Raw genomic sequence first — 230,686 nt, forward strand, 5'->3', positions numbered from 1 at the left:
CACTGTACCATGCGGTACTATGACGTCATGCGGTATTAGCGTTCTTTTCAGAACGTTATCCCCCTCTGAAAGGCAGGTTACTCACGCGTTACTCACCCGTCCGCCACTAAGTTAGAAGAGCAAGCTCCTCTAACTCCGTTCGACTTGCATGTGTTAGGCACGCCGCCAGCGTTCGTCCTGAGCCAGGATCAAACTCTCTAAAATATTGTATTTAATCGCCCCCGAAGAAGCGTTTAAATCATACTTCAGAGTCTTTTGAAAAGCTCTAAATACGATACACTAACGTGTATTTTATGTCGGTTTATGGTTCCGACAAACCTTCGTCCGAAAGTACTTCCCACTTTTTCAAGCGGGCTTTTCTCTCAAAGTCATTACGGGTTCTTCTTTTCTTTACGTTGTTTAATTTTCAAGGTCCTTACACCGCTCAAACCGGCTTCCCGTCTGGGTTTCTGGCTTTCACCGTCTGCCCTTTCGTTTGGGCCGTTCCGTAGGGTGCCTGACTATAATACCAAACCACACCCCTTTTGTCAACACCTTTTTTTGAAAAAGTTTTGATTTTTTTCAAAAAGGTTGTACACCGCTCTTGTCCAACCGGTCGTAAACACCGGAAAAATCCAGTCCCAGAGCCATTTTTTGAGGGAACAGGTCCGCCAGAGGGACAAGCACAAAAGCCCGTTCCAATATACCGGGATGCGGCAGATTCAGCTCTTTCTCTGCAAAATATTCTCCTTCATATAACAACAAATCCAGATCTAATACGCGCGCAGCATGGTAGGTTTTACGTTCCCGTCCCATCGCCGCCTCAATTCCCAGGCACGCGCCCAGCAGGGCACGCGGGGACAGCTCCGTTTCCAAAAGGACGCATTGATTTAAATAATCGGCCTGCTTGTCCGGTACGTCGAACGGTTCCGTCTCGTACAAATTGGAAAGCTGCAATACCTTTGTTCCGGGCAGATGGTCCAGTGCCCGCACCGCGCGGTTCAGATTTTCCTGCCGGTCCCCCAGATTGCAGCCCAGGCCAAGCACCGCTTTACGCATGCAGGTCCCCCCTCGCACGGGTAATGGACACCGCCATATACCCAAAGTCCAATTTGACGGGGGCCTCGGGTTTTTTCAGCAGGACCTCCACCTCCTGAATCAAAGGATACTCCTCCAGGATCGCATCCGCCACTCTCTGCGCGGCGCGTTCCAGCAGATCGTCGCTCTGTTCCGTCATGACGCGTGCCACGGTCTTCGCCATTTTGGCATAGCTCACCGTGTCGTTCAAATTGTCTGTCCGGCCTGCTTTGCGCAGGTCGCAGCGCGCGGCAATGTCCAGCTCAAACGGCTGGCCGTCCCGCTTCTCCTCCGGATTGACGCCGTGGTACGCAAATACGCGCAATCCTTTGATAATGATTTTATCCATGTTTTGCCCTCCTGATCGCGGCGGCGACCTTCGCCGCTTGCACGGCCTCTGCCACATCATGCGCACGAACCAAATCCGCGCCGCTATATACAGATATACTGTGTGCCGCCAACGTCCCGGGCATACGCTGCTCAAAAGGCGGGTTGCCGCAGGGCTGGCCGATCACACGCTTGCGGGAAGCCGCCATCAACAGCGCGCAGCCGCCCGTGTCAATCTCCGCGGTATTGGCGAGAATCTCCAGATTCTGCTCGTATGTCTTTCCAAATCCGATCCCCGGATCAAAACAAATCCGGCTTTTTTCAATGCCCGCATCCTCTAATTCGCGCCGCTTTCCCGCAAAGAAGCGGTTGAGCTGCCCGATGATATCCCCTTCCTCTTCCCCGCGCGGATACATGACAATACAACCGCAGTCGGTACCCGCCGCGGTCTGCACCATGTCCGGATCGGCAAAGCCGGTGACGTCATTGATGATGGAGGCGCCATGTGCCAGCGCCTGCTTTGCCACCTGCGGATAGAAGGTATCCACGGAAACCGGCACGCCGACCCGGCACGCAAGAATATCCAGCACCGGCAGCAGCCGCTGCAGCTCCTCCTCCGGAGAAACCTGCACCCAGCCGGGACGCGTGGACTGCGCGCCGACGTCGATCATGTCCGCGCCCATCTCCTGCATCTCCAGCGCATGCTGCTCGGCATCTTTTAGAGAAAAATATTTTCCGCCGTCGGAAAAGGAATCCGGCGTGACATTTAAAATTCCCATTACATAGGCCGCATCGCCCAGTACCATGCGGCAGCGGCCCGCTGTAAACAAACGCATCGTATCCCTCCTTATCCTCTGCCTCTGGTCAGCAGGGACATGACCTCCGCACGCGTCTTTGCATCCGTGCGCATGGAGCCGCGCAGGGCGGACGTCTGTGTGCTGGACCCCGCCGCACGCGCACCGCGCATCGTCATACAGAGGTGCTCCGCCTCGATCAGCACCGCCACGCCGTAGGGCTTCATATTATCATATAGAAAATCCGCGATCTGTGCCGTCAGCCGCTCCTGCACCTGCGGGCGGCGGGCAAAGCAGTCCACAATGCGGGCGAACTTCGACAACCCGATGATCTGTCCGCCCTTGGGAATATAAGCGATGTGCGCCTTTCCAATAAAAGGGAGCAGATGATGCTCGCAGACAGAATAAAGCGGAATGTCCCGCACAACGACCATTTCCTCATGTTGGCCCTGCTCGTTGAAGATTTTCAGATAATTCTTGGGATCGTCCTGCAAGCCGGAGAAAATCTCCCCGTACATCCGGGCCACACGCTGCGGCGTTTCCAACAGGCCTTCCCGCTCGGGGTCCTCCCCCACCGCCAGCAGCAGCTCACGCACCGCATCTTCAATCCTTTTTGTATCCAATATCCATGCCCCGCTTTCCTTGGTCAAAAATCGCTACCAGTATACCATACCGGAAAGCGGTCTGTCCATTTTTTAGGAACATGCCCCTCTTTTTACTCATAGGATGAGAGAAAAAGGAGTTGCTGTTATGTTTTACGTGCGCGTAAAAGACAATACAAAGATTGCCGTTTATGACTTAAACCCCACGGGCAAGGAAACGGTTGTGATGATCCACGGCTGGCCCCTCTCCGCAAAAATGTACGAGTACCAGAAGCGCTTCCTGGTCGACCACGGCTACCGCGTGGTCACCATGGACCTGCGCGGCTTTGGAAATTCGGACGCCACCTGCTGCGGCTATGGCTACGACCAGCTGGCGGACGACATCTATCAGGTGGTCCGCTCCCTGAATCTCCGCCCGTTTATTCTGGTGGGCTTCTCCATGGGCGGCGCGATCGTGCTGCGCTATATGAACCGCTGCCGCGGTTACAACGTCAAAAAGCTGGTGCTGCTGGCCGCCGCCGCGCCGGTTTTCAACCGGACGCCGGACTTCCCCTATGGGAACAGCCGCGAATCCACCGACGCGCTGATCTGCCAAGCCAAAACCGACCGGCCGCAGCTCTGCCAGGATTTCAGCCGTCAGCTGTTATACAGCCCTCACAGCGAAGCGGTCAAGGATTGGTTCCGCGACCTCGGGCTTTCCGCCTCCGGCATCGGGACTGTCATGACCGCCTATTCCCTGCGCGACGAGGACGGACGTGCCGATTTAAAAGCGGTGCGCGTTCCCACCGGTATCTTCCACGGCATGCAGGACCAGATTGTCCCGTTCGAGCTGGGGGAAATCCAGCACCAGGCCATTGCCAATTCGCAGCTGTTTCCGTTTGAAAACAGCGGGCACGGCATTTTTTACGATGTGCTGGAGAAATTTAACTGGGAGTTCCTCGACTTCCTTCAGTGCTGATCCTGCGCGAAAAAGGCAGCTGCTAGTTTTGCAGCTGCCTTTGTTCTGATTGTAGCGTAGAGCAGAACGCGTTTTTCCGCTTTTCTGAAAAGCGGCGGGATCAAAGGGCAGAGCCCTTTGCCGCTCCTCGCAAGGAGCGGGACGTACAACGTCTTTCGCGGACCTCCGGTCGGGACGCGCCTACGGCGAGGACCGTTTTCACCTTGTGGCAATTCTTTACATTTGTCTTTCTACGTTTTTAAAGGCGGCGATGGTTGTTTGAAGCGTCGAGCGAGGCTTTAGCCTCAAGCGAGCGTCCTGACCGGAGGTCTTTTTCCTGAGAAGAGCGAGTGGGAACGAGTGATATGGTCCTTTACGAACCTTTTGTGCTGTCGGGCAAACTTTCGAGGCCGTTGCAGAATACAAACTGCAACGGCCCCTCTTCTCTTTTTTATTGCATTAAAAATAGCGAGATTTTCCACTTCTAAACGCAACAAAAAATGGACTGCTGTGGCTTTCCTGTTGTTTCGCGCGGAGGTTTCCTCGGAATCAGCTATTTTTTATTTGTCTTTCTATCCATGGGGGCCGCCCGCTTTCCCATACAATATATAGGGAGTTTCTGCGTCACGGAGTGACGGTGATTTCCACGCGGTTTCCGTCCGGGTCCAGGACGCAGGCCTCGTAATAGCCGTCTCCGGTCATGCGGGGTCTGCCGATAATGGGAACCCGGCCGCTCTCCAGCTCAGCAAAAATCCGATCCAGTTCCTCTTGCGTATCGACCGAAAATGCAATGTGCGTAAGCCCGGTCGACTCAAACCCTCTGATGTTGTCCCCCTGCGGGATGCAATCCAGCATCATCAGCTCCAGCCGCGCGCCGGAAGCAAAGGAGAGAAAATAGGAGGTAAACCGCCCGTCGAAATCCTCCTCGGTAACATACTTTTCATTGGGTTCCGCGCCGAAATACCGTACATAAAACTCTTTAAGCGACTCCAGTTGATGCGTCCAGATTGCCACATGCTCCAATTTCATCATTCATTTCCTCCCAATCATTTTCGTTTGCTGGTTTTCTGTTATCATAATACCGTCAAAAGCGCATGAAAACAAGCAGAATTGCGACTGATCCTATCACAAAAACGACAAGCGGAGGAAACATCATGTCTATTCAGGAATGCCCCCTGACCATCGACGCGCATCAGCGGGAAATTGACCGGCGCGGCACCCCTATGTTTCCCTGCGGCGGGTATGCCACAACACTTGGCGGAGGGACAAACCGGGAAATTGCCTGGCACTGGCACGACGAAGCAGAGGTCTTATTGGTACACAGCGGAACCCTGGTGCTGGAACTGGTTGGACGGCGCTATGAAATCCACGAAGGCGAGGGCGCCTTTATCAATTCCGGCGTTCCACAGTCCGCCGCCGCACAGGGCGGGATCTGTGAAATCCGTTCGCTGGTGTTTCATCCCAGCCTGATCGCCGGAACGCCGGAAAGCGCGCTGGAACAGCGGTATGTCCGCCCTTTGCTGGCATGCGGCAGCCTCCCGGCAATCTATTTTCAAACATCCCTTTCCTGGCATCGGGAGGCGGTTCAGTGTATCACGCAGGCTTTTGACGCGTGCCAAAAAGAACCGTTCGCTTTTGAACTGCTGGTACAGCAGGAGCTGTCCCGGTTGTGGTATCTGATCGTCAGCCATTACCCGGACGCCATCAACAACCGCACCGACGCCAATACAGACGCGTCGCGGGTAAAGGACATGCTTGCATGGATCCACGCGCATTACGCGGATTCTATTACCCTGGCGGAGATTGCAAGAGCCGCCTCCATCAGCGAACGGGAATGCCTGCGCTGTTTTAAGCGGACCATCGGCCTGAGCCCCATGCAGTATCTGCTCAAGCACCGCATTTCGGCCGCCGCCGGCCTGCTCAGGGACACAGATGCAACCGTTACGGAAGTCAGCCGGCAGTGCGGATTTGAATCCCCCAGCTACTTTTCCCTTAAATTCAAAAGTCTGATGGGAATGACCCCCAAGGAATACCGCGTTTCCCAATAAAAAAGCTCCGGTTTTCGTTTGAAAGCCGGCGTTTTTTTATTTCAATCACTCATCATTGACTATTTAATAAAAAATGGAAATTATTTGCATTTTAATTTCCGAATTGTATAACACACAAAAAGAATTAAGCTAAATATTTGTAAACAACGTGTAAAAAAACATAAATACAAAAAAATGCAAACCTGCTATTCTTAAATCATGAAACAGCCCACTTGCCAAAACACGCGGAAAGGAGATTGCAAACACAAGACAGACACCGCCCAGCACAAGGCCGGGCCATTTCATTGGAAAGGGAGGATTTGTTATGAAAACCACACGAAAAAACCTCACGCGCAGGCTGGCGGCACTCGCGCTCTCCGCCGTCCTGGCGGTGAGCGGTTCCACCGCAGGGTTTGCCGCGGCGGGAACCACGGCGCAGAACACCCCATCCGCCAACACCATCTATCACGGGGATCAGGGAGATTTAACCTCTGCGTTCCTGTCTCTGCCGCCGGGCGCGGTGCGCGCGCAGGGCTGGCTGGAAAACCAGCTTCTGCTGCAAAAAAACGGCCTGACCGGAAAGATGGCGGAATTCACCGATTACAACGAGGAAAGCAGCCAATGGCTGGGCGCCGCCTCCGGGGAAAACTGGGAGCGCGGTCCCTATTACATGCACGGCCTGGTCGCGCTCGCCTATGTGCTGGACGATGCGGACTTAAAAGAAAAAGCACAGAAATGGATTGACTCCGCTCTGGAAAGCCAGCAGGAAAACGGCTTTTTCGGCCCGCGCAACAACGACGACTGGTGGCCGCGCATGCCGGTGCTCATGGCAATCTGCGACTATTACGACGCACTGGACGCACAGGGTAGAACGGACGCCAGAGTTCTTCCGTTTTTGGAAAACTATTTTCGCTACCAGGAGAGCGAGCTGCAAACACGCCCGCTGCGCGACTGGGGCTCCATCCGCGGCGGCGACAATGTCGACAACGTCTACTGGCTTTACAGCCGCCTGTATCAGGAAGACAATCCGCAAGCCACCCAATGGCTGCTGGACCTGGCGGACACCCTGTTCGACCAGACAAAGAGCTGGGACGGCCTGAGCTGGACGGACGAATGCCACGACACAACCATCCGTCAGCATGTGGTTAACATCAGCCAGGGCTTAAAAACCCCGGCGCTGCGCTACCAGACCTCCGGCGACGAAGCGGACCGCACCGCCATGCGGGAGGGCCTGTTTAACCTGGGACTGGACCACGGGCGCATTGACGGCCTGCCCAACGCCGACGAATCCTCTCACGACAACCGCTCCACGCGCGGATCGGAGGATTGCGGCATTGTAGAAAACCTGCTGTCCACAGAGATCACCGCCCGCATCCTGGGCGAGGAAGCCTGGCTGGGCGACCACCTCGAGCGCGTCGCTTACAACGCGCTGCCCGCGGCAAACCTGGCCGACTACAACGGACAGGCCTATTTTATCATGCAGAATCAGGTGACCGCCACGCAGGGCAGCCACGGCTTTACCACCGAACACGGCGACGATGTGACCTACGGCGCGCCGACCGGCCTGTGCTGTTTCCCGAATTTCCAGATGGGCTGGCCCAAATTTGTACAGAGCATGTGGATGGCGACCCGGGACAATGGTCTGGCGGTTGTCGCCTACGGCCCGAATACGGTCACGGCCCGCGTGGCGGACGGAAAAACCGCCCGCTTCCAGCAGGAGACGGACTATCCCTTCCGCGATACGGTCGAACTGACCTACAGCGGCGAAGCGGCGTCCTTTGAACTCAAGCTGCGCATCCCCGCGTGGGCGGTCAATCCTGCCGTAACCGTCAACGGGGAACCGCAGGCAGGCGTCTCTGCGGATTCCTATTACACGGTGACGCGCGAATGGAAGCCCGGGGACCATGTGAAAATCACATTCCCCAGCGAGGTGGAGACCTCTACCTGGTACAACGATTCCGTCGCCGTGGAAAAAGGCCCGCTGATTTACAGCCTGCGGATCGACGAGGATTTCCGCGCCAAGGAGAAGGAAGACAATGAAATCCGCGACGTAAACTCCCAATTGAAGGATTGGGCGCCCCGCTATGAGGTGTTCCCCGCCAGCCGCTGGAACTACGGCCTTGTGACCAGCGCGGGCTTTGAGACGGAGGAACGTGACGTCGGCATGCAGCCCTTTACCGCCTCCAACCCGCCTGTGGTATTAAAAGCGACCGGGCAGGTCCTGCCGGATTGGACGCTGGACGGCAATGTGGCCAGCGCGCAGCCCTTCGGCCCCACCAAAGCGGATCCTGAAGCACAGGAGCCAATTGAGCTGGTCCCCTACGGCTGCACCAAACTGCGCGTCACGCAGTTCCCCAAAATTGGTGACCAGGGCGATACGCTCGTTCGCACCCGTGCTGAAGGCAAAGCCATCCAAATAGACGGCGAAGACTATCTGGAATTTGACAACCTCGTGGTGCCCCGCGCGGAGGACTACACCATCCGGATCACCGGTAGCGGCAGCGGTACGGCGATCGTTAACGGCAAATACCGGCAATCGCTCGACCTCTCCTCCGGACAGGCGGAGATCACTGGGCTGAAATCCAAGCCGACGCTGCAAGGCGGGTTCCGTTTTGACGCACAGCAGTTCAACAACCTCCGCTTTACCGGCGGCCTCTCCGTGGATCAGATTGAAGTGGTTTACAGCAACCGTGCGATTGAAGACGTGCAGACTTTCGCGGTAAACCGCAAGGGCGACCGCATCTCGATCGCGACCAACCTGGACCCGCAGGAGACGCCATTCAAAGTGGTCTACGGCACGGAACCGGGCAATTATCCCAACACCGTGCGCGGCTTTGACAAGAGCACGGCGGTGCTCACCGGGATGGATCCCGAAACCACCTATTATGTAAAAGTAATCGCTTCCATCAAGGGGCAGGAATCGTCCTCCGGGGAACTGGTCGTCGAAAAAACCGCCGAACCGGGCGAGCTGGTACCGAACCCCAACGTTCCCGACGTACCGCCGTACACCACCTTCCCCACGAGCAGTCTCGCCGAGTGGAAGACCTATGACCCGGAAAATAAAATCCAGCTGATTCCCGCGGAAGCGGAGACCCCCGCGCAAATCGTCTTTGGCACGGGAGAAAAAGTCAAGGCGGTTTACATGGGAGAAAACAATGAAAACTGGGTTGACTATAAGGTGGAGGCAACTCTCCGGTTTGAGTCCAACCAGGCCAACAACTGCGGAATCATCTTCCGTGCCGCCAGCTTCGGGGACGGGCCCGACGCATTCTACGGCTATTACGCCGGCATCGGCAGCCTGGCAAACGGCGGCACCGGCCTCATCACCGGCTTCGGCGGCGAGACCTGGAACAACCTGGCGCAGTATCCCATTCCCGGCGGGGTACAGGCGGGACAGGATTACACCCTTAAAATTGTGGTATTCGGCAGCCGGATTGCGTTCTATGTGGACGACAATCTGATTGCCACAACAGAGGACGAAACGTATTCCCGCGGCACTGTGGGACTCCGCTCCTACAACAAGGCATTTACCGCGTCAAACTTTGCCATTTATCCCCTTACCAGGCAGGACCTTACCGTGTTTGCGGAACCCGCCGCGCTTGAAGCGTCCGTCAGCAAGCAGCCCGGCGCGCCGGACTTCTCCGATGACTTTGAGGATGCGCAGCTGTCGGAGTCCCGCTGGACAAAGGTGGGGGAAAACGGTCTGATCCGCATCGAAAACGGCGTCCTGTCCGGTGCAAACCATCCCAATATCAAGGCGGTGGCGGGCGAGGACAGCTGGACCAATTATGTATACCAGGCGGATGTTTCCATCGGGGACGGCCCGGATAATGCAGGACTTCTGTTCCGCACCACGGCGGAGGACTCTGGCCCGGATGCCTACAACGGTTATTACTTTGGCCTTTACAACGACAAATACATCATCGGAAAAGCCAGCAACAATTGGAGCTTCCTCCACGATGGCGCGTATGAAACCAAGCCCAACAAAACATATCAGTTGAAAGTGATCGCATATGACGACCTGTTCGGCTTCTTCATCGACGGAAAATGCGTGTACCGCCTGAAAGACGCGGACCATCCCAACGGCAAAATCGGCTTTCGCTGCTATCAGAAGGCGTTTACTGCGGACAATGTGCTGGTGCGCGGCGTAACCTCGGAGGACGTGGCGGCAATCACGACCTATGAAACCTCCGTGGAGTCCGCCTGCAATCTGATCCAGGCGCGCTACCCGCAGATGTCGGGCGCGGACAACTATAAAATCCTTTTCGGCACCGAGCCGGGCCGCTATACGGACGCGGTCACCGACATTTACAACAACATCAACCTTTCCGCCGACAAAACGGCCTTTACCGTCCCGGAGGCAGGTACCTACTACGTCAAGGTCCAGGGCTTCCAGGGTTCCTCCCTGAAATTTAACAACAGGGAAATGGCCATCACCACCGGGGCGCACGCGCCGGTCGCAGCGCAACGGGAGAAGCTACGGAAAGCCCTCGCGGAAGCGAAGGCGCTGGATGCGTCCGGCTTCACCCAGCCCAGCCGGACGCGCCTGACGCGCGCCCTGGCAAACGCGGAAGCGGTACTCACGGACACAAACGCAAACCAGATGGACCTGAGCGCCGCCAGATGTCTGCTGGAGGTCTCCTGTGCAAAAGGCGACTCCGTCAATTGGGCAGGAGAAACCGCCTTGGACAAGACGCCTTTGCAGGAAAAAATTCGGGAGGCAAAGGCGATCGGCAACGAAGAGGGAACCTACACACAGGAGAGCTACGCCGCCCTGCAAGCGGCGATTGCCGCCGCGGAGGCCGCGCTTGACACGGCGTCCAGCAACGCGGAAATTGCCGCGGAAGTCAAAAAGCTGGACGATGCGATCCGGGCCCTGCGGGAAACCGCCGCGCCAAAGGCTCACGTTCTGGCCGTTCAGTCAAACGCAAACGCGGTGATGACCGTTACAGGAAACGCGGATGTCGTCATTGAGGGCAACGGCATTTATGGCGCAACCGTGCAGGCCGGTGAGAAACTGATTTTCACCTTCACCCCTGCCAGCGGGAAGTTCGCGGGCGCAAAACTAAATGGCGAAGCGCTGCCATTTGAGACGGACGGCTTCACCTATGCGTTCACCATGCCGAACGAAACAGCCAGCCTGCGATTCACATTCACTCTGATCAACAAAAATCTTCTGGAGGCCATTCTGCACGCGGCGGACGCCGTTACGGACGGGCAGCTGGACCAGCTGATCCCCTCCGTGCGCAGACATTTTACTGCCATGCGCAAGCAGGCGCGGGAAGTTCTGGAAAATGAAGAGGCCACACAGGCACAGATCAACAGCACCTGGAAAAACCTGCTGGAAGCAATGCAGTATTTGGAATTCAAGGCGGGCGATAAAACCGCTTTGAATGCCCTGCTGGAAACCGTGGAAAACCTGAACGAAGCGGATTACACCGGCGCGAGTTGGAACGTTTTGACTGCCGCCGCGGACGCGGCCGGAGCGGTCGTCTCGGACGACGACGCGCTGGCGTATGAAGTGACCGAGGCGTACGACGCACTGGACAAGGCGATCAAAGGACTGGAATCCGCGGTCCATCTCGATGTGCTGCGCGAGGCGGTCGCAAAGGCGGAAAGCCTGAACCTTGACGAATACCTCGACGCGGGCAAGGATGTCCTCGCGGACGCGCTGAAGGCCGCGAAGGACCTGCTGGAAACAGCGGAGCCGAACCAAACGGAAGTAAACGAAGCGGCGGACAATCTGAACAATGCCATGCTGGCCCTGCAACGCATCGCAAGCAAGGAATCTCTGGAAAAGATCGTCGCGGAGGCAAAGGCGGTCAACCTGGACGAATACCTTGATTCCGGCAGCAGCAAAGAAGACTTCACCGCGGCCCTCGACTACGCGGAAGCCGTGCTGGAGAATCCACAGGCAACCCAGCGGCAGGTGCAGGACGCATCCGACCGGCTGACCAACGCAATGCTGACCCTGCGCATGATCCCGGACAGAGACCTGCTGGAAGACCGGCTGAAACAATTTGAGACCGTTGACCCGGCAGATTACACGCCGGCGAGCTATGCGTCCTACCGGGCGTCCATCAATCTCGTGCGCCACGTCCTGGAGCAGGCGAACCCGTCCCAGAAAGAAATAAATGCCGTGTACTTCGGCGCGAAAGCATCCTACGACAACCTGGTGAAAGCCGTCCCCAATCCGAAGCCAGCCCCAAAGCCGGGCAAGTCCACGCAACCCGCAGGCAATCCCTACGGGACGTCGGGCTACGCGGCCGTCAAAGCGGCACAGGATGTTTCTGCACCGGGCGCGTCTGTGGTCAGCGACACCACCGTGAACTTCACTCTCAGAAAAGGCAGCGCGTACTGCTTTAAAATGACGATTCCGGACGGCGCAGCCCTGGCCCCGCGCTTCACGGCCGGCAACGGCGGCGTGCTCAAAACGCAGTTTGTGACGAGGATTGGAACCGCGTATTATTACAGGGTGTGGGCAATCGGCGCGCCGGGCCAGAGCACCGGCGTGTACACCCAGATATCCAACGAAGCGCCGCAAAGGCACTGTGCAGTGACCGTCGGATAACGGCCACAACCGGTTAGCCGGGGCCTGCAAAAGCAAGCCGCACGCCCAACAAAAAGCATGCAAAAACAGCAGCGCCGCCGGGGTGGAAAATTCCACCCCGGCGGCGCTGTCTGTCTAAATACCATGGCGCTCCGTCTTTATATTATGATAACTCCGTGATGGAAACTTCACCCTGCACCTTGACCCAGTCAGTGTGGAAATCATCCACGGCCTTCTTGATCGCCGCCATGCCGAACGCCTCATGCAGCAGCCCGGGCTGGACCGTCGCGGTGTGCGCGCCCGCCAGCAGTGCGTTGGTCACCTGCGCCACGTTTTTAAAGCTGGCCGCCAGGATCTTCGTCCGTGCGCCGCAGGAATCGATCATCTGCCGGAACGCGGCGATGGTCTCGCAGGAGTCAATGTCGAGGTTTTCCATGCGGTTGTAGTACGGGGCGATGAAATCCGCGCCCGCGGCAATCGCCATAAAGCCCTGAATCTTACTGTAAATGGCGGTAGCGGTCACGTTCACGCCCTCCGCTTTCAGCGCGCGCATCGCTTTGAGGCCTTCCTCCGTAGTGGGCACCTTGATATAGACCTGATTATCGATGTTCCGCAGAATCGCGTGTGCTTCGTCCAGAATCCCCGCGCAATCCTCCGCAATCACCTGCACATGCAGCGACTTTTCCATGCCAATCAGGGAACGGACCTTCCGCATGTGGGCAAACAGGTCGATCTTCCCTTCCGCTTTCAGGATGCTCGGGTTGCTGGTAATTCCCGTAATCGGGAAGCAGGCGCTGTATCGTTCAATGTCCGCAAGATTGGCGCTGTCAAACAAAAATTCCATGGTGATGGCTCCCTTTCCTATTTTAATGCAATCAGATGACCTGTTCCGTGCGCTCGATGATGTCGTCCTGCGTCTGGCGGGACAAAACATTGAAGAAGGCGCTGTACCCCGCCACGCGGACAATCAGGTCGCGGTGCTTTTCCGGATGCTTCTGCGCGTCCAGCAGCGTTTCCCGGCTGACCACGTTGAACTGGACATGGTAGCCGTGCAGGCGGTTGAAGAAGGTGCGCAGCAGCATGACCAGCTTCTTGCGGTTTTCCTCTTTTTCCAGCATCTGCGGGGTGACCTTCTGGTTCAGCAGCACGCCGCCGGTGATCTCCCCGGTGGGCAGCTTCGCAACGCTCTTGAACACGGCGGTCGGGCCGTTTTTGTCCGCCGCGTGGCTGGGGCTGCAGCCCTCCGCCAGCGGTTCCCCGGCTTTGCGTCCATCCGGCGTCGCCAGCGTGCCCGCGCCCTGCGTCCGCCGCGTGGCTGGGGCTGCAGCCCTCCGCCAGCGGTTCCCCGGCTTTGCGTCCATCCGGCGTCGCCAGCGTGCCCGCGCCCTGCGGGACATTGGCGGAGATGGAACTGGTGCCCGCATAGTACACGCCGCCGATGGGGCCGCGCCCGTAGCGGGTGTTGTGATATTTTTTCATCTCATCAATGTAGGTGTTGTAGGCGTCCACGACCAGTTGATCCACATAGTCGTCGTCGTTGCCGTATTTGGGCGCGTCCTGCAACATCTGGCGGATGCGCTCGTTCTCCGGGCCCGCAAAGTTCGCCTGCATGGCGTCCCACAACTGCGCCGGAGTGACGGCCTTGTCTTCAAAGACCACCTTCTTCATCGCCGCCAGGCTGTCCGCCAGGTTGGCGATGCCCACCTGCAAATCGCTGATGAAGTCGTAAACCGCGCCGCCCTCCTTCATATTCAGGCCGCGCTCAATGCAGTCGTCGGTCAGGGCGCTGCACAGAATGTCCGCTGTATCCTGCTCCAGCACCATGTCGCAGGTGGCGTCGATGATCGTACACTGGCGGCACATCTCGCGAATGACTTTATCCCAGCAGGCCAGCACGTCGTCAAAGGACTGCATCTCGCGGAAATGCCCCACCCCCTCGCAGAGCCTGGTGCCGGAGGCCGGGTCCACGCCGTCGTTCATGGCGATCAGCAGTGCCTTTGGGAAGTTGAGGAAGCTCATACCGGTGCAGCGGTAGCCCCATTTGCCGGGAACCGCCGTCTCCACGCAGCCGATGGCGCTGTAATTATACGCATCCTCCGGCTTGACGCCCTTTTCAATGAAGCTCGGAATGATCACCTCATCGTCGTTGAACGCCGGCATACCAAACCCGCAGCGCACCACTTCCACACATTCGCGCATGAACGCGTCGGACAGGCCGTGATGGTACCGCACGGTGAGGTTGGGCTGCGTCAGATGGCACTGCGCGACGGTTTTGAGGATCAGCCAGGAGAGCGGGTTGGTCGCATCTCTGCCGTCCGCATGTTGGCCCGCGATGGTCACGTTCTGGTAAAGCGGGCTGCCCGCGCTGAACTGCGTGTGGCTCCAGGAGCGGATTTTATTGATCGTATAGGTCTTGAGCCAGAGGTTGCACAGCAGTTCATCCGCCTCTTCCTCTGTAATCTTCCCTGCCTTCAAATCGGCTTCGTAATACGGGTTCAGGTATTGGTCCATCCGTCCATAGGAAAGGCTGTGGCCGTTGGACTCAATCTGCAAAACCAGATGAACCAGCCAGAGCGACTGCACCGCTTCGCGGAAGGAACCGGCGGGCTCATACGGCACCTTGTTTAAAATGCGGCTCATCTCTTCCAGCTCGGCCCGGCGCTTGCCGTCCGGCTCCTTTGCCGCCATATCCGCGGCAAGGTCCGCATAACGTTTGGCAAAATTCCGCACCGCGTCCACCACAATCAGGATCGCACGGTAGAAATAGCTTTTATGGATATTTTTATAGTCGGTCAAATCCAGCGCATCCAGCTTTTCCTGCGCACGGCGGGCATAGTCCTTCATGCCCACCTGCATCATCCGCCCGTAATCGACGGCGCAGTGCGCGTCGCCGGAGGTGATGTTGCCTTCCGACTTGATGATGCCCAGGTCGTAATACAGCTTGGAATGCGGCGGGAATGCCGCCAGCCCGCGGTCCAAAAGGGTGTTCTTTTCCCAAAACGGAGCGATGTCGCGCAGCTTCTGCTTGTTTTCCTCTGTAATATAGAACACATCGCCGTCGCGGTGCTCAAACTGGTCCAGCTCGTCGATCACCCATTTCATGGCGTATTCGGGGAAAATCGGGGCGCTGCGGTTGGAAGACGCTTGGTTGCCCGCGAGCATCGTCTGCGGCTCAATAAAAATCGTCATACCGTCCAGCACATTTTTCAGCATCAGCGCGCGCTTGATTGCAAGCGGCTGATCCTGGTTCTCTTTGTAGGTCTGCGTTGTGAGCACCGCGCGTTCCACACAGACCTGCGGCTTCGCGTTCAGCAATTCCTCACGGAAGTCGTGCATTCTCGGGGTCAGTTCTCCAAAATAGCTCATGGGTTATCCTCCTGTCACACATTCACACTTGTTCTGATCCAATCAATACAGCAGCTCCGCCGCGCCGACAATGCCGAAATCGTCGCCCAGCTCGGCAAATTTAAAATAGACCGGAAGGTCGTTGTCGTTATATTCGTCAAACAGCTCGCGTACCCTTGGGAACAGGCGGTCCCCAAAGTGGACCAGTCCGCCGCCGAACACAAAGCAGTTGATGTTCAAAATCTCATATTGGTTGTACAGCCAGATTGCCAGGTACTGCGCCATCTGCTCCACCGCCCAAACGGCCATGGGATCGCCCCGGTCGAACGCCTGCTGCAAATGCACGGCGGTGATCTTCTCCGCGCCGCCCGCCAGCTCCGTCATCACGGTCGGTTCCCCGTCTGCAATTTTCTTGCGGATGTGCTTGACGATCATGGAGCCGGAACAATACGACATCAGGCAGCCTTCGTTCCCGCAGCCGCAGCGAATCCCCTGATGCGGCGTAATGATCGCGTGCCCGCTCTCCCCGGCCCAGCCGTAACGGCCCCGGAACAGCTCGTTGTTGATGATGATGCCGCTCGCGATGCCCGTGCTGACCGCGCAGTAAATCATGTGCTTAAAGCCGCGCCCCGCGCCCTGGCTGTGTTCGGCCAGCGCGGCCACGTGGGTGTCGTTGTCCAGGATCACGCGCATGCCGTCCAATTTCTGCACCAGATACGCCTTGGCGGGAAAGTCCTTGATCTTTGTGAGATTCGTCGTTTTCAGGATGCGCCCTTCCTCAAACAGGATGTAGGAGGGCATGCCGATTCCCACGCCGCGCACCTGCTCCGGCACCAGATGGAAGTCCTTCAGGATTCCCTGAACCGTGTCCGCCACCTGGTCAAAGAACGGCTCCGCCTCCAGCTCCGGGTTGGAGGGCTCCTTCTTTTTATAGACCAGCTTTTTCTCCCCATCGAACAATCCGTAGGCGATTTTGGTTCCGCCGATATCCACGCCGATTGCATACTGTTCCACAAGACCGCTCCCTTCCGCTTTTTATCCGATCGAAATTTTATGTACCTCTATCCCATGCGATACCAGCGCCTGCTCCGCGCTTTCCGGAATGCCGTCGTCTGTAACCACCCGGCTTACCTGCTCCAGCCGCAGGAGGGAAACAACGCCCTGCTGGCTGAATTTTTCCGACTCCGTCAGGATTATCACCTGATTGGCCTGCTCCGCCATCGCTTTGACCGTCTCCGCGCGCATCAGGTTCCCCGCGGTAAAACCGCTCTGTTCATGAAAGCCGTCCGTTCCAATAAACAGCTTATCGACGAAGAACTCCTGCGCGCATTTCCGGGCGACCGGCCCGACCAGCACCTGCGATTCCGGCTGGTATTCGCCGCCCAGCAGGATCACGCGCGCATGCGGCGCGGTGCGGATATACCCGGCGATAAACGCGGAATTGGTGACAATCGTAATATCCCGTTTTTTGCTCGCCAGTTCCTCCGCCAGCAGCGCGCAGCAGGAACCGGACTCAATCATCACCGTCTCCCCGTCCCGCACATCCGCCGCCGCGGCCTGGGCGATCTTTTTCTTGCTGTCGTAATGATACGCCAGCCGGTTGTTCAGATCGTCGCTGGAACCGATGACCGCGCAGCCGTGCACCCGCCTGACCAGCCCCTTTGCCTCCAGCTGGTCCAGGTCCTTGCGCACCGTCACCTGTGAGACGCCCAGCAGCTCCGCGAGCTGCGTGACCTCCATCTTCTGCCGCTCCGTCAAAAGCTCCAGTATATTTGTATGCCTGCCTGTCATGGTTCCACCCCATTTCCTTTTCTTTCTAATACCAGTATAGCACGATCAATTCATTTGTCAACCTAAAACTTACGAATGAAAGCAAAGTTTATTATAAATACAATATTCAGCTTGCAAATCCGCAATTTTATGGTACGATAGAGATACCAAAACCATCAAACGGAAGGAGCAATCTTCATGTCAAACGGGTTCCTTTTCAATATACAAAAATTCAGCACCAACGACGGGCCGGGCATCCGCACCACGGTCTTTTTCAAGGGCTGCCCGCTGCACTGCTACTGGTGCTCCAACCCGGAGTCCCAAAGTGCGCGGCCGCAGCTGCTTTGGGACGCTGCAAAATGCGTCCATTGCGGACACTGTATGGAAACCTGCCCGGCAAAGGCGATTTCGCAGCAGGACGGCCTCCTATCCAGCACGCCTGCCTGCACCGGGTGCGGACGCTGTGTACAGGCATGCCCGCAAAAGGCGCTGACGCTGGAGGGCAAACCGTACACCGTGGAAGAAGTGCTGCGCGTCTGCCTGCAGGACCGGGATTTTTACGAGGAATCCGGCGGCGGGGTCACTCTTTCCGGCGGGGAACCGCTGGCCCAGCCGGATTTTGCGGTGGAACTGCTGCAAGCGCTCAAAGCGCATGGCCTGCACACCGCGATTGAGACCACCGGCTTCGCGCCGGAGGAAACCTTCGCCCGCCTGCTGCCGTTTCTTGATTTATACCTGTTCGACTGCAAGCAGTATGACAGCGCAGCACACAAAGGGGCCACCGGCGTACCAAACGATTTAATCGCCCGCAACCTGAAGGCCGCCATAGACGCGGGCAAACAGGTGATTGTCCGCATCCCGGTCATCCCCGGCTTTAACGACGCGTTGGAGGACGCCGCCGGTTTCTGCGCGCACCTCAAATCGCTTGGCGCTAAAGACGTCAATCTGCTGCCGTTCCATCAATTCGGAGAAAAGAAATACGAATTTCTCAGCAAGCCGTACCTGTTACACGACGCAAAAGCGCTGCGCGAGTCCGACTTACAGGATTATCAATCCATTTTTCTGGAAAACGGATTCCACTGCTATTTCTGAGCGCAAAAAGAAGGACGGTTCCGCCGTACAGCGGAACCGTCCTTCCTTTTATCGCTTTATTTGAGGCGCTTTTTGTATGCGCCGTAGCCTTCTTCCTCCAGCCGGTCATAGGGAATAAACCGCAAGGCCGCGCTGTTGATGCAGTACCGCAAGCCGCCGCTCTCCCGTGGGCCGTCCGAAAACACATGCCCCAGATGGGAATCCCCGATCCGGCTTTTCACCTCGGTGCGGCGCATCCCATGGCTGACGTCCAACCGTTCCCGCACCGCATCACCGTTCACCGGGCGAGTAAAACTGGGCCATCCGCAGCCCGCGTCATATTTGTCGGCGGAGGAAAACAGCGGCTCCCCCGTCGCCACATCCACATAGAGCCCCGGTTCCTGCAAATCCCAATACGCGCCGGTAAAGGGCCGCTCCGTCGCCGCGCACTGTGTCACCTCGTACTGTTCCGGCTTCAAACGTTTGCGCAGCTCCACATCGGAGGGCTTCCGGTACGCGCGCAGAGCAACCCGGCCATCCCGCACCTCCAGGTCGCGCAGGCTGCTGAAGTCAATATGGCAATAGCCGCCTGGATGCTTTTGCAGATACGCCTGGTGGTATTCTTCCGCCGGGTAAAAGCTATGCAAGGGCTGCAGTTCCGTCGCCAGAGGCCTGCTTTGCACAGCGCGCACGCGGTCCATCCCCTGTTTCAAAACAGGGCGGTCAAGTGGGTCCACATAATAAATTCCCGTCCGGTACTGCGTTCCCACGTCGTTTCCCTGCCGGTTGCGGCTGGTGGGATCAATGATCTGGAAGAACCGGTCGGTCAGGATTTCCAGCGAGACAACCTCCGGGTCGTACCGCACACGCACCGTCTCCGCATGGCCGGTATCGCCCCGGCACACGTCCTCATAGCCCGGATTCTCTGTTTCCCCGTTGGCATAGCCCGCTTCCGCCTCCATCACGCCGGGAATGCGGGAAAAATATTCCGCCACGCCCCAAAAGCAGCCGCCCGCATAATAGATTTCCTTTAAACGCATCGTGTACCATCCTTTCCACTGGCATTTATCGTTCCCGTTCCGGGCAGCATTATCACTTCATGAAAAAGAAGCGGTTCCCAACTGACCAAACAGAGCGGCTCCCCGTCAAACGCAAAGGGAGCCGCTCTAATATTGCCAGGTTTTTATTCAAACATATATGGCAATACAGCCAATGTCTCTTGATTACGCTTCTTCAATCATTTTGAGAATCTTCGCCTTCGGCTTGGTCCCCACGGAGGACGCCGCCTCGACGCCATCCTTCAGCACAAGCAGCGTCGGGATGCTCATCACCTGATACTGCTGCGCCAGCTCCGGCTGTTCATCGATGTTTACCTTGCAGACCTTCAGGCCTTCATGGCCTTCCTCCGCGATCTCATCCACCACCGGAGATAGCATGCGGCACGGGCCGCACCAGGTCGCCCAAAAGTCGATCAGAACTTTTCCCTTCGCCTGCAATGCCTCTTCGCTGAAATTTTCTTTGGTCAACTCTACAACTGCCATTTTACTTTCCTCCTGTATCTTCCGTCTGTTTTTAACTGTCCCGTTTGCCCTCCATTGTCTGGCGGACAATACTCTTCATCATATCTTCGGTCAAGGTGCCGGTCACATAGCCGAACACATTGCCGTCCTTATCGATCATAAAGGTGGTCGGGAACGCGGTCACTCCATATTCTGCGAAGAATTCGCCGGTTGTATCCATCACCACCGGGTATGTGTAGCCGTTTTCATCCAAAAACTGCTTGACTTCTTCTTCAGACACGTCCGCGTTGCTGGAGTTTGTGTCCGTTTTGGGGTTTGCAACGCCCAGCACCACCAGATCGTCTTCATTCTTGTTGTGTTCTTCGTACATTTTCTGAATGTCCGGCATCTCCTGCTGACAGGGGCCGCACCAGGTCGCCCAGAAATTGAGGAAGACCGTTTTGCCTTTGTAGTCCGAAAGCGTGTGCGTATTTCCAAACTGGTCGGTCAGGGTAAAATCGGGCGCCGGGATTTTCTCCGGGTCCGCGCTGCCCGCCGCTTCGCTGGAAGACGGCGCATCCGGCTCGCTGGAAGACGCCGAACTGGACGGAACTTCATATGGCTCGCTCACAGCTGCGCCAGACGAGGGAGATTGGCCCGCGCCAAAGCTGGAGAGGTAGCCGGTAATGCCATTCATCCAGCCGGTCAGCATCATCACGCCCATCAGGACCATCAGCACACCGCCAACCTTGACCGTATACTTGACCACCTGCTGATGCTTTTTGAAAAAGTCCAGCAGCGTGCTGGTAAACAGCCCCACCGCCAGGAACGGCAATACAAATCCGAGGGTATACACGCCGATCAGAACAAAGCCGGTTGCGGAAGAGGCCGCGGAAGTCGCCATCAGCAGCACGCTCGCCAGCGCGGGGCCGACACAGGGCGTCCACGCAAAGCTGAACGTAAAGCCCAGCAGCAGCGCGACCAACGGGTTCATTGCCAGCTTGTTCAGCCGGAACGGCAGCCGGTGCTCCTGCCCCAGAGAATGAGAGCCGAACAGCCCCAGCTGGAACAAGCCGAACAGAATAACAATTACGCCGCCGATGCGGGCCAACAGCATTTTTTGTCCGCTGAAGAACCGGCCCACCGCGGTAAAGCCGAATCCAAGAAGGAAAAAGGCAAAGCTGACACCGATGACGAAGAACAGCGTGTTCAGCATCACCTTTTTGCGCTGGTATTGAATCGCACCATTTTCATCGACCGTTTTGGTGCCGCCCGCCAGATAACCGATGTACAGAGGCACCAGAGGCAGCACGCACGGGGAGAAAAAGCTCACGATGCCCTGTAAGAAGACGGTAAGCGCGGAAATACTCGTTTCAACTGAAAAGCCCATAAGGACCTCCTTTATTTTGGATTCAGATTTTTATTGAACGGACGCAAACAAATCGTTCAGCGACTCGCTCATGGTCGGATGAGTGTAAATACTGTCGCGCAGGACGGGATAGGGCAGTTTTGCATCGATTGCCAGCTTGATCAAATTGATCATCTCATGAGATTCCTCGCAGAAGAGGTGCGCCCCCAAAATCTGGTTGGTCTTTGCATCGATCACGGCTTTCAGCAACCCCGTGGTTTTGCGGAGCACCTGCGCCTTCGGAATCGCCGCCACCGGCAGTTTGGCAATTTTCACATCGTACCCCTGTTCCCTCGCCTCTTTCTCGCTCAGGCCCACACGGGAGAACGGCGGGTCCAGAAAGACGCTGTAGGGAACTGCGCCGCGGTTTTCCGTGCTGCGGCTTCCGTCTCCCAGAAGCTGAGATTTTACAATTCGAAAATCATCCAGTGAAATATAGGTGAATTGCAGGCCGCCCGCCACGTCGCCCATCGCCCAGATATGCGGGACCGTCGTGCGCAGGAACGGATCTGTTTGGATGGCGCCGCGCGGGGTCAGCTCCACACCCGCGGCCTCCGGATGCAAGTCCTCCAGGTTGGGGCGGCGTCCCGTCGCCACCAGGATGGCATCCGCCTCCAGTTCTTCGGCTCCCGCTTCCATCTGCACAGAAAGAACTGCACGATCCGCCCGGTCCTGTACGGAAGCGACCTGCGCGGACAACAGGACCTGTATCCCACGGTCCGCCAGGCTTTTGAGAACCTCCCGGGCAATTTCCTCATCTTCACGCGGCAGGAACACCGGCCCGTCCTGAATCACCGTGACGGTGGAGCCAAAATTGGCGTAAATAGAAGCGAATTCCATACCAATGTATCCGCCGCCGATGATGACGAGCTTTTCCGGCAGCGTATCCAACTCCATCAGCGATTCGCTCAGAACCATGTGCGCGCTTTCCTTCAACCCGGAAATAGGCGGAATAAACGGCCTTGCGCCTGTGTTGATAAAAATTTGTTCCGCTTCTATTTTTTCCTCGCCGTTCGCCGTCTGTACGGACAGCGTGTGCGGATCAATAAAAGAGGCGGTCCCATGAATCACATCCACATTGGGCAGATCGTTCAATTTGTCAAAATTCTTTTTGCGGAGCATGCCGGTCAAGCGCCGCTTCTCCGCAATTGCTGCCGCATAGCGCGCGGATTTCTCCTCAAATGTGCCGCCCTGCGCTTCAGAAACCGCAGCGCTATGTACCAGCGACTTGGTTGGAATGCACCCCACATTGATGCAGGTGCCGCCATACATTTGGTCGGAGCGTTCCATAATCGCTACCTGCTTCCCCGCCGCTGCCAACGCGCCGGCCAGCGTTTTGCCGCCTTTGCCAAAACCAATGATTGCCGCATCTACCTTTTTCATCATAAGACACCTCTTTCATTTCTTGCTGAAAATCCTGTCGTCAATTTGTTGAATCGTAACCTGTTCCAAATGCTCCTTGCATAGCCGGTCCAGGTCGCTGTAAATGCCGTCCATGACATCCGCCATGCCGGAAGCGATCAGGCATTTCATATCGGTATCCCCGCTGCGCCAGGCGGAGGCAACGAACTGAACCTCCAATGCTTCGCTGATCTCACGGAGGCTGACCTCCGCCGGATCCAGGGAAAACAGATATCCACCGTCGACGCCTTCCTTGGTGGAAAGCAGCCCCGCCCGTTTGAGCTTCGCCATAATCTTGCGGACACGCGCAGGATTGGTACAAATATTTTGCGAAAGCTCCTCGCTGGAAACCGTCCGGCCCTTGTGATTCAGAAAAACCAGCGCGTGGACCGCCACGCCGAACTCACTTGTCAAGCCTCACGCCTCCTCTGATACCGTTTCATACGGCCAATCCACAATTCCGCCAAAATCATTGATATTCTGATATCCCAGCGCGACCAACTGCTCAGAGGCTGCTTTGCTTCGCTTGCCGGTACGGCAATAAACCAGAATCGCCGCATCAGGGTCGGGTAGTTCCTCCGGCTGTTCCTCTCCGATGGTCTCCACCGGGAGCAAAATCGCGCCCTCAATATGCGCCCCTGCATATTCTTCCGCTGTCCGGACATCCACCACCGTGACGCCGCCCGCTTCCATCATCTTTTTGGCTTCTTCCGCATCGATCTTATGATAGGCTTCCGTATCTGCCGACGAGCTCCGGCTGCTTTCCACAGCGGAACTCCCGGAAGACGGGACTGTATCGTTCGCCTGTCCGCAGGCGGTTAAAAAGAGTGCGGAACACAACAGGAACCCCGCTGCGATTTTTCGCTTCAAGTTCGTCAACTCCTAACTGTAATTTATATCATTTCAGTTTCTATCTGTTATTATACAGATTACAGTTTGTTTTGTCAAGAGGTTTTTTATACAACGAAAGCTTTTTAATAATGGGAGTTTATCCTCAAATGGTATCATCCGATCTAAAATCGTAAATCTTTATAATATTCCTGGATGCGGACAAAAAGAGTCCGAACATGAGCGTATCCGGACTCTTTTTTATTTTTAGATTCATTTGGAAAAATTACTTTGTGTAAAGATATACTCAAAGCTTGTTGTAACTGGTCGATCAATCAATTGTAGATTTCTATTTCTATAAGGTCATTGAATTCTGCCCGAAATTCCTTTAACTCCTGTAAAATCTTGTTAATCTTTTTCACACTCGGTTCAAGTTCTTTTGGCACGGTATGTTCTCCCAATACAATAATTTGATTCGCGTCACACTCCGTCCAAAGCAGATCTGAAAACGCACTCCAATTTTCCCCGTAAAAATCGGGGAAATCAAATGCTTTTTTAATTCTCTGATGGATTTCCCCCAAGTATTTGCAGCCGGTCAGATCCAGGGTAATGGTTTTTTTCTCTCCCATCGTTTATCGTCTCCTTTAAATGATTTCTAAAAATGTTTGATAATGGTCATAGGTTACAAACAACAAGCCATCGTTGGACCATAACAGACGGTGCTTATTCCGCCTTCCGCTATAGTAATTGATATCTGCTTCAAACCAGATTCGTCCTAAAACTTGTGGTAGGTGTTCATCCTCGTTTTTATAAATTCCTTTGGTGAACATTCTTCCCGGTGCGAATTTAGCGAGTGCTTTTCCCCATTTTCACCCCAGTTTAACGGGTATTCTTGCGTTTTGATGAGTTCTTAGTACAATTTTGGAGAGTTGCAAAACAACGACAAAAAACCCGCAAAGCTAGACGCAATGCGGGTTTTCTCATGGTGGAGGAGGATGGATTCGGACCATCGAAGCTGAAAAGCAACAGATTTACAGTCTGCCATATAATCCAATAAAACCGCATGAAATAGCCGTTTTTTGCAGATACCTGACGCGAAGTGCGCCAATTGTGCGCCAATAAGTAAAATTTCAACTACTAGCATTCTGCTACGAAAGCCAAATTGCCCGGATCGTTGTACGTTGAACATATCCTTGCGTTGCTGTCAAAAGATACTGAACACCTCCTGCGCACTCCTCTGCTGTTACTCCAGATAAATTAAGAATTACCACATTATCAAACACCCCTCCATCTATACTCACTCCATAGCCGGAGGATGGAATACCAATTCTATCAGTTAGCGATAATGATGCATACGATCCATCTTCCGATTCACTATGCAAATCTATCCCCAACTTTGTGTATCTCATAAAAGTTGCTGAAGTTTGTGCAGTAGTGGATTCTTTTAATATGAGTTTAGCAAATATAGCAAAAGTTGTACCTGTCGTATTATCATTTACAATGTTGATAGTCCCTCCGGACTCTGTGTAATCTCCTTCATGAGTGTGAACCGTTAAGAGCGTATCGCTCCAAATGCCCGATTTGAAAATATAATCGCGGGTACTGGGTTGCGACCCGCCCCCATATACACGACGTATTACACCGCTCTTATCTGACGCCCATGCACTTGTTGCTTGTCGAACTACACCGTCCGATCCCGGCCTCGCGATAGAGGAAGATGTTTTGATAATTCCCTGTGCATCTGTTTTTATAATCGGCACTACTGTCACTCCTCAAATACAAATGCAACCGTATTAGCAGGCAGTGTTGTTGGCTCTGCAGCTGACACCTGAAATTTAAGACCATTGACGCTGGTTGCATCTCCATTAATATCTAGTTTATTATCCAATAGAAGAATTAACGTATCAACGTCTACAACTTGGAGCGCAGTCCGTACCTTATCTGGAGTCATCCAATAGGGCGCACCGGTTTTATCCTGAGCATATAGGGACTTATCCGCTGTTGGAGCGGCAGACTGTGCCAAAACCGAACTTGATGATGCGTATATCGGCCGGTTCGCCGTCCAACTGGTTTTTCCCGTACCGCCATTGGATACGCTCACCGTACCGTACATATCCGGGCCATATGGTTTACTGGTTCCAACGGCAATCCAATAGGCTCCATCGTATTGCAATAACTGCGCTTTATTTGCGGTCAGCCAGCTGCTTGACTGACCCGATGCTGTACTGCTGTTCGTATAGCTATACCTTCGCTTAATTGTTTTAGCACCCAATCCGTTGATATTAAGCGTAGGTGAGATGCTCGTACTTACAACATGCGGAATGATTGTAATTGTCAATCCGTTCGTGAGGGATGTTATTCCTTCGACTGTAGCCGTATAAGCACTGCCGGACCCTGCTGTTGTTACAATTGGCATAGAATTACCGCCTCCAGCTTCCAGTGTTCCCGTTACCAATCCCATTTTGGTAATCGCCTTTTTACCCTGTGCAATGTCAGCAGGAGTCGCATTTGCCTGATCTTGAGCAGTATGCCAACCCGTTATGGCTGAGTCAATCTCTGCGCCACTATAGGCTAAAGTATATACATAGCTATCATTGCTATCCATCCCACCTGGACCTGCAGCGCGCATTTTGCTATCTTCCATATCAGTTTCCTCCCAAATCCAGAAGCCAGCCTATTGCCTCATTGATTTCAACATCTGTGTAATCCAGCATGTGGTCTTTACCGTCGGCTGTATGTAATTCAGCATTGTTACAGTCCGCAAGTATATACCCCAAATACTCCATTAAAACGCCATATGCTTCAACACCAATTATGAGCCGATAACCCGCTTCAGTCAATACGCTTTGTGGATCAAGTTGGGCCGAAATGATTTTAACGGACATCCAGTATCACCCGCACTTTTCTTGTCTCTGGCGGTACTTCATAGGTAATTTCCAGCGTATAGGTTCCCGTTTGCTGAGGCTCTACCAAGGTACTGACAAACGCACCGTCCACTGCACAAGCTCCCATTTGTTCCGCTTCTGTAACCCCATTGCGCCGAAGAATCCATTCTGCTTTCGGGATAACCACAGCACCAGGTTGTGCGCTCCGTACTTCCAAATCAACGTATTTATCTTCTCCCAGTATCCAACTTCGTTTATATACAGGCAGCACTTACACACCTCCTTTGCATTATTACAACATGATATCTGCTTTCCATCATATTGATATTCAAACGTTCCGGCAGAAGAATCACCTGATATGATTCTTCTGTGAGCCGAATACATACCATCCGGCTGTCCATCATGTATAGAACGCCTGTCCAATATGCCTGTTCACCAATAGCATTTTCTGCCCACAACTCTACTGCATATTGTCCATCTTTAAGATCAGCGGGGACCGACGCCTGCCAGTCCCCGCTTGTTGTCTGTTCAAACGTGAGATCGTACTGGTCAGCACGTCCCCACACCCTCACCGCCGCACTCATGTTACCGAAACGCTGATGACATAGGTTTTTCCTGCATCCACCGGATTAGGCGTAATTGTGGGTGTGCCAATGACCGGTGCGCTGGTATTTAACGTTACTGTGCGTGTAACAGTTGATACCTTTCCTGCCTGGTCGGTCGCCGTAATAACAATTGTGTTGACGCCTTCTCTCAATGTAACCGATTTACTCCAAGCACCAGAAGCGTTTACTGTTACAGCCTCCTGATCCGTATTGTTTAACTTAATTGCGACTACTACCGGACTGCTTGTTACATCATTAGTCGTACCAGATACACTTAAAGCAGTCCTATTGGTCACAAAGTTATCTTGCGGGCTTGTCACATCTAACGTTGGTGGCGTTGTATCAATGGTAATACTTCTCGTCGCCGCACTGGATGCATTTCCATCATTGTCAGACACATTCAAGGTAATAGTATGTAGGCCATCTGACAACGCAGTCTGTGGAATGTAAGAAATATCATAACCACCCGGTGTGGGGGTTACCGTCATCCCAGTTGCAGTGCTGCCAACGGAAGCACCATTATCAATTTTCAGGGCAAACGTGCTGAGATAAATACCACTATCATCATCTCTCAATTGAGCAGTAATCGTGGGCGTATTATCCGTCAATAGTGCGCCGGCTCCAGGGGCTGTAATCGATATGGTCGGCTTAACTCGTTCCTTAACTACTAAACGCAAAGCTTCCCCAACTGCACCACTGCTTAATGAATTAGCCGTTCCCATATTACCTGCATCATCTGTGGCTGTAACTGTTACATCATAATAGTGGCCCTCCTTATTATAGGAGGATTTGCCTGGTGCGGTGAGTGTAGCTTCCCATTTCCCACTACTGTTGTTATATGTTAAATCATGTTCAATACCGTTTATCGTTGCTTTTACAGTCTCGACAGACATATTAAACCTCCAAGTCGTTTACCGGGAGCATTCCGGTGAGTTCTATATACTGATCGTTTGTAATTGCCCCAACCATTAAAAACAGAGAAAGCATGTCCAGCATGGTATCCATCGTTCTGCCTGCCTCAATGAGTGTTTTGCAGTTTTCATAAGTGTTTTTGATTCTCATATCGTTATTCCTCCAATTTGCAATTGTGCCAGTTTAGCTTCCAATTTGGTGAGATACTCTATATTATCCAATGTGTTCTGTTCGATAAATGCCTGCAAGTTCTGCTTATACTCCGTTCGGATTGATCGTGGAGGCAATGCATCCTCACTGTAAATGGTTGTAATTTGGTGCAACGTTTTAATGCTTTGAATCGCTTTCTGCGCCTCATGACACAGGTAGATCTTTGTTCCATCCGCACGTATCAGAGTTGTTACTCCACCAACAGTCTGGAGAGAATCGCCAGATAGAAATTGTAGTTCGTCTCCATTCTGTGCGCGAAGTGGAATCATGTAATGTGTGCCATTGTACGGTTCAAACGATGTTGCTGACTTCCCAAATTCCAATTGTGGATACAACATGGTTTCCGTTGTATCGCCACGCTGGAATCGCAGAAACGCCCGAACCGAAGAGGGTTCTTCCAACGTAAAAGTTCCGGTAAAATACTGGCTGTCTTTTCGCACAAATATCCGGTTGCCAGCCGTATAGGTTCCCGCTGGCAAGATAAAATATTCTGAATACAAATCTGCATATCCGTCAGATGAAACGACGCCGTTAAATGTGACGGCCCCGTTCTCGTGGATATAAAATGTCGTGTTTCCTCGCACAAGCCTGCCGGGATCATTGAGAAACAAGAGATTTTTCCCAATGGAAACCAGATTTAAGGAGCCAGAAATCCCTTGTTCGATTCCGTCGACAGACGTGCTGTTTCCTTCCACACAGAAATTGCGGACTAAACCCGCCGCGCAGTCTATGAGAAACAGTGGGTATCCGGTGCTGGACGTCCACACCTGATCTGTTTTCAATTCCATACGGCTATTGATACACGCAAGTGTATCTTTGCAATAGACGGCCTTTAAATACGGTGGGACACTGTCGCTGCTGCTCATGATCCCATCGACGGGCTGGATTTCGTTTAACGTTTCCAGCGTGGTCGGCGGTAATACAGTTATAATCGGATTTTTAAGTTGGTAATAAACCGTAACAGGGTGTTCCGCCAGCCAAGTGCGCCATTCGTCCAGCGTCTCTACAAACCCGGTCCAAAAATAAAAGTTATTTATATACGCACCGATACCAATCAAGCCATTTAAGGTATTGGTTGACGCAATCGTAGAAAAATGTGTGCAGAAAAAGTTATTGGCTTCCCAGAGATTATTTTCCCATCCAATATAGTCCACCACGTTACGGATATAAAAGCGCAAACTTCCCGCCACTATGTCCATGGCTACCCAATCCTCACTGGACGCACCGTTCAGCGTAAGCGTCCCCACACGCCGAATGAATCGCCCGTCCTGCGTAATTTCATCCCTTTCGCCGTTTGGCAACGAATGGAGCGGCTGCGGAACCGCAATGCTGATGTTAGTTTCTTTCATTGCCAACTGCACGATTCCGGTATTTCCCGCACCGATAAAAGTCGCCGGATTCATCGGGCCTTTCGACTGTGTGGGGTCCAGCAACGTTTCTTGTGTAGCGCCGCAGATAGAAAACTCTTGAAATGTCGCACCTTCGGCCGGATCTGTAATTGTAATGGTCCCCAGTCCACTTGTATTTTCTAGAATAGATGGTGAAAATAAATTCTGTGCATCCGCTTTTGTATACGCATTTTCATCAAAACGATCAACATAGGATTTAGTATCAAATGGATAAGAAACTGCAAGATACGGTTTTACTGGATCTGTACAAGACAGATCCCCATCCTGTGTGGCAATTGCCCTTATTGCTTCAACGACCGATGGCACTTCGCTCACTACTGGATGCTGCCGCAGATAATAGACTGTGATGGGATGTTCCGCCAACCAGGCACGCAGACCAGCTTCATCTGGCGATGCAAGACGGCTGGCTAGAACACGAATATCCAACCGTCCCATGCCAGGTTTCATGGCATACCATTCCCAGGTGGTAATGTGTTCGCCTCCCGTATGAATTTTGCCATAGCAGGGCAGGAGGTTCGAGACACAGAAAATCTTACCCCCGTCCAACTTTCCATTATCGCCGCCAATGTCATCCATCGCGATGATATACGCCTGACAGTAATTCTTATCTTCAATTTCATATACTGCCCACTTCCTGCTTCCATCTAAAACGATTTTTCCCACCCGGCTGATAAAATTACCGTCTGCTGTGATCTCGTCCCGGCTTCCATCTGGCAGGGCATACAACGGCTGATCCAATGGGATTTCATAAACCTTTGATCCCATGGCCAGATGTACGCTTCCGTTTTGTCCAACACCGAAGATCGTAGAGGGGTTATCCGGGCTCTTTTCCTGCGATGGATCCGCCAATATTTCTGTCAGGTCGCCAAGCATGGAACACGATAGAAGCGTTGTCTGCGCCACAGGACTTGTGATATGTACCGTGCCTAGTCCTTCCACGCGTTCTTCAATGGCCGGAGCGAATTGCATCCGTGCTTCCGTTCTGCTATAGGTGTCCAGCGCCGCAATTCTTTCCGCTTCAGCAGTTGCCTTCTCCGCTTCTGTTTGGGCGGTTTGGGCATACTCCGCAGCCTGCTGTGCGAGAGTGTCAACGGTTTGTTTTGCCTGCAACGCGCTGGATGCACTACTGACCGCGCTACTCTCACTGTCTTTGGCCGCTGTTTTGCTTGCAGCTGCCGTTGTAGCAGCGGTTTGGGCGTCCTGTTTGCTCTTTAATGCGGTCTGTGCATCCTTTTGCGCCTGTTCAGCTAGCGTCATTACTTCAGTTTGAATCTGACTGACAGCCTCTTTGTTTTTCTCAACCTGTACAGCGGCAGTTTCCGCAGCCGCTTTTGACGCTATAGCGGAAGCTTGCGCAGCCTGTGCTTCCCGCGCATTGGCTTCTGTATCTGCTGCTGCTTGCTGAACGGCCGACAAATCACGGTTTACTTTATCCGCTGATTCCTGGACAATTTGAGTCAACGCAGATACATTTGCTTTATCTGCTGCAACGGACTGTGTATCTTCCCGAACTTGGCCGGCAATGGTTGCAACGTCGATCTTTACTTGTCCAACGGCTTCCCGGTCTGCTTCTGCTTGTGCAGCGGCGGTTTCCGCAGCGGTTCTGGATGTTTCTGCTTCCTGTGCTTTTTCTGTCGCTGTTGCAGCAGCAGTGCTTGTGCCATCGAGCACTGCTTGCATTTTATTTACGATTTGCTGGTAAATATCAACCGATGGGGGAGGTGGTGTTTCTCCCTCTATGTATGCGCCCTGTTTAATTTTTATTGTATAGATATTCGTGGTTGCCCGTGTGTCCCCGGCAATGCCAACCAGGCCAAAGGCCACATCGCCTGGCAGCTGGGTTAATTCATGTGGAATCATACAGGTGTCGCCAGTGAGCAACACTTGCTGTTGTTCGGCCCGATCTGTGTTAAAAAACAAGGCCGTTTTAGATAGCGACATCCAATCGCTGTCAAATGTAAAATGCAATTCTATGTAGTTTACATTTCCGGATGTAATGGTGGAAATCGTCTTTGATATGGACAGACTGTTCTTATGAACTTCAAAATATATTGTTTGCACGTATTCACCTTCTTGCGGTTATGCCGCATATTTCCCAATGTTTACACCTTGCAGCTTCCCCAAAATATCACTGGCATAATTTGCTCCACGGCTGGCGAAGATGCCTGTCAGGATACATCCGACATAGGGCACAGTGAAAGTTGCACCTAGTGCGGCGTAAATGTCAGCCCCGGACAGAATGCACAGGGCGACGGCCGCAACCAACGCGCCGATCTGGATAACAGCGGCTTTTCGCTCGCCATTGATAATGGTCTTTACATATTCAACGATTCCTTCAACAGTGACTGCAAGTGTCAGAAATAATACGATTGCTTCCATTCGATAGCCCTCCTTATGGCTTTTCCAGGCGAGATATACGGCCTTCATGATCGGACAGTTCCCGTCCATGGTCCGCTATTACTTTGTCCTGTTCTTCATTTTTATCCCAGAGGCGTTTGCGTGCCTCATGTCCGCTTTCTTCCTGCCGTTCCATCCGCACTTCTACGTTTTGCAGCGTGACCGTCAGCTTCGTAATGTTGGTATTCAGCTTCACAATTGGCCCCACGATCGCACCTACAAGGCCTACCAGGGCGATTATCACACAGACCATCTGCCATTCCATAGCTTGTCCCCCTTATATGATCGTCACCGAAAATAGCTTTTCATCATTCGTATATACGCCTGTACTTTCTCCGCATTTACCTGTCGCTGTTATTCCAAATATGTATTCGTTCCCCGATTGCCGACCAGTAAAGGTTTTCATAACACTGCCATTTCCCACTGTAAACGATGGTTTTGCAAAGCTTGTCAATTTGACATGGTAGCTGTTCCCACGCGCCAGAGAAATATCCTGCGTGGTGTCGGAAATCACTTTGTGCAAAGCCATATCAACCATCTTTTTAAATCTGTCCCATCCCAGGTCTAGCGTCCGATGCGGACAATACTTGCCAGAGTAGTCCTGGTGCTTTGTCACCCGGTCCAGCTCCCAGCCATACCGTGCCATAATCGATGCGGTCAGTTCGGCTGCGTTCTGTTCGGCTGCTTCAAACCACGCTCCACCACTCTTTGAGTAGCATATTTCAATTGCGATTCCTTCCCTGTTTCCTGTTCCATTCCCGTCGCCAGCGTGCCAGGCATTTCGGTTTTCGGGTATCGCCTGTATGATCTCCTTGTCATCAACCGCATAGTGAAAGGAGGTCTCCGCATTGTTATGTGACATATACGCGACTTCGTTTTCAGCGCTCGCATCGTTGGCGGTATTGTGGATGACCACGCGAGTTGGCGTCATCGTATATGGACACTTAATTTTATGCTTGCTGACCGGAATCATCCTTTGGATAACCGTCATTCGACTACCTCCGTCCATTGAGTTGGCGGCTCCCAGATGTTCGCGTCAACATCGCTTGTCCACCGTTTTCCGCCGTGGCTGACCTTTGCTCCCAGAGGATATGCATCCGTGCTCCCGGCGGGCTGTCTCCACTCCGGCCACTCAACCGCTGGATCGTCGATGCGCACCCAAAGGGACGGAGAAACGTCCGGGATCCAGCTCTCCTGTGATGTATGGTCTGTCAGACAGCGATAGAGAAGGCTATTGTGTTGTACCCGGTCGCCGGCAGTGTATTCGTGGGCCTCCGGAATCCACTCCGGGAACATCCAGATACAGTCTGTTGCCTCTTTGTCCGTCAGCTTTGTGGATGCTGCTTCAATCTGTGTGCGCTTTGCGCGGGCTGTGGCAAGTAGATCGCCAGATGCGTCTCCAATCACTTCCGCAATTGCACGTGCCTGCGTTTCCGTTTCCTGCAGGAGTTGTACTTCACGGACACTTTCCATTTTTACCATAGTAACGCTGATCTTAGCGTCTTCGTAAATCGACCGCACAAACATCGTATAGCCGTTCAGGGACTTTTCGGCTTCGTCGATTGTCATGGTCTGCGTTTTTTCAGGATTTGTGAAGATTTCACGTAGTTGCGTATCCGTATAGATGCTTGCATCAAAAATAAAGCGTACACCATCACGGTATACGCCTTTATAGCTTTGTCGTTCTTCACGATTCCCCATCATATTCAATTGAGATTGGTCTGCAAATGTCAATTTCACAATTTACATCTCCTTATTACGGGTTACTGGTATTAACCGCTGGGAACAAGTTGATTTTAAGCTTTGCATCTGTTTCTGCATTTTCCAAAGCGATACCTAGTTTTGCATCGGATTCCCAATTTCCCAGTTTTATGTACCCATTAGCGTTATATACACAATAAAATTTAACGCTGTAGGCTACAAAGTATGGCTCGTTAAGTTTTCCAACATAAAGATATTTTCCGTCTAATGAAAAACAAACAGCATAAACGTTACTTTCTGCTATCATCGGCGTATTAAGGCGAACAAAAGTATCTCCGTCTCGTTTACATACAGTTAAAAATGGACTTCTCGAGTGTCCTGCGGCAAGGTAGTTTCCATCTGGAGAAAAATTCACACTAAAAATTGACGCAGACGGAGCAAGAATGATACTAGACAGTTTTGTAAACGTATCGTCTATGCGCTTGTAGACTTCTAAGCATTTATCCCCACCGGATGCAAGGTATGTTCCGTCCGGAGAAAAACACAAACTTTGAGGTGTTCCGTCTGAGGCATCAACCGTGTTTATTTGATTAAATACGTCTCCAGACCTTTTAAACATTAGCAGGGTGTTACTTATCCCCACGGCTAAATAAATTCCATCTGGAGAAAATCCAACGCTGTAAATATCATCGGATATAGTTATTGCATTGGATAATTCGGTAAAATTATCGCCTGATCGTTTGTATATTTTTACCGAATGCGCAAACATAAATCCAGCAGCAAGATAATTTGCATTGGGGGAAAATGACATTGAAATGGCTTGATCCGGAGCTTTTAATGTTGGTGTTGATAATTCTGTAAAGGCATCACCTGATCGTTTATATATAACAATATCGTTTTCCCTTGACACAGCCAAATAAGTGCCATCAGGGGAGAAACATATTGCCGGAATCCCACTTGATAGATCTACCGATATTGACAGTTCAGTTATAGTTTGTCCTGATCGTTTGTAGACTTTAAGATATGGTGCAGCCTCATATCTCACCGCAATATATTCGCCTGTTAAGCATGATACAACATATACTTGCGCATCAGGTGAATTCGGAATATCCAAATAATCCACTATATCGCCACCCCAATCCAGCGTGGGAATCGCTGCTATAGCTTTATCTTTTGTTATATCCTCCTTGGCAACTCCAACTTGTTTATCTTTCCAGCCACGTGGAAAACCACCCGCACCCGCACGTCCTTTTATAACTGTTGACACTGTGAACCCTCCCCTCGCCCAATAATTACCTTAACATTGCTAGAATAAACGATAGAGATATAATTGCTTTCCAGAGTAAAGAACTGACCGCTGTTAGGATATAGCTTCCTTAAAGTTTGCATGCTATCCTCCATTTACTTCCGGAAATAGATTGATTTTACAAGAACTCCCCGCAGATGCACTTTCAACCGCTACTCCTAATTTTGTTGAAGGATCCCATGTACCAGGTTTTATATAATTTTCAGCATTGTAAACATCATACAATCTCGAACTTAATCCTATTATTTTATTTAATAGAGTTGATGTCATATACACAATATCATTTTCTGGTGAAAAGCAAGCACATGTTATACGAGCATAATCACGAAATTTTCTATTTAGCAATGTAAAAATGTCTCCTGACCTTTTATAGATATACAACGTTATAGTCTCTTCGGGTACAAGTAATAAATAAAGCCCATCTGAGGAAAAAACAACAGATTTTAATGAAATATCTTCTGCAATTAATTCTACCGATGATTCCGCAAGTTTTGTGAAAGTATCATTGGATCTTTTGTAGATAATTAAATAAGGTTTTTGTTTAATTCCAACCGCTAAATAAATTCCATCTGAAGAAAATGATAAACTTTCTATATCACCTTCTACTAATACGGACAACTCCGTAAGTTTCGTAAGTGTGTCTTTAGAGCGTTTATAAATATATAAACTTGCTTTTTTAGAACTTCCAATTGCTATATATGTTCCATCTGCGGTAATACTTATTCGATGTGCATTTTGCAGTCTCTCGTATGGAAAATAAAGCTCTGTAAAATTGTCTCCTGACCGTTTATATACATAGAGTGCGGTCGTGGTTATACATGCTAAATAATTTCCATCAGAAGAAAAACACAAATCTACTACACTAGCTGAAATGTTTACTGCATCTGTTAAATTTACATAGGTATCTTCTATTCTTTTATAAATGGTTATAAATGGTTGAACAAGAAATCCTGCGGCCACGTACAATCCATTCAAAGAAATTGACATGCTGTTCATTAAACTGTCGACTCTATCAACCGGCCCTATGAGTTTTGTAAAAGTGTCTCCAAATCTTTTATAAACGTCTAAATTTGAATCTGCAAAACCTCCACACGCCAAATATTTTCCATCAGAAGAAAACAGCATGTAATTTACTACTGGAGTTGGATTTTCAGAAAAAGAGAGATTCTTTAAAGTTCCCGTTTCTAAATCTATATGGGGCACCGCCGCTATCGCACTATTTTTTGTAATACTTTCTTTCGCAGTTCCTGTGCATTTTTCTTTCCATCCCTTTGGGAATCCGCCCGAACCCTCATCTCCACCTATAATGGTTGCCACTATGTATCCCCCCTCAGAATGACGCGTACCGGTATACTTACCGTTGGTTTCTCCCCCCATGCTTTAAGGGTAATAGTTCCCGCCGACTGTCCTCCATCCTGTAAATTGGCCTCTTGGTATGCTTCAAGTTCTTCCGCCGTAATGGTGGCACCTGGAATCAGATCCTGATTGCTGGTTGCCGTTACTCCAGAAATATTTAAAGTATACGTATATGGCACCGCCGTTCCAGTCCATGAAGAAGCCCTCAGCGTGGCAGATTCCGTCGTACTCTTATCTGCTTTACCGTTTATTAAGTTTAATAGTCGGCCTGCTGCATCTTCGCTAATGACACTTTTCGCTGTTTCAAACCAATTATAAAACTCCGTTTGAAAACGCTGCAGTTGCGCGTCTGAAGTCATAACAAAGTTATTATTTGTTCTATCAAATACCGTTACATACTGTGCTTGCAATTCTTTGTAGTCTTCCCATATTCCCTTCGTATCAGCGTTAGGAATACTCTTCATTAAGCCTGCGATGGGTTTCCCATCGGTTGGATGCACAGTTGTATTTAACCGTTGATCTGTAATCATCGACTGCGTAATCGCCGTAGAATCACTGGGAATTACGATTGTAGCGAGCGCAACCTCGTAATTTAAAGACTCATGAGAAATGTTGCTTTCAAGAGATGCATTCGCTGCACGCTGCTTTGCAGCAACATAAATCTCTGGTTTCTCGCTTCCCAAATCCATCCGTAGAACAATATCGGTTGTTTTACCAGCTGCAACTTGTAACGTCACTGGCAAGCTCGCAATATATCCCCTACCCTTGATCATGGCCACACCAGGCGAGACAACAACCTGCAGCCCGGAGCCCGCCGTAACTGCTAAACTCGATCCAATATAATCTTCCGGGTTATCATCCGGGCTTGTAATCGCCATTTGCGGCGCAATGCCTGTCGTGTACAAGCATTCAAAAAAGCTTGCCAGATCCTGCGCCGCATACTGGTAATAGGCCAGCTCATCTTCCGTAAGCGTCCCGGCTGGTTTATCCCAAAAGAATGATTTTTCACCTAAAGCCATTTATTTTCCCCCTGTCCGTATTTGTCGCTCCAATAGTTGCAAATTGGTCTTCCTGGGCTTTCCAAAGGTTCCCGTTATCCCATAACCTTTCCCCTGCCATTCGTGCGTAACACTGATAAGCTGAACATCCGCATACTGGTTAAGGACTCTATCGCGGATCGTCACAAAATCACCTAAATAGAAATCTTTGTTGTAAACGAAGCTGCTGTTTAGCTCAACTGTGAAGGTGTCGTCTTTCTCGAAATTTGTTGCTTCTTTGCGGGCAAGGTTCTGCATTTCCCCGACGACGTCCGACGCTGTATCATCTACATTCACATTAATTTGCGTCTCATATCGTTCGCGGCCTTCCGGTTCCGCGTCATTTTCCCGGCAGACCAGCAGCGTCGTCTCCTCAGCCTCGGAGCGTGCACCGCTCTTCGTTGTGTAAAACGCATTGCGGTAGTTCTCCACGTCGCTGACGAAGTGACTGTCCAGAGCAGTCCGCAAGTCCACATCCAAAATGATACGCGGTCGGTCTGATTGTCCGGCTGTACGGTCTGTACCCATAACCACATCAAATACCATGTTCCCAGCAGATATATCCACATCCACCTTATATCCAAGCTCCTGGGCCGCACCGACCTCCTGTAACAGTTCGTCGAGCCGGTTAAACCGTGCCATGTACTTGTCATCCGCAATGCCTCTGCCCTGATCGGCGGCAACGGTAAAACCGGGAATTGCGCGTTTGGTATTGGCCGGGGAAACGATATTATTGATTACATAGTGCTTCATTACGGTTTCCGTGCTGCCGGATACCGTGTCATATCCTTTCAAATCGCTTCCCGATGACGGATACAAACAAACGCGCTGCTTGAGGTATCCTTTCAGGTCGTCTCCACTGCGGCCAATCGGTGCGGCGGTCGCGGTGCGCTCATCGTCAAGGCCACGGATAATCCCCCATAGGTAGACGTTGTTGCCGCGCACGCTGATGAGATTCCCTTGCTGCAACGCGCTGGCATAAGCATCAAAGGCGGACAGCGACATAGACCAGGAACCCGGCTCATAGAGGTTTTCTGTCCACGAAAGCGATTGCGGAACAATCTTTCCCAGCTGGCCTTCCTCCAACGTTTGGCTGCCGGTTATCGGACTAAATACACGTATATCCATCAGACGCCTCCAAACTGTTTCCGCCAGAACATGTATCCCAACGGCTTTGTCGTTTGTCCGCCGCCGTCCAGGTTGATGACATTGCGGCCGCGCTGTAAATACCAATAATCGCTGTCCAGCGTTAGGTAGTGGCTGGCATTCTCGATGAGCTGTCCGGTAATGGCGGAGTTGATCACCGCTGTTCCGCGCTCCGTGTCCACTTCCAGCTGTTGCGCGGAGGTGATTGCGCGGTTAAACTGCATGAATTGTCCGGTCGTCTGATTGGTTATAGTAACACTTTCAGCCGTTCCCATTACGACGATGCGCACGGGTAAATTGTCGTAAGTATCATTAATGACGGCAAACTCTGTTGTATAGGTGCCGAAAGTGAAAGTTGGGTCGATCACCAGGGGGAAGGACAGACCGCCTAAAACCGCACCCATGCGAACGACTCGATCACTGCGTTCTTTCCATTTTGGATTCTCCGTAGATTGGAAGGTCAGGCTGAACTTCTCGTAGCTACCGATTCTGTCAAAGCCGGCGGGGATCTCCAAAAAGCGTCCTCGCAAGGAATACGCGCCGGTATCATTCTCATAAGTCAGCGTGCCCTGATAATTCAGGTCAATTGTATTAGCCAATTTTTGTTTCATTTGCTGCAAGTTTCCCAGATCAAACCAGCCCCGCTTGTCACCACCCAGAATCGCAACCTCTATTGGCACGCTGCGCTGATCGTATCCGGTCGCGTAAGTATTATAGATCCCGCCAATGGACATATCGCTGTCCTCGGTGCTTCCGACGCCCATCGTATCAATACTGGACAAAAGATACGGACCAACCTCATCAAAGACAATGATCAATCCATTATCGGATACATAAGTTACTTGTTCCATGCTTCACCTCCTGATTTTGGGCATGAAAAAACCGCGCCCCAAAACGGAGTGCGGTTCTTGTCAATGTTTGGCTATTGTGGTATTATATTTTCTGTAAGGTGTTATCAAGACGCTGGGCGGTTGCCCCTCCATTCCTGGAGGGGATCGTTTCTTTTCCCCTCCACGAGAGGGGGTGAGGCCATGATTACATATTCAGAGCTATTTCAGCTTTGCAGTGTACTCCTGGGTATTGCGACGTTCGTTTGGACTGTTGCAACTCACACGAAAAAGAAATAGCCGCCCTACCCCAACAAAGTAAGCGGCTAATTCTTTAGCTAATTACGAGGGGCAACCGTCTACTGGTAGCACCTTACGTGTTTATTATAGCCTCCTTTCTTTTTGTTGTCAATCCGTTTTCTCAGCATTTGATCCACTCACCCCTTACAGGGTGAGACAATCCAGTATGCTCGCACTCCGGAGGAAAAGGCGATTTCAATCCACTCACCTTTTACAGGTTACAGGGTGAGACTATATAAAATGGCATTTGCTAATAATACCGTAACACCTCCACAATCAACAAACAAGATATTTTGGATAATTTAATCTTTTTCTCTTGCGGAAATTGCTGTTGCATCTTATAATATAAACAAATTACGAACTAACTAGGAGGTAAATTTTATGAAAAAGAAAAGAATTATGGCGCTATTTCTTTGCGTTGCGTTATTACTATGCGGCCTTCCGATGGCCTCCGCTGCTACGCAGCCTTATGTAGAAAGTGATACTACCGCAGACTTCACAAAACCCCAGGGAGATTACTACTGGTTTAAATTCACTGTGCATGGGACACATGAAGACCCGAAGATAGCAGCAGGAAACGGCAGCATATTGAAAACTGGTAACTGTAAGAAAATGAAAAATGTTAACGGAGAGGATGAATACCGCTTTCAAGTCTTTGCTGTCGGTAAGCCAGGTGAAGCCTCTGCCATTTATACCACTTTGCCGGGACAAAATCCTGTTAAACACTGTGTAATTACTATAGGACAACCTCAACCTAAAAAAATTACAACCGCCAACAAAATGAACAAACCTTCAATTGTATATGTTGAGCCAGCTAATTCGGGAACTGAGCTTTGGGAACGTCTTTCAAAATTTAACACCTTAGAAACAAATTTAGGAACTCTAAACTTTAACATAGTCATCAGAGAAAATTCAAGCAAATACTATGCATATGATTACAGTATTAAATTTGAATGTTCACTTTCGGATTTGCAAGGACCAATAGATAACATAAAATATACAGATGAGCAAAGAGCCACCTACTATAAAAAATTAAAAGAACATATGGAGCTAATCGCCACTACTGCTGAGGCAGCAGCACCAGGTAAGAAGCTAATTGGCGAATATTATAACTACTATTATGAATACCCGGCTTTACAATTAGATTTAGTAGAGCATCAACTCTTTGGTTTTGCAAATTTCGTTAATCGAGGAGGTTATGATGCCGAATGGAAACAGTACGACGAATCGCCTATAAGTGAACTCCATTGGATAATAGCTAGAGATAATATTGATGTCAATTACGAAGGAATACAAAATTATTCGGCCTTGAGAGGTATGCGTGAGGGTTATTGGTGGTAATACTTACCTTCTCCCATACAGCAATCGTTCCGCTTGCCGGTCCATTAGTCTGGCTACCTGGCCCTCAGTAAGACCACGGGAAATGTTGTTTGTCACAAGCATGCTACGATTATCGCTGCTGCTATATGCTACAGCCGTACCGCTCCGGTATGAGCGTTTTGATCGTTCTATGGAGCTTTCCAGGCGGGCTACAGCATCCTGCACCTTGGCAACCATTGCATCAATGGTTGCTTGCGCCTGTGTTTTAACGGTTTGAAAACCGTTACCTAATGCTGAATTAGTGGCATCTGCAAATCTCTTCCCAATGGACAAAGTCTCCTGATTAACATAACCGTACACCTGATACAGTCCTGCCTCAAAGGATTTAAAAGAATCTTCTAGCACTTTGAGTGCCTGGTCCCTGGCCTCCTCTGCGACGGCCAGGGACTTTTTGCGTTTTTTCTCAAGCCGTTTTTCATCTTCTTTGTATTCTTCCTCAAGATTTTTGAGGCGTTCTTGATGTACTCGTTTTTCAGCTTCTAATTCATTAACTTCCTTTTTTACAGTTAAATCCTTTAACTCTTCTTGCTGACGTTTGAGCTCTTTCTCTAATTCTGCCCTTTCCTCCGGAGTGCGGGCGTATTGTATTTGCGTTTGCAAATTCTGGATTTTTGTCTGCGCAAAAGCTAGATCATCGTTAAGTTTTTCTTCGTCTCGGGCACGCTTTCTTGCGTCAATTTCCCGCTGTAGCTCTGATATAATTCCATCTACACGGTCTTTTTCGGCCTCATATTCCTCTTTTATAATATTTAGGCGTTTATCATAGCTGTCATTGATCGCTTTGATTTCCGCTTCGGACTGTTCCTCTACTAGTTCTTTCTGTTTGGCGTAATAATCCTTTGCCAGACCTATCTGGTCCTCAAATGCGCTCCGCAAGGCGCTCTTTGTGTCGTTCTTCATCTTATTTTCTAACTTGTAAATTTCCTGTGCGTATTTGCGGAAATTATCCTCGTCAATTCCATAATAGCTGTCACGGATTTTGACCAGCTCGTCTATATACTCCTGTTCACTAATAAACTCCATTTCGCGCTTATATTTCAGCTCGTCATAGAGCTTTTCTTGCCACGTTTTTTCTTTTTTAGCGCTTTCTTTTTTCTTTTTTTCAGTTGCGCTAAAGTCTACATCTTCGACATTAAGCTCAAAGGCACCCTCGAGGTCGGTGAGTGGTTTCATTAAGTCAATCATGCCTTGAATCTTTTTGCGCTCTCTTTCAACTTCCCAAGTTGTCCAATGCGACGCATTACGTTTGGGCCCAGCACCCCTCTCGTTGAGCTGCGCGAGCTGCTGTTCCATCGCCTCAACCGTCTTCGCGGCGTTTCCTCCGACGGCACTGTAATACTCCTGCCATTTTTTAGACAGCTGCGTGATCAAGTTCTGCTCGATGTCGCCTTTGGCCTGTGCTAGAGTAGACCAGTTACCACGATCCCCGCGATATTCTTGTTCTAGGTTTCTAAACAGCTCGCTATTTTTGTTTTTCAGCGTGCGAAAAAAGTCCTCGTTATCCTTATACTTTTGCATCATGGTGGCACTATACTGTGCGGACTCTTCTCGGTATAGCGCCGGAAACTGCTCAATAAGTTCTTTTTCGTCAATGATTCCTGCCATATAATCATTTAGATATGGCATAAGCTCTGAATAACTTTCGCCAAGCGCCCTAATCGTGCTGATTGACAGTTTACCACCGTCCACTGCCTCTTTTTGGGCCGAAGCCAGCGTTTTAAGGCGTTTTTCGCTACCCTCCAGGCTTTCCATAAGCGCGTCTGTGTCCATCAGGCTGCTGTTGACGCCCTCCGTGGCTTCCTGCGCGTCTCCGGCTGCGGCGGAATACTCATCGAGCATCCCGGAAAGTTTGTTAATGCCATCCCCTGCTGCATCTATTATATCATTTTGTGTATCTATGTCTTCGGTGAAATTCTTTATCTGGCTGTCAATAGCATCAATTTGGTTTGTAAATACATCTGCTGTAGGATCTATTTCGCCGTATTTTTTTAGATAATCCACTTTTGCCTGCTCTAGTTTTTCGCGTTCAACTTTCAGTTCCTCTATTTTTTCGTTATCGCTTATAATTTCTTCCTGCGCCTTTATTTGTTGCGTATAATAGTCGGACATTTTGGCTTTGGTCGCTTCCGCTTTTGCTTGAGCCTTTAATGCTTCTACATTTTTGTAGATTTCGTCCGTATTCATTTTCAGATGGCCTGTTATATTATCAATGCTTGCAGCTTCATATCCTAGCACCTGATTTAGTTCTTCAACTCGGCTGGCCAGTAGCTTTTTCCGTGTAGCTACATCCTCTACAGTTTCGTCAATCTTTTGCATTTCCGGGACAAGCTGCTTTGATACCATTTCCAATTCGCCTAATCGGCTTGAGGCATCTTCTATTCCCGATGTTTCAATATTCGCGACCTCATCATTTAAATTTTGCAGCTGTTCCTGGCTCTCTCGCAATTTCCTAGTACTTTCATCCGCTGCCTGTGCAAATACCAGCATCCCGCCCACTACGACAGCCAACGCACCTGCAAGCAGGACCAGTGGATTGACGCTCAAAGTTGCATTAAATGCTGCCTGAGCGACGGTTGCACCTTCTGTGACTAATTTATTCTTGAGCATAAAAGCCGCATTAATTTCCTGCGCCACCTTCCAGGCACCATAGGCTACAACTAACGCTCCCAACATCTCTTTATGTTTAACTAGTGCTTCCGTGGTTCCTAACACCACCTTAGTAATCCCACCAAACACAGCTCCCCACTGTTTGGCTAGGGCAGATAGCTCTCCAGACTTTTTGAGTTCTGCAAACTCTTGTGATATTCCTGCCAATGCTGATTTAGTTTCTGCAAAAGCCTCTTCGCCAATCTCGCGCGCAAATGCCCCCATGTTGTCTTTCAAGGTACTCCACTGGCCGGCCAATGTCTGCGACTGCTGTTCCATCATACCGGCAAACTTTCCAGTTCCCGTGGTCAATCCTTCAATCGCTGAGTCTAGCTCCGGAATGCCCACCTGGCCCTTTTCGATAAATCCCATCAACTCCGACGTTGCAATCCCCATATTATCCGCCAATGCCTGCGTTAACGGTACGCCTGCTTCGGTCATCTGCCGGAGTTCTTCTCCGGTAACTTTCCCCTTTGCCAGCATCTGGCCATAGGCAAGAGAGATACGGTCCAGCTTGTCCGCCTGCCCTTGGGATAAGTCTCCCAAATGGGTCATTGTGGTAATCAGGTCTTTAGCCTCGACGCCGTAGTTCATCAAGAGCTGCGCGGCTTTGGTCACATCAGGTAACTGATACGGTGTTTTTGCCGCAAAGTCCTGCAAGTCAGACATTAGATCCTTTGCGGACTGCATATTTCCCAGCATGACCGCAAAAGAGGTTTCGTACTGCTCGAATTGAGATAGACCGCCAATGGTCGCCTCCAAAAATGACCGCGTCGCACGCATGGCAAGCATGCTTTTGAGCATTGACATCATAGATCCCAACCGCTGTGACATGGTACTGAGAGACGATGACGCGGCATTGCTTGACGACGTGATACGGCCATTATTAGCAGCCTGCTGCGCCAGCGCCTGATTGACGCTAGTCAACTGTGAGTTTAGCGCCTGTTCGCGGCTACGGAATGCCTCGATCCGTTGTGTCAGTTGAGCGGTCGTCCGCTCTAGCGATGCTTTGGTCTGCAGTAGCCGCTGTACCTGCGTGGACTCCTGGCCGTACTGCGCAATTGCGCGCTGTATGGCGGCCGCATTGCGTTCTCTTGCGCTGGTGTTGCTGGCTAGCCCACGGGACGACACGTCCAATTTCCGCTGGTTTTGTTCCAGCTCCTGCGTGAGGGCCCGCTGTCTGGCCTGCATCAGAGCCGTTCTTTGCACCGCCGCGTCGATGCTGCTGTTATATCGTGATGTATCGCCTACAATTTCAATCGTAGTGCGCCCAATTACATTATCCGCCATTTAATCACCCCACGCTAGGAAAATCATTTTTCAGGTCTGCTAGGTTATCATATTGGACATAACGCCGTCCACCAATTGCTACTTCTTTTCCCTTGTACTTTTTGCCCGTGCCATACTTTAGAGAGACGTACCGGTTGATTCGCATCAGGATTTCTCCTGGCGTCGATAGCCAAAAACTTTCAGGGCTTCGTCCAAGTTCGGCTGTCCACATAACTTCAAGAGCGCACCAATCGCAGCCACCACCGTCTCCTTCATCTGTTCCCCCAGGCTATTCTCACCCTCCGGAACTTCCATCTGTTCCAACGCCAGTGTATACAGTTCCAATGATACCGCCGCGATGGTGTCCGGATCAAACCATTGTCCCACCTGATACAGGGATGGTTTTAAACCGTTCAGGTCATCTCTGTTGAAAACCTCTGCGTTCTCTGGGTAATTGCAGAGCAGGAACGCGCGGATAAAATGCTTTTGCGTCTTAATATCCTGCGCGTTCGCCGCCTGCTCAATGCCGCCGCAGGTTCGTTCCAGATAATCGAGTGCGTTCAGATCCATCCGTAAGGTCATTGGCTTTTCATCTATCGTGATGGTATGACAATTTTTTCTTAAACTCTGCAGCTTCATTGATTCCTCCATAAAATTAAGGCGGGAGTTATCCCGCCTTTTTCATTAAGACACTTGACCAGTCGTTGTAATTCCCGCTGTTCCCTTCGTAAACCATGTAGTCGCCAAAGTGGCAAACTTCTCGTCGTCGCTTTGGACACTGAACAAGAAACTGCCGTTTTTGTTGCCTCCGGTAAACGGAACTTCGTAGTTCAGCGGCACGATGGTTCCGACCAGCTCCGCCGTCTGATAGTTGACGCTTTCGTTTTCCGTCTCCGCGTTTTCAGAGGGCGTCGCAAATACGACTTTTGCGTACTTCTCCAGGATATAAATGTCATCGGTCAATTTGACGCGGTGCGCACAGATGTATTCCGGGGATACGTCGTTCGATCCCTGCACCGTCGCACCCGCTGTGTTTTTCTTTGCTCCCAGGACGCGTTCTTTCAATGTGGGAGTAATAGACGGGATCACATAAGTGACCGTACCGCCTTTATTGGATTTCACGGACTTCTGCTTTTTGTTAGAGCTGTAGAAGTCTCCTTCCGCCATTTCCGGCGCATAAGCTTTGGACACCACACATTCGGACAAGTCGATCAGATTCGCATCATCCGTGGTAAGCGTCGTTTTTGTGTCTTCCGTTACGGGGAACAGAACCAGGTCAGAAACACCCAGAATTGGCGTTACGTTAACGGTTAAAGGCGTACTTGCCATAAATATCACACTCCTAATTTAACTGTAAAAGTAAAGGTAATTCGTTTTATGTACGTACCCGTCGCAGACTCAAAACTGTCGTCGTATTGCGTCCTGCGGGATTCATAAATGGTTGATAATACGCTGCAAAGGTTACGGGCTAAATTGTCCCTTTCCGGCTCTGTGAACGCCCTGACCTCAAAGTAATACGTGAAATTTACCGTCTGTGCCGTATTAGATATGTAATTCCGCACCAGAGAGCCCAGAAGGTAAAATACAGCCGCTGGATAGGTGGTTTGCTTCGAGAACCAGCCCGTCTGTAAATTGGGAATCGCGCTTTTCCCTATGGTGACAATGTCAGGAACAATGTCTATTTGATAAATGTCTTCCACTTGAACACATTCGTCTATTGCATTCTTGTAATACACTATTTCAACACCTTCCTGACTTCACTTGCTACAACCTGGGCTATATTATCCCGATTGGCATGCATGGCCGGCCGCATAAATGGTTTGGGTGGCTGTCCTGCCCAGTCAACACGATGATCCACCGACGGCTCCCCGCTCTGCCCGGTGCCAAGCTCAACATAGGGCCCATATTCAACATTAGTTCCGACAGACGCTACTGGTTTATCTCCATCCATACGTTTTTCTGTGGTGATACTGCTGCGCAACCTGCCAGTATCAACCGGACACAAGCGCTTTGCATCGCCTTCTACCAGCAACCCGGCTTTAAATATGCCCATGCTGGCCGCTGTCTGCACCCTCATTTTCTGCGCCTGCAGCAGGGTAATCAATTTGTCCATGTCATTCATTGTCTGCCCTCCTGCCAGTGCTTGCCACAACAAGCTGTACCGGCTCATATGGCGCAATGGAGACGATCCGATAGAGATTGCCCTCTATGATAATCTGTGCATCTGGCACAGGCACAGGCGCGGAGAAGATCACAGTATACGCTTCCTCCGCTGTAATTCCTATCGCCTGCCTCTCAACGGGATCCGAATAGGGGTACTTTTCAGCTGTGACTGTGGTGTCTTGAGACGTCAACACCGGATGTCCATAGTCATCTGTATTTCCATTGAGATCTGGAACAACAGACCTTACAATTACTTTGCAGCTATTTCGCGGGTTCGGTCTCCACATTACGTTCAAACCTCTTTCCTGCGATTGACGCCAACGGTTGCGGCAACAGATGACGTACTGCCATCGGCAGCTCTTCATAGCTCACGGATACTCCGCCAGAGCTATGCGCGGTCTCTCCTTCTCGTCCGATACGGTTGTATAGCAACACCGCCACCGCCCGGACTCCTGCCTCATAAGCAGATACATCATTCCGGCGCGTCATCTGTTTGACAACCGCTTCTGCATCCGCTACAAGGGCTTCCAACTGCTCAAATGGAACATCAGGAAGCTGCGCTTCAAGAGAAGCGTAAACACAACTATCCATTTTAGCTCATTAGACTGCCGCCAAAAGTAGCCGTCAACAACACCAGCGTCTCCGGACGCGTTACCTTTGCACCGTATACATGCAGGCCCTTTACCGCATCCGCAAAGCGTTTTTCCATGCGGTAAGCCTCAGTTTCCACGATTTGCTCCGCATAAGTTGCCGCACCGTTGTAGCCCGCCAGAATGCTGTATTTATCCGACGCAACAGGTACATTGTTGGATTTGTAGATTGTGAATCCGGCGGCCTGTGCAACCGCGCCGTTGACGAGCGTAGCCTCCGCCTTCACGCCACCCGTGCCGACAAACCGCTGGTCAAGCAACATCAGTCCCTCAAATTCCGGAGGAACCACAACCCAACGGCCAGCCGTCGGAACATTCTTTTTGTCCAGCATGTTCTTCATGTCTACAAGCTGTTCATAGGCATTGTTTGCAGTCAATCCAATCGGTGACGCCGTAGTTCCGATTTTATTTGTAGCGCCTTTCGCCAGCAGGTCCGCCGCATACTTGTCGGATACATCACTAAGGGCATAAGCCGCCCTCTGCATTGCGGTATCCATGAGCGATGCTCGTACCTGCGCCTTGTCCACATCGTCCACCTGGAAATTGAAATACTTGGCCTGGTCGATGATCAGTGTCTGGTCCGCCGTAGAAAGCTCCTCCGGCGCGTCCATATCGCTGTTTCTGGTATAGTCCTTCACGGTGATTTCGCCAACCTGATTGATCTTCACCGTGGAGCCGTAACCTTTGATTTCACCTTCGTAATCTCGATTCAGGAGATTTGCATAGATGTGAGCCGTGTCCAAGTGCGCCAGCAGACGGGCGCTCCATACGGTAGGAATAAAAGTCGTTACTGCCATAATTCATTATCCTTTCTGTTTAGCCATTTCCCAGGGATGCCTTTATTGCATCCCAGTTCTTGTTAATCTCATCCGGTGACATGCTTCTGATCTGGTCCATGGAATACGTAAACGATTTCTCTGCGGATCCGCCCTGCGGTGTTCCCGCTCCGGAAAGCGCCTGCGAAATCCCTGCGGCTACTGCCTGATCATAAACGGTCTTAATGCTGTCAATTCGCTCTGCCACCTCTTCCGCTTTAAGATGTTCAAACGATAGCAGCTCTGCCAACGGAATAGGTACCTTCTTTTCCTCGGCAATCCGCAACGCCTGATCTTTCAGCTGACGCGTGTTCACTTCCGCTTTTAGCTGCGCAATTTCATCCTTTGCCTTTTTTAGCAGATATTCCTGCTTCTCTCTTTCCGACATAGCCGCCAGCTTCTCCGCTTCCGAAGCTTTTTCATCTGCCAGCAGACGCTCCTTTTCCAGGGCGTTTTGAACCGCTGTCTGGGAAGCTTTGCTGACCCGGCTATCCAGCCAGGATTGCAGCGTTTTATCTGTCTTTAAAAGATCATCGTAGTTCTGCGCAGCATTCTTTTCCGTAGCCTGCGCTTCATCTGGAGAAACACTTTCACTCGTCGCGGAAATCGCTTCGCTCATGTCGGCGGTTCCACCATCATCCCAACGGCGGGTCAGATCCTGAAATTTGTGGTTTTTAACTCTCATAATTGTCTCCTTTATCGCACCGCCCTGTACGCTGCCAGGGGATACATCTATGTATGAAAAAGGGCCTTTTAACGTCCTGCCCAGGACGAGCGCTCACTCCCTACGCTATCGAATGAAAACATCTCCTTTCTGTTAAAAATGGGCATAAAAATACCGCCTGGCATAAGCCGAGCGGTACTTTTAACATATCTACTTTGCAGATTCTTCCCTAATTAATGATCAAAAAACGAACAGCGTTTCGACTCAATGTGATACGGAGTATTTTTTTCTAACGCTTCCTGTAAAGTCTCTTTATAGATTTGGGCCGCTGGCTTATCTCCTTGACGGTCAAAGTCAGCATAGTTAAATGCTATAAATCGCTCGTTAAATTTCTCTTCATACTGATCCAGCAAATTATGTACTTCTTCGCTTTTCAATATCTGAGAATCCACTCTCGCTACATACATACTTATTAGTCCCCTAAATCATTACTAAAAGTTCTTGGTAGCTATCATATACACGGCCAAAATTCTCTCTAATAAAGCTAAGTTTATTAATATCATTAAAACTTTCTAAAGAAAATAAGTTGGCAAATATCTCTTTCTGCTTATTACCAGGTTTCTCCCAATAATCCTTATAATGGCTATATTCGAACCTATAATCAGACTCACAGATTGCATCTAATATATCTGAAAGAAAACCATCATGATCATATTTTTCACAAAACTCCACATATTTGCTTGGCTCTAAATCAATAACACTTTTAGCATCTGTTATTGCCACTTGAAATGCACTGCTTTCCCATGAATGAATAAAAGCAGCATCAACACGATGTGATAGTTCATGTGTATTTACAATCCGAAAATCTAAATCCATAAAGCTTTTCTTTGTTGAATCATAAAAGATTGTATCACGGGAAGGAGAATAGCCAAACGGAGCATCAGGTAATTTCGTTTCAATATAGTCTACCGCATTTAACGCTTGTTCTAAATATATTCTACATTCTTCGGGTACAGTTTGCAAGAACCTTCTGTAATCATTAATCGCTGCTTCCATATTGAAAGTGCCATCTGAACTATAATAAGGCTTCATTGGCTGGAAAATTGCCAGTGTATCATCTACGTCAACATACTGCTTCTTCCATTCATTATAAGCCATCTTATGTATATCAGTTGTCTTCCCGGTAGCAGTGTTCCTTGCCGCGCGTTTATCCATACGTTCAAGACCCGGAACATCAACAACCGCTGCAACTGTACTGCGACAATATGGGTGCAATGGAGGATAATTTCCCCCAACCGTTGCTTCACGAATTAGATAAGTCTTTCCATCGTGTTCACGGCACATGGGAGATGTTCGCAAATCCAACGTTGCCATGAATTCATACTTTTCAATGCCCGCTTCTTTGTAGCTTTCAATCGCTCCCTGGTTAGAAAAATAGTTGACTTCCGTCCTCACCAGACGCGTCGCATTGCGCATGCTGTTCGTATAGGTTTGCTCCATCAGGGCTTTCGACATATCCGGAATGGATTGCCCAGCCAAAACGCCTACTTTAATCACATTTGCAGCCGCTGTGGCAACCTGCCCACGGTTTCTCCAAATAGACGCAGAATAGTTGCGGCCGTACCATCTTGCAGAAAGCAACCGATCGATTGTGCTATGCGGTAGTTGTGCAAACGAGAAGCCCAACCCCACCCCCTGCTGTAGTTCATACATGGTGTGGTAATAGCTGTACTTAACCGCATCTACATAGCATTGGGTGGTTACTTGTTTTTCCCGATCCGCCGCGATAGACAGTTCCGCCATGATTTGCTGCTTAAGATACTGCAAGCGTGTGATGCGATAGCGGTAAGCAGGCGCATTCAAACGCATAAGCGTCTGCTTTTTCATTCGTTCATCTGTCATGGATGAAATCGACTCTTTCAGCTGATCGTATTCCGCTCTGGGTACAACTTCATTCAGCCATTGCTTTGCCTGTTCCGCTGTAAAGTCTTTTCGATATGTATCAAAGATCTTTTTACTCTTTCGGTCTATCTCTTCCGCTGTATTGCGATATAGCACATTGAGCTGATTTAAATAGTCTGTTGTATTTCGCTCCGCCTCCAACAAAATGCCTTCTGCACGTTTGCGCCAATACGCCTCGCTTTTCATTCTTCGGCCTCACCGAAAGGAATTTCATTATTAAATAGGTTCCGCTGTCTTTGGTCCGTCTCCGCCTGCTCCTGTGCAATTTGTTCCAGTTCCTTCTCTACATCTGCGACCCCAAATTTGTTCGCCAGGAAGGACACCATAGTTTTACAGGATAGCGTATCTTTTGCATAAGGCAGATAGCTCATAACATCAACCGGCAGGGCATCGTCAAATGTAATATCTACATCTGTCCAATCAAAACCACGGCCCAATCGGGACATATAGCTGTTCATAACCTGCAGGCGGCGGTCCAGTGATTTCTTAAACATACGCCGCTTGATGTTGGCAAGCCATTTCAGCCCCAGCGTTTTATACTCCATGGCAATACCAGATGCATTTCCGGCAAAGTTCTCATCTGTGAGTTCCGGAACCAACGAAAACTTGGAAATGTCAGATTTAATCGCCTGACGCAGAACTTCAACGCTGGTTTCATCCAATGCCTTTTTGATATATTCGATTCGGGCGTCCTTGTCCAGGTCGTCCATAATCTTGTAATCATGCAATAGCTTGACAACTTCTGGCGCTTTATCTGCATCATCCATTAACTGCGCGCCATATATTGCCAGAATCGCATCTATAAACTGGTCTTTATCATTGAGGCGGTCAGACTGCAACCGGTCATATGCATCAATCAGCGTCATAACACGCTCATAATCGCCTATTCCCTCATCATTGTTTTTGTATTCTATGATAGGGACCTGTTCGGCATAATGTGGGGTTTGGCTTTCTGGTGTTGGCAAGTCGGTCAAACTTTTTAAATCGTATAGATATAACCAATTCGCATCGTATACATTTAGTTTCCAGCCGTCCTGTGCCCCGTCACTTTCAATCTTTTTATAGTAGTAAACTGCAAACAATGGCTCCGGATCTATCTCATTGCTGAATACGACAAAAGCGCTTTGTGGATCCAGATGATTGAGCTTCACTTGCTGATACGGTAACTTAGACATATAAACCAATTCGTATGCCCGACCGAAAATAGACAGATCCTCGCCAATCTCAGCATCATGTGCCGCTGTCTTCGCCAGTTTGTTCTCCTGTACCAGATTGTCAATGTTGTCTCCTTTATATGAAAGGGGATTGGCAAAAGTAAACCCGTTGGCAATCGTTGTAATATAATAGGCGTTCGGAGCAATAATGCGGTTATTGGGTGTAAGTGGGTTTTCCACTTTGCGATGCAAAATATCGTGATTGCCTTTATAGTATCGGTACAGCCGTTCCAATCGCGGTATTTCCCTTTGATGCTCCTTAATACAGGATAGTAATACTTCTGGCGTTGGTTCCGTTCCCGCTGGCCTGATCATATTCCTCACCTCCTCAAATAGTTATTTTGGATAATGCGAGCTTTGCGACGCTCCATTACAGATTCCAACGCATACCGGCACTGGTCAATAAAGTGGTTGTTTTTATCCGGGTATGCCGAAATATAGTTTCCTGCCCGATCCATATCGTACTCATAACAGGTAAACTCCCGGTATGCATTAGGGGTCCGCGCCTTATCGATGACAATTGCATCTAAGTCCTGTAACCATCGAATGCCAAAGTCCACACTATCCGGACCTTTAGCCGCCCCTTTTACATTCAGGCCATACTCCCGCAACGCAGCAATCGATTTCGGTTCGGCACTGTCCGCTGTAATAAGCTTTGAAAGTACGCCTTTTTCTTTAATTCTTTCGGCCGCACGACTATTGGACATTTTCGGTTCATAGATTTCATCCAGTATATAAAGCGTCTTGCGTGCTTTATCATAGCTCTGTATTCCAAAAACAAATGGATCCACCGCAAAGCCAAAATCAATCCCATAATAGAAATTTCCCAGTGTGAGAATCTCTTCCTCGGTGATCGGACGTTCCATAATATTTTCAAACACCGCACCGCCCGTCCCGGTGGCGATTCCCATGTATTCATGTTCATAGGCCTGCGGTTTCTTCCGTTTCAGTTCTTCCGCTTCTAAGAGGAACTGTTCGCCCAGCCACTCTCTAGGCACATCCAGGTACGTACTATGCCAATCCAGCCGGTCAGTTCGCGTTTGAAATTTTTCAACATTGACCCAGTTATCTTTCGACTTTGGCGGATTATAGCTATAAAAAAGCCAAAACAGTTCACCGCCACGCATGATAGATTGATTGATACTCCGTATCTCTTCCGGACCTCCAAACTGGTCCAGCTCCTCGTACCATGCAATAGCGATATATCCCTGTTTTGGCTTAATAGATTTTATTTTTACTGGATCATCCGCGCCCCGAAAGTAAATCTTTTGACCTGTTGGAAGATACGTAATTTCAAGTGGTGATCTCGTTGCCCGAAATTCTTCCTGTAATCCCAGCATATCAATCGCCCATAAAATCTGATTATATACACTGTCTTTGATCGTTCCCGCAACCTTGCGCAGAATGAGCGCATTGGCCTGTGGGTTCCGTTTCAAAATTAAAGGTATTTCCAAACTGACAAAAGAGGACTTTACCGCACCACGACCACCATCCAGCCAATAATGCGTGTGGCCATGTTCTCTAATATCCTGATGCACTGCATAGTAGTGGGGTGCAATTAACTCCGATAGTCGAATATTTCTCATATATCGTCTAAAATCCTTATTACATCGTCTTTATCTTTCGATTCGTCCGTCTTCTCTTTCCAACCTTTAAAATTGTTAATCAGTGAGAACTTCGCGCCCATAGCGCCATCACGGTCGTATAACCTAGACTCCGCGTATTCCTCACAGCGGGACTTGGCACGGGTGATAGTGTCATTAAACGCTTTTCTTCCCTGATAATTTAACAGGGCCTGACGGGACGCAAGGCCTATGGACAAAGCCAGCCCCGTAACCGTAGGCGGCTTTTGCCCAACCATAACAGGGGCTCCCCATTTGTTTAAAACCGGATTCCCGTCATCGTCCCTCAACAGCTCCCCTTCACATGATAAGAAGTAAGCGTCAATTGCTTTTTGCAGCTCTTCCGCTGTCTTGTATTTCAATGGCCGTGCCATCAATCATCCCCCCTATCCGGAGGCCGGCCTCTGCTTGCAGCAGCTCTCGCTTCATGGAGTTGCTGGCACAAATCTCCCCGCATACAAATGAGCTGCATGATGTAAGCGTTCACATCTTGGCGGCCGGTCTTCAGTTTCGATAATTTATCATCCATCAGTGCTATTTCAGCTTCATATTCTGCTATCACATTCCTGTAATCCACCGCAATGGCCCCTTTCAGGTAAACAAATAGCGCCCTGTAAAAACAGGGCGCCAGAGGAGAGGAAGAGCATGAAGAAGTTAAATATGTCTTTTTGACGTATCTTGACAATACTATTTTATAACAGTTTTTGACGCAAATGGGGCCAACCTTTATATTTCAAATAAATTTGCAGCTAAATTGATGAGAAACTTCTGGCGGCAGCGTTTCATAGTACGCAATGACATCGGCAGTTTTATGTGGTTCATCGGAACATGGCTGAACAGATTTAATCTGATGAACTCCTTTTCTGTATCATCCCTGGCAAAGCTCCAGGCTGATTCAACCGCCCTGATTAACTCATCCAAATGGCGCTTTCGGGCAATCAACCGTTCCGCTTTGCGCGCTGTTTCGTCATCGCTGCTTCCACCATGCGGCATTCCATCAGAGGGATTTTTGCCCGCCAGGATCACTTCTTCCTCTATCTCTTTTCTTCGCCTTAAAAGGTTATAATAGTCCTCCGCGGTCGCTTTACAACGTTTATAGATTCCCCGTTCCAGCTTTACACTTTTTTGCAACATACCCCCTCCCGTTCCTTTATCGTAAGTAATCCAAAAAGAGCACGGCACCATTAAACTTGACGCGGTAATGCTGCAGGTCTTCCGCTGTAACGTACTTTCTCCCAAAAAACTCCTTCATATCGCGCCACACCACCCACGGCACGAAAAAGAAGCGGTCACGGATTCCAACGCATACCGCTGCGATTGCGCCCATTCCAGCATGGTCTTCCAGCGCGTTCAGCTGCTCCTGCGTCAGAACGTTCCGATGCATGCGCTCTGTGGTTGTGTACTTGGCTTCAAACACAATGGACCGGCCACCCGCCAGCGTTCCCTGGTAGTCCGGTTCTGCGGCCGCAGTAAACCGACCGGTGAAGATTCCGCTTCCGTGCTTCTTCGTCACTCGGAACGGCTCCGGTATCTTGTCGATCTTTGCGCGCCGCTGTGCTTTGTATTGCTTACAAGCTGTTTTGATCTCGTCTTCAAAGAGATGCCCTTGCGCGTTGTTAACCGTACCTTGCCATTGCCGTTGCATCTTTCGCGGATCGTTTTGCATTCTTTGACCTTCCTTTCTCAAATGGGCGCAGTTGAATCATCCTGTAGAACTGATATGGAATCCCCGTAACCGGCGAAATCCCATTCTCTACAGAATTCGGATCTATGTAATAGCCTTTAACAGGTTTCGGTTCCTCGCGCCACTCCCTGGCGTCTACCTCCTGCACCTTCTCCACCGGCTTGATAAGATTCCGGCTTCCGGACCATCGATTCCCGGGAATGGATTCCCTTCCATCTGGGGACAGGCGGGATTGTTTGATAAGATACCAGGCAAGGGCGGAGTATTCGCCATCTGGATACAGGGCCTCAAACCGCATAGCTCCGTGCGGCCAACATGCTGTAACAACCTGATAATCAAATGCAGGAATGATCACGTGATGATGGATCCCGCCCTGCTTTCCATAGGCTGTCACCAGAATGTATTTAAACTCCACCCCTGCCTTTTTGAAACGCCTACGTACACGGTCCAGGAAATTCTCTATATTTTGCTTTGCCCGCTGTGGATCCGGACGCACCTCCTTCCGATAGGTGCAGGTCAGGAAGAGGTCCCTTGGGACAAAGTTTGCATTGATCTGCCGGGTGAGCTTTCTCCACGCCATCTTCTCGTTATATTTCTTCATCGCCTCCGGTGTGCGGTTCTCCCGGTTCCCCCTCGGGATGTTTCGGCCATACCGGGCGGAATAGCTCTTGTGTACTTCTATGGTGATTCCAGCTTTGCAGGTCTTCTTCAGGTACACCGCTCTTCCTCCCTCTCCCGGTTATGCCCGTAATGTTAATACTTCAACCAAGGCAGAAAAGGCCCGGACTTTTGCCTGTTGGGATAATACCCAGGGAACAAATGGTGTACAATATATTTGCTCCGGATATCTTCCGGGTAATGCTTCACCCATCGACGGCTGCCGGGCCTCATGTCGATGGGTGATTTTTATTCTTATTCATCTGTCGTCTGTCTTCACCGGTATAACATCATACCTGCAATGTGCGGACCACCTGTCCAGGAAAGGACAGTCTTTATAGCAATGTTCCATACAAACCATGGCGCAAAGCATGGGACAATGGGACCAGGCACATACTTCGTTCACGGTCTTATCGCAGATGGGACAGACGGTATTGTCATACGGCGGCTTCATCACGAATCCCACTTGCTATATTTGTGCGTGGATGGCGTTATGTACATCTGGCAGATTGCCACCGCTGTCCTGGGTACAAAGGGCCGATAAGCTCCGTCCTGACCGCAGCTCTGGCAGGGATACGGCAGCATGTCTTTGCCCATCCCTGGTAAGATCGGATGATGCAAACGACAGCTTTCCTGCTTTGTGCAACTATGGCATTGACAATTCTCGCACGCCTCTTTCTGACTGGTATATATCCTGTCTCTGTTCTCTTTCCTGGGCATGTTCCATCCTTCCTGCTTCGTGTGCGCGGTATTTGCCGCATGGCGGTTCCGCTGTAATGGGTGCATAAGGTGGGCAGTCTCTGTCTATACATGCATCACAGGGACATGGTTCCACCTCTGCTTCACAGTCCTCCATATCAATCACACAGTCATCAAAGTTTTTGCATGTGTCACACCAGCACTGGTCACATTTGCTTATTACCGCAGATTCTGTCTGTTTGGCTTTTGCTGGTTCTCCCGTGTATCGGTTCTTTCCCTTGCGTTCCAGATCATCACCGATTTTGCGGCGAACTGTTCCGTCAAAGTGATTCATGAAGAACGTCCAGAATACAATGGGGTTGTCCTCTTTACAGTCTCTCAAGGTAGCATCCAGTGTCGTATTCAAGATGGATATCAACTCTGCACGTGTCATATCTCTACCATTTAAACCTCATGATGCAATGTCAGGGTGTACAGTTCTCCCGCACATGTAAAGGAAACACTGGCCTGTGCGCCGTTATCATCGTCATGGGTGTACGCATAGCAAGAATCCACCTTGCCGGCGGTATACCGCTTTTCCACGTTTTCTTTTAACCAAACCAATTCCTTTACCATTTCCAACGCCTTGACATCCTCGCTGTTTTGCTCTACACTTTGATTAGAAATGTTGTCGCATTTCATTTTGCCGCTCTGGGTGCTTCCAACGCCCGGGGCGGCTTCTTTTTTGCTCTTCTGCATCTTCTATTTCCCCTTTATGTAATCGTTTCTTCCCAGAAGCCAATCCACTTTTACATCCAAAACATCAGCCAGCGCCGCAAGTTCAAAATCCATGACATACCGGTGCTGCCCTTCCAATTTGGACAAACCGGACGTGTTCAGTTCTATGCCTTTGACCTGCATTTTTGCAAGTAAGACTCTTTGAGGCATGTTCACACGGCGGCGTGCTTCCGTAACACGGGCACCTACAATATTGCGGTTCCCCAATGGATATTCTCGCAATCTCAAGTCTTCGTCATCCTTTCTTTCTGCTGGCAGTTTTCCCTGCTTGCAAGTCCAGATCTGTTTGTAATGATCCCTGTGTCCAATGTACCCCTATGTAGTCCAGCACCCTACCCCACCCATATACTTCATTTGTAACTGGATCTTTCACACATCGGTGCATCCAAAAATTCCATTCTTTCGGGTTGTCTTCGTAGAGCCGGTCAAATCGATGCGGTCTCTTTTCGAGCTGGATTCCAAACCCGCACATGGAGCAGCCTGTCCTCTGTGCTCTTGTTGTGTAAAGCGTGCCATCTGCTTGGCATTCTATGGTGCCGTATACCTCTGGAACAGGTACATCCAGGTCAAGGGCAAGCTGCAACAGATCTTGGCGGTCAAATATCGCAAATGGCGCTGACCGTATCGCTGTCTTTCCAAAGTAGTTGCATCCATTCATCATGAGCGACTTTTGGCGGCGACCTCCTTCGGACGCCATGAGACCCAGATACGGTACACTGTTGTGTTCTTTCGCCCAGTCATCACATGGCTTCTCTTTGAGGTAATAGCAACACTTGGCGGATACTTTAAACGGCGCACATTGATATTGCACATCCTCCCGTTCATTTTCACCTCCTGCAAACAGTTCCAGCCACTTCTGAGCCATCTTCATCCGGGTGCCTGTCCGGTTTCCTCCGTATGCTCCGGTTTCTCCTGTGATGATTGCATGCCGGACTGTGGCATTCTTTGGAGATGGATTCTGTAGCAGCTCGATCTTCGACGCCGTTTCTTTAGACAGTACCGGGAACCCACATTCCTGCAGAACTTGTGTTTTGCTCTTTAAAGGTTTCAGTGAAATGATTCCCAATGTTTTATGTATGGCCTGAATGCTCTTGTCCTCCAGGGTCGATACCGAAACCGCTGGAACATCTATCCCAATGGACCGCAAAAACAACAGCAAAGTAATGCTGTCCAGACCACCTACGGATACATGACAGTTCAGTCCTCGCTTGCCACACTCGTTGTAGAACTCCCATGCGCGTGTGTATGCATAGTTTATTTTTGCTTCATACGGTAGTTTCTGTTTTACCCGAAACGAAGCGATTTTCTCGTCTGTGTGATTCTCCTTCATTCTCTCCATACAACTTTTCATTTTTGTTTTTCTCGATCTCCATTCTGTGAATCTTTATCACGCAGCAACCCGCCAATCCCCATGGCCAGACTCTCTGCCGTCGCTAGGATCAGCACTTGCCAGATGGTCAACATACCGCTGTCCGACGCCATGGCTGTGAGGAATGCCCCGGCCAGGCCGGCGACGAACAGAATTACACCCAGACGGCTGTGCTTTATGTATGGGCTGCCTTTGTTCATGGCTTGTCCTCCATCAATACGCTATCGTACTATTCCTGGTTGGTCTTCCCTCTCTTGGATTCTTTTTCTTATGCCGCTGTACCGTTTTAGAAATATGTTCTTCGATCCTTTGGTTCTCAATACGTCTTTTCGCATCTTTCACTTTTTTACAATGATTCTGTAAAAAGCAATTATGTTTGGAACGTGATCGACAGGTTATGCATGCATCTGGATATTTCATTCTTTCGTCCCTCTTCATTAATAAACAGGTATGAATTTATCAAATACCTCTGCTAACCGGTTCATGAGGTCATTCAATTGAATGGAGGGCAACTTCCCTGTAATCCACGCTTCAAACTCGGCACGCGGCACAATATAAAACCACCGACCGCTGTCCTCACTCTGTATTGCTTTGCCGACCGGAAACGTTCCTGCTCTCAACGCAGACTCAACAAAAGCCTGACTCCTGCCGATACGCTTTGCTATTTCAGGAGGATATATCATTTCGTTTGACATGCTTTTCACCTTCCATCTAAATTATCCTTTTCAATTTTACTTTTATCAAACTCGATATAAGCCGATTTTTATCGCTATATCTTCCTATGTGGCAAAATGCAGATTTGATCCGTATCTATGAGATTTTATTAGAGTTTTACAAAACAGACGAAACTATTTATCTTTCATTTTCATAGAATTTCTTTGAATATCTCGCTTTATCTGCCTGATTTGGCGTTTTACCTCTTTACGACCATCTACATTAATCCCAACCGCAGCATTATAGCGCTTATAAGCATCCGCTAATTCATCCCAGAGTTGTTCCAAATAGGATTCGTCCATAACATGGCATCTCCCTTTCACGACTTTTACTCCAACAGCGCCTCCAATGGGCACTGTAACACTTGGGCAATTTCCATTCCCAACGGTAAAGAAGGCGTTTTGGTTCCGCGTTCAAGCTGACAGATCATAGACTGGTCTACCTTTACTTTTTCAGCCAATTCCTTTTGCGTCATGTTGCAAGCCAAACGCTTTTGTTTGATGTTTACTCCAATACTCATTTATTCCACCTCCTTAAAATCACGGTAATTAATACAATATCTGCTAAAATGGTCACGACATTAAAAGCGATCCCTATAAACTGCATTCTTCGGCCTCCTTTATCTCCGTATTTATCTTGACAATGGGCATTTAAAAGATTATCCTTTAAGGGGTTAAGGGCTTTCGCCCCGCCCCCCCTACCTAATCAGCTTTTCAATCAGTCCAACGATTGCGCTGATTAGTTGGATGATGACCGTGATCAGAATGATGGTTTTGTACGCCTTGTCATTCTGATTGCGGTTTTTCTTTGCCCTGCTCATTGTTTCAACCTCCGTTCTGTGGTATTCTTTAGTCAACTGATTGACTATGGTTATATTATATCTCACTTTTATGAGAAAATCAATGCCTATATCTCAAATAAATGAGATTTAGCAACATGCACAAACAGGAGGTGCAACCTTTGTTTTGGGACCGATTTTATGATTTATGTGTTTCCAAAGGCACAAAACCAAATCCTGTCGCTAAAGATATCGGCATATCATCTGGTATTTTAACGAAATGGAAAACTATTGGTTCCTTGCCTAATGGAGAAACTCTTATAAAGCTTGCCGATTATCTCGACTGCTCCGTTGATTACCTTCTAGGCCGAACAGATAACCCAGAAGTTAACCGATGAGTAGTTCTTTTGTCAACTGATTGACTATGGTTATAGTATATTACGTCATTAGACGTAAATCAATAGTTTTTACGTATAAAGTCGCAATCCGTTTAGGCGCACAAAATAGGAGTGAACTTATTGTGAATAATGCTACATCTGCCACGATTATCAAAAAACTCTGCAAAGATAAATCTATAACTATGAGTGTATTGTTAACCGACTGTAATATTAGAAAGAGCCTTATATATGATATGGAAAAAAGAGATAAAACACCTTCAGCCGAAGTTTTTGAACAAATTGCCGACTATCTCGACTGCTCCGTTGATTACCTTCTAGGCCGAACAGATAACCCAGAAGTTAACCGATGAGTAGTTCTTTTGTCAACTGATTGACTATGGTTAGAGTTTAATCCATATTTTTCCATAAATATATGGATTTTTGTATATTGCATAATTAGGAGATGCTTTATATGTATGAATCCACAAAAGTAGCAGAAACCATAAAGGCAACAGCTAAAGTTAGGGGAAAGCAACTAAAAGAAATGCTTTCTGAGCTTAAATTAAACAAAAATACGCTTTCAAATATGTATAACGGTTCTATGCTTAAAGGTGACAGTCTCGCCCGTATAGCCGACTATCTCGATTGCTCCGTTGATTACCTTCTAGGCCGAACAGAAAACCCAGAGGTTAACCAATAAATTATTGTAAATATTTTTACAATACGTATTGACATTATACGTATTGTATGGTATTATAATAGTGCAAGGGAGGTTAAGAGACAATGCCGATAAAACCAAAGGAAATGGAAAAAATCATTCTTACAGAAGGCTGGGTTTTCAAATCACAAGAAGGTTCTCACCGGCATTACACCCATCCAAACAAACCTGGAAAGGTTACAATCCCCTTTCACTGTAAAGACCTTCCAAAGGGTACCGAAAAATCCATCATGAAACAGGCGGGGCTGAAATAAGCCCCACTGCTTCATGCATTTATAAATAGGAGGTAAGAAGTATGTTTTCTGCATATCCTGCATGTTTCTTTAAAGAAGCAAACGGTTATTCTGTTATTTTTCCGGACTTAAATTGGTTATCCACTTGTGGTAAAACATTGGATCAGGCTTTATCTATGGCTGTTGATTGCCTGGCTGGGTATTTGTATTCTTGTCAACGAGAAAACGAAAGTATCCCTTACCCTTCCTCCATGGAAAATATAAACCTTGAAGACATTGCCAATGAGCTGGAATTAAATTCCGGTGAATCCTTTGTAAATATGGTTACAGTTGACGTCGACGAATACGCCAAAGTGCATTTTGAAAAATCGGTAAAGAAAACCTTAACGATTCCCGCATGGCTCAACGCTGCTGCTTTGGAAAAGGGAATTAATTTTTCTCAGGTTTTACAGGAAGCATTAAAGGAAAGGCTGTCCGCAATTAAATAGCAATTTCCTGTCAAGCCGTTCCTTTAATGGAACGGCTTATATTATGTAGTTTGTTTATCTGAATCGGCTGCAAATAAATATTCGACCCGCATATTGGGAAATAAAGTATCCCTTATCAACAATGCCTCACTGACTGAAAATTCCGTGATGCCATTCAGTTTGTTTCTTACAGTCTTATCTGTACAACACAACAGTTCTTGAATATCGTTATTTCGCACACCGTTCCGAACCATTTCCGCAGATAAGTTTTTCAACTATAGCACCTCCTTGTTCGCAATTGCGTTAACTTCTGTCTATATTATGAACGCTATTGCGGAAAAAGTCAATATATAAATTTAAAATATTTTCGATACTGCGTAAATATTTCTTGACTTTATGTACTTGCCAAACTAGAATAGTAGCTATAAAGGAGTTGCTTACATGACAATAGAAGAACAACTTAAAGCGGAAATTCTTAGCCAGTACAAAAGTGTCCGGGCTTTTACTACTTTAATAAATATCCCCTACACGACACTTGATTCCGTCTTTAGGCGTGGAATTGGGAAAGCCGGTATTGATACGATGATGAAAGTATTCGACGCGCTTGATTTAGATATTGAAAGTATATCTTCAGGCGTCCTAAAGAAAAAAAAATCCCCTGTTCTTGCTAAACCAAAAACAGAGGATTTAAAACTAGACGACTTTACTGATGAAGATCTTGACGCACTACGTTATTTTTTTCATGCACGTGGGATAGAAGAAGGACAGAGACTCACTTCAGAACAGCGGAAAGCACTTCGAGCAATCATTTCCTTGATGGATATCGTCTTCCCCCGGAACGTTTCGTCGAAAATCGATACAAATGACGTTTCCGCTGGATGAGTTCACACTCTCATCCAGGACTTGTGCCAGCATGTTTCGAGCAGCTTCCCGTGACATTACTGATTCATTCCTTTTCATATCTATTTCTCCCTGCTGTGTTGAGTAAGAGACTTGACCACATAAGTCAAGAAACTCTCCTCCATATATAAACCTCTGCAAAGTATCGATTTGTGACAGGATTCGCGGAAAATTTTAGATAATTTTAATATGTGAAATTTATGCACGCTCTTTATTCTTGTACACAATATACAAATTACAAAATTTGGATGCATATCCATAAAGAGGATTTACATGCATGCAGACAGTTGATTTTTCCTAAAGCAGTCAAATACCACACCAAACAACTAAAAAACGCCCGTTAGTGCTACCAACACCAACGGACGTTAAACCACGGCACCGGGCCATGGTTGCAATATGACAACATAAATATTGTAGCCGTTTTGCCCGGTAAAATCAAGTACCGGGCATTTTTATGCCCTTTTTTAGGAGGTTACAAAGTGAAACGGCAAAAGAATGGAACAGGAGCATTTTACAAAAGAGACAACGGAACGATTCAATATCGAGTATCTGCTGGAGTCGGACCTGATGGAAAATCGATCCGTAAAAGCTTCTACGGGCGTTCGGAAAAGGAATGCATGGAAAAGTATAGGCAATGGGTTAAAAGCGGCCAGAACGCACCTGTAGAGCGTGTAAAGACGATTGGAGAGTGGTGCGACAAATGGCTGGAACTTTATAAGAAAGATTCCATATCATACGGCACGTACCGAAACTACAAAATGTATATTGAAAAACATATTAAACCCGCGATTGGTCATTTAAAATTTAGCCAGATTCGGCAAGCACATATCGCCGCTTTATTTAAGAAAGAAAGCAATCTATCTGATTCCGCCCGACACCATTTATACGTCGCCTTAAATGGCATATTTGAAACCGCTGTCAAAAATCACTTCTGTACAGAAAACCCTGTCATGTCACCAACTAATAAACGCACGATTGAAGAAACTGTCACTGTTAAAATCTTTAGTCTTGATGAAATACACTTTATTCTTGCATCTGACCATCCAAATGCCATATACGCGCAATTGCTACTATACACCGGCTTACGCATGGGGGAACTGATCGCGCTGAAATGGTCAGACATCGATTTAAAGGAACAGATCATAACCGTTAGAAATTCCATTGCACGAGCAGAACATGGCGGCTTTGAAGAAAAGACCACCAAGAGCGGAAAAGTTCGCCATATTGGCATGACCGGCCCGCTATATCAACTTCTGACGACCCTTCCTAAACGTGGTCTTTACGTATTGACCGATAAGGACAGCGGTTTTCTATCGCCACACCAGTTTGAAAGACGATATAAAAAGTTCTTCACAGAATGTCAGATTCCTTTCCTGTCTCCACACAAATGCCGCCATACTTACGCAACCTATCTCGTAAAGGGCGGCGCAGAGCTCCGGGCCGTACAGACGTTGCTAGGTCATTCCAACAGCCAGGTCACAGAGATCTACACACACATTGATACAGACGATATTCGTAACAACGTTTCCAAGCTGGCCTATTAAAACCGTGCGCCAATTCGTGCGCCAGTTTATCGAGTTTTATTAGATTTTATCAGAGTTTTACCAACATTTATCATAACGACAAAAAACCCGCAAAGCTAGGCGCAATGCGGGTTTTCTCATGGTGGAGGAGGATGGATTCGGACCATCGAAGCTGAAAAGCAACAGATTTACAGTCTGCCCCCTTTGGCCACTCGGGAACTCCTCCGTATTCAATTGTGCACCTGTAAAAGCGGTTCCAAAACGCGGATCAACTCCGCGTTTTGCATGTGCCGCAGGTGTGGAGCTGGTGAACGGACTTGAACCCCTGACCTGCTGATTACAAATCAGCTGCTCTACCAACTGAGCTACACCAGCATCATGCTTCACTCAAGAGTGCTTGACTAATATACCATATCCTAGCACAGTTTGTCAACCCCGGAGGAAAAAGATTTTTTAAAAAGTTTTTATGACGGCAGCAGCAGCACCCGGAGCGCCTCCACCGTGTCCGCAAAGCAGTTTGCGCCGGCTCTGCGCAGTTCCTCTTTGGTGCCATATCCGTATGACGCCGCGATAAAATCCACACCGGCCACCAGAGCGCCTTCCACATCGAAATGCGTGTCCCCAATCATAACCACATCGCGCTGGTCTGCACCGCCGCAGCCCGCAATGGCCTGCTCAATCATCTCCGGCTTGCTGGAATGGAAACCGTCCGGTCCCGCCGCTGCCAGCGCGTCGAAGTCTTCGATGATGCCGAAATGCTCCATAATGCGCACCAATGCCGCCTTCGGCTTGGAGGACGCCGTCGCCAGTTTTGCTCCGCCCGCCTTTAAATCTTTCAGCAGCTCCGCGATACCGGGATACAACCGGTTTTCCAGCCAACCGATCGCATGATAGCGTTCCCGGTAAAACGCAACCATCTCCGCCGCCTGCTCCGGCGTCATGCCGCAGTATTTCTGGCAGCTCTGCCCCATCGGCGGCCCGATGAACTTGCGCAGAACCTCCGGCGGCGGCACAGGGCATCCCATCTTTTCCAACGCATATTTCACGCTGTTCAGGATGCCGTCGCCCGACTCGCACAGCGTTCCATCCAGATCGAAAATCACGATTTGGTAACGGCTCTTCATCCTTCAGCCCTCCTGCTCCTCGATTTTCAGCCTTTTAAAATAATACGGACGGTCCTCCTCCGTGATGGGCCGCAGCACACGGCATGGATTTCCCGCCGCCAGCACGTTTGCGGGAATATCCTTTGTGACCACGCTGCCGGAGGCGACGACTGTGTTGTCCCCGATGGAAACGCCGCCGTTGACAATCACGCCACCACCCAGCCAGACGTTATTGCCGATGCGGATCGGCGCGCCGTATTCCAACCCCGCGATGCGCGGCGCGTAGTGCAGCGGATGTCCCGCGGCAAACAGGCTGACGTTCGGCCCGAACAGCACGTTGTCCCCGATTTCCACCGGGCAGCAGTCCAGAATCACGCAATTATAGTTGCAGTAGAACGAATCCCCAACGGTAATATTATACCCATAATCGCACCGAAACGGCGGCTCAATAAAAAAATCCCGGCCAACCCTGCCAAACAATTTGCGGAGAATCTCTTCCCGCGCTTCCAGCTCCGAAGGGCGCAGATTGTTAAAATCAAACAGCAATTCTTTCGCGGCCTGCCGTTCCTCCAGAAGCTCCTCGCCAAAGGAAACATACGCTTTCCCTGCCAGCATTTTTTCTTTTTCAGTCATGTTGCACCTCTCTGTTCCGACGCGGCAAATTTTACAAGGTAGAGCATATCTGTTTTACCGCCGGATGTCAAGCGTTTTCAAACAGGGAGGTCTGCAAAACGCGGCACGATTCCATTTTCCGCTCCGTGATCCGGTCCAGCGGCCCCGGCGTACCAATCAGCAGCGGGGATACCGCGCTGTGACGGTGGATGTTCTGCAAAACAGTTTCCCGGCTTGTTGCGGCGTAGCAATACGCACAGCCATACGGACAGGAATCGTAACAGCCGACCTCAACGCTCTCCGCGCAGCCACAGGCCGCGCGCTGGTTCGGGTCCTTTTTCACATGAAGACGGCATCCGGAGAGCCGCTCCAGCAGGGCACGGTCGATACAGGCGGCGGGTTCCACGCCAAACGGACGTAAATCGATGCTTTCCGCGCACGTAAAAAGTTGAATTCCGATCGGCTCCGCCGCCTCATGGAATCCGGCGGCAAGCTGTTCCATCTCTTCCGGACGTGCGGGCCGGGCATCCATTTTCCCCTGTATCTTCCGGTAAAAATCCAGGAAACTGAAGATACACCGCTGCGTGCTTCCCCTCAACTCCCGCGCCAGGTCTGCAAAGGTATGCAGATGCCAACCCACGGAATAGGCCGGATTGAGCAATACCGGGTCGTACCGCCAGACGACGCGCTCTGGGCCGAGCGCCTCGCTGAGACGCCGGAACGCCGCAAGCCGTTCTTCCAGCGGCGGCAAGTGCGGTTCCAGCTCCGCACCATAGGCGTTCAGCGTAACCTGCACATAAAAAGGACTTCCAAACGCTTCCAGCTCATGCAGACATTCCAGCATCGGCGATGGATTCTTCGTCCAGAAGACCATGCCGTCCACTACATCGGGCGTTAAGCGCACGCGGCTCAAATGATGCGGCGCGCGCGGATTGGAAACCACCAGCCAACCTTCCCGCAGCCGCCGCAGGAACCAGTCCATATAGAACGCGGGAATATCCGTCCGCCTGCTTACACTCAGAATCATTTGCGCTCCTTCCGCTTCATCGCCCGTATCGCCGCTTTTTCCACCGCGCCGACCTGCCGGGATTCCGTAATTTTCTGCAACGCCTTGTTGTACGTAAAATCGTCCAGCGCGCACTCCTTCAAATACGCCATGGTTTCCACCGGGCACACTGTATAGCAAACGGAAAGCGCCCACGCAACCGCCATTTTGGCATAGTACCCCTCGTGCTTGACTCCATCCAATGCCCGCAGCACCCGGTCGATCCAGTCCGGCCGAACAAAATAAAAGAGCAGCATTACTACGGCAAAACGCACGGTAAATTCTTTTTGCGATTGAAGGTATGGCTGCAAGAAAACCCAGACCCGTTCCGGCTCCTCCTTTGCAAACTTCAGCCCGGAACAAAAGCTGTCGCAGGTGGACCAGTTGTCGATCTCCGGCAAAAAGGCTTCCGTATAGGCGAGCCGTTCCTCCAGCGGCGCGGACGCATAGCCGATCACCATGCCGCGGAGCATCTTTTCCTCAAACGACCGCCCCTTTGACTGCTCCAGGAACCCGCGCCAATCTCCCCTGGCAACCCTTTTTGCCAGCTTGCGCAGGTTAGGCAAGCGCACGCCTAAAACCTCCGATACACCGGGCAGCAGGGAGGATGCAAATTTCTGATACGCCGGTTCCACCAATGCTTCCAACATTGCGCGGACTTCCTCCGGCGCAACTCTTTTATCATTTCGCATGGCACTGCTCCCCCTGCTGTTTTTCAAAAAGCGCCTGATTGTACCGATACGCGGCGTCGTTCGGCTTGAGCTGTCCGGCGCGCTCGTTGTACTGGCGCGCCCGTTCGCGGTCCCCCATCCGGTCGTAGCAGACACAGAGCTGCATCAGCGGGATATAGCCGTAGCAATCCACCGAGATGAAGCCGCCGGCGCAGTCCCGGCGCGAACAGCCGAGCGCCAGCTCGTACCAGTACGCCGCCTGCTGATATTTTTGCCGGTCCAGAAAATATTTGCCGAGGTCGCAGCAAACTTCCGCGCGCGGCGTGTCGTAAAGGAAGCTGCGGAATAAGGACGCAACCGCCTTCTGTTCATTCTCCAAATGGTAATAACAGGCCGCAAGCTGGCGGCACGCCTCGATCTCATTTTCCCGCCAGCCTTCCCCACCGTCGAGGAACGCCTCCAGGCGCCGCGCCGCTTCTTCAAAGCGCCTGTGGTCGTACAGTTCCCGCGCATAGTAGAAGCATTCGCGCGGTTCCAGCGTCTTCCCCACCGCAAGCTGCTTTTCATAGATGCGCAGGTTGCGGTCCGGGTCCGCGGGACGCGTCTTCCGGTGCGCAACCGCAATATCCGCATAGCGCATTTCTCCCTCAAATTGAATGACCTCATGCACCGCGCCGGTCCAGGTAAAACCCTTTCCATTGCGCACCAGCCGTTCCCGGTAATAGGAAAAGACCGGCGTGCCGCTGGCGTCAAACATTGTATCGTAACGCATCATCACCGCACAGACCGAGGGCGGCAGCGTCTGCTTCAGCCGCAAAAACGCGGCGCGGGCGGGCTCCTCCAAAACATCATCCGCATCCAGCCACAGGCAGTAATCCATTTCAGCCTTGGAAAAAGAAAAATTGCGGGCGGCGGAAAAATCGTCCACCCAGGTGAAATCATAGACCTTTTGCGTGTAACGGCGCGCGATTTCCCTGGTACGGTCCGCAGACCCGGTATCCACAATCACGATCTCGTCCGCAACATCCCGCACACTGTCCAGGCAGCGCGCCAACACGTCCTCTTCATTTTTGACAATCATACATAAGCTGACGGTAATCATTCCGATCCTCTCCTTTACCATCCCGTGAATTGTTACAATATTATTTTCCATGTTCTCCAAACTTTCTACAGGGTCAATTGGTGCAATTCTCTTGCGCCGCTTTTGCAAAAATGCTATCCTTGGAACTGCATTTTTCGCGGGTTTTCGAGCGGATGACCCGCCGGCAGGAGGAACCAATTTGACCAGAGATATGACCACAGGCAGCCCCATCCGGCTGATCCTTACCTTTTCCATCCCGCTGCTGATCGGCAACGTTTTTCAGCAGTTCTACAGCATGGCGGATACCATCATTGTCGGGCGGACCATCGGCACGGACGCACTGGCTGCGGTCGGCGCGACAGGCGGCATGTCCTTTCTGATCCTGGGCTTCATCACCGGTGTAACAGGCGGCTTCGCGGTCATCACCGCCCAGCGGTTCGGCGCGAACGACCCGGACGGCGTGCGGCATTCCGTCGCCGTTTCCACCTGGCTCTGTCTGATCATCACGGCGGCGCTCACCGTCCTGAGCATGTTCGCCGCCATGCCGATGCTGCAACTGATGCATACGCCGGACAACATCATCCAGGATGCCTACGCGTATATCATCATCATCTATGCGGGCACAGGCGCTTCTATTTTCTACAATATGATTTCCAGCATCCTGCGGGCGCTGGGCGACTCCAAGACGCCGCTGTATTTCCTGATTATCGCCTGTGTGCTCAACATCATTTTAGATTTCGTCTGCATTTTGAATTTTAAAATGGGCGTGGCGGGTGCGGGCGTCGCCACGGTCATCGCACAGCTGGTGGCGGCGCTGCTCTGCGTAATCTACACGGCGAAAAAGTTTCCGATCCTGCGGATGAAAAAATCCGATTGGAAGCTGGACGGCTTTTCCGCTCTGCTCCACCTGCGGGTCGGCCTGCCGATGGCATTGCAGTTTGCCATCACCGCCACCGGCGTCATGGTGCTGCAGAGCGCGCTGAATGGCTTTGGCTCCGCCACCATTGCGGCATATACCGCCGGTTCCAAGGTCCAGCAGCTTGCCATGCAGCCGATGAACACCTTCGGCATCACAATGGCCACCTATGCCGCGCAAAATTTGGGCGCGGGCCGCATCGACCGCATCCGCGAAGGCGTGCGCAAGTGCACGCTGGTTTCCTTCCTGTTCTGTCTGGGCGGCGGCCTGCTGATGATCTTCTGCGGCGACCTCTTCGTGCGATTGTTCATTACCAATCCCTCGGAAGAAGTGCTGCAAAACGCGCGCATCTACCTGCTCATTTCCGCTGTTTTCTTCATTGTCCTGTCCCTGCTCTTCATCTACCGCAACACCCTGCAGGGAATGGGGCTGGCCTTCATGCCGACCATGGCGGGCGTGATCGAATTTATCATGCGCACCGCCGCGGCTTTCGGGCTTGCCGCGCCGCTCGGCTATGTGGGCGTCTGCCTGGCGGATCCCATCGCCTGGCTGGGCGCAACGATCCCACTGATCGTCACATACTGCATCGTGATCCGCCGCATGGAAAAGAGGTATGCGTTGGACCCCGCCCTTGCCAAACGTTAGTTCTATTTTATCACAGGTTTACGCATCTTTCCAGAAGAATTTTTGACTATAAAGCAATCATATAAGCACATCAGACCGGACCGCATAAAAACCGGCTGAACCGACGAAGGGCCGTTGCAGCTTTATTCTGCAACGGCCCTAAAAATTCACGCGGCAACTTAAAAAGTTTATAAAGAACCATATCACTCGTTCCCACTCGCTCTTCTCAGGAAAAAGACCTCCGGTCAGGACGCTCGCTTGAGGCTAAAGCCTCGCTCGACACTCTAAAATGACTATCGCCGCTTTTTAGAGACGTAGTAAGACATATGTTGACAATTGCCACAAGGTGAAAATGTTCCTCGCCGTAGGCGCGTCCCGACCGGAGGTCCGCGAAAGACGTTGTACGTCCCGCTCCTTGCGAGGAGCGGCAAAGGGCTCTGCCCTTTGATCCCGCCACTTTTCAAAAAAGTGGAAAAACACATTTTGCCCTATGCTACAATCAGAACAAGGGCTGTTTTGCAATGCGCCCTTCGCTTTGTTCTGCCAGAATTTTATACAGACCATGATTGCGATACAAGCCCTTTTTATGTGAGAATCCCCACCATGCGCAGAAGGTGCTGCGCGTTCGTCGTTTTACAGCGCCCCGGCCGGATTTTATAATCGAACCGAATTTCGTCGCCCACATAGTGTTCAGAAAAATGACAATTGACCGCATGGATGGTTTGGTCGTTTTCCAGCTCGCACAGTTCAAAATCGTGCGTCGTCACAATGGTCAGCGCGTGCGGGACCGACAACTGCCGGATGGTCTCCGTCGCGCCGAGGATGCGGTCGCGGGAATTCGTCCCCTTGAAAATCTCGTCGATCAGCGCGAGCATCGGCTTGCCGGTCCGGCTGAACGCCACGATCCGCTTGATGCGCAGTAGCTCCGCATAGAAGGTCGAGATGCCCTCACTGACGCTGTCTTCAATGCGCATGGAGGTCAGCAGCGCCAGCTCCGAGGCCTGGAACCGCTTTGCCAACACCGGGCCGCCCGCGTAGGCCAACAGCAAATTCACGCCGATGCTGCGCAGGAACGTCGTTTTTCCGGACATATTCGAGCCGGTCACCACACAGGTGGCGGCACGCAGGGAAAAGCCATTCCCCACCGCTTTTTTCCCCGGGATCAGCGGGTGCCGCAGGTCTTCAAAGAAGAGGGATGGCGCCGCGCCGCTGATTTCCGGGAAAGCGGTCTTCTCCCGAACGTTGCACAGTACCGACAAACTGGCCAGCGCCTCAATCTCCCCGACCGTCTCCAGCCATTCGCCCATTGCGGCGCCGTGCGTTGCGTTCCACGCCTGAAAGCGGTCGACACAATGATAGTCCCACATCAGCAGGCTGTTGCAGAGGATATAACCCAGGCCGTTAAACCGGAGCTTGACCGCCCCGGCGATGGATTCCAATTCCTGAAGCGCCTGCACCGCGCCGCCGTTTCGCGTCAGCTTTTCTTTCAGCTCTTTGCCGTATGCGCTTGTAAACGTCTCCCGTTCCAGCAGCGCGAAAACCGCACGGTATGGCTCCACACTGGCCTGGAACGCAAAAACCGGGCGCAGGACCGCTTGGTTCCGCCGGTATCCCAGCAGAGCGAACAGGATCTGCACGATCAGCAGCACGTCAAAACCCACCATGCTCCAGCGTGTCTGGATGCCCAGCAAGGCGGAGAGCAGGAAGAACAGCGTCAGGAACGGCAGGCCCCACGCAAGGACTTTCAAAAACGCCGGGCCTTTCGGCATTTTACGCGTCTCCGCAAAGCGTTCCAACGTCTCGCCGCTGTCTAATCCCGGAGACACCTGGCCAGTCAGACATTCCAGTTCGACAGCGAACGCGGGCTTCTCCGCCAGCTCCCGCACGGCTCCCTGCCGCCGCTGAATTTCCGCGCGGTCCGGCGCGACGTTTTGCAGACTGTTCGCCAGCCGGTCCCGGCCCATCTTCGTATGTGCGGTACAGATCAACTGATACAGCGAAGCTTTCCCAAACAGGTCCAAGTCCCGTCCCTGCGGAAAATCCTCCGTCAGATACGGCGCACCGTCGTCGGGAAAGGTCTTCCACCGCTCATCGAAACGGCCGGTATACCGCTCCAATGTCTCCCGACGCGCCTGTTCCCGGCGCTGCTCCCGCGCCACCCGGTCGTGTACGCGCAGCAGGAGCAGAAACGCCAGGAATCCCAGCGCCCCCGCCACGTATCCAAACACGTTCTGCATCCAGACGCCCGCCGCGAACGATACGACAGCAAATAAAAAGACGAACAGCCGCAGCAGAGAAATGCGGTTGTATTTTTTTTGCAACGCACCGCAGGCTTCTATGCTCTTTTGCAGCTCCGACTGATAATACTCTTGTCCCAATTGAGAAGGCCTCCTTTCAGCAGGCACCGCCAGTATAACGCATTTTTATGAAAAAGAAAAGAAATTCATGGCACAAATTTTCTTCCTATATGGCCCAGACCGCCATGACCAACGGCAGGGTTGCGAGCGAAAAGAGGGTGGTCATCGCAAAGATTTCAGACGCATACCCGGAATCCTTGCCATACTCAATGGCGAACAGCGTCCCGGTCGCCGCCGTGGGGCAGGCCACCGCCAGCAGATTGACGCCCGCCACCACGCCGTCCACCGGCAGCAATCGCAGGACCGCCATGCACACGCCGGGGATCACCAGCAGTTTTAAAAAGCAAAGGTAATAGATTCTGGGCTTTTTCAGCGCCGCAAACAGGTTGGTCTGCGCGATCGTCGAGCCCGCTACAAACATGGCGAGCGGTGTGTTCAGGTTCGCCACCGCCGTCAGCGCCTGCATCGGCACCGCCGGGATGGTCACGTTGCACAGGAACAGCACAAAGCCCAGCACCGTTGCGAGAATCGCGGGGGACCGCAGGGCCTTCAGGGCGGAGCTGCGCGTCATCTCCCCCTTCATCACCATAACGCCATGCGTCCAGACCAGCAGGTTGAAGCATGTCAAAAAAGCGGTCAGGTAGAACACGCCTTCCTGCCCATAGACCCCCTGAATCAGCGGCACCCCCATAAACGCACAGTTGGAATAGGTGGCGGAAAACCGCTCCACCGCCAGAGCTTCTTTGCTCCGCCCGCCGCGCAGCAGCAGAACCGGCAGCAGAATCGCCGCGGCAAAGCAGATTGCCGCCAGCAGGAAGGACCAGCCCAAACCGGCCAGCAGGTCCGCGTCGAACGGCTTCTGGTAGGAAGCCAGGATGACCGCCGGACTGGCTACCAGCAGCACCAGATTGGACAGGCTCTTGTTGACTTCCTTTGGCAGCAAACGCAGCCGGTAGCACAGCATGCCCGCCAGAATCAAGATCATCATCACCGCAACTTGGCTGAGGACCGCCACTTTGCAACATCCCTTTCGCGCCCCGTCCGGGGCAAAAATGAAAGCGGCGGGACACCCACCGCTTTAATAACCGGTTCAGTATAGCACAAAGGACGCGGACCGGCAACGGCGGATGCGCCAAATCTTTTCCGCATCCCGTCCGGAAAACAAGAAAAACGGCGGGCTGTAAACCCGCCGCAGTGATTCAGATTTTAAATTCCGTGGGCTTGTCCTTTGCGGGATCAAAGCTCTGCCCGCCGGGGCTGGAGAGGTCAAAATAGATGCGTGCGTTTCTCGTGGTGCCCCAGTCCTTCTGGGAGCCGGAATCCTGAATGCGGTTGAACGCCTCGCGGAACATCGTATTGTGGGCCTCCTCGCGGTTGAGCAAAAAGTCGATCGTCTCCCGCACGCCCTTGTCGTCGATCTGCCGGTACAGGTTCTGATAAACCACCTTGGCGCGCTGCTCCGCCGCGATGTCAGAAAGGATGTCCGCCGCCGCGTCGCCGGTCTCGTTGACATATGCCGCGGTCCAGAGGTATCCGCTGGCGTTGGTCAGCATCGGCGTCAGGCCGGAGAGCACATGCGCCTCCACATTGCCCACCGTTGCATGCGCCGCATCCAGCTCGTGGCCGTTGAGCATATTGACCGTTGCGCTCACCATTTCCAGATGACAGAGCTCCTCCGCCGCGATGTCCAGGAACAGGTCCTTGATCTCCGGGTCCTTGATGCGCATACTCTGCGCCAGATATTGCAGCGCGCTTTTCAGCTCGCCCTGCGGGCCGCCGAGCTGCTCCTGCATCAGGGCCGCGTAATTCGGGTTGGGACGGTCCACATGGACCGGGTTGAGGTACGTTTTTTCATGTTTAAACATTGGCAAATCCCCCTTTTGATTCTTTGCCAATATTTTTCTCCGCTTCGCCGGATTCTATACAGGATTCAGCGCAAAAGGGGCAGGTTTCCCGTCAGCCGGCTGACCTTTTTCTTTTCCCCGCAGATCGCGATGCCAAAATATTGCAGGTCGCGCTCTTCGACAATGGCGGCCTTTTCAATATAATCCTCGTATTTCTGGCAGCTCTGCGCTGTATCGGAAAAATCGACGACCAGCAGATCGGCGTATTCCGGTTCATACAATCGTTCGCGCAGGTTTTTCAGCAGGGCGGCGTCCCCTTTGAGCACCGGCACGGGGATGTCGATGATCCCCAGATGCGTCTTCCCGGACGCGTCCTGTACGTCGACGTTGACGCGCTCCGGCGCATGTTTGCCCAACGTGATTCCCAGGATGCCCGCCGTATTTGCGATGACGCCCAGCGGAAGCGCCGCATCAATGACCATCACACACTTCAGGTTTTGCACATTCATGCGTTTTTCCTCCTCGATCTTTCTTTTTCTCCCGGCTTTCCGAAAGGAACAGCCCCGCCAGCGTCAGCGCCATGCCCAGCAAGATCAGCCAGGTAACCGGTTCGTGCAGAATCACCGCCGACATCGCCACGGTGACCACCGGCGTCATGTAGATATACACGCTGGTCTTGACCGCGCCCAGCACCTTGACAGCGGAGTTCCAGGTGACAAAGCAGAGCGCGGAGGCACACAAGCCCAGGTATAAAAAGTTCAGCAGATTCACGGGCTGCGCCAGCTTCTCCCAAGCGGGGCTGAAGTCCAGCAGGAACAGCGCCGGGATCATAAACAGCAGACCATAAAAGAAACAGCGGCGCGTCGTCTGCACCGTCGGGTATTGGAACGAACTGATCTTCTTGGTCAGCACGGAGTACACCGCCCATACGGCGGCGGCCAGCAGCGCCAGTAAATCGCCCACCGGGTTCAGCTGCAGCGCCTCACTGCCGTTGAAGCTGATCAGCGCAATGCCCGCGATGGCCGACGCAAATCCGATGAAGAAGCGTGGGCGCAGCGTTTCCCCATCCAAAAAGCGGTTGGCGAACATCGCCGTAAAGAACGGCGCAACGGAAATAATAATTCCCACGTTGGACGCAAGCGAATAGGTCAGCGCGATATTTTCCAGCAGGAAATACAGCGTCACACCGCAGAGGCCCGCACCGATAAAATACTTTTCCTGCCGGCGGTCGGTAATTTTGAGGCGGTGCGGGTATGCAGCCAACAGCGCAACAAAGCCCAGAAGGAAGCGGAAGACTAAAATTTCCAGCGGCGCAAAATCCTGCAACAGTACCTTGGTGGAAATAAACGTGGTGCCCCACACCAGGATGGTCAGCGCCGCCAGCAGATGCCCAACGGCGGTCGGGTTGTTTTTCATATGCCTGTTTCCTCCGTTCCCGGCGGGTCGCCGGTAAATATTGCGCCGTACTGCCGCGGCGTCAGGCCGATCAGCGTTTTAAAAAAGTTGGTAAAATGGCTCTGGTCGGAAAAGCCGGTCCGCGCCGCCGCTTCCGCGGGGGGAACGCCCTGCTCAAGCAGTTTTTTTGCCTGATCGATCCGGACCGTCTCCAGGTAGCGGTAGGGCGAAATGCCCTTTTGCCGGGTAAAGACGCGCAGCAGATGATATTTGCTCAGGCCCGCCACGCGGCTCAGCTCGTCGAGTGTAATGGCCTCCGCGTAGTGCTGCTCCAAATAAGCGCACGCCGCTTCCACTTCCTCCCGGCCCGACGCGGGCGCGGCGCTGAATCGCAGCTCCGCATACCGTCCGATCAGCTGTTCCATCAGCAGGAAAAAAGTTTCCTCCTTTTGGAAATCGGTCTCCCCACCGGCGACCATCCCGTGCAGCTCACGCAAAAGCGGGGCCAGGTCGCATTGCAGCAGCACGTTCTGCCGGAAAACCGGCAGCGCGTCCGCGCCGGTCACCTCCCGCACCGCGCGCCGCATCACCTCCGTGCGGATGTTCAGGCAGCGCCAGTCCAGCGGTTCCTCGTCGACCGGGCCGCAGGCGTGCGTGTCATGCGGATTGAAAATCAGCAGGTCTCCCGGCTGAACGTCGTACGCCTCACCCTTGCAGACCAGATGCCGCCGCCCGTTCTCAATAAATCCAATCACATATTCCTCATGAAAATGCAGCGGAAACTTTTGTATGATTCCCTGCAAAAAATACGCCTCGATCTGCAATGTGTTGTCAAAGCAGATGAGGCGGTTTTCGGTGTTCATATGGCATTCCCCTTCCCTGCGGATTCCAGTTTACCACAAACCGGACGTTCCGTCTTGTATCATATTGCTTTTCTCCGCAGGGAATTTAAGGAATCACTCGCCGCTGTCCTCGAACAGCTCCTCGTTCATTTCCGGGAAATCCAGGAATTCAGAGACCGTCATGCTGAAGCCCGTCGCGACTTTATGCAGGGTTCGAAGGGTCGGGTTTTTGGTGACGCCCCGGACGACGCTGTCCAGCGTGGACTGGGTCAGGCCTGACATCGACGCCAGCTTGTTGATGGAGATTTTGCGTTTTTCACACAGGAACAAAATCCGATTTTGAATGACTTCCGCATAGGTCACGCTTATCCCTCCCGTTACCTATATATCGTTAACAAAACAGTATCATGCACCAACGGCATATTAACCGATATATCGTTGACAAATACGTGCTCTTTCCGCTATCATTAACGATATACCGTTAAAATATGCAGTGTGGAGGGATCGGAATATGGCGGATAAATGTAAAAACCGTTTTTGCCTGTATTGGAAAGACGGATGCTGTGCGCTGGACGCCCTCACCCGCCAAATTTTAGGAGAACCCGAAATCTGTGCAAAATACTGCGCCGCATGCAGAGCGGAGGAACATGCAGGCCCTTCTTCCCACCGCATGACAAACGACGTTTAACAAAAAGAGGGAAAACGGCAGTCGCTCCGTTTTCCCTCTTTTGTTTGCAGCCGCGTCCACACCGGTTAATTGCTCAGCGACATGGTAAAGCGCCGGTTCGCCTCGTCCCAGTCGACTGTGTCCAGCCAATTGCGCACATAGGACGGCGAGTTGATGATATATTGGATATAATAGGCGTGCTCCCACATATCCAGACAGAGGACCGGGGTCAGAGACGTCAGCGAAGGCGTCTTGTTGCAGTTGGTCACGGCGATATGCACGTTGCCGTTGCGCTCGGAATTCAGCCACACCCAGCCGCAATTGAACAGGCTCTGGCTGGCTTCCACAAAAATCTTTTTGAACTCCTCCACACTGCCGTAGCGGTCGACCAGCACCTGCTTCAGGTTCCCGTGAGGCTCCTGCCCCGGCGTGCCGCAAAGGCAGTGAAAATACAAATTGTGGTTATAAACCGCCCCTGCGGCGTTTTGCAGCTCCGCTTCTTTCCAGGCGGGCACGCCCGGAAGCTTGTTGGAAATCAGCCGCTCCAGACTCCAGCCCTGCAATTGCGGATACTGATTCAGCAGCCGGTTTAACCGTTCCACCGACTCGCCGTACACCTGATCATAGTGCAGGGCGATATTTTCTTCATCGAAACAGGGCTGCATAGCCGTCATTCGGCAGGGGAGTTTTTCTTTTTGAAAGGGATATACTTGCATAAAGCCACCTTCCCGCATGATATTTCTGTATATTACTTGTATACTATGCAATAAACAGGGCCCCTGTCCGCTATTTCCGGGCAAACCCGCTATGGAAAGGACAAAATCATATGCCCTATTACAACTACCACGCCACCGCACAGCGGCTGATCCGCGAGGGGAAGCTCCTGCGGTATTATTATACAAAGCGCCACAATGCCATCGCACCGGCCCTGGTGCTGCTGTTTGATGACATAAAGCATCCCTGCATGCCGATCCGCCGGGAACGCTGGGCGGAATACGCGCCGCTGCTTGCGGATTGGGAAAACCAGCCGCATCCGGAAAACGATCTTTGAGCAAATTCCCGGTATTGTGTTTTTTGCTGTCTTCCGGTATGATAAAAGACATTGAAAGGAGGTGCGAAGGATGTATCACACAGGAATGGCCGTTGTAATCTGGAACGCCGCGCCCTTTGACGCAGTTTACAGCACCATATCGCCTGGGAAGAGACACGCCTTGCACCCCGCTTTTGCGACGAAAACCGCAAAGCAGCAGGGTTTGCACCCTGCTGCTTTTTTGTGTCCTTCCTGATGAAAAGAAAGGAAGCTTTATGAATCGAACAAAACCATCCGCCGACCCAAATTGGAAAAAACAGATCGCGCTGTTTCTCATCAGCCAGAACGTATCGCTGTTCGGCTCCTCCGTGGTCGGCTACGCGCTCATCTGGCACATCACATTAGAAACCTCTTCCGGCACCTGGATGATGCTGGCCACCATCTGCTCCACCCTGCCGCAGGTGCTGATCTCGCTGTTCGGCGGCGTCTGGGCAGACCGCTACAACCGCAAGCATCTGATTATGCTGGCGGACGGATTCATTGCATTGGCAACACTGCTTCTTGCCGCCGCCTTCCTGACGGGCTTCCAGCCGATGTGGCTGCTGCTGGTAATTCTGGCGGTTCGCTCCGCGGGCGCCGGTGTACAGGCCCCCGCCGTGGGGGCGATTTATCCGCAGCTGGTCCCGGCGGAGCATCTGACCCGCGTACAGGGCGTCGACCAGACGCTCGCCTCCGTGCTGTTGCTGCTGTCGCCCGCCATCGGCGGGGCGGTGCTCGGCACCATGGGGATCGTGTGGACGTTTTTTATCGACGTGGGCACCGCCGCTGTCGCCATCGCCATCATGGGCACCATCCGGGTTGAACGGCAGAAGCGCAGGGAAGAACCCCTCTCCATGGCGGCCGATATCCGGCAGGGCCTGTCCTATGTGTTCTCTCACCCGCAGCTCCAGCGCATTGTGATCTGCTATGTGTTCTCCTTTTTCCTGCTGACCCCGGCCGCCGTGCTTTCCCCGCTGATGGTGGAACGCACCTTCGGCAGCGAGGTTTGGCGGTTGACCGCAAATGAAATCGTCTGGACCGTGGGTTCCCTGATCGGCGGCGTATTCGTCTCCCTGCGCAAAACCTTCCGGAATAAGGTGCGCACCGCCGCGATCTGCCTGGTGGGCTTTGGCGTCTGTTTCGCATTGCTGGGCGTCTCGTGGAACTTCTTTGCCTTCCTCGCCTTTATGTGCATTTCCGGCTTCTTCATGCCGGTCATTTCCACCACACAGACCGTGTACATTCAGGAAATCACAGAGCCCGAGGTGCTGGGCCGGGTCTTTTCCATCGTCCAGATCATCTCGGCAAGCGCAATGCCGGCCGCGATCCTCCTGTTTGGCCCGCTGGCGGACGTAATCAGCGTCGAGTCCATCCTGCTGGTCACTGGAGCTCTGCTCGCGCTGGTTGGAATTGTATACGGCTGTACCGGACGGTCCGCTCCTCATGCAAACGACGCCGGATCAAAAGAATCTTAGCAGGCAGAGGAAATCGCAAAGGGTTGTCTGCCATTGGCAAAAAACAGATGAAATGGAGCATCCCCTTCCCCGCCTTTCGTGGGGGAGGGGATGCTTTTATTCCGCCAATTTTTTGATACAACGCCTTCTTTTTATGTCGTCTCACCGATCAACCGGCTCCGCTCGCCGGTATAAAGCAGCGACAGCCGGTGCATCGCCCGCGTGCAGGCAACATAGAGCAGATTCCTGTCGTACTCCGTGGCATAGGTCTCCGCGTCCGCATCCGGAATCACAACCGCGTCGAACTCCAGCCCCTTCGCCATCCGGATGGAAGCAATGGAAACCCCATTTATAAAACGGCTGCTCTCCGGGGTTAACAGGTGAACCGCATTCCTCTGCGACAGCTTTTCATACAGCGCTTCCGCGTCGCGGTTTGTCTTGACAAGAATGCCGAGTGAGGCAAACCCGCTGTGTTGGAACATCTCAATCAGCGATTCTATCCGCTCCAGCTCCTCCGCTGTTCCGGCGCACGGTAGCAATACCGGCTCCTCCCCGTGCCGCTCAACCGGCTCCGGCGCGGCAGGCTGAATGCGCTTTGCAAATTGGATGATCTCATAGGTGGAACGGTAGCTCTTGTTCAGCTCCACAAAGTCCGCATCCTGATAGATCCGGCGCAAGTCCGCCAGCGTGTGCGCGTGGCAGGGATCGACGCACTGCCCGAAGTCCCCCAGAATCGTCTTCTGGCAAGGGAACAACCGGTTGAGCACGGCAAACTGCACCGGCGTGTAATCCTGCATCTCATCCACCACCAGGTGCCGGATCATCCGGCTCTCCTGCAATCCCTCAAACGACGCATGGACATAGAGGAAAGGGTAGACGTCCGCCCACTCCAACGTCTTTTTTGCAGGCAGGACGAATTGCTCCGGTACACCGAGCCACTGGTAAAACGCCCGGTAGAGGGCAAGTGTGTTTTTGATTTTCAGCATGGACCGCAGCTGTTTTAAAACAGCTTTCACGGTTGGAAGCGAATCGTCCGCAAAGGGTTCCGATGCAAACCGGTCGTGCAGGTCGCTTGCGAGCAGCTCCAGCCGCCGCTTGACCGGAACACGCCCATACGCTGCAAACCGGTTTTGTATCCATGCCGCTTCCACAGAATACTCACCGAACGCGCAGTCCGCGGCTGCAAAGACCGTTGCGGGAAGCGTTTCCAGGAAGCGGTCCAGGGCCTCCAGAAAAGACAGCGTCGATTTGAACCGCGCCCGCTCTTTCCACGCCGCATCCTCTGTTTCCATTGGGTCCCTGTCCGGTTCAAACGCGATCACGCCTTCCAGCTGCACCGCCGCGATATCCGCCAGACCCAATTCATAAATCGGCTCCTCACCCAACTCCGGCAGGACGTTGGATATGTAATCCCCAAACACCCGGTTTGGAGAAATAATCGTCACATTCTGCGCGGACAGCCGTCCCTTGAAGCGGTACAGCAGATAGGCGATGCGGTGCAGGGCAATGGAAGTTTTACCGGAGCCTGCCGCCCCCTGGATCAGCAGCGTACCGGCCTTTTCATTGCGGATGATCCGGTTTTGCTCCTTCTGGATCGTCGCAATGATGGACTTCATTTTTTCATCCGAGGTGTGGCTCAGCTCCCGCTGCAACACCTCGTCCTGAACATTGACGGACGTTTCAATCGCATATTCCATCCGGCCGCCTTTGATTTTAAACTGCCGCTTGCGGGTCAGCGCGCCTTCCATCCGGCCCATCGGCGCGTCGTATCCCGCCGGGCCGATTTCACAGTCATAAAACAGACCCGCAACCGGCGCGCGCCAGTCGCAAACCAACAGCTCGTCCTGATGGCGGAAGGAAAAACGGCCGATATAATAGGGAAACGCCGCCTTGCTTCCATGCGGCTGAAAATCCACACGGGCAAAATACGGCGAATCCTGTAATTTGGCGATCTGGTCTCGCACACTGACGGCGAACGCCCCGGTGCGGTCGAGCTGCCGCAGCGCCAGCTCATTTTGAAACATCTCATGCGGGTCGATCTCTCCGCGGTACTGCGCCATGTACCGCTTCTCACGCATATAGTCCCTGTCGATCTGCTCGACGGTATCGTCCGCCTCCCGCAGCGCGTCGTCCAACTTACACCGGAGTGCCGTCAGATGTGCAAGTTCATCCGGAAACGGAATGGTTTCTCTTTCTTTTTCATTCGTCATGAATATCCTCCCGCGGCAGCACAAAACGCTGTGTGGGGTATCCGAACTCCACCAGCAGTTCTGCCTCCGCAAAGCCCAGTTCCTGAATCTCCCTGCGATGCCCGGTGTCCGCGCGGTCGCCCTCCCGGTAAGTGGTGATGCTGATTTCCTTTCCTTTGAGCAGTTCTCCCATCACTTTGTCCAGAAACGCCCTGGGCACGCCCTTTTTCCGGTACAGCAGATGGGTGCCCATAAAGTCGATACTGCCGGTGTCGCAGGAAAAAAGCATCACGCCGGCGGCAGTTTCCCCATCCTTTAAAAGCAACGCCTGCCTTGTGCGGATGCGCTGGCGGAGCGTTTGCACATAGGAATCCTCCTCCAAATACGGAAACCCGTCGACCACAAGCCGCACCAGTTCCATCCAGCACGGAATGTCCGCTTCCGTCGCAAATTCAACCTCCCACTGGGCGCATTCTTCGTCCTTCAGCATTGGATAGTTCCCCTTAAATGTAAATTGTAACTGCAGCGGATAGAATTTTTCATTCTCCCGGTACTGGTTGGGGGGCATCTTGTACATAGCGGTAAACACGTCCGTAAACGCCTGCTGGCTCTCGTAACCCGCAAGCAGCGCGATGTCCAAAATGGACTGGCCGGAAAAAACCAAAAGTTTTGCCGCTTCCGTCAGACGCCGCCGCTGCAGATAATCGTGCACCGTCATCCCAACGGTATTGGTAAACATGCGGTGCAGATAGTATTTGGAATAATGAACCGCCGCCGCCACCTGGTCCAGGGTTAAATCTTCCGTCAGATGCGCTTCCATATACGCGATTGCGGCCGCGACGCTGTCAATTCTGCAATTTGGCATATTGTTTTCCTCCTTCAGGTTTCTATTATAGCCGCAACCGGCAACCCGCGTTTCATCATTCTTGCGCTTTTACCGTCTTATCAGGGAGCACCTGTTTTTGTTACACATCATAAGAGTCTGCGTTATCGTTGCAGGATGCGTAAAAATCGGCTGAGTTGACGATTCCCCTCCCACGCCAAGGCGCAGGAGGGGAATCGCACTTTTTCTGCCAATCTTTTAAATTTAAATCCAATACAAATGGGAATCATAGATCAATATTGGCCTTTCTCGCCTGGCTTCCCAAAACCCGGACATTCAGCGTGTACATTCTGCCGTCCTTGATAAAATGCGTGCCGCACTGACGGAATGAAAAATGCACGCCCGCCGCCATGCACTGCCGGCGGATATCCAGCACCCAATCGTAATCCAGGGGCCGGGCGTTCCGGTCGGACTCCCCGCCGACGACCACCAGCTCCACGCCGGACAGATACGGGGAGAGGTCGATCCGTTCCAGCAGGGGCTGACATATGATATTTTTATGCTTGATCGGCAGTTTGGAAAACAGCGCCAGCCGTTCGTCCACGCGCGCCTGGTTCTCCACCGTACAGCCCACGGTTACATTGTCGTATCCGTCGCCCCAATCCGGGGGAACGCAGGATAAAAACCGTTCGATCCGTTTGGTCAGGAACAGAAAATGCAGATCCGGCCGCGCGCGTATCATCGCCCAGCAAGCCTCCCGCCACTCATCCGCTTCCTCAATGAGGAAATCCGTGGAAAAGCAGAGGTAGACCATTTGTCCGGGTTTCATTTTATAAACGCCCTTTTGCGTCTTCGCCACCGGGGCGTCAAAACGCTCGGTCTTTACAATCCGGCTCGTATCGACGCCCCGCCGAAGGTCCCCTTTATGGATATAACAATATTGACAGCCCTCGCTGTATTTGCGGCATCCCCGCCACGGATTCCAAATCGCCATCTGATTACCGCCCCATCAATGATTTACAGCCGGCGCCATCCAGAGCAGCCGGTTGTCCTGAAAAACAGCGGCAAGCTTACCCGTATCCTTAAGCCAGGACAGATAAGAACGGATGGTGCTGCCCACCAGTACATACTGTTCGAAATTCATGGTCAGTCCATAGGTGGTAAAAACCTTTTGCAAAATTTCTTCAAAGCAGAGGGGTTCCCTGCAAAAAGCGGCCAGCTGTGCTGCGATTTCCCGCACCTTTTCCCGATTAAAAGCCGCCAGCTCCCGCACGTCTTCCGCGGCGTCCGCGTGGGCGGGGACAAACATCCGCGCCTGCATTGATTCCACCCGGTCCAGCGTTTGCAGGTACTGCTCCACGTCATAGAGAAACGCCACCTGGTATTTTTCCAGCGTGGCGCGGCTGCTGACGCAGTCGGCCAGGAAGACGGTGTCGTCGGGCGTGCGAATCCCGATCATATCGAAGAAGTGGCCCGGCAGCGGGATTATCTCCAGTTCGGATGGAAACGACGGGTCGGTAACCGGCAGAACATCACTTCCCGCCGCCAGCAGGAACTTATGCCGCAGGTCTTTGCAGGGATAACCGCCGTACAAAAAGGAGGATTCCAAAATGGGATACTGCGTAAAGGCGATTTCCATTCCATTCGCAAAGATTGGGCAGCCGGTCTGCTGCTGCAAATAGCGGTTTCCGCCGATGTGGTCGGCGTTGGAGTGCGTATTGACAATGGCCTTGAGCGTCCAGCCTTTCTGGGCCAGGTGCTTCAGCACCTTTTTCCCGGCTTCTTTGTCGTTGCCGCTGTCGATCAAATAGGCCTCGCCGTTTTCCTTTACGAAAAGACCCATCTTCGCCGGACAATTGATATAATAGCTGGACGGGCCAGCCTGAACCAACTCATACATGATTGTACCTCCCTTGGCCTTTGATGTTGTTTATGTTTTTGTTTTTTATTGCTATAAAACCGGAACGCCCCTGTCGGACCTCAAAAGCTAAAGAAAGCCAATCTTTGGAAACAAGGGCCGATCCGTTTTACTTTTTGATGATTCTCTTCAGGGAAACAGGATCCAGCAAATTGACTGTCTCAAACCTGCCTTTATAAAATACCGCCCAGTTATTAAACACACAGGGCAGTTCTTTTGCTTTTTGCAGCGTGTCCACCTGTATGAAAGACACGGGAATGGCATTCTCGTTACAATACTGTCTGATCGTTTCCACCCTCTGGAAGATATAGGGGCATTGCATGTCATAATAGATTGTCAGTTCTTTGCCTGCAATCTTTGACTCCTTCGCCTTTTGTGTGAACTTTGGCGCTGTTCCATCGAAAGATAGGGAAAGCAGCTCATACCCATCATCGGTGGCGTCAACGACCTCAAAGCCGAACTTTTTGGCAAAAGACTGATCGGAAAGCCACGATTTTTGTCTTTTGGCTCCGAGCATACAAACGCCGGATTTCCCTTTCTCTTTCGCGTCGGCCAGACAATCCTCCATCAGCGCTTTTCCATATCCTTTTCCTTTGTGCTCCCCCAAAACCCACAGGCAATAGATATAGAAAAAGTTGTCGCCGGTAACCGGCACCCACGCTGTTTCAAGAGGGGCATATTCGATAAAGACCGTCGCCTTTGCGTTTAACTTTCTGAAAACATGCCCTTCGCCCAGCCGGTCTGAGAGCCATTGCCGCTTTGCTTCCACACCCGGATGGAGCTTTTTGCTGCGGATAATACAGCACAAATGCTCATTGGCAAGGTTTTCCGGTGTCAGGTTTATAAAATGATCCTCCATAGGAACCTCCGCTTCCATTCTTTATTTGTTCCGCCTGCTCTATTCGTCTCATGCGGCACAACTTCATTCTCCTGCGTTTGAACACCAGCCCGTGAAACTGTTAAACCGTCCCTTTGTGTGCCTGCACCCAGTCCTTTTCAGATGGCACAACCGCATGCTGACACCGCCGGATTCAACTTCTTCACTGCTTTGGGCAACCATAAGGAACTTCTACATACAGTTTTCTGTCCGCTTCAGATCAGCCGGGTACAGACGTCCCAAACCGTATGCAGCAAAACCGGTGTCCAGATGGACCCGCTCTTGCGAAACGCCCAGCCAAAGAACAGCCCGAGCAAAAAAATCATGCCCCCGGTCGTGACAATTTCCAGCGGAGCCATACCGTTCCGTATCCAGCCGGGCACATGAATCCATGCAAAGAAAAACGCGGACAGCAGGTTTGCTCCGCGCGCCGGCATTCCAGCAGCCAGCGCGTTCAAGAAGTATCCGCGAAAAAGCAGCTCCTCCTGCAGCCCGACAATCAGGAACAGGATTGCCAATGTGGCTATATTCTGCTCTGTATGGAGATAAAATCCGCCGTTCTGCAGAAGGTCCGCCGCCAGATAATAAACTAGGACGATTGCCAGCATCGGATAAAACACCTTTGCTTTTGGCGCGGTGCAAAACATTTTTTTGGGGTGGATCGACAGCCGCTTCCGGTTCCAACAGATCAGAAACGTTCCGCAGCCCAGCCAGATCAAATCACCCCAGCCAAAAATTCCGTCTATGATATCCGCGATAATCCACAGATGGTGAAGCGGAACCCACGCCGCCCAAATGCCAAAGAAAAGAACAAAGGCAAGCAGGGGCATCCAGATTTTTCTGATTCCTTCCCAATTACGTTCCAACGCTCCCCACTCCTCTCATATACAGAGTTCTCCCCGCAGATACAGGACCGCTTCGCCGGCAATCCGCACCCGGTCCCCCGTATCCATACAATGCAGCGTCCCGTGCCTTTCGGAGAGCTGTTCCGCTGTCAGACGGTCCCTGCCCAAACGTTCCGCCCAAAACGGGACCAAACTGCAATGCGAAGACCCCGTAACCGGATCTTCCGCGCGCAGTTCCGGGCAAAAATAGCGTGAGACAAAATCCGCATGCCGTCCCGGCGCCGTAATCACCACACCCAGCCAATCGGACAGATTTTGCAGGGCGTCATAATCCGGGACATATTCCCGCACATCCGACTCGCTGTGCAGAACGAGCAGCAGGTCCCGCGCCGCATAAACTTCTTCCGGCGTACAGCCCAAAGCCAAGCACTGTGCAGCCGTCAAGTTAATGCGTTTTGCGGGGCGGCTGGGAAACGACATTTCATAGAAACACCCTTTGCGCACCACCGTGAGCACGCCGCTTACCGTCAAAAACGAGACCTCTTGCAGCGCCGGTTCCAGCTCGTTAAACACCACAGCCGATGCGGCCAGCGTCGCGTGACCGCACAGATCGATTTCAAACTTTGGAGTAAACCACCGCAGGCTGTAGCCGTCCGCTGTTTTTAACAGAAAGGCTGTTTCCGGCAGGTTGTTTTCCGCCGCGATGCACTGCATGCGCGCCGCGTCCAGCGGCTCGTCCAACACGCACACGCCCGCCGGATTCCCATGGAAGCGCTCGCCGGTAAATGCGTCGACCATGTAATAGTGAATATGTTTCCCCAAGTTGTTCCACCGCCCCTCTCCTGCCGTTATCTTTCTTCCGTCCGCAAAAGCCAGTTTTCAATCAGTTCGTTAAACAGCTCCGGCTGTTCCACCTGCAGGTTGTGGCCCGCCATATCCAACACGGCAAACGTTGCGCGCGGATACGCCTCAAGCAGCCGCCATAAATCCCGGTACCCCACGCAGTCGTCCTGCCGCCCGGCCAAAAACAGCGCAGGCTTTTCATAGGGCGTTTGACGGATCCTTTGATCGACGTCGAAGCCAAAGGCATACCGGCGTTCCAGCTGTTGCAAAAATGCCGGATCTCCGGTTTGCACGCCGGGGAGAATTTCCGCACGATACCGCCCATAGGTTTTTGCATTCGCCACCACCGCGTAGTTGCAGAAGCCCTCTTTGTCCCCCGGGGCAAGCTGTTCCAAAAAGTGCATGTCGTATTGGCGCGCGGGGTTTGCCGGAACCTCCCGCGCCGTTCGCTCCGGAACCACCACAGGGCAAAGCAGCAGCAGCCCGTCCACCCGGTCCGCAAACCCAGAGGCCAGAAGCCCTCTCGCCAAGTATCCTCCATATGATTCCCCCGCCAGTAAAAACGGCCCGTCCACCAGTTTGGGAATCAAGGCGGCCAGAACCTCCAGAATCCGGCCGGAACTGGCCCAGGAAAGGGGGCCGCTCGATTTCCCCATGCCGGGCAGGTCCACATAAATGCGCCGGTATCCCGGATGGGTCTGGAACACCGGCTCCATACAGCCCGCCATCAGCCGGTGATCGCAGCCAAAGCCGTGCAGCAGCACGACCGGCTTCCCCTCCCCGGCCACATGGCAATATATTTTTTCGCCGTCAATTGTAATGAACATTTCAATTCTCCTAAAACTGCGCTGCAAAAGCTGTTTGCCGCATATCCGTTCGGTTCGATTGGTCAATGAACTCATTGTACACTGTTCCGCATAAAGTGTCTATCCCGATTGCCGTTTCAGAAAACGAAACAAAGAAAAAACGTTTTATTTATTCCGTTTGTCTTGACGTACGACGTACATCTTTATATACTGATCGCAAGAAAGAAAAGGAAGCGGGGAAGTGCGCATGTCGGACGTAAGAACCGTATTTACCACCTCAGAGGTCGCAGAAATGCTGGATATCACACCAAGCTATCTTTTGCGGCTGGCGCAGACCATGCAGCTGACGCCGGCGGAGTTCCGGAGCGCGGGAAAACGAAATTATTTGTTCAGTCAGGAGGCTGTGAAAAAGCTGAAGAACAGGCACAAATAATGTGTATGAAGGGGATACATGGAACAACGAAATCCGTCCCTCTGTAAATCGATTTCCATAGATGCAAAGGCCTTCCGCCGCAGATAACACTGCGGCAGAAGGCCTTTTATAATCTTTGTTTCCGGAGTCCATTCATCGGAACAAGCTCATTTTTTCAAGTGGTGTTTAAGCAACTTTTACCGAGCAGTGGCGCTGCGGCGCTGCGTTGGGCAGCTGGGTGTAAACACCTGTGCTCTGCCCGGCTGTACCGACCGCGTAAACCCGGTAGTAGTAATCATTGCCGATCCGTGCCACAAACTGGGTCTTCAGCACCTTGCCGTCTCCCACGGTAAAGCTCGGCGCCACTCCGCATCCGTTCATAACCGTCATCTTAAAGCAGTACGCCGCGCCGCGCTTTAAGGTAAAGTCCACCGTCGTGTCGGAGCGGACAGAGGCCTGCGCGGCAATTTCCGCCGGGACCGTCACCACCGCGGTTCCCTCACCAGAGGTCTTTCCGGAGGACGGGGAGCCCTTGCCGCCGTTTCCGCCGGAAGGTTTCCCATTGGGCGCATCGTTGACTCTGGTCAGATGATCCATCGCTTTGCTGCCGCCGTCGTAAGCCGCGTCCACATCCTCCTGTGTCGCATTCGGGTCGGCAAGTACACGCCGGGCGGTGCGCAGCGCTTCGCAAAGCGCCTCATAGCTCGCCGCCGTGTACCCCTCACCGGAAACGGCGCTCATTTTTGTTACCAGACCTTCCAGCTCCGTTTTGTCCGGAATGATGCGCAGGTCCGCCATGGCCTTTGCCAAAGCATCCACCGCGCTGTCGATCTTCTTCTGGGAGATGTCCGGGTCCTCCAGCAATGCCTGTGCGGAAGCGAGCGCCTTCAGGAAGGCCTTCTGGCCCACTTCCAAATAATCAGTGTCCAGAACCGCTTCGATTTCCTCGGCCTGCGCGATCATCGCGTGCAGCTCCGTCGTGTCAATTCTGGATTCCTCCAAATATTCCATCGCATCGAGAAGCGCCTCATACGCTTTATCCACATCGACTTTCAGCGGCTCTTCCTCTGCAATTACGTTCTCGGCTTCCGCCGCTTTTTCCTGTAGCTTTGTCCATGCGGACGGCGCATAGTCCGCCGGATCCAGCAGTTCTACGATCGCCAGTAGCTTCTCCAACGCGGTCGTATCGCCCGCCGTCAAGCTGAGGTAAGGGATGATTCTCAGCATCTCGGTCCCGGCCTCGTCGATTTCCTTCTGTGTCGCCTGCTTATCGTTGTAAACCGCCTTCGCATGCTTCAGCGCCGCATCAAAACGCTCACGGACGGATTTGATAACCGTGTTGTACTCCTCGCCGCCGACCAGAGCTTCCGCATCTGCAACGATCTGTGCCAGGGCCAGCTTTGACACCACCTCAAAAGCAAATGTCAGCTCGGTGTCCTGGCCGGGCATCGTGCCCTCGTAGGTGTAGCGGAAGGTATCGGTATCTTCGTCAAACGGAACGGGTTCGCCATTCACCGTGATGCTGCGGAATTCGCGGCCTTCCGCGGTGGGAATAAATGTAAAGCTGACCGGGTCGCCTTTCAACACATCCGCCGTGTAGAAACCGGACTTATTCGCCAGAAGGATGTCTTCGCTGTCGCCCTCCATCTGGGCGGAGAGATTGAACCGAACCGTGAGGGGATGCTCCTCCGGCATTGGCGGTTCCTCCGAAAGCTGGTGCGCGCCGATGTCCGGGGCGCCGCGCTTTGGAAGCGGGTTGCCAAAGAAGTCCTTGCCGCCGTTGGGATCCTGCCACTGGAATTCCTCACCGTCCACATGGAAATAAACCGCCTTGTTTTCCGCGGTGGTGCCGTTGCCGGCGGTATAGGATTCCGTGTGTAGTTTCTGTCCCAGCCAGTTCTGATCAATTGGAATGCCCGCGCCGATTGCGGCGGAGCCTTCCTGGATCTTATAGGCCTTGGCGTTCTCATAGCCGTCGCCCGCGTTGCCCGCGTCCACAAATTTTGGATCGCCGAATACGGGGCTCTTGTCCTCCGGCATATCCTTTAACGTGCCCTCGAAGAGCGTGCCGGTGTACAGGTTGTGGTCGTAGGTGACAACGCCTTCCTTGCCCTTGTCCCTCGGGTCCCCGGCAAAGCCGAACTGTGCGACGCTGCCATTGATCGCAAATATATTGTTCAGGAAATTGGTCCCCTTCGGCTTGCCGTCCCACGGCTCGCCGCGCATGACGGAGAATACCGCGTGGTCCTCTCCGGTATAGATGGTGTTGTTGTAAATATAGCTGCGGTTCACGCCGCCACCGCCGCCGATCTCAAAGATCGTGCGCTTGCCAAACAGAGAGCCGTCGTTTTCGCTGATATTATAGCGGACGACCGTGCCGTCGGTATAGGCGTAGGCCGGGCCGCAGATCATCAGGAAGCCGCCCTCGTTGTCATGGCTGTAGTTATACTGGAACAGCGTGTTGACACAGTAATAGTCGGAGTCAAACGCCTCGCCGTCCGCGACTTCCGTTCCGCGCGGTACGCCGGTATAGCACACCTCGTTGTACTGGAAAATCGAGTTGTCCGCGTCAAACGGCCACACCGCGGCGGACAGGTTGGACGTCGCGTTGCCGCTCATGTTGGGATAGGGGCAGGGGTTGTTGCTCGCCCGGGTGACCAGGTTGTGTTCGACCACAACTTCGTAAGTGCCGCCCGGTACAATGCCGTCGCCCGCGATGGTATCCAGCACATTGTTGCGGATGACAACATTTCTGTGGCGGATCGGCACGCCGCTTTGTCCATCCCAGGAGTTCCAGCCCCACGGACGGCTTCCGGTGTATCCGCCGCCGGTGATGCCGTCGCGCGTGACGTCCTTGATCAGGCAGTTTTCAATCAGCAGGCCGTCGATATAGGTCTTGCCGTTCGCGCCGAACGAGATGGCCGCGCCGTTGCCGCCGCCCTTCGGATTCCAGCCGTTGACGTCATGGATGTACAGGCCGTCCAGCGTAACGTCCTCCATGGTCCCGCCGTTGGAACGGATGGTCACGGCCCGGCGGTCCTTTTGCTCATTCGCGGTGAAATCGTCATTAAAGATACCGTAGTTGGTTAGCTCCAGGTCCATGATTTCCCAGTAGCTGACGCCCACAATCTCCAACGCATTCTTGTTGTTGGTCGTCATCTCCGCAAGAGGCGTGCCCGGCACATAGTTCGCGTGAATCGCCGGGTACTGGCCCTCGTCGCCATATTTGCCGATGCGGATGGGATTGCCTTCCTCACCGCTGCCCTGCAGTTTCAGGGTCTCGCCCTCCCAGGCGCATCCGGCTTTGAACAGGATGGAGTCGCCCGGCTGGAACACCGTATTACTGACCTTGGAAACGCTCTTCCACGCGCGCTCCGGGGAGGTTCCGTCGTTGCTGTCGTCGCCGAAATCAGCGTCCACATAATAGGCGTTCTCCTCCACCGGGTTGTCAAAATACATTTGTATCGTAAGGGTTTCCCCCTCCGCGAAAGCCATATTTTCTACGAAAACGGTGTGATACCCGGCCTTTGCGGCAGTGACGGTAAAGCCCTCTCCGGCGGGAACCGCGACCGAAAACGTGCCTTCGGTGTCCGTCGTGGCGGAAGCGACGGTGTCCTCGCCATCCTTCACCTTGACGGAGGCGTTCGCAACCGCTCCCCCGTCCATAGCCGAAACGGAACCATTGAGCGTGCCCGCGGGAATCGTAAGAACTACTTCATCCACGGCCAGCGCGCGGGCAGTGCTTTCATCTGTTCCCACAGACTTGAGTCCAAATCCAATACGGCACTTGCCGTTTGTAATCGTAACATCCGGAATGGTCACCTTTGTCCATTTTGAGGTCTCGTCCAAATTTACTTCGACCGCTTCCAGGCCGTCGTCCTCGTAAACATACATTTTCGCATAGGCGCCGTTTTCTTTATCCGCCTCCGTGGTGACGGAATAGACATAGGCGGACAGCGTATAAGTGCCGTTCGGAACCAGCATCAGCTGTTCCAGCGCCGCCTCGTAGGGCACGTAGGAATTGTTCGGCCGGATCGCCGCAAAGTTGTTTTTGTATTTGCCAATGTCAACGCTGCCATACCGGATCCGGTTGGTGCGGGCGATGGTATTGTCGTCGCTGCCCTCCTTCAGCTCCGGCGACCAGTATGTCAGCGCGCCGTTGGTGACCTCTTCCATTGTCCCGTTCAGCACATAGTTCTCTACAATGGTAAAATCCTCCTCCGCCTCCGTTGCAGAGGAAAGCGCATTGGTATCCGGGGCAGAGGCCTCCTCCGCAAAAGCGGAAAGCCCCGCCAGACTGTTGGCGGCCAATAAAAACGCCAATGTCAGGGAAAGGAACTTCTTCATTACACGCCTTTTTTTCAATGGAACATCATTCTCCCTTCTGATCTTTCCTTTACCAATCGGTTTGCAGCCGTTTTTTCCTCCTTTCCCCGTCGCTGCAAGGTCAATGAATCAAACGTCTTGCCTCTTCATATATGGTAATTTGGGCAGACGACTGCGCCTGCTCCAATTCCATAGCAAAGGCCTGTTCGCGGTATATCTCCTCCAGGGCGTCCCGGCATGCCGCAAAGGGCGTCCGACCGCCTTCCTCACGGCTCTCGCAGTAAAAGAACAGCCACTGCAGGCCGTCGTTATCGATCAATTCCGTCATCCCGCCCTGCGGCAGGCTGTATACCGCGTCTTCCACCTCGGGAAACGCGCTGACGTCCGGGCTGCTCAGATCCTGAGCTGTAAACGTCCGCTCCTGTATGTACGCGGCGATTCCCGCCTGCTCCGCGCCATCCGCAAAGGTGGACCCTTTCTCCAACGCCTCCCGGATTCCATTGCGCGCGGTTTCCGCCTGTTCTCTGGAAATTGCGTCCTGCGGCAATACGGCGCACTGCATGGAAACGCTTCCAAACGCCTGAAACAGCGTGGGGTTTTCGTCGTAAAGCTGCTGCAACTCCTGCTCCGTCGCGTCAAAACGCAGGGAAGATTCCAACGTCTTTTGATACTCATCGTTTAAATAATCATAATAAATCCGTTTTGTATATTGAATCGGACCGTAAACCACTTCTCCCGCTTCTTTCTTTTGCTGGCGGCTTTGGTTTTCTTCCTCCCAGCGCGATACAAACGCCTGATAGGAAAAATCCTGTTCTCCTCCGGATTCCATGAGCTTCTTCTCCACCACCTTATAGGGGACAAGAGCCTCCATCGCCAGCCGAATCGCGTAGTCCACCGGCGCCTCCCCGTTGTATTCCTGCCGCCATTCCGCTTCTGTAACAGCGGCAAGCTGGTGGTTCTTTTTAAAATAGCTGTTTGTTTGCTGACGTACATCATCCACAAACAGTTGCAGTTCTCCCAGCGCGACCGGCCTGCCGTCGATCTCCCCCACCGTCTGGTATGGATCCGGTTCCCCGCCGCACCCGGCAAACAGCCCGGCCAGGAGGCAAACGACCAGCCATACAGCCACCAGCTTTCCCGCCGATGTTTCTTTTGTTCCTCCGGTTTTCAAATGAACTCCCCCCATCTGCTCGCATCCAACCTTAACAGGCAACAAAAAGCCATTATCATTTATATTGTATCCGCATGTACCCAAAGGCGTTAGAAAAATTTTTAGGTATTCTGGTACATATTTTGGGTCATATTGGCATATATAAAAGCTAATCTCGCCAAATTATTTATTTCATTAAATAGTTCATGTTTCAATTTCGCATTTTTCTTCATTTACAGAGGCCAGCCCTGCCCATTCGACAGGACAATGAAAATGCAAAACAAAAACGGCGAGGATTTCTCCTCACCGTTTTTTACGTTTATTGATTGGCACCCCCAGTAGGAATCGAACCTACAATTGTCCCTTAGGAGGGGACTGTTATATCCATTTAACTATGGAGGCATATATGCATTTTTGTCGCACGCGGACATTTTTCCCGACGCGGTTGACGCATTTCCATGGATGCTCTGCTATACCACACCCAACTGCCAAAACCGAATTGTTCCTGACACAAAACGTCTGCTCAAGTGTTACTATTATAGGCGATTCTTTAAAAGTTGTCAACGGCTGTATGGGGCATAAAAACAGGGCCTCCGGGCATTTTCCGGAGGCCCTCAGCCTTTATTTTACCGTGTCGGATTGTTGCGCAGGCTTGGGTAGAATCCATCTGTTATATCCCAGACGGCGGTATCCCATCCCGCATAGGTACTTGCCGCTTTCAGTTCTTCCTGTGTCTTTTTGGTTCCATTCAGGTAGCTGCCGGAATAATCGTCCCAAACCGTGGAAGCAGCGCCCTTTACGTTAAAGTTGCCGCTCTGGAAGAACACACCAGAGACCGTGCCCGTCCGGTGGCCCACCGCGGGTTGTGCGGTACGTCCTGTCGCTGTCGACGGATTCACCGTATTGGTTGTGTCAATGGCCGCATAAGTATAGCTGTTTTTAATTGACGATAAGCCATCACCGACCAGTCCGGCCACGCCGCCGCTTTGCGTATGCGCGCCTTTGACGGACCCGGACGACCAGCAGTTGCTTACTGTTCCGCTGTTGCGCGCCGCGCCCGCAATGCCGCCCGCCGCGCTGCTGGAGCTGTCCAGGCTGCCGGTAAAGAAACATTCGGAAACCGGAATATTGACGTTGCCCACGACGCCGCCCGCCGGTCCCGCCGAGGCGGTGATATTTGCACTGGACGAGCACTGTGAAATATGTCCCCCGTTATAGGAAGAATAACGGGTCGACAGTGTCGCCCCGATGACGCCGCCCGCGCCCGGACCCTTCGTATTGATTGTACCGCTGGTGTGGCAATTCTCCGCCGAAGCACCGTACATGAAACCGGCCACAATGCCCGCGTGATAATTCGTCCCGTTGGTGGTAACGGTGATATTCGCATTCTCTACCACTACATTGCGCAGTTTGACTTCGCCTTTGCCTGTGCTGTCATATACCGTACCAAATAGCCCAGTATACGGTTGGGTGGAATCCGCCGCACGGCTGATGGTCAGGTTGGTAATTTTATAGCCGTTGCCGTCAAAGCCGCCCTTAAACCAGCTCGATGCATAAACCACGCCACCGATCGGCGTCCAGTTGGCATAACCGGAAAGGTCGATATCATTGCTCAGCTTGTAGTATTTATTTAACCCATTGCGGATTGCGTTCAGTTCCTCCGGCGTTGTGATGTAAATTGCTTGTTCCCAGGAGGTGCCGTCTCCGCTCACCGGCGGCTCCGAACGCACGGTAAACCCAACAGTGTCCGGCGTGACGCCGTCCGCCGTAATTTCCACCTGTGCGCTTTGATCTGCCTCTGCAAGCTGGTAGCCACCCGGCAGCTTGGAGGAATCCGGCGTCACCTCGACGGAATCGCCGGCCTTGCCTTCTATGGACTGCTTATAAGAACCAACTATCGCGTTTGCATTGCCCTGATCCAGCCACTGCACCGTGACCTCACGGGTAACCTGCTCGTGCTTTTCGCGGACAAGGAAATTCACCGTTTCAGGGTCCGTACCATCTTCTGTAATGGTCACGGCGGCCTTCTGCACCGGGTCCGGCACCAGTTCATAGCCCTCCGGCAGCTTCAAAACGTCGGGATAAACGGTTTGCTCCCCGCCAACCTTGCCTGTCAGCTTCTTCCTATAGGAGCCGACATTGCGGTTGTCCGCCTCGTCGATCCAGTTGATGGTCAGTTCGCGGTCAACCGCGTCAGACACGCGCTTGACGGTAAAGGCAATCTCCGCCGGCTCCGCGGAACCGGTCTCCACATTGAGCTTGATTTTTTCCGACTGGAACGCCGGGTCGTACCGGTAAGCCGTCGGCACGCTTACCATATGGCTGGTCAGCGTCTTTTCCTCCGAAGCAATGACGTCTTCAAAGGTATAGACGGTACGCGCCACTTCCTCGCCGTTTTCCTTGAAAAGCACCGTGACGGAAATGTCCTGCACGGGATCGTCCGGCCCCGGCGTCGGCCGCACGGTGGAGGATGTCCCGTCACCGATGTCCGCGCCCAGCTCTGTCTGCCCGGCCTGTACCACGAAGTTGGCATGGAAATGCTCCGCCTGATGGTCGTTGCCTACGATTTCCGGAATCCATCCGGCTACGAGGTATTGCACACTGTTCCCTGCCGGCAACGGGTCTTCCGTCGTGTAAGGCTGGTAATGGGTCTCCATGAGGTCCAGTGGGACGCCGTCTTCGTCGCATACCAACTGCCAGTCGGGTGTGTCCATCATCCCTTTGTTTTCAAAAAGGAGCACTTTCAGAATATTCTTCAAATTGTAGGCGTCGGCACACGGAATTTTCCCTTCCTGATAGACACCGCCGTTTTCCCGCATGATCACGTTGCTGATCGTATGATCTTCAGGGCCCGCGTCCGCAATGCGCAGCACCACCTGCATCGGCAAGCTCCCCGCGTTGGATACCGTCACCGGGCGATACGCCGTTGAACCCGTGTCGCCATCCTGCAACGTCTGCGCGATCCCCAGCGCTTCTGTTTTCATCTGTTCCAATGTCAGAGGGCGCAGGTTTTTAAATTCCATCGGCTCGGTTCCCGTACCGCCGTCCCCGGTATCGAGGGAAAGGTCAAATGTGCCCGCCTCAAAATTCATGACCGTGTCGTCCGCGTCGACAAACCAGGCGGCGGTCGCACTGATGACAAGCGTCAGCACCACCAGAAGCGATATTGCAGAGAGCACGATATGCCTCTGCTTCACAGTTCTCTTATTCATGTTCTACCTCCTCAAAATCCGGTTGCAGCCGGTATTCCCAGCTTTTCCGGCTTCCGTCCCGCGCTGGACGCTTGTCCAAGGGTCATTGGGGAAGATCGTCAGAAAAGTTGATAAAATCATCCATTTATACGATATATATTTTACCATTTTATGGACTGCATTGTAAAGGAGGTTTGCGGCAAAAAGCCGCCAATCTTGCCGGTTATATCTGCTTTTTTCTAAAAGAACGGGCGCGTTGTAACGCAGCCCTACTATTTACTTTCCTACAAGGTAGGACCTGTGGTCAGCTCGCACTTGTGGCAAGGGTCGTTTTTCACCAGACAGGTAATTTCTAAAATGTGTTTTTCCGCTTTTCTAAAAAGCGGCGGGATCAAAGGGCAGAGCCCTTTGTCGTTCTCCGCAGAGAACGAAATTCTTCTTCCTGAGAAGAGCGAGTGGGAACGAGTGATAGTGCTGTTTACGAGACAGTGGGCTATCTCTGGCGCTTTTCCTGTTTCCCCAGCGCACGCTGGGAATTAAGGCCACATTGTAAAGTGGCCTTGAAGAAAAGCAAACGGAAACGCCCTTGAATCTGGCTGTGCATCAACAGGCCATTTTCAAAGGCGTTTCCTTTTTATAGAAAGCTGTTTCCTTGTACGATTTGGTATCACCATTCCATTTTACAACGGTCCCATCCCTTATAAATTCCGTACGATCGCGCGGGCGTGTTCCACCTCTTCCTCTTTGACCAGAAGCTCCCACAGCATACCGGTCTCGTTCCGCTGAACCGCAGGCGTCCGGACGCTAATCACACCCCTGGTCTGATTCGGCGCGGCGGTCCGGAATTCGATTCCCTCCGTATTCAATAAGGCTTGCAGGCGAAAAAGCTGATCCCGGTCCACGGTACAATAAACGGTTGTCCATTTCTTATTAAACATATTCTTCGCCTTCTTCTAAATAATAAAAAATCATTATATTCTCATTAAGCTTATTTGCTAAATTGAAAATGCCTATTTAATCCCAAATGACTTTTTATATTCATCCAGAGAGGTTATAAACGCTCTTACTGCTATTAACTCTGCTTCGTCCATTTGCTCAACATCAGAGATTATTTTCCGTTGTATGGGAGTCAATTCCCTGGCCTTGCTTTGTTGTTTCATTTTAGGATCACTCCCATCAAGTATCCATTTAATGGAATACCCATAACGTTCCTCAATAAGTGTAGCTGTTGAATTAGATAATCCACTTTCGCCTTTAAGTAGCTTAGAGATATAGCTCTCAGTAACATTTATACTTTTAGCAAACTCTTTTTGCTTTAATCCATTTTCTGAAATAATCAGTCGAATTCTGTCTGACAAATTCATTTTCCCACCTCGTTTGATTTATCATAACAAATAGAATGTAGCAAGTCAAGTTGAGAGCATTGACAATGTAGTAACTCAATGATATTATGTAGTTAGTCAAGATAAAAATGGAGGTGTTCAATATGATGAATAACAATTGTAAAGATGAAATCATCCGTTTTGTGATGAATTCGTCAGATTCGGATAATTTCATTATTGCAACGTTCATTGCAGGTATGCAAGCAACGAAAAGTGTAAGCTCTAATAAAAACGATGATGATCAGCCTTGTAATCCACCGGAACATTGCTCTGCATAAAAGGCCTATTCTGTACAGACAAGCTGTTACCACAGTTCTCCCCCGCAACAAGCAAACAGGAGTTCAGATGACTAATCAGCACCATGAATCCTCTTAAATTTGTATATAATAAGCTATGAATTACAACCGCAAACACCAACATAAAAGCTGAAGGAAAAACTATGTTTGAATTAAAAAAAGTTTTTTTATCTCAAAAATATCAAGATTTAGCTAAAAACAAACTGCAAGAGCAATTTGGAATTGATTGGGAACCATTCGTCAACGACATCTTTAAAGTTGTAGGATATCCGGAAGCATCTAAACCCTATGTTCTCATATTAAATCGATTCGTCCAGGAACGCTTCGTGAGAAAAGAATGGTATGAATACTATTCTGATCAATGGCATTTTGTTGGCTATTTAACGCGCGAACAGTGTTTACAATTGTATGGGGAAATCAAGGGAGATGACAGCTTTAAACGGTATGGCAAAAACGTGCGGAATAATGATGATAAACAAGCTGAAAAGGCCTGTCGCTGTTTTTTAGATGAACACCTTACATTATATCGAAGCTTCAATCTTAATAAATAATTCTCTTTGTTTTTCCCAAACAAAAAACAGAACGTATCGTTTAGAATCTTTACAATTCTATGATACGTTCTGTTTTATTTTTTATAAATCCAGTATGGGACCTATCGTATGATTGTGTAGGCCCGCTCCGCGTCCTCTTTCCTGACCAGAAGTTCCCACAGCATACCGGTCTCGTCCCGCTGAACCGCAGGCGTCCGGACGCTAATCACACCCCTGGTCTGATTCGGGGCGGCGGTTCGGAAGTCGATTCCCTCCGCGTTCAATAAGGCTTGCAGGCGGAAAAGCTGATCCCGATCCACGGTGCTAAAAACGGTTGTCCATTTCTTTTTAAACATATTTTCCACCTGCCTTTATTTTTCTTTTCGCGGGTAAGGCTTCTTTTCATCCGTGCGGTCAAGCAGATAATCCACACTCGTATTCCAAAAGTCAGCAATACCGGACAGCACTTCAATGGGAATTTCCCTTATGTTGTTTTCATAATTGCTGTAGGCACTTCGTGTCAAGTTTAAAAAATCTGCCAGCTCCTGTTGTGTCTTATCGTTATCTACCCGTAAAATTTTAATTTTATCATATTTCACTTTCATCACCACGACAAGTATATCTGACACAAATTGTGTAATTGACTTATGACACAATTTGTGTCATAATATACAAGAGGTGATTATATGGATGCCGACTGCAAACAAACCTGTCAAAATTGTGGGTTTTATCGGCAACATTATATTTGGAGCAGGAGATTCCAGTCCATTTACTTTGGACACTGTGTTCATCCTCCTCGTATACGGCATTGCCGTCCAACTATGAAGGCCTGCCCCAAATGGATTCCGCAGGACGAAACTTACGTTAAAAATTATATCCCGCAAACGCAAAAAGAGCCGGACACAGAATCATGATTCTGTGTCCGGCCTTTTTATTTCCGCGCGCTGTTTGACAACGCGGCTATTTTACAGGAAATTTTGCGCTTATTTCGCGGCTCTCTTTTCCTTAACAGCTGCCTGCGCTGCTGCCAGACGTGCGATCGGCACGCGGAACGGCGAGCAGGAGACATAGTCCAAGCCAACCTTGTGGCAGAACTCGACGGAAGTCGGGTCGCCGCCATGTTCGCCGCAGATGCCCAGGTGCAGAGCCGGGTTGACTTCGCGGCCGGTCTTCGCGCTCATCTCGACCAAGCGGCCAACGCCTTCCACGTCGATATGCACGAACGGATCGGACTCGTAGATCTTGGTGTCATAGTAGGCATCCAGGAACTTGCCGGCGTCGTCACGGCTGAAGCCGAAGGTCATCTGGGTCAGATCGTTGGTGCCGTAGCAGAAGAAGTCTGCGTCAGCCGCGATCTTATCAGCGGACAGAGCCGCACGCGGGATCTCGATCATGGTGCCGACCTCGTACTTGAGCGCTACGCCGGAATCGGCGATGAGCTTGTCCGCGGTCTCCACAACGATCTTCTTCACGAAGTCGAATTCCTTGACTTCGCCAACCAGCGGGATCATGATCTGCGGGATGACCTTGACGCCCTTCTTCTGGACGTTGATCGCCGCATTGATCACAGCGGTGGTCTGCATCTCTGCAATTTCCGGATAGGTGACGGTCAGGCGGCAGCCGCGGTGACCCATCATCGGGTTGAACTCGTGCAGGCTCTCGATGACTTCGTGAACCTTCTCAACGGTGACGTTCAGCTCGCCCGCGATCTCCTTGATGTCCTCTTCCTTGGTCGGGAGGAACTCATGAAGCGGCGGATCCAGGAAGCGGATGGTGACCGGGTAGCCGTTCATTTCCTCGAACAGCGCCTCGAAGTCGCCCTGCTGGTACGGCATGATCTTGGCCAGCGCCTTCTTGCGGTCGTCAAGGTTGTCCGCAATGATCATTTCGCGCATCGCCTTGATGCGGTCGCCTTCAAAGAACATGTGCTCGGTGCGGCAAAGGCCGATGCCTTCCGCGCCGAACTCGCGTGCCTGGTGCGCATCGCGCGGGGTATCCGCGTTGGTGCAGACCTTCAGCTTGCGATATTTATCCGCCCAGCCCATGAACACGCCGAAATCGCCGGAAATGGAAGCCGGAACGGTCGGGATTGCTTCGCCATAGATGTTGCCGGTGGAACCGTCGATGGAGATATAATCGCCCTCGTTATAGGTTTTGCCATCCAGGGTGAAGAACTTCGCCTCGTAGTCGACGTTGATCTCGCCGCAGCCGGATACGCAGCAGGTGCCCATGCCGCGCGCAACAACCGCCGCGTGCGAGGTCATGCCGCCGCGGACAGTCAGGATACCCTGTGCAACCTGCATGCCCTCGATGTCTTCCGGAGAGGTCTCACGGCGGACCAGAACGATCTTCTCGCCCTTCTTGGCCCACTCTTTTGCGTCTTCCGCTGTGAAGACGACCTTGCCGCAGGCAGCGCCGGGGGAAGCAGCCAGGCCCTTGCCGATGACCTTTGCCTTCTTCATGGCGTCCGCGTCAAACTGCGGGTGCAGGAGCGCGTCGAGCTGCTGCGGCTCTACGCGCAGGACAGCCTCTTCCTCGTCGATCATGCCTTCGTTCACGAGGTCAACCGCGATCTTCAGAGCCGCGCCTGCGGTACGCTTGCCGTTACGGGTCTGCAGCATGTAAAGCTTGCGGTTCTCGATGGTGAACTCCATATCCTGCATATCTTTATAGTGCTTCTCGAGCTTGTCCGCGATGGCGGCAAACTGCTCGTACACTTCGGGCATATCCTCTTTCAGATGGCTGATCGGGGACGGGGTGCGCACGCCTGCAACGACGTCTTCGCCCTGTGCGTTGATCAGATATTCGCCGAACAGCGCTCTTTCGCCGGTCGCCGGGTTACGGGTAAACGCAACGCCTGTACCGGAATTCTCTCCGGAGTTGCCGAATACCATCGCCTGTACGTTGACGGCGGTGCCCCAATCGTAGGGGATTTCGTTCATGCGGCGGTACACGTTCGCACGGGGGTTGTCCCAGGAACGGAAAACAGCCTTGACGGACTCCATGAGCTGAACCTTCGGGTCGCTCGGGAAATCAACGCCCTTGTTTTCTTTGTAGAACGCCTTAAAGCGCTTGACCAGATCTTTCATGTCCTCGGTATCGAGATCGGTGTCCTGTGTGACGCCTTTCTCTTCCTTCTTCTGGTCGATGATCTTTTCAAACTCCGGCTTCGGCAGCTCCATGACAACGTCGCTGAACATCTGGATGAAGCGGCGGTAGGAGTCGTAAGCGAAACGCGGGTTGCCGGTGAACTTTGCCAGGCCCTCAACCACTTCGTCGTTCAGGCCGAGGTTCAGGATGGTGTCCATCATGCCAGGCATGGATGCGCGCGCGCCGGAACGCACGGAAACCAGCAGCGGGTTTTCCGGGTCTGCGAATTTCTTGCCGCAGACTTCTTCCATTTTGCCGAGATACTCATAGATCTGGGCCTGGATATCATCATTAATCTTTTTGCCGTCCTCATAATACTGGGTGCAGGCCTCCGTACTGATGGTGAAGCCCTGCGGAACCGGCATGCCTGCTTTGGTCATTTCAGCAAGGTTCGCACCCTTGCCGCCCAGCAGCTCACGCATGTCCTTATTTCCTTCGGAGAAAAGGTAGACATACTTATGACTCATTGAACAATACCTCCTAATAAAATTGAATAGACGAGCACAGGTCACTCTGTCACAAACTTATTTGCTCAACCTGTATTATAGCAAATTAGCCGTTCAATTGCCAGTTCTTTTTCAATAAAACCAACCGATAATTGCAAATTTTCCGCGGGAATTCAGATGAACTTTCACAAAACGCCGGGCAAAACGGAATTAGCGCTTGAAAAATCCTGTACATATGAGATAATAGGCATAGTATCCGGATGTGCGTCCTGCCGTCCGGCCGTTCGTATTTTCAAGGCCGCCCGCCGGGCCGGCCTTTTCAGAAAAGTTGAAAATAAAAATAGTCTTTATTGTCGCTTTTATCAAAGCGACGTATCCCCGGCGAAGGCCGGGGAACAGAGAAATACCTCAGAGCCAGTTTTCTGTCTCGTAAACAGCCATATCACTCGTTCCCACTCGCTCTTTTCCGGAACAAGAGTCCCGCTCCTTGCGAGGAGCGGCAAAGGGCGCCGCCCTTTGATCCCGCCGCTTTTCAGAAAAGTGGGAAAACACATTATTTTACTTTAAACCTTATTAAATTACCGGAGGGTTTTGCCTATGCCAGAGCAGACCTGCGCCGTCGTCCTCGCAGCGGGCGAGGGAAAGCGCATGAAATCCAACCATCCAAAGGTCCTCTCCGAGGTGCTTTTCAAGCCCATGCTGCAATGGGTACTCGACGCCGCGGAGGGCGCGGGCGTTTCCAGCGTATGCGTCGTGGCGGGCCACCTGCATGAGCAGGTGGAGCGCTATCTGGAAGCAGCGCAAAAGCCGGACGGCCCCGCGCTGTGCCACGTTCTGCAAACGGAACGCCGCGGCACGGGCCACGCCGTGATGATGGCGGAGCCATTCCTGCGCGCGCAGGGCGGCGACCACACGCTGATTTTGAACGGCGACGCGCCGTTTGTCAGCGAAGCGGTCATTCGCGCCGCGCTGGAAAACCACCTGCAAAACGACAGCGCTGTTACGGTCATCACCGCGGAGCTGGACGACCCGGCCGGCTACGGCCGCATTGTGCGCGACCCGGCAAACGGCCAGGTGCGCGCCATCGTGGAGCACAAGGACGCGGACGAAGCCACCCTGACGGTGCGGGAAATCAACTCCGGCGCGTACTGGTTCCGCACGGAGAACCTGCTCTCCATCCTGGGCTGTCTCAGCAGCGACAACGCGCAGCACGAATATTACCTGACCGACGCGGTGCGTCTGTTAATTGAACAGAATAAACGGGCGGGCGCCTTTATCGCCGCCGATCCGGACGCGGTACTGGGCGCAAACGACTGCCTGCAGCTGCACTCCCTGAACGAGATCGCCAGGGAGCGGATTTTGCGCGCCCATATGCTGGAAGGCGTGGAAATCCCCTGCACGGACGGGGTCATCATCGGGCCGGACGTCAAAATCGGACGCTCCACCCGCATCCTGCCGAACACCATTTTGCGCGGAAGCTCCTGCGTCGGCGCAGACTGCGTCATCGGGCCGTGCACAATGCTGACCGACCGCACCGTTCCGGATGGAACCAGCCTTCCTTTTACGCAGCAATAATTTTACTTATTTATTTGCCAATCCGGCCGCAGCGCCTTTGATTTGGGAAGCTGCCCCAGGGGTTACCCGGGGGTGATAGAGTTAACACAAAATATAGGGGGAACGCAAACATGAATTTTCACGGGAAGGACATCAAAATTTTTGCCGCAAGCGCAAACCAGCGTATGGCAAAGCAGATCGCCGACTGTCTGGGTCTGCCAATGGGAAAAAGCGAGGTAGGCACCTTCAGCGACGGGGAGATCGCGGTTTCTCTGTTTGAATCCGTCCGCGGCTCCGACTGCTTCATTGTCCAGTCCACCTGCGAGCCTGTCAACAACAACCTGATGGAACTGCTCATCATGATCGACGCCATGAAGCGCGCGTCCGCCGCCCGCATCACCGCCGTGATGCCGTACTTCGGCTACGCCCGCCAGGACCGCAAGGCCAAGGCCCGCGACCCGATTTCCGCCAAGCTGGTTGCCGACCTGCTGACCACCGCCGGCGCAGACCGCGTGCTCACCATGGACCTGCACGCTTCCCAGATTCAGGGCTTCTTTAACATCCCGGTGGATCATCTGCTGGGCGCGCCCCTGCTCTCCTCCTTTATGAAGGACCGCGTCGGTGAGAACAGCGACGACTACGTTGTGGTTTCCCCCGACCTCGGTTCCGTCACCCGCGCGCGGAATTTTGCGACCCGCATCGGCTGCGGCCTGGCCATTGTGGACAAGCGCCGCCAGCGTGCGAACGTCTGTGAGGTCATGAACATCATCGGTGACGTCAAGGGCAAGAAGGTTATTTTGGTCGACGACATGATCGACACCGCCGGCACCCTGTGCAACGCCGCAACGGCCATCATGGACCACGGCGCGACGGAAGTGACCGCCTGTGCGACGCACGCCGTCCTTTCCGGCCCGGCGATCGAGCGCATCCAGAACAGCCCGATCAAGGAGCTGGTCCTGCTGGATACGATCCCGCTGCCGGAGGAAAAGACGCTCCCGAACTTCACCACGCTGCAGGTGGCGCCGCTCTTCGCGGAGGCCATCGAGCGCATCTACGAGGACAAGCCGGTCAGCCCGATGTTCGTGTAATCCGGCGGCTCCATATACTGCAAATCAAACAGATCCACGGGCGGGGTAGCATTGCTATCCCGCCTGCTTCTTCTGTAAAAAGAAAACGACCGTTTTCCCCTATTTTCGATGTACGGCAAAGGAGCATCCCCATGTTTAAAAATCTATTCAAACGGCCCGCGGCTGCGGCCGGTCCGGTGGAATACCTGATCGTCGGCCTGGGCAACCCCGGCAGCAAATACGAGGGCACGCGGCACAACGCAGGGTTTATGGCGGTGGACCACATCGCGGAACAGGCCGGCGTCAAGATCGACCGCCTCAAATTCAAGGGCCTGTGCGCCCGCGCCACCGTCGGCGGCAAAAGTGTATTGCTGCTCAAGCCTTCCACCTTTATGAACCTCTCCGGCCAGAGCGTACAGGAGGCCATGCAGTTCTACAAGCTCCCGGCGGAACACGTCATTGTCCTGTTTGACGACATCTCCCTGCCGGTCGGACGCATACGCATCCGAATGAAGGGCAGCGACGGCGGGCATAACGGCATGAAAAACATCATATATTTGAGCGGAAAAGACACGTTTCCCCGCATCAAGCTGGGCGTGGGCGCGAAACCAAGCCCGGAGTGGGATCTCGCCGATTGGGTGCTGAGCCGCTTCACCGGCAAGGAGATGGAGCTGCTCTCCGAGGTGTTCGCGCACGCGGCGGACGCCGCCGGGCTGCTGGTCAACGGGAACGGCACGGAGGCGATGAACCGGTTCAACTGACCGATTCTCCCCAGAGCTATAAGACGCATCGTATATCTGCCTATTAATATAACAAATTGTAAATCTTTTTGAAACGCTATGACGGGGAACAACTTATGAAATTTCTTCTCAACGCCCTGAACAACCTCAAGGAATTCAAAACGCTGGACGCGGCCGTCCGGGGCGGGCAGCTGCCCGCCGCCGTCAACGGGCTCTCCGGCGTACACAAGGCAGCCTTCATCTATTCGCTCTGCGCCAATCAAAAGCGCAGGGCTTTTGTCGTTGCCGGAGATGAGAGCGAAGCCCAGCGGCTGAGCGACGACCTCGCCGCGATGGGCATGCGGCCGCTGACAGTTCCCGTGCGGGACTTCTCCTTCCGCGACGCGGCGGGCGCCTCCCATGAGTACGAACACCAGCGCATCCAGGCACTGGCCCGCATCCTGAACGGCGAGTGCGACGCGGTGATTGCCTGCATGGACGCAGCGCTGCAATACGCCATCCCGCCCGCCGAGCTGAAAAAGCGCACCGTGACCATCCGGGCCGGACAGTCCATCCCCATGGCGGACGTGGTCAACGCGCTGGTTGCCTGCGGCTACGAACGCGCGGCACAGATTGACGGCACCGGGCAGTTTTCCCAGCGCGGCGGCATCCTGGACATCTTTACACCGGACGCCGCCAGCCCCGTGCGTCTGGAATACTGGGGCGACGACATCGACACCCTTTCCCTGTTTGATCTGGAGACGCAGCGCCGCACGGAGAACATCGAAAAGCTGGTGATCGCGCCCGCGGTGGAAGCACTGATCGACAGCCCCGCGGTTCTCGCCCAGAAGATCAAAAAGCTGGCGGGTTCCCTGCGCGGCAAGACCGCGCCCAAGGCCAAGGAGATCCTGTACGCGCAGGCGGATAAGCTGGAACAGGGCATACACATCGGCTGCACGGACAAATTCTATCCCCTGCTGTACGACGCACCCGCCACACTGTTTGACTACTTCGCGGAAGACATGCTGCTCTTTGTGAGTGAGGCCGCCAAGGTCAAGGAACGCGCGCGCAGCACCGCCTGGCAGTGGGGCGAGGATTTAAAGGACTATCTGGAAGAGGGCGCGCTCTGCCGCGGTCTGGACTCCTACAGCGAGGACTGGGCCTACGCGCTCGGGCAGTTTCAGAACCGGGCGGTCTATCTGGACACCTTTGTGCGCGGCGGATACGAAACGCCCATCCATACACTCGTCAGCGTCACGGCACGGCAGCTCTCCGTCTGGGGCGGCAGCACCCAGCTGCTGGAGGAAGACCTGCGGAACATGCTGCACAATAAATGGGCCTGCGTCGTTCTGGCGGGCACGGAGCGCAGCGCGCGGACCGTTGCGGCGGACCTGAAAGCCGCCGGGCTTCCCGCGGACTATATGGAGCACCCGCAGACCGTCCAGCGCGGCACGGTGGTCATTACGTCGGGCGCGCTCTCCGCGGGCTTGGATCTGCCGGGGGCGTTTTTCGGCCTGATCACCCACGGACGGTTGCTGGCCGCCCGGCAGAAGAAGCCGAAGCGCGCCAAGAACAGCCAGGAGATCTACAGTCTGGCGGAGCTCTCTCCCGGCGACTACGTGGTGCATGCCGCACACGGGATCGGCGTCTTCGAGGGCATCCACAAGATCGACATGCACGGCGTGGTCAAGGACTATATCAAGGTTAAATACGCCAAGGGCGACACGCTCTATGTGCCGGTCACCCAGCTGGACATGGTTTCTAAATACATCGGCCCGCGCGAGGACGCCGGCGTCAAGCTGCACCGTCTGGGCGGCGCGGAGTGGCAGAAGGCGAAGAGCCGTGTGCGCGCCGCCGTCAAGGACATGGCGAAGGAACTCATCAAGCTGTATGCAGATCGCATGCAGGCCAAGGGCCACGCCTTCTCCGAGGACAACGAGTGGCAGCGCGATTTTGAATCTCACTTTGAGTTTGACGAGACAGAGGACCAGCTCCGCTGTATTGACGAAATCAAGAACGATATGGAACGGGAAGCACCCATGGACAGGCTGCTTTGCGGCGACGTCGGCTTCGGCAAGACGGAAGTCGCATTGCGCGCCGCGTTCAAATGCATCAGCGATTCCAAACAGTGCGCGCTGCTGGTGCCGACCACTATTTTGGCGTGGCAGCATTTCCAGACCGTGACCAAGCGCATGGAGGGGTTCCCGGTGCGCATCGAACTGCTCTCCCGTTTCCGCACGCCAAAGCAGCAGGAAGAAATCCTGCGGCGGCTCAAGCGCGGCGAGGTCGACATGGTGGTCGGTACGCACCGGCTGGTCAGCAAGGACGTGAAGTTCAAGGATCTCGGCCTGGTCATCATCGATGAGGAACAGCGCTTTGGTGTGGCACAAAAAGAAAAGCTGAAATCCTTATGTAACAACGTCGACGTGCTGACGCTCTCCGCGACGCCGATCCCCCGCACGCTAAACATGGCAATGTCCGGCATCCGCGACATGAGCGTGATCGAGGAAGCGCCGCACGACCGCCACCCCGTACAGACCTACGTGCTGGAGCACGACAACGCCGTTTTATATGAAGCAATCCGGCGCGAGCTGCGGCGCGGCGGGCAGGTCTACTATCTGCACAACGACGTTGCCACCATCGAACGCACCGCAGCGCGGATTCAGGCCAATATCCCCGAGTCGCGCGTCGGCTTCGGCCATGGAAAGATGGCGGAAAACGAGCTGTCCGAGGTCTGGCGCAGGCTGTTGGAGCACGAAATAGACGTGCTGGTCTGCACGACGATCATCGAAACCGGCGTGGACGTGCCGAACGCCAACACGCTCATCATCGAGAACGCCGACCGCATGGGGTTATCCCAGCTGCACCAGCTGCGCGGGCGCGTGGGCCGTTCCTCCCGCCGCGCGTATGCCTATTTGACCTTTACGCCAAACAAGGTATTGTCTGAAATTGCGCAGAAGCGCCTTTCCGCAATCCGCGAGTTCACGGAATTCGGCTCCGGATTTAAAATCGCCATGCGCGACCTGGAAATTCGCGGCGCGGGCAACATCCTGGGCGGCGAGCAGCATGGCCACATGGAAACCGTCGGCTATGACATGTACCTGCGCCTGCTGAGCGAGGCAATCCGCCGCGAGAAGGGCGAAGAAGTGCAGGAATACGGACAGGAGTGCCTGGTGGATATGCAGATTCAGGCGCACATCCCGGACAAATACATTGAAAACCTCAGCCAGCGGCTGGAGGTGTACCGCCGCATCGCGGACATCCGCACGCGCGACGATGCGCTGGACGTAACCGACGAGCTGATCGACCGCTTTGGCGAGCCGCCGGAGAGCGTCAACGGTCTGATCGAAGTCGCGCTGCTGCGCAACCTGGCCTCCGGCCTCGGCGTCAGCGAGGTCAAGCAGCAAAATGACTGCCTGCTGCTGTACAAACCCACGTTCAGCCTGAAGAACCCGCAGGACATGCGGCAGATGGCGGCGCTGACTTCCGCGCTGAAGAAGCGCGTCACGCTCAACGCGGGCGGCAAACCGTACATCAGCGTGAAGCTCGGGCCGAATATGACGCCGCTGGATACGCTGGGCGAAGCGCTCAACGTGATGGATGACGCAAAGGAAAAATAATCAAAAAGGAAATGCCTGTTCCCCATCAGAACAGGCATTTCCTTTTTTTCGTAAAAAATATTGACTTTTCGACACAATGCTGCCCGCACATGTTATAGTTAATGTGAAATCATAATCCTTTACTGGAAAACCATTAAAGGAGGTCTAGTCCCATGGGACGATTTTATGCACCATAAAATTCCATTCGTATTAACTGCTATCGTCCGTCTTCACAGCGTGAAACGTATCGGTTTGCGGAAAACCGCGCGCGAAAGAATTCAGGCAGCAGTTTTTTCCAACCAATGGATTGGAAGGGGAAATTGATATGAAAAAGCGATTGTTTCTGATCCTGTGTGCCATTCTGTGTCTATCCTGTATGACCGGCAGAGAGGCCTTTCCGCAGGAAGCCTACGCCTATTCCCCTATGCCGGTGCCCACTAAGGAACATGCCAATCTGACGATTACCAATGAAGACGGATCCGTGGAAACCGTTCCGTTAAAAACAATCCAGTTTGAAAAAGCTGAGGTGGAATTGCTCCCCGAGCCCTATGACCAGTACCGATTGACCGTCAGCGCAGCCGATACCGCTGCCGCCAGCAGAATGGATGCCTCTGTCAAAGCAGTCATCACCTATCGTACCGCCGGGTTTCAACGTCAGCTCATCCATTTCAGTGTAGAGTATGACTGCGGTTCCAGTGTCTATCTGTTCAGCCGGTCGGCCCAGTACGGCGACAGCAGCAATCGAAAGACCGTTTCAATCAACGGGAATTCGTTTTCCAGAAACGTCGACATTTCAGGAAACACTGTCGGCTGCAAAGCGTCCGCTATGGCACAGTATGGTCCCACCGAGGAAACCGTATGGATGACCGTTGACGTATGGGTATAAAAGATGTGCCGTTTAACTGTAGGGATTCTCAAACGAATCCTTGTTCTCCTGCTTCTGGGTACAGGGTTGCTTCTGCTCTCTCTTTTCGTAAAATGGCTGTGGCCCTTCGCTCTGGTCTGCCTTTTGGCCGGTTTTGTTCTCATGTTCCGCCGTTGTCGCTGTCCCTGCTGTGGAACACCGCACACCATTGAACGGTTGCTGTACGCAGTCAATCACCCGCTGTATTGCCGTCATTGCGGCCAGCGCATCCGGATTCATTCTGACCCTCCCGATTCGCCCTCTTAATTCATCGAAGACAGCGTTTTTTAAGGAGGAATTCACATGAACCGCAAAAAAATTCTTTCATTTTTACCGAAAGTTCTGGTAAGCCTGACAAGCCTGTCATTTTTGCTCGCGTATTTCTATTTAGATGCTGAACGCTGGGTGCGCGCACTTTTAATGACCGCTTCGCTTCTGTGTTCCAGTTCGCTTATTCTGATTAATTCCTATCGGGATTGGAAAACAGAACGGACACGGGGCAACAAGGGGAAATTGATCTTTTATTTTATTTTTATCGCGTTCCTGTGCGGTTACGCCGCTTACAATGTTTTGACCCGCCCGGCAGTTTAACTGTCTGAACGTAAGGGGGATGCTTCTATGTTTGTCGACCGGATCGTTCCTCTCCTCGTCGCTATGATCCTGGTATTCGCCGATTGGGTTGTTCCAAAAGCATACAGTCTGTGGTTTTCTGTCATTTCTATACTTATTGTAAATTTTATGGAGTTTTTTCCAAACTGGATACAGTTTCTTCGGGCAAAGGGAGAACATCGTCCGATTGAAGACCGGTCCTTCCTCAAAAAATTCGCTCGGAATATGATCATCAGCGCAATCCTGATCATCGGCGCGTTCCTCATCCGCTATTTCAGAACACTGTAAAACGTTCGGCTGCCTCATTCTTATTACCACCTTCTTATCGAGGGGGAGGAGCACCCATGAGCGCAAAAAAATGGCTTTTTCCTGTTTCAGCCGTCGTGTTGCTGACCGCCGGCGCTGTGCTGCGGACAAGGCTGTTCGCCTATTGGCAACATCTTGCCTCGGTCAACTACGAATTTCAATGGACTTTTTTCTGCTGGTGCCTTGCATTTATTACGGAAATCGCATTCGGGTTTGTCCTTTGCCTGCTCGCCACACACGGAAGCCCGCGCATCCGGCGCTTTTCCGCGGTGCATTTCGTTCTATTTTTGCTGTTGTGCGGATGCTTCTGGGCGGCTCAGTTTCACCTCCTGTATCCCGTGCTGTCTCCCGACCAGACATTGACCGCTATTCTCAACACGCTGGCGGGCGTACTGCTGTTCCAAGCATTTTTCCGGTTGGAAGGCCACGCATCCCAAACCGGGCAGAATCAATAGAATCACTGTTATAAACCAATCCATTCAAAAAGCCGTACAAGCTGTAAAAATACAGCTTGTACGGCTTTTTCCCGTTTTAATCGTTGCATGCGTTGCAAACGCATTAATACTTCTTATAATCCACAATTTGCTTCAAAATATCGTACAGCTTTTCCTGTTCCTTCAGCGGCTGGGATTGAATTAACTGGTAGCACGCGGCGGCAACTTTCTTTCCGTCGTTCCCGATCACAATATTTTCAAACAGCGTTTCCAACGGCAGGTTTAACGCGCGGGCGATCTTCTCAACTGTTTCGACCGTTGGATTTCTATCCGCACGCTCTATCATTCCGACATAACCGGGATGAATGTCCGCCTTCTCTGCCAGCTCTTCTTGGCTTAGCCCCGCCTGTTCCCGGTAGTTTCTCAGTCTTTCTCCTATTATTCTCGTTATGTCTGATTTACATCTTTCTAACGACATTTTTAACTAACCTCTAATTATTCCGAATATCATTTATGATATTTTCCACATGTCTAACTTGTTCTTCCCTTAAACCCGTTACTTCCAAATAGATCCCATCCTGATGGGGTAATGCCTCTCTGCCTAACAAATAATCCGTACTTACCTGAAAATAATCTGCAATTTTAACTAACATTTCAATGGAAGGCAATATATTATCATTTTCCCAATTACTAATGCTTTGCTTTTTAACACCTATCTTTTTAGCGAGTTCTACTTGATTCAGCCCTTGAGACTTTCTCAAATATCTTATTCTAACAGCAAACATAATATCACAACCTTTGTTTTTATTATGTATGCCCAGTTATAAATTTAAAAATACCAGTATTGTAATATACGTTTTTCTGTGGTATAGTTTTCTTATACTAAAATATAAGAAAGTAGGCACGTCTTATGTCCCATATCCTAACCTGCGCCTTCACCGGCCACCGCCCGGACCATTTTCCCTTTCAATACGACGAGTCCCATCCGGACTGCGTCCGTTTAAAAAATCGCATGTTGACAGAAGTCATCAATATCGCCTATGCAGGCACCACCCTTTTCCTCTCCGGCATGGCACAGGGGGTGGATACCTGGGGCGCGGAAATCGTATTGGAGATGCGGCAAACATGTTCTTCCCTCCGTCTCGTCTGTGTTCTGCCGTGCGCGGATCAGGTGGCGAACTGGACGGACGAAGCCAAAAAGCGCTACTTTTCCATTCTCTGCCGTGCAAACCGCCTGATCTGCCTGCACGAGCATTATACTGATAGATGTATGATGGAGCGCAACCGTTTTATGGTCGACCACGCGGATTCCCTGCTGGCGGTATGCAATCCGAAAATCCGCAGCGGTTCCACAGCCACTTTACATTATGCACAAGCAAAAGGGATTCCCGTGAACCTGATTGACACAAGAAAGATATAGGAACGGCGGGAAAAACACCTGCCTATCCCAGCAACAAAAGAGCACCCCGACGCGATTGCCTCGGGGTGCTCTTTCTTCACCAATATTTGACAATAAAATAACAAGCGAGTATAATAAGTGCATATTAATAGTTTGTCTTTTAAAACAAGAACATACGTTTATGTTTTTTTGTACGACAAGGACAAACCGATATGTTCCCGGACCGATTGACTCGGTGAAAGAAAAGAGGCTGTGTGATGAAAAAGTTTCGTTGCCACATCCTTGCCGCTGTGCTGGCGGGAGTCATTGCGATCATTCTCTGCCCGTTTTCCTTTTACACCTTTATCCACGCTACAAATGTCGTCCTTCCATATCTCTTAGGAATCTATTGCGATGCATTCCTTCTGATCATTCTAATCCGCTATTGTTTCGGCTTCGTCAAACGGAACCGAATCCGCATAGAAGAGTCGCTCCTCCGCCAAGACGAGCCGGAGGAAATCAACAATTTGGAATTTCGTGAAACAAACCAGCCTTTTTCCGAATCCGGCTTCCCTGTTTCCTCCGCTTTTTCCCATCCGTTTGGCGGCCGCGCTGTGCCGGAGAAAATACCGCTCTCCGATTCCCGGAACCGGCGGCCCTGAACTTTACTCGCATCCTGTTACCGGGAGAATCCCTCCCCATCCGCTTAAACAAATCAGTGTATGCCCTTGGACCGTTTTTTACGGTGTGAGAAATGAGGTTGCACAATGGAAATTCTCGTGATTGTTGCTGTTATTTATCTTTTGGTAAATTTATTTGTCAAAGGCTTTATGAAGGATTACACCGCGCTTGACGACAGCGAGCCAGAGCAAACCGACGGCGGGATGCTCTACGTAGCGGCTCCCGGTTCCACAGAGGAGGACACCGCCGAACCTTCCCCGAACGAAAATGAAATTCCTCCGGCATTCACCATACTGCCGGGCGTTTATACCAATATGGAGGAGCCGCCCGTCCAGCAGCCAAAGCCGGCAGCTTTTTACGACGCTTCCCCTCCGGCGGAGCCTGCCGAAGACATCGAGCCGGACCGCCGCGACTTTACCGACACCTATGCGTCCATTCAAACGCTTTTTCAACGGCTTGAAGCACAGCGCCCGGCGGAGCCGCCGCCCGCCGCCGTCCACCGTATCAACCTGCGGAAGACGCCGGAGCCGGTTTCCCTGACCTTGGAACCTGGCGAACCAATCGCCCTGGAACCACCGCCTCCCGGTATGGATTACGGTTCCCCGCCGCGGCAGAATCTTGTCCCCAACCCTTACAACGAGATTCCATTTGACGACTTCCACGTCTCCTGACGATCGCAGTTTCAAACGGAACACACGAATCCACAGTAGCCTTTCCACTTATTTTTCCCCTATTTCCAAAGATTCAGGAACAAACAACAATTTTTCATAAAGGAGTATGGATTTGAATGGGCTTGCTAATTATTGCGATTCCTCTCATCTGGATTGCATTTGTATTTATATTAAAGCAGGTGCCAGCCAACACGGACCATTTAAACGATACGTCCGGCGGCTGGGACAGCAGCTTTGACAGCTACGGGGATTCCTGCGGCGGTGACTGTGGCGGTGATTGCGATTGTGGCTGTGGAGACGACTGAATCGGCACAAAAAAAGCGCCCCGAAGTTCGGGGCGCTTTTCCATTCTATTTTTTGTTTACGCTGTGACCAGCGCGGTCAGGTCGTCCAGCGCCTCCTGCCAGAGGGTGAGGAACGCTTCGTACGCGGTCTGTCCGGCGGAAAGCTTATCGCTGACAACGGTCATGTCGCCGCCGTCGCCGAGGTTGTTCGCCATTTCCTTAAACGCCGCGGTGCCTTCCAGCGCCTTATCCGCCGCGGTGTTGAACTTCGCCTGTACGTCCTTGTATTTCTCCGGCGCTTCTACTGCCTTAAGCTTTGCGAAATCGCCTTCCAACGTTGCAATCGCGTCCAGGATCGCGGTCTGGGAAGCCTCATCGCCGGGCTGGATGTTCGCCAGTGCTGTATTAAACGCGGTCTGGGATGCGGTGATGTCCTCCATGATCACGGTGACATCCTGCTCCCACTTTTCTTCCTCTTTATTGCCGCCACCGCAGGCCGCCAGCGTCAGCATCATCAGGGCCGCCAGCGCCAGGACGCCGATGTTTTTTACCAGTTTTGTCATTTTCATAAAATCCTCCTGTTGTGTTGTTTTTGATGAATCAAACGATGGTTCTATTCTATCATGTTTCCTCTGCGAAGTCCATCCTTTTTTCCGCGGCTTTATTCGACAAAACATTGACAAAACGCGTATCAACGCGGTATGATAGTTAAGAACTGAATCAGAACGCGCAAGCGTTCGCAAGGGTGCTGGGGTTTGCCCGGCTGAGAGAAAGGCGCTTTACCGCCTTTTAACCTTTTACCTGATCTGGATAATGCCAGCGTAGGGAGCAAGCAAGCGTACAACGCCCCGCGGCATATCGCGGGGCGTTTTTTTGCACCCGGATTCAATATCTTCGGCGCCGCCGGCCGGGAACAGGCGGAACGCGGCGTTTGCCGCATTGGAGGGTAAACCATGAAAAAAGACAGCACCACCGTCATTCTGGTGGAAAGCGCGCTGATGATCGCCCTTTCCGCCGTGCTGGAACTGTTCAAGCTGTGGCAGATGCCCATGGGCGGTTCCATCACCTGCGCGTCCGTTCCGCTTGTGCTCCTGTCGTTCCACCGCGGCCCCAAATGGGGGATCGGCGCCGCGTTTACACACAGCCTTTTGCAGATGCTCCTGCGGTTTGACGTGCCCCCGGCCAAGACCTTCGGCGCCTTCGCCGTTGTCATCCTGCTGGACTACGTGATCGCGTTCACCGTGCTCGGCGCGGCCTCCTTCTTTGGCAAACCGTTTAAAAACCGCACGGTCAGCGTTGCGGTGGGCACCTGTATTGTTTCTCTGATCCGCCTGCTGTGCAGTTTTACATCCGGCTGCACCGTCTGGAAGGACTACACCCCGGAGGGCTGGCCCGTGTGGTTCTATTCCCTCTCCTACAACGCAACCTACATGCTCCCGCAGATGGTCATCACCGCCGTGCTGGCTGTGGCGCTCATCCATGTGCTGGACCGTTTTGACGGGAGGAAGCTCCGTCCCGCCTCCAATTGACAGAATCCCCGCAAAAGTGCCGAAAGGGCGCGCCGTTTGCTGCTATTTGCATGCCGCGGCGCGCCCTTCTTTTTGTTTCATTCTACTTTTCTCTATGGTATAATGACCGCACAGCGTTACCAAAATCAGAGATTTTGACGCCTGAGCGAATATTGAATCATGCCAGCTGGATGCTTGTTCAAGGAATTGCCGCATTATACGAACCGTATTGCAGGAAGGGCATGATTGAATAACCCCACTTGGTGACCAGAAGCTTTGCTTTCCGTCATTAAGAAAACATGGGACCATATTAACCATCAATAACGACGGTTTTGGACTGTTTCACCGTTCATCAATATGATATAATAATCCTAACATTTCCAGGAGGTGGAACCATGAAAGTTGTGGATTTGCGCAATGTCTTTGCCAGCTGCAATGACCAGCTGATTGAGATCAGCGACCATCTGATTTATTACGCCGAAGAAAAAACCGAAGAGGGCCACAACAGCCTGTTCCTTCTGGAATACAACCGGGTGACCCGGCGCGAACGCATCCTGGCCAACTATATATTGGACAAACCCTCCCTGACGCAGCACTATTTCAGCTTTCCGAACGAAATCATTGTGGTATTGGAGGACGGCGGCGGGAAAATTGAAATTCTGCGCATCGACAAACTCACCGGCGAGGAGACAAGCTGCGTCGTGCTGAGCCTGGTGGGCAGTTTTTCCGAATGCGCCGCGCTGGACGAGGGTCGCGTGGTCATCTACACCACGGAGGACGATGACCACACGGAGCTGTTCGCGGCCTACCGCCAGCTGACCGGATATCAGCGCGTAGCGCTCCTGTTCGATCTGGACGAGGAAGCCTACTACTACATACGGGACCCGCGCATTTGCGCCGCCTCCGCCTGCGAGCTGATCTCCTACGACCTGGACGGCGAGCGGCAGCTGCTGGTCCTTCAGCCGCACGGCGACGAACACGAAAAGTACAAATGCTACCGGAATATGCGCTGGCTGGGCGAACACGTCAACGACAATGTCTGGCTCTGCCCGCTGTTCGATTTCGTCGTGTCCATCAAAGCCGGGGAGGCCCGCACGCCGATGGAACTGATCCTGAGCGCCGGCACCAGCGGCCTGGTGCGCTATGCCGGTATGAACGACGAAGACCTTTACTTCCGCGTCAAGCACTTCCCCTCCAACGACCAGCGCCTGTGCGCCGTCAGCAAACGCACCGGCAAGCGGCGCATCGTCGCACAGCTCAACCTGGAGGAGGACGAGCCGGACGCCTTTTTCTGCATCGATACGGAGGATGGCCGCGCCTATAAAATTTCCGACTGCGGCGACTGCATTGAGGCGGACGGCGTGCTCAATTCCGGCCTGCAGGTACAATACAGCAAGGAACTGGGCGATTTTATCACCTGCGTGGAGGACCGCTTTATCATCGCAAAATATATCCTTGCGGACGATACGGATTCCTTTACATTTTATTCTATTTATGACTGTTCCACCCAAAAACAGCTCAGTTTTGAGTGTGCTTGCGAGGTTAAGTCCGGTACTGTGGTATTATACTGAAGCGCATTTTTCACAATCCCGAATCATTCCTTCTGGCAACATATCCAATCTTTGTGAACTTTTTTAAAACCTCTTTACATCGGAAATCGAAACTGTTAGAATACAGGCGTTGAGTTAATTAGATTAACATAATAGTCCACTTTTTCATTTATTTGGATTATCCAATCTATGGCAAACCGTCTGCTAGCGGCAGGAAAGGGGGATCGTTTTTACAGCCTATCGCAGACTTGTAAAAAACGAAGGATTTTAAAAGGTATGTGAAAGGAAGGCGATCGTATGAAGAAATTCCACCGTTCCGCACTCGCCCTGTCCCTCTGTGCGGCGATGCTGACCAGCACCATTCCCGGCGCTGTTGCATCCGCCAAAACCAACGCAAGCCTGCTGGACGCGGAGTCCATCGGCTACGCAAACGTTCTGAATGTGACCGGCATCCCGGACCCCGGCATGTATGGGGATTATGACACCAATAAATACAACAACTTTTCTGACATGGGCGCATGGCACGGTTACTATCTGCATCCGCAGGACGCAACCGACCTGTACGGCGGATTCGCCGGCCCGATGATCATCGCGGAGGAATACCCCATCAATCTGTCGGAGAGCATCGGCAAGTGGCAGATCGTCCGTGCGGACGGCACCGCATACGACCTGTCCACCGCGAAGGCGACGGTCAACGGTTACCCCGGCAAACTGGTGCAGACCTATGAGATGGACGACTTTGATCTCAAACTGGAGTTGATTTTCTCCAGCGACCGCACGGCTCTCATCCGCACCTCCATCCTGAACAAAACAGACGAGGCGCTGGAGCTGACCCTCAAACAGGCGGGCGATATTTTTAACACCTACGGCACCCGCGGTGCGGCGCTCGGCACTTCCCTGCAAAAAGAGGACGACGGCGTATCCGTTTCCTTTGAGACGATCCGCAGCACCTGGAATCTGCTGACCAGTGAAGAAAACAAATTCAACATCCGCTTCGACCGCGCGGTGACAACGGAAGTCGCTGAAGACGGCCTCAGCTATGTATCCACGTTTAACGAGCCGGTTACGGTCAATCCGGACGACGTTTTCACCACCTATCAAACGCAGAGCTACACATTCACCGCGGACGAAGCGGCGGCGGAAAAGGAAGCGGCGGCGGACATGCTGGCGGACGGCGCACCGTACTTTACAGAGAACACCAGCCGCTGGCAGGGGTACATTGATACCATCGACGGCGCGGACGTCGACGCGGCTTACAAGAACGCCGCGGTCAAGTCCATGGAAACGCTGTCCACCAACTGGATGAGCGCTGCGGGCGCTTTGAAACACGATGGCGTCGTTCCCTCCACTTCCTACAAATGGTTTGTCGGTATGTGGGCATGGGATTCCTGGAAACAGGCGGTTGCCACCGCGCACTTCAACGGCGACCTGGCGGAAGATAACATCCGCGCGCTGTTTGACTATCAGATCACAGAAGAAGACGCAATCCGTCCGCAGGACGCCGGCACCATCATCGATTGTATCTTCTATAATGTCGGCCCGGAACGCGGCGGCGACGGCGGCAACTGGAACGAGCGCAACTCCAAGCCCGCGCTGGCTTCCTGGTCTGTCTACAACGTTTACAAGCAGACCCACGATATTGAATTCCTGCGTGAAATGTATCCCAAGCTGGTCGCCTACCATGACTGGTGGTATACCAACCGCGACATTGACGGCAACGGCATTGCGGAATACGGCGGCATGGTGCACGACGCACACTACCAGTACAACAGCGACGGTTCCATAAAGACCGACGAAAACGGCAACAAGCTCTTTGATGAGGATGCCGTGATCGAGGCCGCCGCGTGGGAAAGCGGCATGGACAACGCCACCCGTTTTGACAAGGACGGCAACGGTCCGGACGACATTGGCGTCCATGTCTTTGAAGTCAAGAACGACGGCGGTGAAACCGTCGGCTATACCATCAACCAGGAATCCGCGGATCTCAACGCATATCTGTACGCGGAAAAAGGCTTCCTGAAGGCCATGGCGGAAGAGCTGGGCTACGAGGAAGACGCCGCAAAATACGAAGAAGAGGCTGCAAAGGTCCGCGACTATGTCAACACCATGATGTTTGACGAGGAGACCGGCTTCTACTACGACCTGCAGACCAGCGAAGACGGCCAGACCAAGAAACTGCTCGTCAACCGCGGCAAGGGGACGGAAGGCTGGATCCCGCTGTGGGCAAAGATGGCCACACAGGAAATGGCGGACGATGTGGTAGAGAATATGCTGGACGAGGGTAAATTCTACCTCTACATGCCGTTCCCGACCGCATCCAAGGACAATGACAAATACGACCCCAACCGCTATTGGAGAGGCCCCGTGTGGATGGATCAGGCCCTGTACGGCGTAGAGGCCCTGCAAAACTACGGCTACACCCAGGAGGCTAAGGACGCGGCCTATCGCCTGTTTGACCATGCGGAAGGACTCCTTGGCGACGGCCCCATTCGTGAAAACTACAACCCGGAAACCGGCGTCGGCCTGCACACCAAGAACTTCAGCTGGTCCGCTTCCGCGTACTACCTGCTGTTCCAGAATACGTTGAACGGCAACGAAACCACTTCCCAGGATGCGCTTCCGATTCCGGGAGACCGCAACCTCTCCGTCACCTTCCCTGCAAAGTCCGTCTCCGTGGAAGCGGAAGGCGTGGACGCAGGCCTTGCCAATATCACCGGCAGCCTGACCGCTCAGCTCCCGGCCGACAGCACCTTTAAGCTGACCTTTGCCCCCAGAGTTGAGGGCAGGGAGTTCGCGGCAATCTCCATCAACGGCAAGCCGGTCGTCTTTGACAAGGATACCGACACCACTTCTTTTGTATACGAAGGCACCATCGCGGATGCGGCACAGCTCCGCTTTACCTTCACCGTTGTCAGCAAACAGACGCTGAACAGCATCATCGACGCTGCGCTTGCGCTCAAGGGCGGCGAGGAATACAACAACGCCGTTACCATTGTCCAGGAGAAATTCGACAAGGCTCTGGAACATGCGCAGGCGGTGGCCGGCGACAAGACCGCCGCACAGGATAAAATTGACGGCGCGTGGAAAGACCTGCTGAATTGCATCCAGCACCTGAGCTTTGAAAAGGGCGACCTTACCAAGCTGCAAAACCTTCTCGCCAACGCGGACGCACTGAATGAGGCCGACTTCACCGCGGAGAGCTGGAATGTTTACCTGGAAAAACGCGCAGCCGCTGAGGAAATTGTGGCGCTGGGCGACAATGCGCTCGCCGTCGACGTGACCAAGGCGCACGACGAACTGCTCAAGGCCGTTGAAGACCTGCAGTATGCCGTCAACAAGGAAAACCTGAGCAGTATCTTTGCACAGGCCGAAGAAATCCACGGCAATCTGGACGCTTATCTTGAGACTGGCAAGGCGGCATTCCTGCTCGCCTACGACAACGCACAAAAGGTTCTGGACAATGCAAACGCAAGTCAGGCGGACATTGACAAGGCTGCCGACGAACTGCTTACGGCAATCATGGACATGCGCCTGACACCGGATAAGAGTGCTTTGACAGCGCTTGTCACCAAAGCAGAGAGCCTGAACACCTCTAAATTCAGCGCATCGGAACGCAAAGCATTTGACGAAGCGCTGGACGATGCGAACCGCGTACTGTCCAATTCGGAAGCCTCACAGGAAGAAGTGGACGCGGCGCACAGCAAGCTGACCCGCGCCATGAACGCCGGTTCTTCCAGTTCCGGTTCTTCCGGTGGCAACAGCAGACCGAGCGGCGCTGGTTCTTCCGGCAACGGGTACGGTTCCTCCGGTAATGCGGTGGCAGGAACTCCTGTGACTACCACACCGGCTGTGACCGCGTCCGTCCGTTCCGACACCACCGCCGGTTTCGCCCTCAACCGAGGCGCGGCCTACTGCTTCAAGATGACGGTCGTCAACGGCAAGGAGAGCGACGTGCCCAGCTTTACCGTGGGCAACGGCAGTGTGCTGAAGACCCAGTTTGTCGCAAAGATCGGCAACGATTATTACTACCGCGTATGGGCGGTCGGTACACCGGGCCAGAGCACGGGCGTGTACACGCAATTGCCCAACGGGGCACCGCAAAAGCATTGCACGGTAACGATTGGTTGAGATTTTAAACAGGCTGATTCAGAAAACCGTCATGGATGCGTGCTGACCGCAGGTTCATTGTGTTGCTACCATCGCCTAAAATGGTACTTGCGTAAGCGCGTCCCGGCCGGAATTCCCGGAGCAAAATCCGGCTCTTCACTGCACGGTAACCATTTCATAATCTTTCCTATATGTAAAAAGGGGCCGCTGTTCCATTCTGGAACAGCGGCCCCTTTTTTCTAATTCTTCGCTTCTACTCGCCCTCACCCACAGGCCCACATGGGGCCTGACCAACAGACCGCGGCTTATAGAGTCGAAATCTGATTGCAATCCCCGGCTCCCTCGTAAACGCTGACACTGTATCAGAATGTTCGCCCACTCGTGAATTCAATGCACAGCATTGATAGGAAAGCCGACCTTATTACGTTGCTTACCCTTTTAACCCACAGCACCTCCGTGGGCGTTGCTTTCTTCACCAATGCGTAAAGGTCTGAAAAAATGGGATTTCAACCCACAGTATCCATTGGATGCTGACATCCAGCGCATGGAAAGGCCGAGCCATCCCCGCATTTCAACCCACAGACCCGCATGGGCCTGACTAAGCGATTAAGACTTCTGAACACTGGCAGGTGGGGATTACACCCCACAATACCCAGCAGTTTTGACCAAAGTCCATGAATAAAGTTTGCTTGATCAACACCTGTTTCTTTATTCCGGAACCTTATCTTCACCAACGCTGCAGCAGGCGAGCAATTCCGACAAAAACAGAGCGGCATCAATGGTACTATCATTTTAAGGAATCGAGCCTCCCACCCGCGTTAAGCAGATGGTAATAATTGACATTTGCTTCCCTTACGGCTTATAATAAAAAGGAAAAGGCGATACCGTGCAGACGGCTCGTCCTTTGCGTTAGCTGAGAAATAACCGCTTCATTTGGACGTGAGGGCGGTTATTTCTTTTTTATGTGAGTGGCTACAGTCCAGACAAACGTCGCTAAACCCAGCATGACACTGCAAAACTGATAAAGCTCCGGGAATGTAACTTGCATCTGCCTCACTCCCTCTCTATGGAGGGAAAAGAAAACGTCTCCCTCCAGAATCCAGAGGGACCAACCGTCCAATGTCTACTATATCGCCTTTTCTTTATAAGAATACCATATTTTTACAAAATATACAATATCTTCCTTGCAAAAAGATTTTACAAACAGGATATGGGGCGGTTGTCCTTCCGACTGATCGGAAACACAGATGCTGGAACCCGCGGGCTTCTTCCACATTTTAACCCTCAGGCCCAGTTGGGCCTGGCAAGGAACCTGTCCCGTGTTCGCGGCCTCATCCCAATTTCAATCCACTGGCCCCAAGGAGCCAGACAGCGCAAAGTGCGTTGCTAAGCATCACATTTCTACGCACAGCACCCATTTGGGCACTGACGAACGCTTTATTTCTACAAGGTTTGTGGAGCCTTGTCCCATTCCGTACAGAGGGTTTGTCTCTCATCACCCATCGCAAAAATCGCTGAAAACGACACTGTGCAAATCGGGAGTGCGGTTTTGTGATGTGATTTCAACCCACAGGCTCTTGCATGGAGCCTGACTGCCGGTCCCGTAAGCCGTTTTTTCAATCTACAATTGTTCCTCCGCCGAGGACAAGGTCGCCGTCGTAAAAAACGACCGCCTGCCCGGGCGTGACAGAGCGCTGCGCTTCATCAAAGGTGACACGGACGCGCCCGTTCTCCATGGGGGAAAGCAAGGCCGGCGCCGGCTTTGCCTGATAACGGACCTTGACCTGCGCGCGGAGCGGCTCGCCCAACACATCAAACGGAATAAAATTTAAATCCTCCGCAACGAGCGTATCCGCATACTGGCTGCCTTCTTCGCCCAAAGTGATCCGGTTGTGTTCCGCGTCGATATGGGTTACATACATTGGCCTGCCGAATGCAATTCCCAACCCCTTGCGCTGCCCGATGGTGTAATAGGTAATTCCCAAATGCTTTCCCAGGACGTTGCCATCCTGGTCGACAAAGTCGCCCGCGGGAGCCTTCTCCCCTGTAAACCGCTCCAGAAAACCCGCGTAGTCATTGTCCTCCACAAAGCAGATTTCCTGGCTGTCTGGCTTGTGCGCAACCTGCAAGCCGGCTTCCTCCGCCATTTTGCGGGCCTCCGGCTTGGTGTACGCGCCCAGGGGCATCAGGGTATGCGCCAGCTGGTCCTGTGTCATAGAGTACAGCACATAGCTTTGATCCTTGCTGGCAGGCGCTTTTCTCAGCAGCCACCGCCCCTGCGCGTTCTGCTCAATGACCGCATAATGCCCGGTGGCAATGGAATCGAAGCCCAGCAAACGCGCTTTTTGCAGCATTGCGTCGAATTTTAAATGGCGGTTGCACGCGATGCACGGGTTCGGCGTACGGCCCGCGGCGTACTGATCCGCAAAATACTGAATGACGTCCTTTTCAAAGCGATCCGTGAAATTCAACACCAGATGGTCGATTCCCAGCTGATAGCACACGCGGCGCGCGTCATCGATGTCATCCAGCGAACAGCAGCCGCCCGCGGCGCACTGCTGCATATACGCGTCCGGGCGCAGGCGCATGGTCACACCCGTCACATCGTACCCGGCTTTTAACAATAAAAGAGCGGCGACAGAACTGTCCACGCCGCCGCTCATTCCCAACATGACCTTATTGCTCATACTTCCGGTTCGTCCTCTGCCGCCTCGCCCAAAATATCCTCTTTGCCCGCTGTCACTGTGGGCGGGATCGGATCTGCTTCCTCGGACTCCTCCGCGGCAAGACGCTCCTCCTCTGCGGCAGCCTCATCGTGCATCAGGTTGATAAAGGGCTTTTCCGCAACGTCGCTTTCCTCTTCGTCGGCGGTCTCTCCGCTCTGGGCGAGCTCCTGACGCTGTACTTCGTTCAGATCCTCATAATAGGGGCAGATATCGCAGTCATCGTTGCAATCCGCACAGGCGTCGTCTTCCTCTTCCGTCGGCGCGGTGATCTCGTCCAGCTTGTCAAACGCCTTCCGCATGCGGCGTTCGCTCTCTTCCACCGCCTGGCAGAGCTGTTCGGCCTGCTCGTCGTTTGCATCCCGCAGATGCTCCATATAATATTTCCCCAGCGCGACATATGCGCGTGCCGTATTCTCACGTTCATTTTTGATTACAACCCGGAGACGGTTAATCATCGCGGTTTTGCGATTTTTCTCCACGACATAATCAACTGCCTTGCTGACTTCACTGCCTATCACATTGAAAATATTCATACTTTCCCCTCCGGCCCGCTTAAAGCGGCTATTTACGCACCGATTTTCGGTGAATCTATATTCGTCTTTATTATACCGCAATTTTATCAAAATGAACAGTTAAAAATTTGTAGTACCTGTCGACCGGTTCCGCCTTGTTGTGCGGCGTATGCGATTGTGTTATAATTACATGAATACTGAATCATGCCTGTTTAAACCGGGTATGATTGAATATTACAATGCCGCAAACGAATCTTACCTCTTTTGCGGAATAACGAAGATCTATAAAATCATCCTGCACGCAACTTTGTGGTATGATTTTCCTTTATTTATGAAAGACTAGGATGTGAACGCGCATGTCAACTGAAATCACCAAAGCGGTGAGCTGCCCCCGGTGCGGCGCGGAGGTGGAAACGCCGATGTGGCCGGGTATCAACGCCGAGGTCAACCCCAACCTGCGCACGCAGGTGCTCAAGGAAACCCTGTTTAACTGGACATGTCCTTCCTGCCGGTACGTTGCGCAGATGGCGTATCCCTGCCTGTACCACGATAAGGGCCGCAAATTCATGGTCTATCTGATTCCCAACGGAAGCGCGGAAGAACTGGCTCAGCTGGATGTGGACAAGACGTTCCCGCAGATCAACTGCGTGCGGAAACGCACGGTCTCCTCTCTGGCCGGGATGAAAGAAAAAATCCTGCTATTTGAATCCGGTATTGACGACCGTGCGGCGGAGCTGGTCAAGCTGGCGCTTTCCTCCGTGGTGGAGAAGAAGGACGGCAAACCGCCGCGCGAGGGCTATTTTTCCTTCTACGACGAGGACAAAAACCGCATCGGGTTCGTGTTTTTCTTTGAAGGAAACCCACAGCCTGTTATGAAAACCACCCGCATGGACGCGTATTATAAGGCGTTGGAAATCGTACGGGAGCTCGGTCCCCAGCAGGACGGTTTTGCCACCGTAGACAGCGCGCTGGCACAGCTTCTGCTGGAAAAGTATCAGGAAGACGAATAACTGTCATAGAGTGAGGTGCAATTATGTGTGGAATCTGCGGGTTCACGGGCGAGATCGTCGACCGTGACAGCGTAATTAAAAATATGACCGACGTCATCACCCACCGCGGGCCGGACAGCTCCGGCGTTTATGCCGGAGACGGCGTGACGATGGGCTTTCGCCGCCTCTCGATCATCGACATCAGCAGTTCGGGCGACCAGCCGATTTACAACGAGGATAAGACGCTGGCCCTCACCTTTAACGGCGAGATTTACAATTATCAGGACCTGCGCAAAGAGCTGATCGAAAAGGGCCATCAGTTTTATACCCAGACCGACTCCGAGGTGCTGGTCCACGGCTTTGAGGAGTGGCAGGAAGGGCTTTTAAACCGATTGCGCGGCATGTTCGGCTTTGCCATCTGGAACACGGTGGATCACAGCCTGTTCCTGGCGCGCGACTACTTCGGCATCAAGCCCATTCACTATACCCAGGTGGGGGATTCCTTTGTCTACGGCTCGGAGATCAAAAGCATCCTGGAGTTCCCCGGCTTTGAAAAGAAGTTCAATCTCCACGCGCTGGACAATTACATTTCCTTTGAATATTCCCCTCCCCCGGAGACATTTTTTCAAAACGTCTTCTGCCTGATGCCCGCCCACTACCTCTGGTACAAGGACGGCAAAGTGACGACGGCCCGCTACTGGGAGCCGCAGTTTGACGCGGACGACAGCATGACCGAGGAACAGGCGGTGGACGCGATTGAAGAAGTCTTTGAAAACTCCGTCAACGCCCACAAGATTAGCGACGTGGAAGTTGGCTGCTTCCTCTCCAGCGGCGTGGATTCCAGTTATGTTTCCACCTATTTCAAGGGGCAGAAAACCTTCACCGTCGGCTTCGACTACGGCGAAAAATATAATGAGATCGACTGGGCCAAAAATCTGAGCAAGGAAGTCGGCTTGGAACACCATTATAAAGTCATTTCCACGGAAGAATACTGGGACAGCATCCGCAAGGTGCAGTACCATATGGACCAGCCGCTGGCGGACGCCTCGTGCATCGCGTTGTATTTTGTCTCCAAAATGGCGAGCGAATACGTGAAAGTCGTCCTCTCCGGCGAGGGCGCGGACGAGTTGTTCGGCGGCTACAACATTTACCACGAGCCGGACGATTTGGCGGGATACAAGAAAGTCCCGTTGTTTCTGCGGAAATGCCTGGCCGGGATTGCAAAAGCGCTGCCGTTCCGCTTTAAGGGCAAAAGCTTTTTGATTCGCGGCGCACAGACGATCGAAGAAAGCTTCATCGGCAATTGCAGCATGTTTACCATGGAAGAAAAGCGGAAGCTGCTGAAAAGCGATATCCCGATTACCCGCCCGCAGGAGCTGACCAAGCCGTACTACGCGCGCGTGCAGGGCAAGGACGACGTGACCAAAATGCAGTATCTGGACATCAATGTCTGGCTGGCTGGCGACATCCTGCTGAAAGCCGACCGCATGAGCATGGCGAACTCGCTGGAGCTGCGCGTGCCGTTCCTGGATAAAGAGGTCTTCAACGTGGCGGCTCACCTGCCGCGCCGCCTGCGCGTCAACAAGGAAAATACCAAATACGCGATGCGCAAGGCCGCGATGCGCCACCTGCCGGACGCGACGGCGAAGAAAAAGAAGCTGGGCTTCCCGGTCCCTACCCGTGTCTGGCTGCGCGAGCAGAAATATTACGACATTGTCAAGACGGCGTTCACCAGCGACACGGCGAAACAGTTCTTTAACACGGACGTACTGGTTGCATTGCTGGACGAGCATTTCAACGGCAAATGCGACAACAACCGCAAAATCTGGACGATTTACGTGTTCCTGATCTGGTATGATATTTACTTTGCGAATCCCGACGGTGTAAACTTAAAATAAGCTATTATTTAAAATGTATTTTCACCTTACCGATAACGGCTTAAACGCGTTTATTTACCTTTCTAAAAGGCGGGACCTGCGGTCAGCTCGCGCCTACGGTGAAGACCAGTTTTCAGCTTACAGGTAATGGCTAAAACGCGTTTATCCACCTTTCCAAAAGGCGGGACCTGCGGTCAGCTCGTGCCTACGGCGAAGACCAGTTTTCAGCTTACAGGTAATGGCTAAAACACGTTTATCCACCTTTCCAAAAGGTGGCAGTTTCCAAAGGCAGAGCCTTTGGTCGCTCCTCGCAAGGAGCGAAACTCTTTTCCTGAGAAGAGCGAGTGGGAACGAGTGATATGGTACTTTACAAAGAAGAATGTATTTTTATTGATAAGGGGCTGACGCATTTTTTGTGCGTCAGCCCCCTGTTTATTTTTATAACAAAAACATATATATTTACATAATCTATCATTTCATCCCGTTTCAAAAAAATTATACTCTACCATGCATCCTCTACCGTCGTTTCTTTTTTGCAGGATACAGTTGTTTTATGTTCGTGCGTCCCAGTAAATAGTCCACACTGGTATGATAAAAATCCGCGAGAAGCATCAGGCGGTCAACCGGAATGTTTCTCAATCCGCGCTCGTATATTGAATACTGATTTTGCGATATATGGATAATCGCAGCAACTTGCCTCTGTTTTAAATCATGGTCTTCGCGCAAATCCCGTATATTCCGATACATATCCTTCCCTCCCGAAGGACAGTATAGCATTTGACATAGGAACTTGCATTATCACAAAGATGTTTGTAGTTGACAAGGCAAAAAAGAGCGGTTGCAGCTTGTATTCTGCAACAGCTCCGGAAATTCACTTAGCAATACAAAAAGTCCGTAAAGAACCATATCACTCGCTCTTCTTAGGAAGAGAGTTCCGTTCTCTGCGGAGAACGGCAAAGGGCCCTGCCCTTTGATCCCGCCGCTTTTCAGAAAAGCGGAAAAACACATTTAAGAAACAACCCGCAAGGGAACAAAAAAGGGCTGTTACAAAACAGCCCTTAAACCTTCACTTTTACGCGGCCTCAGAAGAAGATTCCTCGCCGCCTTCATCAGAGGGTGTTTCCTCCTCGGAGGAAACCGGCGCGGAGGAAGATTCCTTCGGCACAAACATCGTCGGGTTGTAGTCCTTGATTGCGCCTTCGTTGATCGTCACACCCTGGTATTCGTCCGTCCACTTGTTCACCGTGTCCTTAAACTCGTCGCTCTTCATCGCGATGAGAATATTCTGGCGGTTGGTGTCGTTGTCCAGCTGCTCCTGTACCTTCGCGGTGACATCGTCCTTGACCAGCAGGATCTTATACATACCGGCGGCGTCAACCATGCGGGCTTCGCCGTTCTTCATGGAATTCAGTGCCGCAGAGAACTCCTCCGGATACGAGGATGGATTCTTTACAAAGTCCTCCACGCCGGTGTTGAGCTGCTCGGTTTCCTGACCGGAAGACGTTTTGTATGCCGTGGCGGCTTCCTGAATGGTCATCTCGCCCGCGTTGATCTTATCGGCATATTCCTTAAAATCCTTGTCAACCTGCTCGACCTCTTCGTCGCTCATCGCTTCACCGGTCGTCATGTCGTACTGGGATGCCAGCACATAGGAAAACGCCGTGTAATTCTTTACAAAGTAGTCCTTAATATCGGCTTCCGGCACTTCCTGCGTGCCGCCCTTGTTGTAAATTGCATCGAATACCTTGCTGTACTTTGCATAATAATCGGAGTACGCCAAGTTAAAGGAAGACTGCGCCACACCATACGTATCCATCTCTGTGCCGATGTACGTCCAGTTGTTCGCCGTCTGGTTGTTGACCTGCTTGACCTCGTCTTCGGTCAGGGACAGCTCAAATTCCTTCATCTTGTCGTCGATGACCAGAATGGACTTTGTCTGGCGCAGGGCGTTGTCCTTTATCCAGGTTGCTGCGTCCTTGCCTTCAATCTGCTGCTCCAGAACCGGCTTGGAACCGTCTTCCTTCTGGCTGTCCGCCTGCTGGTACGCGGAATACAGGTTGTAGATATAGGCGCCGATCGGCACTGTCAGATTGTCGTTTTTGATTGCCCAGGTCTTGTCCGTTCCACCGCACGCGGTAGCCGTCGCCATGATCGCCAGAGCCATCACTGCGGCCAGGCACTTCTTGAGTCTTTTCATTTTACACGCTCCTTAAATCAATGGGCGTTTCATCACACCCTGAATTACGGCATTTTCAGCACATTAGACAATATTATACACCACTCGTTTCCATTTGTCCATCAAATAATCTGTCCACGGCGGTTTTTTGCCAAATTTTACGATTGCTGCGCCCGTGCTGCCGCCTTTGCCTGAAAACTTTCCTTTTTGACGCTGACGCGCGTATGTGTCCCACGCGCAATCACGCCCGCGTTGTCCCTCGCTTCCAAACGGAACTGATATACGCGGCCCTCCACAGCGGTCAGTTCCGCTGTGGCGCTCACTTTCACCCCCACGGGAGTCGGGCAGAGGTGCTCCATGTCAATCCGGGAGCCGACGGTGGTCAGGCCTTCCGCCAAATCCTCCTGCGCCAGCGCGGCGGCGGCGCCCTCCAGCATCGCGGCGACCATCGGCGTTGCCAGCACGTCCGTTGCCAGCACGTCCACGCTGCCGCTCCCGACGGCGGTTGCCAGCAGCTCCGGCGTCACCGTAAATTCCTTTGTGTATGTCTTTCCATTCATTGTATTTGCCTCCACTTCCTGTTATAATGGCTTACGGTTTGTTTTACCGGTCTATTATAACAAAAAAAGCGCCTTGAAGAAAGGTTTCCCTTTCGTGCGCATTTCATCATCAGAAAGGAAGATTGCCCCATGGAAGCTGCATCCCCCCGCCGCCGGATTTACCTGATGGACGAGCTGCGCGGTTTTGCCGTACTCTGCATGGTTTTTTACCACGCTTTTTATACGCTCGCATACCTGTTCAATTTGCCGATCGGCAAAACGCTGCTGTTTTTCTTCATGCCCGCGGAACCATGGTTTGCAGGATTGTTTATTCTGATCTCCGGCATTTCCTCCAATCTGTCGCGCTCCAACACCCGGCGCGGGCTGAAGCTGGCCGCGGTCGCACTGGTTGTCACGCTGGCTACCTGGCTGGTGGTGCCGGAAGAACGGATCACCTTTGGCATCCTGCATTTTCTCGCCGTCTGCATGGTCGTGTACGGCCTGGCACAGCGTTTCCTGCTGCGTTCGGACCGCAAATTCCAATGGTGGCCGGTCGCCGTATGCGCCGTCCTGTACCTGCTCACCCGGGAGGCCGGCTCCGGAACACTCGGGATCGGCCCGGCTTCTTTCTCCCTTCCCGCCGCTTTGTACGCCACCGACTGGCTCGCGCCGCTGGGTTTCCACACCCATGCGTTTTATTCCGCGGACTATTTTCCGCTGCTGCCCTGGATGTTCGTCTTCTTCGCCGGGACCAGTCTGGGCCTGCTCGCCGCGGAGGGGCGCTTCCCCGAATGGACGTATCCGTCCCGCGTGCCTTTCCTCTCCTGGCTGGGCCGCCACGCGCTGGTGATCTATGTGCTGCACCAGCCGGTGATCTACGGTGTCTCCCTGCTGGTCAGCAGCCTGCTCTCCTGATTTGCCAATGATACAAAAAACCGATCCCACGCCCCCAAACCAACGAACCGGAGGAAAAGACAAATGACCGAAAAGAGAAAATGGATATGGACTGATAGTAAGGCGATTCTCACCATCGTCATTCTCGCTGTCTGCGCGATTCTATTATTCTTCGGCATCAAAGAACCAGATATTCAACTGGTTGACCAACAGATCCAGATTCACGGCATGTATGGTATGAAAATTGATTTTGCCGATGTGAAGAATCTGACTTTGGTAGAAAAAAGCATGCGGGAAATCGGCATCGGCAGAAGAACCAACGGCTTTGGCGGTATTGGAAGCACATTAAAAGGGAATTTTGAATCGGCAAGTTTAGGAAAACATAAACTTTTTGTCAATGCGGATGCATCGCCCACCATATTCATTGAGCGGAACAGCGGCGTCAATCTCTACATCAGCTTCCATGACAGCCAAAAAACCAGAGATTTATTTGCGGAGCTAAGGGAGATCCAATAGCGGTTCAAACATTTCCGTCAATCTTTGCCGCAAAAGCATCTGAACGTTTTTGAATACCGATACCTGCCATGATTCCGTGAAAACCACTCACACAAAAAAGCCGGTGTTCAATGTGCGTTTTAAACATAAAGATTGGCAGGATACGAGCGCTTTCCCCGCGAAGAGCAGGGGGTGGCGCTTATAGCCTGCCAAATCTTTACGCATCTTGCCAATTGCGATACCGTGCCCGATCAATGGGTTGCTTCTCTCTGACGCTCCGGATTCCACCGGAGCGTTTTTTACATGTTAAAATAAAAAAGCCATTGAAGATTGCTCTTCAATGGCTGGAATTTACGGACCCGACTGTCAATCCTGACAGTATGCAAAGTGCATGGCGCTTATTCAAATATATCGCGCAAACTTACGATTGTTCTGTCCTGTAACTCTGTACTATAGTATACGCACTCTTTTGCATTTTGTCAAGGGTTTTTTTAAAAAAATCAGGTAACATTTGTTCACCTCTAGGTTGACATTTTTCACCCGAGGTGTTAACATAAAGATGCGATATCTTATAAAGATACTTTTAGGAGAACATACCATGAACTATATTGATTGGGGGAACGCCTATTTGCAGGAAGCGGAACGGCTGCGAGACCGCGTCCGGAGCCTCCGACGCGAAGCCAAACAGAAAGACGATTCCCAAACCGATGCGTACAGCGCGCGGATCGCACTGTTGTACGCCATGTACCTGGACTGCCTGCACACCGGGCAATTCCTGATTGAGAACGGAGGAAGACGATGAGACGAAAGTCCAATTTGAGCCTCGACCTCTTTGGGGACAGGCTTGTCGCGCCGCAGGGCGGCGAAGAAGCCGACACGGAATACCGCCGGATCCTGCAAACCTTACACAATGCAATTGAGGGGGAGTTGACCGAACGCCAGCGCACCTGCATCACACTGCGCTACTTTGACCGTAAAAGCGTCAACGAGGTGGCGGAAATCCTGGGCCTGACCGCCGGAACCGTATCCAAACACATCAAAAAAGGGCGGGAACGCCTGCAACGTGTGATGCGCTATTCGTTTACACGATTGCAATGACGGGGACGCTCCGGCGCGTCCTTTATGAGCAGATGCGTTTCGCCCGGATTCAAGCTGAGCAGCTTGGCCCGAACGCGCGGATGCTTCAACCGGCGGCGCACCATCTCCTGCAGGATCTTTCCGCCATTGTACCCGTGGATGACCACAACCTCTGAAACGCCGCTTGGCAGCTTTGTCAAAAACTGCTCCAGGCGGCGTTTTGCATCGCCCGCCGTCATGCCATGTATATTGATCTCCCTTACGCCAGCCCGGTCCTGTATCATTCTTTTCACCCTTTATGAGAAACTTTTTCACCTCCGCTCAAACATCCGGACAAATTGTTGACAAGGAAATTTCCCGGCGTTATGATAAAGAAAAAAGCGTGGAGGGATTCTTATGCTGTTATTCTGGAGATGGAAACTCGTCTACAGCGGCGCTTCCTGCGAGGAAAGCGCCAAGTTGTGCAACGCCCTACGGGAACATCATATCCCCTACAAGAATCAGGTCAAGGCTCCCCGCGCACTCTCCGCACCCCTGCCGGGGGATTCCACCAGCCGCCAGCGGTTCAGCGGTGAACCGTCGCCGCTGCGGATTCCCGCGATGTACTATGTCTACGTCCTGAAAAAAGACGCGGACAAAATTTCCCGCATCCTGTACCCGTCATAAGCGGCCTTTCTTTCGCCTGCTGACTGCCCAATAAATGAAAGCGCCCACAATGCTCAATACGATTAGTATAACCAATATAATAATCGCCTGTTCGTATTTCCCTTCTCCGATCGCATGGCCGCCAAAATTACAGGCGACAATGGTAGGCAGGCGCGCAGCGGTGGAAATCAGCAGGAATCTGCCGAAGCTCTGCGGGACCAGACCCGCGGAAAAGACAAACAGGCGCTTCGGCGTGCCGGGTATCAAAAACATCACCCAGGTCAGCGCATTCCGCAATCTGGGATTGCGAAAAATCCGAAGCTTCTTCTGCCGGGAAGGCGGGAAGAACAGATTTAGCAGCTTGGCGCCCCATCGTTTGGTGATGTGGAAAATCAGCGTGGTGGACAGCAGTACCGCACACATGGTCAGCAGCGTGCCCTCCACCGGGCCGAATACATAGCCGCCCACCACGGTGGTCAGCTCCAGCGGAATGGGCAGCAGGCTTTGCAGCATCTGGATGCCGATGAAAACCAAACGGCCCAGCGCGCCCCATTCTGCCAAAAAGGTCTCCATGGCCTCCGGGTTTTGCGCCATCTCCAGCAGGGGACGGCCCAGGAATACGGTAAAGGCCACAAAGAGCGCCGTCGCCGCCGCCAGAATGGCCGTGCCAAGCACTTTTTCCCGCACGGTCGTTGTCTCTTTTGTTTCTTTTCGCGGTTTCACAGGCGTCCCCCTTCCCTGTTTGATCCGTTCAACCCGAATGCGTCATTACAGTGTCTTACTGTAAATGAAGCATTTTAAGGGAACCTGCTTTTTGCCCATATCGAGGACGATATTTGTCTGACACGAGCGTTCAAACCCTCTGTGTTCATAGAACTGGTAGGTGCAGGCGTCATCCGTAAACAGATAGATCGTTTTGCCCTTCTCTCTGCGCGCAAACGCGGAGAGAAGCGCGCTTCCAATTCCTTTGACCTTGCTGTCCGGGTCGGCGGCCAAAAAGATCAATTCCCCGTCGGGGGAATGGTCTTTTAGATATTCTGCCAGCATGGCCTTGTTGGTCTCATCGTATACACCCGCGCCGCCTTTAAAAAAAGCACGCTGCAATGCATCAAACAGTTTGACATAGCGCAGCTTCCAGAAAGACGGCTGCATTTTCTTCTCGCCTTTCATTTCCGCGAGCAGTACGCCCGTAAACACACCGTCCACATATGCCGCAAGCACCTGCGTGGCGCGGGTAATCTCCAAATACCAGAAATATCTTCCGTAGAGGTTGAGTAAGAATTTGCTGTCCAAATACCAGTTGAAGTGCATCCCGGTGATCGCAAATTGGATCGCCTTTGGTACATCCGACTTTTTCAGTTCTTTTATCTCAATTTTCACAGGATCCCTCCGCCGCTTCCGTTTTATTCCGTACGTTTGATCCGCCTAAAGCAAAGAAATGCAAATTGGTTTGCTTTTATTCTAATATCGGCCTGTGGAAAAGTCAAACGTCCCCCCATTACAGCTTCTCCCTTGCTGTGCATAAACCATTTTGTGTTTGGAACCTGTTTTCTTTTTATCGGATGCAGCTACACAAAAAACATAAAAAGGATTTGAGACCGTTTGGTCCCAAATCCTTTTTTGCTGTAATTTTTATGATTTTTCCGGCAGATCGTCTTCAAAGATGAACTCCGCCAGCGACTTGGAACACGCTTTGCGGTCCGGCACGAGTACGGACCCCACCGCCACATTGGCGTTGTAATACTCCGTATCTCCGGGAACGCGGTGCTGCTGCATCTCATAATTCATATAGGTCAGGGAATTTGCCGCGAGATATAAAATCTCATCCTTGGTCATGTTGGTCTCCACCAGACCCAAACATTTATAGAGCGCATTGTTAATGGTTCCAATATCCGCCGTCTTAAACTTATCAACCAGGCTGGCGAGCACCTTGCGCTGACGCTCCGTGCGCTCAAAATCGTCCCCGATGGCGCGGATACGGGAATAGTAGTGCGCCTGCTTGCCGCTGAGGTTAAACGTCCCCGCCTTGAGATTGCGGCGCGAATCGCCGGAATACTGGTTAACCAGACGGGCCTCCGCCGCGGTGAGTGTGATCTCCACGCCGCCCAAATTGTCAATAATCTCGTTAAACGCGGAATCTTTCACCAATACAAAACGGTCGATATCCACGCCGAAATTGGCTTCAATCGTGGAAACCGCCAGTGCTCCGCCCCCGCCGGGGCCATTTTTCGAATATCCAAGCGGATACGCCGCATTAAGCTTGTTGCTGCTGTATCCGGGGATCGCCACGTACAGATCGCGCATGAAGCTGGTGACCTTCAGCTTTTCGTGGCGCTTGTCCACAGAAACCAGCATCATGCTGTCGCTGCGGCCCACGTCGTTTGACTGGTAATCGTCCACACCCAGCAGCAAAATATTGGTGATCGCATCGTCGTGGTACAAGCCGCCCAAGGTGCCGAGCTCCCCAAGAATCGGGTCCTCGCTGGCGGTACTTTCTGTCCCGCTGCTGGTTCCGGAAATTTCCGGCAGGGAAACACTTGGCAGCTCCGACGGTTCCTCCAGCGGATGATAGATAATCTGTCCCAGCATCACGTCCACATATACGCAGCCGACGCCGCCGATCAGCATGATCACGCTCAGGACCAGCACGGCAATGTTCCGGATCAGACGCATTCTTTTTTGTTTGGTCGTTTGGTTCACAGTATCATTCCTTAGATCGCGGCCCGAAGGCCGTTGATAAATTCACGCATAACAGGTATAGTATACCGGATTCCGGCGAAAAAACAATTCTCCTGTAAAATTTTATATGCAAAATTACGAGCGATGCTTTTAAGAGGTATTCCTTTCCTACGGCGGCTTTCCCGTGGGCAGGCAGCAGGAAGCGTTTACGGCTTTTTTCATCAACAAGCACCTCATTTTTAACAGGACGGCGGCAGAGCGGTCACGCCGCGGCTTCATTCTGCAAAAAAAAAGCCCCTATATGGCAACACAAATGAAATGGCCGTTTGCTTTCAAATAACGACAAATTTTTATCATATCCGGAAAACCGCCGGTTTTTTCGCTTATCCTGGTTCTCAAAACGCGTGCAGGGACTGGGCAACCCCAAGCAAATTTGTTTTCCGGTATTTATGGCCCCACTTCCACCGAGGTGTCGTCCAGCGTCAGCGCATAGGACGGCAAAAATTCCTCCAGGAAGCAATCCGCCTCCGGCAGGTGCATCTCCTGTACCGCACGGCGCAGGGATAATTCGGCCTTGCTGAATTCCGTATTTCCCATGCCGCGTTCCTCCGCGCACTTGATCAGCGCGGAGAGCTTATCCGCCGCCTTCACCAGCCGGCGCAGCTCCGCATCTTCTTCCCCTTCGCAGAGCAGCGGCGCATAGGAAGACCGCATATCCTGCGGCAGCATGTGCAGCAGCTTGCGCTCCGCCGCCAGTTCTACCTCCCTGTACGCGCCGCGGATCTCCGGGTTGTAGTATTTGACCGGTGTGGGCAGGTCGCCCGTCAGGATTTCGGGCGCGTCATGGAACAGCGCCAGCACGGCGGCGCGCTCCGGGCTGACGTTTCCGCCAAAGCGCGTATTGCGCAAAACGGCGAGCGCGTGGGCAATGACCGCCGTTTCAAAGCTGTGTTCGCACAAGTTTTCCCGCCGGGTGTTGCGCATCAGGCCCCATCGGTCGATATATTTCATTCTCGATAACATGGCAAAAAAATGTGACATCCTCTTTCCCTCTGTCCGCGGCCCGGTGGGCCCAATCTTTACTTTAGACGATCCAACGTGCCAAAAAGTTACTTCCTCCGGGCGGCTTTTCAAAACCGCAAGTGCTCTGCCGCGCCGGTCCCGTCCGCATATTTTGCTTTGTTCCGTCAGTCGAATATGCTATAATGAGCAAAACTTCTGACATTTGTAACAACAGGGGATTCTTTCAGCTGCAAATTTTAAGAATACAAATTCCGTTCTGAAAAGGGACGATTGCAGATTGAGTGTGCTATAATGATACCATCTTGTGGGTAAAATTTCCACTCTCCCAACAGAAAACGGCGATCCGCCGCGAAAATAAGAAAGTCAGGTGATTCTGTGACGCGACTGCGTTTTTCCAAAAAAGCTTCCGGCTATTATTGGAAAGCCCTGCTCTACGGCATGGGGATTTCCTTTGTGTTTTTTCTCCCGTTTATCATTTTAGACAACGGGCATTTCCTGTTTTACGGCGACTTTAACGTGCAGCAGGTCCCGTTCTACCAGATGTGCCACGACGCAATCCGCAGCGGCAACATCGGCTGGAGCTGGACAACCGATCTGGGCGCCAATTTTATCGGCTCCTATTCCTTTTACCTGCTGGGAAGCCCGTTCTTCTGGCTGACGCTCCCCTTCCCCAGCGAGGCCGTTCCCTACCTGATGGGGCCGCTGCTGATCCTGAAATTCGGCTGTGCATCGCTTACAGGCTTCATCTACTTAAAACGCTATGTCAAAACGCCGGATTACGCCGTGCTGGGCGGCATGCTGTACGCGTTTTCCGGGTTCTCCGTCTATAACATCTTTTTCAACCATTTTCATGAAGCAATCGTTTTCTTCCCCCTGCTGCTCTGGGCGCTGGACGAGTATATGGCCACAAAACGGCGCGGCGTGTTCGCCCTGATGGTCTTTACCTGCTGCTTTGTCAATTATTATTTCTTTGTTGGGCAGGTGGCATTCTGCCTGATTTACTTTTTTCTGCGCCTGCTCACCAAGAGCTGGAAAATTTCCCTCCGCGATTTTCTGCTTCTGTTCTGCGAGGCGGTCCTCGGCGTACTCTGTTCCTGCGTCCTGCTGATTCCGACGATTCTCTGCGTGATTCAAAATCCCCGCGTGGACAATCCGCCCAGCGGCTGGGGCGCGCTGCTCTACGGATGGAACCAGCGCTACGTCCACATTCTGGAATGCTTTTTCTTCCCGCCGGACATCCCCGCACGTCCCAACTTCACCCCCGACTCCGAGTCAAAGTGGGCCTCCCTGGGCGCTTGGCTGCCGCTGTTCAGCATGACCGGTGTGATCGGCCTGCTGCAAAGCCGCCGCAAACATTGGGTCAAAACCATGCTGCCCCTGCTGTTCCTGATGGCGTTTGTGCCCATTTTAAACTCCGCGTTCCAGCTCTTTAACTCCAGCTATTACGCGCGTTGGTTCTATATGCTGACACTGATGATGACGCTGGCCACGCTGACTTCCCTGGAATATGAAAAAACCGACTGGAAACGCGCGATCAAATGGACCGCCGGCATCACACTGGGCATCGCCCTCCCCATCGGCCTGATGGTCCAGACCAAGACGACGGACGGGGTGGAAAGCTTCAGCATCGGGCTGGAAGCATATCCCTCCCGTTTTTGGGCGTATGTGGCGATTGCCATGCTCAGCCTGCTGCTGCTTACCATTTTGCTGCGGAACCTGCCCTTCCTCCGTTTGCGCAGGCAGGCTGAACTGGCGCGCGGCCGCGTATTTATCCCGCGCGGGCGCTGGAAAAGATGGGTAACGCAGTTTGCCAAAACCTGCATGTGCGGCGTCGCGGTTATCACCGTGATTTATTCCCTGTATTTCATCGCACTGGGAAAAACACAGAGCGCCGACAACCACATCCACATGCTGCCCTACTCGCTCAACAGCGGCAAAGACTTGCAATTGGAGGGCATGGAAAACAGCCGTATCGACGTTTACGACGGCATGGACAACCAGGCGATGTTTTTCCAGCTTCCCACCATCCAGGCCTTTCACAGCATCGTGCCCGGCTCCCTGATGGAATTTTACCCCACCATCGGCGTGCAGCGCGACGTCGCCTCCCGGCCAGACGTCAAATATTACGGCCTGCGCAGCTTTACCTCGTGCCGCTGGCTATTGGATCCTGTCAAAACCGGCAAATCCTTTGAAGAGGATGAGGAAACCAAAATGCCCGGCTGGAGTTTTGTCGATACCCGCAATGGCTTTGACATCTGGGAAAATACGTACTATATTCCGATGGGCTTCTGTTACGACAGCTATATCACCAGAGAGGAATATGAAAACACGCCGCAGGACGACAGGCATCTGCTCCTGCTCAAAACCATGGTGTTGGACGATGAGCAGGCACTGCGCTACGGCGATATCCTCAACCACTTTGAAGACGCCAAGGGCGTCACCTATACAAAGTCCGGCTACTATGCCGACTGCCTGGCGCGCCGGAGCATGTCCTGCTCCTCTTTTACGCGCGACAACCAGGGCTTTACCGCCACCATTACGGCGGACAAGGACCGTCTGGTCTTTTTCAGCGTGCCGTACGAGGGCGGCTGGAGCGCACAGGTCAACGGACAGTCCGCGCAGATTGAACAGGTCAACATCGGCTTTGTGGCGGTGCGCGTCCCCGCGGGCGAAAGCACCATCCGCTTTACTTATGAAACGCCGGGGCTGAAGCTCGGCGCGCTCGTCAGCCTGGGCGGCTTCCTGCTGCTGGGCTTTTACTGGTTCTTCACCCGCCGCTGCGACCCGGAAACTCCGGCCCGCCGCCGGCTGTTCCGCGTCAAGGGCGGCCTGAGCAGAAAGGAGCATGTGGAATGAATCAGATTCGGCTGCAATTGCTGGGTATCGCCGCAATTTTATTCGGCATCGCGCTGATCCTCGCTTCCAGCAGCTCCGTGGTGATCGGCGTGATCCTCGCCATTTTTGGATTTTTCTTTACCCTGGCCGGCGCATCCGGCAAAAAAGACGATAAATAGGAAGGGAGGCGTCGCCGGATGCCGACGGTATACCTGGTGATCCCATGTTATAACGAAGAAGAGGTCCTTCCGGAAACAGTGAAGCGCCTGACAAAAAAATTGCAGACCATGCAGGCCGCCGGCCTGGCGGACGAGGCCAGCCGCATGCTCCTGGTGGACGACGGCAGCAAAGACCGCACCTGGGCGCTGATTGAACAGTTCAGCAAAGAGAACGCCCGTGTTGCGGGCCTGAAGCTGGCACACAACCGCGGCCACCAAAACGCCCTGCTGGCAGGCCTGATGGAGGCGCGCCAGCACGCCGACTGCGCCATCAGTCTGGACGCGGACCTGCAGGATGACGTTGAAGTGTTGGATGAATTTGTAACAAAATATCAGGAAGGCTGCGACGTGGTATACGGCGTACGAAAAAAGCGTGAAACCGACACCGCGTTTAAGAGAAGCACGGCCCAGGGGTTTTATAAAGTCATGCGGATTCTGGGCGTGGAGGTCGTCTACAACCATGCGGACTATCGTCTGATGAGCCGCCGGGCGCTGGATGCGCTCTCCGAGTACCGCGAAGTCAATCTGTTTCTGCGCGGCATTGTGCCGCTGATCGGCTTCCGCAGCGACTACGTCTACTACGACCGGCACGAGCGCTTCGCCGGCGAATCCAAATACCCTTTAAAGAAGATGATCTCCTTTGCACTGGACGGTATTACCTCGTTCAGCGTCAAGCCGTTGAAAATCATTTCCCGGCTGGGCATCATCGTCTCCGTACTGAGTGTCTTCGGGCTGATTTACGCGCTGATCTCCTATTTTACCGGCAACGCCGTGGCGGGCTGGACCGCAACCGTCTCTTCCATTTGGCTGCTTGGCGGCATCCAGCTGCTCTGCATCGGTGTGGTGGGCGGATATATCGGCAAAATTTACAGCGAAGTCAAAGCCCGTCCGCGCTATTGCATTGAGGAAAAAGCGGGCGATTTGCGTGGGATAAGCAGCCAAAACGACCTCTGTGAAAAATAATGACGGCGCAGTCTTTTCCCTTGAGAACACTGTGGAAACATGCTATACTGGTTGCATTGGGAAGGGGTTGGGAGCATGCTGGATCAAAACGATTTGCTGGCAATCGCACAATTGATGGATCAAAAGCTGACAGAGCAGGAGACGCGTATTATTGGTCAGGTGGATCAAAAGCTGGTGGAACAGGAAAAACATATGATGGGCCGGATGGACCAAAAGTTCTCAGAGATAAACCGGCAGTTTGAGGCAATTGATCAGAGATTTTCTGAGATAGAGAAACAATTCTCCAAAATCGATCAGAGATTTTCTGAGATTGACCAGAAATTCATTGTGCAGGAAAAGCGCATTATCAATCAGGTCAACGCCATCATCGAAACCACCGTTGTTCCCGACATCAAAAAAATCGCGGAAGGGCACCACGACATTTTGCAGCGCCTGCCGAACGTTGAGGAACAAGCGGAATTGAAAAGCCGCGTCAAGGTATTGGAGCGCGTCACGATGGAAATGCGCGAGGATATCGACGCTTTGAAAAAGGCCAACTGAACACAACCTGATAGATCCAAAGGAGCCCCTTTGCAGGTTTACCTTGCAAAGGGGCTCCTTTTCTATGTAAGAAGACAGCTTTGAAAAATACATTTTCCTCTTTTTAAAAGCAGAGGCAGCCAGAGTCAAATATGGATTTAACCGCCCAAAAAGACCTGCGCCTGATAATTCCACTGTAAAATACCTGATACGACAATTTGCTGTATGGTAAACTTTGGCTGTATATGATATACCTCATTTGCGATCCGCAGCAATTCACGCAACTTATCCGCCCTGTTTTCCTCGGTACAATTCGCACACAAATAATTTCCTTCGGGCAGTGTCTTTAAGCCATCTATTTCTTCATAGTGAATACAAACGGCAAATAATCTTGATACTCCATTTTCTGTATAGATTCCTGCTAAATCTTCAAATATAAACTGCTCTTTTTGCTCGGGTGCAATCCTGTCGTAAAAATGGCTCAAATAATTCCACAGATTATCAAGCGTTGGGGTTTCCAGTTTATCGGAAAGAAGCAGAACACGTTTGCGAAACGGTTTGATGTCCATATCTTTCGCATGGTGCTGTCCCCGCAGATGGTTCTCATAACCTGTTCTTGCTAACTGTATTTTTGCCTTGCTGTATTCCAGCAAGGCTATTTTTTCATCCGCCTTCTTTTCCGCTTCCGTTAAAAAATCAATAATTTTCTGGAGATCGTCAAATTCCAAAATCTCTTTTATTTTCTTTAATGGTAAATCCATCTGCTGTAAGGCACGAACGGTATTGATTCGTATAAGATCCTGTTCTGTATAATAGCGATAGTTTGTGAGGGGATCTTTTACGCTGGGTTTTATCAATCCGACACGGTCATAATGCCGCAGCGTTTCACTGGTAACATGGACCGCTTTTGCCGCTTCCCCCACAGAAAAATATTTTTTCATTTCTGTTTTCTCCTCTTGACATTTGTGTTGCACAAAGGTTTATGATGATCGTACCATGAAAACCCGCCAAAATCAAGTTTCCTTTCGGAAACCAGTTAGGAGGAATAAAGCAAATGATAAAACTAACAAATGTTACAAAACGGTACCGTAATGTCTCTGTGTTAAAGAACGTTACATTAAACATTGATGAACCGGGAATTTATTGTCTGCTTGGCAGAAACGGAGCAGGAAAAACAACGCTTCTGAAGTCCATCGCCGGTTACCAAAACATTACCGAAGGACAAATTCAAGTGGACGGAAAAGAGATCACTCCTTCCACATTGGATACGGGGATCAGTTATATCGAAAACTTCGCGAAGCATTTTAACCTTCCCGTACGAAAGCTGCTACAGATCGCGTCGGAGGTAAATCCAAACTATGATGACGAATTTGCTTCTGAAATGATGGAACGTTTTGAACTGGATGGAAAAAAGAAGTTTCATCATCTTTCCCTTGGAATGAAAACCATGGTTTCTTCGATCATCTGTCTTGCAAGCAATAAAAGCGTCATCCTGCTGGATGAGCCCGTTCTCGGCTTTGATGCCATTATGCGCGTGGAGTTCTATGAAATGCTGACAGAAAGCTTTCAGAAACATCCAAGAATCATTATTGTTTCCACACACATTATTGAAGAAATAGCAAAGACCATTCAAAAGCTGATCATCATCGATAAGGGCTGCATTCGCTTTTTCGACACACTGCGGGCAGTCGAAACAAAAGCGTTCCGTGTAAGCGGGCTGAAAAAAGACGTTGACGCCGCAACAGAAAATCTGAATATCATCAGACAGGACACGGTTGGCGGCCTTGTAACAAGCTATCTGTTTGACATCCCACCGATAAAAACAGCTTCTTTGGAAATCCATCCAATGTCATTACAGGATTTCTTTATTCAAATGGTTGGACATACGGGAGGTGCAAAGCAATGACAGCCATTTTTGCAGTGATCAAACGGCTTTTCGCAAGCAATAAAATCAGTTTTATTCTGACCACTGTTGTGGTGCTTTGCGCCACCACAGCGGGGGATTCCCAAATTGCTTTGAGCAACGGGAATTATACGTGGCTGCTTGCCATTTTGACGCCGTTCTTTTTTGTATTCTATGATTATATAAAACTGATACATTTGGGAACCAGTAAAAAAGATTACTTTCTGGGAAGCCTTGTCGGTTACGGATTGACGGCGCTGATCGTTTCGCTTGTCAACACCTGCATTCTTGTCCTGATTGATCCGCTCAATCAGACCCAGACAGTACTCAATCTGATGGATCTGTGCGGTTGGACCGATAATAGTATGTTTACTGCTTTTCTGCAACAAACTGTATTCCTGCTGCTCACGATGATTTTTCTCCATGTACTGCTATCCATGCAGCCTTATTGGTACGGTTGGCTGTCAGATGGCGTATTAGCGGCAATTATCTGCATTTTTATACCGGTTGCACCTCTCAGACATATTCTGGCAGGTTTTTTCAAACTCATTATGTTTAACAGCACCGCGCAGCTACAGATTGCTGTTTGTCTATCGCTCTGTGCTCTGCTGTCCCTGGCAGGCCTTGCGGTTCTGAAAAAGAAAAGTCTTTAAGTTTGGAGAACATTTTATGAAAAGATTTATTGCATTACTGACCTGTGTTATTTTGGGTACCGCCTGTTTCACCGGCTGTGCCAATCATGACGCGGCATTTTCACAGAAAAGCTACACAGCGGACGGTGAAGAAATCACAGAAGTTTTTGTTGATGTCCGGGACAGAAAAATTGACGTGCTCCTATCCGCCGATAACCAAATTCACATTGATTATTTTGAAAACAGCAAGGAATCTTACAATATTTCTGTTTCCGACGGCCATACACTGACCATGACCGCTCAAAATCAGAAGGAATGGACCGATTACATCGGCGGAAAATCCGCTGCCGGTATGCGGAAAATATCGTTATCTCTGCCGGATAAGATTTTGACCGCACTGAACCTGTCCACTACCAATGAAACCATTTCCCTTCCGGCTTTGACCATTATGGGCGATCTTACCCTTTCCTCACAGGGGGGCAATCTTGTTTTCGACAAACTGTATGTTGAAAACACCATCCGTCTGCATGCAAAAAATGGTGATATATCGGGGACAATCATTGGAAACTATAATGAGTATGCTATTTCCTGCGATGTTAAAAAGGGCAGCAGCAATCTCCCATCCCGCAAAGAAAGCGGTACAAAAGAACTGAACGTGTCCAATAACAATGGGGATATTGATATTGCGTTTATAAGCGAATGAATATTATGAAAAAAGAGGTCAGATTCTCTTAAAACCAAAAAGGGTGGTAAACCAGTATGCGTTTACCACCCTTTTCTATTTTATATTTACTTATGCAAGCTTTAAAGTTCATCGTCCGTAAACCTGTCTATTTTGTGTTTTTTCAGCATATAACAGAAGCACCTGCTACATTTACATTTCCACCTGCAAATGCAACCGCCCCTTCTGCTGCCGGAGAAACTGAAAAGCATTGGGACACTGGCAATCTCCTGCTTTTTTATAAATTTTTGTTCTACCAGTTGACTTTTTGAAAAAACCGCATATAATAAACATATGAACAATAATTCATATGAAAGAATGTGAGAATATGACGGATACAAACGGCGTGGAGCGCTGCGAATTTATTCACGCGCACGAGGACATTGTCCAGAAAGTCAACCGCGACATGCCCGAAGAAGAAATCCTGTACGACCTGGCGGAGCTGTTCAAAATTTTTGGAGACTCCACCCGCATCAAGATTCTGTACGTCCTGTTTGAATCCGAGATGTGCGTATGCGACATCGCGCAGCTGCTGAACATGACGCAGTCCGCCATCTCGCACCAGCTCCGCTCCCTCAAGCAAAGTAAGCTGGTCAAATACCGCCGCGAAGGCAAAACCGTCTTTTACTCCCTGGCGGACGGCCATGTGCGCACGATCATCGACCAGGGTATGGAACATGTTGCAGAATAAACCAAATCATCGAGGAGGAATCTTATCATGAAAAAACGTTTTAAGCTGATTGATCTGGACTGCGCGAACTGCGCCGCCAAAATGGAAGACGCCATCAAAAAAATTGACGGTGTGCAGGACGCCGCCGTCAGCTTTATGACGCAGAAGATGACATTGGAGGCGGACGACGCCCGTTTCGACGCCATCATGCAGGAAGTGGTCCGCGTTTGCAAGCGCATTGAACCGGACTGTGTGATCCAGCTGTAATCCACAACATTTTAACAGGAGGGATTTCCATGAGCAAAAAGCAAAAGAACACCCTCATTCGTATTATTGCAAGCGCCGTCCTCTTGGCCGCCGCCTATTTCATCCCCTCTGAGGGAATCGCCCGGCTGCTGCTGTTCCTGATTCCCTACGCCATGATCGGCTGGGACGTCCTCTGGCGGGCCGTGCGCAACATCGCCCACGGGCAGGTGTTCGACGAAAACTTTTTGATGGCGATTGCCACTGTCGGCGCGTTCTGTCTGGGGGACTACCCGGAGGGCGTGGCGGTTATGCTGTTCTATCAGGGGGGGGAATTGTTTCAAAGCTACGCGGGGGGGCGGTCCCGCCCGTCCATCTCCGCGTTGATGGACATCCGCCCCGATTATGCCCACGTGGGGCGGGGCGGGCGGGTAGGGCAGGGAGGTCCGGGGTGCGGGGAGCTGTTTTTTCCCCCAAAAAAAAAGGAACGGGAAGAGGAAGAAGCATAGTTTTCTTTTATCCACATTAAGGGGTTTAAAAGAGACGGGGGGGGGACGTTCCCGCCAGTCCATCTCCGCGTTGATGGACATCCGCCCCGATTATGCCAACGTGGAGCGTGACGGCCGGTTAGAGCAGGTAGATCCGGAGGATGTGGCAGTGGGCGACACCATTGTCATCAAAGCCGGGGAAAAAATTCCGCTGGACGGTACGGTGTTGGAAGGCTCTTCCTCCATCAACACCTCCGCGCTGACCGGAGAATCCCTGCCCCGCGACGTCGTCCCCGGCAACACGGTCATCAGCGGCTGTATCAACCAAAGCGGCCTGCTGAAGGTCCAGGTCACCAAGGAATTCGGGGAATCCACCGTGGCAAAGATCCTGGATCTGGTGGAGAACTCCAGCACAAAGAAAGCGCGTGCGGAAAACTTTATCACCCGCTTTGCCCGCTATTATACGCCGGCGGTTGTCATCGGCGCGTTGCTGCTGGCGGTTCTTCCCCCGCTGATTTTGGGCGGCGGCTGGGGGGATTGGGTAGAACGCGCGCTGATCTTTCTCGTTATTTCCTGCCCATGCGCACTGGTGATTTCCATTCCGCTCAGCTTTTTTGGCGGCATCGGCGGCGCGTCCAAACACGGTATTCTGGTAAAGGGCGCAAACTATCTGGAGGCCCTTGCGGAAACAGAGATTGTGGTTTTTGACAAAACCGGCACCCTGACCAAGGGGACCTTCACCGTAACGGCCATCCATCCCGACCAGATCAGCAGGGAGCAGCTTCTGGAGCTGGCCGCGCTGGCGGAAAGCTATTCCGACCATCCGATTTCCCGTTCTTTGAAAGAAGCCTGCCAGAAACCGCTTGACGCCGCACGTGTTGCTGATGTGGAGGAAATCTCCGGCCACGGCGTGCGCGCCAGGGTAGACGGGAAAACCGTCTGCGCGGGCAATGGCAAGCTGATGCGTCAGATTGGCGCGGATTGGCACGAATGCCACCGGACCGGCACCGTGGTGCATGTGGCGGTGGACGGCCTCTACGCCGGACATATCGTGATTTCGGACGAAGTAAAAGAGGATTCTGCCTCTGCCATCGCCAGCCTGAAGCGGCAGGGCATCCGCAAAACTGTGATGCTCACCGGAGACAGCAAAGCCGTGGGAGAAAATGTGGCGCGGACGCTCGGCCTGGATGAAGTGCACACCGAACTGCTCCCCGGAGATAAAGTGGATCAGGTGGAAGAGTTGCTGAAACAGAAAACCGGCAAGGGCAAGCTGGCCTTTGTAGGCGACGGCATCAACGACGCGCCCGTACTGTCCCGCGCGGATATCGGTATTGCGATGGGCGGCCTCGGCTCCGACGCCGCGATCGAAGCGGCCGACGTGGTCCTGATGGACGACAAACCGTCAAAGCTCGCCGCAGCCATGCAGATTTCAAAAAAGACACTGCGCATTGTCAAGCAAAACATCGTCTTTGCGCTGGGCATTAAACTGCTGTTTTTGGTGATGGGAGCGTTTGGATTTGCGAATATGTGGGAAGCGGTCTTCGCGGACGTAGGCGTGTCTGTCATTGCGATCCTGAACGCATCGCGTGCCCTGCGGGTCAGGACAGAGGAACTCACATCCTCCGGACACGAACCGTCTATCACCCCAGAAAGCGAATAGCCCTTTCCTACTTGTAAAAATCTTCTTCATTTATACAATTTGTAACATGAAAAAGACGTACCGAAACATCCGGTACGTCTTTTTTGTCTTATTGTAGATTGATGCCAAACTGCTCTGCGATATTTTCCAGGCCTTCCTTGATCTCCTCGCGCGAGTAGTCGTTCGCCTCCAGAAATGCATCGTCGTAACCCTTCAGCTTGCTGTAAAACCCCAGCGCCACCTTCAGGTCCTGCATATTGCCGGTGTCCATTTCCTCATACAGCAGGTTTTCCGCCTCGTTAATCTTTCCCTCTTCCAGCATCTGATACAATCGCATGTACAGCTCGTCCGAGGCCGTCCATGCCGTCTCGTCCTGAATGGTGTATTCGGAAACATTTTTGCCGTACAACAGCCGTGCCAGAATCATCACGATCATTTCAATCTGCCGCAAAACGTAGTCTTCCTGAAACATTCGATCTCCTCCGCTCTTTTAAAAATACGATAGACCCATCATAGCACAACGCGCTTTTCAGAGCAAGAAAAAGATCAAAGATGTATATATGTCCATCTATTATACAAATAGTATTTTCCGCCCTTTCTTTTTCCTGTTTCCCGTATAAAGGCGGCTGCTTTTTCAAATGCTAGTATTCAGAATGAAACGGCGGGAGGGAATGCGCGTGGAAAAAAGCGGCGGACTAAAACGGTTTGCTTCCATGATCATCGGCGCGGTATGCGGCGTGCTGAACGGGCTGTTCGGCGCGGGCGGCGGTATCGCGGCGGTCCCCCTGTTGAAATGGTCCGGCATCCCGCTGAAAAAGGCCCATGCGACCTCCCTCGCGGTCATCCTCCCGATCTCCATTGTCAGCGCAGTTTTGTATCTGATGAACGGCACCATCCAGTTCACCGATGCGCTGCCCTACCTGCCCGGCGGCTTCATCGGTGCGATCCTCGGTGCAATGCTGATGCAGAAAATTCCCGATAAACTGCTTAGAAAGGCATTCGGCGCGTTCATGATTTATGCCGCCGTCCGGCTGCTGTTCCGATGAGCGTGTGGCTGGTGGCGGGAATTGCCAGTCTGGTGGCGGGCTTTGTCAGCGCGCTTGGCCTGGGCGGGGGCGGCATTCTTGTTTTGTATTTGACGCTGTTCCTCAACATGGAGCAGATGCAGGCGGGCGGGATCAATCTCATTTTCTTCTTGCCGCTGGCGGCGGTATCGATCGCGATCCACATCAAGAATAAGCTGATTGACTACAAGTTTGCGCTGAAATGCGCGCCATTCGGCGTACTGGGCGCTTTTTTGGGCGTATGGCTGGCCAATACAATTCATCCGTTTTGGATCAGCAAGGGATTCGCCGTGTTTGTACTGATTTTGGGCATCCGGGAGCTGTTCTTTTCTCCCAAGAAAAAGGAACCGGAAGAGGAAGAAGCATAGTGCTCCTGACCGGCTTTTATAAATCTTTTGATAAGCACAAAAGGTGGACAGTCCGGGCTGTCCACCTTTTTTACATAGAAACCGATTCGCCGATCATCTTCTACTCACAAAATAAGCTGTACCGCTATGATTTTGACGTAATATCCTGTATCAGATTTTCCACATCCTGCAATGACTTCAACTGATAGGAGTACGTATAGTCGTCATAAATCAATTTGCTGCCATCATAGAAAAAAACATCTCTCCGTCCATCCGTCAAGCCATAATCCGCGATATCCGGCAAATACAATTCCGCGTCGCTGTCTATCTTCCAATAGGATGACGCATCGTATTTTTTCGGCAGAAAAATTCCCGTCATGCCGCTTCTGATGCAGGAAATGACTTCTGAATCCTCGTAATGGACGATCGTGTTAATGGGGACCGGCAAAAGAATGGATACCGTCGACCCGACGGTTGCGGTTCCTGACAATACTTTCGTAACCTTTACCTTTGCAATGGATTTGTCATAGGTATAGGAACCGATGGACATTTTGATGTTTTTAACGTCCGATACCTCTCCCATAAACATGTCCGCCGAATGATTGTTGATGAATTCTTCGGGCGTATAGTATGGAAACAGGGCGGAGGACTCTACTAATGAAACGTAAAAAGGGATGTAAGAAACTTTTGCATTTTTGGAAGATGCGGATAACCGCATGGGAATCGATAGGTTCGGCAAAATACATGCTGTGCTGATAAGCATCAAGATTGCCACAATGATAATAACCGGTTTTTTCTTAAACATTTTCATTTCCTCAACTAAATGACAGCAAAATCATAACGTCCATCCAGTCGTCAATCTTCTGCTATTGATTTACCTGTCTTTCATCGGTTATTCCCACCAGATAATCCAGCGACACATTAAATAACTCCGCAATTCTGAGCAGGATTTCCAATTTTGGCTCCCGTGTCATCAGCTCGTAGTTTTGATAGGTCTTTTCGGTAATATCGCAGTAGATTGCGGCTTCGCCCTGCGTAAGCCCATTTTCTTTTCTGCATTGTTTTAACCGCTCTGCCAGTATCTCTCTCATGTTTCAGCACCTACAATTGTTCTTATCTATACCCAAGTATACGATTTCGGAACCCCGTCCATACCAACGATCGTTGGTAAAAAGACGCGAGATGGTGGGGATCGGCCTTTCGTATCATCCTCCGCACAAGCTTTGGGGAACGGTCTCCCTCATTTTCATAAACCCTATTGACATTTCTGTCTAATTGCATTAGACTAAAGATGCAAGGTAGTCTAATGTGATACGACAGGAGGGCTTTTCATGCATACCTATCAATTGGGTGAAAAACAACAGCAGTTTGCAGACATCATCTGGGACAACGCGCCGGTTTCCTCCCGCACGCTGGCAGAGCTCTGCGCTGAGGCGTTGGGATGGAAACGAACCACCACCTATACCATGCTGAAAGGGCTCTGCGACAAGGGGATTTTTGAAAATCGCAGCGGCACGGTCGTATCGCTGATGAGCCGGGAGGATTTCGCCGCGGCGCAGGGAAAAGAATTCCTGTGCGAAAGCTTCGGCGGCTCTCTGCCGAGATTCCTGACCGCGTTTACCCGGAAAAACAAGCTCAGCGACAGCGACGTTGCCGAGCTGCAAAAGCTGATCGACGAATACAGGGAGGGATCGTAATGCTGGAATCTTTGTTTTCATCGGTGCTCCGTATGAGTCTCACCGCGAGCTACGCCATTTTGTTTGTCCTGCTCGCACGGCTGTTTTTGAAGAAAGCGCCCAAGATTTTTTCCTATGCGCTGTGGAGCGTGGTTTTGTTCCGGCTGGTTTGCCCGTTCTCTTTTGAAAGCGCCTGGAGCTTCCTACCGGGAAACGAACCGCCTGTTTTGCAGGAGGTTTTTGACGCCCCAACAGTGCCGCGCAGCGGCGCGGCCGCTCCCGCCGTCACACCCACTGTCCCCGCAGCGCCTACAGGGCAGGCCATTTTGCCGGACTGGAACACGGTTGCGGCTGTGGTCTGGCTCGCGGGTATTGCCGTTCTTCTGGTTGCCAGCACCGTCTCGCTGATCAAACTGCGCAGGCGCCTGCGGAGCGCGGTTCCTTACAGAGACAACATTTATCTTTCCGGCCAGTTGGAAACCGCCTTTGTCATCGGCTTTATCCGTCCTAAAATCTATTTGCCCGCAAACCTTTCCGACGCGGAGCAGTCCTTCATTTTGCTGCATGAACAGACCCATATCAAGCGTTTGGACTATCTTGTAAAGGTGGTCAGCTTCTTCGCGCTGTGCCTGCACTGGTTTAACCCGCTTGTTTGGCTGGCGTTCGCCTTGAGCGGAAAAGACATGGAAATGTCCTGCGACGAAGCGGTGATCAAACGATTGGGCAGCGAGGTAAAAAAGGACTATTCCTCCTCCCTGCTCACCCTTGCGGCTGGAAAACGTCTGCCGGGCGGCACCCCCCTTGCCTTTGGCGAGGGGGATACAAAAGGCCGTATCCGAAACGTTCTCCACTACAAAAAGCCGGCCTTTTGGGTCATTGCAATTGCAGTTGCCGCGGTCGTCTGCGTGGGCACCGGGCTCCTGGCCAACCCGGTCAAAAACGCGGCGGAAGCATCCGGGCCGCAGCCGCTTCTGCAATACCGCACTTCCCATCTCGGCGACAACGCCGCCGTGGGAAATCTGGTTTCTGCGCTGGATTTCCCAGAAAACCTGCAATACGACGGCATCGAGCTTCAAACGGCGGAGCCGCCCTATGGGATCTCCATTCGCTTCAAAACGGACACGGAAACCCGGAATTTTTATTCCGGCGCTTTGAACCAGAATCCCTTTCAGCAAAACGCCGTTCTTCTGTTTTCCCTCATTGAAAACGCCGACACCATCACCTTTACATGGGACGACGGGAAAAATCCTTACTCGGAAAGCTTCTCGCGCGAGTGGGCGGAAACCCTGATGGGGGAAAAAAATCTCTTTGGGCGAACGGAAACCCCGGAAAAACTGGAAGCGCTGTTACAGGAGCTTCCGGCCAAAGTGGACAGCCATACGGAAGAGCAGATTAAACACCCCGAAGAAACGCCTAATGAAGCAATTACCTTCTATGTGAAGCCCGATGAACCACTGGACGTCATCGGCAATACCGCCGCAACCGTATTCCTGAACACCTTTGCCGGGGAGAGCGTCCCTGTGGAAAGCCGCATCGCAGGCTTTCATATTACGGACGTCACGGTGATCGCCGGGGAACCAAAAGCTGGGACATCCCGGGAAGAAATGCCGTATCATTACGTGGTGCAGATGACCTACGACATCGAAACCGCCTCTGAGGAATACCTTGCGGCGGGGGACGGCGTATCGGGCAAGGGCAAATTCAGCGGCCTGTTCCGGGAGCTTTGTGTGAAAGCCCTGGAAAACGGCAGCTTTGCAATTGTCAGCGCCGGCACCGGCGGCGGCACACAGGCGTTTGCTCCGCCAAGCTACCAAAACAGCCTGACCGACGACGAACGGAAAGAAACTGAGGCGATTGCCAGTTCGCACTTTACAGATGTGCTCTCTGAGAAGGTCGCCTCCCTCCGCGCCGCGCCTGACGATTCGCCCCAATACCAAAACCAGGGCATCGAGAGTGAATACGCGGCAGGCAATCTGATTATCTACGAGGTCCTCACGGAGAAGGATCAACGGGAAGGCCTCCCGCCGCGCACGATCTCTATTGCAAGAAAAGACAGGAATGCGGAATGGGAGGTCCTCAACTGGGGCTATTAAGCGGCTGTATCCCCACGCTGGTTTTACACAAACGATTCGCGGGGTAGGCGATGCGGCTTTTTGTGCATTCTGCCAATTGTGGGAATGTCCCAGCCTGTGATACGATAAAGAGACATCAATGGGGGGCTCGCACTGGCGGGCTGAGAGTAAGCGGAATGGAGCTTTGACCCAAAACCTGATTTGGATAATGCCAACGTAGGGAACCACACGATTTTTCGGGGACATGCTTTGGGCGTGTCCCCTTTTGTCGTTTTGATCCGCTGCATATCCAGTGAAAGAAAGAAGGATTTCCCAATGAACGCAATTGATTGCAGCCTGTACCTGGTAACCAACAGCGACCCGTTCCCGGAGGAACGATTCCTCAAGATTATAGAAGAAGCTTTGCAAAACGGAGTGACTCTGTTGCAGCTTCGGGAAAAGGAACTGACCGGACGCGCGTACTATGAACGCGCCCTTGCCGTCAAAAAGCTGGCGCATCAGTATCATGTCCCGCTGATCATCGACGACCGCGTCGACATTGCACTGGCGGCGGATGCGGACGGCGTCCACCTGGGGCAGAGCGACCTGCCTGTCTCCGCGGCGCGCCGGCTGATGGGGCCAAACAAAATCATTGGCGCAAGCGCCAAAACCGTGGAGCAGGCGTTGGAGGCGGAGCGCCAGGGCGCGGATTATCTGGGCACCGGCGCAATCTTCCCCACCAGGACAAAGGTGATCACCCAGCAAACCAGCACGGATACCCTGCGCGCCATCTGCGAGGCCGTGCGGATTCCGGTCGCCGCGATCGGCGGGCTGAACCGCAAAAATGTCCATGTGCTGGACGGCATCCCTGTCAGCGGCTTCTGCGTCGTCTCCGCCATTATGTACAGCGAGACGCCCGGCGCGGCGGCAAAGGAGCTGGCGGCCATCTCCAACGAGATCCAGGCCATGGGCCGAAAGCTTTAACGCGTGTTTCCCCGGTTCTTGCTGGAACATCTCTGGTTTTCCACAGGCCGCGCGCAAAATGTGGAAAACAGACGGCGTTTTCCGCTTTACGAATCTTCCAAAATGCGGTATAATTTGGATTACATAAAAATTTTTAAGTATATTGCCGTGGGAATTGTTCCCGCATGGAGGATTCTGCATGAAATTAAAACCACTGCAAATAGGTGAATTGACCGCAAAGCTGCCGATCATACAGGGCGGCATGGGCATTGGCGTCAGCCTCTCCGGGCTGGCGGGCGCGGTTGCCAAAGAGGGCGGCGTGGGCGTTCTTTCCGCCGCACAGCCCGGTTTTGGCGAGCCGGACTTTTCGGAAAACACCACCGAAGCCAACCTTCGCGCTTTAGAACGCGAAATCAAGCGCGCAAAGGAAACGGCGGATGGCAATGGACTGATTGGCGTCAATATTATGTGCGCACTGCGCAATTACAAAGAATATGTCCAGTGCTGCATCAAAAGCGGCGCGGACTTGATCATCTCCGGCGCGGGCCTGCCGACTTCCCTGCCGGAGCTGGTGGAGGGCAGCAAAATCAAATTTGCGCCCATTGTCTCCTCCCTGAAGGCGGTCAAGGTGCTGTTCAAGCTCTGGTCCCGCCGGTACAAAACCGTATCCGATATGGTGGTGATCGAAGGCCCCATGGCGGGCGGCCACCTGGGATTCACGGCGGAGGAAGCTGACCGGGAGGACTTTTCCGACTACGACAGCGAGGTTTCCTCCATCATCGAATATGTGCGCGGATTTGAAGAACCCTTTGGCAAGAAGATTCCCGTCGTTGTGGCGGGCGGGGTTTACGACCGCGCCGACATCGACCACTATCTGGAACTGGGCGCGGACGGCGTACAGTTGTCCACCCGGTTCGTCGCCACAGAGGAATGCGACGCGAACATTCGGTTTAAGGAAGCCTACGTCAACGCCCAAAAAGAGGATATCGCGATAGTCAAGAGCCCGGTCGGCATGCCCGGACGCGCGATCCGCAACGCGTTTATCCGGGAACGGGAAAAGAGCAAAGAGCGGATTCAAAAATGCTATCATTGCCTGGAGCACTGCGACCCGTCGACGATTCCCTATTGCATTACGGGCGCGCTGGTGCGGGCCGTCCGGGGCGATGTGGAAAACGGGCTGGTGTTCTGCGGCGCGAACGCCTGGCGGGTGGACCGCATTTTGTCCGTCAGGGAATTGATGGCGGAGCTGGCAGAATAAAATGGAGCGTGTTTCAAAATAGCCCCTTCTCTAATTGTGGCGTAAAGTAAAACGCGTTTTTCCGCTTTTCTGAAAAGCGGCGGTATCTCTAGTCGGGACGCGCTTACGGCATGAATTATCTTTCACCTCGTGGAGAACGATTCCAACGCGTTTATCCACCTTTCTAAAAGGTGGCGGGATCAAAGGGCAGCGCCCTTTGCCGTTCTCCGCAGAGAACGGAACTCTTTTTCTGAGAAGAGCGAGTGGGAACGAGTGATAGGGTCCTTTACGGACATTTTGTGCTACCGGACAATTTTCGGGGCCGTTGCAGAATACAAACTGCAACGGCCTTTTTTATTACATTATTAACTTTTCTATTTGGTCATTAGTTGACCCACCATCAAGCAAAATGTCCCTTATAATAACCATAAAAACAAGAAGGTTTGAGCTATGGGATATTTTGATTATTGCTTTCGACGACGTGAATCTAAATCACGGAGAAATTATGAAATTGATATGGATTTGCATCAAAGACTAAAATCCCTTACACAAATTTACGATGCAACACTTTCAGAACTTTTAAACGCCTGTATTGAGCACTTAACTAATCTTGAAAACCTGGTTGTCAATGAAAAGCAGAAGAATCTGCATCCTATTATCAGCACATATCTTATACGGGAAAGCAATTTAAAAAAACTGGAAGACTTAAAGGCCTCTTATGGAATCAGCATCCAGCGGTTGGTCAATCTTTCCATAAAGAATGCGCTTATAGAATGGGAACAAGAGGACAATAAATAAGGGGCGTTGCAGTTTGTACTCTGCAACGCCCCAGAATTCCCGCACAATAGCATAAAAGGTCTTTAAAGAACTATATCACTCGTTCCCACTCGCTCTTCTCCGGAAGAGAGGACCTCCGGTCAGGACGCTCGCTAGAGGCTAAAGCCTCGCTCGACGCTCTAAACTACCATCGCCGTTTTTTAGAGACGTAGAAAGACATATGTTAACAATTGCCACAAGGTGAAAATGATCCTCGCCGGAGGCGCGTCCCGACCGGAGGTCCGCGAACGACGTTGCACGTCCGCTGCCCTTTGATCCCGCCACCTTTTAGAAAGGTGGATAAACGCGTTGGAAGCATTCTCCATAAGATGAAAAACAATACTCACCATAGGCGCGCGGCCTGACCGAAATTAAAAAGCGCCCATTTTTATCTGTTATTCCAATATTGTTCCAGCTTGTTCTCCGCGTCGCGCAAAATGTTTTCCACAAACTCTTGCGGCAATGTGGAAAACCCATGCGGCGGTTCCGGCTGATCCGGTTTCGGCGCAAGCCGCTTTTCCAGCACCAGCATGTCATGCCACTTGCCGAGCTTGTAGCCTGTGCGCGGATACTTGGCAATCTGGTAAAAGCCCAGCCGCTCGTGGAACGGGATGCTGTCCCGGTTCGGGATCGTCACCAGCGCGTACAGCGTCAGATACCCCATTTCCCGCAGGAACTGGAACACGCATTCGTACAACACTTTCGCAATGCCGCGCCGGTGGAACCGGGGAGAAATGTAGACGCTCAGCTCCGCGTCCCACTGAAACGCCTTGCGCTCGCGGAACGACGCCGCATAGGCGTATCCGGCGATTTCCCCGTTGATCTCACAGACCATATAGGGAAACCCTTCGGAAATTGCCTGAATCCGGGCGGTAAATTCCTCCACACTGGGCACATCGTATTCAAAGGTGATGGAGGTTTCTTTTACATAAGGCTCGTAAATACCCACCAGTGCGGCGGCGTCTTCCGGCCTTGCCAGTCGAATCTGCACCATTGGGGTCCCCTCCTCTTATACGTTAAAGCGGAACAGGACAATATCCCCGTCCTTCATCACATACTCCTTGCCCTCCGAACGGACAAGGCCTTTTTCCTTCGCGGCGGTCATGGTGCCGCAGGCCATCAGGTCGTCAAATGCAATGACCTCCGCGCGGATAAAGCCGCGCTCAAAATCGGTGTGAATCTTGCCCGCCGCCTGCGGCGCTTTGGTGCCTCTGGTGATGGTCCAGGCGCGCACCTCCGGCTGACCAGCGGTCAGGTAGGAGATCAGGCCCAGCAGGGAATAGCATTCGTTGATCAGGCGGTCCAGGCCGGACTCCGCAAGGCCCATATCCGCAAGGAACATCTGCTTTTCTTCCAGCTCCATGCCGGAGATTTCCGCTTCGATCTCCGCGCTGATGGGCAGCACACCCGCGTGCTCGCTGTCCGCAATTTCCTTTACCTGCTTGAAATAGGGGTTGTTCTCAATACCGCCCTTGAAATCGTCCTCGCTCACGTTGGCGGCATAGATCACGGGCTTGTTCGTCAGCAGGGACACAGTGGAAAGAAGCTCGGCCTCCTCCGGCGTACATTCCACACTGCGCGCGGACTTGCCCGCGTTCAGCGTCTCCTTGACGCGGTGGAAAAAGTCCAGCTCTTCCTGATACTTTTTATCAGCTTTCAGCATCTTCTGGGTTTTGTCGATCCGGCGGTCCAGCACCTCGATGTCGGAAAGAATCAGTTCCAAATTGATGGTCTCGATGTCGCGCTTGGGATCGATGCTGCCTTCCACATGAACGATGTCGTCGTTGACGAAACAGCGCACCACATGGACGATCGCATCCACCTCACGGATATTGGCAAGGAACTTGTTGCCCAATCCCTCGCCCTTGCTGGCGCCGCGCACCAGACCGGCGATGTCTACAAACTCGATGGTTGCAGGGGTATATTTTTCCGGATGATACATTTCCGCCAGCGCGTCCAGACGCTTGTCCGGCACCGCGACGACGCCGACGTTCGGCTCGATGGTACAAAACGGATAGTTTGCGGACTGCGCGCCCGCGTTGGTGATGGCGTTAAACAGGGTGCTCTTGCCGACGTTCGGCAGGCCTACGATTCCCAGCTTCATTCGTTCAACCTCTTTTACGTTATTTTCCAGCCATAAGGCATTTGTTTTCTATTTTATTATACCTTTTTTCGGGAAAAAGAGCAACAACAGGGTTGCCGGCAGTAAACGCGTTTTTCCACCTTTCTAAAAGGTGGCGGGATCAAAGGGCAGAGCCCTTTGCCGTTCTCCGCAGAGAACGGAACTCTCTTCCTGAGAAGAGCGAGTGGGAACGAGTGATATGGTTCTTTGAGAGACATTAAGCTGCCTCTGGGGCTTTTCTGTGGTTCTCCGGCTTCCGCCGGGGATGTACGTCGCTTTAAAATGCGACAGCAAAGACTTTTTGTTACTTTAAAAAAAGTAAAACAAATTTTATCAAAGCAACTTTTCATATTGCAGAGACAATGAAATGCTTTTGGAACGCAAAAGCAATTTTGTTGCGCAAGCAATGATTCTGTCAAAGCTTTTATTCTGTTTCATGTGNGGCGGGATCAAAGGGCAGAGCCCTTTGCCGTTCTCCGCAGAGAACGGAACTCTCTTCCTGAGAAGAGCGAGTGGGAACGAGTGATATGGTTCTTTGAGAGACATTAAGCTGCCTCTGGGGCTTTTCTGTGGTTCCCCGGCTTCCGCCGGGGATGTACGTCGCTTTAAAATGCGACAGCAAAGACTTTTTGTTACTTTAAAAAAAGTAAAACAAATTTTATCAAAGCAACTTTTCATATTGCAGAGACAATGAAATGCTTTTGGAACGCAAAAGCAATTTTGTTGCGCAAGCAATGATTCTGTCAAAGCTTTTATTCTGTTTCATGTGTAGCTCGTTTCATAAGAAGTTTATATTTACGTGTTTAAATTGGGCAAAACGATTAATTGCGCGTGCAATTATATACCCTTTTCCGCTTTTGAAAAAGCAGGAGAAAACCGCTGGTTGCCCTCATGCCGGGCGGCACCTCCGGTGGGGACGCTCGCTTGAGGCTAAAGCCTCGCTCGATGCTCCAAACGACCATCGCCGTAGGCGCGTTAGACACTGCGTGTCCGGTCTTGCCACGAAAGTTGGACAAAGGCACGGACGTGCAACGTCTTTCGCGCCTACGGCGGTAAACAGTGGCAGAATTTCGCTGGTTTGTCACCTGGTGCGTGTCAATTGGTTTTTTTGGGGCGCGAGAGTGGGCTCCGGGTGACTTCGACTCACGCCCCCCTACACCCCCGGTATCCTCATATACTTGAGTTGCTCAGGGAGGGCGGCGTGCTTTTCATTGCCGGTGGAACTTGGACTGGGTTCGCTTTTTTATAGTTTTCTGCGGATTGTCGGCTGAGATGCCACACGGGAGATTGTTCTTTCAGTCCCGCCACTGCGCAGATACGATTTTGTATACACTGCATGGCGCGCCGTCCCGACCGGAGGTCTGGTATGAGGAAGGGAAAAGTGGTAATATTATGAAGGGAAACCAATCCAGGAAGAAAGGATCTGAACGTATGCCATCCTTTAACGAATTATATGACCGTCTGGTCCGCGCGTCGCTGGCGGACAAAACGGAAGAAGAGCTGGAACAGCTCCGCCGGGAGGACTTTGACAAAAGCCAATTGGAATGCCTGCTGCATCCCGACCAATACCCCGCCGTCTGGAAAATCGGCCACTGCGACTGCTCACAGGAGGAGGCCGCCAACTGCGCGGGCAAATGCCTGTTTGACGCGCTCTATACCGACGAAAAGGGCAACGTCGCCGTCAACAACAAGCTGTGCGTCGGCTGCGGCGCGTGCGTGGAACGCTGCAAGGCAAAGAATCTGGTGGAAAGCAAGGACATTTTGCCCGCGCTCAGCCTGCTCCACAACGATGACGCGCCGGTCTACGCCATCGTCGCGCCCGCCATCATCAGCCAGTTTACAGAGGAAGTCACGCCCGGCAAGCTGCGCACCGCGTTTAAAGCGCTGGGCTTCTCCGGGATGGTGGAAGTCGCTTTGTTCGCCGATATTTTGACGCTGAAGGAAGCGCTGGAATTCGACCAGAATATCCACACCGACCAGGACTACCAATTGACAAGCTGCTGCTGCCCGATGTGGATCGCCATGCTGCGCCGCGTCTATAAGCAGCTGATGCCGCATGTCCCCGCCGCCGTCTCCCCGATGGTCGCGTGTGGACGCGTGATCAAAAAATTAAAACCGGGCGCAAAAGTCGTCTTTATCGGCCCGTGCCTCGCCAAAAAAGCGGAAGCCAGAGAACCCGACGTCGCGGACGCGGTGGACTATGTGCTGACGTTTAAAGAGGTGCAGGACATCTTCGAGTTTGCGGACATCCACCCGGAGAAAATGGCGGAAGACAACCGCGACCACTCCTCCACGGGCGGGCGCATTTATGCGCGCACCGGCGGCGTCAGCCGCGCCGTCAAGGACTGCGTGCAGCGCCTGAACCCGGACCGCAAAATCAAGGTGCACGCCGTACAGGCTAACGGTGTTCCCGCCTGCAAGCAATTGCTGAATGATTTACAGGAGGGCAAAATTGACGCCAACTTCCTGGAGGGCATGGGCTGCGTCGGCGGCTGTGTCGGCGGGCCGCGCGTGCTGATCGACAGGGACGTTGCCCGGGAAAACGTCAACCAATACGGCGAAGAGGCAGCCGCGCCCACGCCGATAGACAACCCGTATGTGATCGATTTGCTGCACCGTCTGGGCTTCCCCACCGTGGAACGACTGCTGGAGCACGACCACATGTTTACCCGCAAATTTTAAATGCATGCTTTGTACAAAACATTGATAAAATGAAACGCGATTCCCCCCGCCAATGGCGGGGGGAATCGTCAACTTAATCGATTTTTTATGCATTCCACAAATTGTGAAACAGACCCAATTGTCAAATTCAGCTGGTTTTTTCGTCACATTCAAAACGGGACGACAGGAAAAATTTTGGTACATAAAAATTTTTTGAAAAAGTTGAAGTCAAACCGCATCCTGTGTCGTTTTATTGATTGAACGGCCGGGAACACAGGAGGGGGTGAACACGGGCAGTTATGACAAATGAACATTTCTCACAACTTGTAAAGCAATATGAAAAGCTCGTGTTTACCATCTGCTCCCAGATGGTGCGGGATTTCCAGGAGGCGCAAAACCTCTCGCAGGAGACCTTTCTCTCCGCGTACCGCAGCATCGACAGTTGCCCTTCCGATCAATACAAGCCGTGGCTTTGCCGCATCGCTTCAAACAAAGCCAAGGATTATTTAAAGAGTGCTTACGCGCGGCGTGTGGCGATCCCCGGCGAAGAAACGCTGGACGCCATCCCCTCCCACGCCAGCCCGGAGGACCTCTACATTGAGGGTGAAAGCGAAAGCCGCGCGCAACGCATTGTGCGAAATTTGCAGGAACCCTACCAAAAGGTATCCGTCCTCTATTTTCTGGAAGAAAAAAGTGTGGAGGAAATCGCGGAAGCGCTCAAGCGCCCCAAAAAAACCGTACAAACACAACTATACCGCGCAAAAGCTATGCTGCGTGAACAACTGGGAAAGGAGCTGAGCCAATGACACCCTATTTTGATGCGGACGGCCATCTGACCGATTTCGCCTTCGACGAGCTGCTGCACGGGGAACCGGCTGAGCTGACCCGGCTGGAGATCGCGGAGCACCTCTCCTTCTGCGACAAATGCACGGAACGGTACGCCGGCCTGCTGTGCGGGGACGCGCTGCTTGACGCGCCGGAAACGCTTCATCCTCTCACAATGCGGCGCCTCCGGCAAAAGGCCGCGGAGCTGTTCTTCAACCGCTACGTGGCGGTGGGCGTGGCGGCGTGCCTGACCATGCTGCTCTGGCTGGGCGGCGTCTTCGACCTCAATACAAACGAAACAAAGCCGGACCCCTTCCAAGGCCTGACAAGCTTTTCCACGCAATTCTCGGAGAAGACCAACGAGATCGGGCGGCAGGTATCGGACGGCATTCAACAATTTTTTGATCACCTGAATTTGAAAGGAGCTTCCGGCAATGAAAAAAAGTAGTGTTTTGACTTTCCTCTTTTCCATGTTCCCGGGCGCCGGGCATATGTATCTTGGAATGATGAAAAAGGGTGCGTCGCTGATGCTGGCGTTCTGCGGCCTGATCGCGGTTGCGAGCTTTTTGAACCTCACCTTCCTGGTCATTCTGATCCCGGTTGTCTGGTTCTATTCCTTCTTCGACGCAATGAACCTGTGCCACCTCCCGTATGAGCAGCGCCTGGAACAAGAGGATCATTTCCTGTTCGGCGCGGATGATTTTTTCAAAAAAGACTGGCTGGGCGTTGCAAAAAAGCGCCACCTGCTGGTTGGCGGCATCTGCATTTTCCTCGGCATCTGGATGCTGTTCCAAACCTGCGTCGGACCGTACATGTCCCTGATCTACGACACCCTGCCCTGGCTCTACCGGTTGATTGACAATCTGCCGACGATTCTGGTTGCCACCTGCGTCATTTTGCTGGGCGTTTACCTGGTGGGCGGCGGTAAAAAGAACAAGGAACCAATCGACACCGACTACATTGAATACGGAGGAAACCGCGATGAATAACGAATACCCGGAACTTGATTTTGGCAAACAGCCGGAACAGGAACAGGAGGTCTGTTACACCCCGGAGCCGGAGCAGTCCCAGACGGAGCCGCCGCGCTATACCGCGCCTGTCCGGCAGCCCGTGCCGGCGCGTCCCCAACCCACGCAGCGCGTGCGCCGGGTCGGCAGCTTTTCCATGGGAGCCGCCGCGCTATACCGCGCCTGTCCGGCAGCCCGTGCCGGCGCGTCCCCAACCCACGCAGCGCGTGCGCCGGGTCGGCAGCTTTTCCATGGGCCTGGCGCTGATTGTCTTCGGCATCCTGCTCCTGTTGTTCCTGTTTACACGCAACTACAACATTCCGCTGACGGCTGCAAAATGGTCGCCGCTGCTGCTGGTCGCCCTCGGCGCCGAGATTCTTCTCAGCAATGTGCTGTTCCGCAAGGATAAATTGAAATACGATTTTCTCAGTGTCCTGTTTACCCTGTTCCTGCTGGGCAGCAGCATGGTGATCGCGTCCATCCCCGTCTTTTATGAGTTTGGCCCACAGCGGAGGATGGCGGAAGAAACCATCTCGCAGGAAATCCGCAGCCAGTATTACGACACGCTGAAGGGCACGCCGGAGATTTCCGCCCTCAATGTACGGGTCAACCTGTATGGCGTCGACAAGGAGATCCCAAAAAACGCCCAGGAACTGCGCGCCGGAGACAGCGTGTACACCAGTATCGAGCTGTTGGACAACAGCGAAACCCCGGAGGCGTTCGCCGCGCGTTGCAAGCCGCTGATCGACAAGCTGAAATTCAGCCAGGCATACACCGAAACCATTCACTTCTCTTCCATTCCCGCAGACGGTCAGAATGTACGGACCTACGACCTGACTGTCAACGACCGCTTTCAGGCGGACATGACGGCAGAGACGCTCTCCAGCCTGGTTTCCACCACGGAACCGGAACTGGACGCGTAAATTCAACATAGAACTCAAAACGCAAAATGGGGCCGCGGCAAAGCGAGAAAGCTTGCCGCGGCCCCTGTTTTATTTATGCCAAAACGCGGAGCGCCCGCAAAAGGGACACACAGTCCATCATGCCCCGAAGATACGTATTCCTAAGAAACCCCATTATTTTCTCAAAGCAAATCAATATTTTTTACAAGAGACTTTATTCGAATCAGTTGTTCTTTTGAACAGTTGATCAATAATTGGGAGATTTCTGAAATATAAGCGAGCTTTATTGGATTACCCTCATCCCTTACATCAATTTTAATAACATCGTCTAGAGGTATCTGGAAATAGGTACAGAAAAGCATCAGCTTTTCAAGGCTCAGCTTTTTTACGCCGCGCTCAACCTGCCCGTAATATTGTTCGTCGATTTCTAGTATTTCCGACAGCTGTTTTTGCGTCATCCCCGCCTGCACACGGTATTTTTTAAGCCGCTGACCGATTGCTTTCAACATTTTTTCGTCCAACAATATTTTTCACCTCGTTATTACACGACACTTGTTATATATTTGGATGTAACTAATCCTATCATATTTCAGATTGAAGTATGTAAATTCACTTCAACTTGAAGTACATTTAGCTGTAAAGTAAAATTAAAGACACCCTTTGCCTGCAACGCCGGTACTATCAGCGAGAATTGGCGAAGTTCCTAGAAATCGACCGTTCTACTTACGCTTATTACGAAAGCGGAAAAGTTGTTCCACCTTTGCATATCCTATGGGAGCTTAGCGATTTGTATAAAGTGTCGCTCGACTTCCTCGTTGGAAGGGAATGTATTGGAGTCTGAACAAACGGAAGAGTGTAAAGCGGTCCTTGGCAGCGTTTCCTCCGTGGAGCCGGACACTTGGGACCTTGAAATGCTGGCGGATGCCAAGACGAACCCCGAACGCCAAGAATTTCTTCCCGAGGAGACTATGAAAAGAATTATTGAAGGAAACAATAAAAGCGCCTTTTAATAGCAATGACCGATCCGTCCGCAAAAATGGCGCGGTTTTCTCACAATCCATTTGTGAGGGCAATCTTCCATCTGACGCAATGTGGAATCAGCCAAACAAGGAAACAATCGCGGCGATGCTTGAGGCGGAAAGGATTGCGAAAGATCCTTCCGTAAAGGGTTATACTGATTTAGATCAGCTTTTTGCAGACCTGAGACCTGAAAGAATAATAAATAACAGCGCCTCTGACCAGCCAATTCAGCCGGTCAGAGGCGCTGTTTTATGTACATCTTTTTAAAAGGCAATGCGCAATGCGCGCTTTCTATTTCCAGTTATGGATTAGAAGCCTTTCGGGTTCGGGCCGTACTGGTTGGCGCCGGGCTGGCTGTCCATGCAGGCGAAGACCAGCAGGATGATCGCACCAACTGCCGGGATCAGGCCCAGGAGCAGGAACCATCCGCTTTTTCCGGTGTCATGCAGTCTTCTGACCCACAGGCCAAGCATCGGGATCAGAATCGCCAGGCTATAAATACCCGAGATGATGCCGAAGAAGGACGCGATGTTGACGAGGATGCCCAGAATAAACACCACAATAAAGTTTACAAGAAAGGCCATCCAGAAGTCTCTGCGTCTTGCACGATCTTTGAAGTTTACGTAGTTGGTCCACATGCTAATGTAAGGCTGCAAAAATTCCATAGTGAGCAACTCCTTTTGTAATAGAATGTTCACATTATAGCACATATTTATTCACAAGGAAATGCTAGTATCCCATTTTATTGTAAAAATTTCGACTTTTTAAGACCAAGTTTTATAAATTTTGTATAAATGCTTTGCTCAACTTCCTTAATATGGAAGTTTTTTATAAATTTCATTATTCCTTTGACCGATGCATGCGCTTTGTCATAAAAACACGCTATTGTCAAGCCCTGCTTTTTCTTAATTCTTCGGGTCCTTGCATTCTATGCGAAAACCGCGTTCAGGATTCCTCTTTGGGCGGCAGCATCGTCAGAGAAATGCGTTTCTTCGCCATGTCCACGGACAGCACCCAGACCTTGACAATGTCGCCCACCTTGAGCACTTCGCTGGGATGCTTGATGTAGCGGCTGCACACCTGCGAGATGTGCACCAGCCCGTCCTGATGCACGCCGATGTCGATAAACGCGCCAAAGTCGATCACATTGCGCACCGTGCCCATCAGTTCCATGCCTGCCTTGAGGTCCTCCATGCCCAGCACGTCCGTGCGCAGCAGCGGGGGCGGCAGCTCGTCGCGGGGATCGCGCCCGGGGCGCAACAGCTCCGTCACGATATCCTGTAAGGTCGGCACGCCGACGCCCAGTTCCCGCGCGGCGGCTTCCTCCCCGATTTCCTGCACCTTTTCCCGCAGGCCGTCGAGCTTTCCGGCACGAATGTCCTTCATATCGTAGTCGCAGAGTTTCAGCAGCGCCTTTGCCGCCGCGTAGCTCTCCGGGTGAACGGCGGTGTTGTCCAGCACATTGTCGCTTTCGCTGACGCGCAGGAAGCCCGCGCACTGTTCAAACGCCTTGGGTCCGAGCTTGGGCACCTTTTTCAGCTCCGTGCGGCTTTTAAACGCGCCGTTCTCCTCGCGGTACTTGACAATATTTTTGGAAACCGTCGCGGAAACGCCCGCCACCTTTTCCAGCAGGGACGGCGACGCGGTGTTCAAATCCACGCCGACGGTGTTCACGCAGTCCTCCACCACGCCGGAAAGCGCCTCATTTAATCGCTTGGGCGGCATGTCGTGCTGGTACTGCCCCACACCGATGGCCTTGGGGTCGATCTTGACCAGCTCCGCGAGCGGGTCCTGCAAGCGTCGCGCGATCGAAACCGCGCTGCGCAGGGTAACGTCGAAATCTGGGAACTCCTGCGCCGCCAGCTTGCTTGCGGAGTAGACGGACGCGCCCGCCTCGCTTACCACCATATAGGAAACGCCGGTGTGCATCTCGCGGATCACCTCAGCGGCAAACAGTTCCGTTTCCTTGCTGGCGGTGCCGTTGCCGATGGCAATGACTTCCACGCCGTGTTTCTGTATCTGCCCGGAAACAAATTTCTTTGCCTCCTCGACCTTCACCTTGGAGTGGGTCGGATAGATAACGCCCGTGTCCAGCACGCGCCCGGTCGGATCGACCACCGCCACCTTGCAGCCGGTGCGGTAGCCGGGGTCCAACCCCATGGCGACGCGGCCCTTCACCGGCGGCTGCATCAGGAGCTGGCGCAGATTGACGGAAAAGACCTTGATTGCCGCTTCGTCCGCGTCCTCCGTCAGCTTGCCGCGAATTTCCCGCTCGATCGCCGGGAAGATCAGCCGGCTGTACGCGTCCTCGCCCGCCTCGCGCACCGCCTCCGCACAGGGGGAATTTTCTTTGACGCAGGTGGTGTAAATGATATTCAGCCCGCGCGACGGGTCCAGCACGATCCCTGCCTTGAGGAAGCCCTCGCGCTCGCCGCGGTCCACCGCCAGCACGCGGTGACCCTGCAATTGGCGAATCGGCTGGCGGAAATCGTAGTATTGTGCGTAGACGGAGTCCTCATCCGGCTTGGCAGCCTTGCTGACCAGTTCTCCCTGTGCCAGCGTCACCACGCGCAATCGCTTGCGGATGCCCGCGTCGTCGGAGATCATTTCCGCAATGATGTCCTTGGCGCCCGCCAGCGCGTCCTCCGGCGTTTCCACGCCCAGCTCCGAATTAACGTAAGCCTGCGCCATGTCGATGGGATAGGCCGCCTTCGGTTCCTGCTTGTAGATTTCCAGCGCTAAGGGTTCCAGCCCCTTCTGTTTTGCCACGGACGCGCGCGTCTTGCGCTTGGGCCGGAAGGGACGGTAGATGTCCTCGATCTCGGAAAGCGTTGCGGCGTTCGCCAACGCGGCGGCGACCTCATCCGTCATGCAGTCCGCGGCGGTGATCAGGTCCGCCACCTCCTGGCGGCGCTTTTCCAGCCCGCGCAGGTATTCCAGGCGCTCCGCGATCTCGCGCAGGGTCTGATCGTCCAGGGAACCGTGGGCCTCCTTGCGGTACCGCGCGATAAACGGGATGGTATTCCCCTCGTCAATCAGCTCGATCACCTTTTCAATTTGCCAGGTTTTTAAATGAAACTGGTCTGCCAGTACTGCTGTAAAATCCATCCTTACCACTCCTGTGCGGCGGTTTCCGCCTGTTTTTTCGCCTGTTCCATGTGCAGCGCGACTTCCTCCGCGGGGAACAGGTCCGTTCCCTCCGCGAAAATGCACGCGTAGTGCGGAATGCCAAAGAATTCCGCCAGCGCCTTCCACTCATATGCGCCCAGCTCCAGACGTGACGCCGGGCCGGTGTATACGCCGCCGCGCGTGGTGAGGAACAGCAGCTTTTTTGCCTTGCAGCAGCCGATGCAGCCGGTGTCCCCTTCGCCGTAGCGGAAGGTTACGCCGGGCGCGGAAATATTCTCGATATAGGTTTTCACAATGGCCGGGAAGCTCAGCTCCCACATGGGCGCGGCCACGACGATGCCGTCCGCCGCCGCGAACCGGCGCGCCTGCGCAAACTCCGGGCCGTCCAGCTCGCCCTGTTTTTTGAGTGCTTCGTGGTGTTTAAAGGTCTCGCCTGTTATATTGGAAAAGTTCTCTTCCGCCAAACAGACCGTATCCACGATATGATCGGGATGCGCGTCCCGGTACGCGGCTGAAAATGCTTCCATCAGTTCACGGGTGCGGCTGTTTTTGCGCACGCAGCCATCCACCACCAACAGCGCGGGGAACACGCGTTTTTCCATCACATAATCATCCATTACAAAGCCGTTGCCAATGTCCGTNGGCCACGACGATGCCGTCCGCCGCCGCGAACCGGCGCGCCTGCGCAAACTCCGGGCCGTCCAGCTCGCCCTGTTTTTTGAGTGCTTCGTGGTGTTTAAAGGTCTCGCCTGTTATATTGGAAAAGTTCTCTTCCGCCAAACAGACCGTATCCACGATATGATCGGGATGCGCGTCCCGGTACGCGGCTGAAAATGCTTCCATCAGTTCACGGGTGCGGCTGTTTTTGCGCACGCAGCCATCCACCACCAACAGCGCGGGGAACACGCGTTTTTCCATCACATAATCATCCATTACAAAGCCGTTGCCAATGTCCGTCACCAGCGGATGCGACACGACAAAATCCAGCGCCTTGTAGCACGCGATGGAACCGTCGTTGTGCTTGTTGACCGTAAGCCAGATCTTTTTGAGTCCCTCTTTGCGGCACAGGTCCGTCAGGAACGCAATCCCCCGCGAAGCGATCCCCCGGCGGCGGAACTCTTTTCGCACATAGATTTTACTGAGGAACAGGGACTCCCCATCGCGGCGGACACCGGTATAGCCCGCCCTTTCCCCGTCACAAATAAAGAAATAATAGTGGTACCCGTCGTTCGCCATCTGCGCCCGCATCGCCGGGGCAGACTGGAACTTCTCTATCATATATGCGGTCTGATCCGCGCCGATGATCGGCGTAAAATGCTCCGTCCAGATGATTTTTGCCAGCGCGGCAAGCTCGTCCACCTGCTCCGGGGCGACTTCCAACAGTTGTACGTCTGTCATTGCAATGCCCTCTTTCCTGATAAACTTAACGTTCCTATTATACGTTTTTTTCCAAAAGAGCGCAACGTGGAAATCCTGAGGGTATTTTGTGAAATCGCCCTATCTTGTTTACCTCTTGGGTTATTTCTCTAACGCGTTTTTCCGCTTTTCTGAAAAGCGGGACCTGCGGTCAGCTCGCGCCTACGGCGAGGGTTGTTTTTCACCAAACAGGTAATTTCTAAAACGTGTTTTTCCGTTTTTCTGAAAAGCGGGACCTGCGGTCAGCTCGCGCCTACGGCGAGGGTTGTTTTTCACCAAACAGCTAATTTTTAAAACGCGTTTTTCCGCTTTTCTGAAAAGCGGGACCTGCGGTCAGCTCGCGCCTACGGCGAAGGTCGTTTTTCACCAAACAGCTAATTTTTAAAACGTGTTTTTCCGCTTTTCTGAAAAGCGGGACCTGCGGTCAGCTCGCGCCTACGGCGAGGGTTGTTTTTCACCAAACAGCTAATTTTTAAAACGCGTTTTTCCGCTTTTCTGAAAAGCGGGACCTGCGGTCAGCTCGCGCCTACGGCGAGGGTTGTTTTTCACCAAACAGCTAATTTTTAAAACGTGTTTTTCCGCTTTTCTGAAAAGCGGCGGGATCAAAGGGCGGCGCCCTTTGCCGCTCCTCGCAAGGAGCGGGACTCTCTTCCTAAGAAGAGCGAGTGGGAACGAGTGATATTGTCCTTTGCGAAGCATCCAGCTTCCTCTGTGGCCTATCTCTGGTTCCCCGGCTTTCGCCGGGGAACTGTACGTCGCTTTGAAAAGCGACGGCAAAAACTTTTTTACTTTTAAAAAGTAAAACAAAATCAGACAAAAGCAGGACGCCCGCCAACCCTGACGAACGCCCTGTTTCTGTAATTCTTTTCTTACTTCAGAAGCGCATCCTTCTGCTCGAGAATCGCCTCTACCGCCGCGCAAGCCGGGCAGTCGCAGTATTTTGCCCCTGCGGCCTTGATTTCCCTTGCGTGCGCCGCGACTTCCCTCGCCTTGTCCGCGCCAAAGACCTGCGCACCGCCGCCCGACTCCGCAAAGGCGATCAGCATGTCAATCGGCATGATGTCCCCTTCCAGCTCGGCGACGTACTTCTTTGTCTCCGCGGCTTCCGCTTCCGTTCCCACCGCGTCCAGCCAGGCCTGTGCCGCCGCTCTTGCCTCGCCGCTGCACGTCGGGGCATTGATCAGTTCGTGTGTTTTTGCAACCACAATGTCCAATACTTTTCGATCCAGCATTTAAATTCCTTCTTTCTTCTGGATTTTTCTATATTTTACCACTGTGGTTTCTGCTTTGCAATTCCAAGGTGTTTCCTTTTTGTGAATTTTCAGTTGTTTTCAAAGAACGGATCACGCTGTCATAAATATATAAAACCTGCTTTCTATTAACATAAATACGAACCTTTCCCTTATGTCAGCACGCGGAGCGCTTTTAGCAGAGAAACGCAATCCAATATACCACGACGATACGCATACTGGTTTTCAATACAGCTGATCTCCGCGATCGTTTCAAAGCATTCCCGCACAAAACCCTGTTCATCCTCTGCCAGCATCGTGTCGCACTCCCGGTCGATCTGATTCCATTTTTCCATCAGGGATTCGTATTCCTTTTCGCGTGTGAATTCCTGCATGGCGTTGTCAAATAACTGGTTAAACATTTCATCCAACGTTTCTTGCTTCATATGATTCATCCTTTCACTTCTTTTCGCTATATCCGATGCAAATAAATACGAAGGTAGCAATTAATAAAATAAACTTATGTTTTTACAATTCATGATAAAATGTTCCTCCTATTTTAATTTGGAATGTATACATTCCGATATCACCACAAACAATCGGGTAAAATCAATATTGTAACGAATACATTCCAAAATATTGATAGGGGGGATTCCATGTCTGACAAACTTAAACAAGATATTTCCATTGGAAACAACTTGAAGCGTCTTCGTAAAAACGCAAAATTATCTCAAGAAGAAGTTGCCGCCAAATTGATGCTTATGGGGCTCTCCACGAGTCGGGAAATTATCTCACAAATGGAGTTAGGACGTTATAGCATTCGTGTAAGCGTTTTACTGGCCTTAAAACAAATTTATAATGTTGCAACCTTTGATGAATTTTTCAAGGATTTAGAATGAAAGCGCTAGAAGTCAAGCGACTACCAGCGCTTCTACTATATTGCTTTTTATCGTCAAAATTCTTCAGCTGATACCGCACACTGTTAGTAGAAATCAAGAGTTGTTGCAAAATGAAAATGTGATACCAAATCATACTAAGAAATCGCTTCGTAAAAGAGAAAATGCCCTTGAAAATGGCCTTTTACAGCCAGATTCAAGGGCGTTTTTTGTATTTTTCCCTCAGAGCTATTTTACAATGTAGCTTAATCCCCAGCCTTCGCTGGGGAAGTAAGAAGGGCCCCAGAAACAGCGCACTGCCTCATGAACAGCAATATCACTCGTTCCCACTCGCTCTTCTCAGAAAGAGAGTTCCGTTCTCTGCGGAGAACGGCCAAAGGCTCTGCCTTTGGAAACCGCCACCTTTTAGAAAGGTGGAAAAACGCATTTTGTTCTACGCTACAATCGATCTTTATAAATTACGCCTGCTCCAGACCGAACGTCACCGTCTCGCCGTTGACGTCCCATTCCTTGACGTAGCCAACAGGGTCCGCCATATCCAACGCCTCAGCCAACACCTCGCTCATGATGAAATCACAATTCTTCTGAATCACGCTGTCTGCGTATTCGCCTGCCTGATACGTGATCTTCACATGGTCGGTCACCTGCGCGCCGGATTCCTTGCGCATGGTTTGCAGTTTGCTGACAACCTCGCGCAGGAAGCCTTCCTCGCGTAACTCCTCTGTAATGTGCGTATCCAACGCCACGGTGCGTCCGTGGTCGCTGACCGTGTATGCGCCCTCCTTCTGCTCCACGCTGATCAGCAGGTCGTCCGCCGTCAGTTTGACCTCGCCGGAGGGTAAGTTCAACACCAGCTCGCCCGTGGTATCTAGCTCCTGCTTCGCGGCGACGCCGTTCAATTCAGACAGGGCTGTGCGGATTTCACCCAGCTGTTTGCCGTACTTTGGGCCCACGGTCTTGAGCTGGGGTTTAAAGCTGTAATCCATGAAGGACGCGGCGTCATCCACAAACTGCACGTCCTTGACGTTCAGTTCCTCCATCACGATGCGGCGGAACGCATCATCCAGCACGCGGCTTCCCTGCACGTACAGCACAGGCAGCGGCTGGCGGTTCTTGATCGCGGCGCCGTTGCGCGCCGCGCGGCCCAGCGTCACAACTTCCAGCACCTCGTCCATGTTGGCTTCCAGCTCCGCGTCCATATAGGCCGCGTCCACCTCCGGGAAGTTGCTCAGATGCACGCTCTCCGGCGCGTCTTTATCCACCGTACGCACGACGTTCTGATAGATTTCCTCCGCCATAAACGGGATCATTGGCGCGGCGGTACGAGAGACGGTCTCCAGACAGGTATACAGCGTCATAAACGCGTTGACGCTGTCCGTATCCATGGTGTCCTTCCAGAAGCGCTCCCTGCTGCGGCGCACATACCAGTTGCTCAGCAGGTCTACAAACTCCTGTAAGCCGCGCGCGGCCTCCGGCAGGCGGTAGTTTTCCATATCATTGTCCACACCCTGCACCATGTGGTTGAGCTTGGAAAGAATCCAGCGGTCCATCGCGGAAAGGGTCTCCTTTTCCAGCTTGTGCTGGGTGGGATCGAATTTGTAAATATCGGCGTACAGCACATAAAACGCATAGGTATTGTAGAGCGTGCCCAGGAAGCGGCGCTGTCCGTCGAGCACGGCTTTGTCGTAGAATTTATTGGGCAGCCAGGGCGCGGAGTTGGTCAGGAAGTACCAGCGGATCGGGTCCGCGCCGTATTTTGCCAGCGCTTCCGCTGGGTTGACCGCGTTACCCTTCGACTTGGACATTTTCTGTCCGAACTGGTCCTGCACATGGCCCAGCACCAGCACGTTTTTAAACGGCGCCTTGTTGAACAGCAGGGTCGAAATCGCCAGCAGGGAATAGAACCAGCCGCGCGTTTGGTCGACCGCCTCGGAGATAAAGTCCGCCGGGAACTGCTGCTCAAAGAGCTCCTGATTTTCAAACGGATAGTGATGCTGCGCAAACGGCATGGAGCCGGAATCGAACCAGCAATCGATGACTTCCGGCACGCGGCGCATCTCCCCGCCGCACTTGGGGCAGCGGATGGTCACCGCATCGATGTAGGGACGGTGCAGCTCGATGTTGTCCGGGCAGTTATCGCTCAGCTCCTTCAACTCTTCAATGCTGCCGACCGCGTGCATATGTCCGCAGCCGCACTGCCAGACGTTGAGCGGCGTGCCCCAGTAGCGGTCGCGGCTGATGGCCCAATCCTGCACGTTTTCCAGCCAGTCGCCGAAGCGGCCGGTTCCCATGCTCTCCGGAATCCAGTTGATGGTCTTGTTGTTGGCAATCAAGTCATCCTTGACGTCGGTCATGCGGATGAACCAACCCTCGCGGGCGTAATAGATCAGCGGCGTGTCGCAGCGCCAGCAATGGGGATAGCTGTGCTCAAACTTGGGCGCAGCAAACAGCAGGCCGCGATTCTTCAAATCCTCCAGGATGGGCTTGTCAGCGTCCTTGACAAATACACCGGGCCAGTCGGTCTCCGGCTTCATCTCGCCCTTTGCGTCCACCAGCTGCACAAACGGCAGGCCGTAGCGGCGGCCCACCTTGGCGTCGTCCTCACCGAACGCGGGCGCGATGTGAACCACACCGGTACCATCGGTCAGGGTAACGTAGGTGTCGCAGGTGACGTACCAGCACTTCTCCGCCGGATTCACAAAGCGGTAGAGCGGTTCGTATTCCATGTGCTCCATGGACTTTCCGGGGAAAGTTTCCAGCACGGTATAGTTGTTTTCGCCCAAAACAGTATCCAGCAGCGCCTGCGCCATGTACAGGACTTCATCCTGATATTGTACTTTCGCGTAGGTTTCCTCCGGGTTGACGCAGAGCGCCACGTTGGAGGGCAGCGTCCAGGGGGTGGTCGTCCACGCAAGGATCGAGGCATTCTCCTCACCCTTCACGCGGAAGCGCGCGATGGCGGAACGCTCCTTGACGTCCTTGTAGCCCTGCGCCACCTCGTGGCTGGAAAGCGGTGTGCCGCAGCGCGGGCAGTACGGCATGATCTTGTAGCCCTTGTACAGCAGCCCACGGTCAAAAATATTTTTCAGCGCCCACCATTCGGACTCGATAAAATTGTTGTCGTAGGTGACATAGGGATGCTCCATATCGGCCCAGAAGCCGACCGTATCGGAGAATTCCTCCCACATGCCCTTGTACTTCCAAACGCTGGCCTTACAGTGGTCGATAAATTGTTCCATGCCGTAGTCTTCGATCTGGTCCTTGCCGTCCAGACCCAGCTCCCGCTCGACCTCCAGTTCCACCGGCAGGCCATGGGTATCCCAGCCGGCCTTGCGCGGCACGTTCTGGCCCTTCATTACATGGTAGCGCGGGACCGTGTCCTTGATGACGCGGGTCAGTACATGGCCGATATGCGGTTTGCCGTTCGCGGTCGGCGGACCGTCGTAGAACACATAGCTTTCGCCCTCGCCGTTGGCGTTCAGGCTCTTTTTAAAAATATCGTTCTCGCTCCAAAACTCCAGGACTTTTTTCTCCCGCTCGGGGAAGCTCAGGTCCTGCCCTACCTTCTGGTACATGCTGCGTCCTCTCCTTCTAAAACTCTAGTAAAATAAAAAATCCCCGCCCCAATAACAGGGCGAGGATGTGCTCGCTATACCACCTATTACTGCATACCAGCATATGCGCTCCCGATAACGGGGGAACCGGCATGGCCTACTAACGCAAAGCGCGTTTGGCCTGCGACTCGGGAGGGATTTTCCGCCGGTTCTACTCGCGCCGGGCTCGCACCCTCCCCGGCTCGCTGCGCCTTTCAACGCTGGCGTACTCTTCTCCGTCTACATCTGTTTATCTATCAAGTTTTTATTGACTCATTTAGGAAAACCATATCACAAAACGGGGCCTTCGTCAAGCCCTGCGCGCAATCCATTTTGATTTCCTTTTATTTATGCTCGCGCAGAATCTTCAACAGCCGTTTCTGGCTCCTGCCCTCGCATACGGCGACGATTTCGTCGTTTGCATGAATGACCGTGTTGCCGTTTGGGATCATCATGTTGTCCCCGCGCAGGATGGAAATGACCAGCGAGCCTTCCGGCAGCTCCAGCTCCTTGAGCGTGATGCCCTCCAGCGCGGTGTCCTTGGGCAGCGTCATCGCACAGATGCCGGCCTTTCCCTTGTTCAGCGTCGCCAGCAGGTGCATTTCCGCAATGTCGACCTCCTGCTCGATCAGGTTGGTGATGATCTCCGTGCTGCTCACGGCGATATCCGCGCCCAGGATGCGCAGCGCGTCCATATTGCGGGGATCGTTCGCGCGTGCAATCACCTTGACTGCCTTAAACTGCCGCTTTGCCAACTGGGAAGCGACCAGGTTGTCCTGATCCTGCCCGGTCACGGCGATAAAGCAGTCCGCGTTTTGCGTGCCGGCGTTGTCCAGCGTCTCAATCTCCGTGCCGTCGCCGCAAATGACTTCCACGTCCAGCTCGTTTGCAATCCGCATGCAGCGGAATTTATCCTTTTCCACCAGGCGGACGTCGTATTTGCGCTCCAGCATGTTTTCCGCCACATGATAGCCCAGCTTGCCGCCGCCGACAATGACAACTTTCATAACAATCCCTCCGCAGGAAGTTCCTTCCGGTTTCTATCAGCTATTTATTTCTTATCAATCAATCATCATTGCAAAAACAATCCGGTCGTTATCGGTGACATACAGGTCCTTGCGGCCCGCACTGAGCTGCATGGTCCCGTCCGCGTGCACCAGGCCGAACGGCGTCTCCCCCGGATCGCAGGGCAGCTTGGCGACCGGCTGGCCGATCCAGGAGCGGTCCGCCTCCTTGACATGGAAGGCCACCGTCGCGGTGCCGAAGGTCACCTCGCGGGAATCCCAGGGCTGGGTCAGCGCGGTGAACATCGCGTCGCCCGCCAGCTTGGTATGGCAGACCGTTTTCAGGCCAAAGCGCTTGAAGACCTTTTCCCGCCCGGGGTCGGAAATACGCGCGACCACGTTGCGTACATTAAAAAATTCCCTCGCAATCTGGGAAATCGTGATATTGAGATTGTCGTCCGGCGTGCAGACTGCGACGGCGTCGCAGCTCTCAATACCGGCGGTGCGCAGCACCTTCATTTCCATGGGAAAGCCGGTGACGGTCATCCCGTTGAAGTCCTCGTCCAGCATGCGGAAGTTGTCGACCTCCGAATCCACTACCGCAACATCGTGCCCGTGCTCATCCAGAAGCTCCGCCAGGCGCCTGCCCAGCCTGCCGCACCCGATTACCAGAACGTTCACTGAAATTTCCCCTTCCAATACAAAAATGCCCTCTCCCGGAACAGGAAAGGACGTTTTGACTGCGGCGGCGCGTTTCGCCGCTCTTGAAGTATGGTTCCCAATAGGATGGAAATAATCAACTGCCGTGCACGACAGGATCATTTGTATCATCAGGTCAGAATAGATGCAAAGGTTTTATTGGCTTGCTTCGGGCTTTTCAAGTATAACAAACGACACGAAGGTTTCTTTGTGAAGGTAGTTTTCAAGTTTAGGGTCTACATCCACAGTATATGGGTTCATCTGTAAAACAGTCCAGCCTTCTTCTAATAACTTATTAATACGCGTAAGATATTTGTTCTCATTAATATCTTTCTGCTCAGTGTAATCTCGACTGTTACTGATATAAACTACTTTCTGCATTTGTTATCCCACCCTTCATCTTCGTTCCTTTTAAGATATTTTTGGCCCGCCCGGAGAGATTTACCGGACGCTTTGCGTCCTGCCAGCTTGCCCACCCGCGCCTGACGCGCCGGTACCGGGCTGCGCTGCTCCTCGCTGAAAACGTGCCACTGGCACCTTTTCTTTACGCTCGGACCCTTTCGGGTTCGAATCCCTCCCTGTGCTCCACGAGGGAATCGAACCGGTAAAACAACTGCCGTGCACCACACACAGCGGGGATGATTTGGCCCGCCCGGAGGGATTCGAACCCCCGGCCTTCAGAATCGGAATCTGCTGCGATATCCAGCTTCGCCACGGGCGGGTATATAAAAGCAAATATGATTATAGCACGACCGTTTTAAAATTTCAATCACTGTTTCCGGAAAAGAAGAGGATATTTTTCGCGTATCCGCAAACAGACAAAGAAAGAGGCCGCGGTGCGTTCCGCGGCCTCTCCTGCCAAAGGGTTTAAAAGGAAGATGAAAAAGAAATATGTTGCACTCGTTTGGATGAATGAAGAATGGAATTACCGCCCTGTCCAGCGGGTCTTTTCCGGGCGCTTATCTCCGGAAAGCCCGCTGCGGGGACCTCCGGTCGGGACGCGCTTACAGCGAGGACCATTTTAAGCACTGTGACAACACAATGGACCTGCGGTCTGCACGTGCCTCCGGCGACTGTCTCAGTCAGCTGGTTTTATTATTTTCAGCTAATTGCCACGGTGCAGTGCTGCACAGCAGCCTGCCCGGGGAGCGTTGTGTAAACACCGGTGGACTGGCCTGCATTGCCGACCGCCCAAATGCGGAAATAATAATCGTTGCCGATCTGGGTAACAAACTGGGTCTTGAAGATATTGCCGTTGCCGACGGTGAAGCTCGGCGCAACGCCGTTGCCGTTGAGAACGGTCATCTTGAAGCAGTATGCCTGGCCGCGCTGGACGGTAAACGGCAGGGTCGTGTCGGATTTCACGCTTGCAGCGGTGGTTCCTGTACCGGTGCCCGGCGTGGTTCCCACGATTCCCTCGTTGCCATAGGAGCTGCCATTCTCATAGACATACACGGTCTTAGAGCCTCCTCCGGAGGAGGTGGAGGTTCTCGGGACCAGCGCCATGATGGCGTCTTTAATGGCCTGCTCGGCTGCGTCTACCTTATTCTGCGTGGCTGTTGCGGGCAGTGCCTTCGCCGCTGCGACGGCTGCCGCCAGCTTTGCCCAGGAATCGCTGGTATATTTGCTGGAACTGCGGGATTCCGCATCCTGAATAGCTGCATTCAGGCCGGTCACATCCGCATCCATAACCTGATACGGGAAGTAAACGATGTTCGCTCTGCCATAGGTTGCATAGCTTGCGTCTCTTCTGGTGTAAACAGTCGGCGTGATGGAACCGTCCACAATGCCTTCCGCACACTTCAGGATTTCCTGGAGGTATTCCTCTGTGAAGGGCGCCAGATACTCTGCGTGGCCGGTGCGCACACTCAGCTTCTGGTCTCCAAGCTTTGCCAAAACCTGATTCAGATTCTGAACATAGGTCTGGATAGAGCACATGCCAATCTGCATCCACAGATCGCCGGAACCAACTGCATCGCCGGTATACAGGTCGTCTCCATGCAGCAGGAGAATGGAGCCAGCGGTATGGCCCGGGAGTGCCAATACTTCAATTGTCTCGTTGCCGAAGGAAATCTTGTCGCCGTCTGTTACAACTTTGACCTTGCCGGCATCCACGCCCATCTTTTTGATGATGGAAGCTTGGTCGCCTTCGCCTGCATAGACATTTTTGACCTGGTCGTGTCCGACAAAGTCATCGAGGCAGCCGATGTGGTCGCCGTGGTTGTGCGTGAGGATTACGTCGATGTCCGCGTTCTTGTTCTTCAGGACTTCGTTGACAATGTAGTCGTAGAGGTTACCGGCACCCATGCCGGTATCGATTACGACGGCTTTGTCGCCCTGCTCAAGGACCCAGATCTGGCCCATCTCATAGTCTCTGACGACGGTGACACCCGGTTCAATGGTCTCATGGACATAGTTCATGGACGGATTGATCGTGTGGTTCTCGCTTCTTTCAAGGGTCTGGTCAAAGAGCCAGTTATACGGGGTGCCTGTGCTGTACACGTATTTCCATACGTGGTGGGACGGGATGATGGAGCCCGCTGTGAACTCTTCAAACTTGATGCACTCACTGCCGGCCGCCTTCAGCGCTGCAACCGCCTGGCGGGTGCCTTCGATGTTGACGCTGTCGTCGTCCGCCGCATGGAACGCCCAGATCGGCATATTGATAATGCCCTTGAGCTGCTCCGCCTTGTCGCCGTAGTATTCGTTCGGAATTCTGCCGCAGATCGGCATCGCCGCCGCGAACACTTCCGGATGATCGAGGATGATCTTCCAGGTGCCGATGCCGCCCATGGACAGGCCCTGAATATAGATGCGGCTGGTGTCGATCGTGTCCGCGTTTGCCTGAATGAATGTATCCAGCATCTGCATCACAAGCGCTTCGTTCGCTTCATTGACCCAGCCTTCGCTTGCGGTCGGGCACTGCGGGGCCAACACATAGGCCGGATTCATATCCGTGCGCTCCGCCCAAGCGACCGCGCCCTTGTTGGCGATCAGGTGGGACAGATTGTTGCTGCCGCTCTCGCCGCTGCCGTGCAGGAACAGGACCAGCGGATATTTGCCGTCCTTGTCCATACCCGCGGACTTGATCGGGTCGAAATAGCGGTAATTGATGGTTTTTCCGCTCTCGTTGGTTACCTTTCCGCTCTGGAAATCGTCCACAATCAGATTCTTGACAGAATTGCTCAGGAACGCGTCGCGCGGAACGGTTTCGCCGCCCGTTGTCTTGAGGTCGGTAAGCTGGGATACCTTATAAGAAATATCATACGTACTGGTGACCTTGCCGTCGTAGTAGCTGGTTACAGCCTCTTCGTCCGCCGGATCCAACGTGATGGTCACAGTCTTGCCGTCCACCTTGACACCCGTTACCGTGCGCATGCCGATCTTATCAAACTTCGGATTGCTTGCAGACAGCGTCGCCTGCACCTGATAGGCCGCCTTGGAAACGGAAGCCGGGTCAATTTCATTTTCATACGTAATGGAGGCCTGAATGACCTTCTGGCCATCGTCCTTCACCTCGGTGGTGAGTTCCGCGCCGATGCCATCCTTGAGGATGCGGCTCGGGTCGTAAACGATGGAAGCGGTTCCATAGGTGGCAACCTTTGCGTCGCGCACATTGCCGCGCAGGTACTGCGTGCCGACGATGGAGCCGTCGACAATGCCCTTCGCGCATGCGAGGATGTCACGGACATATTGGTCGGTCATCGTGCCGCGGAACTGTGCGTGGCCGCCGTAGACAATCAAATCGCGGTCGCCGATTACGTCGTTCAGATGTTGCAGGGAGTCAACGTATTCTTCAATAGAACGGTCACCGATCTGCATCCAGACATAGCCGGTGCCGATCGCGTCGCCGGTGAAGAGCTTGTCGTCGATTAGGAATGCAACCGAGCCCGCCGTATGGCCGGGCACATCGATCACTTCAAACGATTTATCGCCGAGCGGGATTTTGTCGCCGTCTTTCAGCGCGACAATCTTTGCCTTGTCCGCCTCTGGGAACGGCTCCTTTGTCATCCGTTCTATGGTACTGATCGTACCAGCCACATCTTTTTCGCCGATATAAATGCGGTTTACGGTATCTTTCCCAAAGAATTTATTAAGCTGTCCGATATGGTCGCCATGCTGATGGGTCAGCAGCACACTGATCTCCGCCTCCTTGTTTTCAAGGACGTTGTTTACCAGGTACGCATACAGGTCGCCTGTACCCATACCGGTATCGATGATCACCGCTTGGCCGCCGCTTTCCAATACATACATCGGATCCACATCGTAGTCCCAAATCGCTTTGACGCCGTTACCACAGTCCTTGACGGTGTACAGGGTCTTCGGGTTGATCTTGCCGTAGTCGGTTCTTGCTCTGTTCTGCTCGAACAGCCAGTTGTAGATTTCCTGGTCCGCATACACGGCCTTCCAGCTGTGATGCGGGTCGGGAGTGATGGAACCTTCGAGATACTCATAATATTTGACGGAGGTGTTGCCGTGCGCCTTCAGCGCCGCAACCGCCTTCTGAGAACCGGAGACGTTGACCGTAGTGTCGTTTTCCGCATGCGCCACCCAGATGGGCAGGTTCGCCAGCGCGTCAAACGCTACGCCATTGTCTGTCTCATAAACGGAGTCGTTGACCATGCCGCAGATCGGAATTGCCGCTGCAAAGAAGTTCGGATAGGTCAGGATCATGTTCCAGGTGCCCATGCCGCCCATGGACATGCCTTCAATGTAGATGCGGTCCATATCCACCTGCGGATGCTCCGCAGCGAAGTCCTCGATCATCTTTTTCAACAGCGCAGGCATTCCTTCGCCCTGCCAGCCGCCGACGGAGAAGCCGGGGCTCTGCGGCGCCAGGATGTAGCACGGATTCTGTGCAATGCGGTCTGCTTCCGCCCAGGCGACCGCGCCCTTGTTGGCGATCAGCTGCGCGTTGTTGTTTGTGCCGGACTCGCCCGCACCGTGCAGGAACAGGATCAGCGGATATTTGCCCTCGTCGTCCACCTTATTGACCGCAACCGGATCGTAATAGCGGTACGGGATGTTCAGTTTGCCGTTGTTGATGCTCGCCGCCTTAAAGTCATCCACCACCAGGTTTTTGACGGAGCGCTGCTTGCACGTTGCCGCCTTGGCGGTATCGCCGTTCGCAAGCGGCAGGTCCTTTGTCTGGCGGATGGTGTAGGTGAGATCGTACATGGAGGTCTGGAAGCTCATATAGTCGAAGTAGCTCGTAGCGCCCATTCCGTCGCTCTGGTCAAAGGTCAGGGTGATGGTCTTGCCGTCTACCTTTACGTCGGAAATGGTCCGCATGCCGACGTTGTTGAAGGATTCCGTGCCCGCCGTGAGGCGCGCCTCAACCTGGAACGCGGATTTTGCAAGCTGGCCCGCCTTTGCCGCGTCAAGCTCGCCCGGATAGGTGATGGTTGCAGAAACAACCTTCTGTCCGTCGTCAAAGACTTCCGTGGTCAGGTCCGCCCAAATGCTGTCCTTCAGGACCCAATCGGGACGATAGGCGATGGAGGCGGTGCCATAGGTCGCCTGTCTTGCGTCGCGCACGCTGCCGCGCAGGTACTGCTTGGTTTCGATCGTGCCGTCCACAATGCCCTTTGCACATTCTAGGATGTCGCGGACATACTGGTCGGTCATAACGCCGCGGTACTGTGTGTGGCCGCCGTAGACGGTCAGGTCGCGGTCGCCGATCGCGTCGTTCAAATGCTGCAAAGAATCGACATATTCTTCAATGGAGCGGTCTCCGATCTGCATCCAGACATAGCCGGTGCCGATCGCGTCGCCTGTGAACAGCTTGTCTTCCAGGAGATATACAACCGAACCGGTGGTATGGCCCGGGACGTCGATTACGGTAAAGGACTTATTGCCAAACGGGATCTTGTCGCCGTCGTTGACCGGAACAACCTTGCCCGCGTCTTCTCCCATTTTGGACAGAACCGATTGCGCATCCGCCGTGCCGATGTAAATGTGCTCGACGTCGTCGCGGTTTTTAAATTCTGCGATTTGTCCAATATGGTCGCCGTGACGGTGCGTCAGCAGAACGTCAATTTTCTTGACGCTGTCGGGAAGGACGGACTTCAGCTTCGCATACAGGTCGCCTTTGCCCTGACCGGCATCAATTAGAACCGCACGGTCGCCGTTGATCAGCACCCACATCGGGTCCACGTCATAGTCCAGAATCGCCTGTACGCCTTCATATTCCCATGTGGTGTACTGGGTCTTCAGGGGGCTTTCCGGATTGTGGTTTCTCGCCGTATCCTGCTCGAACAGCCAGTTGTAGATTTCCTGATCTTCATAGACCGCTTTCCAGCTGTGGTGTGGGTTCGGAACAATTGCACCCGGCAGGTATTCATAGAATTTTACGGAGGTGTTGCCGTGCGCTTTGAGCGCCGCAACCGCTTCTCTGGAACCGGCGATATTGACCGATCCGTCGTCCTCCGCGTGCGCCACCCAGATCGGGAGTTCCTTCAGAGCGTCAAACGCCGCACCGCCATTGTCGGTGAAGTAGTTGTAATCGCTGCCGCTGGGAACGCGTCCGCAGATCGGGATCGCCGCCGCGAACTTCTCCGGGTAATCCAGGATCATCTTCCAGGTGCCGATGCCGCCCATGGACAGGCCCTGAATATAGATGCGGCTGGTATCCACGTTATGGGTTTTCACAAATTCGTCCACCATCTTGATGACCAGATCCTGATTGTCCTGGTTGATCCAGCCTTCGCGCGCCGTCGGGCACTGCGGGGCCAGGACATAGACCGGGTTCTGTGCCACGCGGTCCGGTTCCACCCAGGAGACGGCGCCCTTGTTGGCGATGATCTGGGACAGGTTGTTGCTGCCGCTCTCGCCGCTGCCGTGCAGGAACAGGATCAGCGGGTAGCTGCCGTCCGCCGCCGCATCCGCGGATGCAATCGGATCGTAGTATTTGAAGTTGATGGTCTTGCCGTTTGTATTGCTGACGCTTCCACTCTGGAAATCGTCCACAATTTTGTTGGTAATCTTTGTGCTGCGGTACTTCGCCGGATCCACTGTGCCGTTCTCCGTCTCGATTTCACCCTTCTGGGTAACCAGATAGGAGATGTCGTACACATTGGTTGTGCCGTTGTAGAAGCTGGTGACCGCCGCCGCGTCGTCCGGGTCGAGCACCAGTGTGACCACATTTCCGTTTACCTTTACGTCTGTAATGGTGCGGTAGCCCTCCATGTCACTGGAGCCGTCGCCATAGGTCAGGGAAGCTTTGACTTTATAGTCGTTTTTGGAAACGCTGTCCGGATCGACCGCGCCGTCGTAGGTCAGGTTGACTTCTACCACGCGCTGGCCTTCCTCCTGGACTTCCGTCACCAGTTCCGCGGGAATGTCGCCGAACGGGATCGCGTATGGAAGAAGCAGGTCATCTTCCGTCAGGCCGAGGGTGTCCATATTGGCTTTCATCATCAAACGGTCGCGTGCCGGGAAGTCGCTCTTGGTCGTGCAAATGGCCGCTGCGCCGTCTTTCGTATCCTTAAAGTGCATGAACGCGCCGTCCGTATCAGAGGTACATTCTTCCCAGCTGGGCAGGCCTTCGCCGTTCGGGTCGCCGGTTTTCACAAAGTTTGCCCAGTAGGAGGACATCGTATCCGCCAGGTAGTGGTCGTCTTCCGTCCACAGGCGCTGGCCTTCCACGCCGTCGCGCATGGAGTTGAACATAAACCACAGCTCACTAGAATGGAAAGAGCCGTAGAATTCCTCGTCGCGGCCGCCCACAATCTCCGGATCGTGCGGAGCAAGGTCGTGATCGAAGTAGTAAACATATGCATTGTGGTCTTCGTTATGGGTTTTTCCATACTGTGCGGAAATGCGGTATTTTGCAAAGTTGCTGTCGCTTCCAGAGCGCAGATTCATGCGATAGGCTTCCTTCGCGCTCTTGGGATTATAGATACTGCGGTTGTAAAGCTCGCCGTATTTATTCTCCATATTGCTATGGAACTTCTCGATCTCCGTTGTGCCGTCCGGCGAGCCGGAGAGGGAGGTGGATTCGTCCGCCGTGCCGCCGATCATCACATCGATGCCGTCCAGCGCGCCATCCCTTGTCAGATTGATGGATTCTTCCGTGAATACATAGCCGTCCAGCGTATTGCTGCCGGCCGCGCTCTTCAGGGCGCTGTAAACTTTCGCATCCGTGAAATCCTTCGCGTCCATTTTGCGCAGGTCTTCCAGCGTGGTGCCTTCGCCAAATGCCTTTTCAATTGCCGCCTGGCAATTTTCCTGCTTTTTCTCCAACGTCACATAGCTGCCGGGGGCCGCATAGCCGCTGAATCCGCTCTGGATAATCGCGCGGTTGAAAAGGCCCTTGGTCAACGGGGTGGAGAGCAGAGCCGTCACGGACATCGCGCCCGCGGACTGGCCGCAGATGGTCACGTTGTCTTTATCGCCGCCAAAGGCTTCGATATTCTGGCTGACCCACTCCAACGCCTTGACCTGGTCCAGTGTGCCATAGTTGCCGGAAATCCCATTGTTTTCCTCGCTCAGCTCCGGCAGTGCCAGGAAGCCAAACACGTTGACGCGGTACTGGATGCACACCACGATGATGCCCTTCGCCGCCAGCTTGGAGGCGTTAAACTCCATCTCGGAAGCATTGCCGTGGTCGTAGCCGCCGCCGTGAATCCACACCATGACAGGCAGGTCCTCGGCATCCGCGTTTTCGGGTTTATACACATTTAAATAGAGACAGTCTTCGCTGATCTCCGGATTGTACGCTTCGTCAAAGTAGAACTCATCGCCCCAGAACTCCCCAACGGGGTTCAGGTTCTCGGGCTGCATCGCCTGGTTGCCCCACTCGTCGCAGACGCGCACGTCTGTCCAGGTTTCTTCCAGGTCCTGCGGCGCTTTCCAGCGCAGGTCGCCCACCGGGGGCTGTGCAAACGGGACGCCTTTAAATACGGTAACGCCCTCTGTGTCGGACGGGACGCCCTGGATCGGGCCGTTTTCAATTTGGACGATGCCGTCCCCCGCTTCCGCCTGAACCGGTTCCGCTGTGGCTGCAAACGCGCTTGTACAAACGCTGCACAGCATGGTTAGGGTCAAAAGAAGCGATAAAATCGATCGATGCATCTTTTTCATCTTTGCTTGCTCTCTCCTTTTCCTCAATGGGTAATTTTTGGGTTTGCTTCGCCGGGCCGCGTGTTACTGCATGGGCACCCTCTCCTTCTTTTTTGGTTATATTTCTTAAAAAAAGCTGCAAAAACCTAAGCCTGTCAAAAATTTCGATTTTTGACAAGCTGGGACCCCTAATTTGGATGTCTATGTTTAACCGGCTGTGCCGGGTGTTTTCTGCTGTACGATCCAACGGTCCAGCTGGGCCTGTTTCTCCCTGACGATTTCGTCGATGCCCGCCGCCCGCAGTTCCTCGTTCATGCGCGGCAATGCCGTCGCCGGGTCGAGGCTCCCGCATTCCAACGCGTCCCGGTATTTGTCCAGCACGATGGTACAGGCGGTCACCTGCCCCAGCATCTTCGTATCATCCCAGACAAACCCCCGCGCGGGGGATGGACGCGCCTCGCTGTTATACCGCTGCACCCGCTGCCAGATATCCGGCGGGTCACCTTCCCACACGTCCACAAGCAATTCGTTTGGCCAGGACCAGATGGCAAAGGAATACTGGTTTTGCCTGGTATCCCAGTTCTCCATCCGGCCAATCAGCCGCTTTTCCCGGTCGATCACCCGGTACGTCTTTCCTTCAATCCCATAGGTAAACAGGTTGGCCAGCTCCGGATTGGTATACATCTCATTGAGCACCAGCATGGCTTTTTCCGGATTCTCGCTGGTGGAGCAGATATTCCACATGGAGGAAACCAACGTCGACTCGCTGTAGGGCGGTACAATCTGAAAGATCGCGGTGGGGTATCCCGTGCCGCTGGTGGTTTCGCGCTCCTTGTCGGGCTTGACATTCGCAAAATGGCCAAAGGCCTTGCCCGCGCGCATCAGCGCAAATTCATTGCTGGTGTTGTTGGAGCCGTCCGGTATGATCAACCCCATGTTGGCCCATTTCCATTGCAACTCCACCATCGCGCGGTAGGCATCCGTTTCAAAGAGGTTGACCACCTGGGTGCTGTCGGAAAAGCTGTCCTCCAACACGCCGAGGCTGTCTCCCAGCCGGTCATACGGCAAGGGAAGCCTTGCCATCCCCGTGCTGGTGGTGATGGGATACATGTCAGGGTACGCGTCCCGCACCCTGACGAGCAGCGCTTCCAGGTCGTCCATCGTCTGGATGGAATCCGGATCGACGCCCAACGCCTCCGCAAGATCCCTGCGGTACACAAAACCGCGCCCATTTGCCTTTTCCCGGTTGATTGGCACGCCGCAGATTTTGCCGTTCAGCGTGACGCAGTCCCAGTCCTCCGCGGGGATTTCCTCCCGAATTTCCACATCGCAGAGCGGCAGATAATCGTTGAGCGGCAGAATTAGATTGTTGTTGACCATCGCGCCCACGCCGATTTCAAACGACGGGAACAGGTCGCATTTCTCCCCGGTGGAAACCGCCAGCTTCACCTGCTGCAAACAGTTTTCCTTGCTGCCCAGGTAGCGCAGGCGTACACGCGCGCCGCAGGCTTCCTCCACAATTTTGTTGGCCCGCTCTTCGATCTCCGCCCGGATCGGATCCGCCGCCGTCCCCAGCGCATAGATGTCCACCGTATAAAACGCCTCACCGGAGGAAGACGGTTCCTCACTGCTCTGCGGTTCCCCGACAGGCTGTGTGCACGCGGACAGGCAGAACAACAACAGAGCGGCAAGCAAAAACGCCAGACCTCTTTTTCCCCGTTTCATACCTTGTCCTTTCCCAATCGTCCGCTGGGTGCACCCACCGTATTCTTTGACGGCCTTCTTATTTATTGGGTTTTTATGATTCACTGTGTTTATATTGTACTTCATTTGCCTTTCGATTTCTGCCAAAATCCCGACCTCCGATGTTATAAAAATGACCTGTTTCCCAGTTCAAAAACAGGCCTGCATCTGCACTGTCATAAATCCGACCCGCGTGCTGTCACAAATCCGACTTTGCCCTGACGAGAGTTAAGAAACAGCATAATCCATCTGTAAAACCAGTTAAACGGAGCCGTTGCAGTTTATCCTGCAACGGCTCTAATCCACATGGCAACATTAAGGACCATAAAGAACGATATCACTCGTTCCCACTCGCTCTTGACCTCCGGTCGGGACGCTCGCTTGAGGCTAAAGCCTCGCTCGACGCTCTAAACGACCATCGCCGCTTTTCAAAAACAGAGAAAGACATATTTTAAGAATTGCTCGTGATGTAAAAATGTTTCTCGCCGCCTTTAGAAACGTAGAAAGACAAATGTAAAGAATTGCCACAAGGTGAAAATGGTCCTCGCCGTAGGCGTGTCCTGACCGGAGGTTCGTGTCCTGACCGGAGGTCCGCGAAAGACGTTGCACGTCCCGTTCTCTGCGGAGAACGACCATAGGCTCTGCCTTTGGAAACCGCCACCTTTTAGAAAGGTGGATAAACACATTTTGACCATTACTCGCGAGGTGAAAACGGTTTCCGCCGTAGGCGCGTCTCGACCGGAGGTCCCGCTTTTCTGAAAAGCGGAAAAACACGTTTTGCTCTACACCACAATCAAAACAGGGACTACATCGTGCCGCACACAATTATTCCCGCACGGCGGCGCGGTCTTCCGCCGGCGTCCTGCCCACCGCCTTTTTATACACCTGCGAAAAGTGGGAAAAGTTGGAATATCCCACCCGGACAGCCACCATGCTGACCGGCAGGTCCGTGGTGCGCAGCAGCGTCTGCGCCGCTTTCATTTTCTCCGCCACAATATAATCCTTGAGCTGCATGCCCGTTTCCTTTTTAAACAGACGGGACAGGTAGTCCGGATTCAAATAGAATGCCTCTGCAATCTCGGAACGGCGAATATCCCGCTCCATATGCGTCTCTATATATTGTTTGATCTGCTCCACCTGGCTTTTGACGTCCGCCGCCTGTCCGGCACGCGCAAAGGGCTGGACAGCCGCTTCAATCCACAGCTTGACGCCGTCGATCGTAAACCCCTCCTGCGGGGAGCGTTCAAACAGCTGCCGGCCCGGCAGAAACGCGTCCGCCGGGACATTGGCCGATTCCCCTGCGGCGCAGAGCAATTGCAGGAACGCCTGATAAAACCGCTGGAGGATCTCCGCGCTGAGCTTTCCGGCTTCCGCCGCGCCGTCCAGCCAGCGGTTGGCCTCCGTTTGAACCGTCTCCACATCGCCGCGGACCAGACGCTCCTCCCACCGCTTCCACTCCGGCGCCGCGAGCTTCCCCGGCGGCTCTTCCGCAATCCTTCCCCAGATAAACACCTTGGCGGCCAGCGCCACATTGCCCCTGCGGCAGCCGTACAAAGCCCGCGCGCGCTCCGTCAGCTCCGGCGGCGTCAGCCGCGGCCCGGTGTAGCACGCCGCGTCGCAATGAAAATGCGCCTGGCATATCTGTAAAAAACGTTCCAGCAACGCGCGGAGCGCCTCTTCTTCCAGCAGCCGGGGGCCGTCTGCATAGGAAAGAAATGCAAAATTGTGGTGGTCCAGCTGGATCAGCAGAATTTTTTGTCCATGCTCGCTGAACAGCTCCGACAGAACGTTCAGGAACGCATATTTTAACAGTTCCGCACTCCATTGGGCGGCGGCGTCCTCCCAGCGCAAAACCTGTATTAAGGTAAAATACACCGGCGTCACATCGTCAATTTGAATTTCAAGCTTTTGAAAATCCTCCAGCAGCTGCGGCAGGCTGACGGCCTCCCCCAAAAACCAGTTTTTGAGAAGCCCCTCCATCAGCACATCCCGGCGGCGCGCCATCATTTTCCCATAGGAGGAGTATGCCTGCAGCTCCTTTTTGGTCTCGATCCGGTGCGCGGCGCGCAGGACCGCCGCCTGAATATCCGCATAGCGCGCGGGCTGCAAAATATAGTCCAGCCCGCCCAGCCGCACGGCCTCTTTGGCATAATCGAAATCCGCATGCGCGGTCAGGAAGATGCACTCCGTCTCCATCTGCTGGTCCCGCGCCCAGCGGAACAGGTCCAGGCCGGACTCCACGGGCATTTCAATGTCGCACAGCATCATATCGACCTTTTGATGCCGCAGGATTTCCTTTGCTTCCGCGGCATTGTACGCCTGCAGGACCCGATCCACGCCCACGGCGGCCCAGTCCACGCCGGATACAATGCCACTGACCACATTGATCTGATCGTCAATTACAAGGACGGTCATTTTCTTTCCTCCTCATCCGGTATAAAAATCTCGATGCTGGAACCCTTTTGCAAATTGCGGAAGGAAAACACGCATTTCCCCTGGTACAGCAGCGCAAAGCGGTGCTTGACGTTCATAATGCCCACACATTGTTCGCTGTATGCGACCTGTCCCGCGCTGTTGAGTTCCTCCAGCCGGTCCGGCGGGAATCCGCTGCCGTTGTCTGTCACAGAGAGGTTGACGTATCTTTCTTCTTCCGTCTCCAGACGGATCGCCCGGATCGTGATCCGCAGTTCCTCTCCCGGCAGGGACGCATGCTTGACGGAGTTTTCCACAAAGGTCAGCAGGGACAGCGGCGGGATTCGGAAGTCCGCCAGCCCTTCCTCCGCTTCCACCTCGCAGACCGGCGGGCTGGAAGCGCTCATCCGCTGCAACCGCATATAGTTGCACACATTGCGCAGCTCGTCCGCCAGCGGCACCAGCTTCATATTGTCGCGGAACAAACAGCGCAGATAGTCGGACAGCGCCAGAATCATCTGCTGGATCTGCCCGAACTGCCGCTCCTGCGCCAGAGCGTATAGATTTTTCAGGCAGTTGAGGAAAAAGTGCGGACGAATCTGGATTTGCAGATATTGAAGCTGTGCCTGTTGCAGCTCCAGCTCCTTCTCATAGGCGGAAATCTTCAGTTCCTTGATCTCCCCCATCATCTCGTTGAAGGTATCGCTCACCTGTTTAAATTCCACAATGCGGTAGTCGCTGTCCATCTTTGCTTCCAGGTCGCCGCTCTTGATGGCATTCATCGTCTTCACCAGCTGCTCCATCGGCGTGAAGAACAGCCGCTTGAGCAGATAATAGCTGATGGGGATCAGCACCAGGATGAACACGGAGACCGCCAACAGCAGGATCTGGATAAAATCCAGGTGGTTCAAAATCCCTTTATAAGGAAGCAGGTAGACAAACCAGATTCCTGCCGCTTCGGAGAAACTCTGTACCGCCAGGTATTCCTGCGGGCCGCGGGTGAGGTAGTACGGGTCCCGCGCATGCGTCGCGGGGTCGACGCCGATTTCCGCCGCCCAATCCCGCGCGGTGAGAATCTCGCCCTCCCCGTCGGCATAGAACAGGACGCCGTTCTCATAGTCCGCCGTGTCCTGCGGCTTGGACAGCCGGTTCAGGTCCACCGCGCAGATGCTGTACGCGCCGTTGCTTCCCAGTACGCGCAGCAGGAAAGGAATTTCTCCCACACGGTGTACAAACCAATCCTTTCCAACGGTCGGTTCGCTCCGCGTAAGTTCCCGCAGGTACTGTTCCAGCGCGGTCTTCTGTTCATAGGAATAGGAACCGCCGTAGCGTTCCCGGTACAATTCGTTCTGGTCCAGGAACAGGAACATGCCGCCGATGATCTGCTTGGTGGTGATCAGCTCCTGATAGCGGTCGGTGATCTCCTTGGCGCAGAGATGCGCCTCCATCGGGTCCATGCGATAGCGCAGCTGCTGGTAATTGGCGTCGCCGGCGACCAGGTTGGCCATAAAAATGTCGATGTCCCCCAAATCCTTTTCCAGCGAGGTCTGGTAGAGATAAACCGTACTTCTGCCGCTCTCCGCGATGCGGTCGTTCATGGCGCGCACCGTGTAAAAATTGTACACCCCAAGGAAGACCACGAGCGGCACGACGAACAGCATGAGCACCTGTATGATCTGTTTTTTTGAGGATATATGAATCTTCAAGCTTTCACCTGCTTTCCGCACGGTTTTCCAGCAATTTACCAGTTCTTTTTATCTATTTTACCATAAGCCCTCAGCTTAACAAGTATTTTAACGATTAAACAGAATAGTTTCCCCATCTTTTTGACCGGGAGGGGATGGGCCATACAGAATTTCCCTTTTTTACTATATCAGGAAAATCTTTGGATTTTCCACTTCTGAGCGTAACAAAAAATTCGTTTCTGCCAACCTAATCTGGAAGCACCCAAGAAGGGAGAAATCCCAACTATTTTTTATTACATTAAGGAAATACTCAGATTTTCCACCTTTGAACGTAACAAAAAATCCGTTTCTGCCAACCCAATCAGGAAGAACCCAAGAAGGGAGAAATCCCAACTATTTTTTATAAAAACGAATGCAAGCTGTGGGGAATTATGGTATAATTTAAATTAATATTGGCGTTTGGAAGGTGAAATATTTCGGTCATGCGTCCCCCGTCCCGTTTTTCCTCAGAAAAACGACGTTATGCATCAAATGTCCATAAAATTGATACGCATATGCCTTGTTTCCACGCCCCGTTGGCGATACAATGGAACCATAGGAATCCTACAGGGGACGACACAAAGAACCGGTCCGCGGCGCACTTCCGGGAACCGGGGCTTCACACGATTCAAACGTACATTTTTTGGGAGGTAATTCATACATGTTATCTGCAGAAGTCAAAAAACTGATTTCCAGCGGCGGGCTGGACGAAAAGCTCGCTTACATCTACGCCTGCGGCGTGGAAGACGCGGCCGGATACCGTGAAAGATTCGTACATGCGGTCGAGTCCTTTGAAGGACTGTACGGCACAGACCGCGACATCTCCATTTTCAGTGCACCGGGCCGCACCGAAATCGGCGGCAACCACACCGACCACCAGCGCGGCAGGGTTCTGGCGGCCAGCGTCAACCTGGACGTGATCGCCATTGTCGCCGCCAATGCGGACACCAAGGTCCGCATCAAATCCGAGGGCCACAGGGGCGACGAAATCGACGCGAAGAACCAGGACGTTAACCCTTCCGAACTCAACACCTCCCGCGCGCTGATCCGCGGCATCTGCGCGCGGTTCCAGCAGCTGGGCTACACCGTGGGCGGCTTTGACGCCTACACCACATCCAACGTACTGACCGGCTCCGGCCTGTCCTCCTCCGCGGCGTTCGAGGTGCTCGTCGGCACCATTGTAAACGACCTGTTCTGTGAGGGCAAGGAGACGGCGCTCTCCATTGCGCAGATCGGCCAGTATGCGGAAAACGTGTACTTTGGCAAGCCCTGCGGACTGATGGACCAGGCGGCCAGCTCCGTCGGCGGCTTTGTCCAGATCGATTTCCAGGATAAAGACCATCCGGAAGCCCAGAAGGTCGACTTCGACTTCACCAAATGCGGCTATGCGCTCTGCATCATCGACACCAAGGGCAGCCACTCCGACCTGACCCCCGATTACGCGGCGGTACCGGCGGAGATGAAGGAAGTCGCGGCGTTCTTCGGCAAGGAAGTCCTGCGCGAGGTGGACGAGGCGGAATTCTACGCCAACATTGCGGCCCTGCGCCAGAAGATGGGCGACCGCAGCGTGCTGCGCGCCATCCATTTCTTCGGCGACAACGCCCGCGTTCTGGATGAGGCAGCGGCGCTGAAGGCGAACGATTTCGACACCTTCAAAAAGTTGATCATCGAGTCCGGCTATTCCAGCTACATGTATTTGCAGAACGTGTTTTCGGCGGGACATCCGCAGCAGCAGGGTGTTTCCCTGGTACTTGCGCTCTGCGAGCGCCTGCTCCGCAGCAAGGGCGGCGCGTACCGCGTCCACGGCGGCGGCTTTGCCGGCACCGTACAGAGCTTTGTTCCGGTGGATTACCTGCCGGAGTTCGTGCAGCAGATGGAAACCGTTACCGGCGAGGGAAGCTGCCACAACCTGCGCATCCGTCCGGTGGGCGGCACACGCATCCTGTAAAAATCGGCGGAACTGCCGCCGTCAAATCATAAAATCCATTCACAGGGATATAGGAGGATAATGAACCATGGCTGAATTAAGATGGCACCCGCTGATCCAGGACTGGATCATGATTGCGTCCAACCGTCAGGGACGCCCGCAAATGCCCAAGGACTATTGCCCGTTCTGCCCGAGCTTCGGCAATGTGCCGGAGTATGAGGTATTGGAATATGACAACGACTTCCCGGCACTGTCCCAGAACCCGCCGGCGCCCGACGAGGGCATTGAGACCGATTTCTTCAAGGTCCGCCCGTCCTACGGCAAGTGCGAAGTCATTCTGTACTCGCCCGGCCACACCGTGACGATGCCGGAGCTGTCCTACGACCACATGAAGAAACTGGTCGACCTGTGGTGCGAGCGCTTTGAAGGCATGCGCGCCGATGAAAACATCAAATACGTGTTCCCCTTTGAAAACCGCGGCGAAGTCGTGGGCGTCACGATGCCCCATCCGCACGGCCAGATGTACGGCTATTCCTTCATTCCGAAGAAGCTGCAGCTGGAAACCGATTCCGCCAAAGAGTATTTTGAGAAGACCGGCAACTGCCTGTTCTGCGACACCCTGAAGAATGAGCTGGAAGCCGAAAAGCGCATCATCTTCCAGAACGAGCATTTCACGGTATACCTGCCGTTCTACTGCGAGTATCCGTACGGCGTATATATCATGGCGAACCGCCATGTACAGTACATCTCCGAACTGACTGAAGAGGAGAAATACAGCCTGGGCGTGACCATCCGCGACACCGTCGGCATGCTCGACAGCCTGTTTGATTATAATTTCCCGTATATGATGTGCATGCACAACGCGCCGGTCAACTCCGGCGACTATTCCAAGGACTATCATTTCCACATCGAGTTCTTCCCGCCGATGCGCAGCGCCGACAAGCAGAAGTTCAACGCGTCCAGTGAAACCGGCGCATGGGCGCACTGCAACCCGACCTGCCCGGAGGAAACCTCTGTGGAGCTCCGCGCCGCCTACAAAAAGTTCATCGATGCGAAAAAGGGCGAGTAAGACCTCCGGACCTCCGGTCGGGACGGCCTGGACGTGCAACGTCTTTCGCACCTACGGCGGTTTTCCCAATCAGTTTCTATTGTAGAGGGTATCCTTCATATTCCACCCTACAAAGTTTCTTCATACCTTTAATAAATAGTTGCGGGACGGAAAAGACCTGCTCCCGATTTACGTAGCAGCTATAGAAGCTACAGCTTACGGCGATTTTTCCAAAGCAGGCGTAAAATCATAAATCGATTCTCCCGGTCCATGGCTCAAGTCACGGACCGGGTTGGAAATACACCTCTCCCGATTTGCACAGCAGCCACAGACACAGCAGGCGTAAACAGCGCTGTGCGCCCGGGAACCTGAAAGGATGGTTTGATTATGAATGTTCTGGTTACCGGCGGCGCCGGATTCATCGGCTCCCACACCTGTGTGGAACTACTCAACAATGGATTTGGTGTTGTCGTCATGGACAACTACGCAAACTCCTCCCCGGACGCCCTGCGCGCCGTGGAACAGATCACCGGCAAAACGTTCCCCAGCTACGAATGCGATATGCTGGACTATGATAACTTTGAGAAGATTTTTAAAGAAAATAAGATTGACGCGGTCATCCACTTCGCGGGCCTCAAGGCGGTCGGCGAATCCGTGCAGAAGCCGCTGGAATACTACCACAACAACATCACCGGCACTCTGCATCTGCTGGACCTGATGCGCAAGTACAACGTGAAGAAGGTTGTGTTCAGCTCCTCCGCGACCGTTTACGGCATGAACAATCAGGTGCCGTTCAAGGAGGATATGCCGGCGGGCGGCACGACCAACCCGTATGGCACAACCAAATTCTTTATTGAGCAGATCATGCAGGATATGTGCGTTGCGGACAAAGACCTGAAGGTCGCGCTGCTGCGCTACTTCAATCCGATCGGCGCACATCCCTCCGGCCTCATCGGCGAGAACCCGAACGGCATTCCGAACAACCTGATGCCATACATCGCGCGTGTGGCGGCCGGTGCGCTCCCGTGCCTGTCCGTCTACGGCGACGACTATAACACCCCGGACGGCACCGGCGTACGCGATTACATCCATGTTTGCGACCTCGCGGTCGGACACATCAAAGCGCTGGAGAAGCTGGACAGCATCCAGGGCGCGGAAGTTTACAACCTGGGCACCGGCAAGGGCAGCTCTGTTCTGGACGTCGTCAAGGCGTTTGAGAAGGCTTCCGGCGTAAAGATCAACTACCAGATCGCGCCCCGCCGCCCCGGCGACATCGCGGAATGCTATGCGGACGCCAGCAAGGCGAAGAACGAGCTGGGCTGGGAAGCCAAATACTCGCTGGACGATATGTGCCGCGATTCCTGGAACTTCACACAGAAGCATAAATAAATATTTCTTTATAAAACGAAGCCCCCGGTTAAAACCGGGGGCATTTTTAATGCGCCTATCGTTTATCTGGAATGGGAAGAACCTGTAATCTCTCCCGTTTTTCCAGTTTTTATAGGATGGAACTACACGGATCTTTCGCTTTCTATATGGTTTTTACCGTTTCTACTCCGTCGGGCTAAGCAGCTCGTCAAGCTCCTCCTGTGCGTTTTCCTTCGTCACTACACGGTGCGACACCCGCACATACTGCCCGTTGACCACGCGCAGGCGCTCCTGCGGGTTTTCTCCCGCCGCCAGCACGCATCCGATATCCAGCATTGCCTGTGCCTGCTTGCGGGCGTCGTTGACAACGGAGCCATACAGCTCCCCGTCCAAGATGGACTGAAGCGCCGCCTTGGTTCCGTCGATTCCCACGACGATCGGACCGCCTTCCAGCATATCCGCCTCTTTGAGTGCGTCGATCGCCCCCAGCGCCATGTCGTCGTTGTTGCTGAGCACCACTTCGATTCCGCCGCCGTACAGGTCAATCCAGGAGCGCATTTTCGCTGCCCCCAGGGACCTTTGCCAGCTCGCCGTATCGTTCGCCAGCTTTTCCATCTGGATATTGGCCGCGGTGATGGTCTTGACGGAATACTCTGTGCGGATCAGGGAATCCTGATGCGCCTGTTCGCCCTCCAGCATCACGTATTGCAGCTTCCCATCGCCGTTCCGATCGATGCCGGGATCCGCCTTGAGCGCATCGATAATCAGCTGCCCCTCCAGAATCCCCGATTCCTTTGCGTCCGTGCCGACATAGTACACCTTGTCCCACATACGGATATCCTCTTCCACCGGCTCACGGTTAAAGAAAATCACCGGAATATTGGCGCGCTTGGCCTTGTCCACGATGACCGCGGCCACCGTGCGGTCCACCGGATTGACACAGATGACGTTGTATGACTGCGCAATAAAGGTATCGACCTGATCATTTTGGTTCGACTGGCTGTTTTTACCGTCCACTACGTTTAAAATGATCTTTTTCCCTGTCTCGTTTTCCTTTTCTTTTACCAGGTTTTCCAAATCCTCACAAAGGCTGGCAACGAACGTATCGTCGCTGCGGTAGGTCGCCACGCCGATCTTGATGGTCTCCAGCTGCTGCCCGGTTTCGTCCTCCGCGCAGGAGGAAGCGAACACCAGCAGCAACAGGCAGAGTGCCAATGCCGTCATTCGTTTTAAAAAAAGCCGCGTCATCGGTGGTTCATTCCTTTCTGCCGTCTGCTTCAGCGGACAAACGGGAAAAGCAGGCGCTGATTTTCCGGGGAATACATATCGGAAGCGTTGACAATGGAAAAGTTGACGGTCGTATTCTCGCCGCGCTGCCCGTTGATCATATTGACAGCGGTCTTCACGCCGAGATAGCCGATGTTAAATTCGTTCTGCACGCAAAGGGAGGTAATCACCTTTTCCTCCACATAGGAAACCACCTGGTTGGTGCGCCCCACGCCGTAGATTTCCACCGTGGTGACGCCCGGCGGGCTGAGATCTTTTTCCGCTTTGGCCAGCGACTCCAACATTGCCCCGTCAAAGGCCACCGCCTTGTTCACGGTATTTTCCTGCAACAGGATTTTTGCCGTCTCATACGCCTGCGTCGGGTCGTCCGGAATTTCCCAGAAGAAAAGCTCCATTCCGTTGCGCTGCAAGATTTCCACCATCCCCTGATACCGTGCCTTGATACTGGAACTTCCCAAGCTGTTTTGCAGAATTGCCACCTTGTTGCCCTTGCCGCCGCTGTGAATGATTTCGCGCGCCAGCTCCTGCCCCAGCTCATAGTTGTCGCAGCCGACATACGGCAGGCTCGCCAGTTCCTCCACGGTCGACTCGATTGTGACCACAGGAATCGACTCCGTCGCGTCTGCAATCGGGGCCCGCATATTTTGCGAGTTGACCGGCGCAATGACGATCGCGTCCGCGCCGTTTTCCACCTCGCGGCGCAGCAGGCTGATCTGTTCCCGCACATTGTTTTCACTGGAAAGGTAGATGGGCGTGATCTCCACACCCAAATCGCTGGCAGCCTGATTGATCCCCTGTTCGATGGTGCTCCAGCTCTCCGTTTTTTTCCCGCGGGCGATGTAGGAAATCTGGTATGTCCCTTTTTGCTTTTTGTTCCACACGCTGTCGCTGGAAATCCAGATCAGGGATGCGCCCAGCAGCACCATGATCAGGAGGAAGGAAACGATTGTCCGCTTACGCACGGCGCTCACCTCCGTCCCCGGATTTCTGCCCGCGCTGTCTGGGCGCCACACCGCCGTTGCGGTCGATGTCCTCCACCGTCATCGCCGGCAGATGGATGCGCGCCGTGGTGCCCTCATCGGGTTCGCTGTGGATGGACAGGCCGTATTCCGCGCCAAAATAAAGCTGAATGCGCTCCTGAACGTTTTTTAGGCCAATGCCGGAGCCTTTTCCACGCGTTTTGTCGGAGTCCCCGGTCAAGAGCGATTCCGCCTTCTCCTGCGGCATGCCGAGCCCATTGTCCTCCACGTCAATATACAGATCCCCACCCTTCAAATAGGCGCGGATATGAATTTCGCCGTCACCGTCCATAAATTCCATGCCGTGGTAAATGGCATTCTCCACCAGCGGCTGTACGATCAGCTTGATGGTTGCGCAGCGCAGCGCGCTCGGTTCCGCCTGGATGTCATAGATAAACTTATTTTTATACCGGATTTTCTGAATCGTTAAATAATTGCGGACGTGCTCCAGCTCATCCTCCACGGAGATGATATTCTTCCCCTTGGAAAGGCTGATGCGGAACAACCGTGCCAGCGCCGTGACCATCTGGATCGCGCCGTCGTACCGCTCGTTTTCCACCATCCAGACGATGGAATCCAGCGTGTTATAGAGGAAATGCGGGTTAATCTGCGACTGCAGCGCGTCCATCTCGCTCTTGCGCTTGCTCTCCTGCTCCGCCACAACGTCGTCCATCAGCTTGCGCATCTGCTGTGCCATGGAGGTGATGGTCTTACCGAGGTGCTGCACCTCATAGGAACCGTCGATGGAAATCTTTGCGTCCAGTTCCCCCTTTTCCAGCTCCTTGACGGACTTTTCCAGCGCTTTGATCGGGTCCGCGATGCGGGAGGAAAGGAACATATTGACGGAGATCAGCAGGAAAGTTGCAAAAAACACAAAGAACCAGGAAAACACCTGAATCTGGTTGTAGTCGCTCGTGATGTCCGTCATGGGGGAAACGCCCACGATCTTCCAGCCGGTATAACCGACTGTTTTCACCGTGACCAGGCGCTCCTGCCCCTCAAACGATTCACGGTGGTTGCCATCCTCATAGTTGGCGGCGACCAGATTGTTTTCATGGATCAAATTGGAATAAATCAACTGCTGGCGCGGGTGGTAGATAATTTCCCCCTTCCCGTCCATCAAGTACAAATACCCCGATTCGCCAAGGTCAACGTTCTTGCAGATCTGTTCGATGCCGCTGAAATTCATATCGACCAGCAAAACGCCGTGCAGGATCGACCCGCTGCGGGTCAGCTCCACCGACCGGCTGAGGGAGACGACCCAGCTGTACCGGTTGTCGGAATTCGTAAAAAGGTTCTGCACATGCGGGGTGGAAAAATGCAGGTTTTCAATTTTATTATTCGCATCGACAAACCAGTCCTGGCTTTTGGGGTCCACCGTAAATTTCAGCTGGGAGAGCGGCTCCGCGGCGATGACCTCGCCGCTGTCCGTAAAGACCGCAACGCTGACGAGCAGGTCGCGGTTGGTCTCATACAGCAGGCGCATGTCCTGCGTCAGCTTGTCCAGGTCCGAAGAAAGGTCAACATTTTTAATCACGCGGTAGTACATGGAATCGGAAACCTTCATCATGTTGTGCAGATAGTTGTCCAGATTCAGGTTGACCTGGTTCAGCATGCGGCGGTTGTCCTCAGAGACCATCTGCTCACTGGAGCTGATGAAACGCGCGGACAAAATGGCAGCCACCAGGATCATCCCCGCCACCGCGACCAACGTAAAAGAGATGGAAATTGTAAACTGGATGCTGCGCCGCTTGAGCGCATGCCGGACCCGGTCGGTGATGGTTTTGTATCGTTTCAGCATCCTGTCCTCCTCCGGAACGCGGGCCGTTTGTTACGCATTTGCCCCGTCCCGCCCGGCGGTCCGGTATTTGGACGGGGAAACACCAAATCGCTTTTTAAATACATAGCTGAAATAATTCGGCTCCGTATAGCCGACCTTTCCGGCGATCACATACGTCTTGTCGTCGGTGGTATTCAGCAGGTTCAGCGCCTGCTGCAAACGCACCTCCGTCAGGTAGGAGACAAAGCTCATTTCCGTTTCACGCTTGAACACCGTGGAAAAATACGCGGGGCTGACATGCAGATGGGCGCAGAGCATTTCCACGGAAATCTCGGGGTCCATGTAATGCTCTTCAATATAGAGCTTCGCATTGCGCGCCAACAGCTTGGTGGAATCCAGCCGCTCCCGCTTGATCTGCACGCTGATCTTACAGCAGCTCTCGATCATCCACTGCCGGATTTTAGAGGGCGAATGCGTGGCAAACGCGGTAAAATAGTTGAAATCCTTGCCAAAAATTTCGTCCGTATTCAACTCATAGGTGCGGATCACCTTCAGCAGGGAAGTCACCATTTCGACCAGGTACACCTGGTATTGGCTGAACGGTAAAATGGTCTCGATGCGGGAAAACAACTCGTTGATCACCTTGGTAATATCTTCTTCCCCGCCCAGCTTGATTGCATTCAAGATGGCGCGTTCGTCCTGCTCATCAAACTGGACCTGCACGGAGGCGTCCGGCTCCACGTCCTTGATGTAGACCGCGCGGCCCTCCCCCATGATGGAGCTGTAGTCCAGCGCGCTCTGCGCCTCCCGATAGGAACGGCGGATGCCGTTCAGGTCTGCGGTCAGGCCGCCGATGCCCGCGGCGATGTCCCCTTCCAGCACGCGGCTCGCGCTTTTGCACACCTCGTTCAGGCCGGTGATCAAACTGGTGACGCCGATTTCATCCGGGAAGTCCGCCAGAATCGCAACGTTGTCGGAATATAAAAAGCTGGTAAAATGGCAAAAGCGTCCCAGAATTTCTTCGACCGTGCGCGCAATCGAGATCGGGATCAGCTCTTCCGCGTCGTGCAGCGCCCGTGCGTCCGTACCCGGCAGGCCGGCTCCCGCATGAATCAATGCCACTGTCCAATACTGGGCGCGCAGATTCAACCGGTACATCCCGGCCTGGGCGCGCAGCTTTTGCTCCGGGACGCGTCCCTCCAAAAGCCCCACCAGGAACTGCTCGCGCAAAACCGGCAGGCTTTCCTCATAGTGGTGGCGCAGCGTCTCAATATCCCGCCGGTCGATCAGCTCCTGGTCGAGCTGCCGTTTCAACTTTTTCAGCGTCTCGGACAGCTCCTGCGCGTTGACCGGCTTGAGCATGTACTCCGCGACGTTCAGCTTGATGGCCTTCTGCGCATATTCAAAATCGTCAAAGCCGGAAAAAATGATCAGCTTGACAGACGGCATCTGCTCGGAAATTTTTTTGCACAGACCCAGCCCGTCCATGAACGGCATTTTGATGTCCGTCATCACGACGTCCGGATGCAGGTGCTCCGCCATTTCCAGCGCATCCAGCCCGTTTTCGGCGCTGCCCGCCACCTCAAACCCAAGTGTTTCCCAATCTATTTTACGGATGATCCCCTCGCGGATTTCCTCCTCGTCATCTACAACAATTACACGATATAAGCCCATATTTTAAGAATTCTCCTTCTGCCCACCCGATGAAAGCGGACGAATTCAGACGGTTCTTTTCACGATTTTACCTGAAAATCTGCTATATTGCAAGTCCTTTGCATTTTGTGTTTTTATTTATTGTACCATTCCAACAGAAAATGCGCAACTATCTTTGCCGCAGGCGGTTTCCCTGCCCGCCGGTTTTGTTCCATCTTTTTAGAGAATTCCTTTTCAGGCATGCAAAAAGGCCCGGTGTGAATGATCACACCGGGCCTTCCCGAACAAGCCGGCCGGATTTCGCGCCACAGCACGGAGCCGGCCTTTACACAGAGATTCTTTCCAGAATCGCGCGGGCTTGTAATTTTTATTTTCTTCTGTACTTGGACATATCAATCGCAACTGCGATGGCGATGATGACGCCCTTGATCACCTGCTGCCACATCGGGCTGATGCCGATGAACTGCAGGCCGTACTGGATGACGGTGAAGATCAGAACGCCGCTGATGATACCGCCAACGGTACCGATACCACCGTTCAGGGAGACGCCGCCGACCACGCAGGCCGCGATGGCGTCGAGCTCGTAACCATTACCATAGTTGTTCGTTGCACCAGCGGTTCTTGCCGCTTCCAGAACGCCGCCAACACCATACAGGAAGGAAGCGAGGATGAAGATGCCCATGATGGTCTTGAATACGTTGACGCCGGAAACAACAGCCGCTTCGCGGTTGCCGCCGATGGCGTAGACGTTCTTACCAAACACAGTTTTATTCAGAACAAACCAGATTGCAATCGTAAAGACAATCGCGATCGGGATCAGAATGGAGAACTGACCGCCAATCTTGGTTTGGCCAATTGCCGCGAAGTCCGGACGGACGCCGCCGATCGGCTGAGAGTTGTTCGGAGGCATGTCGAAATACAGAGAACATGCGCCGTAAATCATAACCTGTACCGCCAACGTCGCAATGAAGGGGTGCATGTCATATTTTGCTACCAGGAAGCCGTTCAGGGTACCGAAGAGCATGCAGGCGATGATCGCCGCAACGATCGGAATGCCAACCCACAGTTCCGGCAGATCCGGATAGAAACGGTTTGCATATGTAGCAGTCTGCAGCATAGAGGTGGAGATAACTGCCGCCAGGCCAACCATACGGCCAGCGGACAGGTCGGTACCGGCAATCAACAGGGTGAAGCAGATACCAAGAGCGATAATCATTCTGGTGGAGGACTGGGTCAAAATGTCCAACAGCACGCGGATCTGCATGAAACGCGGCTCAATGAAGCAGATGACAACAACCAGTACCAGCAACGCCAGCATAATCGCATTGTTTGTCAAAAAGCTTTTCGCAGTTTTCGCAGAGAAGGAAACTTCGGGATGGAGGCGCTCGCCTCTTGTAATCTGTACCACACCGTAGATCAGGGCGATCGCACCGATACCCAGAATAAACCACGGCATATCAAATGTTTTTGTTGCGTCAAGTATGAAATTAAACGCGACTCCGAGGATAGCCAGTAACGCACCGACGACTATAAAGATCAGCGCATACTTTTTGCGGGGAATCGTCTTTTCTCCTTGCATACCCATTTACCTCACTTTCTTTTTTTGCAGCGCCCAAACCGCACTGTACATCCGGCCCAGCCGCTTTAGGGAAATTCCCTGAAACCCGTGCCCTTCCGGCCGCGGATTTATTTCATAAACGCGGTTGCCAGGCGCATAACCTGGACGGAATCGGCCTCTTCACGGCTGAGGATGCCGGTCACGCGGCCTTCGCACATAACCATGACGCGGTCTGCCATGCCCAGCAGCTCCGGCATCTCAGAGGAGATCATGATGATCGATTTGCCCTCTTTGATCAGGTCATGCATGATGGTGTAGATTTCGTACTTCGCGCCGACGTCGATACCACGTGTCGGTTCGTCCAGAATCAGGATGTCCGGATGCGTCAGCAGCCAGCGGGCGATCAGCACCTTCTGCTGGTTACCGCCGGACAGGTTCTGCATCAGTTCTTCCATGCTCGGCGTCTTCGTGCGCATGCTCTCGTTGGATTCCTTTGCCGCCTTGTAGCGCTTGCCTTCCTGCAGCACGCCGTTTCTTGCAAAGTCCTTCTGCGCCGCGATGACCGTGTTGTCCTCGATCGACAGGATGCCGAACACGCCGCTTGCACGGCGCTCTTCCGTCAGCAGGGCCAGTCCATGCGCTTTTGCGTCGCGCACCGACTTGATGAGGAACGGCTTGCCGTCCTTCTCCACCTTGCCGGACACGATCTCACGCAGACCGAACAAAGCCTCGACCATCTCGGTACGCTGTGCGCCTACCAGACCGCCGATGCCCAGAATCTCTCCCTTGTGCAGGTCAAACGACACATGCTGGAACGATTTCGGCAGCGGCGAACAGATGTCGTCCACCTTCAAAACCACTTCTGTTCCCGGCGTGTACGTCTTCGGCGGGAAGCGGTTCGTCATGTCTCGTCCAACCATGCGGTTGATGATCAGGTCCGTCGTCAGTTCCTTTGCCGGCCACGTGCCCACGTACTGGCCGTCTCTCATGATCGTGACTTCGTCCGAAATCTTCAAAATCTCTTCCATCTTGTGCGAGATGTAGATGATTGCGCAGCCCTTCGACTGCAGCTGCCGTATAATTTTAAACAGGTGCTCCGTCTCGTTGTCCGTCAGGGACGACGTCGGCTCATCCATGATGATTATCTTCGAGTTATAGCTGACGGCCTTTGCAATCTCCACCAACTGCAGGTTGGATGCAGACAGCGTCCCCGCCAATACCTCCGGATCGATGTCCAGGTCTACTTCTTTAAACAGTTCCTTTGTCTGCTTGATCATCGCCTTCTTGTTCACCGCGATGCCTCGCATCGGGAACCGTCCCAGCCAGATGTTTTCCATGACCGGGCGGAATCGGATCGGGTGCAGTTCCTGGTGGATCATCGAGATACCCAGATCCAAAGCTTCCTTGGATGTGTTTATGGTGCGCTTCTTTCCATCAAAGATGATTTCTCCGCCATCTTCGTGGTATATGCCGAACAAACATTTCATCAAGGTCGATTTTCCCGCGCCGTTCTCTCCCATCAGAGCATGCACGCTGCCGGGCCGCACTTTCAAAGTGACTCCATCCAGCGCTTTTACACCGGGGAACACTTTTGTTATGTTGTTCATTTCCAGCACATATTCGCCCATACAATCAATCCTCCTTCTTGCTAAAATTAAGCGGGGAACGGAAAGCGCTTGCTTTCGCGTTCCCCGTAGAACAATTTCCTAAAGAAACTCTAAATGAAAGTGTGCTGCGTTACGCGGTGATTAACCCATGTAATCCTGGTAGTTGTCAGCGGTAACCTTAACATAGTCGATCCAGACATACTTGCCATCTGTGATCTCATAGCCGGTGTTCTCTTTGTTGATCTCTTTGCCCTGAGCAGCAGCAACAGCGATGTTAACAGTTGCTTTACCCTGGTTCTCAGCATCGTTCAGAACAGTACCCAGCAGGGAGCCGTCTTTCATTGCTTCCAGAGCCGGAGCAGTTGCGTCAACGCCAACAACCGGGATGTACTTGGAAGCGTCGCCGGTGTTGTAGCCTTCTGCCTTCAGAGCTTCGATTGCGCCGAGAGCCATGTCGTCGTTGTTGCACAGAACAGCTTCGATCTTATCCAGGCCCTGGGAAGAGATGAACGCCTTCATCAGGTCAGTTGCCTTAACCTTATCCCACATTGCGGTGTCAGCTGCGAGCTGCTCAACGCCGAAGCCAGCATCTTCGATCGCCTTCGGAGCATACTCGGAACGGAGGGTAGCATCCTGATGGCCCGGCTCGCCCTGGAGCAGGACATACTGGACTTTCTTGTCGCCGTTCTTATCTGCTTCCGGATGTGCGGTGAAGTAGTCAGCGATGATCTGGCCGGACATTGTGCCGGACTGCTCAGCGCGGCAGCCAACATACCATGCCTGATCGTAGAGGTTCATGTCGTCCTCGGACGGCTGACGGTTCAGCAGAACGATCGGCAGGCCAGCGTCCTTCGCCTTGGTGATGATCGGGCCGGCAGCGGTCAGGTCAACCGGGTTAACAGCCAGAGCGTTAACGCCCTTGGTGATGAAGGTATCAACCTGCTCGTTCTGAGTGGGCTGCTTGTTCTGGGAGTCCACGATGTCGATCTTTGCGCCCAGAGTCTCGGCCTGTGCGGTCATGTTGTTACGAACGCCGGTCATGAAGGTATCGTCGAACTTGTAGATGCAGGTACCGACGGTGACTTCGCCCTGCGGCTGTTCCGGAGTCTCACTGGGAGTCTCGCTATCAGTGCCCTGCGGCTGGGATTCCGGAGCGGAAGACGGAGCGGGATCATTGCCGCAACCTACTGCGACGGAAGCCATCATCATAGCGGCCAACATAAATGCTAATACCTTTTTCATACCTGAAAATCCTCCTACTTTCTTGTAAAAATCTTCTTCTGGTTTTGCAAATTCAACCCGGCCTGTGTATTTGCACAAATCCGGGCAGGATTGCTGTTTACTATTAGATAGTATAACTTCCACGTTTTAAAAAATCTATATAAAATTCTTCGGTCTTCCATGAAATATCTTCGGTCTTTTGCTCGATTCTTTCCAGCAAAAACCGATGTTCTTTGTGAATTATAGCGGTTGATTCGAAATAAGAATCAGTTTTCGCCCCACATAGGCGGTGAAATACAGGCTTTTTGACGGAAACCCACCAGATGCTGTGGTTGTACCCCTCTCCAGCCGTGCCGCGGCATATCCGCCTGTTCTCATGCATAAAATCGAACGATGCAAACAAGGGAGGGACATGGCAAATGGAAGCTTATGCACTGGCCAAAAGCGCGGTGGTTCCGCTTCTGGCGTCGCCGGAAGCGCACGCGGAGCGGGTGGACGAGGCGCTCTGCGGCATGTTTTTGCAGATTTTGGAGAAATCGGGCCGCTTCTACCGGGTGCGCACCTCTTACCGATATGAGGGCTGGGCCGCCGGAGAAGGGCTCTGCTTTGGTGAGGAACAGCTCGCACTGTGGCGCACCGCTCCCAAACGCGCCGTGTGCATGTCCTTTGCCGACGTACAGGCGGAACCCAAGGTACAGGCGGAACCGCTCTGCACCCTCACGCGCGGCGCCGCTGTCTCCCCTGCTGGCACAGCGGCGGACGGCTGGCAGAAAATCCGCCTGCCGGACGGAGCGGAGGGCTTTGTCCCCTGCCCGGCCATCGCACGGGTGCTTCCCGCGGACCGGCCGGAGGCGGCGTTCCGCCGCGGCGTGGTCCCGGCCATCGCACGGGTGCTTCCCGCGGACCGGCCGGAGGCGGCGTTCCGCCGCGGCGTGGTGCGCACTGCACTCTCCTATCTGGGAACCCCCTACCGCTGGGGCGGCAAATCGCCACTCGGCATCGACTGTTCCGGATTGTGCTTTATGGCCTACTATTTAAATGGGAGCGTCATCTTCCGCGACGCGCGTATAGAACCCGGCTTTCCCGTCCATGAAATTCCGTTCCGCAGCGCCAAGCCGGGCGACCTGCTCTATTTCCCGGGGCACATCGCCATGTTGATCGGAAACGGACGCTATGTGCACGCCACCGCGGGCAACGGCTGCCACGGCGTGGTCATCAACAGCCTGGATCCCCGCTCCCGGGAATACCGCGCCGACTTGCCCGCCAAGCTGACCGCTGTGGGCAGCATTTTCCCCTGTATCACAGCGCAAAATAAACGCCGCCTTTCCAAATAATATATAACAGCAAACCGCGCGGAGCAACTACTCCGCGCGGTTTCAGCTAACACATATTAAAAAGGAGGGACGTATTTTTAAACATCAAACGGAATACGGATAATCCGCATCGCACAGCGCCGGATAGGTAAAGCTTGACCCATTGGGAGACAGCACACCCGTCGCCTGATGGCTAACGGAAAAACGATTTGCCCCCTTCAGGAAATACGCGTACCGAACCGAACCGCCTATGGGATCGTCCCATGTGACGTCTACCGCGTACCAGCCGCCGTCGACCTGTACGCTGCACCACATATGCGCCGTTCCTCCGGCTGTCCCGCGCACCAGAACGCAGGGAATCCCCAACGCGTCCAAAACAGCCTTGTATGCACGGGAATAGCCTTCACAGACCGCCGTGCCCTTGACCAGCGCGCCATATGCGCCAAACACATTGACGCCCTGCTGGCTGCGCGTCGTATAGGCTGCGCGGGCGGCAAGCGCATCGTGCACCGCCTTGAGCTGCGCGGAAACATCGGTTTCCTTCCGTGCGGACGCGGCAATCCGGTCGATTTCGGCGTCCAGCTCTGTGATTGCAACGCCAACCCTGCCGGGAGAAAGCATCCCCTCAGCCAAATAATCACTGTCCCCGCTGCCCTTCCCCAGAACCGCCGTACAGTACCGGCCGCTCTGCGTTGCGCGCAGCGTCAGCTTGGAAAAGTCCACATAAAACACATCGGGATAATCATTCATAAACGCATCGCGCCCCGCCTGAAATGCCGCTGTCAGAGGACGGCTGCCATTCAAATGCGCGCGTACGTCGCTGACCGCCAGCTGATCGCCGCTGAACGTTCCGCGGATCAGGTCGATGCTCCCTGTGCCGCTGCGCAGGCTTCCGTTGCGTCGCATCTCTACCAGCGCATTGTAAAAAATCTTGGCTTGCTTGTCCAGCTGGTTTCCAAACCAGTTCTGCGCATCCACAACGGCCCCCTGTGTTACAGCCGCAGCCGGCTGTTCTGCCGCGGCCGTTGCCGGCTGCACCCCTGCGCCGGATGCGACAGCAATCAACAGCAACAATGCCACCAGTGCATTGATTTTCACTTTATCTTTTCTCTCCCCATCATTCCCAAGTATCGTTCCGCAGGCAGACGTCTTCTTCACAACGGCAGACCGCATGTGAGCGCCTTTCTGTATAAAAAAGGCCTTGCTCTCAGCAAGGCGCGTCAATCAAACAGGAGGTCTGAAAAAGACATCCCCAACTGCTCCCCTGACGGGAAGGCAACCGGCTGCCATACTGCCTTCGGCAGGTTAGGCCCTTTGACTTTGCGTCCCTGCATTTCTCCAGGTTTGCCAATATGAAATTGTATAAAAGCATCTGTCCATACGTCATGTTAAGTGTATGCTTTTCCTATGAAAAAAGCAAGCGTTTTCTAAAAATTCTGTGAGATTTTTAACAGCCGCCTTTATATTTCTCCGCAAAGAAAAAGTCCTCTCCACACGGCGTTTTGTTTCATTCCGCACAGAAAATGAACTTCTTTCCATTTGGGAGCTTTTGATTAAACATAAGAAAAGCGCCCGCAGTCGGTCAAAGCCTCCGCTTGGGGAACGGACAGGCCACAGAACCGGGCGGGCGCTCTCTTTCCGAATCAATCGGATGCAACCGGCCGCCGTTTTGTACCGGACCGCCGGATGCCGCATGCCGGGGCATGCTTGAGGATGTGTATGTGGGTAATTGGGGATATTTTCATTATATAGAGTGCGAAAGCGGAATGCAACGTCGATATGGAAGAACAAAACCCAGTTTCATCCAGTCCGTTTCGTCACATTCTCCAAATTCGCTGTTGCCTAATCAAAAGGAATCGGGCGAAGCGCAACAATCGCACGCTTTGCCCGATAAAATACGCTATATTTTGATGTCTCTCGTTTGGATTATTCGTCCGCGGAATAGATCAGATTGCCTTCCGGACGGACCTTCGCGCTGTCCGAATACAGCAGGTCCAGCGTCTCCTGGGTTGCAATACCGGTCGCTTTGAGCCCATTGACATACTGGAAATCCATTACGGACTGCTGCGTTCCCTCGCCATACAGGCCGGTGGGCTGCACAAACAGGTAGCCCAGCTCCGCGAGGCGGTTCTGCATCTTTTTGACCTCTTCGCTCTCGTCGCCCGGGTTCAGCGCGCCTGTCGTACTCTGCGGCGGGGTAGAACTGACGTCGCCCACCCCCATGTTCGGATCACCGCCCATCGGCGCGCTGCTTGTCCCGTCGCCCGGCTCCAGGCTGGTTGTCCCCTGTGCGAGTGCCGGATACACCGTGCCCGCCATAAAGCTGACGGCGGTCACCATACCGTTGCCCTGCCAGCGCATCAGGGAAGGATCCATCTCATAGACGCGGCCCTCCTGCACGGCGGTCAGCGCTTTGTATTTTTCCGTCTGTGCCAGGGTATCCTTTAACCCCGTCGGACAAAAGATATACTGCGGCTGCACCATCAGCAGGGTGTCCACGCTCATCTGGTTGCCAGCTCCATCGGACGCGGCGTTCACAAGGCCCGCATATTCAATCAGCTTGCCCGCCAGCGTGTCTCCGGTCACCACGCCGCCCGCGGCATCCAGCAGATAACAAACGGAAACCGGCGTATCGGTCTGCGGGATCTGGCGGTTGATGTCATCCATCATGGAGAAAATGCCCTCCGCGATCCGTTCGCCGCGTTCATAGCCCTTATTGCCGCCCTTGATGGCCGCGCCCACCTGCGTATACAGACGGGTAAAGTCCTCGCGTCCGGTGGCCGGGGCAATCGCCAGCACGTCGACGCCTGCATCGTTCAGGGCTTTCTTCTGCTCCTCTGTCGGCGCCGTTTCCGTCAGCACCAGGTCCGCGCCCGCGTCACGGAGCGCCTGGGCGTCGTTCAGCGTGAAATCCGGCAGGACGGAAAGATCGGTCTGGGTGCACTCCGCGCTCTTGGCGCGCAGCTGCATCTCATAGCCGATGGCGAGGATGACCTCCGCGAGGTTCGGTGAAAGCACCGCCACACCCTCCGGTTCATCCTTAATCGTCACTTCGTTGATGGTCACGGGGTAATCCTGCGCCGCCGCGCCGGAAGTGATATCCCCCTGCGGCCCGCAGCCCGCAAACGCGCCCAGAATCAGCAGGACGCTCAACAGCGCCGCAAGCGTTCTTTTCAGTATCATTTGGGTACTCCTTCCATTAAGCAAGCGGCTGGCCGCGCCGGATGCGTGCCTCCGCGTCGTCCACGTATTGTTTTGCACAGCGCGGGGAGCGTCCGCCACGGGCGATTGCCCAGCGCTCCGCGCCCGCCTGAATCTCCGGCAGGTATTCGTCCAGTTCCCGCTGCCGCGCCAGAAGCGCCACAATTTCCAGAAAGCGCGCCTTGTCCGGCAGGCAGAAATTGATTGACAGCCCAAAGCGGTCCGCCAGCGACATACTCTCCTGAATGGTATCGCCGAGATGAATCTCGTCGCCCTCGCGGTCGGAAAAGCTCTCGCGCAGCAAATGGCGGCGGTTGGAGGTCGCATAGATCAGCGCGTTCTCCGGCCGGGCCGCAAGCCCGCCCTCCAGCACCGCCTTCAACGCGGCGTAGGTGTCGTCCTGCCGGGAGAACGAGAGGTCGTCGATAAAGATGATGAATTTCAACGGGATGGCGGCGATCTGGTCCACCAGCGCCGGAAAATCCATCAGGTTTTCCTTGGGAATTTCAATCACGCGCAGTCCCTGCGGGTGAAACTCATTCAGCATCGCCTTGACCGTAGAGGATTTGCCCGTGCCGCGGTCGCCGTAAAGCAGGCAATTGTTGGCGGGCAGTCCCTGTAAGAAAGCCAGGGTGTTGTCGATGGCCAGCTTGCGCTGCAAATCGTAGCCCTTGAGGTCCGCCAGCCGCTGCCCGTCCGGGTAGGCGACCGGCTGAATTTTGTGGTCGCGCCAGATGAACGCGCGGTACCGGGCATACATGCCGCAGCCGTTGGCGCGGTAATATGCCGCCATCTTCGGCAGACACTGCTCCAACTCGCCTGAAAGCACCGCGGCCGGTTCCCCGGTCTTCCATTCCGGCAGCTCCAAATCCGCGATCTCCTGTGCAAACGCAGAGCCTTCGCGCAGGTCCCGCGGCGTGAGCGAAGCCACCCGGCGGATGACGGAGAGGTCCCGCCGGACCGCATGGCGCACCCCCTCCGGCAGCACTGCGGTTCCGGCCGCCGCCGCGAGGGAGAACGCGTTTTCGTCAAACAGCGCGGTGCCAGTGAGGCAGCCGGCGAGGTTTTCGCTGAAGCCGCGCGCCGACAGCGCATCGAAGAACGCGCCCCAGGCATTGAGGAACGCTTCCAGCGAAGCGCCGTTCGCCGCCCATAACAGGTGGTAAAAAGCTTTGGGAACCGTTCGGTTCAAAATTCCTTTATAGATAGAGAGGGAGGCCAGTTCCATGGCCGCTTCTTTGACAGGATTCAAGAAAAAGACTCCTTTACCGATACAAACTCATATGGATACATGATACCCTGCGTGCGTTTTTATGTCAAGTTATACGGGGCTCCAGACTTGCGAATTTACAAATTGTTTGCTAGTATTATGTAAGAGTCCACCCGTAACGTTACAGAAAGGTAGATGGTTATGATGAAGCACAGCGCCTATCGCCTTGCGGCATGGATCGTTGCCGCCTGTATGATATTCCTGTTCACCGCTTGCGACCAGTCCGCCGATCCGGAGGTCATCCTGCGGGAATCTCTGGCAAAGTCGGAACAGATCGCCAACTGTGAAGCCTCTTACCGCTATTCCCTCATCTATGCCAGTGAAGAAAAGGAGACGCAGGTTTCCTCATCCATCGACTCCACCTATTTCTCCAGCCCCTTCCGCCTGAGAGAAGAACGGACAACGAACGGAACCGACTCCACCACCTATCTCAACGCGGAGGACCAGGACGTCTGGTATTACGCGAAGATGGAGGACGGCTGGAAAAAAGTAAACGTCGAAAATCAGGACCGTTCCCCCACAAAGCTGCTGCCTTCCCTCAGCCTGCTGAAAAGCGCGGAACAGCCAAAGCTGGTCCGCGAAGAAGAATGGGACGGAACGCCCGCCTATAAGCTGGAGCTTTCCTTCCCGGCGGAAACGCTGCACAACACCATTGCGGAGATTGTCGCGACCAGCGGCATGGGCAATGGTTCCCAAACCCTTGTTCCGGCCCTTCTGGAAAGCGTTCCCCCTTTGTTCGGTTATTGCTACATCGCCAAGGACAGCGGGTTGCCTTTGGCCCTGGAATTGGACACCACCGATGCGTTGAATACCGTTTTCAGCAACATTGACGGCGACAGCGTTCAAATTACCGTTTCTGAAAGCGTCATTTCCGGAACCATCCGCAACCCGGACCGCACGGACCCGTTCGATCTTCCGCCCGAGACCGCCGCCGCTGAAATAATGGAGGCTGCCGGATAAGACCCGCAGGCCAAAGACAAGGCAGAACTGATCGAAACAGTCTTCCGCGCATACTTTTTTAAAGTGGCGCGGAAGGCTATATAAAGGATAGACAGTCTCTCGTACTTTGGAGCGCGGGTTCAGCGCAGGCTTGATCAACGCAGTTATCTTGGACGGTTCTTCCACATTTTCTCAATTCTTCTGTTTTTGTAAGCCGGTTTCGTCAAATGGCTTGACTTTTCCGCGTTGTCTCTTTAAAATAGAGAGCGTATCTGAAATACGGAAGCGTATCGAAGTGGTCATAACGGGCCTGACTCGAAATCAGGTAGCCCTCACGGGCTCGTGGGTTCGAATCCCACCGCTTCCGCCATAACATTAGGTCAAAATAGATGCAGGGCCGAAAAACCCAGTGTTTATGCGGCCTGACGAGGGTTTTGAATGAAAAATTCAGAACCCTCGTTTTTCATAGATGCACCCTGCTTTTTAAGGAAAAGCAGGGTGTTTCTCTTTTTAGGCCGGAATCAGTCCGGCAGACAACATCATAAAGCCAATACCCTATGGGGCAATTTTAAGCGGCTGTGTTCTTCGTAATTGAAAAACACAGCCGCTTTTTTTGTTGCCCAAAAACGAAAAGAAAGGATAGATGCACGATGAAAAAAGAACTGACTACCCTCCGTTTATGGAATCCCCTCTTCCCTCATATCTACCCTCGAAATGAATGGGGAGATTTGGAGAACAATCCGGTGGATTTAAGCGCTGGGGAAATTTTAGAATATGAGGATAAAATCCTCGATCTCATTGAAAGGGAAAGGCTGTCCGATGAGGGTGAGCGTGGCCTCGCCGTTTACCTCGATGACGATCTCAGCCGAAAGGTGTACAGCATTAACCCGACTGTTGAGGAATGAAACGGTGAGCTGTGGGGCGTGACCGAAGTGCAAGCCCACGGTGCGCTCTCTTCCTCTGAGCTTGCGGAGCTGACAGAATGGCTCTCTGGACAATTTAGCGATGGCTGGGGCGAGGGGCTGGAGCAAAGGGAAATCAAAGTGGATGACGGCGAGCTGTGTGTCAGCTTTTGGGATAGCAGCGACCGTTTCTTCATTAAGCCGAAGGATAAACTGAAAGGTAGTCAGTCCTCCGGCTTTGGCATGACGATGGGGGGTAGATAGTATGGCGGTGCTTCATGCAGCAAGAGAGCAATATGAGCTTTGCGAGCTTGATGGAAAGCCTGTGGCCTTCACCAATATGCGCCTCGACAGGCAGACTATCCCTGATGGGCTGTACTGTTACGATATCCGTGACTCGGATAATCTGGATGGCAGCTGTGCGGAGGTCAAAGCCCATGTCATGGTAAACCATTGGGGAACGATCCTTTGCAAATCCCCTTTTCCGCTGAATGAGTACGGCTCATATTACCCTGAAAATTCCATGAACTATTTAGGCACCACAGTTTCACTTCAGGATTGGATGAATATGAGTGAAGTCGATTTTAAGGAACAACAGGCAACAGAAAACACGATGACGATGGGAGGAATGGGCTGATGCCAAACCATGTAACCAATATTTTAAGGGCATTCGGCGATCCGAACAAAGTTAGCGCTATGTTTGAGTCGATGTCACTGAAAATGTAGTGGTCACCGGCTCTCTTTTCTTTTCCGAGGGAGGTGATGGAATATCAATAGCTTTATCAGCTGGGTGGGCGGCAAGAAAGCCCTCCGCAATATCATATACCGGCTCTTCCCCAAGGATTTCGGCAGATACATCGAAGTCTTTGGCGGCGGTGGCTGGGTGCTGTTCGGCAGACAGCCGGACTTTAAGGGCATGGAGGTCTACAACGATTTTAACGGCAACCTAACCAACCTGTTCTACTGCGTAAAGAGCAGAACGCTGGCCTTCCTCAAGCAGCTGGGCTTCCTGCCCCTCAACTCCCGGCATGAATTTGGCGTACTGCGCCGGTTCTTTGAAAAGGATGAATTCGATAGGGAATATCTGAGCGAGGAACTGGAGCTGGCACAGCAGAACCTCCCCCCGCCTGAATTTGAGGAACTGAGGGCAATCCTGCTGGAACAAGCAGAACCCAGCGATGTATGGAGGGCGGCGGCCTTTTTCAAGCTCATCCGTTACAGCTACGGCAGCGGATGCACCTCCTACGGCTGCCAGCCCTTCGATATCCGCAAGGTGTTCGCCGTTATCTGGGAGGCATCGAGGCGGCTCGCTGATACGGTGGTGGAAAATAAAGACTTCGAGGCATTAATCCGGCAGTACGACCGGGACAATGCCTTTTTTTATTGCGATCCGCCCTATTATATGACCGAGGGTCACTATGCGGTGGAATTCCGGAAAACTGACCACCAGCGGCTCCGGGATGCGTTGGCAGACTGCATGGGAAAATGGATGGTCAGCTACAACGACTGTGAATTTATCCGGGAGCTGTATCAGGACTACACCATCACACCGGTCACCCGCCTGAACAATCTGGCACAGCGGTATGAGGGCGGCTGCGAGTACCCGGAGGTCATCATCACCAACTATAATCCCAAGGAGCGAGAGAACGCCTCGTTCCAGATGAATCTATTCGACTGCGGATATGGTTTAGACGAGGACGAACCGCAATATGGGCTTGGCACAAACACTTAAATCAGAGAAAGCAAGGAGGAAGTGACTATGAGACTGATTGAAACCAAGGGCAGGATTGCAGAGGATGGTAGCATCATCCTGCCGCCCGGTGTGTTGGAAACCATGTGCATCACCACCGGTGACCCGGTGCATCTGGCATACCTATCCCATCACCCGGTGAAACAGATGAACAGCTACGGCGAGTTTTTTCTCACCAAGGAGGGCATCGACCATGTAAGCGAACCGGTGGAAGCGCCGGAGGTTGCCGAGCTGTCGGTGCCTCATGCACTTTTGGAAGCAGCAGGGATTGGGCTGGACGATGATCTGGATATCCGCTGTGAAAACGGCGCAATCATCATCGGCAGCGCTGATCCGGTGGTGCAGCTGCCACCCCAGCTTCTAAAGCTGTTCGACAGCCTCGGCATCAGCCATGATGCCATCCGCTGTGTACTGGAGGGAGGTGCGGAGAATGAAGCATAAGCCTATCTACAAACTGGTGGACGGCAAAGGCCGGGTATTGATTCCCAAGGATCTGCGCACCGCCAGCGGCATGGATTACGGCGACATTGTGCGCCTTGGCCTGTCAAACGGCACAGTCAGTGTGCAGAAGATCAATATCATCGAGGTGGGCGACCAATCCCCGGAGGCGGTGGAGGCCTATGTCCGTGCGGCGTTCAAGACCATGCCGGACGATATAAGGCTCTCCCTCATTTCAGACCTGACCGCACTCATGCAGCAGAAAAAGGAGGGATAGCCCTATGGAACCCAAACTGCTCTACACCGCCGCCGACTGCATCGAAACCGGCTATGACTGCTCCCTGCAAGGCAAGGTCATCGTTCTCAGCAGACAAGCCCTGCGGTCGGATTACCGGAATCAGCTCTTTTTCTGCTCCGGAGGCAACGGCGCAAACCCCAACCCTATCGGGCGCTCGGTGTTCCTGACCTCTCTGTCTGACGGGGAGAACTACCGATTCTTCCGCAGTGACGTCCTCGGCGTACTAAAGCCGGAGTTGCTGCCGGAGAGCGCCAAGCTGCACCTGTCCCAAATCAGACCGGCAGATGCGCTGCCTCTTGAGAGGAACGAGCCGAAATACAGCGGCTACAGCTTTCTGCCCGATGGCCGCTACGCTGCCGGTGTGTGGCTTTGCAGCGAGCAGGAGGTGATGGACTACATCGAAATGCAAAAGCCCTACCAACATCGCATCATGATCTGCGACCGCAATGACTTTTGTGTGCTGGAGCTGCGGGAGGGTCAACTTTTGTATCCCGGCGAGGAAGCGATGGAGGCCTTCCGGCAGGAAGCGCAGGCCGTAGCCCCCTATCCGCTTTCTCGCCACAGCGATTTAGATGAGGGAAACGGAGGCATGACCATGACATAAGGAGGCACGCCCATGCGAAATATCCGAATGGAAAAAGAGATTATTCTGTACTACGGCAACCCTGCCGGTTATGCCAGCGGCGGCAAGGCGGTGGTTGATCTCCTGTTTGAGTCGGAGGAACTGAAAGCCTTTCTCAGCCGCCAAAAGGATATCGGTGAGGTGAAATGGACGGACGGTGTCTACGACCGGCTCGTCAACGGACAGAGAGATACCCAAGAACTCACCCTGCTGAAAAACTGCCGGGTGTGGCAGTTAAAGCCCGAATCGGATATCCGGATGCGCTTCATCAGCCTTGCGGATTTCTGCAAGACCTTTGGAGAGCCGCAGATATCCGACTACCAAACCGTCTATGACAGCGAGGTGGAAACCAATGATCTGGAGGCGCTGTATACCAAATTCAACACAGCCCACCCTCCCGGCTATGCAGGACATTCCCTGTCCATGTCCGATGTGCTGGAGCTGTACGATGAGAACGGCAGCAGCTTCCACTACTGCGACCGCTTCGGATTTGAGGAAATCAGCTTTGCGCCACCGGCGCAGACACAGACCATGCAGTTCTGACGGGGCTGTTTTTTTATTGCCAGAATGCGAAAGGAGAAAATCATGCCCGATGTAGATGTAAAAATCAATTCCATGTACCCGCCCGGTGCCAGCGGCGGCATCCGTGCCTACGCTTCGGCAACGGTGGACGGTTGCCTCGGTATCCGGGGCATCAAGGTGGTGGAGGGCGGTCGGGATGGCCTGTTCGTCTCTATGCCCAGCCGCAAGACCGAGAACGGCTACAAGGAAATCTGCTTCCCTGTCACCAAGGAGTTTCGGGAGCAGCTCCATAAGGCTGTGCTGGACAGCTACCAGCAGGCCGTAGCCATGAATCAGGCTCCGGTGCAGCCGCAGGAAAACGCACCGGAGCAAGCCCCTGCGCCCATGCAGATGGGCGGTATGTAAGCAAAAATATCCTATAAAATTTTGGAGGTAAAACACCATGAAAAAGATGATGAACAAGGTAACCCACAAGGCAAATATGCTGGCAATGAAGGCAAGAATGGCGCTGGCCAACCCCCGCGGGGAAGGTTTTGTGGACACAGCAATCAAGATTTTGATGGCAGTGGTCATCGGCGCTTTGGTGCTGGCAGGGCTGTATCTGCTCTTCGATAAAACCGTGCTGCCCACCCTGACCCAGCGCATTAAAGATATGTTCAATTATGCCGGATAATCTGGCCGCTGTGCAGGCGGTCTTTTTTGCCCTATTGCTGTGTGCGGCATCCGTATTTGATCTTAGGAGGCGCATCATTCCCGACACGCTGAACCTCGCCATCGCCGCAAGCGCCCTGCTGTGTTTTTCACCGGTGCGGCTCTGGGGCTTGTTCATCGCCCTGCCGTTTCTGCTGGCAGCTGTGCTATGGGGCGGCATAGGCGGCGGCGACATCAAGCTGATGGCAGCCTGCGGTCTGGTGCTGGGATTACTCAAAGGACTGCTTGCGGCAACGGCGGGACTCAGCCTGCTGCTGTTCTATGCAGGGATATACCGGATTGTTTGCAAGGTGCGAGGATGGGAGGCGGTGAAAGCCTTCCCTCTTGCGCCCTTTTTATCGGCGGGCTGCCTGCTCGCCTATTTGATAACCATGAAAGGATGGGTTATATGAGTAAACCAAGCAGGAGAAGTATTCTGAAGCTGTTGTGCGTTGTGCTGCCGCTGATAGCTGCGGCGGTCAGTATACCACAGCTTATCCGCAGGCACAAAATCAGAAAATATGTTGTGCAGTAATCATTAAGGCGGTCAGCTTCAAGCTGGCCGTTTCACTTTTTATCAATCAAGGAGGACTTAAGCTATGAGCTTTCTTAAAAACAGAACTGTCATCGGCGTGATCTGCATTGTGCTGTCGCTTCTGATCTGCTTTGCGGTCACGCCGCTGTTTAACCAAGGCATCAGCCAAAAGGCTGAAATCGTACGGGTAATAAAGCCCATTAAAATCGGGGAGGTCATCACCAAGGATATGGTGCAGGCCGTAGAGGTAGGAGGCTACAATCTACCGGAGGATGTGGTCAGGCATACGGATACGGTGATCGGCAAATTTGCTTCCGCCGATCTGGTGCCGGGGGATTACATCATCGGCTCCAAAATCGCCGATGCTCCCGCCGCAGAAAACGCCTACCTCTATCATCTGACCGGAGAAAAGCAGGCCATCTCCGTATCGGTCAAAACCTTTGCCACAGGGCTTTCCGGCAAGCTGGTTTCCGGCGATATTGTGTCTATCATCGCTCCGGATTACAAAAAACAGGGTGTGACGGTGATTCCGCCGGAACTGCAGTATGTGGAGGTCATCGCTGTCACCGCAGGCAGCGGATACGATGCCAATACGGTCGAACAAAAGGATGCGGAGGAAAAGGAGCTGCCCTCCACCGTTACGCTGCTGGTGACACCGGAGCAGAGCAAAATCCTCGCTATGCTGGAGGCTGACGGTGCGCTCCATGTGTCTCTCGTCTACCGGGGCAGCAAGGAAAATGCGGCGAAGTTTACCGAGGCGCAGGATGCGGTGCTTTCTGAGCTGTACCCGGATGAATCAGCCGATGAAGCGGACAATTCTTCGGAAAGCGAGGAAACCAGCCAACCGTCAGCGCCCTCCGAACCGCCTGCGGAAAGCGAGGTTGCGTAAATGCTGAATTTCAAAAAGGGCGGCTTATTCAGCCGCAAGGACGAACCGGAGCCGGACGTGCAGCAGGAAAGCGGCGCACAGGTGCTGGCGGTTTGGGGCAGCCCCGGCAGCGGCAAAACCACCACTGCCGTCAAGCTGGCAAAGTATCTGGCAGACAAGAAAAAGGATGTGGCGCTGCTCCTTTGCGACTCGACCACTCCCATGATCCCCTGCATCTGTCCTCCCGGTGAGCTGGAGGGCGACCATTCCCTCGGCAGCATTCTGGTAGCCAATGCCATCACCCAAACGCTGCTGAAACAAGGATGCAATACCCATAAGCGCATGAGGCATCTGGCGGTGATTGGTCTGCAAAAGGGAGAAAGCGAGCGCTGCTATCCGACCGCACCCACCGAGCTGATCCGGCAGCTGCTGGAAGCGCTGCGTGACATGGCCAGCTATGTGGTAATCGACTGCAGCAGCTATATCTATTTTGACGAGCTGTCCGCCATGTCCATCTTGGAGGCCGATGCGGTGCTTCGGCTCATGAACTGCGACCTCAAATCGGTCAGCTACCTGTCCAGCCAACAGGAATACCTGAAAATGGGCGGCTTTGACTTTGGCAAGATGTACAAGGCGGTCAGCAATGTGAAATCCAGCGAGGCCAGCGAACACATGGAGCAGGTGATGGGCAGCGCTGTGTTCTCGATTCCACACTCCCCGGAGGTTGCCTCTCAGGTGCTGGCCGGGAATCTGTTCGCCGACCTCGGCCTCAAGGATAGCCGGGGCTATCGCAAGGAAATTGAAAAAATCTGCAAGGAGGTGTTTGGTGTATGAGCAGGCACAATCTATTTTTTGCCCCGGAGCAGGAAATCGATGACTTCCGTGGTGTTCTGCAACAGGTGCAGGAGCATATCGCCGGACAGCACAGCGAGCTGCTCTCGGACGGCAATGCTTCCGAAGCCAAGGCGCATATCAAACGGTATATCGCCAAGTTTGTGCAGGACAGCCGTGTGGCAGTGCGTGGCATGACATCGCAGCAGCTGGTGGATGCCCTGTTCACCGAGATGGCTGAATACTCCTTTTTGACAAAGTACATCTTCAGCGAGGACATTGAAGAAATCGACATCAACAGCTGGCGGGATATCGAAATCCAATACGCTGGTGGGCGCTGCGAAAAGCTCACAGAACACTTCGACAGCCCCGAACACTGCATCAATGTGCTGCGCCGGATGCTCCATGTGTCCGGTACGATTTTAGATGATCAATCGCCGCTGGTGGTAGGTACTCTTGCGGAGAATATCCGTATTGCTGTGATGAAAAGCCCTATCGTGGATGCCAGCGTAGGGGCGGCGGCATCCATCCGTATTGTAAACCCCAACAACATGGGAAAAGAGGATTTCATAAACGGCGGCACGGCTACCGCCCCAATGCTGGATTTACTATCGGAGTTCATCCGCTACGGCATTTCTGTGTGCATTGCCGGAGCCACCAGCAGCGGCAAGACCACTGTGGCAGGCTGGCTTTTAACCACCATTCCCGATAATAAGCGCATCTTCACCATTGAAAATGGCAGTAGGGAGCTTTCCCTTATCCGGGAAAAGGACGGCAAAGTGAGCAATTCCGTGGTGCATACCCTGACCCGCAACAGCGAAAACGAGCTGTACCGCATCGAGCAGATCGACCTTGTGGACATCTCCCTGCGTTTTAATCCGGACATCATCGTAGTCGGAGAAATGCGTGGTGCGGAGGCCAACGCCGCACAGGAGGTAGCCCGAACCGGCGTGGCGGTGGTCACCACCATCCATTCTAATTCCTGTGAATCCACCTATCGCCGCATGGTTTCTCTCTGTAAGCGTGCTGTGGATCTGTCGGATGAAACCCTCATGGGCTATGTCACCGAGGCCTATCCCATTATCGTGTTCTGCAAGCAGCTGGAGAACAAACAAAGGCGGCTCATGGAGATTATGGAGTGTGAAATCCTGCCGGACAACAGCCGCCGCTATCGCACCCTGTTCCAGTATGAAATCAGTGAAAACCGCTATGAAAACAATCAGTTCCATATCAGCGGCGACCATGTGACGGTTAATCCCGTCTCGGACAGCCTATGCAAGCGGCTGCTGGAAAACGGTATGCCGCAGGAGCGCATCAACGCCATCAAGAAAGGAGGGAAGATATCCGCATGACAACCATTCAATTACTGGCCTGTATCGGCATGATCACAGGCTCTTTTCTATTGTTCGGGCTTGCGCCGATGGAATTCACCGATGGGCTGTTCTCTTTTCTCACAAGGGAGAAGTCCTCCATCAAGGATGAGATTAAGGCGGCGCAGCGCCGCCAAAAGCAGGGATTTCTAAAACGGGAAATCCGCATGGCACAGGATATCCTGACCATGACCGGGCGCAGCAAGCACTTTTCTCTGCTCTGTGCCTGCTCGCTGCTCCTGTTTGGCATCGGTGCCTCTATCGCCATTGTGCTGGGCAATTTCTTTCTGGCTCCGGTGATGGCGGTGGGCTTTATGCTGCTGCCGTTCTGGTATGTGCAGCTGACCGCCAGCCACTTTCGGAAAGACATTGCGGCAGAGCTGGAAACAGCGCTCTCCATCGTGACAACCGCCTACCTCAGAAGTGAAAACATCCTCACCGCTGTGGAGGAAAACCTTCACTATTTGAATCCGCCGGTGCATCAAGTGTTTCAGGATTTTGTGATGCGGGTGAAACTCATTGATCCCGATGTGCTGGAAGCGCTGAAAATCCTGCGCACCAAGATCGACAACGAGGTCTTTCGGGAATGGTGCGATGCCCTGTGCGACTGCCAGCATGACCGCAGCCTCAAAACAACCCTGACACCCATCGTCAGCAAGCTGTCTGATATGAGGATTGTGAACGGCGAGCTGGAATATCTCGTCTTTGAACCCCGCAAGGAATTTATTATCATGGCGTTCTTTGTCATCGGAAACATTCCGCTGATGTATCTCTTAAACAAAAGCTGGTATGACACGCTGATGCACACCCCGCTGGGGCAGATCATTCTGGCGATCAGCGCCGCCCTCATTTTTATCTCTACCGCTTGCGTGATACGGCTGACAAAGCCCATTGAGTACAGGAGGTAAGGTGCGCATCACTTCTGCGGAAGTGATATGGTTCGCTTCGCTCACGGCGCACCTCACGGGCGGGAACCAGTTCCCCCCGTGTGCCCCCCATGCTCTCCGAGGGGGATTTTAATGCAAAGGAGGTCTATCTATTTGCAACTACTATTTTTGTTTGGATTAACACTGGCAGCTGGTCTGTTCTTTATCCTTTTGGATGTGCTACGCCTGCCTTATCTCAGTACGGCGAAAGCCATGCTGAACACCACAAGAGCAGAGAAAAAAGCGGCAAGGAGTTTTGAAACCTATCTCATGACCTTTGCGGTGAAGCTATCAAGGTATATCCGCATGGACGAATACCGCAAACACCGGCTGAAGAATGTGCTGAAAGCCACCGGCATGAACATGGAGCCGGAGATTTATCAGACCTATGCGTTGGTCAAGGCCGGAGCAATCCTGCTGGCTGTAATCCCGGCAGGGCTAGTCTTTCCGCTGCTGGTGCCAGTGGTGGTATTCCTGTCGGTGATGGTGTATTTTAAGGAAACAAAAAAGGCCGATGAAAAGCTGTCGGTCAAGCGAGCTGCCGTGGAAAAGGAACTGCCCCGATTTGTTGCCAGCATAGAGCAGGAACTGAAAGCCTCCCGTGATGTGCTGTCCATCGTGGAAAGTTATAAGAAAAACGCCGGGGAAGTCTTTGCCGGGGAACTGACCATGCTGGCAGCGGATATGCGATCCTCTAGTTATGAGGCCGCCCTTACCCGGTTTGAGGCGAGGCTCAATTCGCCCATGCTGTCGGATATTACCCGTGGTCTCATCGGTGCGCTGCGAGGCGATGACAGCACCTTGTATTTTCAGATGCTGGCGCACGATTTCAAGCAGCTGGAGCTGCAGCGACTCAAGAGTGAGGCGCAGAAGATACCACCGAAAATCCGTGTGTTTTCCTTTCTCATGCTCATGTGCTTCTTATTTACCTATCTGGCCATCATCGCCTTTGAGATTATAAAGTCTCTTGGCGGGATGTTTTAGGGAGGGGTGAACATGAAGAAAATTCTAAAATCCAAACGTGGCGAGGGCTACATTGATGTGTGTGTCCTCGTCTTATGTGCTGTTCTGGTGATTGTACTGGCGGTGCGGGTGCTGCCTGTGTTCATCGCCAAAAACCAACTGGATACCTACGCCACCGAGCTGTGCAGGGAAGCGGAAATCTCGGGCAGAGTCGGCAGCGAAACCAGCCGCCGTGCAGCGGTTCTCACTGAGCAGACCGGGCTGAGTCCCCGGATTTCATGGTCAAAGACAGGCAGTATCCAGCTCAATGGAGAAATCACCGTCACCTTAACATTGGATATGAATATCGGGCTGTTCGGCGGCTTCGGCTCTTTTCCCATCACCCTGCGCTCAGAGGCCTCCGGGAAAAGCGAGGTGTACCACAAATGACCAAGCTGAGAAGAATTCTCAAATGCAAGGCCGGTAACGGCTTCCCTTTGGTGGTGGCCATTACACTGGCGCTTATCCTCATTCTGTGCGGCGTGATGGAGTTTTTCAGGCTGAATATTATCGCCAGCGGCGCAAAAGAAGCCCTGCAGGATGCCATCATCGTCACTGTCAACGACAACTATGCCGATGTGTATCATGGAGTTCGTGAGGGATACAGCGGCGGCTATCAGCCGGACGGTTCCTCCTTCTACTACAGCGTGAACACCGGCGATATCTACAGCTACATGGACAGTGTTCTCGGTACGGAAGAAATCAGCGGCAGCCATGTAAAGTATTCCGGAGATGCGCTCGAATACAAGCTCTCCGGCTTGGACGTCACCATTCGCAATGCGCCGCTGGCACCTTCTTCTCCAAGAAACGTCCAGCGCTTCGAGGCTGATGCCACAATCTGGCTGGAGGTGCCGGTCTATTTCGGCGGCAAGCAGCTTCCGTCCATGAAAATCAAGCTCAAGGTTCAGGCAGGGTATACCGAGGTGTTTTAACTGTGCGGGAAATTGTCTGGACTTCTGGAAAAAAATATAGTATGGTGAAAAATACAAAAAGGTAGCATTTTACACTTCTCAAAGGAGGGGTTCAATATGACAGAGAAAACAAAGAAAAGGCTGACCATTGCAGGGGTATCGGTTCTCGGACTGGCACTTCTGGTCGCTATTGGAATGCAGTTCGCCAAGGCTCCCGATAAACCGGATACCCTGCCTCAGTCGGAGCAAGGCTCTTCTTCAGTAACGCCGGAGGTGCAGCCGCCTGATGTGGTGGTCACGCCGCCCAATCATACACCCTCGCAGCCGGTGGAAACCCTGCCGCCTCAAACCGACCTGCCGGAGCAGAAGCTCCAGTCCGATCCGGTAAAGCCGGAAGCCCCGGAGAATCCAAAAACAGCGGATGGCACTGACAGGACACCCAGCTCGGATAAAGACCATGACTTTACTCCCGAAAGCACCGATGCCCCGCCTGTCTACAAACCGGAGGATACTGAGAAAAAAACGACTCCTCCCGAAAGCAAACCGCAGGGTGGCGGTGGGCTGCCGGGTTTTGACAATGTGCCGAATGCAGGAGCCAATCAAGGGGAACGACTTGATAATATGTATGAGAATGGCAACAAAATCGGTGACATGGACTAAATAGAATAAGCAGCAGAAAAGCACGGTTTATGCCGTGCTTTTTTGTTGCGGAAAGGAGATAAAATGAAGCGATTGTTTTCTGTTTTTCTATCACTGGCACTGCTGCTTTGTCTGGTTTCGCCGGTTTCGGTTTATGCCATTGGTGAGGGCAATGTGGACGGTGGCGGTGGTGGTATGGGCGATGGTACCAGCACTAATTCATGGACTCCCGGTAATGATGGTGTGCGGGTGACGGTAGTTCGGGCAAGTGACCACACTGCTGTGACAACACCCGTTGACCTCACCAATAAAACACCTCCCTCCAGCATCTATCATTTTGGAAAGGTTAGCAAACTGCAATACACTGGCGGTAGAGGACTCTCTCCTGTGCAGGGAGGATATACCTTTAAAAACCCGGCACAGTCTTTGCCCCGAATTATCAGCACCAGCGGCAGCAATAACATCGCTGCTATCAAGAGTTATTTCACCGATGAGCAAGTCATCCGGTCTATTTCAGAAACTGTAGGAATGGACTTCGATGTGTTAATTAACGGTGACTATAAATTACTCATTGAGCCGTTTGCCTTTTATAAATTTGAGGGTGTGATGGTGTTAACTACAGCCACCGAAGCCGCCCTGTATGATGCTCAGGTCGGCGGTCTGCTTCGCAAGCGAATGGTTTCTCTTTCACATAAGAATCTGCCGTTGTCCATGTTCTTGGAGGTGGCCGACCTCGGCTATCCCGCATGGTCGGGCAGCAAAAGCGCCGCAGCCTCCAATGTAGATATCAAAGCCGCCCTTGGTCTCGGTATCGTGCGCTTTAAGGATAGGCCTGCCGAACCGCCCGATGTGTCGGTCTATGATTATGAGTACCGGGTGAACACCGAAGTCATCACAGCCATCACTGTCAGCGGCGGTCAGAGCGATCCGGATAAGCCGGTGTCCGCCACTTTTTATGTGAACGGCAAAAGCCTCAAGGTCAGCAATATTTATTATCCGAATGGCGACAGCCAGCTGGCGTGGATACGCTGGACAACGCCCGGCACTCCGCAGAAGATGACCATTACCGTTTCCGTATCGGGAGGCGGCAGCTCCAGCAAGGCCACCATCAATGTAAATATCGTTGACCTTGATAAAAAACCACCCCCCAATCCGGTAGCAGACGACCGAAATGATGGGTATACAAGGCCGTCCGTGGTCAATAAGCCGCAGAAAACCTCGGCGAGCTGGAGTGTCTGGCGACCTTGGTGGCAGGAATATTGGGTATGGATTTCCGATTGGGATTACTGCGATCATGGCGAGGATGGCGGTCATTGGGTAGACAACGGCTGGTGGGAGGATCATGGCTGGTGGGAGTTTGACCTCGACCGGTATCAAGCCAGCCTGTCTGCCTCCATGAGCATCAAGCCGGATGACAAGAGCCCTACCGCCAGCGGAAAAAGCATGAAGTCCGGCTATGGCTTTAACCAGACGGTCACCGCAAGTGTCAGCACCAATCAGTCCTCGGCGGTTACCGGTGCACAGACTGCGGTAACCTACTTCCCGGAATTCGCATACCAGACCTACTGGCGGCTTCTGGAGCGCATGAGTTCCGGCTACAGCGCCCGGTTTGAGTTTAAGGAAAATCAATACAGCACCTATGGGAGCAGGACACACTTCACGCCCATCTGGTACCCGGACGGAAGCTACACCCCTCACACTTGGCTGATTGACAGTTGGACACCGGACGGGATGCTCTCCCTTAACTTTACCGATAATATCACCATCCGAGGATCACTTTGGGATGACTGGCACATTGCGCCCCAAAAACCCCATTAAAAACAGAGAAAAAACAAGGCCGCAGCTCGAAAAAAGCTGTGGCCTTGCGCTTTTTACCCTCACAAAGAAAGGTGGAAAATCAATGAAAATGAAGCGACTGGCAGCCGCCCTTTGCGTGGCGCTGCTCCTTTGTCTTGTGTTCAGCCAGACCGCTTTTGCGGCGGGAACCGGCGATGTGGCCGGAGCGATTGAGGGAACGTGGAACACCGCCTCCCAGCAGATTAAGACGGTGGTCAACAAGGTGGTGTTCCCCGCCATCGACCTGATTCTGGCGGTGTTTTTCTTTGCGAAACTCGGAACCGCATATTTTGATTATCGCAAGCATGGGCAGTTCGAGTGGGCGGCTCCGGCAATCCTGTTCGCCTGTTTGGTGTTCACCCTGACAGCGCCATTATACATCTGGCAGGTGCTGGGGATGTAGCGGAGGAAAAGCAATGTTTTACTCCTCCTCCGGCTTGTCCATCAGGCGCAGCGGCGTGTCGTCCGCATCCATATACATTTCCTCGCACTCCTGCTGGGCGGTGCGCATGATATGAGCCGCCTGAGAAACGAGTGCCTCGGCATCGGTTACTGCGCTAAACACTTTATGATAAAGTTTTTTGTAATCTGCCACACAAATACCTCCTTTCATTTTTTCGGCGGCCTCCGTTGTGTGGTATTAAAGCTCTAAAAAAGCTGATTGTCAAGTCATAAATCAATCCTGCAGCCGCATCTCAAATACCCACTAAAAATGTACTTGGGCTGTGGCTGCGGTGACGAAAGGAGTGATGACTTCAAATGTTCATTTGGGATTTTATCGCCGACACTGTCCTCGGTCAGATTGTGGATTGGATCTACGGTCAGATTGTGGGCTTCCTCGGCGATTTTTTTATGCAGATGGGAAACATGGGAGCCGACCTGTTCACCATGAGCTGGGTACAGTCCATCGTCCTGTTCTTCTCCTATCTGGCATGGGCGCTCTACGGTGTCGGCCTTGTGGTCGCCGCCTTTGAATGCGGAATCGAATATCAATCCGGCAGAGGCAGCATCAAAGACACTGCCCTCAACGCCATCAAGGGCTTTATGGCCGTTGGCCTGTTTACCACTGTGCCGGTGGAACTGTATAAGCTGTCGGTGTCCCTGCAGGGCAGCCTCACTGCCGGGATTACCGGTCTTGGAACCGACTTCGGCACGGTAGCCGGAAATATCATCACCTCGCTGCAGGATGCCGGAAATTTGGAGCAGGCCATGACCAGCAATGTGTTTGGCGGTCTATCTGCTATCACCAGCCCCATCATGATGATCTTTATATTGATCCTAATGGGCTATTCGGTCATTAAAATATTCTTCGCCAACCTGAAGCGAGGCGGCATCCTGCTCATTCAAATTGCTGTGGGGAGCCTGTATATGTTTTCCGTTCCCCGTGGCTATATTGACGGCTTTGTCTCATGGAGCAAGCAGGTCATCGGCCTGTGCCTCACAGCATTTTTGCAGGCAACGGTGCTGATTGCAGGACTCATGGTGGTGAAAGACCATGCTCTCCTCGGCCTTGGGCTGATGCTGGCGGCAGGAGAAATCCCCCGCATTGCCGGACAGTTCGGGCTGGACACCTCCACCAAGGCAAACCTCATGAGTACGATGTATGCGGCGCAGACAGCGGTGAACATGACCAAAACGGTGATACAGGCGGTGGCGAAATGAGTGAGCATAAGCTGGTCTACATCGCCTCTCCTTACGCCGGTGATGTGCTGAAAAATATTGAATTTGCAAAGGCAGCCTGCCGCTATGCAATGAGGCAGAACTGTACGCCGGTAGCTGTGCATCTTTTATATCCGCAATTTTTGGATGACAACGATCTGGTGCAGCGAAGTGCCGGTCTCACAATGGGGCATCGGGTGCTTCTGGCCTGTGACGAGCTGTGGGTGTGCGGCGAGCGCATATCCAGCGGTATGGCTGCCGAAATCACAGAGGCAAAAAAGCTGGGTATCCCTGTCCGGGAGGTATCCGCCGAACAAATACAAGGAGGTCTTGCAATGGATAAAAAATATGGCGTATGGGCGGTGCGCAGCGCTGCATCGGTCTGCGGTGCGGCACAAAGCTGGTGCAAGCA

229 protein-coding genes, 5 tRNA genes, 1 rRNA gene, 3 pseudogenes and 2 riboswitches (1 of these 240 cut by a window edge) are annotated in these 230,686 nt (G+C 52.9%); of the genes and pseudogenes, 98 read left to right on the top strand and 140 right to left on the bottom strand.

The features are described 5' to 3' along the window. The 5 genes from BN2106_RS00260 to folE all read right to left on the bottom strand — a co-directional run. A 16S ribosomal RNA gene (locus BN2106_RS00260) occupies positions 1-204 on the bottom strand; the annotation flags it as partial. A 357-nt stretch (positions 205-561) separates the two neighbouring features. Then, a complete protein-coding gene (gene folK, locus BN2106_RS00265; RefSeq protein ID WP_050696580.1) occupies positions 562-1,038 on the bottom strand; it encodes a 2-amino-4-hydroxy-6-hydroxymethyldihydropteridine diphosphokinase in 477 nt (158 codons plus the stop codon). Continuing rightward, positions 1,031-1,405 (bottom strand): dihydroneopterin aldolase, encoded by a 375-nt coding sequence (folB, locus tag BN2106_RS00270; protein ID WP_050696581.1) that lies wholly within the window; start codon positions 1,403-1,405, stop codon positions 1,031-1,033. Before folB ends, folK begins: the two co-directional genes overlap by 8 nt. Next, positions 1,398-2,219 (bottom strand): dihydropteroate synthase, encoded by an 822-nt coding sequence (folP, locus tag BN2106_RS00275; RefSeq protein WP_050696582.1) that lies wholly within the window; start codon positions 2,217-2,219, stop codon positions 1,398-1,400. The genes folB and folP overlap by 8 nt, the downstream gene beginning before the upstream one ends. 11 nt (positions 2,220-2,230) lie before the next feature. Further along, positions 2,231-2,803: a GTP cyclohydrolase I FolE gene (gene folE / locus BN2106_RS00280; RefSeq protein WP_050696988.1), complete on the bottom strand. Its 573-nt coding sequence runs from the start codon at positions 2,801-2,803 to the stop codon at positions 2,231-2,233. 124 nt (positions 2,804-2,927) lie between these two features. Between folE and BN2106_RS00285 the strand changes: the two genes are divergently transcribed. Then, complete coding sequence (locus tag BN2106_RS00285) at positions 2,928-3,737, top strand: alpha/beta fold hydrolase (RefSeq protein ID WP_050696583.1); 810 nt, start codon at positions 2,928-2,930, stop codon at positions 3,735-3,737. A 603-nt stretch (positions 3,738-4,340) separates the two neighbouring features. Here BN2106_RS00285 and BN2106_RS00290 read toward each other — a convergent pair. Beyond that, a complete protein-coding gene (locus BN2106_RS00290) occupies positions 4,341-4,748 on the bottom strand; it encodes a VOC family protein (protein ID WP_242846216.1) in 408 nt (135 codons plus the stop codon). 122 nt (positions 4,749-4,870) lie between these two features. On the opposite strand from BN2106_RS00290, the gene BN2106_RS00295 reads away from it, so the two are divergent. Both BN2106_RS00295 and BN2106_RS00300 read left to right on the top strand, forming a co-directional pair. Further along, positions 4,871-5,764, top strand: coding sequence for a helix-turn-helix transcriptional regulator (locus BN2106_RS00295; protein WP_050696584.1), 894 nt, complete (start codon positions 4,871-4,873; stop codon positions 5,762-5,764). 304 nt (positions 5,765-6,068) lie between these two features. Beyond that, positions 6,069-12,314, top strand: coding sequence for a 3-keto-alpha-glucoside-1,2-lyase-like domain-containing protein (locus BN2106_RS00300; protein WP_050696585.1), 6,246 nt, complete (start codon positions 6,069-6,071; stop codon positions 12,312-12,314). 142 nt (positions 12,315-12,456) lie between these two features. Here the strand turns inward: BN2106_RS00300 and BN2106_RS00305 are convergent, their stop codons facing one another. The 4 genes and pseudogenes from BN2106_RS00305 to BN2106_RS00320 form a co-directional block, all read right to left on the bottom strand. Further along, positions 12,457-13,137, bottom strand: coding sequence for a fructose-6-phosphate aldolase (locus BN2106_RS00305; protein WP_050696586.1), 681 nt, complete (start codon positions 13,135-13,137; stop codon positions 12,457-12,459). A gap of 31 nt (positions 13,138-13,168) precedes the next feature. After that, positions 13,169-15,659, bottom strand: a pseudogene (locus tag BN2106_RS00310) (glycyl radical protein). A 42-nt stretch (positions 15,660-15,701) separates the two neighbouring features. Continuing rightward, entirely contained in the window at positions 15,702-16,652 is a 951-nt protein-coding gene (locus BN2106_RS00315) for an ROK family protein (protein WP_050696587.1), read from the bottom strand. 21 nt (positions 16,653-16,673) lie between these two features. Further along, positions 16,674-17,429 (bottom strand): DeoR/GlpR family DNA-binding transcription regulator, encoded by a 756-nt coding sequence (locus BN2106_RS00320; RefSeq protein ID WP_050696588.1) that lies wholly within the window; start codon positions 17,427-17,429, stop codon positions 16,674-16,676. 177 nt (positions 17,430-17,606) lie between these two features. Here BN2106_RS00320 and BN2106_RS00325 point away from each other — a divergent pair, with 177 nt between their 5' ends. Beyond that, the gene (locus BN2106_RS00325; protein ID WP_050696589.1) at positions 17,607-18,500 is read left to right on the top strand and encodes a glycyl-radical enzyme activating protein; all 894 of its coding nucleotides are present in this window, start codon (positions 17,607-17,609) and stop codon (positions 18,498-18,500) included. A 56-nt stretch (positions 18,501-18,556) separates the two neighbouring features. Here BN2106_RS00325 and msrB read toward each other — a convergent pair whose 3' ends face one another. The 25 genes from msrB to BN2106_RS00435 all read right to left on the bottom strand — a co-directional run bounded on the left by msrB (position 18,557) and on the right by BN2106_RS00435 (position 39,430). Further along, on the bottom strand, positions 18,557-19,519 hold the full coding sequence (gene msrB, locus BN2106_RS00330; protein ID WP_050696590.1) for a peptide-methionine (R)-S-oxide reductase MsrB: 963 nt from the start codon (positions 19,517-19,519) through the stop codon (positions 18,557-18,559). Between the two features lie 183 nt (positions 19,520-19,702). Then, complete coding sequence (gene trxA / locus BN2106_RS00335) at positions 19,703-20,020, bottom strand: thioredoxin (protein ID WP_050696591.1); 318 nt, start codon at positions 20,018-20,020, stop codon at positions 19,703-19,705. 31 nt (positions 20,021-20,051) lie between these two features. Next, positions 20,052-21,368 carry a redoxin family protein gene (locus tag BN2106_RS00340; protein ID WP_050696592.1) on the bottom strand — a complete coding sequence of 439 codons (1,317 nt, stop codon included), beginning with the start codon at positions 21,366-21,368 and terminating at the stop codon, positions 20,052-20,054. A gap of 30 nt (positions 21,369-21,398) precedes the next feature. Next, on the bottom strand, positions 21,399-22,769 hold the full coding sequence (locus BN2106_RS00345) for an FAD-dependent oxidoreductase (protein WP_050696990.1): 1,371 nt from the start codon (positions 22,767-22,769) through the stop codon (positions 21,399-21,401). A gap of 15 nt (positions 22,770-22,784) precedes the next feature. Next, the gene (locus BN2106_RS00350; protein WP_050696593.1) at positions 22,785-23,201 is read right to left on the bottom strand and encodes an RrF2 family transcriptional regulator; all 417 of its coding nucleotides are present in this window, start codon (positions 23,199-23,201) and stop codon (positions 22,785-22,787) included. 3 nt (positions 23,202-23,204) lie between these two features. Then, on the bottom strand, positions 23,205-23,657 hold the full coding sequence (locus BN2106_RS00355; protein ID WP_330379703.1) for a rhodanese-like domain-containing protein: 453 nt from the start codon (positions 23,655-23,657) through the stop codon (positions 23,205-23,207). Positions 23,658-23,950: 293 nt separating this feature from the next. After that, the gene (locus BN2106_RS00360; RefSeq protein WP_050696594.1) at positions 23,951-24,244 is read right to left on the bottom strand and encodes a barstar family protein; all 294 of its coding nucleotides are present in this window, start codon (positions 24,242-24,244) and stop codon (positions 23,951-23,953) included. Between the two features lie 15 nt (positions 24,245-24,259). Beyond that, complete coding sequence (locus BN2106_RS15445; protein ID WP_074017358.1) at positions 24,260-24,445, bottom strand: ribonuclease domain-containing protein; 186 nt, start codon at positions 24,443-24,445, stop codon at positions 24,260-24,262. A 318-nt stretch (positions 24,446-24,763) separates the two neighbouring features. After that, positions 24,764-25,375, bottom strand: a complete 612-nt coding sequence (locus tag BN2106_RS15900) for a hypothetical protein (protein WP_154666366.1) — start codon at positions 25,373-25,375, stop codon at positions 24,764-24,766. A gap of 5 nt (positions 25,376-25,380) precedes the next feature. Then, the gene (locus BN2106_RS00370; RefSeq protein ID WP_050696596.1) at positions 25,381-26,259 is read right to left on the bottom strand and encodes a hypothetical protein; all 879 of its coding nucleotides are present in this window, start codon (positions 26,257-26,259) and stop codon (positions 25,381-25,383) included. Position 26,260: 1 nt separating this feature from the next. Next, the gene (locus BN2106_RS00375; protein WP_050696597.1) at positions 26,261-26,500 is read right to left on the bottom strand and encodes a hypothetical protein; all 240 of its coding nucleotides are present in this window, start codon (positions 26,498-26,500) and stop codon (positions 26,261-26,263) included. Further along, positions 26,490-26,771, bottom strand: a complete 282-nt coding sequence (locus tag BN2106_RS00380) for a hypothetical protein (RefSeq protein WP_050696598.1) — start codon at positions 26,769-26,771, stop codon at positions 26,490-26,492. Before BN2106_RS00380 ends, BN2106_RS00375 begins: the two co-directional genes overlap by 11 nt. Next, a complete protein-coding gene (locus BN2106_RS16945) occupies positions 26,755-27,084 on the bottom strand; it encodes a PF13754 domain-containing protein (RefSeq protein WP_050696599.1) in 330 nt (109 codons plus the stop codon). Before BN2106_RS16945 ends, BN2106_RS00380 begins: the two co-directional genes overlap by 17 nt. Then, complete coding sequence (locus tag BN2106_RS00390; protein ID WP_050696600.1) at positions 27,081-27,998, bottom strand: Ig-like domain-containing protein; 918 nt, start codon at positions 27,996-27,998, stop codon at positions 27,081-27,083. The genes BN2106_RS16945 and BN2106_RS00390 overlap by 4 nt, the downstream gene beginning before the upstream one ends. A gap of 1 nt (position 27,999) precedes the next feature. After that, entirely contained in the window at positions 28,000-28,167 is a 168-nt protein-coding gene (locus tag BN2106_RS15905; RefSeq protein ID WP_154666367.1) for a hypothetical protein, read from the bottom strand. Continuing rightward, positions 28,164-31,697: a hypothetical protein gene (locus BN2106_RS00395; RefSeq protein WP_050696601.1), complete on the bottom strand. Its 3,534-nt coding sequence runs from the start codon at positions 31,695-31,697 to the stop codon at positions 28,164-28,166. Before BN2106_RS00395 ends, BN2106_RS15905 begins: the two co-directional genes overlap by 4 nt. 18 nt (positions 31,698-31,715) lie before the next feature. Then, positions 31,716-32,015, bottom strand: a complete 300-nt coding sequence (locus tag BN2106_RS00400) for a hypothetical protein (protein WP_050696602.1) — start codon at positions 32,013-32,015, stop codon at positions 31,716-31,718. Between the two features lie 13 nt (positions 32,016-32,028). Further along, complete coding sequence (locus BN2106_RS00405) at positions 32,029-32,298, bottom strand: hypothetical protein (protein ID WP_050696603.1); 270 nt, start codon at positions 32,296-32,298, stop codon at positions 32,029-32,031. A 12-nt stretch (positions 32,299-32,310) separates the two neighbouring features. Further along, positions 32,311-33,024: a peptidoglycan recognition protein family protein gene (locus BN2106_RS00410; protein ID WP_050696604.1), complete on the bottom strand. Its 714-nt coding sequence runs from the start codon at positions 33,022-33,024 to the stop codon at positions 32,311-32,313. After that, positions 33,021-33,773 carry a carbohydrate-binding protein gene (locus BN2106_RS00415; protein WP_050696605.1) on the bottom strand — a complete coding sequence of 251 codons (753 nt, stop codon included), beginning with the start codon at positions 33,771-33,773 and terminating at the stop codon, positions 33,021-33,023. Before BN2106_RS00415 ends, BN2106_RS00410 begins: the two co-directional genes overlap by 4 nt. 16 nt (positions 33,774-33,789) lie before the next feature. Further along, on the bottom strand, positions 33,790-35,001 hold the full coding sequence (locus BN2106_RS00420; protein WP_050696606.1) for a WD40 repeat domain-containing protein: 1,212 nt from the start codon (positions 34,999-35,001) through the stop codon (positions 33,790-33,792). A gap of 123 nt (positions 35,002-35,124) precedes the next feature. Beyond that, complete coding sequence (locus BN2106_RS15910; protein ID WP_154666368.1) at positions 35,125-36,357, bottom strand: WD40 repeat domain-containing protein; 1,233 nt, start codon at positions 36,355-36,357, stop codon at positions 35,125-35,127. Beyond that, complete coding sequence (locus tag BN2106_RS00425; RefSeq protein WP_050696607.1) at positions 36,357-37,415, bottom strand: hypothetical protein; 1,059 nt, start codon at positions 37,413-37,415, stop codon at positions 36,357-36,359. The genes BN2106_RS15910 and BN2106_RS00425 overlap by 1 nt, the downstream gene beginning before the upstream one ends. Continuing rightward, positions 37,416-38,561, bottom strand: coding sequence for a siphovirus ReqiPepy6 Gp37-like family protein (locus BN2106_RS00430; RefSeq protein ID WP_050696608.1), 1,146 nt, complete (start codon positions 38,559-38,561; stop codon positions 37,416-37,418). After that, positions 38,561-39,430 carry a phage distal tail protein gene (locus BN2106_RS00435; RefSeq protein ID WP_050696609.1) on the bottom strand — a complete coding sequence of 290 codons (870 nt, stop codon included), beginning with the start codon at positions 39,428-39,430 and terminating at the stop codon, positions 38,561-38,563. The genes BN2106_RS00430 and BN2106_RS00435 overlap by 1 nt, the downstream gene beginning before the upstream one ends. Before the next feature lie 657 nt (positions 39,431-40,087). Between BN2106_RS00435 and BN2106_RS00440 the strand changes: the two genes are divergently transcribed. Beyond that, on the top strand, positions 40,088-41,047 hold the full coding sequence (locus BN2106_RS00440) for a hypothetical protein (protein WP_050696610.1): 960 nt from the start codon (positions 40,088-40,090) through the stop codon (positions 41,045-41,047). Positions 41,048-41,050: 3 nt separating this feature from the next. Here BN2106_RS00440 and BN2106_RS00445 read toward each other — a convergent pair whose 3' ends face one another. The 25 genes from BN2106_RS00445 to BN2106_RS16875 form a co-directional block, all read right to left on the bottom strand. Next, positions 41,051-45,022: a tape measure protein gene (locus BN2106_RS00445; protein ID WP_050696611.1), complete on the bottom strand. Its 3,972-nt coding sequence runs from the start codon at positions 45,020-45,022 to the stop codon at positions 41,051-41,053. A 144-nt stretch (positions 45,023-45,166) separates the two neighbouring features. Then, entirely contained in the window at positions 45,167-45,640 is a 474-nt protein-coding gene (locus tag BN2106_RS00450; RefSeq protein WP_050696612.1) for a hypothetical protein, read from the bottom strand. A gap of 45 nt (positions 45,641-45,685) precedes the next feature. Beyond that, positions 45,686-46,330: a major tail protein gene (locus BN2106_RS00455; RefSeq protein ID WP_050696613.1), complete on the bottom strand. Its 645-nt coding sequence runs from the start codon at positions 46,328-46,330 to the stop codon at positions 45,686-45,688. 5 nt (positions 46,331-46,335) lie between these two features. Beyond that, positions 46,336-46,737, bottom strand: a complete 402-nt coding sequence (locus BN2106_RS00460; RefSeq protein WP_050696614.1) for a hypothetical protein — start codon at positions 46,735-46,737, stop codon at positions 46,336-46,338. Further along, positions 46,737-47,123: an HK97-gp10 family putative phage morphogenesis protein gene (locus BN2106_RS00465; RefSeq protein ID WP_050696615.1), complete on the bottom strand. Its 387-nt coding sequence runs from the start codon at positions 47,121-47,123 to the stop codon at positions 46,737-46,739. The genes BN2106_RS00460 and BN2106_RS00465 overlap by 1 nt, the downstream gene beginning before the upstream one ends. Continuing rightward, positions 47,116-47,355: a hypothetical protein gene (locus tag BN2106_RS16345; RefSeq protein WP_207641684.1), complete on the bottom strand. Its 240-nt coding sequence runs from the start codon at positions 47,353-47,355 to the stop codon at positions 47,116-47,118. The genes BN2106_RS00465 and BN2106_RS16345 overlap by 8 nt, the downstream gene beginning before the upstream one ends. A 70-nt stretch (positions 47,356-47,425) precedes the next feature. After that, positions 47,426-47,755, bottom strand: a complete 330-nt coding sequence (locus BN2106_RS00475) for a phage head-tail connector protein (protein WP_050696617.1) — start codon at positions 47,753-47,755, stop codon at positions 47,426-47,428. A 1-nt stretch (position 47,756) separates the two neighbouring features. Further along, positions 47,757-48,611, bottom strand: a complete 855-nt coding sequence (locus BN2106_RS00480) for a phage capsid protein (RefSeq protein ID WP_050696618.1) — start codon at positions 48,609-48,611, stop codon at positions 47,757-47,759. A 19-nt stretch (positions 48,612-48,630) separates the two neighbouring features. Then, positions 48,631-49,314 carry a DUF4355 domain-containing protein gene (locus BN2106_RS00485; protein WP_050696619.1) on the bottom strand — a complete coding sequence of 228 codons (684 nt, stop codon included), beginning with the start codon at positions 49,312-49,314 and terminating at the stop codon, positions 48,631-48,633. Between the two features lie 212 nt (positions 49,315-49,526). Further along, positions 49,527-49,760, bottom strand: coding sequence for a hypothetical protein (locus tag BN2106_RS00490; RefSeq protein WP_050696620.1), 234 nt, complete (start codon positions 49,758-49,760; stop codon positions 49,527-49,529). 13 nt (positions 49,761-49,773) lie between these two features. Beyond that, a complete protein-coding gene (locus BN2106_RS00495; protein WP_050696621.1) occupies positions 49,774-51,441 on the bottom strand; it encodes a minor capsid protein in 1,668 nt (555 codons plus the stop codon). Beyond that, complete coding sequence (locus BN2106_RS00500) at positions 51,438-52,784, bottom strand: phage portal protein (protein WP_074017359.1); 1,347 nt, start codon at positions 52,782-52,784, stop codon at positions 51,438-51,440. The genes BN2106_RS00495 and BN2106_RS00500 overlap by 4 nt, the downstream gene beginning before the upstream one ends. A gap of 5 nt (positions 52,785-52,789) precedes the next feature. Then, positions 52,790-54,055 carry a PBSX family phage terminase large subunit gene (locus BN2106_RS00505; protein WP_050696623.1) on the bottom strand — a complete coding sequence of 422 codons (1,266 nt, stop codon included), beginning with the start codon at positions 54,053-54,055 and terminating at the stop codon, positions 52,790-52,792. After that, positions 54,052-54,465, bottom strand: a complete 414-nt coding sequence (locus tag BN2106_RS00510) for a terminase small subunit (RefSeq protein WP_050696624.1) — start codon at positions 54,463-54,465, stop codon at positions 54,052-54,054. Before BN2106_RS00510 ends, BN2106_RS00505 begins: the two co-directional genes overlap by 4 nt. 352 nt (positions 54,466-54,817) lie before the next feature. Continuing rightward, a complete protein-coding gene (locus tag BN2106_RS00520) occupies positions 54,818-55,225 on the bottom strand; it encodes a hypothetical protein (RefSeq protein ID WP_050696626.1) in 408 nt (135 codons plus the stop codon). Positions 55,226-55,241: 16 nt separating this feature from the next. Beyond that, positions 55,242-55,757, bottom strand: coding sequence for a Holliday junction resolvase RecU (locus BN2106_RS00525; RefSeq protein WP_050696627.1), 516 nt, complete (start codon positions 55,755-55,757; stop codon positions 55,242-55,244). After that, the gene (locus tag BN2106_RS00530; protein ID WP_050696628.1) at positions 55,708-56,493 is read right to left on the bottom strand and encodes a rolling circle replication-associated protein; all 786 of its coding nucleotides are present in this window, start codon (positions 56,491-56,493) and stop codon (positions 55,708-55,710) included. The genes BN2106_RS00525 and BN2106_RS00530 overlap by 50 nt, the downstream gene beginning before the upstream one ends. A 1,082-nt stretch (positions 56,494-57,575) precedes the next feature. After that, positions 57,576-57,869, bottom strand: coding sequence for a hypothetical protein (locus BN2106_RS00540; RefSeq protein ID WP_050696630.1), 294 nt, complete (start codon positions 57,867-57,869; stop codon positions 57,576-57,578). A gap of 3 nt (positions 57,870-57,872) precedes the next feature. Further along, positions 57,873-58,136 carry a helix-turn-helix domain-containing protein gene (locus BN2106_RS00545; RefSeq protein ID WP_050696631.1) on the bottom strand — a complete coding sequence of 88 codons (264 nt, stop codon included), beginning with the start codon at positions 58,134-58,136 and terminating at the stop codon, positions 57,873-57,875. Between the two features lie 7 nt (positions 58,137-58,143). Beyond that, positions 58,144-59,238, bottom strand: a complete 1,095-nt coding sequence (locus BN2106_RS00550; RefSeq protein ID WP_407921733.1) for a hypothetical protein — start codon at positions 59,236-59,238, stop codon at positions 58,144-58,146. A gap of 17 nt (positions 59,239-59,255) precedes the next feature. Continuing rightward, complete coding sequence (locus BN2106_RS00555; RefSeq protein WP_050696633.1) at positions 59,256-59,477, bottom strand: hypothetical protein; 222 nt, start codon at positions 59,475-59,477, stop codon at positions 59,256-59,258. Between the two features lie 237 nt (positions 59,478-59,714). Next, positions 59,715-59,972 carry a hypothetical protein gene (locus BN2106_RS00560; protein WP_050696634.1) on the bottom strand — a complete coding sequence of 86 codons (258 nt, stop codon included), beginning with the start codon at positions 59,970-59,972 and terminating at the stop codon, positions 59,715-59,717. A 153-nt stretch (positions 59,973-60,125) separates the two neighbouring features. Continuing rightward, a complete protein-coding gene (locus tag BN2106_RS15915; RefSeq protein ID WP_154666371.1) occupies positions 60,126-60,293 on the bottom strand; it encodes a hypothetical protein in 168 nt (55 codons plus the stop codon). Positions 60,294-60,319: 26 nt separating this feature from the next. Further along, positions 60,320-60,511: a helix-turn-helix transcriptional regulator gene (locus BN2106_RS00565; RefSeq protein ID WP_050696635.1), complete on the bottom strand. Its 192-nt coding sequence runs from the start codon at positions 60,509-60,511 to the stop codon at positions 60,320-60,322. A gap of 177 nt (positions 60,512-60,688) precedes the next feature. After that, positions 60,689-60,811 carry a hypothetical protein gene (locus BN2106_RS16875; protein WP_278275339.1) on the bottom strand — a complete coding sequence of 41 codons (123 nt, stop codon included), beginning with the start codon at positions 60,809-60,811 and terminating at the stop codon, positions 60,689-60,691. A gap of 140 nt (positions 60,812-60,951) precedes the next feature. Between BN2106_RS16875 and BN2106_RS15450 the strand changes: the two genes are divergently transcribed. The 5 genes from BN2106_RS15450 (at position 60,952) to BN2106_RS00580 (ending at position 62,585) form a co-directional block, all read left to right on the top strand. Continuing rightward, entirely contained in the window at positions 60,952-61,167 is a 216-nt protein-coding gene (locus BN2106_RS15450; protein WP_242846217.1) for a helix-turn-helix domain-containing protein, read from the top strand. 122 nt (positions 61,168-61,289) lie between these two features. Further along, entirely contained in the window at positions 61,290-61,517 is a 228-nt protein-coding gene (locus tag BN2106_RS15455) for a helix-turn-helix domain-containing protein (RefSeq protein WP_074017361.1), read from the top strand. Between the two features lie 101 nt (positions 61,518-61,618). Further along, a complete protein-coding gene (locus BN2106_RS00570) occupies positions 61,619-61,846 on the top strand; it encodes a helix-turn-helix domain-containing protein (RefSeq protein ID WP_050696636.1) in 228 nt (75 codons plus the stop codon). An 83-nt stretch (positions 61,847-61,929) separates the two neighbouring features. Further along, a complete protein-coding gene (locus tag BN2106_RS00575; RefSeq protein ID WP_050696637.1) occupies positions 61,930-62,118 on the top strand; it encodes a type II toxin-antitoxin system HicA family toxin in 189 nt (62 codons plus the stop codon). Positions 62,119-62,159: 41 nt separating this feature from the next. Then, the gene (locus BN2106_RS00580; RefSeq protein ID WP_050696638.1) at positions 62,160-62,585 is read left to right on the top strand and encodes a type II toxin-antitoxin system HicB family antitoxin; all 426 of its coding nucleotides are present in this window, start codon (positions 62,160-62,162) and stop codon (positions 62,583-62,585) included. 41 nt (positions 62,586-62,626) lie between these two features. On the opposite strand, the gene BN2106_RS00585 is transcribed toward BN2106_RS00580, so the two are convergent. Next, positions 62,627-62,839 (bottom strand): hypothetical protein, encoded by a 213-nt coding sequence (locus BN2106_RS00585; protein ID WP_050696639.1) that lies wholly within the window; start codon positions 62,837-62,839, stop codon positions 62,627-62,629. A 166-nt stretch (positions 62,840-63,005) separates the two neighbouring features. Between BN2106_RS00585 and BN2106_RS00590 the strand changes: the two genes are divergently transcribed. Together BN2106_RS00590 and BN2106_RS00595 are read left to right on the top strand one after the other, a co-directional pair. After that, positions 63,006-63,446, top strand: a complete 441-nt coding sequence (locus BN2106_RS00590) for a hypothetical protein (RefSeq protein ID WP_050696640.1) — start codon at positions 63,006-63,008, stop codon at positions 63,444-63,446. 497 nt (positions 63,447-63,943) lie between these two features. After that, complete coding sequence (locus BN2106_RS00595) at positions 63,944-65,008, top strand: tyrosine-type recombinase/integrase (protein ID WP_050696641.1); 1,065 nt, start codon at positions 63,944-63,946, stop codon at positions 65,006-65,008. Between the two features lie 119 nt (positions 65,009-65,127). Here the strand turns inward: BN2106_RS00595 and BN2106_RS00600 are convergent. The 7 genes from BN2106_RS00600 to BN2106_RS00630 form a co-directional block, all read right to left on the bottom strand. After that, a tRNA-Tyr gene (locus BN2106_RS00600) sits at positions 65,128-65,213 on the bottom strand. A gap of 73 nt (positions 65,214-65,286) precedes the next feature. Next, positions 65,287-65,362 (bottom strand) — tRNA-Thr (locus BN2106_RS00605). Positions 65,363-65,451: 89 nt separating this feature from the next. Further along, positions 65,452-66,111, bottom strand: a complete 660-nt coding sequence (locus BN2106_RS00610; protein WP_050696642.1) for an HAD hydrolase-like protein — start codon at positions 66,109-66,111, stop codon at positions 65,452-65,454. A gap of 3 nt (positions 66,112-66,114) precedes the next feature. Further along, positions 66,115-66,723, bottom strand: coding sequence for a sugar O-acetyltransferase (locus BN2106_RS00615; protein WP_050696643.1), 609 nt, complete (start codon positions 66,721-66,723; stop codon positions 66,115-66,117). 67 nt (positions 66,724-66,790) lie between these two features. Further along, positions 66,791-67,729, bottom strand: a complete 939-nt coding sequence (locus tag BN2106_RS00620) for a DUF1848 domain-containing protein (RefSeq protein WP_050696644.1) — start codon at positions 67,727-67,729, stop codon at positions 66,791-66,793. After that, entirely contained in the window at positions 67,726-68,439 is a 714-nt protein-coding gene (locus tag BN2106_RS00625; protein WP_050696645.1) for a DNA alkylation repair protein, read from the bottom strand. The genes BN2106_RS00620 and BN2106_RS00625 overlap by 4 nt, the downstream gene beginning before the upstream one ends. Then, the gene (locus tag BN2106_RS00630) at positions 68,429-69,520 is read right to left on the bottom strand and encodes a tetratricopeptide repeat-containing glycosyltransferase family 2 protein (protein WP_050696646.1); all 1,092 of its coding nucleotides are present in this window, start codon (positions 69,518-69,520) and stop codon (positions 68,429-68,431) included. The genes BN2106_RS00625 and BN2106_RS00630 overlap by 11 nt, the downstream gene beginning before the upstream one ends. Before the next feature lie 178 nt (positions 69,521-69,698). Between BN2106_RS00630 and BN2106_RS00635 the strand changes: the two genes are divergently transcribed. Then, a complete protein-coding gene (locus BN2106_RS00635) occupies positions 69,699-71,060 on the top strand; it encodes an MATE family efflux transporter (protein ID WP_050696647.1) in 1,362 nt (453 codons plus the stop codon). A 563-nt stretch (positions 71,061-71,623) separates the two neighbouring features. Here BN2106_RS00635 and BN2106_RS00640 read toward each other — a convergent pair. The 7 genes from BN2106_RS00640 to BN2106_RS00670 form a co-directional block, all read right to left on the bottom strand. Then, positions 71,624-73,417: a MutS-related protein gene (locus tag BN2106_RS00640; RefSeq protein ID WP_050696648.1), complete on the bottom strand. Its 1,794-nt coding sequence runs from the start codon at positions 73,415-73,417 to the stop codon at positions 71,624-71,626. Between the two features lie 85 nt (positions 73,418-73,502). Next, on the bottom strand, positions 73,503-74,411 hold the full coding sequence (locus BN2106_RS00645) for an AEC family transporter (protein ID WP_242846218.1): 909 nt from the start codon (positions 74,409-74,411) through the stop codon (positions 73,503-73,505). Between the two features lie 184 nt (positions 74,412-74,595). Next, a complete protein-coding gene (locus BN2106_RS00650; RefSeq protein ID WP_050696649.1) occupies positions 74,596-75,261 on the bottom strand; it encodes a manganese catalase family protein in 666 nt (221 codons plus the stop codon). Positions 75,262-75,326: 65 nt separating this feature from the next. Then, complete coding sequence (locus BN2106_RS00655; protein WP_050696650.1) at positions 75,327-75,749, bottom strand: DUF2000 domain-containing protein; 423 nt, start codon at positions 75,747-75,749, stop codon at positions 75,327-75,329. After that, the gene (locus BN2106_RS00660; protein WP_050696651.1) at positions 75,712-76,656 is read right to left on the bottom strand and encodes a DMT family transporter; all 945 of its coding nucleotides are present in this window, start codon (positions 76,654-76,656) and stop codon (positions 75,712-75,714) included. The genes BN2106_RS00655 and BN2106_RS00660 overlap by 38 nt, the downstream gene beginning before the upstream one ends. Continuing rightward, positions 76,653-77,498, bottom strand: coding sequence for a helix-turn-helix domain-containing protein (locus tag BN2106_RS00665; protein ID WP_050696652.1), 846 nt, complete (start codon positions 77,496-77,498; stop codon positions 76,653-76,655). The genes BN2106_RS00660 and BN2106_RS00665 overlap by 4 nt, the downstream gene beginning before the upstream one ends. A gap of 93 nt (positions 77,499-77,591) precedes the next feature. Next, positions 77,592-77,840, bottom strand: a complete 249-nt coding sequence (locus BN2106_RS00670; RefSeq protein ID WP_050696653.1) for a helix-turn-helix domain-containing protein — start codon at positions 77,838-77,840, stop codon at positions 77,592-77,594. 148 nt (positions 77,841-77,988) lie between these two features. Between BN2106_RS00670 and BN2106_RS15920 the strand changes: the two genes are divergently transcribed. Further along, entirely contained in the window at positions 77,989-78,165 is a 177-nt protein-coding gene (locus BN2106_RS15920) for a hypothetical protein (RefSeq protein WP_154666372.1), read from the top strand. Between the two features lie 65 nt (positions 78,166-78,230). Here BN2106_RS15920 and BN2106_RS00675 read toward each other — a convergent pair whose 3' ends face one another. After that, a complete protein-coding gene (locus BN2106_RS00675; protein ID WP_050696654.1) occupies positions 78,231-78,860 on the bottom strand; it encodes a superoxide dismutase in 630 nt (209 codons plus the stop codon). A gap of 110 nt (positions 78,861-78,970) precedes the next feature. Here BN2106_RS00675 and BN2106_RS00680 point away from each other — a divergent pair, with 110 nt between their 5' ends. Both BN2106_RS00680 and BN2106_RS00685 read left to right on the top strand, forming a co-directional pair. After that, positions 78,971-79,195, top strand: coding sequence for a hypothetical protein (locus BN2106_RS00680; protein ID WP_050696655.1), 225 nt, complete (start codon positions 78,971-78,973; stop codon positions 79,193-79,195). A gap of 254 nt (positions 79,196-79,449) precedes the next feature. Beyond that, complete coding sequence (locus BN2106_RS00685; RefSeq protein WP_050696656.1) at positions 79,450-80,688, top strand: MFS transporter; 1,239 nt, start codon at positions 79,450-79,452, stop codon at positions 80,686-80,688. A 131-nt stretch (positions 80,689-80,819) separates the two neighbouring features. Here BN2106_RS00685 and BN2106_RS00690 read toward each other — a convergent pair whose 3' ends face one another. The 8 genes from BN2106_RS00690 to BN2106_RS00725 form a co-directional block, all read right to left on the bottom strand. Next, complete coding sequence (locus BN2106_RS00690; RefSeq protein ID WP_050696657.1) at positions 80,820-82,877, bottom strand: HelD family protein; 2,058 nt, start codon at positions 82,875-82,877, stop codon at positions 80,820-80,822. Next, positions 82,867-83,721, bottom strand: a complete 855-nt coding sequence (locus BN2106_RS00695; RefSeq protein WP_050696658.1) for a helix-turn-helix transcriptional regulator — start codon at positions 83,719-83,721, stop codon at positions 82,867-82,869. Before BN2106_RS00695 ends, BN2106_RS00690 begins: the two co-directional genes overlap by 11 nt. 244 nt (positions 83,722-83,965) lie before the next feature. Further along, positions 83,966-84,673, bottom strand: coding sequence for a DUF5131 family protein (locus BN2106_RS00700; protein WP_050696659.1), 708 nt, complete (start codon positions 84,671-84,673; stop codon positions 83,966-83,968). 15 nt (positions 84,674-84,688) lie between these two features. After that, positions 84,689-85,579 carry an MBL fold metallo-hydrolase gene (locus BN2106_RS00705; RefSeq protein ID WP_050696660.1) on the bottom strand — a complete coding sequence of 297 codons (891 nt, stop codon included), beginning with the start codon at positions 85,577-85,579 and terminating at the stop codon, positions 84,689-84,691. 127 nt (positions 85,580-85,706) lie between these two features. Continuing rightward, on the bottom strand, positions 85,707-86,456 hold the full coding sequence (locus tag BN2106_RS00710; protein ID WP_050696661.1) for a GNAT family N-acetyltransferase: 750 nt from the start codon (positions 86,454-86,456) through the stop codon (positions 85,707-85,709). 233 nt (positions 86,457-86,689) lie between these two features. Beyond that, a complete protein-coding gene (locus BN2106_RS00715; protein WP_050696662.1) occupies positions 86,690-87,340 on the bottom strand; it encodes a CPBP family intramembrane glutamic endopeptidase in 651 nt (216 codons plus the stop codon). Between the two features lie 15 nt (positions 87,341-87,355). Further along, positions 87,356-88,141 (bottom strand): PhzF family phenazine biosynthesis protein, encoded by a 786-nt coding sequence (locus BN2106_RS00720; protein WP_407921734.1) that lies wholly within the window; start codon positions 88,139-88,141, stop codon positions 87,356-87,358. 26 nt (positions 88,142-88,167) lie between these two features. Further along, positions 88,168-88,989 (bottom strand): alpha/beta fold hydrolase, encoded by an 822-nt coding sequence (locus tag BN2106_RS00725; RefSeq protein WP_050696663.1) that lies wholly within the window; start codon positions 88,987-88,989, stop codon positions 88,168-88,170. A gap of 226 nt (positions 88,990-89,215) precedes the next feature. Between BN2106_RS00725 and BN2106_RS00730 the strand changes: the two genes are divergently transcribed. After that, the gene (locus tag BN2106_RS00730; protein ID WP_050696664.1) at positions 89,216-89,401 is read left to right on the top strand and encodes a helix-turn-helix domain-containing protein; all 186 of its coding nucleotides are present in this window, start codon (positions 89,216-89,218) and stop codon (positions 89,399-89,401) included. A 165-nt stretch (positions 89,402-89,566) separates the two neighbouring features. Here the strand turns inward: BN2106_RS00730 and BN2106_RS00735 are convergent, their stop codons facing one another. From BN2106_RS00735 to BN2106_RS00760, 6 genes are all read right to left on the bottom strand, one after another. Further along, the gene (locus BN2106_RS00735) at positions 89,567-93,727 is read right to left on the bottom strand and encodes a carboxypeptidase regulatory-like domain-containing protein (RefSeq protein ID WP_050696665.1); all 4,161 of its coding nucleotides are present in this window, start codon (positions 93,725-93,727) and stop codon (positions 89,567-89,569) included. A 100-nt stretch (positions 93,728-93,827) separates the two neighbouring features. Beyond that, positions 93,828-94,877, bottom strand: a complete 1,050-nt coding sequence (locus tag BN2106_RS00740) for a peptidyl-prolyl cis-trans isomerase (protein WP_050696666.1) — start codon at positions 94,875-94,877, stop codon at positions 93,828-93,830. 306 nt (positions 94,878-95,183) lie between these two features. After that, positions 95,184-95,258 (bottom strand) — tRNA-Arg (locus tag BN2106_RS00745). 224 nt (positions 95,259-95,482) lie between these two features. Next, positions 95,483-98,068 carry an autotransporter outer membrane beta-barrel domain-containing protein gene (locus tag BN2106_RS00750; RefSeq protein WP_050696667.1) on the bottom strand — a complete coding sequence of 862 codons (2,586 nt, stop codon included), beginning with the start codon at positions 98,066-98,068 and terminating at the stop codon, positions 95,483-95,485. A gap of 677 nt (positions 98,069-98,745) precedes the next feature. After that, the gene (locus tag BN2106_RS00755) at positions 98,746-98,985 is read right to left on the bottom strand and encodes a DUF2007 domain-containing protein (protein ID WP_050696668.1); all 240 of its coding nucleotides are present in this window, start codon (positions 98,983-98,985) and stop codon (positions 98,746-98,748) included. A 72-nt stretch (positions 98,986-99,057) separates the two neighbouring features. Continuing rightward, positions 99,058-99,411, bottom strand: a complete 354-nt coding sequence (locus BN2106_RS00760; RefSeq protein ID WP_050696669.1) for a helix-turn-helix domain-containing protein — start codon at positions 99,409-99,411, stop codon at positions 99,058-99,060. A gap of 122 nt (positions 99,412-99,533) precedes the next feature. On the opposite strand from BN2106_RS00760, the gene BN2106_RS15925 reads away from it, so the two are divergent. Together BN2106_RS15925 and BN2106_RS00765 are read left to right on the top strand one after the other, a co-directional pair. Then, positions 99,534-99,707 carry a hypothetical protein gene (locus BN2106_RS15925; RefSeq protein WP_154666373.1) on the top strand — a complete coding sequence of 58 codons (174 nt, stop codon included), beginning with the start codon at positions 99,534-99,536 and terminating at the stop codon, positions 99,705-99,707. 161 nt (positions 99,708-99,868) lie between these two features. Beyond that, positions 99,869-100,276 (top strand): hypothetical protein, encoded by a 408-nt coding sequence (locus tag BN2106_RS00765; protein WP_050696670.1) that lies wholly within the window; start codon positions 99,869-99,871, stop codon positions 100,274-100,276. 101 nt (positions 100,277-100,377) lie between these two features. Here the strand turns inward: BN2106_RS00765 and BN2106_RS00770 are convergent, their stop codons facing one another. From BN2106_RS00770 to ppdK, 3 genes are all read right to left on the bottom strand, one after another. After that, positions 100,378-100,611, bottom strand: a complete 234-nt coding sequence (locus tag BN2106_RS00770) for a putative signal transducing protein (RefSeq protein ID WP_050696671.1) — start codon at positions 100,609-100,611, stop codon at positions 100,378-100,380. Positions 100,612-100,626: 15 nt separating this feature from the next. Beyond that, a complete protein-coding gene (locus tag BN2106_RS00775) occupies positions 100,627-100,854 on the bottom strand; it encodes a helix-turn-helix domain-containing protein (protein WP_082236333.1) in 228 nt (75 codons plus the stop codon). Positions 100,855-101,238: 384 nt separating this feature from the next. Continuing rightward, a complete protein-coding gene (gene ppdK, locus BN2106_RS00780; RefSeq protein WP_050696672.1) occupies positions 101,239-103,872 on the bottom strand; it encodes a pyruvate, phosphate dikinase in 2,634 nt (877 codons plus the stop codon). A gap of 576 nt (positions 103,873-104,448) precedes the next feature. Here ppdK and BN2106_RS00785 point away from each other — a divergent pair. The 5 genes from BN2106_RS00785 (at position 104,449) to BN2106_RS00805 (ending at position 111,676) form a co-directional block, all read left to right on the top strand. Continuing rightward, on the top strand, positions 104,449-105,426 hold the full coding sequence (locus BN2106_RS00785; protein WP_074017362.1) for a sugar phosphate nucleotidyltransferase: 978 nt from the start codon (positions 104,449-104,451) through the stop codon (positions 105,424-105,426). 110 nt (positions 105,427-105,536) lie between these two features. After that, a complete protein-coding gene (locus tag BN2106_RS00790) occupies positions 105,537-106,493 on the top strand; it encodes a ribose-phosphate pyrophosphokinase (RefSeq protein ID WP_050696673.1) in 957 nt (318 codons plus the stop codon). 131 nt (positions 106,494-106,624) lie between these two features. Beyond that, positions 106,625-107,233, top strand: coding sequence for an aminoacyl-tRNA hydrolase (gene pth / locus BN2106_RS00795; RefSeq protein ID WP_050696674.1), 609 nt, complete (start codon positions 106,625-106,627; stop codon positions 107,231-107,233). 95 nt (positions 107,234-107,328) lie between these two features. Further along, the gene (mfd, locus tag BN2106_RS00800; protein ID WP_050696675.1) at positions 107,329-110,811 is read left to right on the top strand and encodes a transcription-repair coupling factor; all 3,483 of its coding nucleotides are present in this window, start codon (positions 107,329-107,331) and stop codon (positions 110,809-110,811) included. Between the two features lie 304 nt (positions 110,812-111,115). Beyond that, positions 111,116-111,676, top strand: a complete 561-nt coding sequence (locus tag BN2106_RS00805; RefSeq protein WP_050696676.1) for a hypothetical protein — start codon at positions 111,116-111,118, stop codon at positions 111,674-111,676. 12 nt (positions 111,677-111,688) lie between these two features. On the opposite strand, the gene BN2106_RS00810 is transcribed toward BN2106_RS00805, so the two are convergent. After that, complete coding sequence (locus BN2106_RS00810) at positions 111,689-111,934, bottom strand: hypothetical protein (RefSeq protein ID WP_050696677.1); 246 nt, start codon at positions 111,932-111,934, stop codon at positions 111,689-111,691. 63 nt (positions 111,935-111,997) lie between these two features. On the opposite strand from BN2106_RS00810, the gene BN2106_RS00815 reads away from it, so the two are divergent. The 3 genes from BN2106_RS00815 to BN2106_RS00825 are packed head-to-tail and all read left to right on the top strand — an operon-like array spanning position 111,998 to position 113,064. Further along, on the top strand, positions 111,998-112,285 hold the full coding sequence (locus BN2106_RS00815; protein ID WP_050696678.1) for a hypothetical protein: 288 nt from the start codon (positions 111,998-112,000) through the stop codon (positions 112,283-112,285). Positions 112,286-112,312: 27 nt separating this feature from the next. Beyond that, on the top strand, positions 112,313-112,591 hold the full coding sequence (locus tag BN2106_RS00820; RefSeq protein WP_050696679.1) for a hypothetical protein: 279 nt from the start codon (positions 112,313-112,315) through the stop codon (positions 112,589-112,591). A 56-nt stretch (positions 112,592-112,647) separates the two neighbouring features. Next, the gene (locus BN2106_RS00825; RefSeq protein ID WP_050696680.1) at positions 112,648-113,064 is read left to right on the top strand and encodes a hypothetical protein; all 417 of its coding nucleotides are present in this window, start codon (positions 112,648-112,650) and stop codon (positions 113,062-113,064) included. Between the two features lie 103 nt (positions 113,065-113,167). On the opposite strand, the gene BN2106_RS15460 is transcribed toward BN2106_RS00825, so the two are convergent. Both BN2106_RS15460 and BN2106_RS00835 read right to left on the bottom strand, forming a co-directional pair. Beyond that, positions 113,168-113,521 carry a helix-turn-helix domain-containing protein gene (locus BN2106_RS15460; RefSeq protein WP_074017363.1) on the bottom strand — a complete coding sequence of 118 codons (354 nt, stop codon included), beginning with the start codon at positions 113,519-113,521 and terminating at the stop codon, positions 113,168-113,170. 13 nt (positions 113,522-113,534) lie between these two features. After that, entirely contained in the window at positions 113,535-113,828 is a 294-nt protein-coding gene (locus tag BN2106_RS00835) for a helix-turn-helix domain-containing protein (RefSeq protein ID WP_050696682.1), read from the bottom strand. A 125-nt stretch (positions 113,829-113,953) separates the two neighbouring features. Between BN2106_RS00835 and BN2106_RS00840 the strand changes: the two genes are divergently transcribed. From BN2106_RS00840 to BN2106_RS00855, 4 genes are all read left to right on the top strand, one after another. Beyond that, positions 113,954-114,463, top strand: coding sequence for an SLOG family protein (locus BN2106_RS00840; RefSeq protein WP_050696683.1), 510 nt, complete (start codon positions 113,954-113,956; stop codon positions 114,461-114,463). Positions 114,464-114,699: 236 nt separating this feature from the next. After that, positions 114,700-115,083, top strand: a complete 384-nt coding sequence (locus tag BN2106_RS00845; RefSeq protein ID WP_050696684.1) for a hypothetical protein — start codon at positions 114,700-114,702, stop codon at positions 115,081-115,083. Between the two features lie 105 nt (positions 115,084-115,188). After that, entirely contained in the window at positions 115,189-115,773 is a 585-nt protein-coding gene (locus BN2106_RS00850; RefSeq protein ID WP_050696685.1) for a hypothetical protein, read from the top strand. Between the two features lie 116 nt (positions 115,774-115,889). After that, complete coding sequence (locus BN2106_RS00855; RefSeq protein ID WP_050696686.1) at positions 115,890-116,078, top strand: hypothetical protein; 189 nt, start codon at positions 115,890-115,892, stop codon at positions 116,076-116,078. Between the two features lie 56 nt (positions 116,079-116,134). Here the strand turns inward: BN2106_RS00855 and BN2106_RS00860 are convergent, their stop codons facing one another. Beyond that, entirely contained in the window at positions 116,135-116,626 is a 492-nt protein-coding gene (locus BN2106_RS00860) for a hypothetical protein (protein ID WP_050696687.1), read from the bottom strand. Between the two features lie 162 nt (positions 116,627-116,788). Continuing rightward, positions 116,789-116,902, top strand: a riboswitch (TPP riboswitch). Positions 116,903-117,010: 108 nt separating this feature from the next. Here BN2106_RS00860 and thiT point away from each other — a divergent pair. The 3 genes from thiT (at position 117,011) to ygjK (ending at position 123,243) form a co-directional block, all read left to right on the top strand. Continuing rightward, positions 117,011-117,586, top strand: a complete 576-nt coding sequence (thiT, locus tag BN2106_RS00865) for an energy-coupled thiamine transporter ThiT (RefSeq protein ID WP_050696688.1) — start codon at positions 117,011-117,013, stop codon at positions 117,584-117,586. Positions 117,587-117,960: 374 nt separating this feature from the next. Beyond that, a complete protein-coding gene (locus BN2106_RS00870) occupies positions 117,961-119,136 on the top strand; it encodes a hypothetical protein (protein ID WP_050696689.1) in 1,176 nt (391 codons plus the stop codon). A 276-nt stretch (positions 119,137-119,412) separates the two neighbouring features. Then, entirely contained in the window at positions 119,413-123,243 is a 3,831-nt protein-coding gene (gene ygjK / locus BN2106_RS15465) for an alpha-glucosidase (protein ID WP_074017364.1), read from the top strand. A gap of 1,595 nt (positions 123,244-124,838) precedes the next feature. On the opposite strand, the gene mnmA is transcribed toward ygjK, so the two are convergent. Further along, positions 124,839-125,909 (bottom strand): tRNA 2-thiouridine(34) synthase MnmA, encoded by a 1,071-nt coding sequence (mnmA, locus tag BN2106_RS00880; protein WP_050696690.1) that lies wholly within the window; start codon positions 125,907-125,909, stop codon positions 124,839-124,841. Next, positions 125,906-126,481, bottom strand: coding sequence for a hypothetical protein (locus BN2106_RS00885; RefSeq protein ID WP_050696691.1), 576 nt, complete (start codon positions 126,479-126,481; stop codon positions 125,906-125,908). The genes mnmA and BN2106_RS00885 overlap by 4 nt, the downstream gene beginning before the upstream one ends. A 335-nt stretch (positions 126,482-126,816) precedes the next feature. On the opposite strand from BN2106_RS00885, the gene BN2106_RS00890 reads away from it, so the two are divergent. Beyond that, positions 126,817-127,470: a CpXC domain-containing protein gene (locus tag BN2106_RS00890; protein WP_050696692.1), complete on the top strand. Its 654-nt coding sequence runs from the start codon at positions 126,817-126,819 to the stop codon at positions 127,468-127,470. Between the two features lie 23 nt (positions 127,471-127,493). Further along, a complete protein-coding gene (gene asnB / locus BN2106_RS00895) occupies positions 127,494-129,347 on the top strand; it encodes an asparagine synthase (glutamine-hydrolyzing) (RefSeq protein WP_050696693.1) in 1,854 nt (617 codons plus the stop codon). A 495-nt stretch (positions 129,348-129,842) separates the two neighbouring features. On the opposite strand, the gene BN2106_RS00900 is transcribed toward asnB, so the two are convergent. The 3 genes from BN2106_RS00900 to BN2106_RS00910 all read right to left on the bottom strand — a co-directional run bounded on the left by BN2106_RS00900 (position 129,843) and on the right by BN2106_RS00910 (position 132,062). Continuing rightward, on the bottom strand, positions 129,843-130,103 hold the full coding sequence (locus BN2106_RS00900) for a helix-turn-helix domain-containing protein (protein ID WP_330379704.1): 261 nt from the start codon (positions 130,101-130,103) through the stop codon (positions 129,843-129,845). Between the two features lie 295 nt (positions 130,104-130,398). Next, positions 130,399-131,523, bottom strand: a complete 1,125-nt coding sequence (locus tag BN2106_RS00905) for a hypothetical protein (protein WP_050696695.1) — start codon at positions 131,521-131,523, stop codon at positions 130,399-130,401. Between the two features lie 137 nt (positions 131,524-131,660). Next, complete coding sequence (locus tag BN2106_RS00910) at positions 131,661-132,062, bottom strand: thioesterase family protein (protein WP_050696696.1); 402 nt, start codon at positions 132,060-132,062, stop codon at positions 131,661-131,663. A gap of 129 nt (positions 132,063-132,191) precedes the next feature. Between BN2106_RS00910 and BN2106_RS00915 the strand changes: the two genes are divergently transcribed. From BN2106_RS00915 to BN2106_RS00930, 4 genes are all read left to right on the top strand, one after another. Continuing rightward, complete coding sequence (locus BN2106_RS00915) at positions 132,192-132,956, top strand: heparan-alpha-glucosaminide N-acetyltransferase (protein WP_050696697.1); 765 nt, start codon at positions 132,192-132,194, stop codon at positions 132,954-132,956. A gap of 63 nt (positions 132,957-133,019) precedes the next feature. Next, positions 133,020-133,451, top strand: a complete 432-nt coding sequence (locus BN2106_RS00920; RefSeq protein ID WP_050696698.1) for a hypothetical protein — start codon at positions 133,020-133,022, stop codon at positions 133,449-133,451. A gap of 577 nt (positions 133,452-134,028) precedes the next feature. Beyond that, complete coding sequence (locus BN2106_RS00925; protein ID WP_050696699.1) at positions 134,029-134,232, top strand: hypothetical protein; 204 nt, start codon at positions 134,029-134,031, stop codon at positions 134,230-134,232. After that, on the top strand, positions 134,229-134,528 hold the full coding sequence (locus BN2106_RS00930; RefSeq protein ID WP_050696700.1) for an RNA polymerase sigma factor: 300 nt from the start codon (positions 134,229-134,231) through the stop codon (positions 134,526-134,528). The genes BN2106_RS00925 and BN2106_RS00930 overlap by 4 nt, the downstream gene beginning before the upstream one ends. Here BN2106_RS00930 and BN2106_RS00935 read toward each other — a convergent pair. After that, entirely contained in the window at positions 134,504-134,791 is a 288-nt protein-coding gene (locus BN2106_RS00935) for a Smr/MutS family protein (RefSeq protein WP_050696701.1), read from the bottom strand. The two genes, BN2106_RS00930 and BN2106_RS00935, sit on opposite strands and share 25 nt — an antisense overlap. A 112-nt stretch (positions 134,792-134,903) precedes the next feature. Between BN2106_RS00935 and BN2106_RS00940 the strand changes: the two genes are divergently transcribed. Further along, complete coding sequence (locus tag BN2106_RS00940) at positions 134,904-135,173, top strand: hypothetical protein (protein ID WP_050696702.1); 270 nt, start codon at positions 134,904-134,906, stop codon at positions 135,171-135,173. On the opposite strand, the gene BN2106_RS00945 is transcribed toward BN2106_RS00940, so the two are convergent. The 3 genes from BN2106_RS00945 to BN2106_RS00955 all read right to left on the bottom strand — a co-directional run bounded on the left by BN2106_RS00945 (position 135,168) and on the right by BN2106_RS00955 (position 137,852). Beyond that, a complete protein-coding gene (locus BN2106_RS00945; RefSeq protein ID WP_050696703.1) occupies positions 135,168-135,875 on the bottom strand; it encodes a TVP38/TMEM64 family protein in 708 nt (235 codons plus the stop codon). The genes BN2106_RS00940 and BN2106_RS00945 overlap by 6 nt on opposite strands. 45 nt (positions 135,876-135,920) lie before the next feature. Beyond that, complete coding sequence (locus BN2106_RS00950) at positions 135,921-136,532, bottom strand: GNAT family N-acetyltransferase (protein ID WP_050696704.1); 612 nt, start codon at positions 136,530-136,532, stop codon at positions 135,921-135,923. 252 nt (positions 136,533-136,784) lie between these two features. Next, positions 136,785-137,852, bottom strand: coding sequence for an LCP family protein (locus BN2106_RS00955; protein WP_242846219.1), 1,068 nt, complete (start codon positions 137,850-137,852; stop codon positions 136,785-136,787). Between the two features lie 163 nt (positions 137,853-138,015). Here BN2106_RS00955 and BN2106_RS16350 point away from each other — a divergent pair, with 163 nt between their 5' ends. Continuing rightward, positions 138,016-138,171: a hypothetical protein gene (locus BN2106_RS16350; protein WP_195891741.1), complete on the top strand. Its 156-nt coding sequence runs from the start codon at positions 138,016-138,018 to the stop codon at positions 138,169-138,171. Positions 138,172-138,278: 107 nt separating this feature from the next. On the opposite strand, the gene yfbR is transcribed toward BN2106_RS16350, so the two are convergent. Next, positions 138,279-138,872, bottom strand: a complete 594-nt coding sequence (gene yfbR / locus BN2106_RS00960; protein WP_050696705.1) for a 5'-deoxynucleotidase — start codon at positions 138,870-138,872, stop codon at positions 138,279-138,281. A gap of 357 nt (positions 138,873-139,229) precedes the next feature. Between yfbR and BN2106_RS00965 the strand changes: the two genes are divergently transcribed. From BN2106_RS00965 to BN2106_RS00975, 4 genes are all read left to right on the top strand, one after another. Next, complete coding sequence (locus tag BN2106_RS00965) at positions 139,230-141,710, top strand: YfhO family protein (RefSeq protein ID WP_050696706.1); 2,481 nt, start codon at positions 139,230-139,232, stop codon at positions 141,708-141,710. Then, positions 141,707-141,868 carry a hypothetical protein gene (locus tag BN2106_RS15930; protein WP_154666374.1) on the top strand — a complete coding sequence of 54 codons (162 nt, stop codon included), beginning with the start codon at positions 141,707-141,709 and terminating at the stop codon, positions 141,866-141,868. Before BN2106_RS00965 ends, BN2106_RS15930 begins: the two co-directional genes overlap by 4 nt. Positions 141,869-141,886: 18 nt before the next feature. Further along, positions 141,887-142,870: a glycosyltransferase family 2 protein gene (locus BN2106_RS00970; protein ID WP_050696707.1), complete on the top strand. Its 984-nt coding sequence runs from the start codon at positions 141,887-141,889 to the stop codon at positions 142,868-142,870. A 75-nt stretch (positions 142,871-142,945) separates the two neighbouring features. Beyond that, a complete protein-coding gene (locus tag BN2106_RS00975; protein ID WP_050696708.1) occupies positions 142,946-143,410 on the top strand; it encodes a hypothetical protein in 465 nt (154 codons plus the stop codon). A gap of 137 nt (positions 143,411-143,547) precedes the next feature. On the opposite strand, the gene BN2106_RS00980 is transcribed toward BN2106_RS00975, so the two are convergent. Then, entirely contained in the window at positions 143,548-144,330 is a 783-nt protein-coding gene (locus BN2106_RS00980; RefSeq protein ID WP_050696709.1) for a MerR family transcriptional regulator, read from the bottom strand. A 113-nt stretch (positions 144,331-144,443) separates the two neighbouring features. On the opposite strand from BN2106_RS00980, the gene BN2106_RS00985 reads away from it, so the two are divergent. The 8 genes and pseudogenes from BN2106_RS00985 to BN2106_RS01015 all read left to right on the top strand — a co-directional run. Next, complete coding sequence (locus BN2106_RS00985) at positions 144,444-145,295, top strand: ATP-binding cassette domain-containing protein (protein ID WP_050696710.1); 852 nt, start codon at positions 144,444-144,446, stop codon at positions 145,293-145,295. Continuing rightward, positions 145,292-145,945, top strand: a complete 654-nt coding sequence (locus BN2106_RS00990; RefSeq protein ID WP_050696711.1) for a hypothetical protein — start codon at positions 145,292-145,294, stop codon at positions 145,943-145,945. Before BN2106_RS00985 ends, BN2106_RS00990 begins: the two co-directional genes overlap by 4 nt. A 16-nt stretch (positions 145,946-145,961) precedes the next feature. Next, positions 145,962-146,627 carry a DUF4097 family beta strand repeat-containing protein gene (locus tag BN2106_RS00995; protein ID WP_050696712.1) on the top strand — a complete coding sequence of 222 codons (666 nt, stop codon included), beginning with the start codon at positions 145,962-145,964 and terminating at the stop codon, positions 146,625-146,627. A gap of 56 nt (positions 146,628-146,683) precedes the next feature. Then, complete coding sequence (locus BN2106_RS15935) at positions 146,684-146,917, top strand: hypothetical protein (RefSeq protein ID WP_154666375.1); 234 nt, start codon at positions 146,684-146,686, stop codon at positions 146,915-146,917. 56 nt (positions 146,918-146,973) lie between these two features. Then, positions 146,974-147,336 carry an ArsR/SmtB family transcription factor gene (locus BN2106_RS01000; protein ID WP_050696713.1) on the top strand — a complete coding sequence of 121 codons (363 nt, stop codon included), beginning with the start codon at positions 146,974-146,976 and terminating at the stop codon, positions 147,334-147,336. A gap of 27 nt (positions 147,337-147,363) precedes the next feature. Continuing rightward, a complete protein-coding gene (locus BN2106_RS01005) occupies positions 147,364-147,582 on the top strand; it encodes a cation transporter (protein WP_050696714.1) in 219 nt (72 codons plus the stop codon). Positions 147,583-147,611: 29 nt separating this feature from the next. After that, positions 147,612-147,911, top strand: a pseudogene (locus BN2106_RS01010) (heavy metal translocating P-type ATPase); the annotation flags it as partial. Positions 147,912-148,080: 169 nt separating this feature from the next. After that, a pseudogene (locus BN2106_RS01015) lies at positions 148,081-149,706 on the top strand (heavy metal translocating P-type ATPase); the annotation flags it as partial. An 88-nt stretch (positions 149,707-149,794) separates the two neighbouring features. On the opposite strand, the gene BN2106_RS01020 reads toward BN2106_RS01015, so the two are convergent. Then, entirely contained in the window at positions 149,795-150,157 is a 363-nt protein-coding gene (locus BN2106_RS01020; protein WP_050696716.1) for a DUF6483 family protein, read from the bottom strand. 166 nt (positions 150,158-150,323) lie between these two features. Here BN2106_RS01020 and BN2106_RS01025 point away from each other — a divergent pair, with 166 nt between their 5' ends. Next, positions 150,324-150,731, top strand: coding sequence for a sulfite exporter TauE/SafE family protein (locus tag BN2106_RS01025; protein WP_330379705.1), 408 nt, complete (start codon positions 150,324-150,326; stop codon positions 150,729-150,731). Beyond that, positions 150,728-151,117, top strand: a complete 390-nt coding sequence (locus BN2106_RS01030; protein WP_050696718.1) for a TSUP family transporter — start codon at positions 150,728-150,730, stop codon at positions 151,115-151,117. Before BN2106_RS01025 ends, BN2106_RS01030 begins: the two co-directional genes overlap by 4 nt. Before the next feature lie 124 nt (positions 151,118-151,241). On the opposite strand, the gene BN2106_RS01035 is transcribed toward BN2106_RS01030, so the two are convergent. Continuing rightward, on the bottom strand, positions 151,242-151,679 hold the full coding sequence (locus tag BN2106_RS01035) for a hypothetical protein (RefSeq protein ID WP_154666376.1): 438 nt from the start codon (positions 151,677-151,679) through the stop codon (positions 151,242-151,244). Positions 151,680-151,962: 283 nt separating this feature from the next. Beyond that, positions 151,963-152,187, bottom strand: a complete 225-nt coding sequence (locus BN2106_RS01040) for a helix-turn-helix domain-containing protein (protein WP_050696720.1) — start codon at positions 152,185-152,187, stop codon at positions 151,963-151,965. A 240-nt stretch (positions 152,188-152,427) separates the two neighbouring features. On the opposite strand from BN2106_RS01040, the gene BN2106_RS01045 reads away from it, so the two are divergent. From BN2106_RS01045 to BN2106_RS01070, 5 genes are all read left to right on the top strand, one after another. Continuing rightward, the gene (locus BN2106_RS01045) at positions 152,428-152,793 is read left to right on the top strand and encodes a BlaI/MecI/CopY family transcriptional regulator (protein WP_050696721.1); all 366 of its coding nucleotides are present in this window, start codon (positions 152,428-152,430) and stop codon (positions 152,791-152,793) included. After that, the gene (locus tag BN2106_RS16355) at positions 152,793-154,865 is read left to right on the top strand and encodes a M56 family metallopeptidase (RefSeq protein ID WP_050696722.1); all 2,073 of its coding nucleotides are present in this window, start codon (positions 152,793-152,795) and stop codon (positions 154,863-154,865) included. Before BN2106_RS01045 ends, BN2106_RS16355 begins: the two co-directional genes overlap by 1 nt. A gap of 294 nt (positions 154,866-155,159) precedes the next feature. Further along, positions 155,160-155,807, top strand: a complete 648-nt coding sequence (gene thiE, locus BN2106_RS01055) for a thiamine phosphate synthase (protein ID WP_050696723.1) — start codon at positions 155,160-155,162, stop codon at positions 155,805-155,807. Between the two features lie 178 nt (positions 155,808-155,985). Further along, positions 155,986-157,044 (top strand): NAD(P)H-dependent flavin oxidoreductase, encoded by a 1,059-nt coding sequence (locus BN2106_RS01065; protein WP_050696725.1) that lies wholly within the window; start codon positions 155,986-155,988, stop codon positions 157,042-157,044. Positions 157,045-157,473: 429 nt separating this feature from the next. Further along, positions 157,474-157,821, top strand: coding sequence for a hypothetical protein (locus BN2106_RS01070; RefSeq protein ID WP_050696726.1), 348 nt, complete (start codon positions 157,474-157,476; stop codon positions 157,819-157,821). Positions 157,822-158,227: 406 nt separating this feature from the next. Here BN2106_RS01070 and BN2106_RS01075 read toward each other — a convergent pair whose 3' ends face one another. Further along, on the bottom strand, positions 158,228-158,833 hold the full coding sequence (locus BN2106_RS01075) for a GNAT family N-acetyltransferase (RefSeq protein ID WP_050696727.1): 606 nt from the start codon (positions 158,831-158,833) through the stop codon (positions 158,228-158,230). 15 nt (positions 158,834-158,848) lie between these two features. Then, on the bottom strand, positions 158,849-159,943 hold the full coding sequence (gene ychF / locus BN2106_RS01080) for a redox-regulated ATPase YchF (RefSeq protein ID WP_050696728.1): 1,095 nt from the start codon (positions 159,941-159,943) through the stop codon (positions 158,849-158,851). A 1,449-nt stretch (positions 159,944-161,392) separates the two neighbouring features. Between ychF and BN2106_RS01085 the strand changes: the two genes are divergently transcribed. The 5 genes from BN2106_RS01085 (at position 161,393) to BN2106_RS01105 (ending at position 165,377) form a co-directional block, all read left to right on the top strand. Then, complete coding sequence (locus BN2106_RS01085) at positions 161,393-162,643, top strand: [Fe-Fe] hydrogenase large subunit C-terminal domain-containing protein (RefSeq protein ID WP_050696729.1); 1,251 nt, start codon at positions 161,393-161,395, stop codon at positions 162,641-162,643. Positions 162,644-162,921: 278 nt separating this feature from the next. After that, positions 162,922-163,428 (top strand): RNA polymerase sigma factor, encoded by a 507-nt coding sequence (locus BN2106_RS01090; RefSeq protein ID WP_050696730.1) that lies wholly within the window; start codon positions 162,922-162,924, stop codon positions 163,426-163,428. Beyond that, on the top strand, positions 163,425-163,895 hold the full coding sequence (locus tag BN2106_RS01095; protein ID WP_050696731.1) for a hypothetical protein: 471 nt from the start codon (positions 163,425-163,427) through the stop codon (positions 163,893-163,895). Before BN2106_RS01090 ends, BN2106_RS01095 begins: the two co-directional genes overlap by 4 nt. Further along, complete coding sequence (locus BN2106_RS01100; protein WP_050696732.1) at positions 163,882-164,436, top strand: hypothetical protein; 555 nt, start codon at positions 163,882-163,884, stop codon at positions 164,434-164,436. The genes BN2106_RS01095 and BN2106_RS01100 overlap by 14 nt, the downstream gene beginning before the upstream one ends. A 215-nt stretch (positions 164,437-164,651) precedes the next feature. Then, positions 164,652-165,377, top strand: a complete 726-nt coding sequence (locus BN2106_RS01105; RefSeq protein ID WP_050696733.1) for a hypothetical protein — start codon at positions 164,652-164,654, stop codon at positions 165,375-165,377. A 161-nt stretch (positions 165,378-165,538) separates the two neighbouring features. On the opposite strand, the gene BN2106_RS01110 is transcribed toward BN2106_RS01105, so the two are convergent. Continuing rightward, positions 165,539-165,880, bottom strand: a complete 342-nt coding sequence (locus BN2106_RS01110; RefSeq protein WP_050696734.1) for a helix-turn-helix domain-containing protein — start codon at positions 165,878-165,880, stop codon at positions 165,539-165,541. 140 nt (positions 165,881-166,020) lie between these two features. On the opposite strand from BN2106_RS01110, the gene BN2106_RS15470 reads away from it, so the two are divergent. Both BN2106_RS15470 and BN2106_RS16990 read left to right on the top strand, forming a co-directional pair. Beyond that, positions 166,021-166,197 carry a helix-turn-helix domain-containing protein gene (locus BN2106_RS15470; protein ID WP_278275343.1) on the top strand — a complete coding sequence of 59 codons (177 nt, stop codon included), beginning with the start codon at positions 166,021-166,023 and terminating at the stop codon, positions 166,195-166,197. Positions 166,198-166,337: 140 nt separating this feature from the next. Next, entirely contained in the window at positions 166,338-166,643 is a 306-nt protein-coding gene (locus BN2106_RS16990) for a hypothetical protein (RefSeq protein ID WP_456236309.1), read from the top strand. 41 nt (positions 166,644-166,684) lie between these two features. On the opposite strand, the gene BN2106_RS01120 is transcribed toward BN2106_RS16990, so the two are convergent. From BN2106_RS01120 to BN2106_RS01145, 6 genes are all read right to left on the bottom strand, one after another. Further along, positions 166,685-167,086, bottom strand: a complete 402-nt coding sequence (locus tag BN2106_RS01120; RefSeq protein WP_330379706.1) for a DUF805 domain-containing protein — start codon at positions 167,084-167,086, stop codon at positions 166,685-166,687. 235 nt (positions 167,087-167,321) lie between these two features. Continuing rightward, positions 167,322-169,484, bottom strand: a complete 2,163-nt coding sequence (locus BN2106_RS01125; RefSeq protein ID WP_050696737.1) for a Tex family protein — start codon at positions 169,482-169,484, stop codon at positions 167,322-167,324. A 2-nt stretch (positions 169,485-169,486) separates the two neighbouring features. Further along, a complete protein-coding gene (locus BN2106_RS01130) occupies positions 169,487-170,107 on the bottom strand; it encodes an NAD(P)H-dependent oxidoreductase (protein ID WP_050696738.1) in 621 nt (206 codons plus the stop codon). Positions 170,108-170,114: 7 nt separating this feature from the next. Further along, positions 170,115-170,903 (bottom strand): GNAT family N-acetyltransferase, encoded by a 789-nt coding sequence (locus tag BN2106_RS15480; RefSeq protein ID WP_074017367.1) that lies wholly within the window; start codon positions 170,901-170,903, stop codon positions 170,115-170,117. Between the two features lie 887 nt (positions 170,904-171,790). Then, positions 171,791-172,150 (bottom strand): hypothetical protein, encoded by a 360-nt coding sequence (locus tag BN2106_RS01140; RefSeq protein WP_050696996.1) that lies wholly within the window; start codon positions 172,148-172,150, stop codon positions 171,791-171,793. 173 nt (positions 172,151-172,323) lie between these two features. Then, positions 172,324-172,596 (bottom strand): hypothetical protein, encoded by a 273-nt coding sequence (locus tag BN2106_RS01145; protein ID WP_050696739.1) that lies wholly within the window; start codon positions 172,594-172,596, stop codon positions 172,324-172,326. A 210-nt stretch (positions 172,597-172,806) separates the two neighbouring features. On the opposite strand from BN2106_RS01145, the gene BN2106_RS01150 reads away from it, so the two are divergent. Further along, positions 172,807-173,049: a helix-turn-helix domain-containing protein gene (locus tag BN2106_RS01150; RefSeq protein ID WP_050696740.1), complete on the top strand. Its 243-nt coding sequence runs from the start codon at positions 172,807-172,809 to the stop codon at positions 173,047-173,049. 455 nt (positions 173,050-173,504) lie between these two features. Here BN2106_RS01150 and ileS read toward each other — a convergent pair whose 3' ends face one another. From ileS to BN2106_RS01195, 9 genes are all read right to left on the bottom strand, one after another. Beyond that, positions 173,505-176,621, bottom strand: a complete 3,117-nt coding sequence (ileS, locus tag BN2106_RS01155) for an isoleucine--tRNA ligase (RefSeq protein ID WP_050696741.1) — start codon at positions 176,619-176,621, stop codon at positions 173,505-173,507. Positions 176,622-176,983: 362 nt separating this feature from the next. Then, on the bottom strand, positions 176,984-177,646 hold the full coding sequence (locus BN2106_RS01160; RefSeq protein ID WP_050696742.1) for a potassium channel family protein: 663 nt from the start codon (positions 177,644-177,646) through the stop codon (positions 176,984-176,986). A 54-nt stretch (positions 177,647-177,700) separates the two neighbouring features. Further along, positions 177,701-178,324, bottom strand: a complete 624-nt coding sequence (locus BN2106_RS01165; protein WP_050696743.1) for a potassium channel family protein — start codon at positions 178,322-178,324, stop codon at positions 177,701-177,703. 174 nt (positions 178,325-178,498) lie between these two features. Beyond that, complete coding sequence (locus BN2106_RS01170) at positions 178,499-178,723, bottom strand: hypothetical protein (protein ID WP_050696744.1); 225 nt, start codon at positions 178,721-178,723, stop codon at positions 178,499-178,501. 263 nt (positions 178,724-178,986) lie between these two features. Further along, positions 178,987-179,063 (bottom strand) — tRNA-Arg (locus BN2106_RS01175). A 380-nt stretch (positions 179,064-179,443) separates the two neighbouring features. After that, positions 179,444-187,426 (bottom strand): carboxylesterase family protein, encoded by a 7,983-nt coding sequence (locus tag BN2106_RS01180; RefSeq protein WP_050696745.1) that lies wholly within the window; start codon positions 187,424-187,426, stop codon positions 179,444-179,446. 186 nt (positions 187,427-187,612) lie between these two features. Continuing rightward, entirely contained in the window at positions 187,613-189,130 is a 1,518-nt protein-coding gene (locus BN2106_RS01185; protein WP_195891745.1) for an ABC transporter substrate-binding protein, read from the bottom strand. Between the two features lie 843 nt (positions 189,131-189,973). Next, positions 189,974-191,563 (bottom strand): response regulator transcription factor, encoded by a 1,590-nt coding sequence (locus BN2106_RS01190; protein ID WP_050696747.1) that lies wholly within the window; start codon positions 191,561-191,563, stop codon positions 189,974-189,976. Then, positions 191,560-193,266, bottom strand: a complete 1,707-nt coding sequence (locus BN2106_RS01195) for a sensor histidine kinase (protein ID WP_050696748.1) — start codon at positions 193,264-193,266, stop codon at positions 191,560-191,562. Before BN2106_RS01195 ends, BN2106_RS01190 begins: the two co-directional genes overlap by 4 nt. Positions 193,267-193,945: 679 nt before the next feature. Here BN2106_RS01195 and BN2106_RS01200 point away from each other — a divergent pair. The 3 genes from BN2106_RS01200 to galE all read left to right on the top strand — a co-directional run bounded on the left by BN2106_RS01200 (position 193,946) and on the right by galE (position 197,648). Next, the gene (locus BN2106_RS01200) at positions 193,946-195,232 is read left to right on the top strand and encodes a galactokinase (protein WP_050696749.1); all 1,287 of its coding nucleotides are present in this window, start codon (positions 193,946-193,948) and stop codon (positions 195,230-195,232) included. A 67-nt stretch (positions 195,233-195,299) separates the two neighbouring features. Next, entirely contained in the window at positions 195,300-196,280 is a 981-nt protein-coding gene (gene galT, locus BN2106_RS01205) for a galactose-1-phosphate uridylyltransferase (protein ID WP_050696750.1), read from the top strand. A 366-nt stretch (positions 196,281-196,646) separates the two neighbouring features. Then, positions 196,647-197,648 carry a UDP-glucose 4-epimerase GalE gene (gene galE / locus BN2106_RS01210; RefSeq protein ID WP_050696751.1) on the top strand — a complete coding sequence of 334 codons (1,002 nt, stop codon included), beginning with the start codon at positions 196,647-196,649 and terminating at the stop codon, positions 197,646-197,648. 162 nt (positions 197,649-197,810) lie between these two features. Here the strand turns inward: galE and BN2106_RS01215 are convergent, their stop codons facing one another. From BN2106_RS01215 to BN2106_RS01245, 7 genes are all read right to left on the bottom strand, one after another. Next, complete coding sequence (locus tag BN2106_RS01215) at positions 197,811-198,875, bottom strand: galactose ABC transporter substrate-binding protein (RefSeq protein ID WP_050696752.1); 1,065 nt, start codon at positions 198,873-198,875, stop codon at positions 197,811-197,813. Positions 198,876-198,904: 29 nt separating this feature from the next. Further along, positions 198,905-199,876: a substrate-binding domain-containing protein gene (locus BN2106_RS01220; RefSeq protein WP_050696753.1), complete on the bottom strand. Its 972-nt coding sequence runs from the start codon at positions 199,874-199,876 to the stop codon at positions 198,905-198,907. After that, positions 199,869-201,734, bottom strand: a complete 1,866-nt coding sequence (locus tag BN2106_RS01225) for a sensor histidine kinase (protein ID WP_050696754.1) — start codon at positions 201,732-201,734, stop codon at positions 199,869-199,871. The genes BN2106_RS01220 and BN2106_RS01225 overlap by 8 nt, the downstream gene beginning before the upstream one ends. Before the next feature lie 30 nt (positions 201,735-201,764). After that, positions 201,765-203,387 carry a response regulator gene (locus BN2106_RS01230; protein WP_050696755.1) on the bottom strand — a complete coding sequence of 541 codons (1,623 nt, stop codon included), beginning with the start codon at positions 203,385-203,387 and terminating at the stop codon, positions 201,765-201,767. A 346-nt stretch (positions 203,388-203,733) separates the two neighbouring features. Then, a complete protein-coding gene (gene mglC / locus BN2106_RS01235) occupies positions 203,734-204,945 on the bottom strand; it encodes a galactose/methyl galactoside ABC transporter permease MglC (protein WP_050696997.1) in 1,212 nt (403 codons plus the stop codon). Positions 204,946-205,052: 107 nt separating this feature from the next. Then, positions 205,053-206,552 carry a sugar ABC transporter ATP-binding protein gene (locus BN2106_RS01240; protein ID WP_050696756.1) on the bottom strand — a complete coding sequence of 500 codons (1,500 nt, stop codon included), beginning with the start codon at positions 206,550-206,552 and terminating at the stop codon, positions 205,053-205,055. A gap of 120 nt (positions 206,553-206,672) precedes the next feature. Next, the gene (locus tag BN2106_RS01245; RefSeq protein ID WP_050696757.1) at positions 206,673-207,773 is read right to left on the bottom strand and encodes a galactose ABC transporter substrate-binding protein; all 1,101 of its coding nucleotides are present in this window, start codon (positions 207,771-207,773) and stop codon (positions 206,673-206,675) included. Between the two features lie 398 nt (positions 207,774-208,171). On the opposite strand from BN2106_RS01245, the gene BN2106_RS01250 reads away from it, so the two are divergent. Next, positions 208,172-209,086, top strand: coding sequence for a C40 family peptidase (locus tag BN2106_RS01250; protein ID WP_050696758.1), 915 nt, complete (start codon positions 208,172-208,174; stop codon positions 209,084-209,086). Positions 209,087-209,170: 84 nt separating this feature from the next. Here the strand turns inward: BN2106_RS01250 and BN2106_RS01255 are convergent, their stop codons facing one another. From BN2106_RS01255 to BN2106_RS01265, 3 genes are all read right to left on the bottom strand, one after another. After that, complete coding sequence (locus tag BN2106_RS01255) at positions 209,171-210,163, bottom strand: transglutaminase domain-containing protein (RefSeq protein WP_195891746.1); 993 nt, start codon at positions 210,161-210,163, stop codon at positions 209,171-209,173. 173 nt (positions 210,164-210,336) lie between these two features. Further along, a riboswitch (cyclic di-GMP riboswitch) is annotated at positions 210,337-210,424 on the bottom strand. Between the two features lie 567 nt (positions 210,425-210,991). Then, positions 210,992-212,248 (bottom strand): peptidoglycan-binding protein, encoded by a 1,257-nt coding sequence (locus tag BN2106_RS01260; protein ID WP_050696760.1) that lies wholly within the window; start codon positions 212,246-212,248, stop codon positions 210,992-210,994. Positions 212,249-212,264: 16 nt separating this feature from the next. Beyond that, positions 212,265-213,518: an ATP-binding protein gene (locus BN2106_RS01265; RefSeq protein WP_242846223.1), complete on the bottom strand. Its 1,254-nt coding sequence runs from the start codon at positions 213,516-213,518 to the stop codon at positions 212,265-212,267. Positions 213,519-213,677: 159 nt separating this feature from the next. Between BN2106_RS01265 and BN2106_RS01270 the strand changes: the two genes are divergently transcribed. The 23 genes from BN2106_RS01270 to BN2106_RS01375 all read left to right on the top strand — a co-directional run bounded on the left by BN2106_RS01270 (position 213,678) and on the right by BN2106_RS01375 (position 229,018). Further along, a complete protein-coding gene (locus BN2106_RS01270; protein WP_050696761.1) occupies positions 213,678-214,496 on the top strand; it encodes a hypothetical protein in 819 nt (272 codons plus the stop codon). Between the two features lie 260 nt (positions 214,497-214,756). Next, a tRNA-Ser gene (locus BN2106_RS01275) sits at positions 214,757-214,845 on the top strand. A 280-nt stretch (positions 214,846-215,125) separates the two neighbouring features. Further along, positions 215,126-215,380: a hypothetical protein gene (locus BN2106_RS16645; protein WP_242846224.1), complete on the top strand. Its 255-nt coding sequence runs from the start codon at positions 215,126-215,128 to the stop codon at positions 215,378-215,380. Positions 215,381-215,398: 18 nt separating this feature from the next. Then, positions 215,399-215,641 (top strand): hypothetical protein, encoded by a 243-nt coding sequence (locus tag BN2106_RS16650; protein WP_242846225.1) that lies wholly within the window; start codon positions 215,399-215,401, stop codon positions 215,639-215,641. Position 215,642: 1 nt separating this feature from the next. Next, entirely contained in the window at positions 215,643-216,014 is a 372-nt protein-coding gene (locus BN2106_RS01285; protein WP_050696762.1) for an LPD28 domain-containing protein, read from the top strand. 132 nt (positions 216,015-216,146) lie between these two features. After that, entirely contained in the window at positions 216,147-217,109 is a 963-nt protein-coding gene (locus BN2106_RS01290; protein ID WP_050696763.1) for a DNA adenine methylase, read from the top strand. 27 nt (positions 217,110-217,136) lie between these two features. Continuing rightward, a complete protein-coding gene (locus BN2106_RS01295; RefSeq protein WP_050696764.1) occupies positions 217,137-217,568 on the top strand; it encodes a hypothetical protein in 432 nt (143 codons plus the stop codon). Then, entirely contained in the window at positions 217,558-217,842 is a 285-nt protein-coding gene (locus BN2106_RS01300; protein WP_050696765.1) for a division/cell wall cluster transcriptional repressor MraZ, read from the top strand. The genes BN2106_RS01295 and BN2106_RS01300 overlap by 11 nt, the downstream gene beginning before the upstream one ends. A 4-nt stretch (positions 217,843-217,846) precedes the next feature. Next, positions 217,847-218,467, top strand: a complete 621-nt coding sequence (locus BN2106_RS01305) for a hypothetical protein (protein ID WP_050696766.1) — start codon at positions 217,847-217,849, stop codon at positions 218,465-218,467. Between the two features lie 12 nt (positions 218,468-218,479). After that, complete coding sequence (locus BN2106_RS01310; RefSeq protein ID WP_050696767.1) at positions 218,480-219,028, top strand: YodL domain-containing protein; 549 nt, start codon at positions 218,480-218,482, stop codon at positions 219,026-219,028. Between the two features lie 42 nt (positions 219,029-219,070). Further along, positions 219,071-219,412, top strand: a complete 342-nt coding sequence (locus BN2106_RS01315; protein WP_050696768.1) for a SpoVG family protein — start codon at positions 219,071-219,073, stop codon at positions 219,410-219,412. A 37-nt stretch (positions 219,413-219,449) separates the two neighbouring features. Next, the gene (locus BN2106_RS01320) at positions 219,450-219,680 is read left to right on the top strand and encodes a DUF6133 family protein (RefSeq protein ID WP_050696769.1); all 231 of its coding nucleotides are present in this window, start codon (positions 219,450-219,452) and stop codon (positions 219,678-219,680) included. After that, a complete protein-coding gene (locus BN2106_RS01325) occupies positions 219,670-220,110 on the top strand; it encodes a prepilin peptidase (protein WP_050696770.1) in 441 nt (146 codons plus the stop codon). The genes BN2106_RS01320 and BN2106_RS01325 overlap by 11 nt, the downstream gene beginning before the upstream one ends. Before the next feature lie 186 nt (positions 220,111-220,296). Beyond that, positions 220,297-221,121, top strand: coding sequence for a Flp pilus assembly protein CpaB (gene cpaB, locus BN2106_RS01330; protein WP_050696771.1), 825 nt, complete (start codon positions 220,297-220,299; stop codon positions 221,119-221,121). Beyond that, positions 221,122-221,934, top strand: a complete 813-nt coding sequence (locus BN2106_RS01335; protein ID WP_050696772.1) for a nucleotide-binding protein — start codon at positions 221,122-221,124, stop codon at positions 221,932-221,934. Beyond that, complete coding sequence (locus tag BN2106_RS01340; protein ID WP_050696773.1) at positions 221,931-223,283, top strand: CpaF/VirB11 family protein; 1,353 nt, start codon at positions 221,931-221,933, stop codon at positions 223,281-223,283. Before BN2106_RS01335 ends, BN2106_RS01340 begins: the two co-directional genes overlap by 4 nt. Then, entirely contained in the window at positions 223,280-224,209 is a 930-nt protein-coding gene (locus BN2106_RS01345) for a type II secretion system F family protein (RefSeq protein WP_050696774.1), read from the top strand. The genes BN2106_RS01340 and BN2106_RS01345 overlap by 4 nt, the downstream gene beginning before the upstream one ends. 132 nt (positions 224,210-224,341) lie before the next feature. Continuing rightward, positions 224,342-225,211: a secretion protein F gene (locus BN2106_RS01350; protein WP_082236311.1), complete on the top strand. Its 870-nt coding sequence runs from the start codon at positions 224,342-224,344 to the stop codon at positions 225,209-225,211. Positions 225,212-225,223: 12 nt separating this feature from the next. Then, positions 225,224-225,619 (top strand): DUF4320 family protein, encoded by a 396-nt coding sequence (locus BN2106_RS01355; protein WP_050696776.1) that lies wholly within the window; start codon positions 225,224-225,226, stop codon positions 225,617-225,619. Next, positions 225,616-226,161 (top strand): hypothetical protein, encoded by a 546-nt coding sequence (locus tag BN2106_RS01360; protein WP_050696777.1) that lies wholly within the window; start codon positions 225,616-225,618, stop codon positions 226,159-226,161. Before BN2106_RS01355 ends, BN2106_RS01360 begins: the two co-directional genes overlap by 4 nt. A gap of 96 nt (positions 226,162-226,257) precedes the next feature. After that, entirely contained in the window at positions 226,258-226,800 is a 543-nt protein-coding gene (locus tag BN2106_RS01365) for a DUF6550 family protein (RefSeq protein ID WP_050696778.1), read from the top strand. A 63-nt stretch (positions 226,801-226,863) separates the two neighbouring features. Then, entirely contained in the window at positions 226,864-228,597 is a 1,734-nt protein-coding gene (locus BN2106_RS01370) for a DUF8193 domain-containing protein (RefSeq protein WP_050696779.1), read from the top strand. Between the two features lie 82 nt (positions 228,598-228,679). Next, the gene (locus tag BN2106_RS01375) at positions 228,680-229,018 is read left to right on the top strand and encodes a DUF3852 domain-containing protein (protein WP_050696999.1); all 339 of its coding nucleotides are present in this window, start codon (positions 228,680-228,682) and stop codon (positions 229,016-229,018) included. Between the two features lie 18 nt (positions 229,019-229,036). On the opposite strand, the gene BN2106_RS16365 is transcribed toward BN2106_RS01375, so the two are convergent. Next, positions 229,037-229,210 (bottom strand): hypothetical protein, encoded by a 174-nt coding sequence (locus tag BN2106_RS16365; RefSeq protein WP_195891747.1) that lies wholly within the window; start codon positions 229,208-229,210, stop codon positions 229,037-229,039. 164 nt (positions 229,211-229,374) lie between these two features. Here BN2106_RS16365 and BN2106_RS01380 point away from each other — a divergent pair, with 164 nt between their 5' ends. Together BN2106_RS01380 and BN2106_RS01385 are read left to right on the top strand one after the other, a co-directional pair. Continuing rightward, entirely contained in the window at positions 229,375-230,277 is a 903-nt protein-coding gene (locus BN2106_RS01380; RefSeq protein WP_050696780.1) for a conjugal transfer protein TrbL family protein, read from the top strand. Then, positions 230,274-230,686, top strand: partial view of a DUF7768 domain-containing protein gene (locus BN2106_RS01385; protein ID WP_050696781.1) — the 5' portion only. It continues 154 nt past the right edge of the window; only the first 413 of its 567 coding nucleotides appear in the window; it begins with the start codon at positions 230,274-230,276; its stop codon lies beyond the right edge, outside the window. Before BN2106_RS01380 ends, BN2106_RS01385 begins: the two co-directional genes overlap by 4 nt.

It is taken from the genome of Anaeromassilibacillus senegalensis (genome assembly GCF_001261775.1).
Lineage (GTDB): Bacteria > Bacillota > Clostridia > Oscillospirales > Acutalibacteraceae > Anaeromassilibacillus > Anaeromassilibacillus senegalensis.

What these genes read in the sequence shown, in the direction of transcription:
- folK (WP_050696580.1), bottom strand. Translation starts at nt 1,038, where the DNA reads ATGCGTAAAGCGGTGCTTGGCCTGGGCTGCAATCTGGGGGACCGGCAG.
- folB (WP_050696581.1), bottom strand. Translation starts at nt 1,405, where the DNA reads ATGGATAAAATCATTATCAAAGGATTGCGCGTATTTGCGTACCACGGC.
- folP (WP_050696582.1), bottom strand. Translation starts at nt 2,219, where the DNA reads ATGCGTTTGTTTACAGCGGGCCGCTGCCGCATGGTACTGGGCGATGCG.
- BN2106_RS00285 (WP_050696583.1), top strand. Translation starts at nt 2,928, where the DNA reads ATGTTTTACGTGCGCGTAAAAGACAATACAAAGATTGCCGTTTATGAC.
- BN2106_RS00290 (WP_242846216.1), bottom strand. Translation starts at nt 4,748, where the DNA reads ATGATGAAATTGGAGCATGTGGCAATCTGGACGCATCAACTGGAGTCG.
- BN2106_RS00295 (WP_050696584.1), top strand. Translation starts at nt 4,871, where the DNA reads ATGTCTATTCAGGAATGCCCCCTGACCATCGACGCGCATCAGCGGGAA.
- BN2106_RS00300 (WP_050696585.1), top strand. Translation starts at nt 6,069, where the DNA reads ATGAAAACCACACGAAAAAACCTCACGCGCAGGCTGGCGGCACTCGCG.
- BN2106_RS00305 (WP_050696586.1), bottom strand. Translation starts at nt 13,137, where the DNA reads ATGGAATTTTTGTTTGACAGCGCCAATCTTGCGGACATTGAACGATAC.
- BN2106_RS00320 (WP_050696588.1), bottom strand. Translation starts at nt 17,429, where the DNA reads ATGACAGGCAGGCATACAAATATACTGGAGCTTTTGACGGAGCGGCAG.
- BN2106_RS00325 (WP_050696589.1), top strand. Translation starts at nt 17,607, where the DNA reads ATGTCAAACGGGTTCCTTTTCAATATACAAAAATTCAGCACCAACGAC.
- msrB (WP_050696590.1), bottom strand. Translation starts at nt 19,519, where the DNA reads ATGCGTTTAAAGGAAATCTATTATGCGGGCGGCTGCTTTTGGGGCGTG.
- trxA (WP_050696591.1), bottom strand. Translation starts at nt 20,020, where the DNA reads ATGGCAGTTGTAGAGTTGACCAAAGAAAATTTCAGCGAAGAGGCATTG.
- BN2106_RS00340 (WP_050696592.1), bottom strand. Translation starts at nt 21,368, where the DNA reads ATGGGCTTTTCAGTTGAAACGAGTATTTCCGCGCTTACCGTCTTCTTA.
- BN2106_RS00345 (WP_050696990.1), bottom strand. Translation starts at nt 22,769, where the DNA reads ATGAAAAAGGTAGATGCGGCAATCATTGGTTTTGGCAAAGGCGGCAAA.
- BN2106_RS00360 (WP_050696594.1), bottom strand. Translation starts at nt 24,244, where the DNA reads ATGGGAGAGAAAAAAACCATTACCCTGGATCTGACCGGCTGCAAATAC.
- BN2106_RS15445 (WP_074017358.1), bottom strand. Translation starts at nt 24,445, where the DNA reads ATGTTCACCAAAGGAATTTATAAAAACGAGGATGAACACCTACCACAA.
- BN2106_RS00370 (WP_050696596.1), bottom strand. Translation starts at nt 26,259, where the DNA reads ATGGAAGATAGCAAAATGCGCGCTGCAGGTCCAGGTGGGATGGATAGC.
- BN2106_RS00375 (WP_050696597.1), bottom strand. Translation starts at nt 26,500, where the DNA reads ATGTCCGTTAAAATCATTTCGGCCCAACTTGATCCACAAAGCGTATTG.
- BN2106_RS16945 (WP_050696599.1), bottom strand. Translation starts at nt 27,084, where the DNA reads ATGAGTGCGGCGGTGAGGGTGTGGGGACGTGCTGACCAGTACGATCTC.
- BN2106_RS00390 (WP_050696600.1), bottom strand. Translation starts at nt 27,998, where the DNA reads ATGTCTGTCGAGACTGTAAAAGCAACGATAAACGGTATTGAACATGAT.
- BN2106_RS15905 (WP_154666367.1), bottom strand. Translation starts at nt 28,167, where the DNA reads ATGAGAATCAAAAACACTTATGAAAACTGCAAAACACTCATTGAGGCA.
- BN2106_RS00400 (WP_050696602.1), bottom strand. Translation starts at nt 32,015, where the DNA reads ATGGAAGCAATCGTATTATTTCTGACACTTGCAGTCACTGTTGAAGGA.
- BN2106_RS00405 (WP_050696603.1), bottom strand. Translation starts at nt 32,298, where the DNA reads ATGGAATGGCAGATGGTCTGTGTGATAATCGCCCTGGTAGGCCTTGTA.
- BN2106_RS00410 (WP_050696604.1), bottom strand. Translation starts at nt 33,024, where the DNA reads ATGACGGTTATCCAAAGGATGATTCCGGTCAGCAAGCATAAAATTAAG.
- BN2106_RS00425 (WP_050696607.1), bottom strand. Translation starts at nt 37,415, where the DNA reads ATGGCTTTAGGTGAAAAATCATTCTTTTGGGATAAACCAGCCGGGACG.
- BN2106_RS00430 (WP_050696608.1), bottom strand. Translation starts at nt 38,561, where the DNA reads ATGGATATACGTGTATTTAGTCCGATAACCGGCAGCCAAACGTTGGAG.
- BN2106_RS00435 (WP_050696609.1), bottom strand. Translation starts at nt 39,430, where the DNA reads ATGGAACAAGTAACTTATGTATCCGATAATGGATTGATCATTGTCTTT.
- BN2106_RS00440 (WP_050696610.1), top strand. Translation starts at nt 40,088, where the DNA reads ATGAAAAAGAAAAGAATTATGGCGCTATTTCTTTGCGTTGCGTTATTA.
- BN2106_RS00445 (WP_050696611.1), bottom strand. Translation starts at nt 45,022, where the DNA reads ATGGCGGATAATGTAATTGGGCGCACTACGATTGAAATTGTAGGCGAT.
- BN2106_RS00450 (WP_050696612.1), bottom strand. Translation starts at nt 45,640, where the DNA reads ATGAAGCTGCAGAGTTTAAGAAAAAATTGTCATACCATCACGATAGAT.
- BN2106_RS00455 (WP_050696613.1), bottom strand. Translation starts at nt 46,330, where the DNA reads ATGGCAAGTACGCCTTTAACCGTTAACGTAACGCCAATTCTGGGTGTT.
- BN2106_RS00465 (WP_050696615.1), bottom strand. Translation starts at nt 47,123, where the DNA reads ATGAATGACATGGACAAATTGATTACCCTGCTGCAGGCGCAGAAAATG.
- BN2106_RS00475 (WP_050696617.1), bottom strand. Translation starts at nt 47,755, where the DNA reads ATGGATAGTTGTGTTTACGCTTCTCTTGAAGCGCAGCTTCCTGATGTT.
- BN2106_RS00480 (WP_050696618.1), bottom strand. Translation starts at nt 48,611, where the DNA reads ATGGCAGTAACGACTTTTATTCCTACCGTATGGAGCGCCCGTCTGCTG.
- BN2106_RS00485 (WP_050696619.1), bottom strand. Translation starts at nt 49,314, where the DNA reads ATGAGAGTTAAAAACCACAAATTTCAGGATCTGACCCGCCGTTGGGAT.
- BN2106_RS00490 (WP_050696620.1), bottom strand. Translation starts at nt 49,760, where the DNA reads ATGTATGTAGCGAGAGTGGATTCTCAGATATTGAAAAGCGAAGAAGTA.
- BN2106_RS00495 (WP_050696621.1), bottom strand. Translation starts at nt 51,441, where the DNA reads ATGAAAAGCGAGGCGTATTGGCGCAAACGTGCAGAAGGCATTTTGTTG.
- BN2106_RS00500 (WP_074017359.1), bottom strand. Translation starts at nt 52,784, where the DNA reads ATGATCAGGCCAGCGGGAACGGAACCAACGCCAGAAGTATTACTATCC.
- BN2106_RS00505 (WP_050696623.1), bottom strand. Translation starts at nt 54,055, where the DNA reads ATGAGAAATATTCGACTATCGGAGTTAATTGCACCCCACTACTATGCA.
- BN2106_RS00510 (WP_050696624.1), bottom strand. Translation starts at nt 54,465, where the DNA reads ATGGCACGGCCATTGAAATACAAGACAGCGGAAGAGCTGCAAAAAGCA.
- BN2106_RS00520 (WP_050696626.1), bottom strand. Translation starts at nt 55,225, where the DNA reads ATGTTGCAAAAAAGTGTAAAGCTGGAACGGGGAATCTATAAACGTTGT.
- BN2106_RS00525 (WP_050696627.1), bottom strand. Translation starts at nt 55,757, where the DNA reads ATGCAAAACGATCCGCGAAAGATGCAACGGCAATGGCAAGGTACGGTT.
- BN2106_RS00540 (WP_050696630.1), bottom strand. Translation starts at nt 57,869, where the DNA reads ATGCAGAAGAGCAAAAAAGAAGCCGCCCCGGGCGTTGGAAGCACCCAG.
- BN2106_RS00550 (WP_407921733.1), bottom strand. Translation starts at nt 59,238, where the DNA reads ATGAAGGAGAATCACACAGACGAGAAAATCGCTTCGTTTCGGGTAAAA.
- BN2106_RS00555 (WP_050696633.1), bottom strand. Translation starts at nt 59,477, where the DNA reads ATGAACAAAGGCAGCCCATACATAAAGCACAGCCGTCTGGGTGTAATT.
- BN2106_RS00560 (WP_050696634.1), bottom strand. Translation starts at nt 59,972, where the DNA reads ATGTCAAACGAAATGATATATCCTCCTGAAATAGCAAAGCGTATCGGC.
- BN2106_RS15915 (WP_154666371.1), bottom strand. Translation starts at nt 60,293, where the DNA reads ATGGACGAATCCTATTTGGAACAACTCTGGGATGAATTAGCGGATGCT.
- BN2106_RS00565 (WP_050696635.1), bottom strand. Translation starts at nt 60,511, where the DNA reads ATGAGTATTGGAGTAAACATCAAACAAAAGCGTTTGGCTTGCAACATG.
- BN2106_RS16875 (WP_278275339.1), bottom strand. Translation starts at nt 60,811, where the DNA reads ATGAGCAGGGCAAAGAAAAACCGCAATCAGAATGACAAGGCGTACAAA.
- BN2106_RS00570 (WP_050696636.1), top strand. Translation starts at nt 61,619, where the DNA reads ATGTATGAATCCACAAAAGTAGCAGAAACCATAAAGGCAACAGCTAAA.
- BN2106_RS00575 (WP_050696637.1), top strand. Translation starts at nt 61,930, where the DNA reads ATGCCGATAAAACCAAAGGAAATGGAAAAAATCATTCTTACAGAAGGC.
- BN2106_RS00580 (WP_050696638.1), top strand. Translation starts at nt 62,160, where the DNA reads ATGTTTTCTGCATATCCTGCATGTTTCTTTAAAGAAGCAAACGGTTAT.
- BN2106_RS00590 (WP_050696640.1), top strand. Translation starts at nt 63,006, where the DNA reads ATGACAATAGAAGAACAACTTAAAGCGGAAATTCTTAGCCAGTACAAA.
- BN2106_RS00610 (WP_050696642.1), bottom strand. Translation starts at nt 66,111, where the DNA reads ATGAAGAGCCGTTACCAAATCGTGATTTTCGATCTGGATGGAACGCTG.
- BN2106_RS00615 (WP_050696643.1), bottom strand. Translation starts at nt 66,723, where the DNA reads ATGACTGAAAAAGAAAAAATGCTGGCAGGGAAAGCGTATGTTTCCTTT.
- BN2106_RS00620 (WP_050696644.1), bottom strand. Translation starts at nt 67,729, where the DNA reads ATGATTCTGAGTGTAAGCAGGCGGACGGATATTCCCGCGTTCTATATG.
- BN2106_RS00625 (WP_050696645.1), bottom strand. Translation starts at nt 68,439, where the DNA reads ATGCGAAATGATAAAAGAGTTGCGCCGGAGGAAGTCCGCGCAATGTTG.
- BN2106_RS00630 (WP_050696646.1), bottom strand. Translation starts at nt 69,520, where the DNA reads ATGATTACCGTCAGCTTATGTATGATTGTCAAAAATGAAGAGGACGTG.
- BN2106_RS00650 (WP_050696649.1), bottom strand. Translation starts at nt 75,261, where the DNA reads ATGTTTAAACATGAAAAAACGTACCTCAACCCGGTCCATGTGGACCGT.
- BN2106_RS00655 (WP_050696650.1), bottom strand. Translation starts at nt 75,749, where the DNA reads ATGAATGTGCAAAACCTGAAGTGTGTGATGGTCATTGATGCGGCGCTT.
- BN2106_RS00660 (WP_050696651.1), bottom strand. Translation starts at nt 76,656, where the DNA reads ATGAAAAACAACCCGACCGCCGTTGGGCATCTGCTGGCGGCGCTGACC.
- BN2106_RS00665 (WP_050696652.1), bottom strand. Translation starts at nt 77,498, where the DNA reads ATGAACACCGAAAACCGCCTCATCTGCTTTGACAACACATTGCAGATC.
- BN2106_RS15920 (WP_154666372.1), top strand. Translation starts at nt 77,989, where the DNA reads ATGGCGGATAAATGTAAAAACCGTTTTTGCCTGTATTGGAAAGACGGA.
- BN2106_RS00675 (WP_050696654.1), bottom strand. Translation starts at nt 78,860, where the DNA reads ATGCAAGTATATCCCTTTCAAAAAGAAAAACTCCCCTGCCGAATGACG.
- BN2106_RS00680 (WP_050696655.1), top strand. Translation starts at nt 78,971, where the DNA reads ATGCCCTATTACAACTACCACGCCACCGCACAGCGGCTGATCCGCGAG.
- BN2106_RS00685 (WP_050696656.1), top strand. Translation starts at nt 79,450, where the DNA reads ATGAATCGAACAAAACCATCCGCCGACCCAAATTGGAAAAAACAGATC.
- BN2106_RS00690 (WP_050696657.1), bottom strand. Translation starts at nt 82,877, where the DNA reads ATGACGAATGAAAAAGAAAGAGAAACCATTCCGTTTCCGGATGAACTT.
- BN2106_RS00695 (WP_050696658.1), bottom strand. Translation starts at nt 83,721, where the DNA reads ATGCCAAATTGCAGAATTGACAGCGTCGCGGCCGCAATCGCGTATATG.
- BN2106_RS00700 (WP_050696659.1), bottom strand. Translation starts at nt 84,673, where the DNA reads ATGGCGATTTGGAATCCGTGGCGGGGATGCCGCAAATACAGCGAGGGC.
- BN2106_RS00705 (WP_050696660.1), bottom strand. Translation starts at nt 85,579, where the DNA reads ATGTATGAGTTGGTTCAGGCTGGCCCGTCCAGCTATTATATCAATTGT.
- BN2106_RS00710 (WP_050696661.1), bottom strand. Translation starts at nt 86,456, where the DNA reads ATGGAGGATCATTTTATAAACCTGACACCGGAAAACCTTGCCAATGAG.
- BN2106_RS00725 (WP_050696663.1), bottom strand. Translation starts at nt 88,989, where the DNA reads ATGTTCATTACAATTGACGGCGAAAAAATATATTGCCATGTGGCCGGG.
- BN2106_RS00730 (WP_050696664.1), top strand. Translation starts at nt 89,216, where the DNA reads ATGTCGGACGTAAGAACCGTATTTACCACCTCAGAGGTCGCAGAAATG.
- BN2106_RS00735 (WP_050696665.1), bottom strand. Translation starts at nt 93,727, where the DNA reads ATGAAGAAGTTCCTTTCCCTGACATTGGCGTTTTTATTGGCCGCCAAC.
- BN2106_RS00750 (WP_050696667.1), bottom strand. Translation starts at nt 98,068, where the DNA reads ATGAATAAGAGAACTGTGAAGCAGAGGCATATCGTGCTCTCTGCAATA.
- BN2106_RS00755 (WP_050696668.1), bottom strand. Translation starts at nt 98,985, where the DNA reads ATGTTTAATAAGAAATGGACAACCGTTTATTGTACCGTGGACCGGGAT.
- BN2106_RS00760 (WP_050696669.1), bottom strand. Translation starts at nt 99,411, where the DNA reads ATGAATTTGTCAGACAGAATTCGACTGATTATTTCAGAAAATGGATTA.
- BN2106_RS15925 (WP_154666373.1), top strand. Translation starts at nt 99,534, where the DNA reads ATGATGAATAACAATTGTAAAGATGAAATCATCCGTTTTGTGATGAAT.
- BN2106_RS00765 (WP_050696670.1), top strand. Translation starts at nt 99,869, where the DNA reads ATGTTTGAATTAAAAAAAGTTTTTTTATCTCAAAAATATCAAGATTTA.
- BN2106_RS00770 (WP_050696671.1), bottom strand. Translation starts at nt 100,611, where the DNA reads ATGTTTAAAAAGAAATGGACAACCGTTTTTAGCACCGTGGATCGGGAT.
- ppdK (WP_050696672.1), bottom strand. Translation starts at nt 103,872, where the DNA reads ATGAGTCATAAGTATGTCTACCTTTTCTCCGAAGGAAATAAGGACATG.
- BN2106_RS00785 (WP_074017362.1), top strand. Translation starts at nt 104,449, where the DNA reads ATGCCAGAGCAGACCTGCGCCGTCGTCCTCGCAGCGGGCGAGGGAAAG.
- BN2106_RS00790 (WP_050696673.1), top strand. Translation starts at nt 105,537, where the DNA reads ATGAATTTTCACGGGAAGGACATCAAAATTTTTGCCGCAAGCGCAAAC.
- pth (WP_050696674.1), top strand. Translation starts at nt 106,625, where the DNA reads ATGTTTAAAAATCTATTCAAACGGCCCGCGGCTGCGGCCGGTCCGGTG.
- mfd (WP_050696675.1), top strand. Translation starts at nt 107,329, where the DNA reads ATGAAATTTCTTCTCAACGCCCTGAACAACCTCAAGGAATTCAAAACG.
- BN2106_RS00805 (WP_050696676.1), top strand. Translation starts at nt 111,116, where the DNA reads ATGAAAAAGCGATTGTTTCTGATCCTGTGTGCCATTCTGTGTCTATCC.
- BN2106_RS00810 (WP_050696677.1), bottom strand. Translation starts at nt 111,934, where the DNA reads ATGAATCCGGATGCGCTGGCCGCAATGACGGCAATACAGCGGGTGATT.
- BN2106_RS00815 (WP_050696678.1), top strand. Translation starts at nt 111,998, where the DNA reads ATGAACCGCAAAAAAATTCTTTCATTTTTACCGAAAGTTCTGGTAAGC.
- BN2106_RS00820 (WP_050696679.1), top strand. Translation starts at nt 112,313, where the DNA reads ATGTTTGTCGACCGGATCGTTCCTCTCCTCGTCGCTATGATCCTGGTA.
- BN2106_RS00825 (WP_050696680.1), top strand. Translation starts at nt 112,648, where the DNA reads ATGAGCGCAAAAAAATGGCTTTTTCCTGTTTCAGCCGTCGTGTTGCTG.
- BN2106_RS15460 (WP_074017363.1), bottom strand. Translation starts at nt 113,521, where the DNA reads ATGTCGTTAGAAAGATGTAAATCAGACATAACGAGAATAATAGGAGAA.
- BN2106_RS00835 (WP_050696682.1), bottom strand. Translation starts at nt 113,828, where the DNA reads ATGTTTGCTGTTAGAATAAGATATTTGAGAAAGTCTCAAGGGCTGAAT.
- BN2106_RS00840 (WP_050696683.1), top strand. Translation starts at nt 113,954, where the DNA reads ATGTCCCATATCCTAACCTGCGCCTTCACCGGCCACCGCCCGGACCAT.
- BN2106_RS00845 (WP_050696684.1), top strand. Translation starts at nt 114,700, where the DNA reads ATGAAAAAGTTTCGTTGCCACATCCTTGCCGCTGTGCTGGCGGGAGTC.
- BN2106_RS00850 (WP_050696685.1), top strand. Translation starts at nt 115,189, where the DNA reads ATGGAAATTCTCGTGATTGTTGCTGTTATTTATCTTTTGGTAAATTTA.
- BN2106_RS00855 (WP_050696686.1), top strand. Translation starts at nt 115,890, where the DNA reads ATGGGCTTGCTAATTATTGCGATTCCTCTCATCTGGATTGCATTTGTA.
- BN2106_RS00860 (WP_050696687.1), bottom strand. Translation starts at nt 116,626, where the DNA reads ATGAAAATGACAAAACTGGTAAAAAACATCGGCGTCCTGGCGCTGGCG.
- thiT (WP_050696688.1), top strand. Translation starts at nt 117,011, where the DNA reads ATGAAAAAAGACAGCACCACCGTCATTCTGGTGGAAAGCGCGCTGATG.
- BN2106_RS00870 (WP_050696689.1), top strand. Translation starts at nt 117,961, where the DNA reads ATGAAAGTTGTGGATTTGCGCAATGTCTTTGCCAGCTGCAATGACCAG.
- ygjK (WP_074017364.1), top strand. Translation starts at nt 119,413, where the DNA reads ATGAAGAAATTCCACCGTTCCGCACTCGCCCTGTCCCTCTGTGCGGCG.
- mnmA (WP_050696690.1), bottom strand. Translation starts at nt 125,909, where the DNA reads ATGAGCAATAAGGTCATGTTGGGAATGAGCGGCGGCGTGGACAGTTCT.
- BN2106_RS00885 (WP_050696691.1), bottom strand. Translation starts at nt 126,481, where the DNA reads ATGAATATTTTCAATGTGATAGGCAGTGAAGTCAGCAAGGCAGTTGAT.
- BN2106_RS00890 (WP_050696692.1), top strand. Translation starts at nt 126,817, where the DNA reads ATGTCAACTGAAATCACCAAAGCGGTGAGCTGCCCCCGGTGCGGCGCG.
- asnB (WP_050696693.1), top strand. Translation starts at nt 127,494, where the DNA reads ATGTGTGGAATCTGCGGGTTCACGGGCGAGATCGTCGACCGTGACAGC.
- BN2106_RS00900 (WP_330379704.1), bottom strand. Translation starts at nt 130,103, where the DNA reads ATGCTATACTGTCCTTCGGGAGGGAAGGATATGTATCGGAATATACGG.
- BN2106_RS00905 (WP_050696695.1), bottom strand. Translation starts at nt 131,523, where the DNA reads ATGAAAAGACTCAAGAAGTGCCTGGCCGCAGTGATGGCTCTGGCGATC.
- BN2106_RS00910 (WP_050696696.1), bottom strand. Translation starts at nt 132,062, where the DNA reads ATGAATGGAAAGACATACACAAAGGAATTTACGGTGACGCCGGAGCTG.
- BN2106_RS00915 (WP_050696697.1), top strand. Translation starts at nt 132,192, where the DNA reads ATGGAAGCTGCATCCCCCCGCCGCCGGATTTACCTGATGGACGAGCTG.
- BN2106_RS00920 (WP_050696698.1), top strand. Translation starts at nt 133,020, where the DNA reads ATGACCGAAAAGAGAAAATGGATATGGACTGATAGTAAGGCGATTCTC.
- BN2106_RS00925 (WP_050696699.1), top strand. Translation starts at nt 134,029, where the DNA reads ATGAACTATATTGATTGGGGGAACGCCTATTTGCAGGAAGCGGAACGG.
- BN2106_RS00930 (WP_050696700.1), top strand. Translation starts at nt 134,229, where the DNA reads ATGAGACGAAAGTCCAATTTGAGCCTCGACCTCTTTGGGGACAGGCTT.
- BN2106_RS00935 (WP_050696701.1), bottom strand. Translation starts at nt 134,791, where the DNA reads ATGATACAGGACCGGGCTGGCGTAAGGGAGATCAATATACATGGCATG.
- BN2106_RS00940 (WP_050696702.1), top strand. Translation starts at nt 134,904, where the DNA reads ATGCTGTTATTCTGGAGATGGAAACTCGTCTACAGCGGCGCTTCCTGC.
- yfbR (WP_050696705.1), bottom strand. Translation starts at nt 138,872, where the DNA reads ATGTCACATTTTTTTGCCATGTTATCGAGAATGAAATATATCGACCGA.
- BN2106_RS15930 (WP_154666374.1), top strand. Translation starts at nt 141,707, where the DNA reads ATGAATCAGATTCGGCTGCAATTGCTGGGTATCGCCGCAATTTTATTC.
- BN2106_RS00970 (WP_050696707.1), top strand. Translation starts at nt 141,887, where the DNA reads ATGCCGACGGTATACCTGGTGATCCCATGTTATAACGAAGAAGAGGTC.
- BN2106_RS00975 (WP_050696708.1), top strand. Translation starts at nt 142,946, where the DNA reads ATGCTGGATCAAAACGATTTGCTGGCAATCGCACAATTGATGGATCAA.
- BN2106_RS00980 (WP_050696709.1), bottom strand. Translation starts at nt 144,330, where the DNA reads ATGAAAAAATATTTTTCTGTGGGGGAAGCGGCAAAAGCGGTCCATGTT.
- BN2106_RS00985 (WP_050696710.1), top strand. Translation starts at nt 144,444, where the DNA reads ATGATAAAACTAACAAATGTTACAAAACGGTACCGTAATGTCTCTGTG.
- BN2106_RS00990 (WP_050696711.1), top strand. Translation starts at nt 145,292, where the DNA reads ATGACAGCCATTTTTGCAGTGATCAAACGGCTTTTCGCAAGCAATAAA.
- BN2106_RS00995 (WP_050696712.1), top strand. Translation starts at nt 145,962, where the DNA reads ATGAAAAGATTTATTGCATTACTGACCTGTGTTATTTTGGGTACCGCC.
- BN2106_RS15935 (WP_154666375.1), top strand. Translation starts at nt 146,684, where the DNA reads ATGCGTTTACCACCCTTTTCTATTTTATATTTACTTATGCAAGCTTTA.
- BN2106_RS01000 (WP_050696713.1), top strand. Translation starts at nt 146,974, where the DNA reads ATGACGGATACAAACGGCGTGGAGCGCTGCGAATTTATTCACGCGCAC.
- BN2106_RS01005 (WP_050696714.1), top strand. Translation starts at nt 147,364, where the DNA reads ATGAAAAAACGTTTTAAGCTGATTGATCTGGACTGCGCGAACTGCGCC.
- BN2106_RS01020 (WP_050696716.1), bottom strand. Translation starts at nt 150,157, where the DNA reads ATGTTTCAGGAAGACTACGTTTTGCGGCAGATTGAAATGATCGTGATG.
- BN2106_RS01025 (WP_330379705.1), top strand. Translation starts at nt 150,324, where the DNA reads ATGCTAGTATTCAGAATGAAACGGCGGGAGGGAATGCGCGTGGAAAAA.
- BN2106_RS01030 (WP_050696718.1), top strand. Translation starts at nt 150,728, where the DNA reads ATGAGCGTGTGGCTGGTGGCGGGAATTGCCAGTCTGGTGGCGGGCTTT.
- BN2106_RS01035 (WP_154666376.1), bottom strand. Translation starts at nt 151,679, where the DNA reads ATGGGAGAGGTATCGGACGTTAAAAACATCAAAATGTCCATCGGTTCC.
- BN2106_RS01040 (WP_050696720.1), bottom strand. Translation starts at nt 152,187, where the DNA reads ATGAGAGAGATACTGGCAGAGCGGTTAAAACAATGCAGAAAAGAAAAT.
- BN2106_RS01045 (WP_050696721.1), top strand. Translation starts at nt 152,428, where the DNA reads ATGCATACCTATCAATTGGGTGAAAAACAACAGCAGTTTGCAGACATC.
- BN2106_RS16355 (WP_050696722.1), top strand. Translation starts at nt 152,793, where the DNA reads ATGCTGGAATCTTTGTTTTCATCGGTGCTCCGTATGAGTCTCACCGCG.
- thiE (WP_050696723.1), top strand. Translation starts at nt 155,160, where the DNA reads ATGAACGCAATTGATTGCAGCCTGTACCTGGTAACCAACAGCGACCCG.
- BN2106_RS01065 (WP_050696725.1), top strand. Translation starts at nt 155,986, where the DNA reads ATGAAATTAAAACCACTGCAAATAGGTGAATTGACCGCAAAGCTGCCG.
- BN2106_RS01070 (WP_050696726.1), top strand. Translation starts at nt 157,474, where the DNA reads ATGGGATATTTTGATTATTGCTTTCGACGACGTGAATCTAAATCACGG.
- BN2106_RS01075 (WP_050696727.1), bottom strand. Translation starts at nt 158,833, where the DNA reads ATGGTGCAGATTCGACTGGCAAGGCCGGAAGACGCCGCCGCACTGGTG.
- ychF (WP_050696728.1), bottom strand. Translation starts at nt 159,943, where the DNA reads ATGAAGCTGGGAATCGTAGGCCTGCCGAACGTCGGCAAGAGCACCCTG.
- BN2106_RS01085 (WP_050696729.1), top strand. Translation starts at nt 161,393, where the DNA reads ATGCCATCCTTTAACGAATTATATGACCGTCTGGTCCGCGCGTCGCTG.
- BN2106_RS01090 (WP_050696730.1), top strand. Translation starts at nt 162,922, where the DNA reads ATGACAAATGAACATTTCTCACAACTTGTAAAGCAATATGAAAAGCTC.
- BN2106_RS01095 (WP_050696731.1), top strand. Translation starts at nt 163,425, where the DNA reads ATGACACCCTATTTTGATGCGGACGGCCATCTGACCGATTTCGCCTTC.
- BN2106_RS01100 (WP_050696732.1), top strand. Translation starts at nt 163,882, where the DNA reads ATGAAAAAAAGTAGTGTTTTGACTTTCCTCTTTTCCATGTTCCCGGGC.
- BN2106_RS01120 (WP_330379706.1), bottom strand. Translation starts at nt 167,086, where the DNA reads ATGTGCTATAATGTGAACATTCTATTACAAAAGGAGTTGCTCACTATG.
- BN2106_RS01125 (WP_050696737.1), bottom strand. Translation starts at nt 169,484, where the DNA reads ATGGATTTTACAGCAGTACTGGCAGACCAGTTTCATTTAAAAACCTGG.
- BN2106_RS01130 (WP_050696738.1), bottom strand. Translation starts at nt 170,107, where the DNA reads ATGGAAAAACGCGTGTTCCCCGCGCTGTTGGTGGTGGATGGCTGCGTG.
- BN2106_RS01145 (WP_050696739.1), bottom strand. Translation starts at nt 172,596, where the DNA reads ATGAAGCAAGAAACGTTGGATGAAATGTTTAACCAGTTATTTGACAAC.
- BN2106_RS01150 (WP_050696740.1), top strand. Translation starts at nt 172,807, where the DNA reads ATGTCTGACAAACTTAAACAAGATATTTCCATTGGAAACAACTTGAAG.
- ileS (WP_050696741.1), bottom strand. Translation starts at nt 176,621, where the DNA reads ATGTACCAGAAGGTAGGGCAGGACCTGAGCTTCCCCGAGCGGGAGAAA.
- BN2106_RS01160 (WP_050696742.1), bottom strand. Translation starts at nt 177,646, where the DNA reads ATGAAAGTTGTCATTGTCGGCGGCGGCAAGCTGGGCTATCATGTGGCG.
- BN2106_RS01170 (WP_050696744.1), bottom strand. Translation starts at nt 178,723, where the DNA reads ATGCAGAAAGTAGTTTATATCAGTAACAGTCGAGATTACACTGAGCAG.
- BN2106_RS01180 (WP_050696745.1), bottom strand. Translation starts at nt 187,426, where the DNA reads ATGAAAAAGATGCATCGATCGATTTTATCGCTTCTTTTGACCCTAACC.
- BN2106_RS01185 (WP_195891745.1), bottom strand. Translation starts at nt 189,130, where the DNA reads ATGAAACGGGGAAAAAGAGGTCTGGCGTTTTTGCTTGCCGCTCTGTTG.
- BN2106_RS01190 (WP_050696747.1), bottom strand. Translation starts at nt 191,563, where the DNA reads ATGACCGTCCTTGTAATTGACGATCAGATCAATGTGGTCAGTGGCATT.
- BN2106_RS01200 (WP_050696749.1), top strand. Translation starts at nt 193,946, where the DNA reads ATGTTATCTGCAGAAGTCAAAAAACTGATTTCCAGCGGCGGGCTGGAC.
- galT (WP_050696750.1), top strand. Translation starts at nt 195,300, where the DNA reads ATGGCTGAATTAAGATGGCACCCGCTGATCCAGGACTGGATCATGATT.
- galE (WP_050696751.1), top strand. Translation starts at nt 196,647, where the DNA reads ATGAATGTTCTGGTTACCGGCGGCGCCGGATTCATCGGCTCCCACACC.
- BN2106_RS01215 (WP_050696752.1), bottom strand. Translation starts at nt 198,875, where the DNA reads ATGACGCGGCTTTTTTTAAAACGAATGACGGCATTGGCACTCTGCCTG.
- BN2106_RS01225 (WP_050696754.1), bottom strand. Translation starts at nt 201,734, where the DNA reads ATGCTGAAACGATACAAAACCATCACCGACCGGGTCCGGCATGCGCTC.
- BN2106_RS01230 (WP_050696755.1), bottom strand. Translation starts at nt 203,387, where the DNA reads ATGGGCTTATATCGTGTAATTGTTGTAGATGACGAGGAGGAAATCCGC.
- mglC (WP_050696997.1), bottom strand. Translation starts at nt 204,945, where the DNA reads ATGCAAGGAGAAAAGACGATTCCCCGCAAAAAGTATGCGCTGATCTTT.
- BN2106_RS01240 (WP_050696756.1), bottom strand. Translation starts at nt 206,552, where the DNA reads ATGGGCGAATATGTGCTGGAAATGAACAACATAACAAAAGTGTTCCCC.
- BN2106_RS01245 (WP_050696757.1), bottom strand. Translation starts at nt 207,773, where the DNA reads ATGAAAAAGGTATTAGCATTTATGTTGGCCGCTATGATGATGGCTTCC.
- BN2106_RS01250 (WP_050696758.1), top strand. Translation starts at nt 208,172, where the DNA reads ATGGAAGCTTATGCACTGGCCAAAAGCGCGGTGGTTCCGCTTCTGGCG.
- BN2106_RS01260 (WP_050696760.1), bottom strand. Translation starts at nt 212,248, where the DNA reads ATGATACTGAAAAGAACGCTTGCGGCGCTGTTGAGCGTCCTGCTGATT.
- BN2106_RS01270 (WP_050696761.1), top strand. Translation starts at nt 213,678, where the DNA reads ATGATGAAGCACAGCGCCTATCGCCTTGCGGCATGGATCGTTGCCGCC.
- BN2106_RS16645 (WP_242846224.1), top strand. Translation starts at nt 215,126, where the DNA reads ATGAAAAAAGAACTGACTACCCTCCGTTTATGGAATCCCCTCTTCCCT.
- BN2106_RS01285 (WP_050696762.1), top strand. Translation starts at nt 215,643, where the DNA reads ATGGCGGTGCTTCATGCAGCAAGAGAGCAATATGAGCTTTGCGAGCTT.
- BN2106_RS01295 (WP_050696764.1), top strand. Translation starts at nt 217,137, where the DNA reads ATGAGACTGATTGAAACCAAGGGCAGGATTGCAGAGGATGGTAGCATC.
- BN2106_RS01300 (WP_050696765.1), top strand. Translation starts at nt 217,558, where the DNA reads ATGAAGCATAAGCCTATCTACAAACTGGTGGACGGCAAAGGCCGGGTA.
- BN2106_RS01305 (WP_050696766.1), top strand. Translation starts at nt 217,847, where the DNA reads ATGGAACCCAAACTGCTCTACACCGCCGCCGACTGCATCGAAACCGGC.
- BN2106_RS01310 (WP_050696767.1), top strand. Translation starts at nt 218,480, where the DNA reads ATGCGAAATATCCGAATGGAAAAAGAGATTATTCTGTACTACGGCAAC.
- BN2106_RS01315 (WP_050696768.1), top strand. Translation starts at nt 219,071, where the DNA reads ATGCCCGATGTAGATGTAAAAATCAATTCCATGTACCCGCCCGGTGCC.
- BN2106_RS01320 (WP_050696769.1), top strand. Translation starts at nt 219,450, where the DNA reads ATGAAAAAGATGATGAACAAGGTAACCCACAAGGCAAATATGCTGGCA.
- BN2106_RS01325 (WP_050696770.1), top strand. Translation starts at nt 219,670, where the DNA reads ATGCCGGATAATCTGGCCGCTGTGCAGGCGGTCTTTTTTGCCCTATTG.
- cpaB (WP_050696771.1), top strand. Translation starts at nt 220,297, where the DNA reads ATGAGCTTTCTTAAAAACAGAACTGTCATCGGCGTGATCTGCATTGTG.
- BN2106_RS01335 (WP_050696772.1), top strand. Translation starts at nt 221,122, where the DNA reads ATGCTGAATTTCAAAAAGGGCGGCTTATTCAGCCGCAAGGACGAACCG.
- BN2106_RS01340 (WP_050696773.1), top strand. Translation starts at nt 221,931, where the DNA reads ATGAGCAGGCACAATCTATTTTTTGCCCCGGAGCAGGAAATCGATGAC.
- BN2106_RS01345 (WP_050696774.1), top strand. Translation starts at nt 223,280, where the DNA reads ATGACAACCATTCAATTACTGGCCTGTATCGGCATGATCACAGGCTCT.
- BN2106_RS01355 (WP_050696776.1), top strand. Translation starts at nt 225,224, where the DNA reads ATGAAGAAAATTCTAAAATCCAAACGTGGCGAGGGCTACATTGATGTG.
- BN2106_RS01360 (WP_050696777.1), top strand. Translation starts at nt 225,616, where the DNA reads ATGACCAAGCTGAGAAGAATTCTCAAATGCAAGGCCGGTAACGGCTTC.
- BN2106_RS01365 (WP_050696778.1), top strand. Translation starts at nt 226,258, where the DNA reads ATGACAGAGAAAACAAAGAAAAGGCTGACCATTGCAGGGGTATCGGTT.
- BN2106_RS01370 (WP_050696779.1), top strand. Translation starts at nt 226,864, where the DNA reads ATGAAGCGATTGTTTTCTGTTTTTCTATCACTGGCACTGCTGCTTTGT.
- BN2106_RS01375 (WP_050696999.1), top strand. Translation starts at nt 228,680, where the DNA reads ATGAAAATGAAGCGACTGGCAGCCGCCCTTTGCGTGGCGCTGCTCCTT.
- BN2106_RS01380 (WP_050696780.1), top strand. Translation starts at nt 229,375, where the DNA reads ATGTTCATTTGGGATTTTATCGCCGACACTGTCCTCGGTCAGATTGTG.